Annotated in this window: 202 protein-coding genes, 4 tRNA genes, 1 other RNA gene, 5 pseudogenes and 1 riboswitch (2 of these 213 only partly in view); of the genes and pseudogenes, 82 read left to right on the top strand and 130 right to left on the bottom strand. The window is 44.3% G+C overall.

All coding sequences use genetic code 11. The features are described from left to right. From VEJY3_RS05525 to VEJY3_RS05515, 3 genes are all read right to left on the bottom strand, one after another. Positions 1–1,665 carry the 5' portion of an efflux RND transporter permease subunit gene (locus tag VEJY3_RS05525; protein WP_014231450.1) on the bottom strand. The gene continues 1,494 nt to the left of window position 1, outside the view, so the window shows 1,665 of its 3,159 coding nt (coding positions 1–1,665); the start codon lies at positions 1,663–1,665; its stop codon lies beyond the left edge, outside the window. 2 nt (positions 1,666–1,667) lie between these two features. After that, positions 1,668–2,807 carry an efflux RND transporter periplasmic adaptor subunit gene (locus tag VEJY3_RS05520; RefSeq protein ID WP_014231449.1) on the bottom strand — a complete coding sequence of 380 codons (1,140 nt, stop codon included), beginning with the start codon at positions 2,805–2,807 and terminating at the stop codon, positions 1,668–1,670. A 473-nt stretch (positions 2,808–3,280) separates the two neighbouring features. After that, positions 3,281–4,444 carry a benzoate/H(+) symporter BenE family transporter gene (locus tag VEJY3_RS05515; RefSeq protein ID WP_014231448.1) on the bottom strand — a complete coding sequence of 388 codons (1,164 nt, stop codon included), beginning with the start codon at positions 4,442–4,444 and terminating at the stop codon, positions 3,281–3,283. A 100-nt stretch (positions 4,445–4,544) separates the two neighbouring features. On the opposite strand from VEJY3_RS05515, the gene VEJY3_RS05510 reads away from it, so the two are divergent. Next, positions 4,545–5,084: a helix-turn-helix domain-containing protein gene (locus VEJY3_RS05510; protein ID WP_014231447.1), complete on the top strand. Its 540-nt coding sequence runs from the start codon at positions 4,545–4,547 to the stop codon at positions 5,082–5,084. A gap of 241 nt (positions 5,085–5,325) precedes the next feature. On the opposite strand, the gene VEJY3_RS05505 is transcribed toward VEJY3_RS05510, so the two are convergent. The 6 genes from VEJY3_RS05505 to mdcA form a co-directional block, all read right to left on the bottom strand. Then, entirely contained in the window at positions 5,326–6,201 is an 876-nt protein-coding gene (locus VEJY3_RS05505; protein ID WP_237708177.1) for an ACP S-malonyltransferase, read from the bottom strand. Positions 6,202–6,324: 123 nt separating this feature from the next. Next, the gene (locus VEJY3_RS05500; protein ID WP_014231444.1) at positions 6,325–6,942 is read right to left on the bottom strand and encodes a malonate decarboxylase holo-ACP synthase; all 618 of its coding nucleotides are present in this window, start codon (positions 6,940–6,942) and stop codon (positions 6,325–6,327) included. Positions 6,943–6,961: 19 nt separating this feature from the next. Beyond that, on the bottom strand, positions 6,962–7,762 hold the full coding sequence (mdcE, locus tag VEJY3_RS05495; protein ID WP_014231443.1) for a biotin-independent malonate decarboxylase subunit gamma: 801 nt from the start codon (positions 7,760–7,762) through the stop codon (positions 6,962–6,964). Then, positions 7,755–8,909: a biotin-independent malonate decarboxylase subunit beta gene (locus VEJY3_RS05490; protein WP_014231442.1), complete on the bottom strand. Its 1,155-nt coding sequence runs from the start codon at positions 8,907–8,909 to the stop codon at positions 7,755–7,757. Before VEJY3_RS05490 ends, mdcE begins: the two co-directional genes overlap by 8 nt. Positions 8,910–8,944: 35 nt before the next feature. After that, a complete protein-coding gene (locus VEJY3_RS05485) occupies positions 8,945–9,856 on the bottom strand; it encodes a triphosphoribosyl-dephospho-CoA synthase (RefSeq protein ID WP_014231441.1) in 912 nt (303 codons plus the stop codon). A gap of 90 nt (positions 9,857–9,946) precedes the next feature. Beyond that, positions 9,947–11,599 (bottom strand): malonate decarboxylase subunit alpha, encoded by a 1,653-nt coding sequence (gene mdcA / locus VEJY3_RS05480; RefSeq protein ID WP_014231440.1) that lies wholly within the window; start codon positions 11,597–11,599, stop codon positions 9,947–9,949. A gap of 267 nt (positions 11,600–11,866) precedes the next feature. Between mdcA and VEJY3_RS05475 the strand changes: the two genes are divergently transcribed. Continuing rightward, entirely contained in the window at positions 11,867–12,754 is an 888-nt protein-coding gene (locus VEJY3_RS05475) for a LysR substrate-binding domain-containing protein (protein ID WP_237708172.1), read from the top strand. A gap of 87 nt (positions 12,755–12,841) precedes the next feature. On the opposite strand, the gene VEJY3_RS05470 is transcribed toward VEJY3_RS05475, so the two are convergent. From VEJY3_RS05470 to VEJY3_RS05440, 5 genes are all read right to left on the bottom strand, one after another. Next, positions 12,842–15,244 carry a S8 family serine peptidase gene (locus VEJY3_RS05470; RefSeq protein WP_014231438.1) on the bottom strand — a complete coding sequence of 801 codons (2,403 nt, stop codon included), beginning with the start codon at positions 15,242–15,244 and terminating at the stop codon, positions 12,842–12,844. 115 nt (positions 15,245–15,359) lie between these two features. Next, complete coding sequence (locus tag VEJY3_RS05465) at positions 15,360–16,487, bottom strand: HNH endonuclease (protein ID WP_014231437.1); 1,128 nt, start codon at positions 16,485–16,487, stop codon at positions 15,360–15,362. Next, positions 16,487–17,098 (bottom strand): bifunctional 2-polyprenyl-6-hydroxyphenol methylase/3-demethylubiquinol 3-O-methyltransferase UbiG, encoded by a 612-nt coding sequence (locus VEJY3_RS05460; RefSeq protein WP_041170318.1) that lies wholly within the window; start codon positions 17,096–17,098, stop codon positions 16,487–16,489. The genes VEJY3_RS05465 and VEJY3_RS05460 overlap by 1 nt, the downstream gene beginning before the upstream one ends. Positions 17,099–17,904: 806 nt before the next feature. Further along, entirely contained in the window at positions 17,905–18,987 is a 1,083-nt protein-coding gene (locus VEJY3_RS05445; protein ID WP_014231433.1) for a PD-(D/E)XK nuclease family protein, read from the bottom strand. After that, entirely contained in the window at positions 18,987–19,283 is a 297-nt protein-coding gene (locus tag VEJY3_RS05440) for a hypothetical protein (protein WP_148263122.1), read from the bottom strand. The genes VEJY3_RS05445 and VEJY3_RS05440 overlap by 1 nt, the downstream gene beginning before the upstream one ends. Positions 19,284–19,417: 134 nt before the next feature. Between VEJY3_RS05440 and VEJY3_RS05435 the strand changes: the two are divergent. After that, positions 19,418–19,864: pseudogene (locus VEJY3_RS05435) on the top strand (ParB family protein); the annotation flags it as partial. 98 nt (positions 19,865–19,962) lie between these two features. Here VEJY3_RS05435 and VEJY3_RS24600 read toward each other — a convergent pair. From VEJY3_RS24600 to VEJY3_RS05410, 6 genes and pseudogenes are all read right to left on the bottom strand, one after another. Then, positions 19,963–20,103: pseudogene (locus VEJY3_RS24600) on the bottom strand (helix-turn-helix domain-containing protein); the annotation flags it as partial. A 125-nt stretch (positions 20,104–20,228) separates the two neighbouring features. Beyond that, complete coding sequence (locus VEJY3_RS05430) at positions 20,229–21,932, bottom strand: LeoA/HP0731 family dynamin-like GTPase (RefSeq protein WP_014231430.1); 1,704 nt, start codon at positions 21,930–21,932, stop codon at positions 20,229–20,231. Next, on the bottom strand, positions 21,910–23,607 hold the full coding sequence (locus tag VEJY3_RS05425) for a DUF1269 domain-containing protein (protein WP_014231429.1): 1,698 nt from the start codon (positions 23,605–23,607) through the stop codon (positions 21,910–21,912). Before VEJY3_RS05425 ends, VEJY3_RS05430 begins: the two co-directional genes overlap by 23 nt. Then, positions 23,607–24,272 carry a hypothetical protein gene (locus tag VEJY3_RS25480; protein ID WP_049794615.1) on the bottom strand — a complete coding sequence of 222 codons (666 nt, stop codon included), beginning with the start codon at positions 24,270–24,272 and terminating at the stop codon, positions 23,607–23,609. The genes VEJY3_RS05425 and VEJY3_RS25480 overlap by 1 nt, the downstream gene beginning before the upstream one ends. Before the next feature lie 307 nt (positions 24,273–24,579). Beyond that, a complete protein-coding gene (locus VEJY3_RS05415; protein ID WP_014231427.1) occupies positions 24,580–25,467 on the bottom strand; it encodes an aspartoacylase in 888 nt (295 codons plus the stop codon). A gap of 49 nt (positions 25,468–25,516) precedes the next feature. Then, positions 25,517–26,926 carry a YfcC family protein gene (locus VEJY3_RS05410; protein ID WP_014231426.1) on the bottom strand — a complete coding sequence of 470 codons (1,410 nt, stop codon included), beginning with the start codon at positions 26,924–26,926 and terminating at the stop codon, positions 25,517–25,519. Between the two features lie 195 nt (positions 26,927–27,121). Here VEJY3_RS05410 and VEJY3_RS05405 point away from each other — a divergent pair, with 195 nt between their 5' ends. Continuing rightward, a complete protein-coding gene (locus VEJY3_RS05405; RefSeq protein ID WP_041170208.1) occupies positions 27,122–28,018 on the top strand; it encodes a LysR family transcriptional regulator in 897 nt (298 codons plus the stop codon). 128 nt (positions 28,019–28,146) lie between these two features. Here the strand turns inward: VEJY3_RS05405 and VEJY3_RS05400 are convergent, their stop codons facing one another. Continuing rightward, positions 28,147–28,518, bottom strand: a complete 372-nt coding sequence (locus tag VEJY3_RS05400) for a hypothetical protein (RefSeq protein ID WP_014231424.1) — start codon at positions 28,516–28,518, stop codon at positions 28,147–28,149. A 535-nt stretch (positions 28,519–29,053) separates the two neighbouring features. After that, positions 29,054–29,224: a hypothetical protein gene (locus VEJY3_RS25710; RefSeq protein ID WP_158308255.1), complete on the bottom strand. Its 171-nt coding sequence runs from the start codon at positions 29,222–29,224 to the stop codon at positions 29,054–29,056. A gap of 400 nt (positions 29,225–29,624) precedes the next feature. On the opposite strand from VEJY3_RS25710, the gene VEJY3_RS05395 reads away from it, so the two are divergent. The 5 genes from VEJY3_RS05395 to VEJY3_RS05375 all read left to right on the top strand — a co-directional run bounded on the left by VEJY3_RS05395 (position 29,625) and on the right by VEJY3_RS05375 (position 34,987). Then, positions 29,625–30,377, top strand: coding sequence for a hypothetical protein (locus VEJY3_RS05395; RefSeq protein WP_014231422.1), 753 nt, complete (start codon positions 29,625–29,627; stop codon positions 30,375–30,377). Positions 30,378–30,494: 117 nt separating this feature from the next. Further along, entirely contained in the window at positions 30,495–30,848 is a 354-nt protein-coding gene (locus VEJY3_RS05390) for a hypothetical protein (protein ID WP_014231421.1), read from the top strand. A gap of 10 nt (positions 30,849–30,858) precedes the next feature. Beyond that, on the top strand, positions 30,859–32,196 hold the full coding sequence (locus VEJY3_RS24460; protein WP_014231420.1) for a hypothetical protein: 1,338 nt from the start codon (positions 30,859–30,861) through the stop codon (positions 32,194–32,196). Positions 32,197–32,402: 206 nt separating this feature from the next. Further along, on the top strand, positions 32,403–32,930 hold the full coding sequence (locus VEJY3_RS05380) for a hypothetical protein (protein WP_148263120.1): 528 nt from the start codon (positions 32,403–32,405) through the stop codon (positions 32,928–32,930). Positions 32,931–32,968: 38 nt separating this feature from the next. Continuing rightward, positions 32,969–34,987 (top strand): DNA phosphorothioation-associated putative methyltransferase, encoded by a 2,019-nt coding sequence (locus tag VEJY3_RS05375; protein WP_014231418.1) that lies wholly within the window; start codon positions 32,969–32,971, stop codon positions 34,985–34,987. On the opposite strand, the gene VEJY3_RS05370 is transcribed toward VEJY3_RS05375, so the two are convergent. The 6 genes from VEJY3_RS05370 to VEJY3_RS05345 are packed head-to-tail and all read right to left on the bottom strand — an operon-like array spanning position 34,977 to position 43,231. Beyond that, positions 34,977–36,029 (bottom strand): cysteine desulfurase family protein, encoded by a 1,053-nt coding sequence (locus tag VEJY3_RS05370; RefSeq protein WP_014231417.1) that lies wholly within the window; start codon positions 36,027–36,029, stop codon positions 34,977–34,979. The two genes, VEJY3_RS05375 and VEJY3_RS05370, sit on opposite strands and share 11 nt — an antisense overlap. Then, positions 36,022–36,474, bottom strand: a complete 453-nt coding sequence (locus VEJY3_RS05365) for a hypothetical protein (protein ID WP_014231416.1) — start codon at positions 36,472–36,474, stop codon at positions 36,022–36,024. Before VEJY3_RS05365 ends, VEJY3_RS05370 begins: the two co-directional genes overlap by 8 nt. After that, positions 36,467–38,530: an AAA family ATPase gene (locus VEJY3_RS05360; RefSeq protein ID WP_014231415.1), complete on the bottom strand. Its 2,064-nt coding sequence runs from the start codon at positions 38,528–38,530 to the stop codon at positions 36,467–36,469. Before VEJY3_RS05360 ends, VEJY3_RS05365 begins: the two co-directional genes overlap by 8 nt. Beyond that, positions 38,517–38,741, bottom strand: coding sequence for a CxC ATPase DNA modification system associated small protein (locus tag VEJY3_RS05355; RefSeq protein WP_014231414.1), 225 nt, complete (start codon positions 38,739–38,741; stop codon positions 38,517–38,519). The genes VEJY3_RS05360 and VEJY3_RS05355 overlap by 14 nt, the downstream gene beginning before the upstream one ends. Next, a complete protein-coding gene (locus VEJY3_RS05350) occupies positions 38,741–40,894 on the bottom strand; it encodes a DEAD/DEAH box helicase family protein (RefSeq protein WP_014231413.1) in 2,154 nt (717 codons plus the stop codon). The genes VEJY3_RS05355 and VEJY3_RS05350 overlap by 1 nt, the downstream gene beginning before the upstream one ends. A gap of 9 nt (positions 40,895–40,903) precedes the next feature. Then, positions 40,904–43,231: a DUF262 domain-containing protein gene (locus tag VEJY3_RS05345; protein WP_041170207.1), complete on the bottom strand. Its 2,328-nt coding sequence runs from the start codon at positions 43,229–43,231 to the stop codon at positions 40,904–40,906. Positions 43,232–43,236: 5 nt separating this feature from the next. Here VEJY3_RS05345 and VEJY3_RS05340 point away from each other — a divergent pair, with 5 nt between their 5' ends. The 3 genes from VEJY3_RS05340 to VEJY3_RS05330 are packed head-to-tail and all read left to right on the top strand — an operon-like array spanning position 43,237 to position 48,657. Continuing rightward, the gene (locus VEJY3_RS05340) at positions 43,237–44,376 is read left to right on the top strand and encodes a DUF4007 family protein (RefSeq protein ID WP_081469353.1); all 1,140 of its coding nucleotides are present in this window, start codon (positions 43,237–43,239) and stop codon (positions 44,374–44,376) included. Between the two features lie 2 nt (positions 44,377–44,378). After that, positions 44,379–47,741 (top strand): hypothetical protein, encoded by a 3,363-nt coding sequence (locus VEJY3_RS05335; protein WP_014231410.1) that lies wholly within the window; start codon positions 44,379–44,381, stop codon positions 47,739–47,741. Positions 47,742–47,757: 16 nt separating this feature from the next. Then, entirely contained in the window at positions 47,758–48,657 is a 900-nt protein-coding gene (locus VEJY3_RS05330; protein ID WP_014231409.1) for a phosphoadenosine phosphosulfate reductase family protein, read from the top strand. A 43-nt stretch (positions 48,658–48,700) separates the two neighbouring features. On the opposite strand, the pseudogene VEJY3_RS24590 reads toward VEJY3_RS05330, so the two are convergent. Next, positions 48,701–49,210 (bottom strand): annotated as a pseudogene (locus VEJY3_RS24590) (IS3 family transposase); the annotation flags it as partial. Between the two features lie 339 nt (positions 49,211–49,549). On the opposite strand from VEJY3_RS24590, the gene VEJY3_RS05325 reads away from it, so the two are divergent. Further along, complete coding sequence (locus VEJY3_RS05325; RefSeq protein ID WP_014231407.1) at positions 49,550–50,170, top strand: hypothetical protein; 621 nt, start codon at positions 49,550–49,552, stop codon at positions 50,168–50,170. Between the two features lie 142 nt (positions 50,171–50,312). Here the strand turns inward: VEJY3_RS05325 and VEJY3_RS25940 are convergent, their stop codons facing one another. Continuing rightward, positions 50,313–50,645 carry an integrase gene (locus VEJY3_RS25940; protein WP_014231406.1) on the bottom strand — a complete coding sequence of 111 codons (333 nt, stop codon included), beginning with the start codon at positions 50,643–50,645 and terminating at the stop codon, positions 50,313–50,315. 335 nt (positions 50,646–50,980) lie between these two features. Here VEJY3_RS25940 and VEJY3_RS25785 point away from each other — a divergent pair, with 335 nt between their 5' ends. Then, complete coding sequence (locus VEJY3_RS25785) at positions 50,981–51,121, top strand: hypothetical protein (protein ID WP_014231405.1); 141 nt, start codon at positions 50,981–50,983, stop codon at positions 51,119–51,121. A gap of 101 nt (positions 51,122–51,222) precedes the next feature. Here the strand turns inward: VEJY3_RS25785 and VEJY3_RS05315 are convergent, their stop codons facing one another. From VEJY3_RS05315 to VEJY3_RS05305, 3 genes are read right to left on the bottom strand one after another with little or no spacing between them, the layout of a single operon-like run. Continuing rightward, entirely contained in the window at positions 51,223–51,468 is a 246-nt protein-coding gene (locus VEJY3_RS05315; protein WP_014231404.1) for a hypothetical protein, read from the bottom strand. A gap of 15 nt (positions 51,469–51,483) precedes the next feature. Then, positions 51,484–52,380 (bottom strand): hypothetical protein, encoded by an 897-nt coding sequence (locus VEJY3_RS05310; protein ID WP_014231403.1) that lies wholly within the window; start codon positions 52,378–52,380, stop codon positions 51,484–51,486. A 7-nt stretch (positions 52,381–52,387) separates the two neighbouring features. Beyond that, on the bottom strand, positions 52,388–53,398 hold the full coding sequence (locus tag VEJY3_RS05305; protein ID WP_014231402.1) for a hypothetical protein: 1,011 nt from the start codon (positions 53,396–53,398) through the stop codon (positions 52,388–52,390). A gap of 715 nt (positions 53,399–54,113) precedes the next feature. Here VEJY3_RS05305 and VEJY3_RS05300 point away from each other — a divergent pair. Then, on the top strand, positions 54,114–54,845 hold the full coding sequence (locus VEJY3_RS05300; RefSeq protein ID WP_014231401.1) for a prephenate dehydratase domain-containing protein: 732 nt from the start codon (positions 54,114–54,116) through the stop codon (positions 54,843–54,845). Positions 54,846–55,027: 182 nt separating this feature from the next. Here VEJY3_RS05300 and VEJY3_RS05295 read toward each other — a convergent pair whose 3' ends face one another. Continuing rightward, positions 55,028–55,372 (bottom strand): hypothetical protein, encoded by a 345-nt coding sequence (locus VEJY3_RS05295; RefSeq protein ID WP_014231400.1) that lies wholly within the window; start codon positions 55,370–55,372, stop codon positions 55,028–55,030. Between the two features lie 185 nt (positions 55,373–55,557). Here VEJY3_RS05295 and VEJY3_RS05290 point away from each other — a divergent pair, with 185 nt between their 5' ends. Further along, positions 55,558–55,764: a hypothetical protein gene (locus VEJY3_RS05290; protein ID WP_014231399.1), complete on the top strand. Its 207-nt coding sequence runs from the start codon at positions 55,558–55,560 to the stop codon at positions 55,762–55,764. Positions 55,765–55,845: 81 nt separating this feature from the next. Here VEJY3_RS05290 and VEJY3_RS05285 read toward each other — a convergent pair. Together VEJY3_RS05285 and VEJY3_RS05280 are read right to left on the bottom strand one after the other, a co-directional pair. Next, a pseudogene (locus VEJY3_RS05285) lies at positions 55,846–56,457 on the bottom strand (transposase); the annotation flags it as partial. 183 nt (positions 56,458–56,640) lie between these two features. Then, a complete protein-coding gene (locus tag VEJY3_RS05280; protein ID WP_014231397.1) occupies positions 56,641–57,825 on the bottom strand; it encodes a hypothetical protein in 1,185 nt (394 codons plus the stop codon). Between the two features lie 527 nt (positions 57,826–58,352). Between VEJY3_RS05280 and VEJY3_RS05275 the strand changes: the two genes are divergently transcribed. The 4 genes from VEJY3_RS05275 to VEJY3_RS25775 all read left to right on the top strand — a co-directional run bounded on the left by VEJY3_RS05275 (position 58,353) and on the right by VEJY3_RS25775 (position 60,504). After that, positions 58,353–58,865 carry a hypothetical protein gene (locus VEJY3_RS05275; protein WP_229611124.1) on the top strand — a complete coding sequence of 171 codons (513 nt, stop codon included), beginning with the start codon at positions 58,353–58,355 and terminating at the stop codon, positions 58,863–58,865. 323 nt (positions 58,866–59,188) lie between these two features. Next, positions 59,189–59,863: a hypothetical protein gene (locus VEJY3_RS05265; RefSeq protein ID WP_014231394.1), complete on the top strand. Its 675-nt coding sequence runs from the start codon at positions 59,189–59,191 to the stop codon at positions 59,861–59,863. Between the two features lie 355 nt (positions 59,864–60,218). After that, positions 60,219–60,362, top strand: a complete 144-nt coding sequence (locus tag VEJY3_RS25780; protein WP_014231392.1) for a hypothetical protein — start codon at positions 60,219–60,221, stop codon at positions 60,360–60,362. Between the two features lies 1 nt (position 60,363). Further along, positions 60,364–60,504, top strand: a complete 141-nt coding sequence (locus VEJY3_RS25775) for a hypothetical protein (protein WP_014231391.1) — start codon at positions 60,364–60,366, stop codon at positions 60,502–60,504. A 207-nt stretch (positions 60,505–60,711) separates the two neighbouring features. Here VEJY3_RS25775 and VEJY3_RS05255 read toward each other — a convergent pair whose 3' ends face one another. The 7 genes from VEJY3_RS05255 to VEJY3_RS05225 all read right to left on the bottom strand — a co-directional run bounded on the left by VEJY3_RS05255 (position 60,712) and on the right by VEJY3_RS05225 (position 65,163). After that, entirely contained in the window at positions 60,712–61,725 is a 1,014-nt protein-coding gene (locus tag VEJY3_RS05255; RefSeq protein WP_014231390.1) for an integrase domain-containing protein, read from the bottom strand. Positions 61,726–62,053: 328 nt separating this feature from the next. Beyond that, a complete protein-coding gene (locus VEJY3_RS05250) occupies positions 62,054–62,497 on the bottom strand; it encodes a hypothetical protein (protein ID WP_014231389.1) in 444 nt (147 codons plus the stop codon). A 96-nt stretch (positions 62,498–62,593) separates the two neighbouring features. After that, entirely contained in the window at positions 62,594–62,827 is a 234-nt protein-coding gene (locus tag VEJY3_RS05245) for a hypothetical protein (RefSeq protein WP_014231388.1), read from the bottom strand. 55 nt (positions 62,828–62,882) lie between these two features. Continuing rightward, positions 62,883–63,140 (bottom strand): hypothetical protein, encoded by a 258-nt coding sequence (locus VEJY3_RS05240; RefSeq protein WP_014231387.1) that lies wholly within the window; start codon positions 63,138–63,140, stop codon positions 62,883–62,885. A gap of 31 nt (positions 63,141–63,171) precedes the next feature. Continuing rightward, positions 63,172–63,777: a hypothetical protein gene (locus VEJY3_RS05235; RefSeq protein ID WP_014231386.1), complete on the bottom strand. Its 606-nt coding sequence runs from the start codon at positions 63,775–63,777 to the stop codon at positions 63,172–63,174. An 81-nt stretch (positions 63,778–63,858) separates the two neighbouring features. Further along, positions 63,859–64,596, bottom strand: a complete 738-nt coding sequence (locus tag VEJY3_RS05230) for a hypothetical protein (protein ID WP_014231385.1) — start codon at positions 64,594–64,596, stop codon at positions 63,859–63,861. A gap of 228 nt (positions 64,597–64,824) precedes the next feature. Next, positions 64,825–65,163, bottom strand: a complete 339-nt coding sequence (locus VEJY3_RS05225) for a hypothetical protein (RefSeq protein WP_014231384.1) — start codon at positions 65,161–65,163, stop codon at positions 64,825–64,827. A 1,629-nt stretch (positions 65,164–66,792) separates the two neighbouring features. On the opposite strand from VEJY3_RS05225, the gene VEJY3_RS05220 reads away from it, so the two are divergent. Beyond that, a complete protein-coding gene (locus VEJY3_RS05220; protein ID WP_041170310.1) occupies positions 66,793–67,449 on the top strand; it encodes a HEPN domain-containing protein in 657 nt (218 codons plus the stop codon). Between the two features lie 88 nt (positions 67,450–67,537). On the opposite strand, the gene VEJY3_RS05215 is transcribed toward VEJY3_RS05220, so the two are convergent. Further along, positions 67,538–67,852, bottom strand: a complete 315-nt coding sequence (locus VEJY3_RS05215; protein WP_014231382.1) for a hypothetical protein — start codon at positions 67,850–67,852, stop codon at positions 67,538–67,540. Positions 67,853–68,200: 348 nt separating this feature from the next. Here VEJY3_RS05215 and VEJY3_RS05210 point away from each other — a divergent pair, with 348 nt between their 5' ends. Together VEJY3_RS05210 and VEJY3_RS05205 are read left to right on the top strand one after the other, a co-directional pair. Continuing rightward, positions 68,201–69,466 carry a site-specific integrase gene (locus VEJY3_RS05210; protein WP_014231381.1) on the top strand — a complete coding sequence of 422 codons (1,266 nt, stop codon included), beginning with the start codon at positions 68,201–68,203 and terminating at the stop codon, positions 69,464–69,466. 108 nt (positions 69,467–69,574) lie between these two features. Further along, entirely contained in the window at positions 69,575–69,958 is a 384-nt protein-coding gene (locus tag VEJY3_RS05205; protein WP_014231380.1) for an AlpA family transcriptional regulator, read from the top strand. 44 nt (positions 69,959–70,002) lie between these two features. On the opposite strand, the gene VEJY3_RS05200 is transcribed toward VEJY3_RS05205, so the two are convergent. The 4 genes from VEJY3_RS05200 to VEJY3_RS05185 form a co-directional block, all read right to left on the bottom strand. Beyond that, positions 70,003–71,226: an integrase arm-type DNA-binding domain-containing protein gene (locus VEJY3_RS05200; RefSeq protein WP_014231379.1), complete on the bottom strand. Its 1,224-nt coding sequence runs from the start codon at positions 71,224–71,226 to the stop codon at positions 70,003–70,005. Positions 71,227–71,539: 313 nt separating this feature from the next. Then, positions 71,540–71,627, bottom strand: a tRNA-Ser gene (locus VEJY3_RS05195). Between the two features lie 144 nt (positions 71,628–71,771). Continuing rightward, the gene (locus VEJY3_RS05190) at positions 71,772–72,221 is read right to left on the bottom strand and encodes an L-alanine exporter AlaE (protein WP_014231378.1); all 450 of its coding nucleotides are present in this window, start codon (positions 72,219–72,221) and stop codon (positions 71,772–71,774) included. Between the two features lie 414 nt (positions 72,222–72,635). After that, on the bottom strand, positions 72,636–75,062 hold the full coding sequence (locus tag VEJY3_RS05185) for a hybrid sensor histidine kinase/response regulator (protein ID WP_014231377.1): 2,427 nt from the start codon (positions 75,060–75,062) through the stop codon (positions 72,636–72,638). 52 nt (positions 75,063–75,114) lie between these two features. On the opposite strand from VEJY3_RS05185, the gene VEJY3_RS05180 reads away from it, so the two are divergent. The 6 genes from VEJY3_RS05180 to VEJY3_RS05155 all read left to right on the top strand — a co-directional run bounded on the left by VEJY3_RS05180 (position 75,115) and on the right by VEJY3_RS05155 (position 80,233). Then, the gene (locus VEJY3_RS05180; RefSeq protein ID WP_014231376.1) at positions 75,115–75,726 is read left to right on the top strand and encodes a YecA family protein; all 612 of its coding nucleotides are present in this window, start codon (positions 75,115–75,117) and stop codon (positions 75,724–75,726) included. 241 nt (positions 75,727–75,967) lie between these two features. After that, positions 75,968–76,381 (top strand): hypothetical protein, encoded by a 414-nt coding sequence (locus VEJY3_RS05175; protein WP_014231375.1) that lies wholly within the window; start codon positions 75,968–75,970, stop codon positions 76,379–76,381. Between the two features lie 135 nt (positions 76,382–76,516). Next, a complete protein-coding gene (locus VEJY3_RS05170; RefSeq protein WP_014231374.1) occupies positions 76,517–77,413 on the top strand; it encodes an MbnP family copper-binding protein in 897 nt (298 codons plus the stop codon). A 5-nt stretch (positions 77,414–77,418) separates the two neighbouring features. Next, a complete protein-coding gene (locus VEJY3_RS05165; protein ID WP_014231373.1) occupies positions 77,419–78,582 on the top strand; it encodes a methanobactin export MATE transporter MbnM in 1,164 nt (387 codons plus the stop codon). Continuing rightward, positions 78,579–79,736 (top strand): hypothetical protein, encoded by a 1,158-nt coding sequence (locus VEJY3_RS05160; protein ID WP_014231372.1) that lies wholly within the window; start codon positions 78,579–78,581, stop codon positions 79,734–79,736. Before VEJY3_RS05165 ends, VEJY3_RS05160 begins: the two co-directional genes overlap by 4 nt. Positions 79,737–79,771: 35 nt before the next feature. Further along, on the top strand, positions 79,772–80,233 hold the full coding sequence (locus VEJY3_RS05155; protein WP_014231371.1) for a copper chaperone PCu(A)C: 462 nt from the start codon (positions 79,772–79,774) through the stop codon (positions 80,231–80,233). Positions 80,234–80,318: 85 nt separating this feature from the next. Here VEJY3_RS05155 and VEJY3_RS05150 read toward each other — a convergent pair whose 3' ends face one another. The 20 genes from VEJY3_RS05150 to aspS form a co-directional block, all read right to left on the bottom strand. Beyond that, positions 80,319–81,482: a glutathionylspermidine synthase family protein gene (locus tag VEJY3_RS05150; protein ID WP_014231370.1), complete on the bottom strand. Its 1,164-nt coding sequence runs from the start codon at positions 81,480–81,482 to the stop codon at positions 80,319–80,321. Between the two features lie 8 nt (positions 81,483–81,490). After that, a complete protein-coding gene (locus VEJY3_RS05145) occupies positions 81,491–82,060 on the bottom strand; it encodes a DUF1190 domain-containing protein (RefSeq protein ID WP_014231369.1) in 570 nt (189 codons plus the stop codon). Positions 82,061–82,068: 8 nt separating this feature from the next. Next, positions 82,069–82,485, bottom strand: coding sequence for a DUF350 domain-containing protein (locus tag VEJY3_RS05140; protein WP_014231368.1), 417 nt, complete (start codon positions 82,483–82,485; stop codon positions 82,069–82,071). Continuing rightward, positions 82,485–83,528, bottom strand: a complete 1,044-nt coding sequence (locus VEJY3_RS05135; protein ID WP_014231367.1) for a potassium channel protein — start codon at positions 83,526–83,528, stop codon at positions 82,485–82,487. Before VEJY3_RS05135 ends, VEJY3_RS05140 begins: the two co-directional genes overlap by 1 nt. Positions 83,529–83,647: 119 nt before the next feature. Continuing rightward, the gene (gene nadA / locus VEJY3_RS05130) at positions 83,648–84,709 is read right to left on the bottom strand and encodes a quinolinate synthase NadA (RefSeq protein WP_014231366.1); all 1,062 of its coding nucleotides are present in this window, start codon (positions 84,707–84,709) and stop codon (positions 83,648–83,650) included. Positions 84,710–84,903: 194 nt separating this feature from the next. Beyond that, positions 84,904–85,659, bottom strand: coding sequence for a tol-pal system protein YbgF (ybgF, locus tag VEJY3_RS05125; RefSeq protein WP_014231365.1), 756 nt, complete (start codon positions 85,657–85,659; stop codon positions 84,904–84,906). Positions 85,660–85,677: 18 nt separating this feature from the next. Then, on the bottom strand, positions 85,678–86,202 hold the full coding sequence (gene pal / locus VEJY3_RS05120) for a peptidoglycan-associated lipoprotein Pal (RefSeq protein WP_014231364.1): 525 nt from the start codon (positions 86,200–86,202) through the stop codon (positions 85,678–85,680). Positions 86,203–86,232: 30 nt separating this feature from the next. Further along, the gene (gene tolB / locus VEJY3_RS05115) at positions 86,233–87,585 is read right to left on the bottom strand and encodes a Tol-Pal system beta propeller repeat protein TolB (protein ID WP_014231363.1); all 1,353 of its coding nucleotides are present in this window, start codon (positions 87,583–87,585) and stop codon (positions 86,233–86,235) included. A gap of 13 nt (positions 87,586–87,598) precedes the next feature. After that, entirely contained in the window at positions 87,599–88,666 is a 1,068-nt protein-coding gene (gene tolA, locus VEJY3_RS05110; protein WP_014231362.1) for a cell envelope integrity protein TolA, read from the bottom strand. A gap of 13 nt (positions 88,667–88,679) precedes the next feature. Then, a complete protein-coding gene (locus VEJY3_RS05105) occupies positions 88,680–89,123 on the bottom strand; it encodes an ExbD/TolR family protein (RefSeq protein WP_014231361.1) in 444 nt (147 codons plus the stop codon). A 3-nt stretch (positions 89,124–89,126) separates the two neighbouring features. After that, the gene (tolQ, locus tag VEJY3_RS05100; protein WP_014231360.1) at positions 89,127–89,825 is read right to left on the bottom strand and encodes a protein TolQ; all 699 of its coding nucleotides are present in this window, start codon (positions 89,823–89,825) and stop codon (positions 89,127–89,129) included. Continuing rightward, positions 89,815–90,234, bottom strand: coding sequence for a tol-pal system-associated acyl-CoA thioesterase (ybgC, locus tag VEJY3_RS05095; RefSeq protein WP_014231359.1), 420 nt, complete (start codon positions 90,232–90,234; stop codon positions 89,815–89,817). The genes tolQ and ybgC overlap by 11 nt, the downstream gene beginning before the upstream one ends. Before the next feature lie 172 nt (positions 90,235–90,406). Further along, positions 90,407–90,709 carry a cyd operon protein YbgE gene (gene ybgE / locus VEJY3_RS05090; RefSeq protein WP_014231358.1) on the bottom strand — a complete coding sequence of 101 codons (303 nt, stop codon included), beginning with the start codon at positions 90,707–90,709 and terminating at the stop codon, positions 90,407–90,409. Continuing rightward, the gene (gene cydX, locus VEJY3_RS24580) at positions 90,702–90,809 is read right to left on the bottom strand and encodes a cytochrome bd-I oxidase subunit CydX (RefSeq protein ID WP_000270284.1); all 108 of its coding nucleotides are present in this window, start codon (positions 90,807–90,809) and stop codon (positions 90,702–90,704) included. Before cydX ends, ybgE begins: the two co-directional genes overlap by 8 nt. Positions 90,810–90,821: 12 nt before the next feature. Continuing rightward, on the bottom strand, positions 90,822–91,958 hold the full coding sequence (gene cydB / locus VEJY3_RS05080) for a cytochrome d ubiquinol oxidase subunit II (protein ID WP_014231357.1): 1,137 nt from the start codon (positions 91,956–91,958) through the stop codon (positions 90,822–90,824). 17 nt (positions 91,959–91,975) lie between these two features. After that, positions 91,976–93,562, bottom strand: a complete 1,587-nt coding sequence (gene cydA, locus VEJY3_RS05075; protein ID WP_014231356.1) for a cytochrome ubiquinol oxidase subunit I — start codon at positions 93,560–93,562, stop codon at positions 91,976–91,978. Between the two features lie 462 nt (positions 93,563–94,024). Next, the gene (gene ruvB, locus VEJY3_RS05070) at positions 94,025–95,029 is read right to left on the bottom strand and encodes a Holliday junction branch migration DNA helicase RuvB (RefSeq protein WP_014231355.1); all 1,005 of its coding nucleotides are present in this window, start codon (positions 95,027–95,029) and stop codon (positions 94,025–94,027) included. A 90-nt stretch (positions 95,030–95,119) separates the two neighbouring features. After that, positions 95,120–95,734, bottom strand: a complete 615-nt coding sequence (gene ruvA, locus VEJY3_RS05065) for a Holliday junction branch migration protein RuvA (protein WP_014231354.1) — start codon at positions 95,732–95,734, stop codon at positions 95,120–95,122. A gap of 67 nt (positions 95,735–95,801) precedes the next feature. Then, on the bottom strand, positions 95,802–96,323 hold the full coding sequence (gene ruvC / locus VEJY3_RS05060; protein WP_014231353.1) for a crossover junction endodeoxyribonuclease RuvC: 522 nt from the start codon (positions 96,321–96,323) through the stop codon (positions 95,802–95,804). Positions 96,324–96,687: 364 nt separating this feature from the next. Beyond that, positions 96,688–98,466: an aspartate--tRNA ligase gene (gene aspS / locus VEJY3_RS05055; RefSeq protein WP_014231352.1), complete on the bottom strand. Its 1,779-nt coding sequence runs from the start codon at positions 98,464–98,466 to the stop codon at positions 96,688–96,690. Between the two features lie 272 nt (positions 98,467–98,738). On the opposite strand from aspS, the gene VEJY3_RS05050 reads away from it, so the two are divergent. The 7 genes and pseudogenes from VEJY3_RS05050 to VEJY3_RS25770 all read left to right on the top strand — a co-directional run bounded on the left by VEJY3_RS05050 (position 98,739) and on the right by VEJY3_RS25770 (position 105,392). Next, complete coding sequence (locus VEJY3_RS05050; RefSeq protein WP_014231351.1) at positions 98,739–99,605, top strand: DUF72 domain-containing protein; 867 nt, start codon at positions 98,739–98,741, stop codon at positions 99,603–99,605. A gap of 120 nt (positions 99,606–99,725) precedes the next feature. Then, positions 99,726–100,463 (top strand): carboxy-S-adenosyl-L-methionine synthase CmoA, encoded by a 738-nt coding sequence (gene cmoA, locus VEJY3_RS05045; RefSeq protein ID WP_014231350.1) that lies wholly within the window; start codon positions 99,726–99,728, stop codon positions 100,461–100,463. Positions 100,464–100,536: 73 nt separating this feature from the next. Next, entirely contained in the window at positions 100,537–101,508 is a 972-nt protein-coding gene (gene cmoB, locus VEJY3_RS05040; RefSeq protein ID WP_014231349.1) for a tRNA 5-methoxyuridine(34)/uridine 5-oxyacetic acid(34) synthase CmoB, read from the top strand. A gap of 220 nt (positions 101,509–101,728) precedes the next feature. Then, positions 101,729–102,469 carry an ATP-dependent zinc protease gene (locus VEJY3_RS05035; RefSeq protein ID WP_014231348.1) on the top strand — a complete coding sequence of 247 codons (741 nt, stop codon included), beginning with the start codon at positions 101,729–101,731 and terminating at the stop codon, positions 102,467–102,469. Between the two features lie 17 nt (positions 102,470–102,486). Next, positions 102,487–104,029, top strand: a pseudogene (locus VEJY3_RS05030) (inactive transglutaminase family protein). Between the two features lie 3 nt (positions 104,030–104,032). Further along, the gene (locus tag VEJY3_RS05025) at positions 104,033–105,001 is read left to right on the top strand and encodes an alpha-L-glutamate ligase-like protein (RefSeq protein WP_014231346.1); all 969 of its coding nucleotides are present in this window, start codon (positions 104,033–104,035) and stop codon (positions 104,999–105,001) included. A 238-nt stretch (positions 105,002–105,239) separates the two neighbouring features. Further along, positions 105,240–105,392, top strand: coding sequence for a hypothetical protein (locus VEJY3_RS25770; RefSeq protein WP_014231345.1), 153 nt, complete (start codon positions 105,240–105,242; stop codon positions 105,390–105,392). Between the two features lie 104 nt (positions 105,393–105,496). Here VEJY3_RS25770 and VEJY3_RS05020 read toward each other — a convergent pair whose 3' ends face one another. Beyond that, positions 105,497–107,137: a GMC family oxidoreductase gene (locus VEJY3_RS05020; RefSeq protein ID WP_014231344.1), complete on the bottom strand. Its 1,641-nt coding sequence runs from the start codon at positions 107,135–107,137 to the stop codon at positions 105,497–105,499. 177 nt (positions 107,138–107,314) lie between these two features. Further along, positions 107,315–108,805, bottom strand: a complete 1,491-nt coding sequence (locus tag VEJY3_RS05015) for a coniferyl aldehyde dehydrogenase (protein ID WP_014231343.1) — start codon at positions 108,803–108,805, stop codon at positions 107,315–107,317. 165 nt (positions 108,806–108,970) lie between these two features. Between VEJY3_RS05015 and VEJY3_RS05010 the strand changes: the two genes are divergently transcribed. Then, positions 108,971–110,014: an AraC family transcriptional regulator gene (locus tag VEJY3_RS05010; RefSeq protein ID WP_014231342.1), complete on the top strand. Its 1,044-nt coding sequence runs from the start codon at positions 108,971–108,973 to the stop codon at positions 110,012–110,014. A gap of 73 nt (positions 110,015–110,087) precedes the next feature. Here VEJY3_RS05010 and mukB read toward each other — a convergent pair whose 3' ends face one another. From mukB to cmoM, 4 genes are read right to left on the bottom strand one after another with little or no spacing between them, the layout of a single operon-like run. Beyond that, the gene (gene mukB / locus VEJY3_RS05005) at positions 110,088–114,551 is read right to left on the bottom strand and encodes a chromosome partition protein MukB (protein ID WP_014231341.1); all 4,464 of its coding nucleotides are present in this window, start codon (positions 114,549–114,551) and stop codon (positions 110,088–110,090) included. Positions 114,552–114,553: 2 nt separating this feature from the next. Further along, on the bottom strand, positions 114,554–115,279 hold the full coding sequence (gene mukE, locus VEJY3_RS05000; protein ID WP_014231340.1) for a chromosome partition protein MukE: 726 nt from the start codon (positions 115,277–115,279) through the stop codon (positions 114,554–114,556). Beyond that, positions 115,260–116,597: a chromosome partition protein MukF gene (gene mukF, locus VEJY3_RS04995; protein WP_014231339.1), complete on the bottom strand. Its 1,338-nt coding sequence runs from the start codon at positions 116,595–116,597 to the stop codon at positions 115,260–115,262. Before mukF ends, mukE begins: the two co-directional genes overlap by 20 nt. 2 nt (positions 116,598–116,599) lie before the next feature. Then, complete coding sequence (gene cmoM, locus VEJY3_RS04990; protein ID WP_014231338.1) at positions 116,600–117,391, bottom strand: tRNA uridine 5-oxyacetic acid(34) methyltransferase CmoM; 792 nt, start codon at positions 117,389–117,391, stop codon at positions 116,600–116,602. A 114-nt stretch (positions 117,392–117,505) separates the two neighbouring features. On the opposite strand from cmoM, the gene elyC reads away from it, so the two are divergent. Next, positions 117,506–118,291, top strand: a complete 786-nt coding sequence (gene elyC, locus VEJY3_RS04985) for an envelope biogenesis factor ElyC (RefSeq protein WP_014231337.1) — start codon at positions 117,506–117,508, stop codon at positions 118,289–118,291. Positions 118,292–118,388: 97 nt separating this feature from the next. Here elyC and torR read toward each other — a convergent pair whose 3' ends face one another. Further along, entirely contained in the window at positions 118,389–119,099 is a 711-nt protein-coding gene (torR, locus tag VEJY3_RS04980; RefSeq protein WP_014231336.1) for a two-component system response regulator TorR, read from the bottom strand. 265 nt (positions 119,100–119,364) lie between these two features. Between torR and torD the strand changes: the two genes are divergently transcribed. The 5 genes from torD (at position 119,365) to VEJY3_RS04955 (ending at position 123,704) form a co-directional block, all read left to right on the top strand. Further along, positions 119,365–120,012: a molecular chaperone TorD gene (torD, locus tag VEJY3_RS04975; protein WP_014231335.1), complete on the top strand. Its 648-nt coding sequence runs from the start codon at positions 119,365–119,367 to the stop codon at positions 120,010–120,012. A 433-nt stretch (positions 120,013–120,445) separates the two neighbouring features. Continuing rightward, positions 120,446–121,450, top strand: a complete 1,005-nt coding sequence (gene purR / locus VEJY3_RS04970) for an HTH-type transcriptional repressor PurR (protein WP_014231334.1) — start codon at positions 120,446–120,448, stop codon at positions 121,448–121,450. Positions 121,451–121,717: 267 nt separating this feature from the next. Next, positions 121,718–121,806: riboswitch (cyclic di-GMP riboswitch) on the top strand. Between the two features lie 116 nt (positions 121,807–121,922). Beyond that, a complete protein-coding gene (locus VEJY3_RS04965; RefSeq protein WP_014231333.1) occupies positions 121,923–122,513 on the top strand; it encodes a TfoX/Sxy family DNA transformation protein in 591 nt (196 codons plus the stop codon). A gap of 184 nt (positions 122,514–122,697) precedes the next feature. Continuing rightward, positions 122,698–123,390, top strand: coding sequence for a TVP38/TMEM64 family protein (locus VEJY3_RS04960; protein WP_014231332.1), 693 nt, complete (start codon positions 122,698–122,700; stop codon positions 123,388–123,390). Continuing rightward, on the top strand, positions 123,390–123,704 hold the full coding sequence (locus tag VEJY3_RS04955) for a hypothetical protein (protein WP_014231331.1): 315 nt from the start codon (positions 123,390–123,392) through the stop codon (positions 123,702–123,704). Before VEJY3_RS04960 ends, VEJY3_RS04955 begins: the two co-directional genes overlap by 1 nt. Before the next feature lie 28 nt (positions 123,705–123,732). Here the strand turns inward: VEJY3_RS04955 and VEJY3_RS04950 are convergent, their stop codons facing one another. The 4 genes from VEJY3_RS04950 to topA form a co-directional block, all read right to left on the bottom strand. Further along, positions 123,733–124,536: an alpha/beta fold hydrolase gene (locus VEJY3_RS04950; RefSeq protein ID WP_014231330.1), complete on the bottom strand. Its 804-nt coding sequence runs from the start codon at positions 124,534–124,536 to the stop codon at positions 123,733–123,735. Between the two features lie 106 nt (positions 124,537–124,642). Next, entirely contained in the window at positions 124,643–126,115 is a 1,473-nt protein-coding gene (gene glgA / locus VEJY3_RS04945) for a glycogen synthase GlgA (protein ID WP_014231329.1), read from the bottom strand. Next, positions 126,105–127,322 carry a glucose-1-phosphate adenylyltransferase gene (gene glgC / locus VEJY3_RS04940; RefSeq protein ID WP_014231328.1) on the bottom strand — a complete coding sequence of 406 codons (1,218 nt, stop codon included), beginning with the start codon at positions 127,320–127,322 and terminating at the stop codon, positions 126,105–126,107. The genes glgA and glgC overlap by 11 nt, the downstream gene beginning before the upstream one ends. Before the next feature lie 902 nt (positions 127,323–128,224). After that, positions 128,225–130,852, bottom strand: a complete 2,628-nt coding sequence (topA, locus tag VEJY3_RS04935; protein WP_014231327.1) for a type I DNA topoisomerase — start codon at positions 130,850–130,852, stop codon at positions 128,225–128,227. Positions 130,853–131,275: 423 nt separating this feature from the next. Here topA and VEJY3_RS04930 point away from each other — a divergent pair, with 423 nt between their 5' ends. Then, positions 131,276–131,524 (top strand): YciN family protein, encoded by a 249-nt coding sequence (locus VEJY3_RS04930; RefSeq protein ID WP_014231326.1) that lies wholly within the window; start codon positions 131,276–131,278, stop codon positions 131,522–131,524. Positions 131,525–131,603: 79 nt separating this feature from the next. On the opposite strand, the gene aroA is transcribed toward VEJY3_RS04930, so the two are convergent. Together aroA and VEJY3_RS04920 are read right to left on the bottom strand one after the other, a co-directional pair. Next, the gene (gene aroA, locus VEJY3_RS04925; protein WP_014231325.1) at positions 131,604–132,884 is read right to left on the bottom strand and encodes a 3-phosphoshikimate 1-carboxyvinyltransferase; all 1,281 of its coding nucleotides are present in this window, start codon (positions 132,882–132,884) and stop codon (positions 131,604–131,606) included. A gap of 161 nt (positions 132,885–133,045) precedes the next feature. After that, complete coding sequence (locus VEJY3_RS04920; RefSeq protein WP_014231324.1) at positions 133,046–133,522, bottom strand: glycine zipper 2TM domain-containing protein; 477 nt, start codon at positions 133,520–133,522, stop codon at positions 133,046–133,048. A 39-nt stretch (positions 133,523–133,561) separates the two neighbouring features. Between VEJY3_RS04920 and aat the strand changes: the two genes are divergently transcribed. The 3 genes from aat to infA all read left to right on the top strand — a co-directional run bounded on the left by aat (position 133,562) and on the right by infA (position 135,271). Beyond that, a complete protein-coding gene (gene aat / locus VEJY3_RS04915) occupies positions 133,562–134,272 on the top strand; it encodes a leucyl/phenylalanyl-tRNA--protein transferase (RefSeq protein WP_014231323.1) in 711 nt (236 codons plus the stop codon). Next, entirely contained in the window at positions 134,269–134,970 is a 702-nt protein-coding gene (locus VEJY3_RS04910) for an arginyltransferase (RefSeq protein WP_014231322.1), read from the top strand. Before aat ends, VEJY3_RS04910 begins: the two co-directional genes overlap by 4 nt. A gap of 82 nt (positions 134,971–135,052) precedes the next feature. After that, on the top strand, positions 135,053–135,271 hold the full coding sequence (gene infA / locus VEJY3_RS04905; RefSeq protein ID WP_006075347.1) for a translation initiation factor IF-1: 219 nt from the start codon (positions 135,053–135,055) through the stop codon (positions 135,269–135,271). Between the two features lie 164 nt (positions 135,272–135,435). Here the strand turns inward: infA and clpA are convergent, their stop codons facing one another. Then, a complete protein-coding gene (gene clpA / locus VEJY3_RS04900) occupies positions 135,436–137,706 on the bottom strand; it encodes an ATP-dependent Clp protease ATP-binding subunit ClpA (RefSeq protein ID WP_014231321.1) in 2,271 nt (756 codons plus the stop codon). Between the two features lie 48 nt (positions 137,707–137,754). After that, positions 137,755–138,075, bottom strand: a complete 321-nt coding sequence (gene clpS, locus VEJY3_RS04895) for an ATP-dependent Clp protease adapter ClpS (RefSeq protein WP_014231320.1) — start codon at positions 138,073–138,075, stop codon at positions 137,755–137,757. A 739-nt stretch (positions 138,076–138,814) separates the two neighbouring features. Here clpS and cspD point away from each other — a divergent pair. Beyond that, positions 138,815–139,033: a cold shock domain-containing protein CspD gene (gene cspD / locus VEJY3_RS04890; RefSeq protein ID WP_014231319.1), complete on the top strand. Its 219-nt coding sequence runs from the start codon at positions 138,815–138,817 to the stop codon at positions 139,031–139,033. 144 nt (positions 139,034–139,177) lie between these two features. Here cspD and VEJY3_RS04885 read toward each other — a convergent pair whose 3' ends face one another. After that, positions 139,178–141,403 carry an NADP-dependent isocitrate dehydrogenase gene (locus tag VEJY3_RS04885; RefSeq protein WP_014231318.1) on the bottom strand — a complete coding sequence of 742 codons (2,226 nt, stop codon included), beginning with the start codon at positions 141,401–141,403 and terminating at the stop codon, positions 139,178–139,180. Between the two features lie 310 nt (positions 141,404–141,713). On the opposite strand from VEJY3_RS04885, the gene VEJY3_RS04880 reads away from it, so the two are divergent. Then, positions 141,714–142,415, top strand: coding sequence for a pseudouridine synthase (locus VEJY3_RS04880; protein WP_014231317.1), 702 nt, complete (start codon positions 141,714–141,716; stop codon positions 142,413–142,415). Between the two features lie 75 nt (positions 142,416–142,490). On the opposite strand, the gene VEJY3_RS04875 is transcribed toward VEJY3_RS04880, so the two are convergent. Both VEJY3_RS04875 and VEJY3_RS04870 read right to left on the bottom strand, forming a co-directional pair. After that, positions 142,491–143,153 (bottom strand): DUF2057 family protein, encoded by a 663-nt coding sequence (locus tag VEJY3_RS04875; RefSeq protein WP_014231316.1) that lies wholly within the window; start codon positions 143,151–143,153, stop codon positions 142,491–142,493. Between the two features lie 180 nt (positions 143,154–143,333). After that, entirely contained in the window at positions 143,334–144,332 is a 999-nt protein-coding gene (locus tag VEJY3_RS04870) for a porin (RefSeq protein ID WP_014231315.1), read from the bottom strand. Positions 144,333–144,848: 516 nt separating this feature from the next. On the opposite strand from VEJY3_RS04870, the gene dinG reads away from it, so the two are divergent. The 4 genes from dinG to rsmS are packed head-to-tail and all read left to right on the top strand — an operon-like array spanning position 144,849 to position 148,433. Then, entirely contained in the window at positions 144,849–146,924 is a 2,076-nt protein-coding gene (gene dinG, locus VEJY3_RS04865; RefSeq protein WP_014231314.1) for an ATP-dependent DNA helicase DinG, read from the top strand. 14 nt (positions 146,925–146,938) lie between these two features. Then, positions 146,939–147,724, top strand: coding sequence for a TSUP family transporter (locus VEJY3_RS04860; RefSeq protein ID WP_014231313.1), 786 nt, complete (start codon positions 146,939–146,941; stop codon positions 147,722–147,724). Then, on the top strand, positions 147,721–148,266 hold the full coding sequence (locus VEJY3_RS04855; protein ID WP_014231312.1) for a primosomal replication protein: 546 nt from the start codon (positions 147,721–147,723) through the stop codon (positions 148,264–148,266). Before VEJY3_RS04860 ends, VEJY3_RS04855 begins: the two co-directional genes overlap by 4 nt. Further along, positions 148,266–148,433 (top strand): pleiotropic regulatory protein RsmS, encoded by a 168-nt coding sequence (gene rsmS / locus VEJY3_RS04850; protein WP_014231311.1) that lies wholly within the window; start codon positions 148,266–148,268, stop codon positions 148,431–148,433. Before VEJY3_RS04855 ends, rsmS begins: the two co-directional genes overlap by 1 nt. A 293-nt stretch (positions 148,434–148,726) precedes the next feature. On the opposite strand, the gene VEJY3_RS04845 is transcribed toward rsmS, so the two are convergent. Together VEJY3_RS04845 and VEJY3_RS04840 are read right to left on the bottom strand one after the other, a co-directional pair. Next, positions 148,727–149,422: an LrgB family protein gene (locus VEJY3_RS04845; protein ID WP_014231310.1), complete on the bottom strand. Its 696-nt coding sequence runs from the start codon at positions 149,420–149,422 to the stop codon at positions 148,727–148,729. Between the two features lie 2 nt (positions 149,423–149,424). Then, positions 149,425–149,853 carry a CidA/LrgA family protein gene (locus tag VEJY3_RS04840; protein ID WP_014231309.1) on the bottom strand — a complete coding sequence of 143 codons (429 nt, stop codon included), beginning with the start codon at positions 149,851–149,853 and terminating at the stop codon, positions 149,425–149,427. A 127-nt stretch (positions 149,854–149,980) separates the two neighbouring features. Between VEJY3_RS04840 and VEJY3_RS04835 the strand changes: the two genes are divergently transcribed. Together VEJY3_RS04835 and xthA are read left to right on the top strand one after the other, a co-directional pair. Next, positions 149,981–150,868 carry a LysR family transcriptional regulator gene (locus VEJY3_RS04835; RefSeq protein ID WP_014231308.1) on the top strand — a complete coding sequence of 296 codons (888 nt, stop codon included), beginning with the start codon at positions 149,981–149,983 and terminating at the stop codon, positions 150,866–150,868. A gap of 284 nt (positions 150,869–151,152) precedes the next feature. Continuing rightward, the gene (xthA, locus tag VEJY3_RS04825) at positions 151,153–151,959 is read left to right on the top strand and encodes an exodeoxyribonuclease III (protein ID WP_014231306.1); all 807 of its coding nucleotides are present in this window, start codon (positions 151,153–151,155) and stop codon (positions 151,957–151,959) included. 65 nt (positions 151,960–152,024) lie between these two features. Here xthA and VEJY3_RS04820 read toward each other — a convergent pair whose 3' ends face one another. The 5 genes from VEJY3_RS04820 to VEJY3_RS04800 form a co-directional block, all read right to left on the bottom strand. Beyond that, positions 152,025–152,705 carry an ABC transporter permease gene (locus tag VEJY3_RS04820; RefSeq protein WP_014231305.1) on the bottom strand — a complete coding sequence of 227 codons (681 nt, stop codon included), beginning with the start codon at positions 152,703–152,705 and terminating at the stop codon, positions 152,025–152,027. A 3-nt stretch (positions 152,706–152,708) separates the two neighbouring features. Next, positions 152,709–153,449 (bottom strand): ABC transporter permease, encoded by a 741-nt coding sequence (locus tag VEJY3_RS04815; RefSeq protein WP_014231304.1) that lies wholly within the window; start codon positions 153,447–153,449, stop codon positions 152,709–152,711. A gap of 81 nt (positions 153,450–153,530) precedes the next feature. Continuing rightward, positions 153,531–154,301, bottom strand: a complete 771-nt coding sequence (locus tag VEJY3_RS04810) for an ABC transporter substrate-binding protein (protein WP_014231303.1) — start codon at positions 154,299–154,301, stop codon at positions 153,531–153,533. Between the two features lie 84 nt (positions 154,302–154,385). Continuing rightward, positions 154,386–155,156 (bottom strand): ABC transporter ATP-binding protein, encoded by a 771-nt coding sequence (locus VEJY3_RS04805; protein WP_014231302.1) that lies wholly within the window; start codon positions 155,154–155,156, stop codon positions 154,386–154,388. A 232-nt stretch (positions 155,157–155,388) separates the two neighbouring features. Next, entirely contained in the window at positions 155,389–156,840 is a 1,452-nt protein-coding gene (locus VEJY3_RS04800; protein WP_014231301.1) for a hypothetical protein, read from the bottom strand. A 457-nt stretch (positions 156,841–157,297) separates the two neighbouring features. On the opposite strand from VEJY3_RS04800, the gene VEJY3_RS04795 reads away from it, so the two are divergent. The 9 genes from VEJY3_RS04795 (at position 157,298) to VEJY3_RS04755 (ending at position 170,233) form a co-directional block, all read left to right on the top strand. Next, the gene (locus VEJY3_RS04795) at positions 157,298–158,845 is read left to right on the top strand and encodes a DUF3360 family protein (protein ID WP_014231300.1); all 1,548 of its coding nucleotides are present in this window, start codon (positions 157,298–157,300) and stop codon (positions 158,843–158,845) included. 305 nt (positions 158,846–159,150) lie between these two features. Further along, complete coding sequence (pflB, locus tag VEJY3_RS04790) at positions 159,151–161,427, top strand: formate C-acetyltransferase (protein ID WP_014231299.1); 2,277 nt, start codon at positions 159,151–159,153, stop codon at positions 161,425–161,427. A 152-nt stretch (positions 161,428–161,579) separates the two neighbouring features. Next, positions 161,580–162,557 (top strand): lipid A deacylase LpxR family protein, encoded by a 978-nt coding sequence (locus tag VEJY3_RS04785; protein ID WP_014231298.1) that lies wholly within the window; start codon positions 161,580–161,582, stop codon positions 162,555–162,557. A gap of 142 nt (positions 162,558–162,699) precedes the next feature. Further along, positions 162,700–163,440, top strand: coding sequence for a pyruvate formate lyase 1-activating protein (gene pflA, locus VEJY3_RS04780; protein ID WP_014231297.1), 741 nt, complete (start codon positions 162,700–162,702; stop codon positions 163,438–163,440). A 153-nt stretch (positions 163,441–163,593) separates the two neighbouring features. Continuing rightward, a complete protein-coding gene (locus VEJY3_RS04775) occupies positions 163,594–164,262 on the top strand; it encodes an energy-coupling factor ABC transporter permease (protein ID WP_014231296.1) in 669 nt (222 codons plus the stop codon). A gap of 155 nt (positions 164,263–164,417) precedes the next feature. Beyond that, positions 164,418–164,918 carry a YfbU family protein gene (locus tag VEJY3_RS04770; protein WP_014231295.1) on the top strand — a complete coding sequence of 167 codons (501 nt, stop codon included), beginning with the start codon at positions 164,418–164,420 and terminating at the stop codon, positions 164,916–164,918. Between the two features lie 488 nt (positions 164,919–165,406). Next, on the top strand, positions 165,407–167,341 hold the full coding sequence (locus tag VEJY3_RS04765; RefSeq protein ID WP_014231294.1) for a PrkA family serine protein kinase: 1,935 nt from the start codon (positions 165,407–165,409) through the stop codon (positions 167,339–167,341). A 49-nt stretch (positions 167,342–167,390) separates the two neighbouring features. Next, on the top strand, positions 167,391–168,662 hold the full coding sequence (locus tag VEJY3_RS04760; protein WP_014231293.1) for a YeaH/YhbH family protein: 1,272 nt from the start codon (positions 167,391–167,393) through the stop codon (positions 168,660–168,662). Between the two features lie 11 nt (positions 168,663–168,673). Beyond that, a complete protein-coding gene (locus tag VEJY3_RS04755; RefSeq protein WP_014231292.1) occupies positions 168,674–170,233 on the top strand; it encodes a SpoVR family protein in 1,560 nt (519 codons plus the stop codon). Between the two features lie 86 nt (positions 170,234–170,319). Here VEJY3_RS04755 and kdsB read toward each other — a convergent pair whose 3' ends face one another. From kdsB to VEJY3_RS04730, 5 genes are read right to left on the bottom strand one after another with little or no spacing between them, the layout of a single operon-like run. Then, on the bottom strand, positions 170,320–171,078 hold the full coding sequence (gene kdsB / locus VEJY3_RS04750; protein ID WP_014231291.1) for a 3-deoxy-manno-octulosonate cytidylyltransferase: 759 nt from the start codon (positions 171,076–171,078) through the stop codon (positions 170,320–170,322). After that, a complete protein-coding gene (locus VEJY3_RS04745; RefSeq protein WP_014231290.1) occupies positions 171,078–171,257 on the bottom strand; it encodes a Trm112 family protein in 180 nt (59 codons plus the stop codon). The genes kdsB and VEJY3_RS04745 overlap by 1 nt, the downstream gene beginning before the upstream one ends. Beyond that, positions 171,238–172,245 carry a tetraacyldisaccharide 4'-kinase gene (gene lpxK / locus VEJY3_RS04740; RefSeq protein ID WP_014231289.1) on the bottom strand — a complete coding sequence of 336 codons (1,008 nt, stop codon included), beginning with the start codon at positions 172,243–172,245 and terminating at the stop codon, positions 171,238–171,240. The genes VEJY3_RS04745 and lpxK overlap by 20 nt, the downstream gene beginning before the upstream one ends. Positions 172,246–172,248: 3 nt before the next feature. After that, a complete protein-coding gene (gene msbA / locus VEJY3_RS04735) occupies positions 172,249–173,997 on the bottom strand; it encodes a lipid A ABC transporter ATP-binding protein/permease MsbA (protein ID WP_014231288.1) in 1,749 nt (582 codons plus the stop codon). 31 nt (positions 173,998–174,028) lie between these two features. Continuing rightward, complete coding sequence (locus tag VEJY3_RS04730) at positions 174,029–176,287, bottom strand: DNA internalization-related competence protein ComEC/Rec2 (RefSeq protein ID WP_041170202.1); 2,259 nt, start codon at positions 176,285–176,287, stop codon at positions 174,029–174,031. Positions 176,288–176,295: 8 nt separating this feature from the next. Here VEJY3_RS04730 and VEJY3_RS04725 point away from each other — a divergent pair, with 8 nt between their 5' ends. Continuing rightward, entirely contained in the window at positions 176,296–176,805 is a 510-nt protein-coding gene (locus tag VEJY3_RS04725) for a DUF2062 domain-containing protein (protein WP_014231286.1), read from the top strand. Between the two features lie 153 nt (positions 176,806–176,958). On the opposite strand, the gene lolE is transcribed toward VEJY3_RS04725, so the two are convergent. Genes lolE through lolC form a run of 3 tightly spaced genes read right to left on the bottom strand, consistent with a single transcriptional unit; the run spans position 176,959 to position 180,114 of the window. Then, positions 176,959–178,203, bottom strand: coding sequence for a lipoprotein-releasing ABC transporter permease subunit LolE (lolE, locus tag VEJY3_RS04720; protein ID WP_014231285.1), 1,245 nt, complete (start codon positions 178,201–178,203; stop codon positions 176,959–176,961). A gap of 2 nt (positions 178,204–178,205) precedes the next feature. Continuing rightward, positions 178,206–178,913, bottom strand: coding sequence for a lipoprotein-releasing ABC transporter ATP-binding protein LolD (gene lolD, locus VEJY3_RS04715; RefSeq protein ID WP_014231284.1), 708 nt, complete (start codon positions 178,911–178,913; stop codon positions 178,206–178,208). Then, positions 178,906–180,114 carry a lipoprotein-releasing ABC transporter permease subunit LolC gene (gene lolC / locus VEJY3_RS04710; RefSeq protein ID WP_014231283.1) on the bottom strand — a complete coding sequence of 403 codons (1,209 nt, stop codon included), beginning with the start codon at positions 180,112–180,114 and terminating at the stop codon, positions 178,906–178,908. The genes lolD and lolC overlap by 8 nt, the downstream gene beginning before the upstream one ends. Before the next feature lie 251 nt (positions 180,115–180,365). Here lolC and VEJY3_RS04705 point away from each other — a divergent pair, with 251 nt between their 5' ends. The 4 genes from VEJY3_RS04705 to VEJY3_RS04690 all read left to right on the top strand — a co-directional run bounded on the left by VEJY3_RS04705 (position 180,366) and on the right by VEJY3_RS04690 (position 185,813). Further along, positions 180,366–180,935 (top strand): PilZ domain-containing protein, encoded by a 570-nt coding sequence (locus VEJY3_RS04705; RefSeq protein WP_014231282.1) that lies wholly within the window; start codon positions 180,366–180,368, stop codon positions 180,933–180,935. Positions 180,936–180,940: 5 nt separating this feature from the next. Next, on the top strand, positions 180,941–184,402 hold the full coding sequence (gene mfd / locus VEJY3_RS04700; protein WP_014231281.1) for a transcription-repair coupling factor: 3,462 nt from the start codon (positions 180,941–180,943) through the stop codon (positions 184,400–184,402). A gap of 7 nt (positions 184,403–184,409) precedes the next feature. Further along, a complete protein-coding gene (locus tag VEJY3_RS04695) occupies positions 184,410–185,180 on the top strand; it encodes a peptidoglycan binding protein CsiV (protein WP_076633415.1) in 771 nt (256 codons plus the stop codon). Positions 185,181–185,264: 84 nt separating this feature from the next. Then, a complete protein-coding gene (locus VEJY3_RS04690) occupies positions 185,265–185,813 on the top strand; it encodes a GNAT family N-acetyltransferase (protein WP_014231279.1) in 549 nt (182 codons plus the stop codon). A gap of 123 nt (positions 185,814–185,936) precedes the next feature. On the opposite strand, the gene VEJY3_RS04685 is transcribed toward VEJY3_RS04690, so the two are convergent. From VEJY3_RS04685 to hinT, 7 genes are all read right to left on the bottom strand, one after another. Further along, a complete protein-coding gene (locus VEJY3_RS04685) occupies positions 185,937–187,226 on the bottom strand; it encodes an NAD(P)/FAD-dependent oxidoreductase (RefSeq protein ID WP_014231278.1) in 1,290 nt (429 codons plus the stop codon). Between the two features lie 557 nt (positions 187,227–187,783). Continuing rightward, a complete protein-coding gene (gene ycfP, locus VEJY3_RS04680) occupies positions 187,784–188,323 on the bottom strand; it encodes an alpha/beta hydrolase YcfP (protein WP_014231277.1) in 540 nt (179 codons plus the stop codon). A gap of 75 nt (positions 188,324–188,398) precedes the next feature. Further along, entirely contained in the window at positions 188,399–189,280 is an 882-nt protein-coding gene (thiK, locus tag VEJY3_RS04675; RefSeq protein ID WP_014231276.1) for a thiamine kinase, read from the bottom strand. 24 nt (positions 189,281–189,304) lie between these two features. Then, on the bottom strand, positions 189,305–189,895 hold the full coding sequence (gene lpoB, locus VEJY3_RS04670) for a penicillin-binding protein activator LpoB (RefSeq protein ID WP_014231275.1): 591 nt from the start codon (positions 189,893–189,895) through the stop codon (positions 189,305–189,307). A gap of 52 nt (positions 189,896–189,947) precedes the next feature. After that, the gene (locus tag VEJY3_RS04665) at positions 189,948–190,340 is read right to left on the bottom strand and encodes a YcfL family protein (protein WP_014231274.1); all 393 of its coding nucleotides are present in this window, start codon (positions 190,338–190,340) and stop codon (positions 189,948–189,950) included. After that, a complete protein-coding gene (locus VEJY3_RS04660; RefSeq protein WP_014231273.1) occupies positions 190,340–191,737 on the bottom strand; it encodes a COG3014 family protein in 1,398 nt (465 codons plus the stop codon). The genes VEJY3_RS04665 and VEJY3_RS04660 overlap by 1 nt, the downstream gene beginning before the upstream one ends. 235 nt (positions 191,738–191,972) lie before the next feature. Then, positions 191,973–192,323, bottom strand: coding sequence for a purine nucleoside phosphoramidase (hinT, locus tag VEJY3_RS04655; RefSeq protein WP_014231272.1), 351 nt, complete (start codon positions 192,321–192,323; stop codon positions 191,973–191,975). Positions 192,324–192,637: 314 nt separating this feature from the next. On the opposite strand from hinT, the gene VEJY3_RS04650 reads away from it, so the two are divergent. Beyond that, on the top strand, positions 192,638–194,629 hold the full coding sequence (locus VEJY3_RS04650; protein WP_014231271.1) for a methyl-accepting chemotaxis protein: 1,992 nt from the start codon (positions 192,638–192,640) through the stop codon (positions 194,627–194,629). 154 nt (positions 194,630–194,783) lie between these two features. Beyond that, positions 194,784–195,944 carry a DUF1887 family protein gene (locus VEJY3_RS04645; protein WP_014231270.1) on the top strand — a complete coding sequence of 387 codons (1,161 nt, stop codon included), beginning with the start codon at positions 194,784–194,786 and terminating at the stop codon, positions 195,942–195,944. A 121-nt stretch (positions 195,945–196,065) separates the two neighbouring features. Here the strand turns inward: VEJY3_RS04645 and udp are convergent, their stop codons facing one another. The 4 genes from udp to VEJY3_RS04625 all read right to left on the bottom strand — a co-directional run bounded on the left by udp (position 196,066) and on the right by VEJY3_RS04625 (position 202,003). Then, a complete protein-coding gene (udp, locus tag VEJY3_RS04640) occupies positions 196,066–196,824 on the bottom strand; it encodes a uridine phosphorylase (protein WP_014231269.1) in 759 nt (252 codons plus the stop codon). Between the two features lie 311 nt (positions 196,825–197,135). Next, entirely contained in the window at positions 197,136–199,436 is a 2,301-nt protein-coding gene (locus VEJY3_RS04635; protein ID WP_014231268.1) for a zinc/cadmium/mercury/lead-transporting ATPase, read from the bottom strand. A gap of 177 nt (positions 199,437–199,613) precedes the next feature. Continuing rightward, positions 199,614–200,033 (bottom strand): CBS domain-containing protein, encoded by a 420-nt coding sequence (locus tag VEJY3_RS04630; protein ID WP_014231267.1) that lies wholly within the window; start codon positions 200,031–200,033, stop codon positions 199,614–199,616. Between the two features lie 350 nt (positions 200,034–200,383). Next, a complete protein-coding gene (locus VEJY3_RS04625) occupies positions 200,384–202,003 on the bottom strand; it encodes an NAD(P)/FAD-dependent oxidoreductase (protein WP_014231266.1) in 1,620 nt (539 codons plus the stop codon). Positions 202,004–202,211: 208 nt separating this feature from the next. Between VEJY3_RS04625 and fdxA the strand changes: the two genes are divergently transcribed. Beyond that, positions 202,212–202,535, top strand: coding sequence for a ferredoxin FdxA (gene fdxA / locus VEJY3_RS04620; protein WP_014231265.1), 324 nt, complete (start codon positions 202,212–202,214; stop codon positions 202,533–202,535). Between the two features lie 70 nt (positions 202,536–202,605). On the opposite strand, the gene VEJY3_RS04615 is transcribed toward fdxA, so the two are convergent. Further along, on the bottom strand, positions 202,606–203,340 hold the full coding sequence (locus VEJY3_RS04615) for an RNA methyltransferase (RefSeq protein WP_014231264.1): 735 nt from the start codon (positions 203,338–203,340) through the stop codon (positions 202,606–202,608). A 225-nt stretch (positions 203,341–203,565) separates the two neighbouring features. Beyond that, positions 203,566–204,306, bottom strand: coding sequence for a GMP synthase (locus tag VEJY3_RS04610; protein WP_014231263.1), 741 nt, complete (start codon positions 204,304–204,306; stop codon positions 203,566–203,568). Between the two features lie 412 nt (positions 204,307–204,718). Between VEJY3_RS04610 and VEJY3_RS04605 the strand changes: the two genes are divergently transcribed. Continuing rightward, a complete protein-coding gene (locus tag VEJY3_RS04605; RefSeq protein WP_014231262.1) occupies positions 204,719–206,206 on the top strand; it encodes an aldehyde dehydrogenase in 1,488 nt (495 codons plus the stop codon). Between the two features lie 79 nt (positions 206,207–206,285). Here the strand turns inward: VEJY3_RS04605 and VEJY3_RS04600 are convergent, their stop codons facing one another. The 7 genes from VEJY3_RS04600 to VEJY3_RS04570 all read right to left on the bottom strand — a co-directional run bounded on the left by VEJY3_RS04600 (position 206,286) and on the right by VEJY3_RS04570 (position 213,772). After that, the gene (locus VEJY3_RS04600; protein WP_041170308.1) at positions 206,286–206,828 is read right to left on the bottom strand and encodes a cupin domain-containing protein; all 543 of its coding nucleotides are present in this window, start codon (positions 206,826–206,828) and stop codon (positions 206,286–206,288) included. Between the two features lie 42 nt (positions 206,829–206,870). Continuing rightward, complete coding sequence (locus VEJY3_RS04595; protein WP_014231260.1) at positions 206,871–207,713, bottom strand: ABC transporter permease subunit; 843 nt, start codon at positions 207,711–207,713, stop codon at positions 206,871–206,873. Continuing rightward, positions 207,710–208,627 carry a putrescine ABC transporter permease PotH gene (gene potH / locus VEJY3_RS04590; protein WP_014231259.1) on the bottom strand — a complete coding sequence of 306 codons (918 nt, stop codon included), beginning with the start codon at positions 208,625–208,627 and terminating at the stop codon, positions 207,710–207,712. The genes VEJY3_RS04595 and potH overlap by 4 nt, the downstream gene beginning before the upstream one ends. Continuing rightward, complete coding sequence (gene potG / locus VEJY3_RS04585) at positions 208,624–209,766, bottom strand: putrescine ABC transporter ATP-binding subunit PotG (protein WP_014231258.1); 1,143 nt, start codon at positions 209,764–209,766, stop codon at positions 208,624–208,626. Before potG ends, potH begins: the two co-directional genes overlap by 4 nt. 49 nt (positions 209,767–209,815) lie before the next feature. Further along, positions 209,816–210,925 carry an extracellular solute-binding protein gene (locus tag VEJY3_RS04580; RefSeq protein ID WP_014231257.1) on the bottom strand — a complete coding sequence of 370 codons (1,110 nt, stop codon included), beginning with the start codon at positions 210,923–210,925 and terminating at the stop codon, positions 209,816–209,818. A gap of 44 nt (positions 210,926–210,969) precedes the next feature. After that, positions 210,970–212,319: an aspartate aminotransferase family protein gene (locus VEJY3_RS04575; protein WP_014231256.1), complete on the bottom strand. Its 1,350-nt coding sequence runs from the start codon at positions 212,317–212,319 to the stop codon at positions 210,970–210,972. A 121-nt stretch (positions 212,320–212,440) separates the two neighbouring features. Then, complete coding sequence (locus tag VEJY3_RS04570; protein WP_014231255.1) at positions 212,441–213,772, bottom strand: glutamine synthetase family protein; 1,332 nt, start codon at positions 213,770–213,772, stop codon at positions 212,441–212,443. Positions 213,773–214,181: 409 nt separating this feature from the next. Between VEJY3_RS04570 and VEJY3_RS04565 the strand changes: the two genes are divergently transcribed. Then, positions 214,182–215,570: a glutamine synthetase family protein gene (locus VEJY3_RS04565; RefSeq protein WP_014231254.1), complete on the top strand. Its 1,389-nt coding sequence runs from the start codon at positions 214,182–214,184 to the stop codon at positions 215,568–215,570. 35 nt (positions 215,571–215,605) lie between these two features. Beyond that, positions 215,606–216,883, top strand: a complete 1,278-nt coding sequence (locus VEJY3_RS04560; RefSeq protein WP_014231253.1) for an FAD-binding oxidoreductase — start codon at positions 215,606–215,608, stop codon at positions 216,881–216,883. Positions 216,884–216,941: 58 nt separating this feature from the next. Here the strand turns inward: VEJY3_RS04560 and VEJY3_RS04555 are convergent, their stop codons facing one another. Beyond that, the gene (locus VEJY3_RS04555; RefSeq protein WP_014231252.1) at positions 216,942–218,348 is read right to left on the bottom strand and encodes a glycoside hydrolase family 1 protein; all 1,407 of its coding nucleotides are present in this window, start codon (positions 218,346–218,348) and stop codon (positions 216,942–216,944) included. Between the two features lie 124 nt (positions 218,349–218,472). Between VEJY3_RS04555 and VEJY3_RS04550 the strand changes: the two genes are divergently transcribed. Further along, complete coding sequence (locus VEJY3_RS04550) at positions 218,473–219,381, top strand: LysR substrate-binding domain-containing protein (RefSeq protein ID WP_014231251.1); 909 nt, start codon at positions 218,473–218,475, stop codon at positions 219,379–219,381. Positions 219,382–219,457: 76 nt separating this feature from the next. On the opposite strand, the gene ffs is transcribed toward VEJY3_RS04550, so the two are convergent. Beyond that, positions 219,458–219,554, bottom strand: an RNA gene (gene ffs, locus VEJY3_RS24575) — signal recognition particle sRNA small type. Between the two features lie 147 nt (positions 219,555–219,701). Then, entirely contained in the window at positions 219,702–220,445 is a 744-nt protein-coding gene (locus VEJY3_RS04545) for a hypothetical protein (protein ID WP_014231250.1), read from the bottom strand. A 247-nt stretch (positions 220,446–220,692) separates the two neighbouring features. Here VEJY3_RS04545 and VEJY3_RS04540 point away from each other — a divergent pair, with 247 nt between their 5' ends. Beyond that, positions 220,693–220,995, top strand: a complete 303-nt coding sequence (locus VEJY3_RS04540; protein ID WP_014231249.1) for a DNA base-flipping protein — start codon at positions 220,693–220,695, stop codon at positions 220,993–220,995. 46 nt (positions 220,996–221,041) lie between these two features. Here VEJY3_RS04540 and VEJY3_RS04535 read toward each other — a convergent pair whose 3' ends face one another. Then, the gene (locus VEJY3_RS04535) at positions 221,042–221,476 is read right to left on the bottom strand and encodes a YbaY family lipoprotein (protein ID WP_014231248.1); all 435 of its coding nucleotides are present in this window, start codon (positions 221,474–221,476) and stop codon (positions 221,042–221,044) included. A 229-nt stretch (positions 221,477–221,705) separates the two neighbouring features. On the opposite strand from VEJY3_RS04535, the gene tesB reads away from it, so the two are divergent. Continuing rightward, positions 221,706–222,566 (top strand): acyl-CoA thioesterase II, encoded by an 861-nt coding sequence (tesB, locus tag VEJY3_RS04530; RefSeq protein WP_014231247.1) that lies wholly within the window; start codon positions 221,706–221,708, stop codon positions 222,564–222,566. A gap of 63 nt (positions 222,567–222,629) precedes the next feature. Here tesB and VEJY3_RS04525 read toward each other — a convergent pair whose 3' ends face one another. Then, positions 222,630–223,103 (bottom strand): Lrp/AsnC family transcriptional regulator, encoded by a 474-nt coding sequence (locus VEJY3_RS04525; RefSeq protein WP_014231246.1) that lies wholly within the window; start codon positions 223,101–223,103, stop codon positions 222,630–222,632. A gap of 133 nt (positions 223,104–223,236) precedes the next feature. Here VEJY3_RS04525 and VEJY3_RS04520 point away from each other — a divergent pair, with 133 nt between their 5' ends. Then, on the top strand, positions 223,237–224,331 hold the full coding sequence (locus VEJY3_RS04520; RefSeq protein ID WP_014231245.1) for a PLP-dependent cysteine synthase family protein: 1,095 nt from the start codon (positions 223,237–223,239) through the stop codon (positions 224,329–224,331). Positions 224,332–224,408: 77 nt separating this feature from the next. On the opposite strand, the gene VEJY3_RS04515 is transcribed toward VEJY3_RS04520, so the two are convergent. The 3 genes from VEJY3_RS04515 to VEJY3_RS04505 form a co-directional block, all read right to left on the bottom strand. Next, entirely contained in the window at positions 224,409–224,726 is a 318-nt protein-coding gene (locus VEJY3_RS04515; RefSeq protein ID WP_014231244.1) for a DUF1244 domain-containing protein, read from the bottom strand. Positions 224,727–224,966: 240 nt separating this feature from the next. Continuing rightward, positions 224,967–228,080: a multidrug efflux RND transporter permease subunit VmeF gene (gene vmeF / locus VEJY3_RS04510; RefSeq protein WP_014231243.1), complete on the bottom strand. Its 3,114-nt coding sequence runs from the start codon at positions 228,078–228,080 to the stop codon at positions 224,967–224,969. After that, positions 228,080–229,174 (bottom strand): efflux RND transporter periplasmic adaptor subunit, encoded by a 1,095-nt coding sequence (locus VEJY3_RS04505; RefSeq protein WP_086027119.1) that lies wholly within the window; start codon positions 229,172–229,174, stop codon positions 228,080–228,082. Before VEJY3_RS04505 ends, vmeF begins: the two co-directional genes overlap by 1 nt. 282 nt (positions 229,175–229,456) lie before the next feature. Here VEJY3_RS04505 and VEJY3_RS04500 point away from each other — a divergent pair. The 3 genes from VEJY3_RS04500 to VEJY3_RS04490 all read left to right on the top strand — a co-directional run bounded on the left by VEJY3_RS04500 (position 229,457) and on the right by VEJY3_RS04490 (position 229,884). Then, positions 229,457–229,541 (top strand) — tRNA-Tyr (locus VEJY3_RS04500). A gap of 86 nt (positions 229,542–229,627) precedes the next feature. Further along, a tRNA-Tyr gene (locus tag VEJY3_RS04495) sits at positions 229,628–229,712 on the top strand. Between the two features lie 87 nt (positions 229,713–229,799). Beyond that, positions 229,800–229,884, top strand: a tRNA-Tyr gene (locus VEJY3_RS04490). A gap of 431 nt (positions 229,885–230,315) precedes the next feature. Here the strand turns inward: VEJY3_RS04490 and VEJY3_RS04485 are convergent. After that, positions 230,316–230,686 carry the 3' end of a Tim44 domain-containing protein gene (locus VEJY3_RS04485; protein WP_014231241.1) on the bottom strand. Its footprint extends 505 nt past the window's final position, so only the last 371 of its 876 coding nucleotides appear in the window; its start codon lies beyond the right edge, outside the window — the gene reads right to left on this strand; the stop codon is at positions 230,316–230,318.

The following is a 230,686-nucleotide window of genomic DNA, read 5'->3' as shown; positions in this document are numbered from 1 at the left end:
AGTAAAGAACCAACCTGCCCCTGCGGACAACGCAACAAACAACAACATCATACGACCCGTGCGTTTTAGCAGTCTTGCTACGCCCGATTCGTATTTTGAAGTTAAAGAGTCAAACTTACGGTTAAACCAACCGAAGAAACCTTTCTTCTCAGACAGCTCTGCATCGCCTTTCTTCAGCAAGGTCGCACACAGCGCTGGCGTCAAGATGATCGCAACCAGTACCGAAAGCGTCATGGCTGCAACGATCGTTATCGAAAACTGACGATAAATAACCCCGGTAGAACCTGTCATAAACGCCATCGGTACAAATACCGCAGACAAGGTCAAACCGACACCAACCAAGGCGCCAGTGATCTGCCCCATCGATTTTTTGGTCGCTTCTTTAGGTTCGAGCCCATCTTCGTGCATCACACGTTCAACGTTCTCTACGACTACGATGGCATCATCCACCAGCAAGCCGATCGCCAGAACCATCGCAAACATGGTTAAAGTATTGACGCTAAAGCCCGTCGTATACAAAACCGCAAACGTACCAAGCAAAACAACCGGAACCGCGATGGTCGGAATAAGCGTCGCTCGGAAGTTCTGCAAGAACAGGTACATGATCAAGAACACCAAAACAATCGCTTCCAGTAGCGTTTTCACTACTTCATGGATCGATGCTTCAACGAAAGGTGTGGTTTCGAACGGATATGCGATCTTCAAACCAGCTGGGAAGTTTTCTTGCAACTGTGCTAAACGCTCTTTCACCGCAGCTGCCGTTTCCAGCGCGTTCGCTCCAGTACCCAGAGAAAGACCCAAACCCGATGCTGGGAAGCCATTGTACTGACCCTTGATGTCGTAACTTTCCGCGCCACGTTCCACACGAGCAACGTCTTTCAAATACACATTTGCGCCGCTGGTGTCGGACTTCAGAATGATATTTTCAAACTCTTCAACACTGCTCAAGCGGCTTGCAGAAGAGATGGTTGCATTCAACAACTGCCCTTTTTGAGCTGGTGCTGCGCCAAGCTGACCTGACGAAACCTGAGCGTTCTGCTCACTGATCGCGCCAGCGACATCAATCGCAGTCAGATTAAACTGGGTCAACTTAAACGGGTCTAACCAAACACGCATCGCATATTGCGCACCAAACGCCTGAACCTTACCAACACCTGATACACGGCTGATTGGATCTTCAATGTTCGATACCACATAGTCTGCGATGTCATTTTGTGTGTAGTCTGGATCTTCAGAATACAGGGCAACAACCAATAGGAAAGAGGTGTTCGATTTCTCGACAACAATACCCTGGCTTTGTACTTCACTCGGTAACGAGGTCAGCGCCAACTGTAGCTTGTTTTGTACTTGAACCTGAGCAATATCCGGATCGGCTTCGCTATCAAATGTTAGCGTAACTGTCGCATTACCAAACGCATCACTGCTTGATGAAAGGTAACGCAAGTAGTCAAGACCAGTCATGTTTTGTTCAATAACCTGCGTAACGGAATCTTCAACCGTTTTTGCAGACGCGCCCGGGTAGCGAGCAGAAATCGTGACCGTCGGCGGTGAAATGGTTGGATACTGCGACACTGGCAAGTTCATCAGGGACATGACCCCCGCCAGCATAGTCAGAATAGCCAGAACCCAAGCAAAGACCGGACGATCGATAAAGAATCGTGCCATGATTACTCCTGTTCACCGGTTTGAATGCTTACAGAACTACCTGGCCCTACCTTTTGCAGACCAGCCGTAATCACTTTGTCGCCCGCTTTCAGGCCGTCGATAATACGCCATTGGTTATCAACCACTTCAGCTGTCGATACCGGAGTCGAGACAACTTCATTGTCTGCGTTAACAACCATCACGGTCGCTTGTCCCCTTGCATCACGAGTTACCGTGTTTTGCGGTACAAGGATAGCTTCAGGGTCAACACCCGTAATAACCGTGGCACGAACAAACATACCCGGAAGAAGCAGCCCATCAGGGTTAGGGAATTCCGCACGCAGCGTGACACTGCCAGTGCTCTCATCAACATTCACTTCGACAAACTTCATTGTGCCTTTGTGAGCATAGGTCGAGCCATCTTCTAGTTCTAAAGTCACTTCGGCTGACTCATCCTGCTGGATATGTCCTTCCGCCAGAGCAGATTTCAGACGCAGCAACTGAGCTGATGACTGCACGATGTCGATGTTAATTGGATCAAGCTGTTGAATCGTCGCTAACGTGTCAGACTGGTTTGCAGTTACCAAAGCACCAGCAGTAACACTTGATTTACCGATAACACCACTGATAGGAGCCTTAACCTGAGTGTATGACAAATTGATTTTCGCAGTATTGATTGCCGCTTTAGCCACTAATGCCTGAGCTTTTGCTTCTTTGTAAGCCGCTTCCGCTTCATCCAAATCTTGTTGACTGATTGATTTTTTCGAAATGAGGGCACGGTAACGCTTAACCGTTGCAAAAGTGGATTCTTCAGTCGCATTCGCGCGGATCAATTCTGCTTCAGCACTTAACAGAGCCGCTTGATAGGTTGAGTCGTCAATCTGATACAGAGACTGACCTTGTTCGACAACACTACCTTCTACAAAGTTACGTTCCGAGACAATACCACTCACCTGTGGGCGTACTTCTGCTTCTTTAAACGCACGGCTGCGGCCCGGTAGCTCTACGGTTAACATTTGACGAACTGGCTCAACAGTCATCACTTCGACTTCTGTTGCTGGAGCGGCACCACCGCTTTGCTTCGTTCCTTCTTGGCTTGGTTGGCATCCGGCCATAAACAGGCTTGACGCAATCAACAGCGATAGCGTGGTTTTACGTCTCATTAAACATCTCTCTTCTTACTTTCTCTAAAAACCATTCAGGCGCCTAAATACACCTAAAAAATGTGGTTATAATTGTTGAAGTTACATTCAAAAATTACTTAGGATGATAATTACCCAGTGTTGTACATACAACAATATTTACGTTTCTATACGCTTGCAGAATACGTTTGTCTGAAAGGTGTGCTTAACATCTCAAAACTGATTATTTTGCGTTGGAAATCACATTTTTCTGTGTGCAATAATATTGCTCAAAAAGAAGACATATTGATGAAATAATCACCAGAAGTTTGTACAAAAATTTGATCCCAAGTCCACTTTTATTTCTTAAACGCCTAAGAAACAATTCGTAGATAACCAAAAGTAATGTTAGCTAATGCACTAAAAATGACCTGAATTTATGCATGCATTCTTATTTTTAGTACCCGAAACCGGGCTAGGATCAATTAACACAACACTTTCGTCGCTGGCAATGCTTATGCGCGGACCGCTTTATGAGTTAAACGCAGATGCATAATCCCCACTAACAAGCCCCACAATGTCGCGCTCACACCAAGAAAACTGATTCCGGACAGAGTGATAAGAAACGTAAACAGTGCAGACTCTCTGTATCCTTCGTCATGAAAAGCCGATTGCAAACACATCATTAACGTCCCTAACAAGGCAAAACCCGCTAAGATTTTTGTTACATCGTCAGGGAGTGATAAAAAGATCGCCACAACCGTCGTCGCGAACACACCGGCAATCAGATAAAACACCCCGGCCCATATCACTGCGCGGTAGCGTTGTGTTTTGTCTGAGTCTACTTCTGGTGTCATACAAATTGCTGCTGAAATTGCGGCAAGGTTGACACTAAAACCACCAAATGGCGCTGACAAAATATTGGTGATTCCCGTGCCCATTAAAATGGGTTTCACTGGTGTGTCATATTGGTAACTTTTCATCATCGCAATACCAGGCAAATTCTGAGAAAGCATCGTAATGATATAAAGCGGGATCGATAAGTTCAGTATCGCACCGAGATCCAAACCCGGAGTGACCCACATAGGCTGAGCAATGGAGAGTTCCTCGATGTTAAGCGTGGCGTCTTCCACCGCAACCGCGCAAACAACACCCAGGATAAGAAGTACGAGCATTGCGTACCTTGGAATCGTATTCTTGGCTAACAAAAAGCCAGCAAACATAATTAAAAATGTGATTGGTGCGCTGCTCACTGCTTGAAAACTCCCTAAGCAGAACGGCAACAAAATAGCACCAAGCATCGCAGTGCCGAGTTGTGGCGGAATGCGTTCAAGTGCTCGACTTAACGGTGAAATGAGTCCCGTCAACAAGATCAGAACACCAGAAACAACAAAAGAACCGATGACGACTGACAAATCATACTGCTGTGAAGCAATGACCAACATCGCCGCTCCGGGTGTCGACCACGCGGTCAGAATCGGCGTTTTATAAAACCATGAATAGGCGATGGAGGTTAACCCCATTGTGACGCCCAAGGCCAACAACCAGCTTTCTATTTGACTGGGTGTCGCACCGGCAGAGGTTGCCGCCTGAATGATAATCACCACCGAGCTGGTGTAGCCCACTAACACGGCAGTAAACCCTGCTGACAAGTGACTTAAATTGAACAGCTTTTTCATCCTTCGTTCTTCCCTGCTTTATGGTAAAATTTTTGTGCGCTATAACATACAAACAAAAAGATAACATTGTGCGTAATAACGCACAACAAGGTATTTAGTTATGAATGAATCAGCATTTAAATCCGAGATTGCTCACCACCTGAAGTCTGAAAGGAAAAAAAGAGGATTGAGTCTGGATGCGACCTCTAAACTGACTGGGGTTTCAAAAGCGATGTTAGGGCAGATCGAGCGAGAAGAATCAAGCCCGACGATTTCGACGCTGTGGAAAATAGCCAGTGGTCTGGACACATCTTTCTCAGCGTTTTTTGCCAATGACCCAGAGCTACGCTCTGCAGACCAGGCCTTCCCCGACGACTCAAAGATGAAAGTGAATACGCTATTTCCTTACAAAGCAGATTCAGGTTTGGAAATGTTCGAAATCACGCTGACTGATCATCATCGCCAAATGTCCTCTCCGCATGGAGTTGGCGTCATCGAACATATTCATGTGTTGAAAGGAGAGATGAATGTGTTCTTCAACGATGAATGGCATCACCTGACTACAGGAGAGAGCATCCGCTTTTTCAGTGATCAACCACATGGCTACGAAGCTGCAACGGAAACAGCAACGTTTCAAAACATCGTTTGCTATCCGAGATGACCATCCCTGCGAGTGTTGATTGGAACGAACCTCCCATTCGGGCACTTAAAGGACCTCAGAAAGTGTATAAGTCTCAGACTAAAGACTACATTTTATATGCCGATGCCCCACACAGAACATTCAGCAGTCGTGTTCTGGCAACGAATAGTTGGGCTTTATTTCTTCCTGTGTTTAGCCAGAGTGGTAATGCTCTGGCTTCTTTTTACCTGGAGTAAAATGGCTGGAGAGTTCCCTTCATCAATTAGTGTGTTCTCTTTACCCACTCTAAGGTGTTGTCTAAGTTGGTGGAGTCAAGGCTGATGCACTGTGTCTGATTCATTGATGACTGGCAAAGTGACGTGAGTACGGCTCCCGGAGCGCATTCCATTGCCAATTTTACGCCACGTTGTCCCATCATCGACAACGTATCCCAGAGGTTCACCATTTGACACATATTGAACGCTAAATCTCGACGTATGCTTTCAGCGTCGTGCAGCACCCGGGCTCGGTTGGCGCTGACGTAAATACTCTTAGCTCGGTTGATCGGAACCTTCTGCATTTCGGCATACAGAATTTCCGCCTGAGACGCGAGTAACTCACAGTGCGAAGGCACCGAAACGTTAAGGCGTCGGGCGCTATGTGCCTGTGCTTTTATTGCCTGTTCACAGATCCGGTCGAGGTCGTCGAGCTTGCCTGATACGATGGTTTTATTCTCTGAATTAACGTTGGCCACATAGACACACAACCCCTGTTCTTGCGAGCGGAGTACCAAATCACTCACCTGATTCTGTGAAAGCCCAATTATCGCCGCCATGCCATAACCGCTCGGATAGGCCTGAGCCATAAGTTCGCCTCTCAAAGAAACAATATTAAGCCCTTGTTGCAAATCTAAAATGCCACTGCAAATTGCGGCAGTAAACGCTCCGATTGACAGGCCCATCATATAGTTCGGCTGCACACCATGGGCTTTCAGGTAGCGATATTGAACATACCCAGAAATGGTAAGCGCTAACTGAACATCCTTATTTGAGCTGTTCTCATCAAGGCTATCAAAATTAGTTGGGGAGTACCCCAATGCCTCTTCTACCTGCTGCAGGGCCAATTCGACCTCAGCGTGACAAGGTAACTCAGATATCATGTTGGGGCGTTGTGTTCCCTGTCCGGGAAAGGTCATTAGAATACTCATGATTAAGGCTTCTCTGATCGAAGGGTATGCCCAGCAGCAAAACCTAAACCGGGCAAAATAGAGCAAATTTAAGGATTAGGATATCCAAGGATTATCAGTCAGTAGCGGGCCCTCGTCCGTTTTGATCAGAACGTTAGATTCTCCGCGGCCTAAAACCCACTCTCTTAAAGCGACGGCCCCGAAAGGCGTTTCTATTTGCGTATCGACCCTGCACGCTAATTTGTCTAGCTGATCGCTTAAAGACGTTAGCGTTTCTACTGGCACCGGCTCTGATAAGTAAACGGTCATGTCGATATCACTATCCTCATGCGCGCATGGCATTCCCGTCGCCAACTCGTAACCTAAACTGCCTGTGACGCCCCACTCAATTCCATACGCCTGACATATTGCATCCACATCAGTGAGCGTTTGAAAAGCTACTAACTCACTCGAGTGCCAGTACGCCCGTGCATGCTCTGACTGAACAAGCTCTCTAGGCGAAACTGACTTGACGACCGATGATTTACACGCCCATGCTGCCAAACGTTCACTGCGGTTTTTACCTCTCACGCCGACGGGAATTAGGGTTTGTCGGCTAGCCCGGCGGACAACAACTGGCAGAGACTGATTATGGCTCGCGTACCAGTTGGGCGATTCATTTCCTTCCAGGGTTATTTCATCGACCCACAATAAATCATGTGCGCTAAAAGGCATCATCAGCCTCCTCATTACCTTAATACACCCAGGCTTGTTGCATCTGTTCTCGAATATGACGGGTTGCTTGTCTGTTCTCCCCTTGCAGGCGATGAGACCAGTCATTGCCGTTGACTTTGATATCTTCCAATGCCGCAGAAAAGAGAGAGCGAATATGGTCAATATCCTGATTAGAAGGCTGCTGCGCATTCTCTACCGAGACCAACTTCCACAATAGCCCTAGCGAATTGTAATTGTTGATATCGTACGCCATCGGCGGATGTTCAGCAGCGAGTGATTCTAGCTGTTCAACGGTTCTGAGCGTCACTTTCGCCGCCGAGGCTTTACCCATCGCATGCACACTGCACTGCTCATCATCCAAAGCAATCAATCGAGACGCCTGATAGCCATGAGCAAGAAAGCCACCTGACATCGCTTTGCCCACAATCAAACCTAACACCGGGTGACCCGCCTTACGAGCCTGAGCGTATGCATTAGCCGCTGCTGCTAATGACAAATGAATGCCATAAGCCTCTTCGCGGCGACCGTAGGCCTGAGAAGGAACATCAATAACCGCGACAATGATCGACTTTGAATGGCTGTCTTGATCACGTTCAACCACCTGACGCACGGCCTTCGCAACATTCCATCCTTCCAGTAACCCGACTTCACCATTTCTCGCTCGTGGGAATGGATTATTGAGGTCTTGAGTCACGTTTATATAACGAATAGGAAGGCCATTAAACTGATCATCAACGACTTGTACCGATGGAGAAAAACCAGTGACTACCTGACCGTTCTCGGCCAGTGCTTTCATCCAAATATCACCTCGTTTATTCATCAGCCTCTCCTCCTGCTAAATCAGAACATACCTGTGTAGGCGTTGCTTGAACCGATGTATCTACCTGATTCAATATCGATAAATAGTGGTCAATTTGTTCACTACGGGTTGTTGGTGGCTTGCCAGATTGAAGTGTCTCAACAAGCTGTTGTTTCATCGCGTTTGCATCATCTTCAACTAAATGATCGACCAAATTACTTCGATATCTCTGCTCACCACCGGTGATTCCCCAGATAAAAGGTCGATCGGAAGAGTCGTATTCCGCGATCCCCGCTTCCTGCTCAATCACCGCCGGGCCATTCAAACCAAGTCGCGCTTCACGGGTGACGATAAGCTTGCTGCAAAGTCCTGCTGCAATCGACATACCACCAAAGCAACCCACGGCTCCGGCCACAATCCCTACAACAGGCACATAATCATTAAGCCCGATAATGGCGGAGTGGATATCGGCAATGGCAGCCAAACCAAGGTTGGCTTCCTGTAATCGGACACCGCCGGTTTCAAGTACAATGACCACTTGGGTTTTTGCACCGCGTTGATTGTCTTGCAGGGCGAGATCAAGAGCGGCTGCCATTTTTGCACCAGAAACTTCACCAATCGCGCCGCCCTGAAACCCACCTTCTATTCCGAGAACAACGGCGCGCTGGCCATCAATTTTTCCTAGCATCACAACCGCACCATCATCACTTTGTGAAACGATGCCTTGCTTAGATAACCATGGGGACGTTAACTGTGCTTCACAGCCCAAAAGCTCCGTAACTGAACCTTCATCGAACAGGAACTGGCAGCGCTGACGCACTGGCATTTCGACAAAAGAGCGACCCATTTCCGAGCTATCGAACGAAGGGTTCGTTTGTTCCTCAAGCTGCTCGAGTGCCTGAGCCAGCCTGAGGTTAATCACGCCGGGAGTCGCGCCAAAGTCATTAATGGTGACAGTCATCGCTTCGTTAACCTCATCAAACGCACGCGATAAAATCACTTGCCACACTTCATGACGATGGTTAATTGAAGTCGAAATATTCACGTCGATTTGGGGGCTTGAGTTTGGTTGCAGCAAAACTTCTAAGTCACCAGACCCAACATTACCCACCCGCACGTTTTTGGAAACCGAGTGCTGACCTGGATAAGTAAATTGCAGTTGTTCCATTGCTAATAATCTCCTTTATAAATCAATGAACTGAATCATTGATCAACCAAAATGATGCTACGGTTTGCTATTGCATCGACAAAGAGTGTCGCCGCTAACAGATCAGCTGTGCCTCCCGGAGAAGCATTGATAGCAACCATGTCTCTGTTCAATTCGATGAGCTTGCTAAAGCCTGACTCCGTCGCCACTCCACCAGCACGAATGATGTCATTCGCGCCTTGTTGCATCAGTTTTAACCCCTTCATTCCAGATCTGGATAGCACGCACGTATCGGTCAGTTCTGCCATCAGAGCTACTAACGTATTCAACTGCGCATGAGGCTCAGAGTCACCATTCTGCCGACTGGTGATAAGAGCCGGAAACGCGATGTCTACAATGGCAGGAAACCCATTCTGAGCTTGCTCTCGAGCGCCGTTGATCTGATATTGGCGTGTTGCCTTAAGTCCTTTACTCCACGTCTGTTTGACGAATTGATCCGGCAAACAAGCGATGCGCCCGGCAACCACACACAGATCATTTGACGTCGCGTGTTCTCTCAGCATCCCTGCGGAGGTAGCAAGCAAACCCAGCGCCCAAATCGCCCCACGATGCGTGTTCACATTATTGGTCACCGTCATCATTTGCGACTCGGCATCTCGGCCAATGCGACCAATTCTCTCTCGCAGAACAAGCAAAGAATCCGTAGTCTGATCAGAGTGATACCTTTGCCCTTCTGCCGCCATTTGCGCGAAATAAGGCGCAAGGCAGTTGGCCGAACGCACCATCAATTCAACAGTCAAGTCACTGTGTGACCCGTTGTTCCACTGATCAACTAAGCCAGGTTTTGGCGATAACATAACTTCAGCGACCAACGCATCACGCGCTAATAAACCTATCTGATTTGCCAACGGAGAAATCGTTTTGTATTCCTCACAATTTGGGCGGACTTTCTGAGCAATATGCGACATTAACGTTCCCTCTACCTCACTGCTTACTTACACGCTTGCGAATACTGCTGAGCGGCTAATAAACAAGTGCTGTTCTATAAACCCATCAGCCTACCAACTGCGGAATTTCGCAGGCGGCTCGTACAAACCTTCAGACCACTTAACCAGCTCATTCATATTTTTCGCGGCTAACAAGTCACGAGTCGCTTCAGAGCGTTTGATACCCAGATCCTGAGGTGTGGCGACCTTGCCTTCCGCTCTGAGCTTATCTATCTGATCCTTCGTGATTGTCTGCCCTAAATGAGTAACGCCAGCCACCGCTGCAATCATCTGTTTGCGCTCTTCCAGATCTCGCGCCATGTACAGGTAAGCAATGCCTTCTTCGGTCAATACGTGGGTCACGTCATCACCATAAATCATCACTGGCGCAATAGGCATATTGCTGTGCTGGCCAACATCCACCGCATCAAGCTTGTCGACAAAAGTTGGCTTTTCCCCGCTTTGGAATGTTTCGACCATTTGCACCACCAGCTTTTTACCTTTTAGGATGTCTTGGTCGTGATCGGTGATGAGATCCATCCAGGCATCACTCGCGTGTCGCCGTCCACGAGGATCGTGCCCCATGTTTGGCGCACCACCAAAGCCGGACAATCGACCATGCGTAACAGTCGACGAGTTGCCTTCTGCATCCATTTGCAGTGTTGCACCGATAAACATATCTGCTGCGAACTGGCCAGCCATCTGACACATAGTTCGGTTCGAGCGCATGGAACCATCGGATCCGGTAAAGAACACATCTGGTCGATGACGGGCGTACTCTTCCATGCCTAATTCGCCACCAAACGAGTGCACGCTTTCAACCCAGCCTGATTCGATCGCGGGTATCAATGTTGGATGCGGGTTTAATGTCCAGTGCTGACAGATCTTGCCTTTCAGTCCCAGTTTTTCGCCGTAGGTTGGAAGAAGTAATTCGATCGCGGCGGTATTAAAGCCAATGCCGTGATTGAGGGTTTGCACTTTATGCTTGGCATAAATCCCTTTGATTGCCATCATCGCCATCAAAATATGGGTGTCTTTGATCAATCGGGGGTCGCGAGTGAACAGCGGTTCGATAAAGAAGTCTTTGTCAGCTTCGACCACAAAGTCGACCCAATCGCCAGGAATATCAACACGTGGTAAGTCATCGACCGTGTCCACAATCTTGTTAACTTGAGCGATAACGATGCCGTCTTTAAAAGCAGGCGCTTCCACCAGAGCAGGTGTGTCTTCCGTTGATGGACCTGTATATAAATTGCCTTTTTTGTCAGCTGTGTAGCCAGCCACTAGGGCAACATTGGGAATTAAATCACAGTACAAACGCGAGTAGAGTTCGATGTAGGTATGGACGGCGCCAACTTCTAGTATTCCGTCAGCGAGCATTTGAGAAATACGTACGCTCTGTTTTCCTGCAAAAGCGAAATCCAGCTTTTTGGCTATCCCCATTTCGAAAATATTCATATGCTCAGGCAAGCTCACACTCGGCATGATCATATGCAGATTATTCACCGTTTGGGGGTTTACTTTTTCTAGACTGCGCACCAAGAAGTCAGCCTGTTTTTGATTATTGCCTTCGAGGATAACTCGATCACCGGATTGGATAATTTTTTCCATCACTTCAACAATATTTTCGGTTGGAATAACCTTCCCTTCCGTTATTGAATGAACTGATTTAATTCGCTGCTGTTTTAAGGTGCGCTTAATATCCCACTTCTTCTTTTCCGTCATAAAAGTGCCTCACGATCTATTTCAATCACGCTGTTATTTTTTAATTTGAAAAATAACCCGCTATTCCATGGCATTGTTTTCCGTGAACTAATGTCAGTGACAACGCTCTGAATCTATCCATAGATTCAAACTACTCGTGAACGAGACCACATTCAATTAACTGGCAAGCAACACTATTAACCTAAAGTTAACAATGCTATGGTGATGACATCATTGGAACGGATTCGAACAAACATGATTAACGATGGTGTTACGTTAAAGAAAATAATGATTTTTCATGAATTTATGAAACACAACAGCATGAAAGATGCTGCAAGTAATTTGGATATTAGTGTGGTGAGTGTGCATAAAGCGCTGCACTCATTAGAAGAAGCGATTGAGTGCCCACTTTTTGAGACTCAAGGCCGTTCCCTCCGCCCGCTGAAAAGTGCGGAAACCTTGTATACCTACTCAGAAAAACTGTTGAATGAACTGGATTCCGCCATCAAAGAAGCGAAAGAGCAGCTGGGGATTCAAGCCGACAAGTTGGCATTAGGTAGCTTGTATTCCTTAACGTATGATCTGGTTCCAAGTGTTGTCTCAGGTTTGCAAAATCGACGACCTGAACTTCAGGTTTCGATCACCCAAGGCTCGAACCAAACGCTACTGCAACGCTTAGACAAAATGGAAATAGACGTCGCACTGATTGCGCAACCGCACACCGCGGCGAATAGCACCTATACCGTCATGCCGATCTATCAAGATCACATGGTGATTGCGTTATCCAACTCTTCGCCTTTTGCCAACAAAACCCAGATAGCACTGGAAGAGCTCGCCAATGAAAAACTCATCACTCTATCGCCTGGCTTTGCTACCTATGAACATTGCATGAAGTGCTTTGAAAGGGACAACCTTAAACCTAATATCGGCATGCAGGTGGAAGATATTTTTACACTAATGAACATGATTCAATCTGGCGTGGGCTACTCGATCGTTCCAGCACGATTAAAAGACAAATACCAACCACACGTTACGTTTGTTGATATCGATACCCTTCACCCCGAGCCTGAACCTCAAACCGTGTCTCTGGTTTGCTTAAAAACGAAAGAGCGTGAGATAGGCATACTGAGTTGCATCGCAGAATGTCGCTTATACGCGCTCAAACATAAAGCGTAGGATTAACAACTAGAATCAGAAAACCCCAGACAATGGGTCTGGGGTTTTCAAAGCGAGCCTTGCGCATCATTAAAGAGCTAAGTTTATCTATTCAAAAATAACGACGACTTCACTTGAACAATTGGTAGTTCCAGCTTCACACACCATATAAGTATATGTCGCACTGCCTTTGCCTATTTTTTCATCCCTATACGTTCCTCCGGATACGCTAGGCGTGATAAGGTTGCCATCGCGATAAACATCTACGCTCATTGACGCGTCTTCCCAGGTTAAGACAACGTTGTGCCAATCAGGTTTACCGGATAGATAGTGGTCAAACAATGTAAGAACTGGGACGACTGGTTCAGGTTCAGGTTCAGGTTCAGAAGGAGGTATGCCCCCAACTTCAGTTTCGATCACAAGCTGGTCCACAAATATTTCGTCTAACACATCGTTACCAGCAAGCTGATTAGTATCTGTAACTCGGATATAAACCGTGCCATCGACTCCCGCTGGTAGATTGGCACTGTAGCTTTCCGTTCCACCACTAACAGAGAGCCCATTTAACTTCGAATAGTTCGAACCATCAACAGAATAACTAAATGTAAAGGCTTCCCCGTCTGAAGAAATAGTGGAACCAGCCACAATATTTAGTGTGGAAGTACCTACGGGAACGCCTGTAAACACCCACGTATGTTGTAGGTAGCTATAACGATTAGCTGGTTTACCACCAGATAAACGCTCAGCAATAGTTTGAACTTTCCCATCATCAGCCACAGCAGTATCGGCATAAGTCCCGGTTACCGTGCCTGCACCAAATATTTCGCTGCTCGCTACCGTAGTCTGAACCGTATCAGAAGGCGTACTTTGTGTTGTCGCGGACGCCACATCTGTATAGGCGGAATCACCCACTTCGTTATAAGCAACGACTTGATAGTCATAAGAGTTTTCAGCTGTTAAACCCGTATCACTATAAGTGGTGACATTAGCTTCAACGCTGGCGAAATCTACCTCCCAGCCAGAGCCACTATTGCGCTCTATACGGAACCCTTGTTCATTATTCGAATTATCTTCCCACGTCAGCGTAATTTCTGTATCGGAGACAGCCGTCGCAGAGAGTGAGGTTGGCGCAGCAGGTAAAGTCGCAGGCTCTTGAACCGCATTCAAAGCGCTAAGAACACCTCCGGTGACTGTTTTCCCTGCTAAAGATGTCAATGGACGAGTCGTGCTCAAAATACGGTTTTTAATTTCTGCATAGCCCCATTCGGGATGCATACTCGCCACCAAAACCGCCACACCAGCAACATGAGGTGCAGCCATTGACGTACCTGATGCTATCTCATAGTCCCCTGTTATCGTATAAGTACTCACGATGTCTTCGCCCGGAGCGCCAAGATCAACGCGGCTACTACCGTAGTTTGAAAAAGAAGAAAGGTCATCGTTGGCGTTTGTTGAGGCAACCGAAATGATGTTATCTAAATCGAAGGATGATGGGTAATCTGCCGTAGAATCGTTATTATCCCCTATTCCATCACTACCTCCGTTGCCAGCAGCAGCGATAAATAGGTGGCCACTTGACGCGGCACTTTGTATTGCAGCGTAGAGCCCATCTGAAAATTCAGGCTCTCCCCCCCAGCTGTTATTTGAGATTTTCGCGCCATTCTCTACGGCAAACTCAATCGCGCTGATCGCATCACTGGTGTAGCCTGAACCATCAGCGCCTAGGAAACGCAGCGCCATAATCTGACATTGCCACGCAACGCCCGCGACACCGATTTGATTATTACCTTGGGCACATATCGTACCGGCCACATGGGTTCCATGCCCATGTTCATCCATAGGGTTATTATCGTCGTTATAAAAATCATAACCATGAACTCCACTAGGGCTGCCAGTGTTCGACCACATATTTCCGACTAAGTCTTCATGGTTATAATCCACCCCAGTATCAATCACCGCAACAATGACATCCGAGCTACCCGTGGTGATGTCCCAAGCTAAATTGGCATCAATATCCGCACCCGCCTTTATTGGGAACAACGTACCTAAGAATGGCCCCCACAAATTCAAATAAAAGCTGCCATCATTGTCTGGTGCCCATTGCAACCCCTCCGTGTAGTAATAATCATCGGGTTCCATGTAAGCACGAATAACATAATCAGGTTCGACGAAATCGACAAAAGGCAAACGCTGTAAGGTTTCAATCGCTTTTTCTACACTGCGCCCGTGGCCTAACTGAAGATGCTCAAGCGCATTCACAATCGCAAATTGGCGCATCGTTTTACCGTTAACCAATTGCCTTGCTTGTTGTTTATTTGCCACGCTGGCTTCAGGTTTAAAACGTATCAGAACCGACTCTGATGAGTAGGCTAATGATGGGTTATTTTCAAGCTCAGCACGAGCCCAAGGAGAGGCTGCATGAATTGGAATAGAGGTAAGAGCGAGGAACAAAACACACCACAACTTTTTAGTCTGCGCTCTTATTGTTTTGACAAAGGTGCTAGTAAACATAGTCGTTCTCTTCTTATTGAGTGTTTACACAGTTCACTAGTCAGTCTAGGACAGATTTTGTCTATAGCATTCTTTAAAAGTGTTTTTGATATACGCTCATAACGGTTTATTTATCTTAAAAGCCCTTAAATAATTCTGCGCGATGATAACCGAGATACGACTTATGCTCTGGATAAAGATTAAAAGACATGTCCTCTCTCAACCCGATTACAGAAGGATCTTCTAAGTGGCTAGAGATCATAACTTTTCCGTCATCATCAAAAGAAATAAAACCGATATCAAAAGCTTTATCCAAATTAGCCAGCAGTAATAACCCGTTAAATTTATCCAGACGCTCCTCATTATTTGAATCACGCCACGGCTTGATATGAGAAGCTAACAACATTTGTGTATTTCTATATCCAGTAACCGCACACCCACCCCACATATGAATAAGCTTTGCCCTAAATTGTCCTTGACCCATCCTAGTATTTACCAAAATTGTTTTTTCTGTTTCCGATAAAGTATTATCCGACATGACTTGCTTTATATCTGCGTTAATATCGATTTGAGATAGATCAGCGAGAAACTTGTTGTAATGAGATAGAGCAGCGCTGTACATTCCTTTGCCTTTCGCATCGCGAATTTGAAACTCCTCTAACCTCTTTACCTTTTCTTTATAATCAAGAAATTTTCGATATGAATTAATATTAGTTAGCGGTTGATCAATTTCCCCCGCCTCGATCAACCAATTAGACATTGAGCCACGAATAGCTCCAAGGTAGTTAACTGCGGTTTTATCGGATTTTCCAATATCGACTAGCCATTGACGAAAGAGCGTTGCTAAATCTGAAAAATTTGAAATCAGTGCTTGTTTGAGTTCATTAGACACAATATAACTTTTCATGAACGTAAATAGCTCTTCATCAATAAATGCATAAGCCACAGACTTCGATGAATATCTGCTTGTAGTCTTTTCATCATATCCATCTTTATATGAAAGGTGCCAAAATCCTTCACTTCTCAGATGAAAATAAGGATTTTCCGGCGTATCTTTGTCTTTATCTTGCGCAAAAGTGTTGAAATGGCGAGTAAACTGATCTTTAAGTATCTGATTGAATGTAATTTGGTTGGAAACAATATGCCCCGCTTGAATGAGATCCATTACTGCCAGCAACATACAGACTTTATGTGGGCTCTTTTGGCCACCAGCACTATTCATTTTTAAATTTTGAAAACGTTCTAAATAATACTCCAGAGCCATCATTTACCTTCCAGCGTTTTAATGTTTTCTAAAATCACGCTTTGCCATTTAACTTCAGGTCGATTTAAAGCGTCCTCTCCGTCAACAACATGACAGGCAGAGAGCCCGAGTTTTCTACCCATAGTTTCTATTTCAGCTACTGATACACCGTATGTCTCGCGTCCATCATCAAAACTCCCATGACGCAACGTAATCACCAGTTTTCCTCTGTCAGATAAAAGAAGTGATAAAACCCTCATCGACTCAGTTCGCTGCTTGGTAGTTAAATGCATCCAAACTGCAGATAATAAAATAAGGTCGTACTGGTATGGCAATTCACTGACACGAACCAATTCAGGCAGTGACTCCCCTACCCATACAATTTGTGCTGAGGAGTTTGAAATGGCTAATTGGCGGAGATTGCTGGCAGGTTCAACAGCAACAACAAAGCAGCCTTGATCAGAAAACCACTGAGCATCCCGACCAGAACCTGCACCAACATCCAAAACATTCGCGCCTTTTTCTGGCCAATACTGTTTCCATGAACGGTGCACTGACTCAAATGAAAGAGAGTCATATTGCTTTGCTAGCTCAACAGCATTTTTATCGTAATAAGAGATATTTACAGACATGAACCAAGCCACCATCTACCATTCAATGATGATAAATAGCATGGTTGCATAAGGCGATTAAGTATTAATAAATAATGAGTTATTGTGATTTGCTTCACAACAACTAGTCAGAGAAGACAACGAAAAATCACTCGTTGTTTTTGAGATATAAAAAAAGACGTCCTAGGACGTCTTTCTTCAAGAATGTGGCGGTGAGTGAGAACGTCAAACGGCCTAAATAAGCTTATGAATTTAAAAGAAAATATAGAAATTTTAAAATTATTTTCTACGCCATTTTATACAATTTCATTTCTGTTATGACGTTCACATTTATCGCTAAATAACCTATCGAGACCACCATCTCCCCGGCCTTTACGTTCGACTTATCTCTGAACTTGTAAGACAGTTCGCAAGTGCTAAAGTAATATAAATCAAAGATGTTTGTTCCGTAGAATTCTTTATCCTTTGGTTTCACCGGTTCTTGCGATTCAGGCAGTGCTAGAAAGCTGTCATAATCTACCTAACGAGCTCAATAAACCCTTTCTCTATGTCATATTTTAGGTGCTTCGTTAAAGAGAACTGTGGATCATCGGGATTGAATTTAGTCTTAATCATGTTCTGATACTGATTAACTGTCATTCCGTCAAATATGTACTTATTGATATTATAACCAGAGCAATTTTCTTTCCCTTCAAACATTAAATGGCTACCTCTTCGTGTTGATTTCCCGACCAACGTTATAGAAAAGTGAAGACATTCATTGAGATCGGTATTTCGAATATTTTTTGCATCAACTCTCATAGCTCCCCTCTCGACTAACCACACTCTTATAATGTATCGGTTTCATGAACTAAGTTTAAAACAGACATCATCTCTCCGACCACATCCGTATCATGCTCCAGTGGCCAGCGCAAAGTCCCGGAGTTATCTTTGCTCTCCCAGAAATCCACAGTCTTGCTTTGCAAGGCTTCCTGAAGACTCCTGAATAGATCCGGTTGTTTGTCCTTCTTGATATAGATTTGGATATACAGGAACTTGCCTTCATTCTTCAGCCCCCCCATGTCATCCGGACTAGCAAATAATATAACCTCAACACTGCTGCCTTCTAAAGAATATATAAAAACTGGTAACGGCTTAAACCAGGTAGACTTGCGGTGGGAAAACCCGTTACCGTAAAGCTCTTCACACTGGCGATAAATCTCGCTGTTAATGCTATTGAGGCTGTCCGTTAACAACGTCCATGCTTTGCTGATTTCAGCCATATTTTCCAGAGCAAAAGCATAATTAGGGTTCTTCTCTCCCGTCATCGATAAATTCTCCAGATGTAATAAAAAATCTCTTAATACAAAGACCCACTTATCAAGCGGCTTATCCATAAAGTAAGTGTGCAGGTTCTCTGAAACAGCAGTTTTCAGCTCATTAAATGAAATCCCTGCCCATCTGTGGTTGGTCAGCTGATCATCGACGTTTCCGGAAGGTGACAACACCGCATAAAACGCATCTTTACCGTATCCAGCGCCAAGCTTGTCCCCGTAACGTTCGTATTCATCAAACGGGTTCACCTGGCTATGATTAACCTTTGCTTCAATGATTATCAGGTATTCATCATATTCCAGAACCAGATCAAGACGTTTCCCCTGCTCTGTGGCAACTTCCCTGCTGGCACTGACTGGGCGAGAAGACTGAGGAAGATCCCGGTTTAACTTATTGGTGATTAATCCGGAAATGCTGTTACCGACTAAGTTTCCCATGCCATGTTGCTCTTCACTGCTACAGAAGAACGCCAGAACGTCACTGATAGGGTTTTCGAAATGACCACGGGTGCCGATGTCAAAAATGGTTTTCTCTTTATCAGTCTCCGGCAGATTACGAAATTTATCTAATAAGACTTTGAGCTGTTCGATATCCATTAACGACACTCCTTTGGTAACTCTTCAAACTCCAGCCACTGCACATCAACAGAGCCTTTAATTCCCGGGTGTAACAGAACCCTGCATTCACTGGCAGAAAACGTATCACATACTAACTGATATTCGGTATAACTAAACTCAAGACCAGCCCGAATAGTGAGGTAATCGGCTTGTACCTGTCTCAGTTTAAACTTTGCCAGATGAAGCTTAAACGGCTTTCCGTAAAACTTTACCCTGCCCGTTCCCGTCGGTATGCGATTTTCATCCAATTCCAGTGGAACATTAAAATTTATCATCCCCGGCCATTCTGGCTGTAATGCCTTATGTAAATAGTCTCTTTTTAGCCGGTTAAGCTTGTGTATTTTTATCTTCATAGTTTCGGGCTTCTGCTGTTGGTTTACTGAGTAGGGTTGGGATCCTGAATTGGGGCAGCCGCCCCTCAGTCAGTAAAGCAATGAAAGCAACCAGCATCGACTCTACGATTATTGCTCTGTTTCCTATCGTCAATGAACTATCTCATACCGACTACGCTTTACTTGATAAGGTCATGAAGGTTCTTGAAAAAGATAAGAAAAAAATATCAGCATTCGCTAAGAAAGTCAGCCAGCAGGTTGTCAATGTTCAGCCTGAACAAAGCAGCGATGAAGTTAAAGACAACATCATCAACGCAATCAAAGCCGAGCTGAAAATTGTGGAAGCTAAACAGGAGAAAGACAAAGCTGAAGTCACTCCCCTCGCCCAATTCGACAGCAAAGGCATGTTTGCCCGTAAGAGAGTTAAAGGACGTAACTTTTCTTACGAGTTCGGGCGCTTGTCGAAAGAGGTTCAGGAAAAGCTGCACGCGGCAATTGCCAATGTATTAGCTGATAGTGAATGATACCCATCAGAAAAGTATAAAAACTAAGCCAGCACCTGTTGGCTTAGTTGTATACCATTATCTAACTAAAGGGTATCTATCAAGTCGGTAGCTATTCACAGAGCATCAATACCACCAGTTTCAACTAGCTCTTGATAGCGGTAGAAAGTGTCTCTAGATACACCCATAACCTTACAGGCTTTTGATACGTTGCCTAGTTCTTTTGCAAGATTGAGAAGGCCAGCTTTGTGTTTGATGATTTGCTAGTATGAAGCATGAGAGTTACCTCTTATTGTCTTTGATTACAGATTCAGCACCTTTAATCAAAGTGGGTAACTCTCTTCTTTTCAAATTGAAGTGTCAGATCTAGTCGGAACTAATACACTTAATTAAACTGTGCAAGTTCAACTTCAATAGTTTCAAGCTTACTTTTATTCTGTCGGATTAAGTTACTTTTATCTTCCAGATTATTCACGGTTTTCTCAGCAGCCTCTATTTGTGGAGCAAAAAACGCAAACAGCTTTTCGTCTTCACTAAGAATGTCATATATATCCTTGAACTTAGGTTTAATTATTCCTTCCAAATATTCTTTCGCTTCTCTAAGCTCTTGCTCTCGTTCACTTGCTTTATAAGCATCCCACAAATCAGAACCAATATTAAATGCGACACCAGCCGGCCCTGCCCACTTTGATATAGACCCCGCAAGCTTTGTCGCCTCCCAAGGCTGAAATTTATACACATAGCCAGTGAGACTTCCAATCGTATCTCGTGCAGCAAAGATTGTTGATTTTATGGTGTCAGGACTCACCTTAGATATTCCTTTGAACGCACCACCTAAAGATTTAAATGCACTCTCTCCTACCCCACTGAGAAAACTCTCACTGGAGTTGAGCTGACGAATAATATCATCTGACATTCGCTGGGTTACGGCTGTTGATTGAGCAAAAAAGCGATCTACCACTGTTTTGACTCTTAGATGTAACTTATACCCTACTCCATCTGTTGTATAACCTAATTCATCATCCATAAATGGGCGAATATCTTCCAGATCCATTGACCTCATCTTCCCCATTAACTGCTTTTCAATCAGATCAAGCTCGTCAAACAACTCTCCGCCCAGACGTTTAACTTCTGAACGGCTTCTCTCAATGTCACGTCTAAGACGTGATGTCGTTTCATCATTCTCCTCTACAAAAGTGTTTAACTGAGCAAGTTGTTCTTTAGCTAATGACACTCTTTGATTAGCTATATCTTTAACTACATCCATACCAGTCTTCGCCATAAGAACTTCTGGAACATTAATTTTTATGATATTTCCGGCAACCTGTTTGAGATCATTTATACGAGAACGGCTTTGATAATGTTCAGGCTTACTAAACCAAAACTCGAGGCCTCGCCCATTAGGGTTTGAAGAGATACAAACAATATTTAGTTTTTCCACTTCAGCTTCGCTAAGATCTACTGCTCGTTGCAGTTTCCCTTTGAGGTTATCTTTTTTAATACTTGCTTGTTCGTCGAATAGACTGGATTCTGTTAAATCGGCAACTTCATCCATCTTATTAATAATAAAAATAGTAGAAGACAATTTATTGAGATCGCGCAAAACCCATTTAGCTATAGAGTTATGGCTTTCCTTGAGTGGATTTGTTGCATCAACAACATAAAATATCAAATGCGCTTCAGAGATGTATCGCTTGGTAAGATCTCCATAAATGACTTGTTCTCCATCAATCTCCCGTTCCTTATCACCAAAAAGTCCGGGAGTGTCGACTATTTCACATTTTCCCGGCAGTCCTTCCGGTTTATAAATACAAAGTCTGTCAGAGGACTCGTCCATAGATATGTTCATATCCTCCATAAGTTGTCCTAACCAAGCTGCTATTACGCTTGTCTTACCGTCAGAAAAAGCACCTAACAGCCCTATACGCAAAACATCAGACTCTATCGAAGCAATCGCTGATGATAACTTCTGCAAGTCATCTTCAACATCAATGTCCATATCACCGAGAGTTTCAAGAATAGAGCGTAATTTATCTAATGACTTTATAGTTGCTTCTTTCTCTATACTAAACTGCGCGAATTGTTCCATAAGGCATGCTCTCTATTTTGTTTTTAAGTTCTTTTATTGCTGTGATTTGCTCTTCAAATATTATAAGTGGCTGTTTAAGTTCACTTTCCATATCATTCACTCTGATCATCAAACTATTCTTAAGTTCAGAATTTATTGACGTTACCATCACCTTTGTTTCGTCCTTAATACGACGCAAAACGGTTTGTCGCGTTCCCTCGAGCTTATTTCTGACTTTAGCCTGTGCTTTTCGTATTTTGGTTGCCTTACTGCTAAATATACCAACTACCGTCATTACAACTCCGACTAATGCACCAACTGCTGCTCCAATAGCAGTCCCAATCACAGGAAACGAGCTTCCTACCGTTGCTCCACCCGCTACATAGCTCCCTATTTTAAAGAGTATTGACCCAATATCACCCAAACTAAATCGTGGTCCTAAGTCCAAATGACCAAGGCTATAAAAACTGGCATCTGTCTTACTCTTCAAATCCTGCTGGATATCAACCTGCTTTATATCCTGAAGTAGACGCTCAAAAGCATCGAGCATATTCTTTCGCAACCGAGAAACACTCTCTTCGTTGTCTTGCAACATCATTTCTTCAACAGAATTTATCTTTCTATCAAACTTTTTATTAATTAATCGTTCAATAGAACTATTGTCTCCGTAGTACTGTTCAACAATGTTGTCGCTATTATCCATCAAGTCATTGAAGAATTTGTTCCACCTATTCCTGCGCTTATTCTCAAAATGACGTTCAAATTCTTTTATAGCGTTATCGAATGCCACTCGACATTTTTCAAATTCGGGCTCTGTCTTTTTAAGAAAGGTATTATGATTTTCAAGCTGATTGTCCAGTACAGTTAAGTAATGGTTTAACGATTCCAGAACTTTTCCTTTATTACTTTCAACAATATCTTCTTTGAAAGTAGAAACCTTTTCTCTAACAGCATCAGCCACAACATTAATTCGACTAAAATCCTGCATTTCACAGTTTGATGAAAAAAACTTTAAATAGCTTTTTTGCTGGGCAGCCAAATTATGATTACGTGAAGAATGAATGGTCGTCGACTGTGAGTCTTTATCGTACGCTAATGAAGAAAATGCTAACAGCCCTTGAACACAGTCTCCTGACCTCAACACATCCTCACCAAGTATAGGTGTAAGCACATCAACCGTTTGTTGCAATGCGTTTCCAGCGCCTCCCTGCATCGTCAGGTCTTCACGATCTTCTTCAAACTCATAAGAGTCAGCAAAACCTCTTACATTAACCACTGGATAAACTGTCGTACCATATTGCAAATAAGACTTAATTTTTTCTGCCGTAGAGACTTCTGGCTTTTTGTTTGTTCCGTTAACATAAACAACCATATGTGCCTTAGCGATAGCCTCTTTTACATAGTGCGCATAGATCGATTCGTTACCCTCTATACCTGGAACATCTAAAAGTTGGAAAGCCTTGTCTTCAATATATAACGTGTAGGTAGTATTTCCTTTAGTAAAGTCCGCCTCACCAGTACCAATGATTAAACCATCTACACGCTTAACATCACGTTTTGTTTTTTCCAAATAAAACATAGACTTAATAACATAAAGTAATGTTTCACTAACTAAAGGTGCATCCTTTTTTGGGGGATATTTATTAAAACCCAAAAACTCATAATTGCCGCTTTGTGTAGCTAACGTATCTCTCATTAAAATGCCCCCGGCACTTTACTTATTATTTCTATAAAACAGGCACCAAGAGCAAAAGAAACAACAGACACACCAACGATGATGAGACGATTTTTTTTACTTGTTTGCTGTTTCAAAATGTCTATTCGGGTATCACTTTCAGATTTTTCAAGCAGAAGACGAGCGTTGCTTTCTTCAACTTCCAACTCCAAACGCTTAGCACTTTCCCTATCAACAACCTTTTTTAGTCTTTCAGATAAACTGCAAATATGAGCAATTTTTTCAGACAAGTCGTTGTAAATATCTGTCAACGCCGTTGAGAAATGCTCCAAATTATGACTTAACTCTTTCTCAGCTTTATCTAAATCATCTTGGTTTGCTTTTATAAATTGTTCTCGTGACTCTTCGTTAAAAAGGATACGCAATGACTCTATAATGGTGCTTTTTCCCGCATTTGTTTCACCAAAAAACGCCAAGGTAAATTTATCCCATTCAGCATGCTTTTCAAGAAACGTTATTTTTGAGTTAAAAGTATCTTGTAGAGATCTGAAATGTGATGTCATTTTTTCCAGATGTTGTTTCCCTTCTTCATTATCAACATGCAGGTTTTCTATATCTGCTAATGTTTTTTCTATGTGATGAGCGACATCCGTATATAAGCTGTCAAATTTTTGAGCTGTATTCATTTTCCTTTTCCACAACAAATTGATATAGAAGAAACCATTCAGGACATCGTACCTAATCATTAGGCTATTTCATATCATGTTATGACACCTTTCCCATACCAACTTGTGACATATTGACTTTAGCTACTTCACATATAAGTTTAACCGCCAAAAAACATCAATATTCAGTCTGAATAATGACAAACTCCATCCAGAGAAACAGACCAGAAAGTCAGCACAACCACAAACGAAAAACGCCTGAAGAACCAAGTAATAACAAGGCTTCAGGCGTTTTTAAGCAGTGGATATTTTACTCAGTAATACAGGGCTAATACCCGCTTATCGTGATTTTCTTTGACAGGCTCATCGCGTTGCTGCTTTTTCGATATGCCGCTTCATTGATGAACAGCGGATAAGCGGTATAGTCGCCTTCCCAGTAAATCAGGCGACCATCGAAGGTCTCCATGATCGCCTGCCCCGGTTCAACCGGAGAGAAGTCACGCTGATCAAGCGATTTCAGCACCATTCCGTTTCGTTCACCGTTTTCGGTCATCGGCAGCTTCAGGTCTCCGCAGTACTGAAAGGCCTCATAACCGTCCGGCAGGTCCAGTTCAGAGCCCTGATTATACTGCTCACAAAAGTCCAAGATGTGCGCGGTCATGGTTTCCATCAGCTCCAGCGTTTCATGCTGCAACACTGAATTTGGCTGTGCGCCGACTTCGACCGTCACCCCCTGCTCTGCGATGGTGATCAGAAAGCTGCGTTTGTTCTCCGGGATATTGTCCTGGAAGTAGATGTTCGATTCCGGCATGCGGCTTTTAACATACGCGCCCAGCTTTAAGTTGAAATCATCTTTTTTCAACAGCATCAGACACGCTCCCATGTTAGAGGTGGTGTTGTGCAGATCGATAATAAAATCAAACGGTGACGCACCTTTTGGCCCCAGTTCAGCGTTAAGCTTTTTTGCCAGCAACTGCTCGTAACCGACCTTACTATTATCGTCCAGATCAGCCTGATAGAATTCCCGGTTCAGATCCGATTCCATATAACGCACACTGTTCTCACAGGCTCTCGGATTTGAAATTTTGGTAGTGATGCTGAGCTCAGGCCACTGCGTCAGTGTCCGGTTCTGCTGCCACTTTTTCACCAGATAAATCCCAGATAACTCATTACCGTGGGTGCCGCCGATCAACGCGATATTTTTCACTGTATTCACTTACATCTCCATACAGCAGCGCGGTGCCAGCCACGCTGCGGTCTCTTGTTTATGACCAGTTGGTGTACTGGGCTATTACCAGACATACCCAGCTTAAGACATATACCATGACAATGACCGGGAAGATGGTTTTCACCCAGTTGGAAAAACTCACCTTGGCCAAAGCCAGCATGGCCAGCGTACCGCCTGAGGTCGGGATGATCAGGTTAGTGATGCCGTCACCGACCTGAAACGCCAAAATCATCACCTGATGGCTGATACCAATCAGGTCTGCCAGCGGGATCAGAATAGGCATGGTCACCAGAGCCTGGCCTGAACCACTCGGAATAAACAGGTTAATGAACCCCTGAATCACACTAATAGTGACCGCTGTCAGCGCGTCCGGTACGTAGCCAATCAGCAGGTTAAAGGTGTGCACTATGGTATAAATGATTTGGCCGTCTTCCAGCACCACTTTAATCGAAGCTGCCAGACCGATAACCAGAGCTCCTCCAGTCACGCCGGATGCCCCTTCAATCATGAATTTCACGTATTGATTGGCACCGATACGGCAGGTAGCGGCAATCGCAATAGAGATCAGCAGGAATACCGCCGTGATTTCTTTAATGTACCAGCTGCGGCCCAGCGCTCCGGTACCTGCCAGATAGGAACATCCGGCAATAACCACAATACCGGCCAGAAAAATCAGAATGACGGCTTTGTCCTGCATGCTCATGCTGTAGCTGCTGAGTTCAGAAGATAACCCGTCCTGCCCGGCATCTTCGCTGCGCGCTTTGGGAGCGACAACCGCAGTTATGTACCATGCAAGCATCGACAGGCAGACAAAGGTTAAAATACAACGGACCAGAGCGCCTGAGAAAATCGGCAGTCCGGCAATATTCTGCGCCACACCGACGGTGTAAGGGTTAATCGGTGACAGAGCGAAACCAATTCCAATCCCCCCGATCGCAATACAGGCCCCGACTAGGTTCTTATAACCCAGGGCACTCGAAACCAGCAGCGCGACTGGTACCAGAGCAATGTTGTTTTCAAAACCCACTGCAATCCCGAATACACCATAAAGGTAAGTGGATAACCAGATCAGCAGATTACCGCGTTCCAGACCGATACGCTTAACAGAAGAACCGACGAAGTTTTCCAGTGCGTGGGTGCGGTAAAGAATGTTAAACAGTCCTCCGGCAATGAACACAATAAACAGGTATTGCGCCGACTGAACCAGCCCCTGCGGGATGGCGACAAAAATATCGAACAGCTTATTGATGACGGTAAACACACCGGCCGGTGCGTCACTCTCAGTTAAGTAATGAAAGGAACCAGCGATAACCCGCTGGCGTCCGTCGACGCTTTCGGTATCGTAGGCACCTTTAGGTACCAGCCAAGTCAGCGCACTGGCAACCAGCAGAATATAAAAAATCAGTACCATAGGATCAGGGAAGCGCTGATACCAACGGCTCGGCATCTCAGTTTCCCGGGAGCGGCTCTGCTCCTGGCTCATCGTACTCATGACAGTTCTCCGTTTCTGTATGTCCAAGTAAATCCGTTTTGCTTTCCGGGAAATAATTCATCCGGTGTACGGGCAATGTTCCACACATACCTTATTTATTCAATGGCCATTTTTGTATAGTATTATTTGAAAATACTATAGGTATTACTCATGCAATATAAACAGCTTCAGGCTTTTCTCTCGGTCATTCAGACCGGGTCATTTTCCCGGGCAGCCGAAGAGCTGCGTATTTCCCAGCCTTCTGTCAGCCGGCTCATCAGGGATTTGCAGGAAGGCGTCGAGTTTGAATTATTCCGTAAGGAAAAGGGCCGGATGCATCCGACTGCGGAAGCGATGGCGTTTTACGATGAGGTGAAAAACATTTTTCACGGCATTAAGCATCTGGAAAGTGTGGCGGAAAATCTTCGTCATTCCTCACGCGGCCGTTTATCGATCGGGGCTACGCCCGCCCTAGCCACCTGGGTGGTACCTCGCATCATCAAAGACTTTGTCGCTTCGTATCCGGATGTTCAGGTAAGCCTGCTCTCTGACAGCGTCAACCAGCTAATGCAGGGACTGCGTCACGCCAAATACGATCTGATTATTACCAACCATGTCAGCTACGATTTTGGCTTTATTGATGAGCCGCTGATCACTGTGAACTGGGTATGTGTGATGCCGGCAGGCCATCGGCTTGCGGAGAAAGAGGTGATTAACCCTCAGGATCTGAACGGAGAAAACCTGCTAAAACTGGTCGATGAAGACGGCATAGAATGGAACCGGCATAAAGCCATGCTCGAGGAACACAACATCGATGTCCGCTTCCAGTTCGCGACTCAGCGATCGCTGTCCGGATACGGCCTGGTTGCCAACGGGCTTTGTCTTGCGTTGCTGGATCCTTTCAACGCCCATCTGTGGCCAAAAGATAACGTAGTGACCCGTCCTTTCAGCCCAGGGCTGGAGTATCGATACACTATGTATTACGCCTCAGACCGTATCCGCAGTGATCTTTCCCGTCACTTCTCCGCCTGCTCAAAAGAAACGGTTAAGAGCTTGAAATGTGAATAAATATCAGAGCGGGGTTTGTCGGTGATCAGGCTGAATACGACGCTCAAAGGCGAAGTAACTCCCCTAGCCTATTTCGCCAGCAAGGTTACCGGCTTTTCCTAACACCGACTCTCACATATATCGGTTGATTAATCGATTATTAGAGAATCATCATCAGCCCTTCTGGCTGTCTTTATCAAGGTGTTAGGATATTTTGAGCGATTAATAGAAATTACCTTTTCCTTGAAATTGCTCTCCATGAGCTCTCCAAGTATGACTTCTTTAATAGCAGATGCAGGAAAACGAAGAAACTTCGGCTCTTTATTGTCCAAATCAGTAGAAACTAAAAGTCTGCGTTCATTTTCATACTCCCACTGAAGCGGTTTTACAGCCAATACCTTTTGATGAATATCACGCATTCGAGAAACCGCCTCTTCCCATTCGGCATCTAGATCTGCAACCACTGCATACCACTCTTGATCGGAAGAAATTGCATAGGCAAAACTATCCACAACTGGCATATCATCGATACCGTCTATCCCAATCTGAAAATGGTTGAGAAAGGTGTTCAGGATAACAAGAACAACAGAACCTCATTTCTGCTCATGAAAGTTGAACCGCGTGAACAAACAATCAGCGAAAATGAGGCACGAAAACAGCTAACTGCGGCGATTGAGATGGGCAAGAAATTAGCCAAAATTAATCATTAATGAATGATTGTCTTCCCAATCAAGGGAATTAAAGCTTTAGGGACATCATAATGCCCATTTGTACCAGTAGGTAGATACGTCAGAAACAATTAAGCCCTTGTAAAATAAGGTTTCCTTACACTACAAAGGCTCACAGGATGTAGTGGAAATGAAAACGTCAAACGACTAAAATAAGACCTTGAATTTAAAGGGAAATATAACAAATTTTAAATTCCCTTACACCTCATTTTACACAATTTTATTTCTGTTATGACGTTCACATTTATCGCTAAATAACCTCTAGATCCTACCAGTCCCCTGCCTTTACGTTCGACTTATTACTGGCAGTTCGCGAGTACTATTGCCACTATAAATCAAAGATATTTTCTGTATCATTCGGTCCTACCTTTTGAGGCTCAGGTTCTAGCGATTCCACCAGCACTTTCAAACAGTCAATTTCCTCATAAAAACTCTGAGTAAACGCTTCTAGTTTGATGCTGATTTTTAGTAATTCAATGTAAGTATCTTTGTTGTTCATATTCGATCCTTTTTGGTTTGTTATCAAATATCTCCCTCGCAGTGAAGGTGACAACTGTATTAGGACCAAACCACTGAACAAGCAAACGTGTAACGCTTTATTTTGGCTTTGACATGGTTTTGGGTCGAGCTAGTTGGTGTCATTAGCAAAACCTACGCTGACTCATCAGTGCCCTACGGCAATCATTTTCTATCAAAAGTAAACTGTCAAATAGGTTGTGTCACAGTCTTTAACCCAAATACATTCACCAAACCTCTCATTTTATTTTCATAATTTATCTTTATAACACAACAATTTACTATGAAATTACATTTTTAATGTAATTTAAATTTGCATTATATTGGAAATGTAACCTATTATAAGGTTACATTCTTAATGTAACCATTCATTAGAGGTTAGCATGGCTTTCAAAATACACGTTAATGAAATCACCGAAAATCCAGCGTTTAATGAAAATGACATAGCCGAAATGGCGTTTTATGTCAGACAAACACTGCATCGCTATCTTGAAGTGGTCAATAGTGGCTACCTGCATGCAGAGTCTTTATTCAAAGACCCAGAAAGCGGCTCAGACATGGAGGTAGCACCATTTCAGCCTGAAAATCCCGAACACATTCAATATGCTGACTGCTCACTCCGTTCCAGACTTCAACAAATGTATGAATTCTGCTTTATTGCAGAGGACAAAAAGAGCTACTTGGAACAGTCAACAATCCCGCAAGGAGTACTTGGTGGACTAAATGACTTTATTGCCGACACGATACCAGCATGTCTGTGTTATCAATCCCTTCTCCAGAACGGGATCATGGAAGACTACTATGATGGGAATAAAATCCACCGCCTGCTGATCGCATTCTTTGCGAACCTAAAGCTTATTTATGGCTCTATAGCCGACGGCATTAATGGTCACTTTCCTGACACGTTTTTTCATAGTGAGCACGTAGAAAGCTTAGGTCTCGATACTGAACTATTCAGCTTTCGTGAACTAACGCTATTGAGCGGCTACCAGACCGAGCGTGCAGTTAGAAACCTCGCCTCACCATCAACACCAGAGCATCGAAAACTTGCTGTTGTGAAGAAAGAGAAAGGCCGGTCAACGTTCGTAACGCGCGAAGAAGCAATTCGATGGCTAAACAGCTTGAACCGCAAGTAATTCTGACTATGACAGGAACAACTTATGGCTAATCCAAAACAACAAACGTCTGGCAAGCAAGTCTCAAAAGACGCCGCAATTATCTTAAGAGCCCTAGGACTAAAATAGGAGAACAAGATGCGTACAACCAATCACGGCAGCATTAGAGCCAATCAACGCGGCTTTAGTGAAGATGAACTTAATGTTTTATGTTCCATAGGCCAGGATTTCTATCAAACAGGAGGTACAGCTCTTTGCACTATCCCGAAGAGAGAAAAAAGCCCGTGGTTGAACGCACTCAAGGAAGTTCTGAACTACCTGCGGAGCTCAGACGAAATTCCGCATGGAATTAAGAAACGCAAACAGAAAGCAATTAGACACTTAATCGATAAGCTCAGCTCAAAGCATCCACCTTATCTAATCATCTGCGAAGAAGGTAATTCAATGATTACATGCGGCTACCACTATAGCGGCAAAATTAAACGAAACTAAGTAGGACATTATGAAAAATCAATTTGAAACATACAAACCGTACTTATTGAATTACATCAAAAATTCCCCCTTCACTCCTGAATTGAAAATGATGAGTGACGGACCGCTCGAGGTTTACTACTCTCCCTTTGATGCCGTAAACCCAAGAGCAAAGATATGCATCGTTGGGATATCGCCTGGCAAAACGCAAGCTGATAATGCGAATGCGTGCGCGTGCGAGTGGCTAAATCGTCGAGCGTCAACCTCAACGATCCTAGAGAATGCCAAAAATACCGCTAGCTTTTCAGGTACGCTTCGTAACAACCTGGTTGCGCTTTTAGACTACATTGGACTGAGCAAACATTGGGGCTTAACATCCGCAAGCCAGTTATTTACAACAGACCAACATCTACTGCATAGCACCTCCGTTTTTCGCTACCCAGTATTGATGAATGGCGAGCCTATCAGCTCAGCGCAACAAGGGCTTAAACAGGCAACCTTAAAATTCATGGTCGACACCTATCTGACGAGTGAATGCCAGATCTTATCCTCCGATGTCTTGTATATTCCGCTTGGTAAAGGAACGGCAGAGATCCTTGGTTATCTAGCCGAACAGGGCCACATTGGACACGAGCAAATCTTAACTGGCATTCCACACCCATCAGGCGCCAACGCTGAAAGGATAGCCTACTACATGGGCAGAAAAGACAAACAAAACCTGTCTAACCAAACCAATAGCAATACATTGGATGAGATGAAAGCGGCATTATTCCAGCAACTAACAGATCTTGGAGTTAAAGTACCTCGCTTTGAATGTACAGGTAACTCGATTTCCAAACTTAGCCAAGAAGAACCGTACAAACAAATTAATTTAATTCCTACAGAAGGTATAAAAACCATGAACACTTCAACCTGCGATAAACAAATGAGCGATCTACGTTCTCCAAATGATAGATTTATGCGCGACGATGTAGAAAAGCAATTGAGGGCGTCATTGTCTGAGCTAGGTTTAACCACTAACCCTATCAAGTCACGGCAGTCGAAAGAACTTGCCGTAACGTCAGGTGGCTCTGTTATAGCCTACATTAGTAGGGTCACTGGACTCAAAGACGCCAAACTAACCATCTGTCTACATCCAAAATATAAAAGCCAGATGGATAGCCGCGTACAGCAATTAGATAATGTGGCCATTAAGGTTGGTAGAGAGTCTCGTTATATATCAAGCTCAAACTATCGAGACTTCAATAGCAAAGGGTTCTCTACTGAAATTAAGACTAATGAGCATATTGCCATCGCTTATATTGTTGACGTGTCTGCTGGTTACCATCCGTTAACTTCGTTTTTTAAACAGTATCTTGAAGGTCAGTAAGAAAAGCATGTGACTGAGCGCTAACTCTATCTTGAATTGTTCATTGCTGTTCAAAAATAGGGCGATTCAAGATATCAGAATGTGGACGCGGAATGCTTTTGTCCAAAAGTGAGTTGCCTCTAGGATGATACTTTAATGAACAGAGACATTATTACTCTCCTTAATTTATATATGACCTGGATTTATAAGCCCCCATGGAAAATCAATTGGAAATATCATTACTTAATTGGCATAGAGAGCGTCACCCAAATTTCGAAGGTGAAAACCTAGCAAACGCGAAATCGACCAAGCAGCTTCAATACCTAACAGAAAATATATTACTTCCCCTTCAGGAAAAATTTGGATCTGTACAAATTACATACGGCTTCACCGGGCATTCTCTGCTTCGTTATATCCTAAAAAACAGTCCTGGTGATATGGCTCCGGACATCGATCAACACGCTTCGATGGAGCTAAATAGCAAAGATAACCGCATTTGTAAACGAGATGGAGCCGCCTGCGACTTTTTCGTCGTCGGTTGCAAAGATCGAATGGATGAAGTTGCACAATATATCTGTGAGCATCTAGAGTTCGACCGCCTCTACTTTTATGGCAAAGACAGACCGATTCACATCAGTGTTGGACCTGATAACTCGCATTACGCGCTGATTCGTACAACCCGCAGTGATGGACTTCGTGTTAATACGAAAAGTGCAAAAGGAACCGCCACACGGGATTTGTTTAATAACTTATAATCCTTAAAAACATCATAGGAGCACATTGAGGGTAAGGGATGAACGAAGAGCTATTTGCAAAACTTGTGTCTGACATAAAAGTCGGAAAACAACTACCGGATGCAGTTTACCTTCATAGAGATGCGTTCTCTGCTTTGCCTAATGTAATGGCACAGTTCATTCCCGCAGTCGCAAAGGCTGTAAGCTTAGAAGAAGACAATTGGAACCTAGTAAAACTGTTTAAAAAAGAGTTCCGTTTATCATTACTGCATTACCCTGATTTCTACGAACACTCCTACCCTGCTCTTCGACAAAGCTTGAACGTCGACCTATCAAAACTGAGCCACAAAATCACAAGTTATGAGGATTCTGACAATCCACCCATTTTGCACCGAAAAGAAACGATGATTTTGCCGGAGAGTGAACATTACGAGCACTTTATCACCCTCACACAAGAAGGTGAAAACGCGGGCTTATATGAAAACAGCCGCCTAATCGGTTTTAAGCGATCATGGATAAACCTCGTTGCTCGTCACGGTTATGAACTTGTCGACGGACGATTGTTTCGCAGTTCCGCTGTAATTCAAATAGAAGAGTCTGGTATTGACCGACACAAAACCGCTTTGGTGAGACATGAGCTTTCTGCTCCAATGAAAACACTAGTAAAGCATGGTTATCTTGAAGGTTCCTACTCCATTTTTGATTATGGTTGTGGTCGAGGCGATGATTTACGAGAGCTAGAAGCACATGGCCTAGACGCTTTAGGTTGGGACCCTAATTTCCAACCAGACAACGACAAAGTTTCATCAGACATAGTAAATATAGGCTTTGTACTTAATGTCATTGAAGATCAAGACGAACGTTTAGAAGCACTGTTAGGCGCGTGGGAGCTGGCAGATAAGTTCCTTGTTGTTTCAGTAATGCTCGCTAATGAAAGCTATATCTCCCAATTTAAACCTTATAAAGATGGTGTAATCACCTCTCGCAACACCTTTCAAAAATATTACGCACAGTCTGAAATAAAAGCCTACATCGAAAGGAGTTTGCAAGAAGATGCCATCACTGTTGCGCCCGGCATTTTTTACGTTTTCAAAGACAAACTAGAAGAACAACTGTATCTACAAAGCAAGTACAAACGCCATCATCAATGGCAGCAACTTACCTCCCCAGAACCTGTAGAATCTAAAGACAAAGCCAAACTGTTGATTACCCAAAATCAGGAACTATTCAACGCCTTCTGGAATACATGCTTGGAACTAGGTCGTATACCGGCCAATGATGAATTTGAGCAATCTGACAAAGCTCGAGAACTGATTGGCTCACACAAAAAAGTATTTAGTTTGCTGCAAGAGATGTTTGATACCAAAGAATTTGAGCAAGCTGAGAAGAGCCGTAAAGAAGACCTATTGCTTTACTTTGCTGTTGGGCTCTTTGAGAAAAGAAAGCCATACACACAACAGCCAGAATCCCTCAAGAGAGATATAAAAGCGCTATTCGACGATTACAAAACCGCTATAAATCTCGCGACAGAACTTTTATTCTCCATTGCTGATACCGAACTGATAAATGAGCAATGTGCAAAAGCGCATACACAGCTATCCGCTAGTTTGATGAATGAAGGGCATTCGCTCATCTTTCATCGCGATTATATAGACGATTTGCCGTTACTTCTTCGCGTATACGTTACCGCAGGCTTACAAATGTATGGAGAGCTTGATGAAGAAATTGACCTTATCAAAATCCATATCACTTCAGGAAAGCTCACCTTAACCGCTTATGATGACTTCGAAAAATCGGTCCCGTTCTTGGTTGAACGAATCAAAATCAAAATGGCCGATCAGGATATCGATTTCTTTGATTATGTGGATGAAGAACGTAGACCACCTTTACTGAATAAGCACCTACTTCTTCCGACTAAGGATCAAAACTACGAAAAACAAAAAAGCTTTGACAGAAGGCTATCAAAGCTTTTAGGTGTAAGTAGCGACGAAGAAGTAATAATTCATAGACAACAGTTTAAAGAACAGCTTTCTGTTGCAGGTAAAAGGGTCTCCTCATACCGATTAGCTAACCTTTGAAATGATATGGTGGAAGACTTATACGATATGTTCTACGAGCCGACTCTTCACTCATACCAATTGCTAAGAGTACATGCGATGCAACATTTGAGAGTGCATTACAAGCCGAGCCCTGTGAAATTAACCACGACTGCTCCTTAAGAAAGCGTTTTGCTTCATCGTCATCTCTAAATGTAATATTCCATGTCGTTGTTACAAGGTTATTCCCGCCATTACGTGAGTATTGATAGCTGCTAATGATTTTCTCAAACTCATCTTGCTGCGCGCTTATTTCTGTAGGGAAATGCTCTACAGCCGCTCCTAAACCAACAATTAAAGGAGTAGGAGAAGTACCACCGCGTATTCCTAATTCCTGACCACCACCATGGATCAACGGAACCAAATCAGCATCTCGAGCATCGCGAACGTACAAAGCACCAATACCTTTAGGCCCATAGATTTTGTGGCCAGATAGCGACAACATATCGATATTCATGTCATCGACATCAATATCCAATTTACAGAAACTTTGTGCCGCATCTGTATGGAAAGGAATGTTGTTATCAAACGCAACTTCGCCAATGTCTGCGATAGGCTGCACACAGCCCAACTCATTATTCACATGATGAATAGAGATTAATAGTGTATTTGACTGAATTGCATTCGCAACAGATTCAGCTGAAATGATACCGTCTCTATTTGGCTGCAGATAAGTAACTTCGAAACCAATGTCTTCCAAAAAACCGCAAGTGTTTAAAATACATTTATGCTCAATAGCAGAGGTAATGAGGTGGCCTTTATCTTCTAGGTGCTTAAACGCTATCCCTTTAATCGCCAGATTGTTTGACTCGCTTGCACCACTAGTGAAAATAATTTCACTAGGCATAGCTCCAACTTTGTCCGCAATAGTCTCCCTTGCTTGTTGAATCGCTTTAGTGGCTTTTTCTGCCTCATTATGAGCTGCAGAAGGGTTGGCATAGCTTTCACTTTGCCACGGAGACATCGCATCTAAAACAGAAGAAGATACTGGTGTTGATGCTGCGTAATCGAAGTAGTTATTCATTGTCTATCAAAAAATCTAGCGTTTCTTTAAACAAGGTCTCTTCTAAAACAGATTCAGATATGTTGTTCAGAACCCAATTATCGATATGTATTAACCCTGCATTACAATATCCTTCGAAAATACCAATAGCATCTCTTAGGTTTTGATCCTTGAGTATATCTAATGTTGGTTCTTTAGCTAAAGCTATAAGATATATATATGAATCATGTTTTGTAGTAGCGTAAGTATCTAATGCTATGGAAGTTGTATTGGATCTCGAAGCTAAAGGTTGATATTGATTTAACTGAAATCCAACTAAAGCAGCAAATACCATGAACTCTTTGACAGTATTAAATACAAAATCTTTGTCAGCCCCACCTTTCGTCGAGCAAAGTTTGTCTACCAATTGTTCAAATCTATCATCTCTATGGACACGTAACTTACGCCATTCAAATATTTCAACCATTCAGCACAATCTCCTCAATAGTAACCTTGTCAAACTCACTACCAAAGCGAACGACATCAAACTCTTTGCCTTGAATTGACAAACGAGTAGGGTATTGACCTTTAAATTCTTCCTCACTCAGGACCGTATGTTGAACAAGATTATATTCTTTCCCAATTTTATCCCGAATACCTTGATCAATATGTGTTTCGGTCCATTGCGCTTGAGAAAACATAAAAATAGATTGTTCAACAGATTCAGCTATGTAACGGACTAACTCACGACCATTATCCGGACCTATAAATGCCAGAATAGAGTCCGCGATAAATGGGGCAATAGTACCTGGAGTTAAAAGATGCTGTTTGTTACTTGCTCGTTCACTGGAGAATTGTATTAGCGCAATTATGAAAGAAATAGCAAGCATTGCCTGATAACCATTACCAGCAGCAACCCTAGTTCCAGCCTTATCGACAATAGCCCAAGTAAAACTGTCGTTATTGCCGCCGTTCGAAACTTTCTTCACTGTATAGCCATTAAAAGCTACTCGGCTAAACAAGTTTTGCATTTTGTGTAACAAAATCAGATCGACACCTTTCTTTGAAGAATCAATAGCTTCTTGATAAAGATCCACTATTTTGTTAGTCGCGGCAATCAAATCTCTGATTCTTTTTGCTTTAGGTTGGGTTGCTGATAATTTATTAACCTTTATATCTATATCTTTCAAATCAATTTGTGTCTTAGATATTTCCCTCTCCAAATTTGGAATTTCACGATTTAATTGATCACACTTTGACTTTACAGCGTTTTTTTTCTGCTCAATAAGCTTAATATCATCGATATCCGCCTCAAAAATCGTATGACTTATTTCTTCTATGTTTTTTTCAACCTCATGAATTTTATCTGAATAGTCATCGATATCATTTAGAACTTTAATCATATCATGTTTGGGAGAGGAGTAGCTTGCTAACCTTGAATGTAGAGAAACAGCGCTATTCCAACGATATTTAAGTTCAGGGTCAACTGCAGATTTTTCTAGTTCCGAAATAATTTTTGCTGCAGAACTGTTTTCCTCTATAGTGCAGCCACAGATACACTCGCTATTTTCCAAAATATCTTTGATTAGTTGCTTATCAACCGAATATCGATGAGTAGTATTTAGCTCTTGTGTATCAACCACAGACAAATCAACCGAACCTAGCTTTCTTCCATAAGACTGGTGTATCCAGCTAGAAACACTTTTTAATTTTTTATTAACTAAATTGTGATGCTCTCTTTGGTATGAAGTGAGCAACCCTTCATTATAACTACGAAGTTTTAATTTATCCTCGATAGCCGATTTATCAAAACGAGCAAGCTGTGTTATCTGTTCTTCATGCTCTTTTTCTGCAGTAGCCAAATCGACCTTCTTCTGCTCTAAAGATACCGTATCACGTGACAGTTTAGCTTCAAGAATTGCTTTATTAGCTAACAGCTGCTCAATTTCATTACCTGTATCATATTGAGTTAGTTCCTTTTGGTAGTCACTTTTTACTCTATTCAGATGCGTTAGTGTCTTTTCCGCAACAGTTAGCCCTAAGACCTTACTGATCGCGCCTTTAATATGTGAAAAATCATTCTGACTATTTAATGTTCCGGTACCCTCCCCCTGATAGAAAAAGTACTGTGCCATTTCTTTTGGTAAAATCGTGTTAATGAATATATTCGGCTGGTTTTCTGTTTTTTCTGAATAACACCCGTCAATAATTTTAAAAACTTTAAGGTTGTTAGTTCTTGTAGAATGTGAGCCTACACGCCTAATTTCAAATAATTGGTTATCGTGTTCTACTTGAACATTCACACTAAAAGAATTTTTACCGCTATTAAGAGCGTGCTTATTCAGTAATTTATCTGGTTCCTGTAGATTATCGGTCGTTTCATCATATAGACACCATCTAAGAGCATTCAATAGAGCAGTCTTACCTCCATTATTCTCACCATGGATAAGTGTAACTCCACAATCATCATCGAAAGAGAAATCAACAACTTGCTTACCGTAGAATTGGCGGAAGTCATTAATTTCTAACCTAATCAGTTTCATTTGCAATATCTTCCGCGTTTATATCAATAATTTCTTTTATCTTTTTAATATGGTGCCCTGTTGAGGCATCACCGTAATGCAGCTCTTTCTCAAACTGCATGATCTGCAAAGCAGCTTTATGGACAGCTGATTTTTGAGCGTAGTTTTCATGAGCCATCTCAGTTTCTTTGTTAGCTTGTTCAAGCACAGCCTTCAAATCGTCAAAGTTCATTAATATATCCCCAACTCAATAATTCTTTTCTCAACCTCTTTGGGGTTAAGAGACGTCAATTTAAAATCTTCTATTCGACCTAACTCAGCTCTACGTAGATTTTGACTTATATTATTCGTAATACCGGGCTGAGGAAGGACGACAAAATCAACAATTAGTGCTTCTCTCTTTCCTTCAGATTTTCTTAACACGCGTCCCCTACGTTGAACATACTGCCGAGGATTTCGTGTACTTGCTAATATGAAGGCAGTCTTACACACCGGTACATCAATACCTTCATCGAGAACTTTCATTGCAACCAAAGAATCAATCGTTTCATCTTTAAAATTACACATTATTTTATGACGTTCCTGATTACTTTCTTGTGACGTAAACTTAGCAACGCGAACACCATTTGCATGCAGTCGATTTGTGACCCGAGTAATATAAGAAACATCATCGTCCATCGCATGACCTTCTCCTACATATATTAAAGAATGCGTTAGCGATATCTGAGGGTGTTCATTAATATAGTTAAGTAAAGCCCCAAGCTTATCCTTACACGTTGCCAGCAATCTTGAACGAGCACCACATAAGCTCGTTAACATCGATTTTTCATCCGAAGTTAAGCCACTATTTTTAGCTTTTAAGATCATTTTCTGAATTTTAGAAGACTGCTCCTCGTACAGCGCCTGTTCCTCTTCATCAAGATAAACAGGAACAATGTCATAGCGGTAAGGTGAAAGAATTTTATCTGAAATAGCATCGCTCAGAGTATATTCACTAACAATCCCTTTAAAGTAAGTTAATAAATTATGCTTAACGATATCTGGGAAAGGGGAGCCTTCAAGCTCATCTTCATCACTTCTAAATGGTGTCGCTGATAACCCTATTCGGAACTTACATTGCGGAAGTGAATTAAATAAACCCTCGCCACCAAGATGATGGCATTCATCACCAATAACCAACATGTTATCAAGAGGAATTTGCTTTAACTTTGATTGGAATGTATCAGATGACAAAGTTCGATTAACAACCACAACACAAACAAAGTCTATTCCACCATTACAAAAACGAAGTATTTTTGTGTCTAATATACCTCCCCATTTCTGCGAACTTTCATAGCACTGAATAGGAGCTATATTAAATGGTGCTAGCTCTTTGACCCATTGATTTGCTAGCTCTATATAAGGGACACTAATGACAACAAAAAGCGGTAAATTTTTTTTATGTCGCTCTTCATACAATTCAACTAACGCAGAAATCGAAGTAAAGGTTTTTCCTGACCCAGTAGCAAGCTTAAATAGACCTTGGTAATCAGATTTAACCCAACTCTCGATAGCATCCGTTTGATGCTGAAATAGCTGAAATGGTTTATCTTTAATTACCAAAGGCTTGATTGGTAACTTAGCCTCAACGACTGGCTTGAATGTTGTTTGTTCAGACTTTGGAAAACTGTATGTAAAAAATGGCTTGGGTTTCGAAGACGGGTCACAATCTCCTAATATTTGTTTTCTCAACTGACTTAAATTAGTTCCAGATTGTATTTTTTTATAGGCATCAGAATCTAAATCAAGGACTTTCGTTCTTTTTCTGTTGTTTCCCCAAAGAGAGTTGAAGTGCTCAATCTCATCCTGACCATACTCAGAAAAAGAAGATCGCCAGTTAAAGAATACCTTTATCTCTTCTGAGTTGTATTTCGACAAACCAGCTAGAGTCTCATTGGCTGACCCACTGAAAACAACAACCTCTTCATCTTGATAGAAAATACCGACTTTCTTATGAAACATACCTTGGTGAGTGAAAGCAAACTTAATCTCTAACTGCCCATTAGCAACTAAATAAGTAAGTAGTTGTAAATTTGAATCATTGGTATTGAGTAATAGATCACTTAATTCAATAGATCGCCGTATTATTGGGTTAGAGAGCCCTTCCATAACAGCTTCGTATTCACTGTCAGATAAAGGGTCTCCGATAATCAACCTCATTTTCCCATCAGATAATACAAATTTCTCTAGTCCTTCAGCCGCTGCAGCTAAAACTTCGGATGAAAAATAACCGACGGCTCGATCATAACGCTTCGCATTTGCAAATAATGGCATATGAAAACTATGCAAAATATCGTCTTCATCTGAATCATATTTCGTTTTTAACTGGAGCGATGAAAAAAGCATTATCTGTACCTAGTTCAACCACTGATGTAAGTTTTCCCAAGCATTAGACAAAAGTAGTTGAGTTCTCTCGTCTATTGCTGATTTATTCCAGTCTTCCGCATACGTGATTTCTGCATATTTACTTTCTAACAAAAGAACAGACATATTCCGTTTGACTTCGTCAGATAGTCCGGCCTGAGATTCTAGTATAGTATTAATCTCTTCCAAAGAATCGTTGGAAAGAGCTTCGAGCATCGCCTGTTTTATAGAGTACCAAGATTGTCCTGAACCATTAGCAATGTTGTCACGAGCATCGACTAATACATTACCTAATTTATTGAATTCTTCTGGATTTTGAATATCAGTGTCAGGCCAACCGACTGAGGTGTTACCGTTATACACTCTTTTAATTCGATCTTTATTTGATATTAGCTCCCACATGGTCGTTGTTAAAAACTTCGTTGTGGGTTCCTCAGAACGAATAAATTGAGTGTCTTCCAGCTTTACCCCATGAAAACTAGCCAATAAAAGCAGTTTAATACTTTTTGACTTAGTTAGGATAGGTTGCTTAGAACATACATCTAACCACTGCTCGTACATTCCGTCTTTAGGAGAGCCTTTACTATTAATTTTGTTTTCTAATTCATGACGGAAGAAGGTTTTAATCGCTTCGACATTAAACTCTTCAGAACTTAACGAACTGTCTTTGAGGGCATATGGTTTCGAGTGGACACCTGAAACTTCAAAACCTCTCTCATGAAGCTTTTTATACACACCATCAATACCATCAGCGCCGCCACTCATTGCTCGCCATAAAACACTAAATGCTGTTACAGCTTTGAGTATTTTGATAAAGCTGGAATGCTCAGTTCCCACATAGTCATACTTTTCGTCTTGAAGAAGGAATTGAATCAACAACGATTGAACAATATCATGATTTATATCAATGAGATAACGTAAACAAACGTTAGCGGTTTCAGTATCATTACAAGGTACAAGCCCGTTTACTTCAGGTACACGTGCCTGCCAATAGTCAAATAAAAAGTCTGCGGCTTTTGCAAGTTGTGCAAGGTATTCATCTTTATCAACATACGAACATTGCTCATAACTTTTTAACATTGCGTCACGCTGATCACGAAGACTAGTAACTTTTACTTTACCTTCATACGCTCGTACAAAAGCCAAAATAAGAGCTTTCGTCTTGTCGTTTTTCTCTTTACTTTTGATAATATTCTCAAAACGATCAGTTATAGAGTTGAGCAACAGCATTGCTTCATCAACACTAGAGTCTTCATCTTTTTGTTTAGCACTAATATGTTCAATAACTTTAGGTACGAATGTTTCTATTGCTGTTAAAGGCTCACCAGTCGTATTTAGAGCTTCAAACATATCAAAGGCATAGGATTCGTTATTTACCTCAACATACGTGAGGCAGACTCGATGAAGCAAGAATTTAGCAAAAGCAGTAATGAAAATAATTTCCGCTACCTTGCCATTTTCTGAAGCTTTCAATAAGTTTTCATCGACAGGAAAATCTAGACAAGCATCTAGTGTACTAACGTTAACTAAATCTGAAACTTGAATAGCTTCATCTTCATCTGAATTATTAAACTGAAAACCTTTTTGTACACAGTTAAGTTGTTTTCTTATTTCTTTAACGTTTGCTACAACTCGCTTAGATGACTCATTTAATTGAGAGAGATCGAATTCAGAAAAAACAGGAGAACCTTGAGATTCAACAATATGTCTTTGATAGTTAATCAACAACTCAGAAAGCGGACTTTCATAGACAGCTTTTTGTTCATCTTTCCCCCAACAGTCCACTTGAGAACGTACAATTTTAGGCAAAAACTTATAAAGAGAATGCTCTGCAGTTGTTTCTATAACAAAATTTGATGTATCCAGTATAATCTGCGAGACAATTTCTCGAAGACCTTCTAAAGTATCGATTGTGATTTCATCTTTTTCATTATCTATTTGCTTCTTTAACCGAGGAAGAAGCATCCGTAGCCTTTCATTAAGACACATGATGATTAACGTCAACGTTGATAACCGCTGTTGTCCATCAACAATTAACTTCACATGCCTAGGTGTAGAAGACTTTATAATAGGGAAAACAGTTTGTTTCTGACTATCATCCACACTAAGAATAGAACCTAAAAATATAATTGCATCTGAAGAATTTAAAAGATTTCTAAAGACATTTTCACAGTCAGAAAACAAATCCCTAATATGCATTTCTTCCCATGCATAAGGGCGTTGATATGCAGGCATGTAAAATCCTGTACTATTGCTATCACAAATAACATCAAATACTGATTGCGGTTCCGCCTTGAATATATCTAAGGACTTCTGCATAGAAAATGTTTCCTGAATTTCGCTATGAAAGACCACACTTATATCATGATTTAGTATTACTTGCTATTCTACGACTTACATATGCGCTCAATTTTGTAGGTTACCCCTATCTTGAACCCTTCCTTCCTGTTACAATCGCGACGTCTTTGGATAAAATCTCCAATTCAGCAAGCAAGGTAACTACATTGAGCATTGAGTCGAGTAACCTGAAATTTTCAGGGCATCAAACTTTTCCTATTCGTTACGGTTGGATTTACAAAATAATTCAAGAAGTTATGAAAGGTCATTCCCTATCTAGTAAAGACAACATCGAAGATCAGATGATTTCAATGGGGATGGGTAAAAACATGGTGCTGTCGGTCAGGCACTGGATCAGAACGCTCAATCTGGTTACCTGTACTGATAAAAAAACTCAGACATACGAACTGACGGATTTAGCTAAAAAGCTATTCGTTGGTGACGATGCTTACGATGAGTATTTAGATAAAGTTGGTACGGTTTGGCTACTTCACTGGCTGACTCAATCGATTAATTCTCAAAATGCTGAACTCAACACTGCTCGTTGGTTCTTTAACTACTTTAACGGTATACGAATCGACAAGATTCAGCTATCAAAAGAGATTTTGATCTCTTTAGCTAATCATGAAAAAGAGCTCACGGAAGCAACGCTTAAAAAAGATATCGACTGTCTATTTCAGATGTACGCCGTGAAGACTACATCAGCATCGAAAGTAAACGAAGACAGCTTTACCTCTCCTTTCACTGAATTGGGGCTAATTTCTCAAGATACTGCAAAAGATTATCGAGCTGAATTGAAAGCGCAAAAATCTTTACCTGTAGAAATATTTGCTTATGCAGTTATTGATTACATGGCGAGATCACAACTCGATAGTAATGGAAAAAAAATAAATAATAACAATACGTTATCTTTCGATTCACTACTAAACGACGTCGGTTCTCCAGGTAGAGTTTTTCGTCTGACAACTACGGGCTTAAGTGAAAACCTGGATGAACTTGAAATATTGAGTGAAGGCAAAATCGCCTGGACCGATACTCAAGGCTTAAGACAAATTCAACATAACTACGATGATTTACAAGCTGTAGATCCTGGTATGTTTCTGCATAGCTATTACCAGGGAGAATAAAAGTGACACTAATAAACCAATACTCCATAGCTACACGCCAGCAGCGTTCAACTCGTATTGATAGTGATCTTAACCCGGACTTCTTTAAAGGCCTGGTCTATCACGGTACCGCTCAGTCTGCGCTAGAGACGTTATTCAGACAATATTCTCAAGTTGGTCAAAGTGCTTATACGTTAACAGGCCCATACGGCTCTGGTAAATCAACTATTGCCTTATTGCTCACAGGCTTGCTGCATCATAGTGATGATATGCGCCATGCAGCATTAGACGTCATCAATAAAGAATCAACAGACCTGTTAAAAGAAAGCATTCCTTATTCTTCTGGGTGGCTACAAATTCGCTCAGTCGGGGGCGTCAATAACTCCGTTGATACCTTTTGGAACGCGACGTTAGAAGCGCTACAGTCACACCCTAACACAGCTAAAGTCTATAAAAAGTACGCTAAAGCAGAGGTCAAAACTGAGTCTGCATTAATTGATACTTGGGAAACACTTTTCAAAGAGGTTAGTGACTTAGTTGACGGCGTATTGCTGCTTGCAGATGAGATGGGTAAGAGCCTTGAGTTCATTAATAAAAACCGTGGTGAACTGCACCTTTTCCAAGACTTAGCTGAAGTATTAGGTCGTATAGAAACACCTGTTATTTTCCTTGGTTTGCTTCACCAAGCTTTTAGCGAATACGCAAAAGACAGAGGCACAAAACTCCAGGAAGAATGGGGCAAAATTCAAGGTCGTTATAATGATATTCTCTACAACGTATCTACTGATGAAACCGTCGCACTGATTGCAAAATCTATCGTCAATATTGAATCGGTAGATAACAGTGGCGATGAGCATGTTAGTAAAGTGCTCAATGCTCTGACAGATAAACCTGAAAGAAAAAAGCAGCTTAAACAACGTTTAGAACAAAGTGTTCCGCTACATCCGCTAACAACACTACTACTTGGGCCAATTTCAAAGCGTCGTTTTAGCCAAAACGAACGCAGTACATTCAGTTTCTTAAACTCGCATGAGCAACATAGTTTTCAAATGTTCCTTAAGCAAAATGTGAACAAGAATGCACGTTATACGTTAGAAAACCTGTGGGATTATCTGGAAACAAATTTAGAGCATGCAATTTTAGGTTCTCCTGATGGCCATGCTTGGGCTGCAGCAACAGAATCTATTCGCCAAGCGAGTAAGAAACAAGTGCCAGAAAAAGCAATTGAAATACTCAAATCAATTGCGCTACTCACTTTGTTTGGACGACCAGCGAACCTATCTGCAACCGAAGACATGCTGTTAGCTGCTAGCGACATTGAAGAGCAAAAAGAGCTTGATGAGTATTTGAAAACACTTAAAGAAGCTTCTTGCATCATCTATCGAAAACACCTGTCATCCTGGGTTGTTTTTGAAGGTTCTGACCTTGATATACCAAGCCTGATAGAAGAAAAAATCGAGCAGCAAGGTAGCAGTAACGAAGCCATCAACCATATTGTGTTTTCTAAACAGGTTATCGCCAAAGGTTACTACCATAAAGTTGGTACTCTTCGCTGGGCAGAACAGTCACTGATACAGCGTTTCGATCAAGAACAAAGTACTCAGACTCTTACACATCGCAAAGAAGAGTTTGCGAACATGTTGTTGTTATTGGAAGCTCAAGACGAAGCTGCCTTACGCGAACATACCAAAAAGAATTCAACACTCATTTTGGCGAATGCGAACAACTCTGAAGATATAATTGCTCTAGCAAAAGAAGTGTATGCCTTAGAGCTTATCAAATCAGATAAGGAAATTGGTCGTATTTTGCAGCATGACAATGTTGCTCAAAAAGAGTATCAAGGCCGTTACATCAATGCGGAAATCGCACTTAAAAATGCTATTGATGAAGGCTTTAACAATGCAACCTGGTTTTATTGTGGCATCAGCTCAACGACTGAAACACTCAGTGAGATAGTAAGTACAACAGCAAGTAGAATTTTCAATCAAACACCAGTGATCATGAACGAGCTGGTCAACCGGAATAAGTTATCGGGTACCGCTGTTTCTGCATTGAAAAAGCTGCTTGAAGCAATGCTAGATTACGAAGATGAAGAAAACTTAGGTATTACAGGCTTCCCGCCAGAGATGTCTATGTATATCAGCTGTCTTAAAAACACAGCTGTTCATACATACGAACTCGAGCAAGATTCGCACTGGCACAGAGATAATATCAGTCCTAAATTAGTGGCTATTTTTGAAGCAGCAAACAATCTACTTCAGAACAAAGCAGGGCAAACGGTTCTGTTATCAGAAATCGCAGAATTATGGAATAAGGCTCCTTTTGGTTTAACTCATGGTGTTATCCCAATTTATCTACTGGCATTTTTGAAAACGCTTGGACAAGACATCGCCTTTTATGAAAAAGATCTGAGCAACGAATATGCGTTTATTGCTGAGCCAGACGTTGACTATGTACACAAGTTAATTCGAGCACAACATGAGCTCGCGGTGAAGTACATCGTATTAGATAAATCAGAGAAAGAGTGGCTTCAAAACCTGGCAGTATTTGCAGCAACAGAGACTAGCAGAGATGTTGCGACCAACGTATTAGCCGTTGCAACTCCTTTGGTTACGACGATGCACAACTTGCCTCATTGGGTAAAAAATGCTCATAACTTTACTGAAGATGATTTAACAGCCAACAAGCAAGTCATCGCCGTTCGTGACCTGTTCTTACAAGCTAACGATCCACACTCTCTGTTAATTAAAGACCTACCGAAGTTATTAAACTCAGAAGGTGAGCTGAGTTACTCACAGCAAATCGATGTATTAGAGAATTGCTTTAAAATTCTTCGTGGTAAGCATGAACAAATGCTTAGACAAATCAAAGATAAAGTAAAAATCATCTTCCCTGAGACCGGAGAAGAACTCGCTTCAATGTGTAATCTTGTCGAAGAAAAAACCGGAGACTTACGTCTTAAAGCATTTGCTAGAGAGTTAGGAAAGAGCGAAGATGGCTTAATGCAATGGCTGGAAAGCATGATTCAGATTGTCATCGGTCGAGGTAAACAGAGTTGGAACGAAGGCCTTTTGTTAACCGCTTCCGCTAAAATCAGCGATTTTTCGCAAGACTTTTTAAGCATTGTTAAATCAAGCTATCAAGGTGATGTGTTGGCCGATTCAAAACCAGAAGCAACAAAAACTAAACTTGTTTCTCTGGTTTTGGAAGATGATGATGGCCAACTTAAATCTTATAAGAAAGAAGTACGAGTGACAGACTGTTCAAGTTCAGATATCAAAGTACAAGATGTTAGCCGGACGCTAAACGCGTTGAATATGAATGAATTTGAGCGTATCCACGTACTCCAAACACTATTAAAAGAAGCACTGGAAGCTCAAGGTTAAAAAATGGGTATTAATCATGAGTGAAGAACGCAAAGTAAAACATGTACTTGGCTTATCAGGCGGTAAAGACAGCGCAGCCTTAGCCATTTATATGGCTCGTAACTATCCTGAAATCGATATTGATTATTTCTTTACCGATACAGGTAAAGAATTGCCTGAAGTTTACGAGTATTTGGAACAGCTTGAAATTGTTCTCGGTAAACCAATTTCTCACATTAACGATAAAAAAGGCTTTGATTATTGGCTTAAGCAACACAATAACTTCCTTCCTGCAGGGCAGCAGCGTTGGTGCACAATTCGTATGAAGCTTGAGCCATTTGAAAAGTGGATCAAACCTTATCTTGATGAAGGCTACGAAGTTGTATCTTACGTGGGTATCCGAGCGGATGAGCCGTGGCGTGACGGTTACCGCCCAAATGAAAGCCAAAAATACTTGAAGATTAAAATGCCATTTGCTGAAGATGGCATTAAGAAGCAAGGTGTTTTAGATATTCTAGACGGCGCGGGCCTGGGTCTACCTAAATACTATGACTGGCGCTCTCGTTCTGGCTGTACATTCTGCTTTTTCCAAAGAAAAATAGAGTGGGTTCGCCTAAAAGAGATTCACCCGGAAGCGTTTGAAGAAGCGAAAGCTTATGAGAAACGAGCGGATACCAGCGCTAACGGTGAAACCTTCTTCTGGATGGGCCCTAATGAGCCTTTAGAGACTCTAGAAAACCCTGAACGTATTGCAGAGATCAAAGCAAACCACGAGAAGGTTAAGCAACGTTTCGAAAAGAAAAAAGCACGTGAACGCAAACGCCGTTTAGGTATGCATGCCATGGTTGATGAAAGTATGCTTATCGATACTTTAGACATGGACGCCATGTATGACCTTGAAGAAGGTGGTGGTGCTTGTGTGACTTGTTATAAATAGTTCGAACTGACCCGTCCTGATATGGGTTGACACTTTTTAACCAAAACGCTCGATGTACTTCATCGGGCGTTTTGTATTTTAACACCATATGAGGCCTAATTTGATTATAGATCTCTACAGATTCTGCAACCATCGTCCTCGCTTCTTCCAGATCTTTCGGTTTCCTCAATAAGAGCTCTGTTTTGAGGATTCCATTTACACGCTCTGCGAATGCATTCTGATAACAGTCATACCCGTCAGTCATCGAGCAAGTCCCTTTATGTTTCTTATAGATATATTGATATTCCTTCGAACAGTATCGTGAGCCATTGTCTGAGTGGTGTATTAGCTTTTCTTCCCTCTGCCGTTGTCTTAGAGCTGAGATAAATGCCCGCGTAACGGATTGCGTTTTCATGTTGTCATCTACATAGTAACCAACAATCTTCCTTGAATAAGCGTCCGTAACCAAGCTCATGTAACTCTCGCCATTTTGAGTTGGCAAGTAAGTAATATCAGTAACCCACAGTTGTTCTGGCTTCGTTGGTGTGAGCCCATCTTTCACTTTGTTAGGGTGACCCGATGACTGAATACCGACGAGCAGACTGGCTCTGCGTTCTGAAAGCTTGATGACTTTCTGAATGACTTTAACAGATGCTGTAAGCGAGCAGCGAAAATGTCCTAGTATTACCAAGTGAATTTGTACTGAATTTATTTTGAAGATTAAGCGTTGTTATTTCCATGAACCATCGCGCACTCCCGCTACTCTATGTCATTCGAGACATACAATTACTATTCCGTGGTAGACTTAGAAGGAAGTTTATCTATAAGTGCGCAAAAATGGGGAAAGTTACTACAGGTAGTAACATTAATATGTGAGAATAAACTTAATTAGATAGCCACTATGAGATTACCTATGAACTTAATCTATATCAAAAACCAAATGATTGGTGCATATAAACTGCTTTCAACACTAGCTAAAGATGAACTCATAGATGCATCAGACAAAATTATCTTATCCGATGTAATGATCACTCTTGCAGACGCAAGCTTTTCATTAAGTACTCATGAAGAACAAGGGAACCACATCGTTGATAGTCTATTTCAATCAATTAATGAGGTTATTGAAGCTCTAAATCAATTCTATATTTACCATTCTGTCGATGAACCAATTAGAGTGCACTCCACACCTGCGGCTTTATTACTGTCAGAGTTAAAAGTCTCAATTCTTGAGGCTAAGTTAGCAGTAAAAGCTGAAAGAATTGAAGGGCTGGAGAGCGAATTAGCGGACAAAATTGAAGAACTTGAGAATGTACAAGATGATAAAGAAAGCGTTATTTATTTGTTAGAGAACAATCTGCTTTATAAGATTTCAGAAGGAAAAAGAGTTGGTCCATTCTGCTATACCTGTTTCACTGATTACGAAGATATCGTGAAACTTGGGAAAGAAGACGAATATACCTGGGTTTGTGATGAATGTGACTCGACAGTGTACTCTTATAATAATAACCAATTGGATTTAATGTGTTTCAAGTAACAGTTAAGTTTGATCCGTTGTCTAATTCGTTGGAACTACATCGGTTACTGCACGACCAGGGGCAATAAACTGGGCAATTCACTGATATCGATACAAGCGAAATTACCCCGTTTAGGCTGGTCAAACACGTTGACAATGCTGCTTAAAGATTGTGGTCAATGTACTCGTAGTTGACCGCAAAGTTCATTATCAGACGAAACAGCGCAATAGTACGAGTCACTGTCTCCAACTTCCCTTTCTTTTCCAGCGGTCGCATCGCATCAATCAGCATCGCAGCCTTGATTTCGGAAACCGGGATAGAGCCTAATTTAGGGTAAATATGTTTATTGAGCTTTTGCCGATAGCCTTCAGCGGTTTTGTGCACAACGCGTGTAGCCGCTTTTTCTAGCCACATCTCTCCAATTTGCTTAACCGTATTGCTTGCGCTGCGCTTAAGTTCGACTTTACGACTTCTTTGTACAACACTCGAATCCAAGCCCTGAGCTCTCGGTTTTCTGAATTCTGCTACTTTTTTCTCGCTTCAGACAGAGTGATTTCTGGATATCGGCCTAAACCAAGGTTTGAGTCACGCCCATCTGGTGTAATGGATAAAACAATTCAGTCTGTGCTAGATAAGCAATAATACTGTAGTTCTTAATCATGTGAGTTGATATCAATAACGCCTTTCGCTTTATCAAATCACTCTGCAAATAAATTTATTTTCTACAAGTACTTTTTGGGCTCCCGCCCCACTGTGTAATTCAATGTTGAACCAGTCATAGTTATTCCCATCAGGTAATACCGCCTGATATGGAATCAAGGACTAGTAAAATGTCAGGATTTAAATGCGGCTATGAGCCAACTCAGGATGATCTGGATAACCATTCAGATCAGTTGAACCCAAACAATGATGCCTACTGGCAGTCCAGAGGCGAAGATGAACGGCCTGAAGACTGGGAGGATATGGAATGAGTAAAAAACAAACTCCACCAAACGGACCAAGTAAAACTGGTAACCCTTCGGGTAAAGGCCGGGGCAATAACCCTCCGCGAAAATAGTACAAAGGCAGCCGTTTAATAGGCTGCCTTACTCTTATGATATCGGTAGTATTTTTTATATACTTCTGGGTTTACCAGCTCATTCCAAGTAATGCCTTTAACTGCATTATACAACCTGTCCAGCATCTCACAGAGGAAACCGATAACAGCAAAATCAAACCCATTACGACTGAAAGCTTCATAGATAAAATTTTCGATCCTATCAAAGCTAGGCTTCGTATCCCCTCTTCTCCACTCTTTAAACCGATGAGAACGAGCCATATCTAACGTAACGCCTTATCCAGAATCCTGCCTATCAATGTCAATAAACTTAGCTAAGGCCCCTACCTCAATATCAAGTAACTTAGCGATATAGCAAAGAAAGCAATCAAAATGACACTTACCCTCAAAACTGAAAATCTCATGAAAAATGCCATATTTTGGCCATTTTGAAGCGTCTTCCATATCAGCTTCGGTATAACCGCCTTCTATAAGCATTTTGTTTAAAATCGTGACATCAATTGAAGCCAAAAGAGACAAGTAGAAATCAAGCTTGTATCGCATAATCGCTTGAATATCATCAGTACTCATAGATGGAATGCCGTTCATCTCCAACACACGCTTTTGTGCTTGCAAGAATGCTTGTGTTTCCAAATCAGACAGTAAAGAGTTATCGAGACCTACTTTGAAATAATTGGATGCCCTTATATTTTGTTCCTGACCGCCTTGGGCCCAAGCTTCCAAAGCCTGTTGTTCAGTACCAATTCGCGCTTTTAAATATGAAATGTAATAGGCCTTGTCGTAAATTTTATCGTTACGTAATTCAACGCCTTTAATCAGCCCTGTCCATTCATACGTAGTATCAAACTTAGCAACGGGTTCCGGAGGCACCATATGAAGTAAGTCAGATTCAAAAATACCTAACTCATCAAACATAAATGAAAGTACTTTCTTCGCTGACTTGGAAGATATTCCGGTTTTATGGATGTTATCCAGAGTGCTATTACTTACAGGGATTTTGCCTCCACTAACCTTTGATATATGTTTCATCAGATTACGATATGATGATCCGAGGCCAAGATAAGTAAAAATCTCTTCAGTGCTGGGCAAGAATACATATTTTTCTTCTCGTTTAGGTACCAGAAATTTTTTGTCTTCATCTAAAAATTGAAACAAGTTAGCTTTAATATCCATCAAGAATTTAAATACCTCGGTTGTCGAGCTGTTTGCGACATTCATCAGCTAGGTATGGGTACGTTTGAATAATTTTCCGCATAATGATTTCAAAACTTCGGTCATGCGCTTCGTTTTTGTCATATGTGGGAGACCAAGAAAGCATGTATCCAACTGAGTTGTGGCGGATTGAGTTTACTATTCGTCTTTTCTGGCTTTCATTGGTTAAATTGTTCCAGTCAGAACCTTGGTTGAGTCTTTCATACTGACCTTTGGCTATATCTCTCCATATTGACACGGGGAATGGTGGAATAGGCTCTTTGACTAATGCTTTAAGTTCTTTTTCAAAAAACTCAGCATCTTGTTCGTTCTTTAGAGAGTTAAGCTTGGAACAGTGTGGCCAGTAGCACTTTAATCCATCGATTAGTGAAAGGACATTCATTCTTCGAAAGAAAGGTGTTTTTTTGGGGCTTGGCTTTATCATTTTAAGTGGCATTACACTATTTGTTAGAACTGATTCCTGAAAGTTCTTAAAGAGAGCTCTAGCATCAAAATCAGTATAATTGAAATGCTTTACGAGGTTTTTGGGTGAGAAAGCTATGATGTCGGCCTCATCAATAATGCATATTGCCATTTGCTTCTCCCCTACATTAAATACATCCGTTATGTCAGCAATAAAACTAGGACGATTATAAGGGTGGATAATAATGGGAAGTGTTAGTTTTTTATTCACGCCTTTGAAAACATCACTGAACAAGTTGCGAATACTGTCACGTTTGTAGTTATTGTCACTACCTATACCGCAATTATTACCGAAGCTCGATAGTTCATAATCCTCCATGTCATCAACGCAGTCATACAATAGCTTCAACATGTCCTGTATTGTTTTACCTATTTGAGGTTCGGTTTCTCCAGTCATGGTTATTGCAAAAACGGGGAACCATAGGTACTGAAGAATCTCTATATCGAGTCCATACCTATCATAATACTCTCGCTCCGTCATCTCGGTAGTAAGTCTTTCTAATAACCTTTTTGTCATTGTCACTCCATTGAATTATGTGTGATACATCCCAAACAGGTACTACGTTACTACCAACACTCAGATTTTCGATCACAACAAAATCATCACAGACATTGTTCAGAGAAGTTGGTGCGCCATTACCTTGTATGAATAGCCAACAACTTGATAGGCCACTTATTTTATATTAGAAACATTAACTCAATTAGGTCAAAGAGTACTTCATCGATCTGTTAAGAAAGAGGAATCTAACGAGATTTCACGTGGTAACGTCTCAGAATGATTTGTCACGCAAACACTGGTCACTAAAAATTATAACGGTAGTGATTTAACAAGCTATACAGAACACACTTATTATGAAGAAAACGATCGTGGGTTTAAGCACTTAATCGGGGTTACTGACACCATCACAGCAGATGATTTAACGCCTGTACGAAGCATCATTGATACCGATTTCTATAGCGAAGAAGGTTATGGGGCTAACTATTGGAGTCGAACAAAAAATGAGTTCGCTACTAACCCAACTCAAATAATGACAGCGCATGCCAGCGACGGTGATTGGAATCGCTACACGACTTATGAAGATGGAACGCACACATCAGAATGCAGGGCCTCAGAACCAAATTTATCCGAGATAAACTGCTCTAACCATAATTAGTGATAAGATATGTAAAATCAAAAAGATAAAACTATCATATTAAACCGATCTTACTCATATATTGTAAAGGAAATACGGATGTTAAAACCGCTAGGAATCGCCATTGTCGCCTCCACTCTTATGTTTTCAACTCTCACGACTGCCAGTGAGTCAGTTTTTGCGCAAGCCTCGAGAGGGAGTTTCAACGATGCAGCTATTACAAAGCTTTTTGAACAGCAACCATCGCTGAGTGCCTCTGTGACGTTTGCGGGTACGCCAAGCAATACTTTCCAACAATCGATCGACAACAGTGCCCTAGCGTTCAGTGCAGTTGAAAATAGCACTATTGACGGTCGTCTAGTACAAGCCACCGTGGAAGCATTTCAGCAATACCGCCTACTCAGTGTAAAGGCATTCATTGAGACGCCGATAGAAATGTGCGTACTGATGAACCAACAAGACGTTGCTAATGACAAGGCCATTTCTATGATAGCGTCCCACCCTGCCGCCCTGAAACAGATTAACACCTGGAAAACTGGTATCCAACCGAAGGAACTAGAAATCCCTGAGGGAACCGCAGCAGCAGCAAAACTAGTAGCAGACCGCGAACTACCGACTGGAACAGCAGCTATCGGTGCTTGTGTTCTCGATACCGTCTATACCAACCTAAAAGTGGTTGAGAAAGGTGTTCAGGATAACAAGAACAACAAAACCTCATTTCTACTAATGAAAGTTGAGCCTCGCGAACAAAAGATCAGCGAAGCTGAGGCACGAATAGAGCTCACTGCGGCGATTGAGATGGGCAAGAAGTTAGCTAAAGTTAGTCAGTAAGGTACGGGTACCTAGCCACTGACATTGTCAGTGAATTGAATTGTTCAAAAATCTAGCCAGACGTACTTTATTACGTCTGGTTTTTTTATTCCCTCATAATGAGAGCAAGTTACTTCATGAGTGCTTTCATTCATAGTGAAATTCACCACACTATTCCGCCTGATATTAACTCAGCATATATTTCATTTTTTCTTAGTGAACAAAATAACCATATCTATCACTGTTACTGTGAATAATAAAAGCCACCCCAAACCAAAATCATCACGTAAAAGAGATACAGGCGAGATAAGAAGTAGTATATTTGCCAAAGCTCCCATGTACCAAAGGTTATTTGTAAACGAATAAATGACTTTGCGGTGACTAAAAATGTGAAAAATTCCGACAAGAATCAAAGGTGGGTAGTAAACCCAAATCATAACTAGTACCCCTTGTCCCCAGTGTCCTATGAACGTTTTATTTGTTGAACCTATAAAAGTAAGAATGACAGTAACAACGGCTAAAGTTAATCCAATATTCATCTTCTTCATTGCTTAGTTTCACCACGTTGTTTGTGACTAACCCACTTCAAATTTAGCAAAGGAATTATGGAGTCACTGAGAGGTGATTCCGATAGGATTCCCCAATAAGTTTTTTAGGTCGCGTTGTGGGGACTTTGGAAATAAAAAAGACATGCTAGCTTGGGTGTTCTATTAACTTAAGTTAGGGGTTCACTATGAAGAAAGTCTTCTGGAAAATTGTTTTCTCATTAATGTCGTTAGGCAGCGTAGCCGCAGTTATTGCCCCAAATGCACCTAAGGTTTTTTACTGGCTTGGATGGCTCTATATTATCCTAATGCTAGGTGTTGGTGTTTTGACGTTCTATGCTGCGAGAATTATAGCTTGGTGCGATAAAAAGTTGGAAATCAATAAGGATGAGTAAATGCGGTGTAGCACTTGTCCTAAAGCAGTACGTAATGTACGGATCGTGCCTTACGTACTGAGAAGCTTATGTCCCATTCCATAGAGCATTTTTCTCTTTTTCGAATGCGATGAGTTGTGCTTTCAGTTCTTTATATTGATTCCATAACATTGACAGAACGGAAACGACATTGGCTGGTATTGATGTTTCTCCATCAAGAGCTGTTTGAACCGACGCTTTTAAACCTTTTTCACCTCTTGGGTTAGCAACGCCATAACCTAACATCGTTCCTCGAATATGCTGTCCTAAAGAAACTACACTGCGAGATAAGAAACGGCGACTACTCTCTAAAGAATGCATTGACTGTTGCTCTAATGATTTTGGTCGGCTGTATTTGATACCTATTTGAATTGCTGCGTTAGCAATAGCAAGAGCATCATTGTGATCAGTTTTATGGCCTTCCAAGTACCCTTTCACTTTTTTGGGGTTAATGATGCGAACTTGATGCCCATGTTTTTCAGCAAGTTGCCCCCAGTAATGGCAACCGCAGCAGCCTTCCATTGCAACAATAGAAGGCTTTGCCTTAGCAAGAAACTCTTTCATTTTCTGTCGGCTTAAGGGCTTATTGGAAAGCAATTCACCATGAACACTGATATGACAGGCTTGAAGAACATTTTTGGCTAAGTCGATAGCGATAACATTATTCGTCAACATATTGGAATCCTTGTCTTGGTCTCATTCTCCTAAGTCTAATTGGCAAAGGAGGGAGTGGATTCCATACATCATGCCAGTGACGCTCAACCTCACAAATCACAGTGAGGTGGTTTGACCTACTTTTCCTTATCTGTGTAGTGTCTGGTAAGTCGGAGGACTATCACCTTATGCTTTTAAACGCCGTTAATTCTCATACGCATTGAGCGCTTGCAGCAGCAAAGGTTTAACGACAGGGTAGATTTGATTTAAACGCAACTGGTAGAAATCAAACGCTTCTTTCCAAGACTCTTCGTTCTGCCAGTCAAGAGTGATTGCGGGTATCGAGATTTTTAGCTTATCTGGCACAAATTCAGCGCCCTCCGGCAATAGTGGCATCAATGATTCGCGCCTGTCAGACAGGTACTCAAACAAGTATTGTCCAAGTGCGTCATTTCTAAACTTCACAAAGACACCCACCTCATTGGGTTTAGATCGGTAAGTTGTTATCCAACTATTGTGCGCCCTTGGTGGTAACTCGAACCATAAGTGCCCCTGAGTCGAAGGGGTTGGTAACCTTACACTAGTGTCCTCAAGCTCAAGATAATCAAGCAATGCACTCCAATACTCATAGGATTGGCCAGAACCCTTGTTTGTGGCTGATTCATTTTGCTCATTGGTGGATTCCAGTTTCTCAGTAACTTCACTACTTACTTGATTAATCGAAATCACTCGGCGCTCAGTAATTTCAGTTTTGCGCATCACTTGAGGATTCACGAGCAGTTGTTCGCCTGGCATGTGGAAGATCTGCACCTCAACCATGGCAAAAGAAAACTCCATTGATGCATAGGTATTAAGAAAGTCCTTTATCTCAAAAGCCCCCTCTCGAATACCATCGCCTACTACCAATAATAAGAAGCGGCCTTTTGAGAGGTTTCGCTGGACCGTATCAATGAATGAGGCTTCTAATACTTCATGGCCATCCGCCTTAACCAACTCAAAAAGCGACAGACCACCATTAATTGCACAAACCTTAGTATCAAGTTCGTCGTAGCTCCAATTCATCAAGTCTTTAGCGTAATCGAGTATCTGTCCAATCACTTCTCTACGAGATTGAGGATTTCGATAGAGTTTGGTTTCCGCGATGACCAATCGGCCCGATGGCGTCATATAGATGCAGTCCACTCGACCCGACTTAGTGGCAAGCTCCATACACACTGGTACCGCACCGGTATAGTCCGCATCAATCTCATAAAAGGGTAATAGGTCAGCGTTAGCAAAGATAAGTTGCTGTAACCACTTCTCATCGTAGATACCTGTTGCATGCAACTCGACTCGTTGAAGCCTCTGAACGCTGCTTGCGGGGGATACGATGATTGGACCATTGCTCATGACAGAACTCCGTTGCTAACTAAAAACGATGAGGAAAACAAACCGTAAGATTAGCCCAACTCATTGCTTTACGGCGTTTACGAAGTATCATTTTCCTACTTTGACTTGCTTACTTCATTAATCAGCGAACAGTGCTGCACGATCAGCGCTAGCACGTCTTTGCCCCAAAACGAGTTGCAATCGATTGTTAGGAATTTCAACGAAGCATTATTTGGCTTAATTAAAGTAATGTAACCATAGTCGAAATGCAGTCAGATAATTCCTCCAAAAAAATAGCCAATTTCAGTAAGGCTCTACAATGTGTTCTTACCTGAAAACGGTCAGAACCTTCTGGAAGTAAAAGAAAAGCTGTTACATTTATCGGATGAGCTTGTTAAACTGGTGGAATATTAAATTTACTTCTTTCTCTCTGTATCATGGATAGATCAAACGTAGAACAGCAACAGCAAATAAGAATCAATGAGCCTGAAAAATCGGTAGGCTCTCTCCATCTGTTATTTGAATTGGATTGGGCAGTAGGGAGAGTAGTGGCAACACTACTCAACGTATGTTTGTTCATAACTCTAGTGGGAATGGCTCTGGCATCCTTATGGTTGGAGTTTAGCAATATTTTCGAACACCAAGAGGGCCTGTCTGACATATCAACTATCGAGACTGTGTTCGCCGTCTTAGCTCTAGTTCTTTTAAGGCGATATATCTTCTACACACGTCAAACTAGTGAGCGTTGGTGGAATATTCTATCCATACCTTTAATCTGGTATGGCAGATTTGTACTATTCTTCTGGCTGGCCGCCAGTGTTGTAGCTTTCTCTGATTTGCTAGAGGGTACTGAATATCTAGACTGGGCAATGCTTTATGGTGAGAACTATAGCCAGATGTTTGCGTTTGCTTGTATTCTTTTAAGCCTATACATAGCAGTGCCTAGCAAGAAGAAAAGGACAAAGGTTATTTATTCTCAAGCTCTAAATGGAGATGACAGTAGCGACAAGATCAATGCTACTTCGCAGGAGCAATCCCCAAAAACAACATCGGATATCTAGAATGCTACGTAAAAACACCTCTATCATTGCTCTTGGTCTTTTGCTAGTACCAGCAATTACCTCAGCCAAATCTCTTTCATTAACAGATAGTTGCACTGAGTTAATTAACATATACGCGTCCAAAAATGAAAAGCATCTGTTAGCTGCCCAAACTACTTCGTTATCCGAAAGTTTAAGGGCAGGTTACTGTTTGGGTGTGATAGAGCAGTACGCAAAAAGTGAGTATCAGTGTCGATCTGATTGGTTTAAGCGAGCGGAATTTATTGCGAAATACGCTCTTGAAGAAAACCCACCATCTGAAAAAAAGTTGTTAAGGTTGTCTTGTGAAATATGATGGATTGTCACCTCCTGACGCGATAAGAAAGTTGTTTTCTGTTGAACTGTCTGAGCACAAATCATTTAAAGATCTTGTTTACCCGCTTGTACGAAGTAAAGGTTTTCTTATCGTCAACAAAGAACAGATGGGGATTGGTTCAGAGAAAAACCATTTGCTCATAGCACGCGAAAGCCTAAATAAGTTTCACAATGCAGTGTTGCTGCAAGGTTTTTTTGCCGATAGCAAACGTGTTAAGGCTATCTTTACCGATAGTGGTAAGCGTATGGAGGCTGCCGAATTTTTAAACGTTATTTTAGCTGGTCGACAATCCATTATTGGTGTAGGTATCCAATCTGAAGCACTGGAGCAGTTTATTAACATAATGAAATCGAGTGTTTCGTTGTCGGAAAATCGCCTACCAAATCCATTCTATGAACTCCCACAATTATCGATAGGTAATATCACCAGTGTTATGCAAGCTCTGCTAGCTCAAAGTGCTGTATTGAGTGATGGCGAAACCATGATGCTATATTACTTAAATGGCGATCTTGAAAAGGCTTATGAAGCAGCATCTTCACTTCAAACTGAACATCCTGTTCTATCCAAGTATCAGTCACTGATAAGCCAGCAATACCTCGAAGCGAACGAGTTCGATAATTTATTGGACGATTTAATTAATTAGCTATTGCGAGTGCAGTGCACTCAATCATTCTGTTCTCAGTTCATCAAGGAGAACAAGAATGACATCGACAAAACAACTTATTGATACATTCCATTCTCATATTCCACTGTGCCAGGTTAAGCGTGCTTTCGAAATTGAAAGGTCACTTAAATCGGGGGTTTCTTATCTTAGTCTAGGAGGGAAGAAGATTCGCAGTTCCCCGACCTTTATTAGGTTCAGATTAGGAAGAGGGCTTCGATTTGTTTGGCAGGATAACTCTGATGGACTGCACCCTAAAGCGATAACAACTAGGCAAGGATTTGAGCGAACTATCAAGCAAATTCATAAGTCTAGTTTTAATTAAGGAAATCAGAATATGGCTAAAAAAATAACACCTGCTGACAATGCGTCAAATACCCCAAACGCAAATAAAGGCACTAAGGGAACCAACCGTCAGTACGATCAGAATCAGGGTAATCGCGGTAAGCAGATAAACCCTAATCAGCAAGGGAAGAAATAATATGCCAGATCCAAGTGAAATGTCTCAAGATGAGCTTGATATCTGGTCAGATATCAATAACCCAAATAACGATGCCGATATGGATGATTGGGCGGATGCTCATAACCCAAATAATGATGATTACTTGGGCGATGATGAATAACTAGAAAGCGGCCATAGTCAGTCTGACTGTGGCCGGATTTACTTATTTGCATGGAGGAGTTTTCCATATTTGAACTAATTTATCTTTTGTAAATTTAGTAAAGTTGCTAACACGCTCCTGTTCCAATTCTGAGTTATGAAACTTCAGAGCAGCGTGTGATCACCGAGCGATTCTGTCGTATATATCGGATTTACGACAGCTACTTCCCTATCCCAAGTAAGCATTAGTGATACTTACTCGATGATGGCCAAGTAGTTTGGAGATCGTTAGACGTACGTCACAATCACGTTGTTTCGCTTCTTCTTCGCTGATGTTAAGTTCACTCGCAATGTACTGATGATGCTTTTTCCCATGTGCCACATTGGACTGAACCGGGCACCGGACGCCCATAAGCTGATAGTACGTCTCACAAGCAAAGTGTTTACGTTCACCGTGGCTCAGGTAAGAGGTATCTGCTTGTTTGGTTTGTCGCCACGCGTCGCTCTGAAAAGCTTTAAATGACAAGTTGGAAGGGATAAGTGAATCCTGCCCAAGGGACTGCTGAAATGCCGCCACTCTCACCAGCAACCGGTACTTTTCTTCCGAATCCACAGGTAACGGCCTTGACTGACCACCTTTCGTGCCACGTAGCAACATCGGTGCCCGTCCTCTGTGTAGCTCTTCTAAAACCCTTGACGCATCTAAAAGCGCACCTTCCCTGAACCTGACACCAAAAGTACGCTGCAATTGCATCACAAAGCCGACTTCAGGGGTGACCTGTGGTAGCACTTTTTCATGAAGTCCCTCTTTGACTGAGCCATCTAAGGTGGCAATGCCAGATTTTGGAGTAAAACCCAAATCCCGTGTCGCATTCACTACACACGCTTCATCCCCTCTCGCTTGTGCCAGCGCTCGATTGACATGAGAAAGATAATCGCGGGCGGTTGCTGGAGATAACAATTCTTCGTCGGCATTGTTTTTCAGGAACTCGCCAAAGCTAACCACGTGCTGCTTTTCTATCTCGTTTAACCGTTTGACAGGCGTATGGGTTTTGATGAATGAGATAAAGTGCTTCAAAGCCGGCAACCTGGCTCTGTGAGTGTTAGTGACCATGCCGCCCTGATTTTCAAAACTGGCATTAATCAGCGCTTTAACCATGTCTCTCGACCCCAGATTAAAATTCGGTTTATTAAAGTCTCTTGGGGCCTTCGCCAGATGACCAACGTAATTTCTTTTTCTCATGACTTACTCCTGTTTCGGGAAGGAAGTAAGGCAAAGAACACAACGAACAATTGCGTTCAGTCACTATTTAGGAGCAACATGAGCGCATGCTTCATCGAACAGATTGAGGATATCGTCTAAGATGAATTTTGATTAATAACGGTCGATATTACGTTGGATTTCAGCTTCCTCCGTTTCATACAGAAATGGTTGGGACAGAGACTGGAAATAATCCTCAAGCGGCGCCCTAAGACCGAGATATTGCTGATCTAAACTCGCTTCATTTTGACACCCGATATCAAATGCCGTATCAGTGTGCGACGTATACAGACAATCAAATTGGTCGGTATTATTGCTCCATCGATAGACTTTGGAAGCGGAACCAATCGAAGCTGAGACTTGTCGAATTGATCCCTGGTCTGATCTTTCTGCGTGCGTGGAGGTTGATGCGCTGATTCGCGGTAAAAAAGCGCAGAGATTGAATACTGTCGTACTCAACTTCACGGCCATATTCAAACCAGGCATAGGTGGTTGAAACATCATCCCTGATGGTCAGGGCGGCGGCACATTCACTGTGCAGAACCAGTCCCCCGTTTGCACTGTAGCCTATCTGGGTGCCATGCCCGCTGTCGACCCGGAATACCGCCGACGTTCCGGTACTGCCATCAATGTAGTGGTTATCCGCATTGAAGCATAAATAATCGCTATTTAAGACCTCCACTTTACAACCAAACAGTATTAACACTATCAGGCCCAGATAGACGCTGCGATTTAAAGTTACACCTTGTCCCATTTGCTATCCTTATCGACACGTTGGTCGCGCTCATCGTTTGTCGAGTAGCCTCTTTTCCAGGCAGAAAACACGAGGCTTCTCTTATCGCCCACGTCTTTAACCTGAAAGAATTGGGTTGATCAGCAGGTAGAACACCAGTATTCCCAAAATGATGCCTTTACAGAGCGTGGCCAAAATCACATCAAGCGTCTCGTTAAAAAAGCAGTGCCACCATGGTGCTCGGTTAAGTAGCGCATCGAGTTTTCTTTCCTGTGATTCTATACGTTGACCTATAGCCTTGTTTTGCTCGTTAATGAGTTTCTTCACTTCAGCTTTCTCTTCTTCTGTCATGTGAACTCCCTTTCTTTCGTGTTTAACCTTCGTTCATGTCCGCCCGAACACCCTGCTAATGCGCACTGCAATCTTTTTTGTATTGCTGGAAATTGGTTTGGATTAAATGAAGTTCATCCTCACCGGCCATCGTTTGTTTCATCGACTTTTCAATCCGCTCTTCATAACCCCGGCAGCGAGCCTGAAAGGTTGGTTCAGATATGTGGTTCGCTAACAGGAAAATTACCGTAAGTATCGTGAGTATCGTAATCGCCATTATTTCGATGCCGGGTTTGATTGGTTGCACTTCTACCTCTTTTCTGTCCGTAGTCATATTCTGTCTCTCTTGTTAAAAACCGAACGGCTTAAACCAGCCAGCGTTTGTTTCGTTTCGGTTGCTTCTGTTCAAACCTAAAACCGCCAATATGGAATAAAACAATGACGACGTAAGAGACCACCGCACTCAGCCAGGCTTGTGTGGCTGCCCCGAGGTATTCACCGCACGCCACAACGGCAAACGCCAACGTCACCGACACACCCTGTAAGTAGTACCAGTTAAACGTTGGCGGGCGGGAAAACAGCACCCGCCACTCTTCCAGCAAAATGGTTAAGACCAGGAACAATCCAACCCAAACGAAAAAGGTATCGTAGGCCCGGGCAGCGGCCCAATAACCCGGAAAATCTGGACGATGAAGCCCCTTTAACAGAGATTGGTTGAGTTCGACTAAGAGTGTCAGTTGCCCATAAACAAACGTTGCGATGACAAATACACTGATGCCAGTCAGCACAAGCCGACTGCAAGTCAGTTGCCGGAGAGTTCGCCAAAATGACAGCTTAAAACTGGGCACAATGATGAAAAGCGAAATCAGCACCGTCAGCACGCCACTGAGTGAGATGGCCAACCATTCCGACACGCTGCCCACGGTAAGAAAACAATAGAGAGTCAACCCTATACGGAGTACCAAAAGCATGATGCCCTCCTGTTTTTTAAGACGCTAACGAGTGCGAGGGAGAACGGCCCACGCACTCGAGTTCAGAAACTATTCAGGCATTCATGCCTGTGGGGCCGCAGGGTCTTTAAGGTGAAGATGAGGGCCACCCTTTGTACGGTTTCGATAGACGTACGCAATGTCTAAAGCAGCGGTAATTTCTGGCAGGAAGAAAAGCAGGTAGTTAGCCCCTTCTGGCGCATTCGAAGTACTCAAAGCAGTCAGTGAATAACACATCATCACTAACATCATGATACTCATCGGCAGCGGCGGTATCGCCAACGAGGAATACGTGTCTTTATTGTGTTCGTCAAAGACTTCACCGATAGCGTTTGTCCTGCCCATTCCAAGACAACGGAACAGTGTTATCGCTCTTAACGGCATATAGACACCCGTCAGCAAAATCACAGCACCGACTGTGAACAGTAACTGTTCGAGCAGAGGCATGGGTTGTTCTACAGCTGAAATATCAGCCACGCTGTTTAACTCTCCCATTGAAAGATAACTACTCACGGCGCACACAATGACAACGCCCCAACGCAGCGATGAGGATTGATTTTTCCACATTTTGGTCTGATAAAAACGTTTGGGCGCAAGCAAAAAACCGGCGAGATAAAAGCCGAGGAACGGCAGAGTACCAACCAAAATCCCAAACGCCAGCCATCCCCACTGGCCAGAAGCAGAAACCAGGTATGTACTTAGGGTTAACAGGCAAGCGCCTGAAACAAACAAGAGCAATACCAGCCCCAGACGTTTCATTAAATTAAAGAAGTTGATGGTACGTGATATAAACATGGTCATAGCAATATCCTTATATGAATTACTCACTAACCATTAAATCAGACTTGCCTTCTCCCACAAGTTAATACAAAACTATATCTTTCAGTTATTTATAAAACATTAAGAACACTGTTTAATGATAAAAATGACACACCAGGAAAAACCAGCCGATAATAGTGTCATTGCGACAACTATCGCTGTGTTGTCCAAGTTGAAGAGAGTCCTTATCCACTCAACATCCCAAACCCATCATTTGGGTCTGGGAACACGCCCGGTTAACTGCGCCGTTTCGAAAAACAATTTTAAAATGGCGTACTTCTCTGCCCTCACTTGCGCGGTTTCACAGCGAGTACGCTGCCAATATCCAATGATTTGACGCTTGCCGACTTTCTGTAGTCGTTCGCCGAGATACGGCTCATGTATAAAGATGTCATCGAGTATCGCAATCAAGCGCTTAATTTGTTTGCGCCTAAACGGGATCCCTCGTTTGTGATAAGGCGCCATTACAGTCAAAATTTGCTTTTTAGTGTCGCGGTTCATGGTCACCCCAAAGAATTTGACTAAAAACTCGCCTGCTCTTTTGGGCACTGTCTGACTCTTTTCTTTTTGTTACCATCATAATTCCTATATTCACACTACATGACGATCACGTCCGTCAACGAAGTAGTGCAAAGCGCGGAATTGAGACAAAGTGTTAATGTTTATTTTTAATTAAACTTGTAACCAATTGAAATAAAGTCACAAAGTCATTGATTAATAGATTGGTACATAGCAATTGCGCAGCACACAGGCTGTTTCGATAAATGATGACGTCGTGGGAGTCAAGGTGTTCCCTCTTCCAGAGGTCAACATGGGCTTATTGCATCCTCACCTTCACTTATAGAACGCTTTCCACCTTTTGTGGATCAGTTGGGCGTGTTGCATCCTCGTTCTGACTGGTGGCGCAGTCGACAGCTGCATTTGGGCTTATTGCATCCTCCACCAGGGGGCTATGTGTTTTTTTGTGCGTAGTGACGTTATGTATTGAGTGGGCATTGGGATAACAGCGCCGGACTAATGTCGCCTGCCATCGTTCTCAATCACCGAATAACGCCTGAACTTCCATTCACTTCTTTAGATTTTGTTCCGCACCCCTTACCAGTCCTGGATTGGGTTAAAGTTTGCGGCTTCGTCTAATTTCTTAACTTAAATTAGACGAAGCGGTGATGCACCTTTGTGCATCGGTTAATCGCTGTTTCCTCTTTCTCGAACTAGGGTTCTCGGAAAGCCCCTCTAATAGAGCCCAACCAAGAAGTAGGAACATCGAGCATTGAGGTAAGCGATAATTGTATTTTCATGTGAGTTATCCTTTATATGCAGTTATGCGACAGAACATAAACGCCATTGCGTTTGCATCTGGGGTAAGACAACGATGAGCAGAATTGGAATATGTTGAACCAAGAAAAATGAGCGACAACGAGAGGGTTGAATATAGGCTCAGAGGGGACGGTAGCCTAAGAATAGACGCTAATACAGACGTAATCGGCGTAGAAGCCTTATATAAAAATCGGTGGGTCTAACTCTAGAAATTAAACCCACCGATACTGATGTGAGTTGCTCGTGTTTACATTGAGTACCTGTACCAATGAGAAAGGAGCAAACTCTATTTCATACTCCTTATTGACCATTAGGACGGAAAAACGCCTCGTCTTGAGGCATAAATTGTTACGCCTAACTATTTTCATCGAAATCCTGTTGTGGTTTTTATTTGAACTGTCTGCGCTTGTGGGCGGTTGCGAATGACGGATAAACGTACTTAGATTGAACGTATTTCGTATAGACACTTTAGCCGTCTATATTTCTATCTCCGGTTTTTAACGTTTTTCATTACCTGCCTGAAGGCTTTTTAGTCCTGCAATTAACATTCTTTGGTAATCACGAAAGGCGACACTCAATAGCGTTGTCCATTCAACATAGGGAGATTTTGAACAAGTTTAAAGAGGTAAATATGTGAGAGGCGAACCAAAAAGTCGGTTGGTAGAGTCGCTTAGTGATCACAAGCTAGCAATATTCCCTCGCTAACGCGCTTCTGGATAAATGTGTCAGTGGATTACAAAATCAAAGGTGAAAGTATCAGTTCATAAATTGATGATTCAGATGAATTTGTGCTTTGTCGCAAACAATATTCAACAATATGCTTATATAATTAAAAGCTGTTATCGCTATCCGAGTAAGTGTATGCATAGTTTCAAAGAGTTAAAGCAACGCCAAAGGGCTGAACGGGATAGTTACCCTCAAAATCTTAGCCTTCGAATTCATCGCGCACTAAGTTGGCTGAATAAATCTGAACTTTGCGACGATGATGACTCTCAATTCATCTTCCTGTGGATCGCCTTCAACTCAGCCTATGCACAAGAGTTTGAACAAAGACAACAATTTGGCGAGCAAGGGCTCTATGGGAAGTTTTTGGAAAAGCTAATCACTTGTGATCAGCGTGAACAATTACACAATTTAGTGTGGGATGAGTACTCCAACACTATTCGTGTGATCTTAGACAATGAGTTTATTCTGCAGGCATATTGGGACTTTCATGCTGGTAGAATTACAGAAGAAAGCTGGAAAAACGAGCGTAGTAAAGCTAAAGCTGCAGCTAACAAAGCGCTAAGCCAAAACGATACTGCAAAGGTTCTATCTATATTGTTTTCTCGCCTTTACACCCTGCGTAACCAGCTTATCCACGGCGGCGCGACTTATTTGAGCTCGGCAAATAGACAGCAGCTCAGAGACTGCTCCGGTATTCTAGAAAAACTGGTACCCAGTATTATTGAAATCATGATGGACTCCGCAGACAAAGTTTGGGGCGAAGCTGTTTATCCGCTTATCAACCAGAAATAGCTCAACGACAAACTAATGGACTGCCACCGCTCTCCTAGGCAAATGGCGTCCATTCATAACTAAAACAATAATCGAGAACAATTACTATCTATGGTCTCATGCGAGCCTTTGGACTTAGCCACCAGCGCTTTTTGAGAAAACTATCCAGCTTGGGCACGTACATGCCTGTAGCGCGGGGATGCCATGATGGGTCTTCTTCCTGTCTTTCTTTCAACCAATTTAGTAAAACAATGACTTCTTCATCAGACAATTCAGCGTTATTCCAAGCACTTTCCGCATCTAATATATCCAACCGTCTGTGTTCTGGATAAGTTGAATAGAAAAGTAAAAACTCCTCATTCATAACGGGCTTTGCTTGTATAACATTGACCAAGCCTGGTTGGTCATTTGAGTCTTTTCCCATGATCTTCTCCTTCAAGATTTAAAATTCATGTTTCATCACATCGCGCCATTTGCGTCGATGGACTCTTGTAATAAGTAGATACGGATAGTTTTTAAAATCTGTTGCAACACAAAAAAAGACGATCATCATACCGGACCCATTGCACTGGGTTGTATATCTGTTTATGTCTAACAATAAGCACTAGCTCTGTTCAGGCTACCTCACAAGCTCTAACGATCTGTATTTTCGTCAAGCTCCCAAACGCTATTTCTGCGAGCAATCTCCACGGACCAAATTCTTTTTTTGTCGCCTTCTCGTTTTGACGATATACCTGTCCGCAGTCCGAAACTGAACCAAAAAAGACATAAAATGGCTAAGAAAAATTTACTTACTGCTTTGGAAATTGAAAAGGCAAAGTGCCCGGAAAATAAGGCTCAGCAAACACGTAATGATGGTGCAGGTCTCCAACTCGTTGTTTATCAATCAGGAAAGAAAGTATGGCGAATGAGACTTAAAGCTTTGAATAAAAAAGAAGTTCTTTTAACACTTGGGTCTGTCGAATACGTCAGTTTGAAAGAAGCTCGAGAACTGCGTGAGACATTGCTTTCAGCAAGGATCCAGGGAAAAGAACCGAAGCATGTTTTGAACAAATTACGTCGAAATAGCAAGTTAACAGTAGCTGAATTAATGTTAGCGTTCTTGGAAGAGAAACGAAACACCTGGGATGAAAGTACGTACCAAAGGGAGTTTAATCGCGCCAAAAAATACCTTATTGACTCTCCATTGGGTTCTATTCACGCAGATGCGTTAACAGTAGAGCATATCTATGACTTTGCGCGAAATATGGACAAGCAGGGTTATAAAAGTCAGCACAAGAAAGTTACCTCTTTGCTAAAACGCGCTTACGAACTTGGGAGTATAAAATATGAGTTGGACACAATTGACGTGAGTAAAATCAGTCAATTTCTTACTAAACGTAAATCTAAGCCACATGCTTGTATAGAAATAGACGACCTGCCTGCTGTCAACGCACTTATTACTGAGTCAGGATGTTCATTACAAGTCAAATTGCTCTGGGATTACTTGTTTTTAACGTCGCAGCGTGTTCAAGAAGCGACACAAAACATCTGGGACAACGTCAACTTTGACGATATGACTATCACAATCCCAGCTTCGCTTTCAAAAAATGGGCTTGAGAACATTATCCCTATCTCGCAACAAACCCACCGCGTTTTGATGCTAGCTAAAGTGGTCTCGAGTGGAAGTCCTTATATTTTTCCTTCTCCTCGTTTGACTCTAAATCAACCAATCAGTAAAGACACACTAGGAAACTTGCTTAGAAAACATGGACTTAAAGGAAAAATGACCACACATGGAATTCGTTCTATCTTTAGTAGCGAAATGCACGAAGAGCTCGACATCACTGAATCATTGATCATTGAAATGATACTGTCTCACACAGATAAAGACCGCGTTCGAGAAATCTACAATCGCAGTAAGTTTATAAGCAAGCGTCGCACTGTCCTCGAGCGTTGGGGAAACATGTACGAAGAAATCACTAAGGATTGTAGTTGCACTGACGCTGTTGAAAATGAACTTATACGCCTAAAACTTTTACCAGCATCAGAAAAGTAGCTTAACTTCCTGAACCTCAAATCTTTTACAAAGAGCTAGCATGAGCTTTTGTGTTTAGCTCTCATTTATTTCATCACTCTCTTATTAATGAAATCGGAATTTATTTATATGTTCAAAAAGCATCAAATTTGCGAAATATTGTCTGTTTCTGAAGCCACGATACCTCAGTTGCCCAATTTCCCAGAAAAAATTGACAGTCAGTATCTAAGTAACCTAGTGCTTTACAGAAAAGACGATGTATTTACTTGGTTGTGTGATGTGATAAACAAGAGAAAGGGTTGTAACCAGTATCAAGGTGAAATTGAGAAAGAACGCGTGATCAGACTCTCAGAGCTAACCGTTATCTTAAACGTCTCCAAATCACATATTTACGCTCAAGTAGAGAAAGGCCACTTGCCCCAACCTATAAAAATGGGCAAAAGGGCTTCCGGTTGGCTATTGAGTGAAGTTAACGAGGTTCTTTTGCAAAGTGGCTTAGACGAGATAGTTTGATAAAAACGAAGGGCACTATACCTGTGCCCTTTATTTCATTGTACTTATAACTCGATCGTTGAGTAACTTGTTAATCCATGCGTCAAACCGACAACATGCTTGCTCCACCACTCTAACGCCCGCTTTCTTTTCTGGAAAAACTTATTGCGGTTATAGGCATCCCGAATACCATCTCTGTCGGTATGAGAAAGCAGCGCTTCTATAACTACCGACTCAAAGTCGGTGCGTTCATAGAGTGTTGTACTGCCTAACGAACGCGTACCGTGGGATGTCATCTTCCCTCCCAGCCCCATCCTTTTAAAGGCCGCATTTACCGTCTCACTATGTACGGGCTTTCTAAGAGAGTTTCTTGAAGGAAACACGTACTCGCTGCCACGACAGAGATGCTTAGCAGCTTTCAGAATAGCGATAACCTCGGGTGTAAGAGGAATTTTATGCATTAACCTATTTTTCGCACGCTCTGCTGGCAAGTACCATATTTGCTCCTCAAAAGAGATTTCTTCCCAACGAGTACCGGTTGCTTCTTTAGAACGAGTAAGCGTGTGCAATTGGAACTCGAAAAGCAACTTATTGGCGGGTCGCATCGTCGACTGTACAACCATGGTCAATAAGTCGGGCAATTCACTGATATCAATACAAGCAAAATTACCCCGCTTGGGCTTCTCAAATACATCAGCCATGCTACCTATCGGATTATGGTCAATGTATTCATTATTAACGGCATAGTTCATGAGCCGACGAAACAGCGCGATAGTACGAGTCACTGTCTCCAACTTCCCTTTCTTTTCCAACGGTCGCATCGCATCAATCAGCATCGCAGCCTTGATTTCGGAAACCGGGATAGAGCCTAATTTAGGATAGATATGTTTATTGAGCTTTTGCCGATAGCCCTCAGCGGTTTTGTGCACAACGCGCGTAGCCGCTTTCTCTAGCCACATCTCTCCAATTTGCTTAACCGTATTGCTTGCGCTGCGCTTAAGTTCGACTTTACGATTTCTTTGTACAACACTCGGATCCAAGCCCTGAGCTCTCAGTTTTCTGAATTCTGCTACTTTTTTTCTCGCTTCAGACAGAGTGATTTCTGGATATCGGCCTAAACCAAGGTTTGAGTCACGTCCATCTGGTTTCCTAAACCTAAACTCCCAAGCTTTAGTACCTGAGGCTCTAACGACTAAAGATAGCCCGTTCCCATCAGTGAATCTCTGAAATGGCTTGCCGTTTGTGACCTTGGCATTCTCCACAAACTTTGTCGTCAATTTTGTCTTCATAGCACCCTCAATTTTGTCGAAAATGTATAGTTTTATCTGACTTCATTGAGCTCAATTTTGGCTATACATATTTTTGAGGAAAACAATTTAATTACAACAAGTTATAGCATTCCGTACAGCCCTACAGGACTATACGGCTTGTATAGGTTTTCTCGTTAAAACATGTATAGTGATGCCGGCGGGAATAGTAAACTATACATTTCTCTATACATCAAATGCGTGGATTTTAGTGAGACGTGTGGACGTTAGTGATAGGTAATTTCTTGATTTATAAACGAAAAAAGACGCCCTAGGACGTCTTTAAACTTGAATGTGGCGGTGAGTGAGAGATTCGAACTCTCGATACGTTGCCGTATACACACTTTCCAGGCGTGCTCCTTCAGCCACTCGGACAACTCACCGAATCAAATTGTGGTTAGCATCGTTGGCTAACGAGGCGCTAATTTAATGATTATGTGCCTTATGGTCAAGGCTAAAAATGAAAAAAAGCCCTGTTTTTCTGTTGTTTGTTCACTAAGTAACTAAATTGAACAAAACAGGGTCAATTAAACACCTTGGTTGTAGCCAGGGACTCGGAACCAACGGCGACACATGTCTAAGAAGTAGCCGTACAAAACGCCCATTCCACAAGATACAACCGCATTACTCGTAACTGCGGTAATGATTTGATCGGTCGATGCACCAACGGCTAATAGAATACCTGCGTAAACCGGAGATTGAAAAAGCACATATGCGATAAGGTCAGACACGTTTTTCATAAATGAAGACGGTGAAACTTTACTACCTTGACGTAGTACCCAATCGCGGAAAACACCATAAGGCCAAGCGATAGCAATGTTAACTGGAATCGACAACGTACGTGATGCCAGAGACTGCTCAAACGTCATCCCTGAAATCAAAATCTCGATAATCATCCCTGTGACAAAGCAAAAAACCACCATAGCAAAAGTATCCGCTGCGGCATTACGAATACAAAATGGTCCACGAGACTTCATTTAGCAACCTCTAAAATCAAAAACTGCAATAAGCAAAAAAATAAACATGATTAACTATATAAATAGCAACCATCCAGATTATGTCGCTATTAGAACACAACATTTGTAGTTTATGGTTTCATATTTAAAATGAAGATGTAAATTTATAACCAAATTTTGAAACTAAAGTAGTTTAATTCACCGATCCGGGCAAAAACTGCACTTTTTCGATCAAAAATGGCGTAAAAAACCAAAAATTTTCGTTATATGAGGAATTTAGAGGAGGAGAAAAGGTAATTTTACAGAACAAAATCTGGCACAATATGCGAAAAATAACTCGCTTATGCTACCTGCAGGTCATAATTCAGAGCTTCCCAATTTCTAGAACAATAGTCTTTATACAACAATGGCTAGCGAGTTGAAAAGCCAGGTATGTTAAGGCGTAGCAAGCATGACTGTTAGCGCATCAACATCCGCTTGCTCTGGTGCTTGCTGACGCTGTAATTTACTTTCAATGCGTGCAGTAATTTGTGCAAGTTCCTGATTGGAGTGTGGTGTAATGTGCTTGATGATGTCAGAAAAGACCTCCAGAGCTTGGTGAAGGTTGTCATTATCAAGCGAAATGTAAAAGCTAAGTAGTAATGAGTCCGTGTTTATGTGATGCGGATGCTTAGCCTTATTGCTTTTTGGGTCTTGGTACTGATAGAGCAAGTCTGCATGGCGATAAAGGGCGTCGTCGAGTTCCGACACGACAACGGGTTTAGCAATGATATGGTCCACCCCAGCTTCCGTCATCAGTTCTTGAGTCTCTTTAAATACATCTGCGGTGCAACCAAAGATGAGAACTGACTTTGTTTCTGAATCCATTGCCCTGATAGCAGATATTGCACCAATACCATCTAGTACAGGCATGTGGTTATCCATCATTATTAGGTCAAACTGCTGTTTTCTCACTTGCTCTACGGCTAACTGACCATTCTCCACTCGTGTACATTCAAAACCCTTGGCTCGTAAAAACGTTTCCATGATCATGGCATTGGTTGTGTTATCTTCTGCGATTAATGCCTGTAAACCATTGCAGTCTAGTTTATGTTTAAGTGCCGTCCCCGTTTGGCTCGGCTCGCACGGTGTCAACTCAATCTCTACGGTGAATGTTGTACCAACATTTTCCCTACTTTCGAGCAAAACACTGCCGCCCATGTTTTCGGCAATTTCTTTGACAATCGCCAACCCTAACCCTGTGCCGCCAAAACGTCTGGTTGTTGAAGATTCTGCTTGCTCAAATGGACGAAAGATCCGGCTCTGAGCCTCTTTTGGTATCCCAATACCGGTATCTTTAATCGCGATGCTCAGTTTGGTTGCACTCGGAGTAACATGTTCGCTTAATCTAACTTCAACTTCACCCTGTTCGGTAAACTTGACGGCATTATTTAGCAAGTTGAATAGGATCTGGCGCAATCGTGCTTTGTCGTTGTTATACCAGCGTCCGGATGGTACCTGTGAAACGACACGGAAGCGCAACCCCTTCTCTTCACATAAGGTGTGATAAACACTTTTCATGCTGCCAATAATCGATTCAATCGGAAATGGTGAATTAGAAAATTCAACGTGGCCATGCTCGATTTTCGAGTAATCCAGAATCTCGTTAAGCAATGTCATCATATGATCGCCTGATTCATACAGTGTACTTAACTGCTTTCTTTGCTCGTCGGTTAGCTTAGTCTTTAGGAGTATTTGCGCGGTACCCAAAACCCCATTCATCGGTGTACGAATTTCATGAGACAACGTCGCCAGAAAGGCAGTCTTTGCGTTGGTTGATGCCTGTGCTTTTATCTTTTCATGTTCCAGATAAATGGTCTTTTCATTAAATTTATTGATGAGGTGCCCTATCTCATCTTCACTGTGATATTCGATATCGATGATTCCCCCAGTTTTAGAGTCATCAATTTTTGCCGCTATTTTGACAATGGGCTCAACGATATAACGGTTAAGTAAGTAGTAACCGACCAAAACACATAACAGTAGAAACGGAATGATGCCGCTCTCAACACTCATCACCTGAGCAAAAACCTGATCGGCTACACGCTCTTTCGCATTCACCACTTCCATTCGCCAGTTGAACTCACCAAAGTGAAGCTCACTAACATACATCTCATTCCGCAGTTGGAAATTATGTTCGATAATCACGTTTGAGTTGGCATCTCTAATGTTAACGCCCAGCGAATATTGATTGGTATGTTCACGAATAAACTGAAACAAAGCGGCTAAAGAAACATCCACGGTCGCTACACCTGCAAACTCACCGTCTCTATAGTAAGGTGCCGAAGCAGTGATCATTTGAACTTGGGTAAAAGTATCGATGTAAACCGAAGACCAGCGAATAGAGCCTGCTGACGCATTGGCAGCAACGACATACCAGGGCTCTTTATCGTATCCCGCCGATTGAGGGTTATTGTACGAGTGAATTTGATCGATACTGCCATCCAGATTCTTGTTGAAAAACAGGCTGGTATACTTCCGTTGGTCAGCAAGTTGTTCAGGCTTTGGCCACAAACCACCGCTGACAAGCATGTCACCGCTTAAGCGTAAGATTTGAGGGATAGTCGTACTGAAAGAGCCAGTTTGATTGGGGCTTTGAGCCAGGCCTACGAGGCTATTAAGGACACTGGTTGACGCAAGCAACGGTTCTTTAATCTGAGAAGCTAGCAGTTGCGTTCGTAAATCGAGGTTTTGTTCTAGTTTTTCACGCACAGGCGGCTCAAGCACAAAGTACACGACCGAGCCAACCGTTGCGATAAAGAAGCAAAGGTAAAGCGTCAGTGCAAAAATACTTTTTCGGCGGAGTGATGAGCGAATTTCCATAGGTGTTAACAAATCTTCCCTAATATCGATTTATCGTTAATTGATTGGTAAGATGGCCGCAACCAACCAGCCCATGAACAAATGGTATTCTATTTTGAAACTACAAGACATTCTTTCTCTTCCAGAACTTGATGGAAAACTACTAAATCTAGCGAAAACTCAAGGCTTTGTCACTGCGATGGCTTCAGCACCAAATGTATTGATGCCTCAAGAGTGGCTACCATTCTTGTGGGGTGGAGAAGAGACAGCACCTTTTAGTGATGGTGAACAGTTAGAACTGTACATTGATGAAATTGTACAAATGTGGAACCAAACTCGCCCTGCGTTGCTAGAAGGTTCATGGGGCTGGCCGGAAGGCTGCGCGCTGGATGAAAAAGACATCGTAACCACCACCACTCGAGACTTCTGTGAGGGTGTATTACAAGGCTGGCAGTTGGCTCGTGACGACTGGGAAACACTGATGCCTGAAGAAAGCGAGGATAACGCACTACTTGGTGGCGTACTGCTTTCTCTGACCATGCTTTACGATCCAGAAACCACGATCGAAACATTAGCAGAACAAGGCATGGTCGGGCTTGAGCAATTCGAAGAGATCTTCAACGCAATGCCAGTCATGCTTTGTGGTCTGACTCAACGCGGCGTCGCGCTCGCTGAAGAGCAATAATCCTTTCTCATTAAGCCGCTGCCCATCAGCGGCTTTTTGTATTCCGCTTATCCTCCCCGTGAAAACCATTCACCGCATCAACATTTGTTTCAGTAAGTAATTCATCCCAATTACACATGTCACTATTTTGTAAAAACAATATTACAATTCCTTACTTTCTTTGTTAGTATCTGCGCCCAATTTTGGTTAATTGAATGTTGTGATGCAAATAGCGACAAATCGGCAGGTAATACAAAAAGTAATGGCGGTATACGTCATTACTGCTTTGCTGTTTCAGATATATTTGCTGGCGACAATGGCACTTAACCCATCACAAGTTCATAACAAAAACTGGCTCTCTGAAGCACAGGGAGAAAAGATACTTCTTTGTACTGCGGAAGGCTTTAAATGGGTCGACATCAAAGAGCTGATTGAAGATAACACTATCAGTTCACCTTCAAACTCTGATTTTCATGATCCACTTAAATTCAGTTGCCCGCTGTTAGACGTATGTCAGTTCTCAATATCAGTACTTGCGATTGTTATTGCTGCTATCGCTCTGTGGCTATGCCGAGTAACGGCACCTTTTGCAAACTACTCGCACATCCATTGCCAGCGCAAAATCTATCTCTCATTAGCGCCCAAGCAATCACCACCAACGGCTTTCCTTGCCTAGTCCGGCTCTCACGCCGCACGCCTAATTTATCTAAAACAAACCACTCTACCCGCCTTTGTTTATAAAGCTGCGGGAGGCTTTTGTACGTCTGAATACTCTTCGACGTCCAAGGAAAACAATTAGAAAGGAAAGTCCATGTTCAACAAAGCACAAACCCCAAAAGCACTCATTACTACACTTAGCTTTGGTTTACTCACCGCTTGCAACGGTGGTTCTGATTCAAGTTCGCCTGCAACAGCCGAACCTGCCATTCAAAATGTTACCCTCGAATTTGCGACGCGGGTTGGCGAGCAAGATATCCAATGCCAGGTGATGGACACTGCGATCGCTGGAGTCAAAAACACTCAGCCTGAATTTACCGATGTGCGTATGTATATCTCTGAAATAGAGCTGCTTGATGACGACGGCGCAGCTACCCCACTTGAACTAATCCAAGATGGTAAGTGGCAATACCAGAATGTCGCACTATTGGATTTTGAGACAGGCACGGATAGCTGCGCGAACGGTAACGAAGCGCTAAACAATCAAATCACAGGGCAAGTACCAAAAGGCAACTACACAGGTATTCGCTTTACGCTCGGCGTGCCTGCGGAGTTAAATCACGTTGGTATCGATGGTGACGATGCAATTTCTCCGCTCGATGTGATGGGGATGAACTGGAGCTGGCAGAACGGGCATAAACACCTGCGCATGGATGTCGCTGGCTGGAATATCCATCTGGGGACAACGGGTTGTGAAGTGATTGACGCCGACACCGAAACCGTTGATTGCGATTCATCGCGCCCAAATCGGCCTAGCTACCAGTTCGATGATTTCAACCCATCAACTAACGTTATCGTGTTTGATTACCAACGCCTTGTTGCAAACAGTGATATCACATTTAACACCGCTGACACTCCGCTCGGCTGTATGTCATCCAGTGTTGATCCAGAATGCCAGAGGGTATTCGACAACCTCGGACTGGATTTAGTCACTGGTGAATGTACCGCGGGTGATTGCAGTAGTTCTCAATCCTGGGTATCGGTGGAGTAAGCCTTATGTCAGCAAACCACAAGTTCGGTTTGCTGGCATCGCTCACGATATTCACGATCGTAGGCTGTGACAGCGAATCGAGTTATAACGCCACACCATCAAACCCGGTGAATGAGTTTGGTTTTGACTTTCAAACCGGCTCTCTTCCTAAGCCTAAAGAACCGTCAGATAACGTGGCAACTGAGGAAAAATTCCAACTTGGCAGACATCTTTTTTATGACACTAAGCTTTCTGGCAACCAGACAATGTCATGCGAATCCTGCCACCAGCAGGCACTGGCGTTTTCTGATGGGGTAAAACTACCAACTGGTTCAACGGGTGAAGTGCTGCATAGGAACTCCCAAACATTAACCAATGTGGCCTACAACGCATCTTACACCTGGGCGAACCCAATCTTGAAAGAGATTGAACAGCAGTTGGTGATTCCTCTCTTTGGAGAGTTTCCTGTCGAACTGGGCATTAACGATTCAAATCGAACCAAGATTCTGGAGCGCTTTGCTACTGATGTCAGGTATCAAAACTTGTTTAATGCCGCGTTTCCCGACCAGCAGGATACGGTGACCTTCCCTAACATCATCAAAGCACTCGGTGTGTTTACTCGCGCATTGATTTCGAAAGACTCTGATTTTGATCGCGGCACGATGAGCAGTGCTGCGATGCGTGGGCAAGATCTTTTTAACAGCGAGAAAACGGAATGTTTCCATTGTCATAGCGGGTTTAATTTTAGTGATTCAACTCTGCACGATGATTCTGTGTTTGTCTCTCGGCCGTTTTTTAATACTGGGTTATACAACCTTGATTCGGAGGGGAGTTATCCCACTGAGGACAACGGCTTGTTCACCGTAACGCAAGCTCCTAAAGACAAAGGAAAGTTCCGACCACCAACGCTGAGAAATGTCGCTTACACCGCGCCGTATATGCACGATGGAAGCATCGAAACTCTCGGTGAGGTATTGGATTTCTACGCCAATGGCGGAAGAAATATCACCTCGGGTGAGAATCAGGGAGACGGGCGCAATAACCCGAATAAAAGTGAATTTGTTAAAGGTTTCACGTTAAGCCAAGAGGAAAAAGAAGACATGCTGGCGTTTTTAAATGCGTTAAGCGATGAGGTGTTCATCTCCAACCCCCGCTATGCCAACCCATTTGTTGGGGAGGAAGCGCAATGATTCGTTTACTAGCTTTGCTCGCTTTATTGTTTATCGTAAATCCTCTACGAGCGGAACTCGAGGCAGAACCGAACCTACTGGACAAAGTAAATCTCCAGACCAATATTTTTGCTCAGTTTGGTTACTATCAAACGGACAGAGAGTCTGCCTACGCGATTCCCGGCGTGATAACCGACAATAGTGCTTTCCACTATGAAGAAGGCTTACAGTTTATGCATGGTGAACTCGGTTTTTTAGCCAGCTTAGACAACATTCTGGCGACCAAACTGATCATAGGCAGTCATCACGGTGAGTCTGTCGAGTTAGAAGAGCTCTGGCTTCAGCCTTATCTGCATCAGGATTGGACGTTACGCGTCGGTCGTCAACTCAGTCAAATTGGTCTGTATAACAGTACTCATGAGCATGACTGGCGATTTATAGATACGTCATTGACTCAGCAGGCCTTTTTAGGTAGCCAATATACCGATGACAGCGTGCAAATATCTTATGCTCGGAACAGTTACGATCTCACCTTCTGGGTTGGGCGGGGAAATAACTTCCCAGCGCAATTTGATGACAGTTCCGCTTCACCTTCGGCTTATGGCCTTCATTATCAGTGGTTCCGTCTTCGAAATGATTACCAACTGAAAATCGTCGCTAGTGCCGCCTACTTTGAAGCAACACAGCGAAGTCAGCAAGATTCCGACGGTCACTCACACTCTCTTCAGGCTTCTGACTCGCTGATTTTTGATGGTGATACCACGTTGGTCACTATTGGTGGCAGCCTGGAATGGAATGACTTTAATTGGGAGCTTGAGTGGATGGGCCAATCTATTGATTCTAAGCTAATCGACTCGCAACAAATCACAACAGAACTCGATGCATTTCAGCATGGTATTACCACACAGGTAAGTTGGCAGTACAACAATCTGGAGCTCGGCGCTCGCTATGACTGGCTTCTGACCGATAACGATGTCACCAATACAAGCGAAGAGATCGAAACAGTATTAAATGCAACAGGCCATACTCCACAGCGATTCAGTGCTATCGCTAACTGGCGTTTTGCCCCTTATCAACTGTTGCGATTGCAAGGAAGCTACGAATCCATTTTACAGACCGAACAAGCCGCATTTTGGCTTGTGTATCAAGGCGGCCTGACATGGTCAACTCAATAAATCAGCTCAGTTTGGGTTAAATAAAAGAGACAGTTATGAAAAAATACCTCAGCCGCTTCACGTTATGTATCGCAGCACTGCTCACTTCCGCAGCCAGTGCCCATGAATACACGACAAACAGCATTAAAATCGACCATCCTTGGAGCCGGGAAGCGCCACCCAATGCAACCGTAATCGCGGGTTTCTTTCAGCTAAAGAACCTGTCCACCAGAGATGATTTTTTGATCAGCGCGACAACACCAGTTGCTGAGCGAGTGGAGATTCATCAGCATGAAATGAGTGATGGTGTGATGAAAATGAAGAAAATCGAAAATGTCCGGGTAGGCACAATGAAAAGTGTGATGTTTGAGCCAGGCGGCTATCACTTGATGATCTTCAATCCCGAGCAATCATTCAAACAGGGCGAGCGTTTTCCTATGACGCTTGAATTTAGAAACGCAGGAAAAGTAGAAATAGAACTCGCTGTAGAAGTGAATACCTACCTTCATTCACATTAACATTGAAGGAGCCTTTCGGTTGGGAAGGCTCCTTATATCCCTCTTCGTGAATTCGCCTCTTCTCATCCGACGGAGGAGCCTGGCACTATAGAATCACGTGAGGAATATAACGCGCCATATCCTGAGTAACTAAATTGCTGTCCTCACGAATCGAAATACCCGCGGCTCGGTCGTTAATCAGCCAGCTGCCGATAAGCGTATGACTTTGTCCAAACTTCGGTAACGGATGATATTGCTGAACAATGTTTTTGCTCGATTCATAAGGTCCTGGCGTTTTAACCACGCGCTGACCATTTTTCACTATCTCGATATTCGCGCCTTCACGTGAAAATAGCGGCTTTATCACATAGTCTTTTAAGCTTGCCGCTTTGGGATCCTCAGCAAAATAGGCAGGCAGTAAATTGGGGTGATTAGGAAAGCGTTGCCAAAGTAATGGCAGCAAAGCTTTATTCGAAAGAATGGACTTCCACATCGGCTCTAACCAGTTAACGTTCGCAGTTGAGAGATAAGTGCTGTACGCATCCTCAAACATAAACTCCCAAGGGTAGAGTTTGAACATCCAGCGAATAGCTCGGTTGTCCGCATCAACAAATATCCCCTCTTCCGTCACGCCAATGTCTTCAACGTAGACAAAAGCCGTTGATAACCCAGCCTCCCGAGCACAATCTTCAAGATATTGAACGGTACCTTTGTCTTCTTCGGTATATTTGCAGCAACTGAAATGCAGCGTTTGTCCCGGCTGTAGCTTGGCAATCTCAGCAAAGCGCTCGATAAGGAAATCTTGCAGTATATTGAATTGATCTGCACTTTGGTGAATTCGCCCTTTATTCACCACATCTTCAAGCCACACCCATTGCCAGAATCCAGTCTCAAATAATGACGTCGGCGTATCCGCATTGTTTTCCAGAAGCTTCGCTGGCCCAGATCCGTTGTAGGAGAAATCCATTCGTGAATAGAGGGAGGGTTCATTGCGTTTCCATGAGGAAGCGACCTGGGACCACATAACTTCAGGAATCGCACATTTCGTCAGTAACTCTTCACTGCGTACCACTTGGTCAACAATTTCGAGGCACATCTGGTGCAGCTCTTCTGTGGGATCTTCAAGATCCTGTTCGATCTGCGCCAGAGTAAACTGATAATACGCGGTCTCATCCCAGTAAGGTTGGTCGTACATGGAATGGAAGCCAAAACCAAACTGGCGTGCCAGTTCACGCCAGTTTTCTCTTTCTTGTATTTCTCTTCGAAACATAGTGTCTGTTAACCGCCGCGACTACCTGATACCGCTTTGCCAAAGCCGCCTCGGGACATAGCCTGACCAATCGTACCGCCGCCACGCTTGTTCAATCGGCTGCTCGCAACGCTAGTCGGCTGGTTTCGGTACGAGCCATAAAACTGCCCGGCACCATTGTAATATTTGGACTTGTAACGGTACATCGGCTCTGAATAGTAACTCTTGTTGTATCCGCTCAGATTGCTAAGAGCGCGACTAAAGAAGAACCCACTGGCAAAGGGAACATAGGAGTTGTAGCGAGAACTGTAATAACAGTCATCTTGATAGAAGTCGTTCTCACACTCATGCTCTGTGGTGTAGCGTGGTGCATTTTGCTCCGCTCTTTCCTTCGCTTCCTGATAGGCGATGCCACACTGTTCACTGAATCCGGGTTCCGATGCTTTACACTCACTGGCGTCAAGGTAAATAGCGCCTTCAGTCGTTGACTCCTGTGTCGCAAGATAAAATATCCCGCCAAAGGCTGCAAAAGGGATAAGGCGACTGACTTTAAAGCTCTTATCCATGGATGAACGTTTAACGTTAGAGCTGCGTTTCATCGTTCCTCCTAATACGTCATACAGGCGGCATTAAGTACACCGACAGAAACGGATACTGCAGCAAGCACAATACCCGCGGGTACCTCGTTGTTTTCAATCCGCTCTGATACTTTTGGCATCAGAATAAAGCGAACAATTCCAAACGCAATCAGCTGAGCTAATAACGCGACAACGCCCCAAACCATAAAATCAATGATGCTGACTGAGTTTTTCGCCGCGCCTGCAATTGCCAGACAGTAACCAAGAAAAGCACCACTTAACGCCACCGCTGCCGCGGTATTTTGCTCTTCTTTGATAAGTTGCCATTCATCATAAGGGGTCAGTTTTATATAAACGAATTTGAACGCCAAAACGAAAACAATCGACACTGAAAAATAGAGTAAGAAATTGGGAAATCCCGCTAACAAGTCTGCGATGATGTGCATTATTTGTCCTTTATCATTTTGTTCCATGCAAAATCTTCAATACGTTCATCTGCAATATAAAACAGTTTGCTTTTTGGTGGTACGTCAGTATCTAGGTCCGGATTTAGCTCGATGCCCTCACCTAAATCGATGGCAATAAGCGTTGCATGGTGATGCTTTTTAATAAACCCAAACAGGTTTTCAATCTTGGTCGTTGGTTGGTTTTCAGGATAGATCACGGAGTATTGTGTCATACCTCGAGTTGAGGCTAGCAGTTCCTGATGCAACGCACTCGAACCAGGATCCACCGCTGCTTTGGCTAACATTTCAGCCCCAACAGCTGGAATACACTCCGCTTTCGGGCAATGCTGGCTCAGTAAACGACCCAGCGCTTCATCTTTAAAATAGGCAAGCAAATGTGCGTCAGGGTTCACAGAGGCACAATACAGTGCAGCAGACAAAGTGATATCATCCGATAAGTTATCGACGATGATACAGCTCGCCTCTGTAATGTTCGCGTTTGACATCTCCTGTGAGTCGGTATAACTGGTTACTTTGATAAAGTTAATTTCACCCGGTAGAGGGTTTTCAATATCTGAGCGACTGCACAGTACTACCGGACGTTTTCCTGACTCTTCATGCTGCAACATACGAATCAGGTGCATGGTTCTTGATCCGTTCCAGCCCAATAATACGATATGGTTTTCCACTCTTACTCTCCGTTTACCGATAATTCCCGCTCGCCAATAATCTACCGCCGCACCTGCCACACGCCCCAAAAGTGCCGCAAACAGGCTCAATCCTCCCGGAATTACAAACAAGACCACAACCCACTTACCTAAATCGGTTACTGGAGAATGATCGCCGTAACCAACGGTGCTCGCCGTCACCATCAAGTAATAGATAAAGCTCGAAAAGTTTTCCGTAAGTTCCGTCTCGCCTGCCAGAACCAATAGCCCCCAAGAGAGGCTGATATATAAAAGGCTAATGACGACAAGGTTGCGGGTACTTAGTTTAAAAAGGTGCGAACTTAACCACTTTTTAACGACCAGCCACACTGCCATAAGTATTCAGTTCCTAAATGCATTACGTCTTTCAATAGTAACCCATTGATTGTAAGACACAAAAAAACCAGCCATATTCGGCTGGTTTTTGAGATTCATCTTAAGATAATGCGAAAAATTTACGCGTTACCCTTTACCTGCATATTAAGCTGTTCTGCGAAATCTAACATGCGGTTTAGTGGGATAAGCGACTTAACGCGAAGCTCTTCATCAACCAAGATTTCATGCTCTGCACCACCTTCACGAAGTGCTTGTTCAATCGCTTTCAAGCCGTTCATCGCCATCCAAGGGCAATGCGCGCAGCTACGACATGTCGCACCAGCACCTGCTGTTGGGGCTTCGATAAGCTCTTTTTCAGGAACCAGTTGCTGCATCTTGAAGAAGATGCCTTTATCGGTTGCCACGATCATTTGCTTGTGAGGAAGCTCTTTCGCGGCTTTGATAAGCTGACTTGTAGAGCCAACAGCGTCGGCCAATTCAACCACGCTTGCTGGTGATTCTGGGTGAACTAGAATCGCAGCGTCTGGATATACGCTCTTCATCTTGCGCAGTGCGTCAGCAGAGAACTCATCATGAACAACACATTCACCTTGCCACAGCAGCATGTCAGCGCCGGTCTTGTTCGCAATGTACGAACCCAGGTGACGGTCAGGGCCCCAGATGATTGGTTTGTCTTCTGCGTCCAGGTGTTCAACAATTTCAAGTGCAATACTTGATGTGACTACCCAGTCAGCACGTGCTTTAACCGCTGCAGAAGTATTGGCGTAAACCACAACCGTATGGTCAGGGTGAGCATCACAGAACTCACTGAATTTATCCGCAGGACATCCAAGATCAAGCGAACATTCCGCTTCCAACGTTGGCATTAGAATGCGCTTTTCCGGAGTTAGAATCTTCGCCGATTCGCCCATAAAGCGAACGCCACCGATGATCAATGTGCTTGCCGGGTGACGGTTACCGAACTTCGCCATTTCTAGCGAGTCACCAACAAAACCGCCAGTCTCTTCAGCCAACGCCTGAATTTCAGGGTCAGTGTAGTAGTGCGCGATAAGGACGGCATCTTTCTCTTTGAGCAGCTTTTTAATGCGCTCAATGTAAGACGCTTTCTCGTCTTCACTCAACGGAACAGGTTTTGGAGGGAATGGGTAAACAGTGTCGATTTTATCTAGTATATGGCTCATTGCTCTTGCTCTACGCAACTTCCTTTAATCCGCGTATTGTAACCTCGTTAATTTTCAAAAACCAACCCATAGCGAGGATTTATAGAGCTCTAGCCGTATATCTTTGTTCCAATTAACACTTATTAACTTAATACACAGGCCAATAAAAGAAAAAGGAGCCAGAAGCTCCTTTTAGAAATAATCAAAGACAGTGGTTACAGTTTAGCGCCTGCAATTTTCGCTGAGGCACTATTTGGGTACTCATCGACCACTTGCTGATAAAACTTCTTCGCCTGCTCAGCATTGTTGTTACGCTCAGCGATATCGCCAAGTTTCACCAATGCATCTGCTCGCTTGTTAGAATCTTTGTAAGAAACCACTGCAATAAAGCTTTTCGCGGCGTCTTTATCCTGCTTTTTAGCGTAATACAATTGGCCTAACCAATAATGTGAGTTCGCTGTGTAAGTGGAGTCAGGATAATCCTTCTGGAATTGCTGGAATGCAGCAATTGCGCCAGCGTAATCGCGCTTTTTAAGGATAAGATCCACAGCGTCTTGGTAAGCCGTCTGCTCATCCGCATTCGGAGTGTATTGACCACCCGGTTCTGCTGACTCCGTCTCTTGAACGACGGGCGCTGACTTCATCTCACCACGCATACGATCAAGCTCAACGAACAGCTCTCTCTGCCTCTGAAGCATTTGCTTCATTTCATGGTTGTTTCGTTCCAACTGACCTCTTAGATCACTGATCTCTCGTGACATTTGGTCAATTTGCTCTTGCATTTGGAACTGAAGACGGCTGCGACTTTGCAGTAGGCGTTCTAATCGCTCGACATCCGTCTCGGATGAACGACTTTTAGAAACTGAAGATGTGCTGTTGAGATCAGATACTGGAGCTGGTGCAGCGAACGCAAAGCTCGCTGCACTTGCCAGTAACGTAAGCGCAACAGCGCGCTTAGTGTTACTGAACAACATGAGGATTCCCTCGAATTAGTATACTAAAACCGCGCGACGGTTCTTAGCGTAAACGTCATCAGACTGGCCTAGAAGAAGTGGCTTTTCTTCACCGTAGCTAACGATTGAAATTTGGTCGGCCTGAACACCTAGTGCTTGTAGGTAGTTTGCAACTGCTTGAGCACGACGCTCACCTAGCGCGATGTTGTACTCTGGAGTACCACGCTCATCAGCGTGACCTTCGATAGTTACGCGTAGTGATGGGTTTTTGCTTAGGTACGCCGCGTGAGCCGCTAGCATCTCTTCGTAATCACCAGCAATTGTTGAGTTATCAAATGCAAAGTAGATAGTTTGAGTTTCGCGTAGCGCTTGCTCTTTAAGCTCTTGCTCAGTCAGTTGACCAGCTTGATCGATCGGTGATACGACTGTTGTTTCAACAGCGCCGCTTTGGTTAGTTGCGTCACCTGTACTTGAAGCAGCGTCGTCACTTGAACTACACGCAGTCATAGCCATAACTGGAAGCGCGATAAGTAGCCCTTTTAGAACCTTGTTAAGTTGCATCTTATTTTCCTTTATTAATCTATCTTATTATTACAAAAACGGTGACCACGCAGGCGCTCTTACGCGTCCATTTGTCGCAGGTAATCTCGCTTTAAATCGACCATCAATGGAAACCATCGAAAGTACGTTTTTCTTATTGTACATGGAGCTATATACAACCATGCCACCGTTTGGAGCAATACTTGGTGACTCATCAAGTAAGGTCTTGGTAAGAACTTGAAGAGCACCCGTTTCTAAATCTTGTTTTGCCAAGTTAAAGCCTGAATCACTGCGATTCACCATCACCAGGAATCGGCCGTCAGGTGTGATTTGACCACTCAGGTTCTGACTACCTTGCCAAGTTAAACGATTAGTATCACCGCTGCCCAAATCTACTTGATAAATTTGAGGTTTTCCACCCCTATCCGATGTGAAAACCAACGATTTTCCATCTGGGTGCCAGAACGGTTCTGTATTATTTGATCTGCCACGCGTAATTTGTGTGAGCTGGCGAGATCTCAGGTCGAATGTGTAGACCTGCAATGACCCCGTCTTCGACAGAACAAGTGCAAGTTTGCTGCCATCCGGCGAAAACTTAGGTGCACCGTTGTGACGAGGATAAGAAGTAATCTTTTCTCGTTCGCCAGTGTAGATATTCATGATGTAAATTTCAGACTGACCGTTTTGGAAGCTTACATACGCTAGCTTCTGGCCATCTGGAGACCAAGACGGTGACATCAACGGCTGTTTAGAGCGAAGTACCAAACGTTCGTTGTAACCATCGTAGTCAGAAACACGCAGTTGGTAAGGAAAACGCTCAGTGTCACTCACCACTACATAGGCAATTCGGGTCATGAATGCGCCGCGGTCACCCGTCAGCTGCTCATAAACCAAATCGGAAATGCGGTGCGCGTATTCACGCATGCGAGACGCTTCTACAGTCGCAACTTTGTTAAACAACACATGGTCTTTCGATAGTACGAGTTCACCATCACTGCCTAATGCTTTTCCCTGACCTCCGGTTAGCTGACCACGAACGATATCAACTAGCTGGTAGTTAACCACGTAATTACCCTGCTCATTTTGCGTGATAGAGCCTGTCAGTAAGGCATCAACACCAAGATTAGTCCATGAATCAAAGTTAACCTCAGATTCATTAAAAGGCGTCTGTGGCATTTTGTTCGTCGGTACCGGGCTGAATTTTCCGCTGCGTTGTAAATCAGAGGCTATTACCGCAGAAATATCTGTTGGCAGAGCAGCAGCACCTTCCCATTTAAATGGAACCACAGCAATTGGTCGTGCTGAATCTATACCGTCGGTAATAACCAACTCTAGTGCAGCGTTCGCTACATTCGTCATACTGCTTAGCAGTACAAACATTCCTAGTAAAAGGCGTTTAATCACGTCTCTGTTCCTTTTAGTCCAAAGCAACCGTTAAGTTGATGTCTTTCAGTTTTTCATTGACCGCAGCTTCTGACGATTTAGGGAACGTCCCAACTTGTGCAATCGCTCTTTTTGCTGCCGCACAAACTCGCGTATCGCCACCCAGTACGGTAACACCAGCAACCATCATATCCGACCCGGTAGGAATCAGTTTGATGTTGACCCTACACTCCTTTCCCAGCAAATAGTCATCCTTAATCAACTTTTGCTGAATACTCTGAGTGTATATCGACGACATACGAGAAAGCTCGTCGTTGATAAATTGGTTACGAGCCGCACTGTTTTGGCTTGCTTCATCTTCTAAGCCAGCAAAAATGTCATCCAATGCTGCTTCTTGTTGTTTACGTTCACGCTCGGCTTTCTCAGCAGCTTCACGAGCTTTACGTTCGCGCTCTGCCGCCTCTTTGGCCGCTTTTTCTTTTGCGATACGTTCTTGCTCGGCTTTTTGCGCGGCTTCACGTTCACGTTTGGCTTTTTCTTCAGCTTCTTTCGCTGCTTTCTCGCGCGCCACACGTTCTTGTTCCGCTTTTGCAATCGCCGCTTCTTTCGCTAAACGTTCCTGCTCCGCTTTACGTACTGCCTCTTCTTTGACTTTACGCTCTTGTTCAAGCTTAGCAGCTCGCTCTTGCTCTTTGCGAACACGTTCCTCTTCGGCTTTGCGTTCCTGCTCTTTTTTCTTGCGCTCGGCTTCCGCTTCACGCGCGGCTTGAGCATCTTTAGCCTGTTGCTCTTTCAGCTTGCGAATTTGTTCTTCTTCAGCTTTGCGATTTTTTTCCAGCTGCTCGGCTTCCCGTCTTAATTTATCCAGACGTTCTTGCTCCTTCTTAGCGGCTTTTTCGCGTTGCTGACGAATCTCTTTCGCTTGTTGCTGAACAAGCTTTGGATCGATAACAACCGCCTGAACCATCTGTCCTGTTGGCTCAGGTTTTGACATTGTTAGATCAGTACCCCAAAGCAATGCGACTACCAATAGGGCGTGCAAACCCACCGATATCATTATCGGCTTGGAGTACTCTTTCGTCTGGTTCTTTTTTTCTTTCATGAATAGTTGACGTTTATTCCCTGATATCGGTCAGGAGCCCTACTTTAGGGATACCGGCACGACTCAATTCATCAAGTAGAAGGACTACATCTGCATACGGGGTTGCTGCATCGCCACCTACCGCAACAGGTGAATCAGGTTTAAGCGATCGCTCAGCTTTCACACGGACAATCACATCTTGCAGTGATAAACCACGTTGAACTTCTTCATCGTTGACACTCAGACCTAAGTTACCATCGCGATCAATTTCGATAATGATGAAACTGCTATCAGTATCTCCGGCTAGCTCCTGAGCAGGGGTTGCGTTTGAGGTCTTTGGTAGCTCAACGTCAACACCTTGCGTCACGAATGGAGCGGTTGCCATGAAAATGATCAACAGTACCAGCATCACGTCGATATAAGGTACAACGTTGATCTCTGCCGTCATTTTGCGCTTTTTAGGTTGGTAACCCGCCATGCTTTATTCCTTATCCGCGCTGTCTCGGCCAGCCATCGCCTGACGATGAAGGATGCTGTGGAATTCTTCTGAGAAAGTCGCGTAAGTGTGCTCAAGCTTACTTACTTTGTTGCTTAGTCGGTTGTAAGCCATTACCGCTGGGATAGCAGCAAACAGACCCATTGCCGTCGCGATCAACGCTTCTGCGATACCTGGTGCTACCATCGAAAGGGTTGCTTGTTTAACTTCACCCAGTGCGATAAACGCATGCATGATGCCCCAAACGGTACCAAACAGACCAATGTACGGGCTGATTGAACCTACCGTAGCAAGGAAAGGTAAGCTGGTTTCTAGCTCATCAACTTCACGAGCAACGGCAACGCGCATGGCACGTCCTGTCCCTTCCATAATGTAAGCTGGAGAGTTTGCGTTACTCTTACGCAGACGTGCAAATTCTGTAAAACCGGCGTAGAAGATCTCTTCTGTGCCGATGATTTCATCTTTACGAGCTTTTACTTTTTGGTAAAGCTGAGAAAGATCGGTACCTGACCAGAACTTATCTTCAAATGATTCTGCATCTTTTGATGCGTGTGAAAGCACTTTGCTGCGCTTAATGATCATCGCCCATGACGCAATCGACATACCAAGTAGTGTCAGCATCACAAGTTTTACCAACAGACTTGCCTGAAGAAAGAGATCTAAAATGGAAATATCAGCAGTCACTATTTGTTAGCTCCGAATTAATAAATGCTGGAATAGCTATTGGTTTCATTTTCTTATTATCGACACATGCTACCTTAACAAAGGTACTGCACAATATCCGCCCTTGATCATTGACCAACTCTTGACAGAATTGTAAAGACGCACGTTTTATTTCTGACACTCGGGTCAAGACTGTCAAATGTTCGTCCAGCTTTGCCCCTTGTTTGAAATCGATATCCATGTGTCGGACAACGAAACCGATGTTTTGTTCCAGTAACACTTGTTGAGAGATACCTTTTGCACGCAACATTTCAGTACGGGCACGCTCAAAGAATTTCAGGTAATTTGAATGATAAACAACGCCACCCGCGTCTGTGTCTTCATAGTACACGGTGATCGGCCAGCGGAATGAATTAGATGTGCCTTGCAAGAGAGTACCAATAGAGTCAATTCTTTAAAGTAGTTACTATAACTTAAGCAATATGAATTGGTACCAAGTGAGCGGAATATTTTTGATTTTTGTAGAAAAAATAAAAGCCAGGCAAAGAGCCTGGCTTTTAATCGATGATGAAATAACCGACTTTATTTCAGCTTATTTCAAGCTACATGAAATAGCGTACAGTTAAGTACAATAAGATAGTCAGTGAAAAGTATGGGCTGAATAACACTTGCCAATACCAACTTCTCGGCTTGAAGCCTACCCCAAACACCATGCTTGAGCATACTGCCCAAATCAGTGCTGGAGCGATGACGGCGTTAAACCCGCCAATCGCCTGGCTATAGGCTTCTGGCTCCCACATGACCAATCCAACATGCATAAAGCCGAGGATGAGAGATAAGACCCTCAGCAGAGTCTTATCTGTTGGTTCATGTAACTTCGCTACCTTATCAGCGAGATCACTCACTGTCTTTGTCCATCATTTCTGAGTGCTCTAACCAAAGAGCGTTGATGATACCGAATGCACAAGCAAGTAGTACACCTAGAATCCATGCGAAATACCACATAGTAATTGCTCCTTAGTAAAGTGAGTTTTTGTTGTCTTCAATGTACTTATCATCCAAGCGGCCGAACATCTTGTAGTAAGTCCAAGACGTGTAACCCAGAATGATTGGTACCATAACAAACGCAACACCTGTCATTAGGTTAAGCGTCAGCTCAGATGAAGTTGCATCCCACATCGTCAAGCTATGACTAGGCACTAGATCTGACGGCATGATGAATGGGAACATCGCAAAACCAGCAGTAAAGATAATACCCGCAACACCAAGGCTTGAAGTGATGAACGAAGTCGCACACTTTTCAAGGCGAGAAGCCAGTACAGTAAGCAGTGGCATCGCAACACCTAGTACTGGTGCAGCCCATAGCAGTGGGTGGGTTTCAAAGTTCTTCATCCACGCACCTGCTTCACGAATCACCTCTTTGTTCAGAGGGTTAGACGCTGCATTGGTATCAATACCACCAACAATTACGTAGCCTTCAATGTTCTGAACCCAGAAACCAGCAACAACAAACGTTACCACAGTTAGCAGACCAGTAAGCTGAGCGACGTTGCGCGCACAAGTATGCACTTCGCCAGTAGTCTTCATCTGTAGCCAGCTCGAACCCTGCATCAGAATCATGAACAAGCTTACCAAGCCACACAGCAACGCAAATGGGTTTAGCAGGCCAAAGAATGAACCGTGATACGTTGGCATCAGGAAGTCACTCAATTGGAATGGAACACCTTGTAGAAGGTTACCAAACGCCACACCGAAGATAATTGGCGGAACAAAGCCACTGATTGAGATACAAATATCCCAGTTTCTGCGCCATTTTGGATCTTCAATTTTCGAGCGGTAGTCCAGACCAAGAGGACGTAGCCATAGCGCTGCAAGCGTCAAGATCATCGCTAGGTAGAAACCAGAGAATGACGTTGCGTACACTAGAGGCCAAGCCGCAAACAATGCACCACCCGCAGTGATAAGCCAAACTTGGTTACCATCCCAGTGTGGGGCGATTGAGTTAATCATGACACGACGTTGTGTGTCGCTTTTACCGATAACAGGTACAAGCGCGCCTACACCCATATCGAATCCATCTGTTACTGCAAAACCAACTAGTAGAACACCGATCAGTACCCACCAGATGAATCGCAAGATTTCGTAATCAAACATCTTGTTGTCTCCTTGTCTTACGCTTCTACTTGGCGACTAACTTTGTCTTCAACAGAGTCAGCGTTTTGCTCGAAGTGGTAACGTCCAGTTTTCAGACTACTTGGACCTTTACGAGCGAATTTCACCATTAAGTAAACTTCTGCAATCAAGAATGCAGTGTAAAGCGCCAGAATCGCGAATAGTGAAGTCAAGATTTCACCGGCTGTCAGTGCTGAGGCAGCGACGTGTACTGGGAGAATCTCACCAACCGCCCATGGTTGACGACCAAACTCCGCAACAAACCAACCTGCTTCGATAGCAATCCATGGAAGTGGAATACTGAATAGCGCAGCTTTAAGCAGCCATTTCTTCTGTGTAATCTTCTGACGACACGTTTGGATGAATGCCAAGCCGAATACGAATAGCATGATGAAGCCACACGCAACCATGATACGGAATGACCAGAATAGCGGCCACACGGTTGGGATAGAGTCATCTGCTGCTGCTTGAATCTGCTCTTCTGTCGCATCAACAACATTTTCTGTGTAGCGTTTTAGAAGTAGACCGTAACCTAGGTCACCTTTCACTTCATCGAACGCAGCCATGTTCTCTTCAGACTTATCACCCGCACGAAGCTTCTCTAGCAGCTCGTACGCGTACATACCCGTACGGATACGCTCTAAGTGTTGATCATGCAGGTCACGTAAGCCCGTTACTTCCTTATCGATAGAACGAGTTGCAATAATACCCATTACGTAAGGGATCTTAATTGCGTAGTCAGTATGCATGTCTTCTTGGTTAGGAATACCAAACAGCGTAAACGCAGCTGGTGCTGGTTCTGTGTGCCATTCAGCTTCTACTGCAGCAAGCTTCACTTTCTGAACTTCACCAAGTTCATAGCCTGATTCGTCACCAAGAACGATAGTAGAAAGAATCGCTGCCATACCGAATGAAGCGGCAATAGCAAATGAACGACGAGCGAACGCCACGTCACGACCTTTTAATAAGTAGTATGAACTGATGCCTAGAACAAACATTGCGCCACAGGTGTAACCAGAAGCTACCGTGTGAACGAATTTAACCTGAGCAACTGGGTTAAACACAACTTCAGCAAAGCTCACCATTTCCATTCGCATGGTTTCGAAGTTAAATTCCGCGCCAACTGGGTTTTGCATCCAACCGTTCGCAATCAGAATCCACAGTGCTGAGAAGTTAGAACCTAAAGCCACCAGCCAAGTTACCGCTAAGTGTTGACGTTTAGACAGTCGATCCCACCCGAAGAAGAATAAGCCTACAAACGTTGACTCCAGGAAGAACGCAACCAGTGCTTCGATGGCGAGTGGTGCACCAAAGATGTCACCTACGTAGTGCGAGTAATACGACCAGTTAGTACCAAACTGGAACTCCATGGTAAGGCCGGTAGCCACACCAAGTGCAAAGTTAATACCGAACAGCTTGCCCCAGAACTTGGTCATGTCCTTATAGATTTGCTTATTCGTCATTACGTACAACGACTCCATAATGGCCAGTAGGAAGGCCATACCAAGGGTCAATGGTACGAATAGGAAGTGATACATCGCTGTTAGTGCAAACTGCAACCGCGATAGATCAACTACGTCAATCATGGTAACTCCTATGTGTCGGCTGAATGACACTCTCTACATATTGCAATCCATAATCAAGTGTTATTCACACATGAAATATGTTGAATTGTCACAACTTTTTGTTGCGAAAATGTACTTCGTTGGTTAGTTAATTGTTAAGCATCAGCTAATATAGCTGTGGCTAATATTACTTGTAAAAACACATTGTTTCAAAAGATTTATAGCCAGAATGCGCTTTGATACACATCAATATTTATGCACAGAACGTGGACAAAAATCCATCACCTTGACGCAAATCAAACAACACCTGACGCAAATGTTAAGGCTGAGTAATCAGGGGAGTAAATAACGGGCTACAGGCAAACATTAGCGCAACAACTAGAACTTTTCTGTTAACTAAAAAGGAATTAAAGAAATTCAATAAATGAGACATAGATCACCAAAAGCAAAAAGGCTGAGCAATTTGCCCAGCCTTTTTACTTTCTATTTTTCGATTCCAAAGTGGAGATAAGCCCGATCAGTGGCAATTCTACCCCGTGGTGTTCGTTGTAAATAACCTTGTTGAATCAGATAAGGTTCCAGCACGTCTTCTATGGTGTCTTTTTCTTCACCAATAGCCGCAGCCATATTGTCTAAGCCAACGGGACCTCCGCCAAACTTCTCCATAATCGCGAGGAGAAGTTTACGGTCCATATAGTCGAAGCCCTGAGCATCAACATCAAGCATGTTAAGTGCTTTATCAGCGACATCAGCACAGATGTGACCATTGCCTTTCACTTCTGCATAATCACGCACACGACGTAATAAACGGTTTGCAATACGAGGTGTGCCTCGAGCACGACGTGCGACCTCTAAAGCCCCTTCCGGGTCCATAGAGAGACCTAAACAATCCGCACTACGCTGAACAATGTCCTGCAGGTCTTTAATCTTATAAAACTCAAGACGCTGAGTGATACCAAAACGGTCGCGTAATGGTGACGTCAGTGAACCAGCACGCGTTGTCGCCCCGATTAAGGTAAATGGCGGCAAATCGATTTTAATTGAGCGAGCTGCCGGACCTTCACCAATCATAATATCTAGCTGGTAGTCTTCCATCGCGGGATAAAGCACCTCTTCAACCATTGGGCTCAAGCGGTGGATTTCATCGATAAAGAGAACATCGTTTTCTTCTAAGTTGGTGAGCAGCGCGGCTAAGTCCCCTGCTTTTTCCAGCACAGGACCTGAAGTGGTACGAATGTTCACTTCCATTTCGTTAGCAACGATATTTGCGAGTGTGGTTTTACCCAAGCCAGGAGGACCAAAAATCAGCAGGTGATCTAACGCTTCATTACGCAGCTGTGCCGCTTTAATAAAGATCTCCATCTGGCCTCGAACGTGATCCTGACCTTGGTAGTCTTCTAACTTTTTCGGACGGATTGCACGGTCAATGACGTCTTCTTCCTTAAACGCCGGGTTTTCTGGAGCGATTAAACGATCAGCTTCAATCATCTTGTTACCTTGAAAAAAATGGTTACCTGAGAGAATAGATTACCTTAAGCAACTTATTGCAATCGGCAAACTGTTACTTTCGGACTGGCGTTACACCATTGATTTTAGCGCTTCACGGATCAGCTGCTCGCTGTTCATATCCGGTTTCGCGATTTGAGACACGACTTTCGAGGCTTGCGTTGGTTTGTAACCCAGAGCAAGCAGTGCACTCACCGCCTCTTCTTCTGCGTTGTTAGATGCAGCCATTGCGGAATCTGCCGGTGCGGCATCGGTAAATGGGGTAAAGAGATCACCAGCACCCCACCCTTTCAGACGGTCTTTCATTTCAACCACAAGGCGCTCAGCCGTTTTCTTACCAACGCCCGGCAGCTTAACGAGTGTTGATACATCCTCTCGTTCAACGCATGTAACAAACTGACTTGCTGTCATACCAGACAAAATGCCCAAGCCCAATTTAGGGCCCACGCCGTTTGCTTTAATCACTTCACGGAACAACGCACGCTCTTTTACGGTATTGAAACCGTAAAGCAGCTGAGCATCTTCGCGAACAACAAAATGAGTATAAATGATGGCTTCTTCGCCGATGTTTGGCAGCTCGTAGAAACAGCTCATTGGCATCTGAACTTCATAACCAATGCCGTTAACTTCAATTAAAACTTCAGGAGGTTGCTTTTCTAGCAAGGTGCCGCGAAGACGTCCAATCACGATAAATACTCTTTGGAAATGAATTTGCGACAGGATAATAAAGAACTGGATAGACATCCAGTTAATTTTACCGGTAGCGCCCTTTTCGTGCGCTGGTCGCCTTTCCTGCCAAAGCCACTAGCGTTTTGTTGGTATTGGCATGACAGATTGCCACACCCAAGGCATCGGCCGCATCGGCTTGCGGTTTTGCTGGAAGCTTCAACATATGTTGGACCATGTGCTGGACCTGAGTTTTATCTGCACCGCCTGTCCCCACAACGGCCTGTTTAATCAGGCGTGCGGCGTATTCATAAACAGGTAAATCCGCATTTACAGCCGCGACGATTGCACTGCCTCGAGCCTGTCCCAGTTTTAGCGCAGAATCGGCGTTTTTCGCCATAAAAACTTGTTCGATAGCGAAGACATCTGGCTGAAACTGAGTAATGATTTCCGTAACACCAGCATAAATTTGTTTGAGTCGACCCGGGAGCTCTTTTTCAGACATGCGGATACAGCCGCTGCCAAGATATTGCAAATGGCGGCCTTGCTGGCGGATTACACCGTAACCGGTAATACGTGAGCCTGGGTCAATGCCCAAAATAATTGACATTAAGTTTCCTAATCAACAACTCATTAGATTTATTAGAATATACCCAAATGACTTCAAGATGCAGGATTCAGAGCATTGTCACTGATACTAGTTCAAGGAAAATAATGCAGCGGAATAGCAAGCTCTTTCCAAGTTATTTGACGCAGAAATTGTGTCAGTGACACGCTCCCGAAGGGCGAGTTGTCTTGACTCACAGCCTTTGTTAACGATTTTTAATTTAGAACCACTAGATCTTCAAATCGTTGCCGCGTCTGGAAGCCAAGTCATTCTCGCTGAACCAAGCATCTCGAGGTTATTTGGGTATATATTTCATTAAAACAAAAACTCCCGCGATTGCGGGAGTTTTTCTTCAATTGTTGTGCGCTTATTCTGCGTCTTTTTCTTTTGCTACTGTTACCGCAACTGCCAGCTCTTCTAGCGCTGCAGGGTTTGCAATGCTTGGTGCGTCTGTCAGTAGACACGCTGCTGCTGTTGTTTTAGGGAACGCGATAACATCACGGATGTTCTCAGTACCACATAGCAGCATAACCAGACGGTCCAGACCGAATGCAAGACCTGCGTGCGGAGGCGTACCGAACTTCAGTGCGTCTAGAAGGAAGCCGAATTTTAGTCGTTGCTCGTCTGCATCGATACCTAGGATATCGAACACTGCTGCCTGCATTTCTGCGTTGTGGATACGTACAGAACCGCCGCCCACTTCGTAGCCGTTTAGAACCATGTCGTATGCGTTTGAGTTCGCTGCCGCTGGGTTTGCTTTTAGCTCTTCCGCATTAACACCAAGAGGTGCCGTGAACGGGTGATGCATTGCGTGTAGGTTGCCTTCGTCATCTTCTTCGAACATTGGGAAATCAACAACCCATAGAGGTGCCCATGCAGACTCATCCGTTAGTTCTAGGTCTTTACCTAGCTTCAGACGTAGTGCACCTAGTGCTTCTGCAACGATGCCTGCTTTGTCAGCACCAAATAGGATGATATCGCCAGATTCTGCTTGAGTGCGGTCTAGAATACCGTTGATCACGTCTTCGTTTAGGAACTTAGCCACTGGAGACTGGATACCTTCCACCCCTGCAGCGCGGTCGTTAACCTTCATCCACGCCAGACCTTTCGCACCGTAGATACCAACGAACTCAGCGTAACCGTCGATTTGCTTACGAGTCAGAGATGCGCCACCTGGTACACGGATTACCGCAACGCGACCTTTCTCGTCGTTTGCCGGACCAGAGAACACTTTGAAGTCTACGTCTTTTACAAGATCAGCAACGTCTACTAGCTCTAGTGGGTTACGTAGGTCTGGTTTGTCAGAGCCGAAACGACGAATTGCTTCCGCAAACGGCATTACTGGGAACTGACCCAGGTCTACGTTTAGTAGCTCTTGCCACATATCGCGAACCATGTTTTCAGTCACTTCACGTACTTGATCAGCCGTCATGAATGACGTTTCGATATCGATCTGAGTGAATTCTGGCTGACGGTCAGCACGCAAGTCTTCGTCACGGAAACACTTAACGATTTGGTAGTAACGGTCAAAACCAGACATCATTAGCAGCTGTTTAAATAGCTGTGGAGACTGAGGAAGCGCGTAGAAGCTGCCTTTATGAACACGGCTTGGTACCAGGTAGTCACGAGCACCTTCTGGCGTCGCTTTAGTTAGTACTGGTGTTTCGATATCCAGGAAGCCGTTGTCGTCTAGGAAACGACGAACAAAGCTAGACGCTTTAGCACGTAGCTTGATGCGGTCACTCATTTCTGGACGACGTAGGTCCAGGTAACGGTACTTCAGACGCTGCTCTTCAGAGTTCTTTTGGTTGAAGTCTAGAGGCAGAACGTCAGAACGGTTGATGATTTCAAGACCTTTTGCAAGGATCTCAACTTCACCGGTTGCCATGTCTTTGTTTACTTGGCTTTCTGGACGAACACGAACTTCACCCGTTAGTTTGATACAGAATTCATTACGAAGTGTGTTAGCCACTTCATACGCATCCGCCATATCTGGATCTACAACTACCTGAACGATGCCTTCACGATCTCGCATATCGATAAAAATAAGACCGCCTAAATCACGGCGACGGTTAACCCAGCCGCAAAGTTCTACAGTTTGTCCTGCAAGGGACTTGTTCAGGTGACCACAGTAATGGGTACGCATAATGAAATTCCCAATCTCTCAAAAGTTGTTGACTACGCTCTGTCGGCTTCATTGCCAAGCAGAGTAAAGAATCAGTTATACGCTGAAAGTCTATGAAAATCGACTACTCAGCGTACAATTAAGTGTGTTTTATCATTCATTGGTGCTTTTTAGTACTACAAGTGTTCAAAACCGCACCAGAGCGAAAAAATTGCTGCTGATTATAACGTGAAATTACCTATTTCAGCAAAACTCTCGTAAAGTTATCGCAGGATTAAATGTAAAGAAGAATAATGGATAACTTACCCCTTCGACTTGGACTAACCATGTGGTCACATAACCTGTGGCAACAAAGCTTTTATGGTAGTGGCACAAAGCCTGCTGAGCGTTTAGAGAAGTACGCACAGGTATTCCATACTGTAGAAGGCAATACCACCTTTTATGCGACACCGTCACTTAGTACTGTTCAAAACTGGAAATCAGCAACAAACGACGATTTCAAGTTTACCTTTAAGCTACCAAAAGCCATTACTCACCAGCAAATGCTTAGAGGATGTGATGAGCAGCTGCGTGACTTTATGAAAGTGATGGAACCACTCCATGAGCGAGTCGGTCAGTGGACAATCCAGTTGCCAGCCGCTTTTGGACCTGAATACCTCGACCGTTTAAAAAAGTTCTGCGCCAGCTTTCCACCGAATTTCCCTCTTGGTGTAGAAGTGCGTCATATGGCGTTTTTCTCCAAAGGTGACGATGAACGAGCGCTCAATCAATGGCTGATAGAAAATGGCATCGACCGAATCATTATGGACAGCCGACCTGTGTTTGCAGCTAAACCAAATAGTGAAGCAATCATCGATGCGCAGATGAAAAAGCCCAAAGTGCCAGTACACGCGATTGCCACTGCTTCCCACCCGATGATCCGCTTTATCGGTCACCCGGAAGAACAGCAGAATTATGACTTTTTTAAGCCTTGGCTGAGCAAACTTCCACAGTGGATTAACGAAGGTAAACAGCCTTATGTGATGATCCATACCGCCGACAACATCATCGCACCAGAACTGGCTGCAAACATTTATAAGAATCTACAAAAGCACATTACGCTCCCTGATTTGGAGCCCTTCCCTGCCAATGATGGCAACTCCCAATTACAGATGTTCTGATGCAATCTAAAGCAATGCATGACAGAGGCGCGAATTTCTCATAAAATACGCGCCTTTTTTGATGTCTGACGTTTTTTGAAGACTATATAGTCCCGTCAGCTTGTATGCAGAGATTTGGTTATGAACCCTAAGAGCAATCCAGATACTATTTTTTCGGCTCCAATCGATAAAATTGGGGATTTCACGTTTGATGAACGCGTAGCGGAAGTCTTTCCCGACATGATTCAGCGCTCGGTGCCGGGTTACAGCAACATCATTTCTGCGATAGGCATGCTGGCTGAACGCTTTGTTAAGCCGCACTCCAACATTTATGACCTTGGGTGTTCTTTAGGTGCAGCGACACTTTCAATGCGCCGCCATATTAAACAAGAAGGTTGTAAAATCATCGCTGTCGATAACTCTCCAGCCATGGTCGAACGTTGTAAGCTTCACGTAAACGCATACCGCAGCGACACACCGGTAGAAGTCGTTGAACAAGATATTCGTAATATCGAAATTGAAAACGCTTCGGTAGTCGTCCTGAACTTCACACTTCAGTTTCTTTCTCCAGAAGATCGCTACACGTTGTTAGAGAAAATCTACGCTGGTCTGCGCCCTGGCGGCATTCTGATTCTGTCTGAAAAATTCGTCTTTGAAGATGAAGTGTCTAATGAGTTATTGATTGACCTTCACCACGACTTTAAACGTGCAAATGGCTACAGCGAGCTGGAAATCAGTCAAAAACGCAGCGCAATTGAAAATGTAATGCGTCCGGATTCTAAGAAAGACCATAAAGAACGTTTCGCCAAAATTGGATTCTCTAGCTACGACGTCTGGTTCCAGTGCTTTAACTTCGGCTCTATGTTTGCAATTAAGTAACCATTCGGATAAGTAAACATTCGAACTCAAACTCAATTTACTTTTACACCATCAACTCAGCGATTAACTAATTATGTTTAACTTTGCAAATTTCTATCAATTAATTGCCCAAGACACGCGTCTTCAACCGTGGCTAAACGTGTTACCACAACAGCTAACGGACTGGCAAAATGCAGAGCACGGTGACTTTGGTCGCTGGTTGAAAGCACTGAACAAAATTCCTGAGGGCTCACCGAATCAGGTTGACATTAAAAACTCAGTCACCATCAGCAATGACACACCTTTTCATGAAGGTGAACTGAAAAAACTAGAAAATTTGCTGCGTACATTCCATCCATGGCGCAAAGGGCCGTACACAGTGCATGGTATTCACATTGATACCGAGTGGCGCAGTGACTGGAAATGGGATCGTGTTCTTCCACATATCTCACCGCTAAAGAACCGCAGTGTGCTCGATGTCGGCTGTGGTAATGGCTACCACATGTGGCGCATGCTTGGTGAAGGCGCTCGTCTTTGTGTTGGCATTGATCCTTCCCACCTGTTCCTGATCCAGTTTGAAGCGATCCGCAAACTAATGGGCGGCGATCAGCGAGCGCACCTGCTGCCATTGGGTATTGAGCAACTACCAAAACTAGAAGCGTTCGATACGGTATTTAGTATGGGTGTTCTGTATCACCGCCGTTCTCCGCTTGACCATCTAATTCAGCTCAAAGACCAGCTGGTTTCGGGTGGTGAGCTTGTATTAGAAACCCTAGTGATTGAGGGTGACGAAAACGCCGTTCTTGTACCGACATCTCGCTACGCTCAGATGCGTAACGTATATTTCTTCCCTTCAGCAAAAGCACTCAAAGTGTGGTTAGAGCTGGTTGGCTTTGAAGATGTCCGTATCGTAGATGAGAATGTGACTACGGTAGGTGAGCAACGCACAACAGACTGGATGACTCACAATTCACTACCAGACTACCTAGATCCAAACGATCCGAGTAAAACAGTGGAAGGCTACCCAGCGCCACGCCGTGCAGTGCTTGTGGCTCGTAAATCATAATTAACTTAGATTTCTGACATTGCTCTAACTCACTGCTTCTATTAAGACATTACCCTCTCATCTTATCTCTTCAAGGGTGTGGTTCGCACCCTTGATTCTAAGCTTTTCGTCACTATTCCTCACTCTATAAGAGATAGAGAAACATTCTTACTTGTGAGGCTTTGTTGATATAAGCTAAACTCTTAAAAATCAAACAACTTAATCCATCCCAAGGTTTTCAATGTTATTACGATTGACTCCGGTTGTTGCCATCGTCTTGCTATCTGGATGCACACTTACCAAAGGCGAACAGTACCACCAAGAAACGTTAGCCGCTATCCAATCCTCAGAAACGAATGTCAATAATCGTATTGCTACTCTGGAGCAGCAGCTCAGTAACCAATCGAACCATATCGACAACCTTGAAGGCGAAGTGACGACACTAAAAGGCGAGCTTCGTACATTCCGTGACGAAGCCATGGCCGAAGTCAAAAAGCCAAAAGATCCTATCATCGTTCAGGCTCCTACCCCTGTAGAACAGACGCCAACACATAACATTATTCTCGGTTCAATTGAGAAAGTGACCATAGATTCTATCAAGCAGACGTTCGATGCTCGTGTCGATACTGGCGCAGCCACTTCGTCTTTAAACGCTATCGATATTAAAGAGTTTGAAAGAAACGGAAAAAACTGGGTTCGCTTTCATTTGGCCGACAATACAAAGTCTGAAGAAGAAAGGAATATTTGGATTGAAGCTCCTGTCCTACGCTACGTGAAGATACGTCAATCCACGGCAGATGATCTTGATCGCAGAGCCGTTGTCGAACTGTGGGTCAAAGTTGGGAAAATCCATGAAAAAGCGCAATTTACGTTGGCAGATCGTTCCCATATGAACCATCCTATTTTACTAGGAAGAGAATTTATTCGCGACATCGCGTTGGTCGATGTTAGCCGCACATATATTCAAACAGAAGAAAACTAAGAATAATAAGGTAGATTATGACGTCAAAAATACCGTTTTACGTATCCGTCATTTTATTGGTGGTTGCGGGCATCGCTTTGAGTGTTTTCAGACACCAAAATTATGGCGTGCCATGGACTCCAGGTGAAACGCGTCAGGTATGGCGTGCCATGGACTCCAGGTGAAACGCGTCAGGTATGGGATGTAGAAGCTCGTATAGAATTCAACGCTAACGGCAACGAAGTAAAAGCTTCCCTTGCCGCCCCTCATACTCAAAGTGGTTACACACTTATCGGCGAATCCGCTTCTTCTTCTGGTTATGGGGTCTCTTACATCAACTCAGATTCCGGACGTCGCGCAGAATGGTCAATCCGTCAGGCTCGCGGTCCTCAGACCATCTACTACAAAGCACAATTTCTGGTGGACCCACAAGCTCAGGTTACGCCTCTCCCACCAGCAGATGAGATTACTCCTCCAACGCTTTCAGCTCCGCAACAAGCTGCTGCAAACGCTCTGATTGAGCGAGCAATGAGCCGTTCAGCGGATAACGTGACATTTGCACGTGAACTGATCAAAACATTAAACGATCCGGACAGTCAAAACTCTGCGCTGCTACTGAACGATTTTGACCGTACCGATGCGTTACACAATATCCTTCTCTCAGCGGGTGTCCAAAGCAAAATAGTGGGTGTTATTGAGCTGGAAGACGGACGCCGACGCCAAACCATTCAACCAATGGTACAGGTTTGGTCTGGTAAAGACTGGGTTCTGTTCTCTCCAAACTCAGAGCAAAAGGCCGTGCAACCTAACCTGTTGGTTTGGGATGAGTCCAACGTATCGCTGCTCGATTTAGTTGGCGGCAATAATAGCCAAGTTCATTTCTCAATGATCAAGCAGGATATGACGCCTCAACAGGCCACCAACAACAAGATTGAAGCCGATGGCCTGATGAACATCTCTATTCATAGTTTACCTCTTGAAGAACAAGCTATGTTTAAAACCATCATGCTGATCCCAATTGGCGCGCTTATTGTGGTATTCCTGCGCGTGATCATTGGCCTTAAAACATCAGGTACCTTCATGCCGGTTCTGATTGCGGTCGCTTTCGTCCAAACGCAATTAATTACTGGTATTGTCGGCTTCTTGCTGATTGTCGGTACGGGCTTGATTATCCGAAGCTATCTATCGCGACTTAATTTACTTCTGGTCGCTCGAATATCGGCGGTTATCATCACGGTAATCATGATCATCTCGGTATTCACTGTCGTCGCATTTAAGATCGGTCTGACAGAAGGTCTGACGATTACCTTCTTCCCGATGATCATCTTGTCATGGACCATCGAACGTATGTCGATTCTGTGGGAAGAAGAAGGGGCGAAAGAAGTGGCGATGCAAGGTGGTGGCTCACTACTGACCGCAGTATTGGTTTATCTGGCGATGACCAATTCGTACATCCAGCACCTGACGTTTAATTTTATTGGTCTGCAGTTAATCGTACTGGCAGGGATTCTACTACTTGGTACGTACACTGGTTACCGCTTGACAGAACTTCGTCGTTTCAAGCCGCTAGCGGAGGATTAAACGATGTTTGAACGTTATACCACGCCAGCAAAACTTCGCCACAAAGGCATCATGGGGATGAACAAGCGCAACCATAGCTATATTGGTCGCTACAATGATCGTTCCAAATATCCTTTAGTGGATGACAAGCTGAAAACTAAAATCATTGCTCAGGCAGCAGGGGCTACCGTCCCTGCCCTCATCGGCGTCATCCATAACCAAGCTGAAGTAAAAACCATCCACAACATGGTTAAAGAGTGGCCAGGCTTTGTAATTAAGCCTGCTCAAGGTAGTGGTGGTAAAGGTATTTTAGTTATCACCTCACACAAAGATGGCGTATACACCAAGCCTTCAGGTGCAACCATTGGCAAAGAAGAAGTAGAGCGCCACATCAGTAACGCGCTTGCCGGGCTATTTTCTCTTGGTGGCAAAAACGATGTTGCCGTCGTTGAAAACCTGATCAAGTTTGATGACTGCTTTGATGGTTTCAGTTATGAAGGAGTGCCGGATGTTCGAATCATCGTGTTTAAAGGCTACCCTGTAATGGCGATGATGCGTTGTTCGACAGCCGCTTCTGATGGTAAAGCGAACCTTCACCAAGGCGCTGTGGGTGTGGGTATTGATATCGCCACGGGTAAAGCGATCAGAGCTGTACAATTTGACCAACCCGTCACTCACCACCCTGATACGGGAAAGGACCTTTCAACGCTGGAAGTTCCACATTGGGAGCGCTTGCTTGAACTGGCTTCTAGTGCTTGGGAAATGACAGGTCTAGGCTACATGGGCACAGATATGGTGCTGGACAAAGAAGAAGGGCCGATGGTTTTAGAGCTCAATGCGCGTCCGGGCCTGGCTATTCAAATCGCGAATGGCATGGGTTTACTGCCTCGTTTAAAACATATCGAAAGCCTTGGTACTCCTGCTGAATACCCTAAACCGAAAGAGCGCGTCGCCTACGCAGCAGCGCAGTTCGGTGTTAAACCGCAATTCTGATATCACTTCGCTCACTGAACCTCTAACATGTGGTTCAGTGAGTGCAATTAGCATAAATTCCTCTGATTGCTAGGTCACCTTTCATATTTGAGCGATATAGCTCGTTTTCAATTTAAAGCGCGAAAACGCTAGCCTCAATCAATGATCTATCTAACAAATTAAACATAGAACGTTTTTTTAATACTCAACATCTTGAGTATTATAATAGCTCCCCTAACTCAACTTATGAGGTTGAGACGTGTTAACAAAAGATACAACGAATAAAGAACCATCGCTTGTTGACCATGAGACTCTAGACCAGCATCTACAACGCTTGTCAGAGATTTCTATCCAGGCACTTGAAGAGCTTGCTGAAATGCTCGAAGTTAAAAAAGACGTTTCAGAGGAGTAGCATCTAGCCTTTGTATAAAGCTAAATGCTCAAAAAGCCGAGACTGCCGTCCTACTGTCTCGGCTTTTTTATTTTGGCTTTGGCACCAGTTATTTTCCTAGCGGCCTACCCCACCTTAGATATCCTCGTTTCAGACTCAGAATATTCGGCATATTGTGACTTGATTTGATCGGAGATTTTTTCCGCAATCATGATGGTAGGTGCATTAGTGTTTCCACCGATAAGCGTTGGCATTATCGAAGCGTCAACCACTCTTAGCCCTTCTAACCCATGGACGATTAAATCCTTATCCACCACCGCCAGTGGATCATCTGCCGTTCCCATTTTACACGTCCCCACCGGATGGTATTGGGTATCAGCGCGGTTACGAATGTCCTGCTCAATGGCATGGTCATCGTCAGCATCAACTGGATAAAAATTATCACCTCGAACGTCATCAAATGCCTGACTTTCCAACATCTGATGTTGCTTCTTCCACGCTTTGATCATGATGCCGATATCATCCGGGTGGTTTAAAAAGGCAGGATCAATCAGTGGCGCGTCATAAGGGTCAGCACTTTTAAGTTTGACGGTTCCCTTACTTTTTGGCCTTAGTAGCGTAACGTGAGAGCTATAACCGTGGCTAAGGTGGATCTTACGTGCATGATCATCAACCACGCCCACCACAAAGACGAACTCCAAATCAGGCACATCAATATTGTCATCAGTGTAAAGAAAGCCAATCCCTTCAGCAAAGTTACTGCTCATTTTGCCACTACGCTGGTTCATCCACTGAGGCAACGCTTTACCCATTTCAGAAACCATTCGTAGCGAGACGCCGAAAGACTCTCTCTTATCAAGGCATTTGTAGCTGTGTACCAAATCAATATGGTCCTGTAAGTTTTCACCAACACCCGGTAACTCATGAACTTGCTCAATATTGTGCTTATCGAGATCAGCTTTGGCTCCAATACCCGATAAAAGTAAGATCTGTGGAGAACCAAATGAGCCTGCCGATAAAATCACTTCACGATTGCATTTAATTTGGAAACGCTTCCCTTTCAAACCGTATTCGACGCCAACCGCACGCTTTCCTTCAAACAGAACCTTATGCGTGGTGGCTTTGGTCAGCACCGTAAGATTTGTCCGGCTTAAGTGTGGTGTCAGATACGCTTTTGCTGCGCTGCATCGCTCACCATCTCGTTGAGTCACTTGCGTGTAAGTCGCGCCAAACTGTTGTGCGCCATTAATATCTGCACTGCGGGGAACTCCGATGGACTCACAGGCCGACAAATATCGTTCAACAAGCTTACTCGGTGAGCGCAAATCAGCGACATTCAAAGGCCCGCCCTGACCATGATATTCATTGTGGTGAACCTCGTTGTTTTCCGCTTTTTTGAAATACGGTAAACATTCGTCGTAGCTCCAGCCAGTATTACCTAGACTTGCCCATAAGTCGTAATCATACCGGTTCCCTCTCGAGTACATCATGGCATTAATCGAGCTCGAACCACCTAACGCTTTTCCTCTCGGTTGATAACCTTTACGACCATTTAATCCGGTTTGTGGCACCGTTTCAAAACCCCAGTTATGTAACTTGGTCGGCAGCATAGCCACCGTGCCGACAGGGGTCTGAATAAACGCACTGTTGTCTTTGCCACCAGCCTCTAACAGACAAACCGTCACCTCTGGATCTTCAGATAAACGCGAAGCTAAAACGCAACCAGCAGATCCACCACCGACAATAATGTAATCGTAGCTTTCCATTACCGGCCTCCCATAGGCAGTAAATGAGCGTTACTCTCTTGCCATTGATGCAGGTAAGTCATACCTCTTGAAGAAAGACGCAACACGCAAATGCGTAATCCTTTCGCTGATTTCGTCATATTTCATCCTTGAATCGATTTGGTCATTACAAACGTACTAAGTGAGGCGCGGTGTCAGCTATTTTTTATTCTTTAATCGCGGATCCGGCTTGCCGACAAAAACACGCAGTATCAGCTTTTGTACCCAACTTCCGTATGGAGGTGAAAAGAGCTGAACAGGGAACCAATCTCGCATTTGCAATACAGAACGTGCATGACTCAACTCTCTGAACCCTTCTTCACCGTGGTAATTACCAATCCCTGAATTACCTACCCCACCAAACGGTACCGAGTGATTGAGAACATGCCAGCCCCAGTCATTCAAGGTGACACCACCACTATGAGTCTGTGTCAGCACGGTTTCACGCTGCGTCTCATCGTTAGTAAACAGATAGCAAGCAAGAGGACGTGGTTTGTCGGTAATGTATTGAATTACTTCTTCAATGGATTGATAGGTATGAACAGGAAGCAACGGGCCAAAGATCTCTTCCTGACATATGCGCATATCTGGTGTCAAGTTGGTCGCGATATAGAGCGGCGTTTTACGTCCTTCTCCACCGTCCAGACATTGCGTAATCTCAGCGCCCTTTTCTTTTGCATCATTCAATAAGTCATGGAATCGCTTATGCTGTGCATCATCCACGAGCGCGGTATAGTCCTGATTAGCTTTAATCTCGCCATACATGGATTGGTGAGCAGCTTTTAGTGCTTCGACAAACTCTTGCTGTTTACCCTCCGGTACAAAAGCGTAATCCGGGGCGATGCAAATTTGTCCCGAGTTCATCCCCTTACCGTGTGCAAGGCGTGCTGCCGCTTTTTTCACATCGTAATCTTCAAATACTATCGCAGGCGATTTACCACCTAATTCAAGCGTTACCGGAGTTAAATTGGCAGCAGCATTTGCCATGATGGTTCTGCCACTTTTTGGCGATCCGGTGAAGACCAAATGATCAAATGGAAGGTGGGATATTTCCATTGCTTCAGGATGCGTGCCGTCAACAACGCGCACCAAGTTATCCGGATAAATCTCCGCTAACATGCGGCGTAACTGTTTTGTCGTCGCAGGGCAATTTGGTGGCATTTTGATCATGCAGCGGTTACCAGCAGCCAATGCGGAAATCATTGGCCCAATCGACAGGTAAATAGGGAAATTCCACGGACAGATAATACCTACCACGCCTTTCGGCTGATAACGGACTTCAAGCTTATTGCCTTTAAACAACCATTCTGTTGGTCGTCTGCTTGGCTTCATCCAGCTTTTCAGGTGACGGAGCACATGGTTGATATCAAGAATCGGAGCAAGAACATCAGCCATGATTGACTCTGTGTGACTGCGTCCGCCAAAGTCTTCATTCATCGCTTCCGCTAAAACATTCTGATAGCGAGAAAGTTGCCTTTTTAAATCCACTAGCCGCTGCTTCCTAACAGCTAACGTTGATAACGGCTCCGCTTGATAGGCGGTTTTAAGTTCAGCGAACCAGGTAGCCAGTTCGCTAGAATTGAGGTTTTCAGGCACGTCCATATTTTGGTTGTTACTAACCGTCTCATCTTGCTTTGCCAGCATATTCATATTTCTCTCCCACCATGCGATTTATTGCATTACAACATTTTGATAACATTAATCACAGGTTACAAAATGACAAAAACCGGTGATATTCGGACAACTTTGAGAACAACCTGACAGAAAGCCTCGGTCAGACCAGTTAGGATTATATCGAACGTAGAGGGAGAAACGATGGAATACACCGCGGTTTATGAGCCAGATACACAAGCTTTCGGCATTTTAGATTTACAGCTACTTAGGCGTTACTTAGAGCCCTGTGTCAGTGTCGAAACGCTACTTGAAGGCAGCGGTATCAGTGCTTCTCAGCTTTACGCACCAGATACTCATATCACCCTGACGCAAAAGCTAATGATCTTCAGTAACGCCCTTAGCCACTCAAAAGAACCAAGTTTAGGGCTTAGTATGGGTCAACAAGCCAAGTTCAGTGATTTTGGGGTACTCGGCTATGCAGTGTTGAGTAGTAACACACTATTTGATGCTTTAGTGATGGGGTTTAAGTATCTGCGTCTCGCGGGGCCAGTTCTGAAAAAGAAGATGTGGGTTGAAGACAACTTAGGTTATTTCCGTGCAGAACAATTAATTGACCTTCAGTCCATGTTGCCATTTTGCTGCGAATACTGGTTTTCCACCATCCAGAATCTATGCGAAGAAGTCATGCAGCACCCATTCCCGTCCAAAGTCATTCGCTTTCCTTATCCCGAGCCTGAGTACAGCGCGTTATATAAACAAGTATTTCATTGTGACATCGAGTTCGATAGCGAGCGATTGGAATGGCAATTTGATGCGCAGAGCATTTACCAACCACTGCCTGCAGCGAACCCCATCACATTACAAATGTGCCTCAAATCTTGCGATGAGATGCTGGCAAAAGTCAGTGGCAGCAACGGCTTAAAAGACAAAATAACCCAGATATTTATTGAGCGTCCGGGTAACTACCCTTCTGTGGAAACGCTGTCAGCCGAGCTGGGAATGTCGTCAAGAACATTAAGTCGTCATCTTAAGCAGGAAAATACCAGCTATCAGCAAATTCTCGATCAAGTCCGCTTTAATCTCGCACGGCATTACCTTGCATCTACCCAAATCAGTATTGAAGATATCTCCGAACGTGTCGGTTTTTCGGACAGTGCAAACTTCCGCCATGCCTTTCGCAAATGGAGTGGCTGTTCGCCAAGGCAATATCGGCAAACCGCTTCTATAGAAAACACGACGGTTTAGATGAAAGCACTGCTGAATTAACCATAAAAAATGCCCGCTATCGTTAGCGGGCATTTAACTTCAAAACGGAAGATTAAGACTCAAACTCTTCTGCCATTTCCTGAGCTTCGCTCTTCGGCTTATCTGTCTTACCGAAGCCGCGCAGACCCACAACGTGTACATGCTCGTGATCTTTAAACACCTTACGCACCAGTTTGTAGGTTGTGCCTTTCTCCGGGCTGATGTTTTCTGGCGCAGCAATCAGAAGCTGCATATCCAGACGGTCACACAGTTCGAATAGTGTCGAGATAGATCTCGCATCCAGACGCGCAGCCTCATCAAGGAACAACAGACGACAAGGAATGATGTCTTTACTACGCAGACGTCGTGATTCTTCTTCCCAACTTTGCACCACCATCAGCAGGATTGACTGACCAGTACCGATCGCCTCACCAGTAGATAGCGCGCCAGACTCAGCCTGTAGCCAACCCTCTGAACCACGGTTCACTTCCACGCTTAGTTCCAGGTAGTTACGGTAATCAAGTAACTCTTCACCAAGAACCTGCGGAGAACGTTGCCCCATGTCGATATGTGGGTTTACACGTTGGAACAGCTTCGCCATCGCCTCTGAGAAAGTAAAGCGTGAAGACTCAAACAGGTCTTTATGTTGCTCCTGCTGAGAAGAAAGACCATGCAATAGCACTTCGTGGCTTTCGCGGATCTTCACGTTCAAACGAACCCCTTTCACCTGACCAAACGAGATGTTCGACAAGCCTTGGTTCAGCATACGAATACGGTTTTGCTCACGCTGAATCGTCTTCTTAATGATGCTTGCTGCAGACTCAGAACTGATTGCCAGACGGTTTTCACGTTGAGTAAGCTCTTCTGTCAGACGCGCCAGCTCCACTTCCATCTCTTCGATTGCTTCTACCGGATCATCGGTACGGATGATGTCCTGACGAATACGCTCGCGAAGATGCTGGTAAACAGCAATATAGAACAGAACTTTACGCTCAGGACGTGAGTTATCTTCCGAAAGACGCAGTGAATCACGCAGGTCGTCATTGCTCGCAACCGCGAGACGCAGCGCACCCAACGATTTATCCGACATTGAACGAAGTTCGTCAGCAGACATGTACGCCAGTTCGCGTTTGTGAAGACGACGCTCAACATCGTTTTCACGCGCTAAACGAAGTACCGAACACCAGCCCGCTTTCGCTGCCACCACGAAGGTACGAAGCTCGGCGTACTCTTTCTGAACTTTCTTCAGACGTTTCGCCAGACCTTTCATCTCTAGCTCGGTCGAAGTGATGGTGCGCTCGTATTCGCTCTTACGGCTGCGTGATGAGTGTAAACGCTCGTGCAGCTCGTCACGACGACGCATTGCACGCTCTTCTGCGCCTTCATCCGCATTAACTCCGAACTCTTGCAGCTCCTGTTTGAATTCCTGAACGGTTTCCAGTTTCGCTTGGTGTGAGCTTTTCAGCGAAGCCAATACTTGGTTGTACTGGTTCATCTGACCTTGCGCTTGTTTCAGCGCTTCACGAGAACGAGTACGCATTTGCTCAGCCTGAACCAGCTTCGCTTTTAGCTGCTCGCTCAACTCGCTGCTCTTGTTCAGCAGGTCGACCGAATCTGAGTACGCAAAGTAGTGACGACGTTCAACTAAATCGGACAACGCGAAAATTTGTTTCTTCAATTCCTGAAGTTGCTCGTCAGCCGCCTTGTATTCGGCTTCAAGCGCATCAAACTGCTCTGGATCTGCATCCAGAGCGGAAACGATTTTCTCAAGCTCAATCACGGCTTTCGCGTGTTGGTTCAGGAACAATTTTGCTTCTGACAGTTGCGAGATTTTCTCTTCCAGCTCATCAAAACGGGCTTGAAGTGTGTCGTCTTCAATCAGTGCCATGTTTGGTGCAAGTTTGTCCAGTGAAGACAGAGCTTGCTTGCTGATTTGAAGCTGAGAACGTTGCTGTTGTTCTTTTGCTTCCAAATCAGCCAGTACACGTGCGATTTGGTTACGCTTTTCACGTACCTTTGCCAATGCTTGTTCAGGATCAGCTTCAAATGCGACCTGAATGTGATGAGCCACAAACTGGTTAAACGCTTGGTACATACGCTGCATTTTCTGCGAGTCGAATGCCGCCTTGGCATGCTTCTCAACCACTTCTTCACGTTCGTTACGCAGCAGCTCTAAACGTTGCTCGCGTGCCGCACGGCCGAACAGTGGGATTTCAGGGAAGCGAGAGTAACGCATTTGACGATCGTTCATACGAACGCATACAGCGCCTTCTAGCTCTTCTGCGTCGAATGAGCTGTCATCAAAGGCATCAATATCGCCTTCAATGATGTACAAATCTTCCGGACAGTCGTCCAGCTCAACCAATTTCTCTTCGATGCCGGACAGATCTGAAACCACAATGGCGTGGCGAGCTGGGCCATACATCGCACTGAAGTAAGGCGCGTCATCGATGGTAATGTCATCGTAGATTTCCGAAAGTAATACACCACCCAGCGTGTCAGCCAGACCTTTAAGGCGGGGATCATTAGAACCACCCGGTGATGCAAGACGTTCGATTTCATTTTCCAGTTGAGAACGACGTTCAGCCAGTTTGTCTTTTGCCAGAGACTGTTCTTTCTCTTGCTCAAGAACCACCTGCATATGGCTCATTACTGCATGACGATCTTCTAGCTCAACACCGCTTTGCTCACGCAGCTTCTCCAACGCATCATTGGCTGCAATCCACGTTGGTGCAATGGCTTCGAGCTTTTTGATTTCTGCTGCAGAATCCTGTTCTAATCGACGCTGTTCGCTGCGTTGTTCACGCACGTCTTCTTGCGTCAATTCCAGCGATTCAATTTGCATCGCGTGACGCTCACGCTCCTGCTCGAAGGTGATTTCGTCCGTCAGTTCAACATGGAATTGCTTCTTGTAATCGGACACCAACTCGTTTGCCTGACGCTGCTGATTTAAGCTACGCTCAAGATCGCGATGTTGTGCTCGCCACTGTTGCTCATTCTGTGCGATTTGCTGTGAGTCGCGCGCTTTAGCGATGACTTTTTTCGCCTGTTCAGACGCATCTTTACGCTCAACTTGGCCAACGATGCTTTGTACTAGCTTCAGCGCCGTTTCGAACTGCTCCGCAGCTGCCGATGACATATCCAGCTTGTGTTTAACAGACAGTAACGCATTGGTGCTTTCTGTTTCTTTGTTCTTAAGTTCAGCCACTAACGCTTGCGCCGACTCAGCCGTTAGGCTGTCATCACCCAGTAACTGCTTCGCTTTATCCAGTGCCTGAACCGCTTGCTGGTATTGAAGAGCTCGTGTTTGCTGAACGTCCAGCGCTTGCTGGTAATCAGCAAGTTGCGTTTTAAGGCTATCGACTTCTTCTTCAGAAACGGTCGCTTGCTCTTCAGCGTTCATCACGCGTTCTTGAGCTTCTTCAACGACCATCATCTGTTCTTCAAGACGTTCGCTGAGCTCTTCCAGATCTTCCTGATAACGTTCGATCTTCTCTTGCTGACGCAGTGCATTTTGCACCAGTTGCAAGTGATCCGACGCGGCTTGGTAGTCCTGCTCTAACGCAGATTCTGAGTCAATCAGCAGCTCAAGCTCTTCTTGCACGCGGTTAAGCAAATTATTTTGCTCAATCAAGGTCTCGCGAGAGCCAAATAGCTCAGAACGCAGAGACAACGTTTGTTCTAGCTTGTTGCGACGATCGTTGGCGTGACGCATGTAGTCTGCGGCCACGTAGTTGGTAGACTCGGTGATCAAATGTTTGAATAAGTCACGGTCAGCCTGCGTGGTTTTGATCGCTTCTAACGTCATGCGGTTTTCGCGCAGCGCGGATTCCATATCTTGGAATGCTTTCTTCACGCCACCGTTTTGTGGCAGAAGGTAGTCACGCAGCGAGCGAGTAATCGCACTCGAAATACCACCGTAAAGTGATGCTTCAATCAGACGGTAGAATTTTGAACGGTCACCTGAATTGCGCAGCTTCTTCGGAATCACACCGAACTCAAACATTTGCGCATGGTAATCGACGATAGATGAGAAGGCTTTAAATTGAACGCCTTCAAACTCTGAGATTACGTCTTTAACTTCATTGATCTGACGCACACGAGCTTGTGTGGCAGAAACGCTCTCAACAAGAACATCCGTCGGTTTCACATGGCTAGGAAGGCCTTGAATAACAAACGGTTTGATGTCTACTTTCTTATCACGACCCGCGACTTGCTGCAGCTTTACTGCAAATAGTAAACGTTGGTTACGTGAGTTAACCACATCCAGCGCCGCATAACACGCGCCTGGTTGCAGCTTACCGTACAAACCTTTATCGCGAGACGATTGGCTACTGCCCGCTTCTGTGGTGTTACGGAAATGAAGTAGCGTTTGGTCAGGAATCAAAGCGGTGATAAACGCCGCCATCGTGGTTGATTTACCGGCACCGTTACCACCAGAAAGCGTCGTAACCAGACCATCGATATCAAAAGTACGGGCAAAGAAACCGTTCCAGTTGACCATGGTCAGCGATTGATATTTACCGCGTTCAATCATGCTCATGCTTCACCCTCTTCTGTCATTTCTTCTTGGGCTTGTTCTTCTTGATCGTCTTCAGACAACAGACTGCCTTGGCTTGGTTCTTTGGTATGCACCACAGCTTCACCGTCACGGATCAGACGCAGTTGAGCTTCACGCATATCGTCACCAACACGAACGTCGGCACCAAAACGGAATACTGCTTCACTGATACTGAATTTACCGGTTTCGCCGATATTGATGATCATACCTAGACGACGCAGACGACGCAGTGAAGTGCGCACTTTTTCAAACAGCTTCTCTTTATCAAGGTCTGAACCCGTCGCGCGGTTGGTCACCAGCTTCATCAGCTTGTTTTCATCCGCCAGCGCCAGCATCTCGTCATAGAGTTCCTGATTGGTAAAGATGCCTTCATGAGCCAGACGCTCCGGGCTCAGGTAAAGGAAACACAACACCTTACCCACCAGCATATCCAGTTCAGACAGGACGCTACGGCCAATCAAAGACGTAGAACGTGGACGAAGGTAGAAGAAACCTTCCGGTGCTTTCACCAACTCAGTGTTGTAACGCTGGTAGAAAGAAGACAACTCAAGTTCAAAATCTGACAACAATGCGTGGTTGTCCAAATCTTCGCTTGAGATATGACGCCCTGCTCGTAGCATGCTGTCTAATGCTGGGAACAGAGGGTTTGAAATTGCTTTTGCCAGTTTATCTGACATGTATTCATTAGTATCGGTCGATGACATTCGCTTGTACCTTTGCCCCAAATTCGTTGATTGATTTCCAGTCTGGCTGAATGGCTTGATAATCCGATTCTGAATAGCCCAGACGAACGGCCTGATCAACAATAATTCGGGCTAAATCAAAGTGATGAGTAAATGGGTGTTGTGCAAGGTAATCTCGCAGTACCACGCTCAAGTCGATTGGTGTGCCCTGCTCTTTATGGGCTTTTAGCATGTCACCAATACGCTCTGATAACTCATCATTGACTTGTTGAAATTCTTCGTATTCCACTTCCATCGGAACTTGGCCTGTTACCTCGTCATCACGCAGTACCAAAGCTTCGTCACGAAGGTCGGATAATCGCTCAGCATCTGCATAAGTCAGATACCAAGGCATATCAAAGTAATCTTTTATCGATTGACGCAATCGAGAACTGAACGCACGGTTCTTATCCATATCGATGGCGGTACGGATAAATTTATGTACGTGTCGGTCGTACCCGATCCAAAGATCAATCGCTTGCTGGCCCCAACTGGTGATTCGGTCCAGCTTCATTTGCAGACCAAACAGGGCTTCTTCAATAAACTCAAGCTCAGGATCGCCATAAACAAGCTCCTGAATATCGAGGATCTGAGTTTGCAGCTCATCACTTGCTGCCTGCAAGGTATCTTGAAGTTCACGCAGCGTGCTCGACGTTTCTGACAATAACGCTTCACAGTTATTAATCGCTTCCCGCCAATCTTTATTCAGCAGGTCAGCAATCTGCTGTTTTACAGATTGTTGCTGCTCGTCCATAACACGCTGGTTAAGATCGATTTGATCGAAGATCTCGCCTACGGAATATTTAAGTACTCCATACACGTTTTTCTTCCAGTGACCCGGTGTGCCACCTTTTTGGGCTGCTTCAATTGCTTTCGCCATTTCATCCGCAACCATAGACAGCTGAATAGAAAGGCGAAGTTTTGAAAACTCACGGTGACGGACGTAATAGTCCGTGATGCCTATCGCCAGTGGCGACAAACGGTAAATACTCGCCCCATCCGTCACCTCGCTGACAAAGCGACTGATCAAACGCTGCTTAACCATCTCATTGATGGCATTGTTTGCTCTGAAAGCAGAGGCTTCCCCCGTTTCATCAAATAATCGAGTAACGATAGCGAACGCATCGTGCAGTTCACCTTCACCCAATTCATCGTCAAACCTTTCATTACTTAGTACTGCGATGGCAATCAAGAATGCCAAGCGCTCTGTGGTCAGGTTCAACGAGAAATCTTGCTGCTTAACCCAGCCAACCAATTCATCAATAGGTTGTTCTGCAGCATCGAGAGTCATCTCACTCATTGTTATTCCTGTTTTTCTTTCTTTTTGGCCCACACGTGAATGTAGCGACCTAATGAGAGGTATGGCTCTTGTCGACAAAGTTGTTTTTCTAGCGCCAACACATCTTCAAACTCGTAATCACCCATGTATTGCATATTTCCTATGTAATCACTGAATGAGCGAATACCAGATTTACCACAAATACTGAACCCGGAGTCTTCTATCCATTGGTAAACTTCTTCTGGTTTCAGACCTTTTTGCGGCTGTAGTTTAAATCTTTTTCGGTGGGGCATGCCGTCCAAAATATGAGGAATGTTGCCACAAACCACATTTTTGTAGACTAAACCATGGTGGTTATAGAACATTATCGATGCAATGCCCCCCGGTTTGACTTGTTCCAGTACCGTTTCGAGCGCCGTCTTAGGATCGACCAGCCACTCCATCACTGCATGAAACATGACAAGATCCACCTGGCTGTCCATGTGCTCGCCAATGGACTGGACAGGTGAATGAATCAGGCGATACTGCTCAAGCAAACCATTATTTTCAATATCCTGTTTGGCTAGTTGCAGCATTTCCGAAGATAGATCACATAAAGCGACACGATGTCCGAGCTTAGCAAGCTTTTGAGACATTTGTGCTAAACCACCACCTGCATCTAAAACTTCTAGGGGTTGCTGGTCTGCCTCTAATTCACTTAGAATCTGTAGAAAATCTTCCCACACAATGATTTGGCGGATCTCCCCTTTATCGGAGCCGTAAATATTTTTTGCAAATTTGTGGGCGATATCGTCGAAATTGCGGTCTTCTGTCACTTCTGCTGAGTTATCATATCGGATTGTGTCGCTATTCTGGCACAAGGAAAGCAGGAATAAAGAGGAATACCCTCATTTTTATTTTCAATTGATGTTTTTTCGGACTATTTATGTATGTTTGAGCTGAAAAAAGTAGTGTCAGCTTTGCTCATGCCCCTACCAGCATTGCTGCTGATAGGATTATTGGGCCTGGCTCTCATTAGTTTTACCACTAAGCGTAAAACCGGCTGCTTCGTTGTTTTATTCTCTTTTGTCGGCATTTTCTTGGTTGCCTTCCAGCCTGTTTCAAGCAAGCTTCTTATGCCATTGGAACGTGAACACAAGGCGTTTCTACCCGTTTCAGGAACCATCGACTACGTGATGGTACTCGGCAATGGTCATGTTATCGATGACGAAATTCCACCCACTTCTCAGTTAAGTCGTGCCGCGCTAATGCGTTTGACCGAGGGAATCCGAATTTTGCGCATGTATCCTGGCGCCAAATTGATTCTTTCAGGCTATGACGGCGGTTCTGAAATCAGCCATGCGCGTATGATGGCAAACGTGGCTCTGGCGCTCGGTGTAGCGAAATCCGATATTATTTTATTAGAAGACGCCAAAGACACGTGGGAAGAGGCACGTCAGGCTGCGGCGTTCGTCCAGCAAAAGGAAATGGTTTTAGTTACCTCGGCGAGCCATATGAGCCGGGCGTTGTATGAATTTAATGCAGCAGGCATAAAACCAATCCCGGCGCCGACAAACTACTTGGCGATTGAGAATGTCAATCAAGCTTGGAATAAATACTCGCCAAAAGCACGTTACTTAGAGCAAACAGAGCTTTTCTGGCATGAGTACCTTGGCAGCATCTGGCAACGCTTACGTGATGTCGTCGGCGAAACACCTATGGTTGAGCCACAGTAGTTAATGAGTTAACGCCATTACTCAATGCAATTTGCACAGACAAAAAAGGAGAGCAAGCGCTCTCCTTTTTCGTTCTTATCTTGTCTCGTGGTGGTGATTAATCACCAGCAAACATGTAGCCCTCGCCATGAACCGTAACAAAAATTTGCGGGTTTTTAGGGTCAAACTCCATCTTCGCACGCATACGACGAATCAAGACATCTATCGTACGGTCATTCGGTGCATCAACACGATGGCTGATCATATTCAAAATACGTTCGCGGCTTAGTACTTGATTCGGGTAAGACGATAACGCCACCAAAAGCTCGTATTCGGCTTTGGTTAGTTTTACTGGCTCACCATTACGACTCAGCGCTCGACGCTGGATATCAAACGTCCACTCGCCAAAACGAACAATATGTTGCTCGTTGGTTTCGTTTGCCTTACTTGATCCATCGCGAGCGGTCGAAATACGCCACAGCAGATTTTTGACACGAACTAATAACTCGCGCAGTTCAAAAGGTTTGGTGACATAATCGTCTGCCCCCATTTCCAGGCCAACAATTTTGTCGATGCTATCCGTGCGTCCTGTAACTAATATGATACCAATATCCGATTGGCTACGTAATTCACGCGTAAGCATCAGGCCGTCTTCACCCGGCAAGTTAATATCCAGCATGACAAGATCAACATCACCAGCTTGCAGCACTTCACGCATTTGCGTGCCGCTCTCTGCTTCACTGACTGTATAACCTTCATTTTGGAAATAACCCGCTAGCTTACTGCGCGTTACAACATCATCTTCTACGACTAATACGTGATAGCTCATTTACACCACTTTCTGTCATTTTATTATTCGAGATGTATTCTATTCATAACTATTAACATTTCTAGTCATTGGCTGACTAAAAAGCAAGATTTAGTGATTTTGTTGATTCAAGACAAGCTTAGCGAACCCTGTTAATAAATGGACATATTTCGCCATAAAACATCATAGTTATAGTTACTGCTGTTCATTTTAATTGATTACACTTAAAGGACATCTGAATTTGATTTTGTGATGCCAGAAAGAAGGCATCATTCAGGAGCCTAAAATGCAAGAAGTGAAAGCTTTTAACGAAAAACGCGCCGAAATTTATTGGTGGTTTTCTAGCTTATTCGCCAAAGAACTGACAGACAAAGAGCTGGAGGCTTATCACAGTGTTGAAATTCGCAGCTTTTTGGCGGGCTTAGGTGAAAATGAATCTCTCAAACCTTCCATTGATAGCCTCGTTGACGCACTAAATCGCCTGCAAGACCGCGAAGATGCTCAGCTAGAGCTTGCTGCTGACTTTTGTGAATTATTCTTGAAGACAGAAAAGTACGGCGCGCTTCCCTACGCTTCCATGTACATTGGTGAATCTGGTTTACTCAACGACAAACCCGCCGAAGAGATGGAAAAGTTGATGGCTGAGTTTGGTGTCCAAGTGGACGACCGTCTAAAAGAGCCAGCCGACCACTTAGCGGTAGAACTGGACTTCCTGGGTAACATGATCATTCGCTCTAATGAGTTTGAGCAAGAAAAACACATGGAAGAAGCCTTTGTTAAACAAAATGAATTCATCGAAAGCCAACTCATGTCCTGGTTACCGAAGTTCGCTCACAAGTGTCAGCAACTGGATGAATTTGGCTTCTACGCCAGCGTCGCGCAACTATTAATTGCATTTTGTAAACTGGACAGCGCTTACCTTCTTGGTGAATAATTGCCGCCTATTTTAGGGAGCCTGTCTTTTAGGTTCCCTATCTTTTATTCGTTAACTATATAAATCGTTCCAATCGCTCGCTTTTTAGCAATCAAAATGTGACTTATTAGGCACAAAACCATTGCTTAAATTATTGCCAGCTTGCCCGCATAGGGCTAAAATGTGAACGCAAACGATTAAATATGATTTTAATGTAAACCGCTGAAATAAAGCGGTTTTTGTGTTTTCTTAATAGGTTGATAACGATTCTTCATTCGATGGAAGAAATGAGCTTTATCAACCGCTGTCGCTACATACCCTCTACCGACTTCGGAGTAACCACTGCTAAACATACTCAGCGCCATTGTTTTTGTTGCGCTAAGTTTACAAAAGACGAACAGCAAAAAGGTTTATCCTCCGCGGTATATTCGTAGCTCGAAACAGGACACCATGTATGGCCACTATAAAAGACGTTGCTAGATTAGCCGGCGTTTCTACAACTACAGTTTCGCACGTTATCAACAAGACGCGTTTTGTTGCAGAAGCAACACAAGAAAAAGTAATGAAAGCCGTTGATGAGCTTAACTATGCACCAAGTGCGGTTGCTCGTAGCTTGAAATGTAACTCAACTCGCACCATCGGCATGTTGGTGACACAATCTACCAACCTATTCTTCTCTGAAGTCATCGATGGTGTAGAGAGTTACTGCTACCGCCAAGGCTACACGCTTATCCTGTGTAACACTGGTGGTATCTATGAAAAGCAAAGAGATTACATCCGCATGCTCGCTGAAAAGCGTGTAGATGGCATACTGGTGATGTGTTCTGACCTGACAGAAGAGCTGAAGCAAATGCTTGACCGTCATGCAGATATCCCGAAAGTTGTCATGGACTGGGGCCCAGAGAGCTCACAGGCAGACAAAATCATGGATAACTCGGAAGAAGGCGGTTATATCGCGACCAAGTACCTGATTGATAACGGTCATACTGATATTGCTTGCTTGAGTGGTCACTTTGAAAAACTCGCTTGCCAAGAGCGCATTGCGGGCTACCGTCGAGCGATGGCAGAAGCAAATATCCCCGTAAATGAAGACTGGATTCTTGAAGGTAACTTTGAATGCGATACCGCAGTTTTGGTCGCAGACAAAATTACCGCGATGGAGAAACGCCCTACTGCGGTATTCTGTTTCAATGACACGATGGCGTTGGGCTTGATGAGCCGTCTACAACAGAACGGTATTAAGATTCCTGACGACGTCTCTGTTATTGGTTACGACAATATCGAATTGGCAGAGTACTTCTCTCCGCCGCTTACAACGATTCACCAGCCAAAACGCCGTGTCGGTAAAAATGCTTTCGAGATTCTGCTTGAGCGTATTAAAGACAAGGAACACGAAAAACGCATTTTTGAAATGCAGCCAGAGTTGGTCGTTCGAAATACTGTTAAAAAACTCAAATAGTTACTAACAAGCGCTCTCCGGAGCGCTTATTTTTTATCCGAAAATTAACTTTTATCGCACTCTTTGTTCACTACAGTCAGTAAACGTTTTATAAGTTACTGTTTTGTATAAACACAACCCATCTCACATAACCTAGCCACTCGCACTCAAACTCCAATCTTAAATATGAAACAAACACCATAAAAGCACTGCGTTTTACTGAAGCAATATCACACTTTGATCTCTAGATTGTGATGTTAATTCAAGATAAAAAGTATTCTCAACATGTCACGCACAGGGCAAACCATCCGAAAGGGTGGGACGCAAAGCTTCCGGCCTTAACCATTTTATAAATGGAAGGTAGCGGGGTTACCGATGGCAAATATGCATATGATGAGTTTACCCTTTAATGACATTGTGCTTGCATGTATTTGCTACTCTCTCGGACCTGACTTTTGGTGGCGTAATAATAATTACACCGAGATAACACATCATGGATAAACCGATACTCAAAGATTCTATGAAGCTATTTGAGGCACTTGGTACGATCAAGTCGCGCTCAATGTTTGGTGGCTTCGGACTTTTCGCTGATGAAACGATGTTTGCACTGGTTGTGAATGATCAACTTCACATACGAGCAGACCAGCAAACTTCATCTAACTTCGAGAAGCAAGGGCTAAAACCGTACGTTTATAAAAAGCGTGGTTTTCCAGTCGTTACTAAGTACTACGCGATTTCCGACGACTTGTGGGAATCGAGTGAACGCTTGATAGAAGTAGCGAAGAAGTCGTTAGAACAAGCCAATTTGGAAAAAAAGCAACAGGCAAGTAGTAAGCCCGACAGGTTGAAAGACCTGCCTAACTTACGACTAGCGACTGAACGAATGCTTAAGAAAGCTGGTATAAAATCAGTTGAACAACTTGAAGAGAAAGGTGCAGTGAATGCTTACAAAGCGATACGTGACTCTCACTCCGCAAAAGTAAGTATTGAGCTACTCTGGGCTTTAGAAGGAGCGATAAACGGCACGCACTGGAGCGTCGTTCCTCAATCTCGCAGAGAAGAGCTGGAAAATGCGCTTTCTTAATCTGTAGGTATAAACCTATCGTACGTATAAAAACCGCAGCTTTGACTGCGGTTTTTTTTTGAAATTTTTTCCAGGCTCAACCTGTCTATTACTCCATATATCAATCAAATAATATCAAGTAACATATTTCATCAATGGTATCTGTTAACCTTTTAGAACAAGGCTGTCCTTCTGGAGTACGACAATGAATAAAAAACTGGTTTTTGGGTTAATACTGCTGTTAACGATCATTTTATTAGCCGTTAACTTTAGTCAGTACCTCACTTTAGAGAACGCCAAAGCGCAGCAAGAGGCTCTTAACGCCTATATTGACCAGAGATTTATCTTGGCGGTTACGGTTTATTTTGCGGCCTATGTGGCTATCACTGCGTTTTCTATTCCCGGTGCAGCGGTCGTTACTCTGTTAGCCGCAGCTCTATTCGGCTTTTGGACTAGCTTACTTTTAGTCTCGTTTGCCAGCACCATCGGTGCAACGCTGGCTTTTCTGAGTAGCCGTTACTTGTTACGAGATTGGGTACAAAGCAAATTTGGTTCAAAGCTTACCGCGATTAACGACGGCGTCAAAAAAGACGGTTCATCCTACCTACTCTCATTAAGGTTGATCCCTGTGTTCCCTTTCTTTCTAATCAACCTATTGATGGGATTAACCCCGATGTCTGTTGGCCGCTTTTATTTGACCAGCCAAATAGGAATGCTTCCAGGCACCGCTGTTTATCTCAATGCCGGTACTCAACTGGCAACGATTGAAAGCCTCTCGGATATCGTCTCACCGAGCGTGTTAGCTTCATTTGCGTTGCTTGGGCTTTTTCCTATCATTGCTAAGTGGCTGATGAATAAATTCAGACCCACTCAAGTGCAGCCAAATGGAAACTCTTGATGAAGATATTTATAGCGAGAAATCCGGCAGAAGCGCATATCGTTTGTGAGTTGCTGAAAACCGAGCAAATTCTTTGTGAAGTTCGCGGTGAAGGTCTTTTCGGATTGAAGGGGGAACTACCATTCGGGGACGATACCGACCCGTACGTGTGGTTATTGAATCCAGAACAGAAGATGAGATCCTTGGCTATTATTGACGCCTATCAAAAACAGGCACAGCCAAACACCTATCAAGATTGGAAATGCCCTCAATGTTCGGAAATCAATGAAGGGCAATTTGGCGCGTGCTGGCGTTGTGGCCACCACATTGAGTAAGCGTAATGGCGCCAGTCACCTAGAAACGTTAAGCAACTAATGTTTGCTGTTTGATAAACTCAATCGAGTACTGATTAAAGTCTTCCGGACGTTCTACATTACAAACATGGCCACAGTTTGGGATCTCACGGAGCACACTCAGTTTATGTGCGGCAACCATCTCTTTAACCGGTTGGATGAACATATAATCTCTGTCACCCATTAAGTAGAGAGTGGGAATCGCTAATTCTCTGTCTTTAAAGTACTTCATTAACGGATTCACATCCGCCGCCAAGATAAACCAGCGCTTAAACTCTTTTTGGCAGAGCTTTTTGGCTTCCCTGATAAACAGGTGGCGAGATTCTCGTTGATTGCGCTGTGGCATCACGATATAAGCGAACAGTTTGTACAGCCACATATAAGGCAAGATATGTTTGCCAAAGTTGCCCAGCTTGACGAGGATTTGTGAGCGTGTATTGAGACGAGTCACCGCTCCACCTAACACCATTGAATTCACACGTTCAGACGCCAATTCCGCAATGTTTCGAACAATGATCGTCCCTAATGACATGCCGACAAAATGCGCGGATTGGATTTTTAAGTGATCCAACACTTTCAAAATATCTTGTGTAACTTCAGTAAAGGTATAGCGGCTGGTAATGAGTTCTTTTAGTAACTGATTTGACTTCCCATGCCCTCTTAGATCAATGAGCACTAAATTAAAGTGCTGCTTATAGGCTTTAATTTGCTTAAACCAAATCGAAGAACTGCCACCAGCACCATGCACGAAAACAACCCACTCATTACTGGTGGGGTGCAAGTAGGTTTTATGGAAAAGTAGTGGCTCAGTCATATACCAGTAATAATAGTATTGTTATTAATTTAGAGGAAGCAATCCTATCACACTAGGATTGCTCACGATAACAAAGGCACCGAATTAGGTGCCATTTGTTACAATTTTAGGCAAGGCTAATTGACTTTAACGCAGAATGGTAGAGTTCCAAATATTCTTCCGCTGCTTTGCGCCAGCAAAAGTCCTGTTGCATTGCATGCAGTTGAACTCGTTTTACTTCGGCATTATTTTGCGTATACAGCAACAGTGCCCTAAGCATGGTTAACAACAAGGCTTGCGGTGTTGGATCATAAAACACAAAACCCGTCGCATCAGACGAGTCAACATCATAATCGTTCACACTGTCTTTTAGACCGCCTACGCCTCGCACAATCGGTAACGTGCCATAAGCCATGCTGTAAATCTGATTAAGTCCACATGGCTCAAACTCAGACGGCATCAAAAAGAAATCAGACCCAGCCTCAACCAAATGAGCAAGCTCATTGTCATAGGCGTCAACAAAGACAAACTTATCTGGGAACTGTTCAGCGACCTCTTCTAAATGCGTAGCAAGAACTGGATCACCGGTTCCGACAACAACTAATTGCACGTCGTGCTTGAGGAAGTCCGTCAACGCTGGCAGTAAATAATGCAGTCCTTTCTGCATTGTCAGGCGACAAACCATGCCAAACATCGCACAGTCTTTCTCGACTAAGTTCAGACGTTGCTGTAGCGCTTTTTTACACGCATTTTTGCCTTCAACCATGCTTTGGTGATTATGTTCGTAGTTCAACGGCAAATAAGCATCGGTTTTAGGATTCCAGGCGCTGTAATCACAGCCATTGAGTATACCAACTAAATCTTTAGCTCGTTGTTGGAACTCCCACGCCATACCATGACTACCAAGCTCTGTCTGTAACTCTTCAGCATAAGTAGGGCTTACCGCGTTGATTTTGTCAGCGTTTAGCACGCCTGCCTTAAGCATCGCAATGTGCGTTGAACTAACGGCTGCATCGGGTACATTTCTGCTCTGAAACTCTGGCAGACATTGCACCTCATCATAGCTAAATACCCCTTTAAATACTGCGTTGTGAATCGAGATCACGCTGCGAATATTTGCATAAAATGGGTCAGATCCGTATCGATGCTTCAACAAAAATGGCACAAGGCCAGTGTGCCAGTCATTGGCATGTACGATGTCAGGTCGGAAATCCAGCTTAGGTAGCATGTCTAAGCAAGCTGCGCTGAAAAAGGCGAATCGCTCACCATTATCTGAATACGCTTCGTTGTTCTCAGCGTACATTGATGGGCGGTTGAAATACGGCTGGCAATCAATCAAATAAACTGGCGTATCACCGAGATACAGCCTTAATACTCGATATTCTGTATGCGGCCACGAGGTTAGCTGCGTTTCTAACAACACCTCCGCTTCAGAAAGCCTTTCAATACCATTGTATGCGGGAATGGTAATACGTACATCTTGCTGAAGTCCGTGGAGCGCTTCAGGCAGTGCCTTGGCTACATCAGCCAAGCCACCACTTTTAATCAATCCTTCGACTTCAGACGCTACAAACAGAATAGATAAGTTGTTAGTAGCCAACTCGTGCTCCTTTAGGAATAACAACAATACCGTCATCCGACACGTGGAAGTACTTCTTGTCTTCCTGAAGGTTCACTCCAATCTGTGTGCCAGGTGCAATATCAGCGTTCTTGTCCACTATTACTCGACGTAAAACACAGCCTTCACCGATTTTAACGTCACCAAGGAGTATACATTCGCTGATATCGCATGCAGATGCAATATTACTTCTGAAACCAAGTACAGATTTTTCTATACGGGAGCCTCGAATGTAGCTGCCATTACACACCAGACTATCGATAATTTGGACACGACCGTTGTCTGAGTCCGTGAACGTCGCAGGTGGTAAAGGCGGGTAATAGGTATGCAGTGGCCATTTACGGTTATATAGCGAAAATGGTGCATCTTTTTCTAGCAAGTCCATATGTGCTTGCCAGTAGGCATCAATCGTACCGACATCTCGCCAATAAACTTGCTCTTTCTCACCATTGATCTTGTTGGTGCTAAAGTCATAAACAAACACATCCCCACGTGGGAACATTTTTGGAATAATGTCTTTACCAAAGTCATGGGAAGATTCTTCGTTGCTCGCATCTTCGATCAACTCAGAAAACAGTTCTTTCGCTTCAAAGACATAATTCCCCATTGAGACCAGCGCGTAGTCAGGCTCGCCAGGAATCGACTTAGGATTTTCTGGCTTTTCTTCAAAGCCAATCATGCGCCCTTCGCTATCCACTTCGATAACACCGAACTGAGAAGCTTCTTTTAGTGGCATACGCAGAGCCGATACGGTCAATGAAGCTTGCTTGCTGATATGGAAATCCAGCATCTGCTTAATGTCCATTTTGTAGATATGGTCAGAACCAAAAATACAAACTTGGTCAGGCTCTTCCATTTCCATAAAACGAAGGTTCTGATAGATAGCATCTGCCGTGCCCTCATACCAACGCTTGCCGGTACGCATCTGAGCAGGAATCGGGTCGATGAAACGATCAGTGATTCCGTTGATGTTCCATCCTTTTTTTAAATGATAAAACAGGGATTGCGATTTAAATTGGGTCAGCACGTAAATGCGCATTAAATCCGCATTGACGAAGTTGTTGAGTGCAAAGTCAATCAGACGATAGCTACCACCAAAAGGTACTGCAGGTTTACTGCGAGATTCAGTTAAAGGTCTCAAACGTGAGCCTTCACCGCCAGCAAGAATCATTCCCAAAACACCAGCCATTGTTGTTCTCCGTATCGTTATAGCTTGGAATGGATGCTCACTTAATTGAACGTATTGTGGGGAATCAAGTGAACACATTGTCAGCCACATCCAGTACTTCTCTGAGCACCTATCATGTGGATTAAAAAGTTTCGGCATTGCTCTGCCAAATTACAGGGTGTGTTAACTTTTCGTGGAGCACGTTTGCGTTTTATCTCAGTTCAAAAATTCGTTTTAGTTTTAAACGCGAAAAAGAGGGTTTAAGGGGGCTCTATTCCATATTCTTTTCAACAAAGAGTCAGCACTTTTTAAGTATAGGTACCTAGCCCACATCCATTGAGCTATCGATATTTGGCAACTCTAAATCGTGATTTGCTTCTCAATTAAAAAATGGCAAATCCACGACATTATTTGTATTAATGCCTAGTATCGAGATACCGATATCATCACGAAACAACACACCCTAAAATATTCTTATCTGTCGACACCGATTTAAATGCATTCTGTTGCATTTGCTTTGTAATAAACTATCTAATTTGAACCTTAATTACAATTTAAAATACGTCATTCTGTGTATAAGGTAGGCACGACTTACTCGATACGATATTCAGATCACATTAGAAAATGTAATAGATTACACTCTGAAAACAATTTACGAACGAAAACACTACATAGTTAGCGACGTAAATATGCACGATTTATTCGCGCTGTATCGAACGCTTGTAAATATCATACGATTCTAAGCTTCACGCTACGACACACATGTTGCTAAAAAATGAATGAGGCAAACATGAAGATAAAGATTTGTAAAAACTGTGAGGCTAAAGGTTTGAGGATGAAATATCGCCGGAATCAGAGAAGGTAATTTGGAACCAATAATAAAAAGGCAGCGAATTCGCTGCCTTTTTGTTTACTGAACGCGTTTAAGCTTTGGCTTTTTTACGCTTGTCGGTGACTTCCCATTTACCATCAACATAAAGTGCAGTCCAACCGCTTGGCTTGCCGTTCTCTTCAGAGCGAACGTAGTTCTCTTTAGTTTTACGGCTAAAACGAACCACTGCCGGACGACCATCAGGGTCTTCCTGTGGTGCTGTCGCGAGATATTTGAACTTCTCTGGTAAGCGTTCTTCGTAAAGCGCAAGCTCTGAAACAAGTGGCGCTCGCGTTTCGCGTGATTTAGGGAAGTTGCTGGCTGCCATAAACAGGCCAGATGCCCCATCACGCAACACAAAGTAAGCATCCGAGTTTTCACATGGCAGTTCAGGGAAATGCACTGGATCTTCTTTCGGCGGCGCAACTTCACCGTTCTTCAGAATCTTACGGGTGTTTTTACATGTCTCGCTTGTGCAATCCATGTATTTACCGAAGCGACCATTCTTAAGCACCATGTCAGAACCACACTTGTCACACTCAACAACCGGTCCATCATAGCCTTTCACTTTAAACTCACCGTATTCAACGATGTAACCTTCACAGTTTGGGTTGTTACCACAAACGTGCATCTTACGTTTATCGTCGATTAGGTACGCGTCCATCGCTGTTTCACAGATTGGACAACGTTTCTTGGCACGTAGCGCTGCGGTTTCTACGTCTTCTTCTAAGACGTTGATGATGCCTTCTTCATCGCCTAAGTTGATGGTGGTTTTGCAACGCTCTTTAGGTGGCAGTGCATAACCAGAACAACCCAGGAATACGCCGGTGGATGCTGTACGAATACCCATTGGGCGGCCACATGTCGGACATTCGATGTCTGTCATCACAATGTGGTTAAGCTTCATACCACCTTCAGACTCATCCAAGTCGGCTTTTTCAAGGTCACCGGTGAAGTCGGTAAAGAAGTTGTCCAGTACTGATTTCCAGTTGACTTCACCTTCTGCGATTTGGTCCAGCTTTTGTTCCATACGCGCGGTAAAGTCGTAGTTCATCAAATCATTAAAGCTATCGTCCAGACGGTCTGTAACGATCTCACCCATTTTCTCTGCGTAGAAACGACGCTGGTCGACTTTCACGTAGCCACGATCCTGAATCGTCGAGATGATAGACGCGTAAGTCGATGGACGGCCAATACCACGCTTTTCAAGTTCTTTAACCAGTGCGGCTTCTGTAAAGCGTGCTGGCGGCTTGGTAAAGTGCTGTTTCGGGTCAAGTGACTCTAGGTTCAGCTTATCGCCAAGCTGCACCGCAGGAAGGATTGTATCTTCGTTTTTGCCCATTGGACGTTGTACGCGAGTCCAACCGTCAAACTTCAGGATGCGACCTTTGGCTTTTAATGTGAACTCTTCAGCTTTGACGCTGATGGTTGTGGAATCGTATTCTGCTGGCGTCATTTGACACGCAACGAACTGGTTCCAAATTAATGCGTAAAGCTTATGAGCGTCTGCGTCGACACCTTGCAGATCTTCTGCTTTCACATCCACGCTAGACGGTCGAATCGCTTCGTGCGCTTCTTGAGCCCCTTCTTTGCTGCCGTATTTTAACGGTGAAGCTGGAAGGTACTTGTCACCAAACTCAGAACCGATGAAGTCACGGACAGCATCCACAGCTTCTGCACTCAAGTTAGTTGAGTCAGTACGCATATAGGTGATGTAACCCGCCTCATACAAGCGTTGAGCCAGCATCATGGTCTTCTTAACGCCGTAGCCTAAACGGGTACTTGCCGCTTGCTGCAGAGTCGAAGTGATGTAAGGCGCTGACGGCTTACTTTTCGTTGGTCGGTCTTCACGCTTGCAAACTTCGTAGCTAGCTTTTTCCAGCACAGACATCGCTGCTTTGGTTTCTGCCTCATTAACTGGCTTAAACGCTACGCCGTCTTTCTGAGCAACCAGCAGTTTGAAATCCGCTTTGTCTTTGGTCTTGGTGTTTGCGTGGATGTCCCAGAATTCTTCCGGCACAAATGCGTTGATTTCGCGCTCACGCTCTACCAGCAACTTAACCGCAACCGACTGAACACGGCCTGCAGACAAGCCACGAGCAACTTTCTTCCATAGTAATGGAGAGACCATGAAGCCAACCACGCGGTCCATGAATCGACGGGCTTGCTGCGCGTTTACGCCATCCATATTTAGCTCACCAGGCGTCTGGAAAGCTTGCTGGATAGCATTTTTCGTAATTTCGTTAAAAACAACTCGTTTGTATCGCTCTTCATCGCCACCGATGATCTCACGAAGGTGCCATGCGATTGCTTCCCCCTCGCGGTCCAAATCGGTTGCGAGATAGACGTAATCAGCATCTTTGGCTAATTTTTGTAATTCGCTAACTACTTTTTCTTTGCCAGGAAGAATCTGATAATTCGCTTCCCAGTCGTGATATGGGTTGATCCCCATTTTTTTGATCAGCGCTTTACGATCTTTCTCTTTTTTGACTCGTGCTTTCTCTTCAGCACTCATCCCTTTAGTTGAAATGGCAGCTGCTTTCTCACCAGTGCTTTGGCCGGCCGTAGGCAGATCACGCACATGACCAACACTAGACTTAACAACAAAGTCTTTACCAAGGTACTTATTTATTGTCTTTGCCTTGGCTGGTGACTCCACTATAACGAGTGATTTACCCATAACTGACTCTAACGTCCTTCATAATAATGCGGGTAAACCCCTGACTTGGAAGTCACCCGCATAATGTTCTATTTCATTGCTTCTTTTTTTACTATTGTGCGAGATGAAAAGAAGATCAACTGCTTTTTTGCAATTCAGATCCAATCGGTTGACAATTCATCGTCTTTATACTTCAAACAGACAGGGCTTTGAAAGGTCTGGTCGGCATATCTAAACAGGCAAAGTTTGCTACTGCTAATCGAATTAAGGAAATTTTGTTACCCATCACAAAATAACTTTCGTCTATTATCCGCAACCTTAGGTGACTACGATGAAAACCCGTCGCTAAAGAGTAACCTTTAATTGCATTCCATTGGGTATAATCCCCTGTTAATAATAGGTATACTTCTTCGCTCTGAGATTGTTATGAATGACGGGAACGTTATGTCTGATAGAAAATTTATTGAAGAATTTGACCTTCTTTTAATCGCTAACCAAATCATCCAAGAGCACGATGATTACATTGAGGGTATGCGCGCGACAAGCGTAGAAGAAAAAGACGACGTTTTAGTCTTTAAAGGGGAATACTTTCTTGATGAGAAAGGATTACCAACGGCAAACACGACTGCCGTTTTCAATATGTTTAAGTATCTAGCGCATCATCTTTCAAAAGAATTTACGCTGAAAAAATAGTCAAACAAGCCCCTAAAAAAGAAAAACCAGAGCCACATTGACTCTGGTTTTTTATCTCTTTATTTATGTGGAATGCTTACTAGCAACTAAGCGATTTAAGCTTGTCGAAGTAGTCCGGGAACGTCTTCGATGTACATTTCGGATCGTTGATGGTCACAGGTGTATCACTCAATGCAACCAGTGAAAAACACATCGCCATTCGGTGGTCATCATAGGTGTCGATCGCAGCATGTTTGAGCTGAGGAACTGGCTTAACGATGATGTAATCCTCACCCTCTTCCACTTCAGCGCCAACTTTACGAAGTTCAGTCGCCATCGCAGACAAACGGTCTGTTTCTTTTACGCGCCAGTTGTAAACATTGCGAATCGCTGTCGTACCTTCTGCAAACAGAGCTGTGGTTGCAATCGTCATCGCCGCGTCAGGGATATGGTTATAATCCATATCAATACCTTTCAGTTTACCCGCACGAGCAATCACATAGTCATCGCCCCATTCAATTTCAGCGCCCATTTTTTCAAGCGCATCTGCAAATTGAATGTCACCCTGAATACTGTTTTTACCAATACCGGTAACTTTAACTTCGCCACCTTTGATCGCCGCTGCTGCCAGGAAGTAAGACGCTGAAGAGGCGTCACCTTCCACGAGAAAATCACCAGGTGCAACGTAATGCTGACCAGCAGGTATCACAAATTCCTGATAATCATTGTTGATTACATTAACGCCAAACTGCTTCATGATATGCAGCGTGATATCGATGTACGGCTTAGACACCAAGTCGCCTTCGATATTGATGCGCACTTCGCCTTCAGCGAGTGGCGCAGACATAAGGAAAGCAGTTAAAAACTGACTCGAAATGGAACCATCAATCGATACCGTACCTGACTTCAAACCCGTTCCCACAATTTTCAATGGCGGGTAGTTTTCATTTTCGAGGTATTCGATATCTGCACCAGCATCTTGTAATGCAGTAACGAGGTGACCAATTGGGCGCTCTTTCATACGAGGCTCACCGGTCAAAACATACTCACCTTCACCAAGACACAGCGCAGCCGCTAATGGGCGCATTGCCGTGCCAGCATTGCCTAAAAACAGCTCTACAGGCTCTGACACTGAAAATGGTTGGCCAAGTCCTTCCACAACACACTCGGTTTTGTCTTCAGACAACTGATATTGAACACCAAGCGTGGTAAGGGCGTTGAGCATATGACGGATGTCGTCACTATCTAGAAGGTTTGTCAGGCGAGTCGTGCCTTTTGCTAAAGCAGCTAGCAAAAGAGCTCGGTTAGAGACGCTTTTTGATCCTGGAAGATTAACTTCCCCTTGGATTTTATTGATTGGTTGTAACGTTAGGCTTTCCATTGAAAGTTGATAATCCTTTGTGCTCTCAGTTCACGTTTTTTTGAGAGCTGAACAATTCTTCGTGGATTCAGACTAACCAAAAAATCAATACAAAACCAGAGCAAATCTACGCTAATTTATGAATAATTAGTCAGCGTATCTATTTGCCTGAAAACTGGGGCCTAATAGACCATATCAACCCGCACACCGTCATCAAAATACAAAATACGAACCTCGTCGCCGCGGCCAAATAACATATTTCTATCAACGTCTTGAATAACATTGATAAGTTTGTCGCCATCAACCTTTATCAAAAGTTCAACCAACTGAGATTCAACCGTGTATTGCTCAGTACTTTGATTTTGTGCAACAGCTGCACCAGTAAGCGCACCAACGGCGGTCGCCACTTCTTTACCTGTTCCGCCACCAAACTGGTTTCCGACCAACCCACCGATTGTTGCACCTAGTAACGTTTTCCAGCCATTATTTTTTGATTTAACAACCTCTTGCTGCGTGATATAACGAACAGAATCCACTTTTCCATAGACAACTTCGTTGACGGGCTTTGCCACATTTCTTTCGTAAGCTGCATTGGCGAAAAATGGTAAAAGCAGTATGATCCAAAACCACAATTTCGCTCTATTTCGTGTTCGCGTCATCATAAACTCCTCTGGCTCAAATGTTGGTAATGACTTTTTATGGCAATCTATTTAACTGAACTTGGTAAGGCATTCACCTTCCCCTCTCCCTATAAAGCACTGAGCGACCCTAATGGGCTCCTGGCTTTTGGTGGCGACTTGGACCCGATGAGAATACTTAAGGGCTATCATCAGGGAATTTTTCCTTGGTACGGACCTGGTGAGCCTATACTTTGGTGGAGCCCTTCTCCTCGTGCGGTCTTTGATCCTTTGACTTTTAAACCATCAAAAAGTCTCAGAAAGTTTCAGCGAAAACACAATTATCAAGTCACCCTAAATCAAGCAACCCAAAATGTGATTCAGCTCTGTTCCTCCACTCGCCCTGAGAGTGAAACATGGCTCAACGAAGACATGCAAATGGCTTACATAGAACTTGCTGAGCTTGGGCATTGCCACTCAGTAGAAGTATGGCATGAAGATGAACTGATTGGCGGCTTGTACGGGTTAAGTGTCGGCCAAGTGTTTTGCGGCGAATCTATGTTTAGTTTAAAGGATAACGCATCGAAAGTGGCTTTGTGGTATTTGATTCGTCACCTTAAATCAAATCAAGGCCAATTGATTGACTGCCAGGTAATGAACTCTCATTTAGCTTCACTGGGCGCATTTGAACTTGATCGGGACGAGTTCATGCAAAAGCTACTATCTTTAAGAGAAAAGCAAATGGCTTCAGGCACTTTTGAGCCACAAGTTCTGCGGAATTCAGCATCATGAGCACGGATCTACAACATATTCGCATAGGATTGACCAACAACCACCCTTGTAGCTATCTACCAGAGCGACAAGAGCGTGTTGCGGTCGCACTTGATGACAATTTACATACAGAAAACAACTATCAGCTATTGATGGCTAACGGCTTTCGTCGCAGTGGTGACACGATATATAAACCACATTGTGAGAACTGCAACGCGTGCCAACCTATCCGTGTGGCGATAAAAGACTTCACCCCTTCAAAAAGTCAGAAACGCCTGCTTAATAAAGGGCAAGGTTTGCGTTGGGAAATGAAACCGCAGATGGATCCTGACTGGTTTGAGCTCTATAGTCGCTACATTTGTAAACGTCATAAGAGCGGTACGATGTACCCACCCAAACGGGATGAGTTCGCTCGCTTTGCACAAACTAACTGGCTTACCACACTATTTTTGCACGTCTACGATGAATCAGAACAACTGGTTGCCATCGGCGTAACGGACGTCATGCCTCATTGTTCGAGTGCATTCTATACCTTTTTCGACCCTGATTACCCTCTATCGCTTGGTACATTAGCGGTGTTGTATCAAATAGAGTACTGCCAAAAAAGCAACCATCAATGGCTATACTTGGGTTATCAGATAGATGAATGTCCAGCAATGAACTATAAAACACGCTTTCAACGCCACCAAAGGCTAGTAAATCAGCGTTGGCGAGGGTAGAATACGCTCCAACTTTACATAATTACTATTTAGCGGCAAAATAGAGCCCGCTAAAATTTGCCTAATTTCTAAAGAGGATTAAATGGCTAAAGAAGACGTAATTGAGATGCAAGGCACTGTCCTTGACACTCTACCAAACACTATGTTCCGTGTTGAACTTGAAAACGGTCACGTTGTGACTGCGCATATCTCTGGTAAAATGCGTAAGAACTACATCCGTATCCTTACGGGTGACAAAGTAACTGTAGAGATGACTCCATACGACCTAACTAAAGGCCGCATCGTCTTCCGTGCTCGTTAATCTCTGATTTTCGGATGCAAATAAAAAACGGAGCCTGACGCTCCGTTTTTTATTTGTGGTCGATAAATCACAAGCAGAGCTATCGCGCATGATTCATGTTGCCCGAGTTTCATTAAAAAAGGATGCTAACGCATCCTTTTTTGTTTCATAGAACCGAGAGTTTATCAGTGCACTGCGGCTTCTTTCTCGCTCAAATACTCAAATTCCAGAGCATCGTTTACGAGTGAAACCTTCACGGTACCACCGTTAACCAAAGAGCCGAACAGAAGCTCGTTCGCCAAAGGTTTCTTAAGCTGCTCTTGGATAACACGTCCCATTGGACGAGCACCCATCGCTTTGTCGTAACCCTTGTGTGCCAACCAGTGGCGCGCGTCTTGAGAGACTTCCATCGAGACACCACGAGCATCCAGCTGCACTTGAAGCTCAACGATAAACTTATCGACAACTTGATGGATAACCGTCTCATCCAGGCTATTAAACCAGATGATGTTATCAAGGCGGTTACGGAATTCAGGAGTAAATACTTTCTTAATTTCCGCCATCGCGTCATGGCTGTTGTCTTGTTGAATCAAGCCTATCGATTTTTTCTCGGTTTCCGCAACACCGGCGTTGGTCGTCATGACAAGAATCACATTGCGGAAGTCCGCTTTACGACCGTTGTTGTCGGTCAGGGTGCCGTTATCCATCACTTGCAATAGCAAGTTAAAGATATCTGGATGCGCTTTCTCGATCTCATCCAACAGAACCACAGAGTGCGGGTGTTTTATCACCGCATCAGTGAGCAAGCCACCTTGGTCGTAACCCACATATCCTGGTGGAGCACCGATTAGACGGCTCACCGAATGACGTTCGCCGTATTCAGACATATCAAAACGCAGTAGCTCAATGCCAAGCAATTTAGATAGCTGAACAGTCACTTCCGTTTTACCAACACCTGTCGGGCCTGCAAACAAGAATGAACCGACAGGTTTATTGTCTACACCCAACCCTGCGCGGGTAAGCTTGATGGCTTCTGATAATGCATCAATCGCATTGTCTTGTCCGAACACCAGCATTTTCATCTTGCGGTCCAGATTCTTCAGAATATCTTTATCCGAAGAAGATACCGATTTTTCTGGAATGCGAGCCATTTTCGCAACCATTGCTTCAATGTCTGCTACACCGACGGTTTTCTTACGTCGGCTTGCTGGAGCCAAGCGGCTGCATGCGCCAGCTTCATCAATAACGTCGATTGCTTTATCAGGTAAATGACGCTCATTAATGTACTTAGCCGATAATTCCACAGCGGCACGAAGTGCTTTGTTTGTATAGCGAACTTCGTGGTGCGCTTCGTATTTCGGCTTAAGACCCATCAAAATCTTAGTTGTGTCATCAAGTGATGGCTCAACAATATCGATTTTTTGGAAGCGACGAGATAGTGCACGCTCTTTCTCAAATATGTTGCTGTACTCTTGGTACGTTGTTGAGCCGATACAACGAAGCTTGCCGCTGCTAAGCAGAGGTTTAATTAAGTTTGCCGCATCAACTTGACCGCCAGACGCAGCGCCCGCACCGATGATAGTATGAATTTCATCGATAAACAGAATGGCGTCTTCTTCTTTCTCAAGCTGTTTCAAAATGGTTTTAAAACGTTTCTCAAAATCACCGCGATACTTAGTACCCGCAAGCAAAGAACCAATGTCCAAAGAGTAGATTACGCTGTTTTCGATAACTTCAGGAACCTGCCCTTCAACAATTCTCCACGCCAGGCCTTCTGCAATCGCAGTTTTACCCACACCAGCTTCACCGACAAGCAACGGGTTGTTTTTACGGCGGCGACAAAGCACTTGAATAGTGCGCTCGAGCTCTTTGTCTCGACCGATTAGCGGATCAATATTCCCCGCTTTAGCTACCTGGTTTAAGTTGGTAGCAAAACTCTCCAGACGTTCTTCCGAGTTCGAATCATCCGTACTTTCTGAACTGAAGGAATCTGGTGATGATGGATCTTCACTCGCGCCAGACGCTTTGGTAATGCCGTGGGAGATAAAATTGACGATGTCTAGGCGAGAGATATCATTTTTCTTAAGAAGGTAAGCAGCATGAGATTCTTGCTCGCTAAAAATAGCAACAAGTACGTTCGCCCCTGTCACTTCATTTCGACCCGACGACTGAACATGAAAAACTGCACGTTGTAGGACGCGTTGGAAGCTCAAAGTCGGCTGAGTTTCACGCGTCTCATCGCTTTCTGGGATGAGAGGCGTAGTTTGATCGATGAATATATCGAGTTCGTTACGCAAAGCATCTAAATCCGCTTTGCAGGCTAGAAGGGCTTCCTTAGCTGCATCATTTTCCAACAATGCAAGTAGGAGGTGTTCGACAGTCATAAACTCGTGACGTTTGTCGCGCGCACGAGCAAATGCACTGTTAAGGCTTGACTCTAGTTCTTTGTTTAGCATAAGTACCTCCCGAAAAAACAACTGGGGTTGTTCGAGCAAGTCTTCTTTTTACGCTTGCTCCATAGTGCAAAGCAACGGATGTTCATTTTCCCTTGCGTACATCGTAACTTGCGCTACTTTTGTCTCGGCAATTTCTGCGCTGTACGTCCCACAAACTGCCTTTCCTTCATAGTGTACCTTGAGCATTATTTGAGTCGCTCTATCTATATCATGAGAAAAGAATCGCTCAAGTACCTCTATGACGAAATCCATAGGTGTATAGTCATCATTGTTGAGTACAACGTTATACAGCTTAGGTGGCTGAATTTTTGTACTTTCTCGCTCCAGAAGATCAGAGTCTGGAGTGACCCACTCAAAATTTTTACTCATGGCAATTAAAGATATCGTATCAAAGGGTTGATGTTTTCGACCTATAAAAACAATCTACCACAAGCATGCTGCGCGGTGTAGTGAGAAGTGACACCGAAATAGAACTTTGATAGATAAAAGTTACTACCTATATAGAGACTAATGCACCTCTTGCGGGGGTGCAAATAAAAGATGCTTATCGATACGCTGTGATCTTTTACTTAAAACTTTGCCGCTATCAACCCTAAGATTTCTTACTTATACGTTGCGATTGCGATACCAATGCACAGTCCGTATTAGATCACATTTCCCGATTTTTGAGGCGATATTTATCACGAAATCTTCATTTTTTATTCAATCAGAGGATTTCACTAACATAACAAACACAAATAGTATGGCTATTTTTCAACTTGTCATTTAGCAGCTAAAACATCTGAACATCAACGTACAGCCAGGAAAGTGTTTGCAAAATTGTTAATCTCAAAAGTGATTTGTTTTCAATAATGTTTCTGTTTGTTGCGAAACGCTATTGACTGTGTGGACTGATTGACTACAGTGGAAAGTGTTGATGCATAAATCATCATCTGTGCGGAGCTTTTTTATTTCGAAGGCTCGCAGAGTCGAGGATTCACATTGACGCGATGGACGAACAGAAAGTCTTCTGTTAGCAGTCGTTAAAAGTTAATAGTAGTTTCAAGTTAAAGGTATAACTTGATTAAAGTAACAACATCAGTAAAAAATGCATGAGGGATGTAAAAGCATGGCTACAGGTACAGTAAAGTGGTTTAACAATGCCAAAGGATTTGGGTTTATCTGTTCTGACGAAGAAGAAGGAGATATCTTTGCCCACTACTCAACTATCCAGATGGACGGTTATCGTACACTGAAAGCAGGCCAACAAGTCTCATACGAGATAGAAAAAGGTCCAAAAGGTTGTCACGCGAGCAGCGTAGTACCGATTGAAGACCAAGCGAAATAATTAGAGCGCTGTAGAAACAAAACATTGCTCTCGTAACATAGATTAAAACACTGTTTATCGTTACGCAGAGAAAAATAAACCCGCCAAGTCAGCGGGTTTATTATTATCTGAACGACACACCGCGCACGGTGTGTCAGATTCACATTACTTATCGATAATTGAGTTCAGAATTGCACTTGGACGCATTAGTTTAGACGTTAATGAGTCATCAAGTAGGTAGTAACCACCTAGCTCGCCTTTCACGCCTTGTGCGTTGTTCAACTCGGCAACAATCGCTTCTTCTTGCTCTGATAGTGCTTTTGCAATCGGTGCAAATTCAGCTGCCAGATCAGCATCCGCTGTTTGCTCAGCCAACGCTTTTGCCCAGTATGATGCTAGGTAGTAGTGACTACCACGGTTATCCAGCTCACCCACTTTACGTGATGGTGACTTGTTGTTATCTAGGAACTCACCTGTCGCTTTATCCAGTGTATCTGCCAGAACTTGTGCTTTCGCATTGCCTGTAGCTACGCTTAGGTGCTCTAAAGATGCAGCTAGCGCTAGGAATTCACCAAGAGAATCCCAACGAAGGTGATTTTCTTTTTCAACTTGCTGAACGTGCTTTGGAGCAGAACCACCAGCACCAGTTTCAAACAGACCACCACCATTCATCAGTGGAACGATTGATAGCATCTTAGCTGACGTACCAAGCTCAAGAATTGGGAACAAGTCAGTTAGGTAGTCACGTAGTACGTTACCTGTAACAGAAATTGTGTCCAGACCTGCTTTGATACGCTCTAGTGAGTACAGACATGCGTCTACTGGTGACAGAATCTTAATTTCTAAACCGTCAGTATCATGATCAGGTAGGTATGCGTTAACCTTCTTGATAAGCTCTGCATCGTGTGCACGGTTTTCATCTAGCCAGAATACTGCAGGAACGCCTGTTGCGCGAGCACGAGTCACCGCTAGCTTAACCCAGTCTTGGATTGGAGCATCTTTCACCTGACACATACGGAAGATGTCGCCTTCTTCTACAGCTTGCTCAAGTAGAACCTGACCCGCTGTATCAACAACACGTACTGTACCTGCTGCATCTAGGATAAACGTCTTATCGTGAGAACCGTACTCTTCTGCTTTTTGAGCCATTAGACCAACGTTTGGTACGCTGCCCATTGTTGTTGGATCAAATGCACCATGCTCTTTACAGAAATCAATTACTGCTTGGTAAATACCTGCGTAGCAACGATCAGGAATCAATGCTTTCGTATCTTTTTGCTTGCCGTCAGGGCCCCACATTTGACCAGAAGAGCGAAGCATTGCTGGCATAGACGCGTCAACGATGATGTCGCTTGGTACGTGAAGGTTGGTGATACCACGATCAGAATCAACCATCGCTAGCTCAGGCTGAGTTTGGTAAACCGCTTGAATTGCCGCTTCAATCTCTTCTTTTTGTGCTGCTGGTAGTGATTCGATTTTTGCGTAAACGTCACCAAGACCATTATTTACATCAACGCCAAGCTCTTCGAATAGCTTTCCGTATTTAGCGAATACGTCTTTGTAGTACACTTTTACAGCGTGACCGAAGATGACAGGGTCAGAAACCTTCATCATGGTCGCTTTCATGTGTAGAGATAGCAATACGTCTTGTGCTTTTGCTTCAGCAATTTCTTTTTCGAAGAACTCAACCAGTGCTTTCTTCTTCATTACTGAAGAATCGATTACTTCTTTGTCTAACAGCGGAAATGCTGCTTTAAGTTCTTTAACCGAACCGTCAGCACCAACAAACTCGATTTTTACGTCTGTCGCACCTGAAACGGTGGTAGATTTTTCACTGCCAAAGAAGTCATTGCCAGACATGCTAGCGACATGTGATTTTGAATCCGCAGACCATGCACCCATTGAATGAGGATTTTTCTTCGCATAGTTCTTAACAGAAAGCGGAGCACGACGGTCTGAGTTACCTTCACGTAGAACTGGGTTTACTGCACTACCCTTAATTTTGTCGTAAGCCGCTTTAATCGCTTCTTCTTCGTAAGTCGCTGGCTCATCTGGGTAATTTGGTAGATCGTATCCTTTGCTTTGAAGCTCTTTAATCGCCGCACGTAGCTGTGGGATAGATGCAGAAATGTTTGGCAGCTTAATGATGTTCGCTTCTGGAGTTTGAGCTAGATTACCAAGCTCTGTCAACGCATCGCCAATACGTTGTTCTTCTTTCAAATGCTCTGGGAAGTTAGCGATAATTCGACCTGCTAGTGAAATATCACGAGTATCTACATTGATGCCAGACGATGCAGTAAACGATTGGATAATTGGTAGTAGTGAATAAGTTGCTAGCGCCGGTGCTTCATCAGTGATGGTGTAGATAATTGTAGGCTTTTCTGTAGGCATGAAATTTCCCTATATTTTAATCAACTTGTTGGTTGATCAACTCAATTTCTGAGTTGGTTTCTTTGACGCACTGCGCTTATGAGAAGTACGATTCAACTCGATAACGCAACATGCGGTGTGCACCCTTTGTTATAGTTTGAAGCGCTGGGCTCTGAATCCATGAGTGCACTGATATAATTAAACAATTCACACGAAATAGTCTATCATTCTGTGCGCGTTTATTAAATTTAGGCGCGCAAATGATATCCGATCATAAGAAAAGTTGAAACTTTCAAACACAGTTCATTTACATTTTTGTAGGGTAGTTAACATGTCATCTCGCACAGGTTATGAAAAAGGTCGTCGTAGTCATCAATCTAAAGAGGGGCATTTTAAACGTTCTGAAAAGTCTGACCGTCCCCGTACCACAACAAGTAATAAGCGCCGCTATACCCGAGCAACACAAAGTCAAAAACCGCGCATCAACCCACAGGACCGCAAAGTAGTTGTGTTTAATAAACCTTATGACACGCTTAGCCAATTTACTGATGGTGATGGACGTAAAACACTCGCTGACTACATTCCGGTAAAAGATGTCTACGCCGCAGGTCGATTAGATCGTGATAGTGAAGGCCTGATGGTGCTCACAAACGACGGTATTTTGCAGGCAAAACTAACACAGCCTAAATCTAAATCCCCTAAAACGTACTGGGTACAAGTCGATGGTGCACCGGAAGATGCCGATCTTGATAAACTGCGTAAAGGGGTAAAACTGAAGGACGGGATGACGCTACCAGCGAAAGTTGAGGTGATGGATGCGCCCGAGATCTGGGAAAGAACGCCACCCGTGCGCTTTCGTGCCAATATTCCTACTACCTGGCTAGCGATAACCATCATCGAGGGAAGAAACCGACAAGTGAGACGCATGACCGCTCATATCGGCTTCCCTACTCTGCGTTTGGTGCGTTTTTCTATGGGGAACATCGAGTTAGGCGATCTACAGCCGGGGGAGTGGAAAGAAATAGAGCTCTAGCCACTCTAATGAAAAAAGCCAGTAGCATCAGCTACTGGCTCTCTAAAAGCAGTCATCGACGTTGAGTGCGTACGATTACTGTTGGTCAACCAACCACTTACGGAAGGCTTTACGCTCGTTTGGCGACAATTTCAAATACGTCATTTTCGCTTTTTGCATTTCCAGGCTATCTGGACCAGCAGACGTCGCTGCCTGCTGCGTACCGTTTACTACACTCGCGCCGGAAGCGGGTGCGATTGCACTGCCCGCAAAACTAATGCCGTTGGCTGCGTTATAAATAGCAAGCTGCTCATCAAGGTTTGAATAAGGGAACGTGCCCTTTTTTCCCACCATTTTGACTTGGTCGTAGTTTATATCGCTGTCATTAAGGCTAACATTCCAATCAACCTTATCGCCTTCAAACACTCTTTTGGCTTGAGTTAGCTCGTTCAGTTGCGGACCGTCGATTTCCAATTCGCCACCATTGACATCCAAAGTAAGAATATAAGGTGCTGAAGTGAAGTTACCACGCTTTTCACCTCGACCTAGCATCGTATTCATACGCAATACGATTTGATTCGACCCCGTCGCAAGCATAAATGGTTCATCCATCTGTTTTGCATCTTGGCTATTGATAAATAGCACTTCAACTCCTTGAGCCGCATCTAGTTCCGTCAATGAACTGGTATTCGCATACGCATTAGGGACACTCAGCGCAGAAAGCGCCATTAAAATCGAAGTCCAAATTGTACGTTTCATGATTTAACCCTTTTTTATCATTAAGTTTTATACCCAAATAATCTCGAAGCCTGATATCACCATGCCTATAAGCTCAGTTGGGTATAACGCTTACCGCTTACCTATATAATCAATCCCTATATAACCAAAAAGGCCGCATAAATGCGACCTTTGAATTACATTCAACTTGATATCAAGTTATTAGAATGTGTAGTACATACCAGCTACAGCACCATCAGCTTCTGTTTTGTTGTTGCTGTCTGTTTTGTTTTCGTAATCAGAGTATTCTACGAATGCTGCGATGTTGCTAGAAACTGCGTAGTCTGCACCAACAGTGTAGTAGTTGATTTCTTCGTCGTTGTCACCTTCAGTGAAACCGAATGAAGTGTAAAGACGTGCTTTTTCGATTTGGTAGTCTAGAGCAGCAGAAATTGTTTCTAGATCAGTAGCGCCATCGATGTCTTCAGACACGTAGTTCACTGCTGCGCCGAAGTTAGCGATGCTCATACGTGCTGCTACACCCATGATTTGGTGATCATCACCATGGCCACGGTTACCTTGATCTTGGTAAGTAGCGCCTACAGTGAACATTTCGTTAAATGCGTACTGAGCAGATACACCGTATGCTACATCTTCATCTTCGTTAGAAGATAGGTAAGAGTCAGCAATTAACTTAAGACCGCCAGTTGTGTACTTAAGTGAAACTGCATGGCCAGCAGACTCTAGAGAACTAACGAAGTCATCCATGTAACCGAAACCTTCGTTAGTGTTATCGATTGTGATTGCGTCTAGAGAATCACCGAAGTCACCAACTTCACCAGCAGCGATACCGAAGTTTTCACCAACGCTGAAGCCGAAGTAAAGGTCGTCAGTTTTCATTGAATGATCATCATCCAACTTGCCTTCCCAACCGTTGAAACCGTTGCCGTTTTCGATTTCGAAAGAACCGAATGCAGTTACGCTGTCGTTTAGCTTGTGTGTTGCATCGATCTGGATTTTAGCCCATAGGTCTACGTCAAGATCAGAGTCAGATTCAGTAGCTACACCAGCGCTAGTTACTGTTGTTTCAGCAGCACTTAGGTAAGTATCGATTTCACCTTTTACGTTGAACGCTGTAGTACCGTCGTCGTAGATGTTGCCTGCAGCAAGTGCAGAAGTAGATACAGTTGCAACTGCTAATGCTAAAAGAGTCTTTTTCATAATTAATCCACTGCCTTTTCTTAGTTTGGGATATCCTTTCCGAATTCCCTTTTTTTATTTTTTTGAGCGCTAGCGTTAACTGGTTGTTACGCAATGCTTTCCCAAAATCTGAACCTAGAGTGCAAAAGATTGTTCTGCCTGTCAAATTTTCTAAACTCGAATGTAAAAAAACAAAAAAGATCTTATTTAACAACAAGTTGATATTTTACATATCATTTTTTAGATTAACATCTAAACAATAAACTTGATTTTTTCACAATTACACAACCATTAATTACAAATATAAACACCACGTTCGGATTAAAAAATAACCACTAAATTAGATTTTTATTCTTTTATTTTTATAAAATAGAGGATTTTATATATAAATACTAATGAACTCGATTTCATTTAGATTAGGTTCAATCTTTTTTTGTGAAGAAGATCCATATTCCGAACAAAAGCATTCCATTTTGTGAACTACTTTACAGCTAGTGATGTGTGCTACTATTCGCCTCCAACGCATTTGAGGCCCGTATGCTGACCAGTAACATTCAAAAATCGATTCGCCATAGCTACCAGAACTTACAAGCTCAGCTTGATAACTTTGTTCCTAGAAGAGCGCAAAACTATCTCGTTGCTGAAATAGCAAAAACACTTTGTGGCCAATATCATAAATCTAACCGCATGCTGGTCGCAGAAGCAGGGACTGGTATAGGTAAGTCTCTCTCCTACCTGATGGCAGCCATTCCAGTCGCCGTTCACAACAATCGCAAAGTGGTGATATCTACTGCCACTGTCGCGCTACAAGAGCAGCTTATTAACAAGGATTTACCTTTATACCGCCGACTAACGGATAAAGAGTTTTCTTTTATTCTGGCAAAAGGTAGGCAACGTTATTGTTGTGCAGAAAAACTTGCTACGGCGAGCGGGGTCGATGGCGGCCAATTAGCAATGTTCGAAACCAAGCCTAAGAAAAAAGATATTGAGCTGTTGGAGACGATGTATCGCTCTCTAGCTCAAGGCAAATGGGACGGGGATCGTGACTCGTGGCCAAAACCTATTGATGACCAGCTGTGGCAGCTTATTGTCAGTGATAAGCACAGTTGCAATAACAGTTTGCCAGGACATCGTGGTTGTCCTTTTCAAAAGGCTCGCTCAGAGTTAGATAAAAACGACGTCATCATTGCAAACCATTCTCTAGTAATGGCTGATGCCGACTTAGGGGGTGGCGTGATTTTACCAGAGCCCGAAAACACCATTTATGTCTTCGACGAAGCGCATCACTTACCGCATGTCGCGCGCGATCATGCGTCTGCATCAGCGAGTTTGAAGGGTGCTGCCGCGTGGTTAGAAAAGCTCAATCAATCAATCAGCAAGTTTTCCTCGCTAGCGGATGAAAAACGCGTATCTCGATTCCGAAATGATTTACAGGAATCCGTGCAAACCTTGATACCTGAGCTTAGCCAGTTGGCAAAGCAGTTTGACCCTGCCCACTTTGACCAAGACATTTATCGCTTTGAGCACGGAGAGCTGCCGACGTGGTTGGAGAATCAATCAAAAGATCTCAAACAAGCGAGTAAGAAAGCGAATCAAAGTGTCGCAAAAATCGCCGATCTTATCGCTGAGCGTGTAAAAGATGGGGAACTTTCGACCAGATTAGCCGAACCTGCGCTTGCGGAGCTGGGGTTTTATATCCAACGTTTGGAAAACCTCGCCCAAGTTTGGCACCTGATGGCTGAACCGACACGTGAAAAAGGCGCGCCTCTGGCGAGATGGTTACAAAAACACCCAGAGCGTGAAGGAGACTTCATCGTCAGCGTTTCCCCGTTGGAAATCGGCTGGCAGCTTGACCAACAAATTTGGAGTCGCTGTATTGGTGCGGTATTAGTATCGGCAACGATTAGAGCACTAAATTCGTTCCATTACTTTTGTCATCAAGCTGGCATTGATGGTAAACCAGAGTCTGGCACTCAGTTTTTAGCGTTGGCTTCACCATTTGATTATCAGAACCAGGCTGAGTTACTTATTCCAGCGATGAAATATGAACCGCCTGCACCTCAGTTTACTGAATATCTTATTGAGATATTGCCTAAGTACTTAGAAGACAATAAAGCCAACTTAGTATTATTCTCTTCTTACTGGCAAATGAACCAAGTCGCCGAGGCCTTGTCTACAGACTTTGTTAAGCGAGGCTGGGCGTTGCAAGTACAAGGTGAAAGCTCGCGCCAAGAAATTCTAAAAAAACATAAAAAGCTAATAGAAACAAATAAAACCAGTGTTCTATTTGGTACCGGAAGCTTTTCTGAAGGACTTGATTTACCGGGTGAGCTTCTCGAAAATCTGGTCATTACCAAGATACCATTTGGTGTTCCGACTTCTCCTGTAGAACAGGCTCATTCCGAATACATCGAAAAGAAAGGCGGAAATCCATTTATGCAGATCACTGTACCAGATGCGAGTAAAAAGCTGATCCAAGGCGTTGGTCGGTTACTGCGAAAAGAGCGCGATTCTGGTAGAGTAACCATTCTAGATAGACGCCTTGTCACAAAGAGATATGGGCAAGCGTTAATCGACTCGCTGCCGCCATTTAAACGTAAAATAGAATATTAGAAGAAAAACCATTTATGGAAATGATTGAGCCAGGCATGTTGCTGGTGTTGGCGCTTGTCGCTTTTGTTGCTGGATTCATCGATGCCGTTGCTGGTGGTGGTGGTATGCTAACCGTCCCAACGTTGTTATCTTTGGGGCTTCCACCCCACATCGCTCTGGGAACAAACAAACTCGCCGCGACGTTTGCCTCTTCGACGGCGGCTTTCACCTACTACAAAAAGCGTTTATTCCGCCCAAGATGCTGGGGAAGATCCTTCGTTGCCACCCTAATAGGAGCAACCGTTGGTACGCTGTTTGTCGACGCTATCAGTACCGAGTGGTTAGAGAAAGTATTGCCGCTGATCATCTTGGCAGCTGCTCTATATACCGTTTTCCATAAAACGCCGAAAACGACACACCAAAGTCCAATACCAGAGCCGTGCCCTCGACTACATAAAAAGCAATATGCACAAGGCTTTTCACTTGGCTTCTACGATGGGCTGGCAGGTCCGGGCACGGGGGCATTCTGGACGGTGAGCTCAATGGCACTCTATCGACTGAATATCCTACTTGCTTCTGGCCTGGCAAAAGCAATGAACTTTACCAGTAACTTTACTTCCCTCATTACTTTTGCAGTGTTGGGGCATATCAACTGGGTGCTAGGCTTAACGATGGGGCTATGCTTAATGGCAGGTGCTTTTGTCGGCGCTCATTCTGCGATTCACTTTGGCGCTAAATTCATTCGCCCGGTATTCGTTACCGTGGTGAGCATACTTGCGATTAAATTGGCTTATGATGCTTGGTTTGTAGGGTTAACATGAACATCGATCAACTTTCAGCACATTTAGAGCAGATGGCAAAACAAGCCGCCATGCTTGATCGTCAAAGGGGTGAGCATCATGTGCCGCTTTTTGATGAACGTCTGTTTAGCTGTCGTTCTCGATTGCTCACACCTTGTGTCAAAGAAGCCAAGTCAACACTGGGTGCCATCGTTCGAGAGCAGAACGAAGGCAAGTTAACTGCCCTGCGTGCTGAATATCTTACTGAACGTTTGGTCGCACAGATTGCTGCCATCCAGCGGGAAATCTCAACCACCAAAATCCGTAAAAACGAAATCAAGCACAGCAGCCATTTTCGAAAACCGATCAATGTTCTGTATCAAGAGCTTGCTCAGCATCAAGAGTGGGCTCGTCGTTTACGAGAAATGGTACTTGAAAAAGAGAGAGCAGTAGCAACAGCTCCGAGTTTCATGCGCGCAGAAGCGCAGAAGGTTTTACTCGCTACAGAACAACGGCTGGAACGCTGCGAAGCGGCGTTAGTTAAGCTCGAAAACCAAATCACTCACAGGGAAAAACATCAGTAATGTCTGACCAACCAACCTCTCCTCTTGACGATGCACCAGATGATGTAAAACTGGCCGTCGACCTCATCTACTTACTCGAATCAAACGAAGTTGACCCTGAAGTTGCGTTAAGTGCTTTGAAAATAGTGCAAATAGATTTAGAGAACAAATTAAAATCTAAACAGTAAGCTAGATTTAGCAATTGCCACTACATTTTGTTCGAGACAAAAGCTTTTTAATCGCGGAGAGAGGCGGACGGCTAGTTGTTTGTAGCCTAGCCATTCTAAGCAAAACACCTCTCAACAAAGAGTAAAACGCTTTTAGCGGGGGCAGTATTTGTGGCTCTTTTATACTGCGTTATCGGCTTATCAGTTAGGTCAACAGACACTGGGCATGGATTATGAAAATACATTAATAAATGCTAACTGGGATTAGTATATGAGGTTTATGACATGATTAGGTTCCAACTGAAAAACCTTATTTACCATATAAGATGGCCAATAACTGGTGCCAATAACACAGTAATCATACCAGCGAGCATCATCGCAACGCTGGATATGACACCTTCAGAACTTCCCAGTTGATAGGCTTTTGCAGTACCCGCTCCGTGAGCAGAAGCTCCCAGACTTGACCCCTTACCCAAGCGAGAACGAATGGATAAAACGGTAAGAATTACTTCTCCAACAGCCATTCCTATGACACCAGTCATCACGACAAATAATGCCGTTAAATCTTCTTGACCACCTATCAATTTACTCGCTTCAACCGCAAAAGGCGTCGTAATAGAACGCATTGCTAAGCTTTTCTGCAAAATCGCTGACAGACCAAAGATTTTGGCCAACAAAACAGAGCTTCCTATGGCTACAAAAATGGACGTAAGAACACCAATTGACATGGATAACCAATGCCGTTGAATAAGACGACGGTTGTCATATACAGGAATAGCAAAAGCAACAGTGGCAGGGCCAAGCATCCACAACAGCCAATGAGACTCTGACATATAAGATTGATAAGGAATATGAAAAGCGAACACGACCACAATCAGCAACAAGGGCGCCAGCAACAAAGGCATCAAAAAAATCGTTTTTTTACGCTGATAAAGTATTTTGCTCAAATAATAAAAAACAACCGTCATCAATAAACACAATATACCCAATCCAAAATCTGTTTCGAACATAGTTAGTGCTCCGTATGTTTTGTCAGTTTTTGGTAGTGTCTGTTGCTTTTTCTCCGGGACAACTGCAACTCAAAACGATAAACACGATCAACAACCGCAGCCGTAATTCCCAAAACTAAAACTGTACTAATCAGTAATACAACAAATATTCGTAATCCTTCCGTTTCTATCAGTGATTGGTATTTCACCACGGCAACTACAGCTGGCACAAAGAACAATAGCATTTCAGCTAACAGCCAAGTTGCACCTTTACGTAACCAGCTTGCTTTGATCACACCAAGAAACAGACACAACAGTAATATCAACATCCCAGCCAAATTAGCTGGCACCGGAAAATTAAACTGTTTAACCAAATACTCGGCAATCCACCATATCGCAGATAACAAGCCAATTTGCAGCAAGGTAAGCAATCCACCAGTAAATACCTTCATGACTTCTTACTCCATTCTGAGATTTTGATCACATTATATCCAGAACAAAAATAGTCATATAGTGAATTTTTATTATCAAAATCATGCCAAAATGGAATAGTTTTCTAATAGCTAAATTGAGCAAAGCATGGACATTAAATCACTCCGTTATTTTGTCGAACTCATTGATCAAAAAAGTTTCACCCGGGCTTCAGAAAATTTATACGTGACCCAGCCAACAATCAGCAAAATGATACAAAGTCTCGAACAGTCTGTTGCACAACCACTGATACATCGTGAGGGGAGAAAGTTCTGGCTAACGGATGCAGGAGAAATCGTATATCTTCGGGCAAAACAAATATTAGAGACAATGGCACAATTAAACTCCGAACTCATTGATCTCAACAAATTAGAACGAGGTCATCTTCGCTTAGGCATCCCACCTATGGTTGGTCCCCTGTACGCTGGATTAATTCGCCAATATAAACAACTCTACCCGAATGTAGAACTAACGATCGTCGAATACGGAGGCAGGAGGATTGAGCAGGCACTTATCGAAGGCGATCTTGATGTTGCAATCACCATGTTAGCGACTCAGAATAGAGATTGCTTAACAAACCTTGTCCTTGATGAATATCCCATTCATGCCATTTTACCTGACACAACTTCTTGGTCAGAAAAAAGCTCGATCTCATGGGAAGAGCTAAAAGAGGAACCTTTCTATATCTACACAGAAGAATTTACTTTGAGTGATTACATTCTGAGCCAATGCCAACAAGCAGGGTATTCTCCGCAAATTTCAGCCCGTAGTAGCCAGTGGGACTTTCTCGTTGCTCTCGTGAAAAGTGGAGTTGGTGTGACCTTTCTTCCCCAACCTTTATGTAATCGTATTCTTGACGAAGATCTGCTGATAATACCTATTCAGCCCTCCATCAATTGGCAACTTGGCGTGGTTTGGAATCAAGAGAGATATATCTCTAAAGCTGCAGAGGCATGGATTAAACTTTGTCAGGAAAGTGGAAGGAGCCATGCATAGCCTAAAGCAAGGGCTTTCATGCGTAATGGCGGTAATATCCTCGATTTGAAAGCGGCACTAGGTCATGTCAAAATTGAACAAACGATGGTTTACGCCAGATCACCTTTCGTCGGTAGTCAATTTCAACCCGATCAGCGGCCTCAAAGTATAGCGATAAAAATGGCGACAAAGTGGCGGCGTTACTCAACAAACCTCGCCATCATCCATCAAAATACACTTTATTAGTTTTCAAAAACCCTTTAGCCAAAAGGCATTACAAGGGATAACAATAGGTTCAAAAGTATATGAAAGTAATCAGCTTTAACATCAACGGACTCCGTGCAAGACTGCATCAGCTCCAGGCGCTCATCGACAAACACCAGCCTGACGTTATTGGGCTTCAGGAAATCAAAGTCCACGATGAAGCGTTTCCAATAGCAGATGTCGAAGCCATGGGTTACAAAGTGTATTTTCATGGTCAAAAGGCGCACTACGGTGTTGCGATGCTTTGTAAGCAAGAACCTATCAGTGTGCAGAAAGGTTTTCCAACCGATAACGAAGAACATCAAAAGCGCATGATCATGGCGACCTTTAAAGACGAAAATGGTGAAAAGGTAACGGTACTTAACGGCTACTTCCCTCAAGGGGACAATATTAGCCACGAAACCAAATTTCCGTATAAGCGCCAGTTCTACAAAGACCTAATGACATACTTGAATGATCATCATAGTAACGATGAACAATTAATTGTTATGGGCGACATCAACATAAGCCCAATTGATGACGACATCGGCATTGGCGAGCCAAATCGCAAACGCTGGCTAAAAACGGGCAAATGTTCGTTCCAGCCAGAAGAGCGTGAATGGCTGAAAATTTTATTAGACTGGGGCTTTGAAGATACTTTCCGTAAACTGTATCCAGAAGTGAATGACCGTTTTTCGTGGTTTGATTACCGTTCTCGCGGTTTTGATGATAACCGTGGTCTACGAATCGATGTGATTTTAGCGACGCCTTCACTGGCACAGAAATGTATCGAATCAGGTATCGACTATGAACTGCGTGGGATTGAAAAACCATCTGACCACGCCCCTATCTGGTCAACGTTCAAGTAATCCTTCCTCACCTAAATAAAAAGAGCGCATTGATGCGCTCTTTTTATTTGTTGCTGCCATTGGTCTTATTGGCTTAGTGGTCGAGAATAGGCTAGCAATCGCTTTTCTGCCTGTTTAAAACACCACAGAATGATAAACGTCAGCGACATATAGAATAAACCCGCCGTTAAGAACGATTCAAATGGAGCGTAGTAACGTGAGTTAACCAAACGAGCTGCGCCGGTTAGATCCATGATGGTTACAATGCCCGCTACCGCACTACCGTGCAGCATGAAGATCACCTCGTTTGAATATACTGGTAATGCTCTTCGTAATGCACTCGGTAAAATGATACGACGGTAAGTCTTAAATTTACTCATTCCATACGCTTTAGCCGCTTCTACTTCGCCTTTTGGTAAGCCATTAATTGCGCCTCGGATAATCTCCGCCGTGTAAGCTGAAGTATTCAATACAAAAGCAACCAGTGCACAAAACCAAGCGTTTTCCCAAAGGGTATCTTTGACCGGGAAGAACTGGTCCATACCGTAATAAATGAGGTATAGCTGAACCAGTAACGGTGTCCCACGGAAAAAGTAGATAAACGCCCATGCTGGCATGCTTAACGCGTAGTTTTTACTGTTTCTTGCTATCGCCATTGGGATAGATACACTCAGCCCAATGATAAGCGAAATGCCCACCAGCCATACCGTTGTCCAAAGTCCACTTAGATAAATCGGGAAGCTTTCAATAATCAGTGAAAAGTCCATAACTTACCTCGCGTGAATACTGAACTTGCGTTCAACAAGTTTAAGCAAACCTGTAGAAACACTGGTAAAGAATAGAAAGATGATCGCAACGGCCATGTAAAACGTAAATGGCATTTTCGTCGAGCCAGCTGCTAAAGAACTCATTCTCACCATATCATCCAGACCGATGATAGAGACCAGCGCCGTAGTTTTAAGCAGAACCAACCAGTTATTACCAAAGCCAGGTAAAGCATGGCGAATCATCTGAGGCAAAAGAATTCTTCTGAATGATAAAACAGCGTTCATACCATAAGCTTTCGCCGCTTCAAGCTCACCTCTGTCTACGGCCATGATCGCACCACGGAACGTTTCTGCCATGTATGCGCCAAAGATAAAGCCAATGGTCAGTACACCAGCAATAAATGGGCTCACGTCGATGTAATCTGGCAGATATGCCGTCCACTCATGGTTAGGATCACTCGATGCAAACCACTCATTTAGCGTTTCATTGATAGAATAAAGGCTGTTATTCAAAAGTATTTGTCCACCAAAGAAAATCAGCATCATCAGAACCAGATCTGGGATACCACGAATAATGGTGGTGTAGAGAGTGGCAATCGCTCTTGCCCATTTGTAAGGTGATAACTTGGCTAAAGCACCAAGCATGCCCAATATCACTGCAAGCAGCAGAGAAAGCACTGCAACTTCAATAGTTACTAAAGCTCCTGTAAAGATGGAAGCTTCGTATCCTTGTAAATCCAGCATAGGTGAGTTCCTAATCCCTAAACTCAAAAAATCGACCGTTGACTACTTCTAGGAACAGGCCAACGGTCGCTTAATTACGACTTATTCGCCGTACACATCGTAGTTGAAGTATTTACCAGCAAGTTGTTGGTAAACACCTTTCTCACGTAGTGACAGAATCGCAGCGTCTAGTTTTTGCGTTAAATCTTTGTCTTGCTTGCGAACCGCGATACCAAAGCCTTCACCAAACCATTTAGGATCCGTTAAAGATGGGCCAACAAACTCATACGCATCGCCACCAGCTTTGTTAAGAACGCCTTCCTCCAGAGCAGAAGCGTCACCTAGAACAGCAGCTACACGACCGTTAGCAAGATCAAGATAAGCTTCATCAAATGAGCCGTAACGTACGATCTCAACTTTGTCACCGTAGTTGTCAGTCAGGTATTTATCGTGTGTAGTTGCACGCTGTACCGCGATTTTCTTACCGTCTAGTTTGTCAAAGTCTAGATCAGCGCCTTTCTTCGCAATAAATTTGTTTGGAATAAGTGCGTATTTGCCAGTGAAATCAACTTTCTTCTTGCGCTCTTCTGTAATCGACATTGCCGCAATGATTGCGTCGTATTTGCGCGCCAGTAGAGAAGGAATGATGCCATCCCAGTCTTGAGCAACGATTTGACACTTCACTTGCATTTCTTCACAAAGTGCATTTGCCATGTCAACGTCAAAGCCTTTTAGAGAGCCATCAGTTTCAGTCCAGCTAAACGGAGGGTATGCACCTTCAACACCAAAGCGAACGGTTTTCCATTCTTTCGCTTGAACGGCGCCAGATACAGCCGTTGCAGCAAGCGTTGCTGCTAATAACCACTTTTTCATTTCCGTACTCCTGTGATTTCCATTTTATTTAATTTTGTATGTTGTGTTTACATAGGAGGCAAAAAACTGCCTCCCAAAGATCTCTTAATAAATCGATGAGATAAACTGTTGTAAGCGAGGTGAATCTGGATTGGTAAACAACTTGGCAGGATCACCCTGCTCTTCAACCAGTCCTTGGTGAAGGAACATGACGTGGTTCGATACATCACGAGCAAACGCCATTTCGTGCGTCACTACCAACATCGTACGACCTTCTTCTGCCAAATCTCTCATTACCCCTAACACTTCGCCTACTAATTCTGGATCAAGCGCTGATGTCGGCTCATCAAACAACATGACTTCTGGATCAACGGCTAGCGCACGAGCAATCGCGGCACGTTGCTGCTGACCACCAGATAAATGTCCTGGGTAGTAATCCTTACGCTCATACAGACCTACTTTCTTAAGCAGTACCTCTGCGTTTTCAATAGCTTGAGCTTTAGGCACACCCAATACGTGAACGGGTGCTTCAATGACATTTTCTAGAACAGTAAGATGAGACCATAGGTTAAAACCCTGGAATACCATCGCTAGACGAGAACGAATTCGCTGAACTTGCTTTTCATTCGCGGGAACAGATTCACCAGCTCGGTTATTCTTCATTTGAATAAGCTCACCGTTAACCCAAATCTCACCAGCGGTTGGTGTCTCTAATAAGTTGATACATCTGAGAAAAGTACTCTTACCGGAACCGGAAGAGCCAATGATAGAGATAACATCCCCTTTGTGTGCAGAAAGAGAAATCCCCTTAAGTACTTCGTTTTGTCCAAACGTTTTGTGCAGGTCTTTTATATCTAGCGCTGGTACATCAGTCATGCGCTTTACTCCCTGTGTTTTTTTCACTGCTGTAAGGGACTCCGCCCTATCTATTTCGGAACAAATTAGCACCCCGGCTTGAAAGTTGCAACAAATGATTAACCTAAATAAACCGAATAGTTAGATAGGATAATCAAGTTAATATGCAATATTTAGCACTATATGCTTTATTACTTGAATATTATGTATAAAAAAGCCCCTACAGTGAGGGGCTAAATATATTATAAAAGTGTTAGTTAGTTCTCTCTAACAACAGTGTTTTGGTCTGAGCAACGCGGTTACTAATCGCTCTTACTTCTTGTTCATTCTTCACGATACCAAGTACATCTTCTGTCGTGTCTTTACCCTCACCATTCGCATAAGCTGCCAGAAAATCAGCCACTTGAATATAGCTATTTTCTTCAGTAAAAACATAACTTTGAGAGATTGAAGCACTATCTGAAATCACAAGACTGCTTTCTATATCAGATGGCACACTTGAATAATCAAGTTCAGGTACGATAACTCTATCATTGATGTGTGAGTAAACAGAGTGACGTACAACGTAAGGAGTTGAACCATCCCAAGCACCTTGCTGGTAGCTTACTCGTTGCAGACCACTTTCATTACCCAAACCAATACTGTCACTTAAATAGACCGTACGGTTAGAAACACCAGGTTTGGTATCTTGTGTGTTGCTTACGGCAAAAAGTGAGGTGTCATCAACGTCAATAGTCCAATCGTCGCCTACTACGTCCGTGTATTGCGCTTCCCACCCAGAAGTCACAATGGTTCCATCTACACTGAATGTCCAAACATCGCCATTTAGTTCGTCAGGGTGATAAAACGCGCTTGTTCTCGACACTTCCGCTAAGCGATATGAGAAGTTCTTATAAATCGTGTCAATATCAATGGTTGTAAAATCAATACCAGAGCTACTCACTGATGGCGTAGATGACGAACCCGCAAATACCATTCGGCTATCCGTCCAGTCCTCAAAGCCGTATTGATAAAGAGCAGAACGGGAAGAGGTTCGATACTGCGAAATCATCGTTTTTTCAGTGCTTACGGCTGACAATGTTTCACCTTTCGTGAAGCGTGATTCGTTTGCCGTGACGGTTTCATACTGAGAATCAAAGTAGAAGGTTGAATATGGGTTACCAGCTGCGTCTTCAGCAACTTTGTAGTCTAGGCTGGCCTTGCTTGCGATTTTATCGTTACTGCCCGTCAAACACGTCGTGTTGCTCACATTCGTTTGAGCGGACAGATAGACATTGCGTAATGAAGAATCAGACTCTAACAACTGTTTTGAAAACGTCAGTGCATTAAGAATAGTGCCGTTAGCCTCTTGAATAGTCACGCTCCCCTCATCCGGAATATCTTGCAGAGTTATCGTCAACAGATCATTGCTTGCCGTCACTACATCTCCGACACGCTCACCCGATGCATCTGAATAGTAAGCCGTTAGCTGGTTGTCGATCACACCACCTATTGCATGATAATTGAGGACTTGTTCTATACCATTAGTCGTAAACCTGTCGTAAATAGTACAAGAGCCATTACTGCTTAACGCTTGAGTTTCAGGAGTCACAAAAGTGAACTTATACAGCGTTTTGGGTGTGCTACTGCCGCCACCGCCGCCTCCACAACCGACCATTAATCCCGAAATGATTGCCACTAACGGCACTATTTTAAGCTGTTTCATGTTTTCTTCCTAAACTGAGCGGCAATGATTAGCCAAAAAAGTTGTCTTTTCGGGTTTAAGCAAGATTGAAGCCAGCTTTATATGCATTTGATCGATAACTACATTTCACGTGCCACTAGTGTTATATCGTCTCAGTAATTTCTAGTTTTATGCAACTTGTGTAATGAAATTACGTCCTATTTGGCCCTATCATTCGTGGAACTGACACATTTTGTAGTTTTATTTCACATCGATTATTTAAAGTGATCTAAATCAATCACCCAAAATGGCTATCTTGTTAGACTCCAGCCACCATTTGAGGAAAATTTTGTGCCTCAACACAACAAGTTATTAGCTATGCTTAGGCGCAAGGTTAACGTGCAACAAATCTAATAATAGCTAGCATAGGGCGCACCGTATTACGCGGGACAGCGCAACTTAGTTAAGAATTCATAACTTTTAAATATATGAGGAATCTATGTCAGACGCAGTGAATAAAGTGCACTCTGATTCAGATATCGAGACCAAAAGCTACCGTGAGCTTCATCGTCCAGCATCTGAATTCGAAAGCCGTTCAGACTATCTAGACCACGAACTGCAAATCATGAAGCCACGTCGTTTTGGCTTAAACTTGCCGGGTCGTGATTTCCGTTTCGAGCTTGAAGATTTTGTTCCTGCGATTGCGGGTACGATCGGCATTATTGCAATGTACTCTGCGGTAATGATGTCTTGGGCTGAAGGTTTAACCCAAGCCTGGGATCATGTGCATTTAACAAAAGAGTTTGCTATCGAAGTCGCTCGTGTAGAAATGCTTATCCCTGCACTCCTTTTCTGTGTCTTGGCTTCAGGCGTCTTTAACCCTAAAGCTAACCTTGCTGGTAACCATGGTCCGATGATTCCATTGATCGGTACTATTGCGCTTGCAGGTGCACACCCTCTCGCACTCGCTATCTTAATCGGTATCTTTGGCCTTCTACTCTCCTTTTTCAAAGGCGGCTCAAAACTCGTCAACCTCACTTCTGAAGGCACAGCCGGTGGATTGCTTATTTTCTTAGGCTTGACGGGTACGATTAGCCAAATTAACTCGATTCAAGCGTGGGCGACTGGCTTACAGTCAGCGGATGTAGCTGCTGGCAGCATGGGCTACGTTGGCTTTGTCGTGCTTGGTATCACTGTTGCGATTTATGCTTACCTTGCCAAAATCAATAAACGCTGGTTAGCAATCCCTGTTTGTGCGTTTACAGGTCTGGCAATTGCTTTGGTTCTTGGTGCTGGCTTCGATATTAAATTCGAAACAGAGATGGGCCTGCCTAACCTAAACCCTGTTTACTGGTGGGGTAGCACGGAAGAAGGTTGGATGCTAGGTCTGCCAAATGCAGAACACTTCATCGCTTCTCTGCCATTCGCTATTCTTGCTGTTGCAATGTGGTCACCAGACTTCCTTGGTCACCGTATCTTCCAGGAAATGAACTACCCTCGTAAGACAGAAAAAGTACTGATGGACGTGGATGACACTATGACCATGTGTTCTTTCCGTCAAATGGTTGGTACTGCAGTCGGTGGTGGTAACATCACTTCATCTTGGGGTACTTACATGATCCCGGCAGCTATCGCGAAACGTCCGATTCCAGCTGGTGCTATTCTTCTTGGTCTAATCGTTATGACGGTAGCGATTCTTGGCTTCCCAATGGATGTGGCGGTATGGCCACCTGTAATGCGCGTTGCTCTGCTAGTTGGTGTATCTCTTCCTCTACTTGAAGCCGGTATGCAAATGGTTCGTGACACGAAAGATTCACAAGCAGCAGGTATCTGTATCTTTGCATCGATTGTTGCTAACCCAGTATTAGCTTGGGCATTAACTATGTTCTTAGATAACAACGGTCTGATCGGTGATAAAGAGCGTGCATCACGCTTGTCATTCATGGATAAGATTATTATCCCTGTGACTGTGTTTATTATCTGTTTGGTTGCTATGCTAGCAGTTGGTATGCTAGAAGCTCAATATGGATTAAAAGCTTGGCTATAATGCTTAACGCTTAAAAAAATGTGTGGGTAGCGCTTGTCGCTACCCCATTTTTATCCGAAAAGTTGAGCATTTATTGATTTAGTTTAAGGTTTGCAAAAAAATTTTAGTTTAACCTGCAATTGTTGTTTCAAAAGGTAGACGTTTAAAGCAGTGACAATATTTATGGTTTTGTAACCCTAAAAAGTGATTTTAAGACTATAAATATTGTTATTCATAAGAGTGTACTGTTCCCCTATTTTTCTGGGGATAGCTGGCTCAACGGCGAAGCAGTACGTATTTTTTTCTACTAAAAAGGTAGGTATGTCATGGCAGAGCAATTTGCTAAAGCTTGGGAAGGTTTTGCTGCAGGTGATTGGCAAAACGAAGTAAACGTTCGTGATTTCATTCAGAAGAACTACACTCCGTACGAAGGCGACGAATCTTTCCTAGTTTCTGAAGGTACTGAAGCAACAAACAAGCTTTGGGCTAAAGTAATGGAAGGTATCAAACAAGAGAACGCGACTCACGCTCCTGTTGATTTTGATACATCTGTTATCTCTACCATCACTGCTCACGATGCAGGCTACATCGAAAAAGATCTTGAAACTATCGTAGGTCTACAAACTGAAGCGCCTCTAAAACGTGCGATCATCCCTAACGGTGGTATTCGCATGGTTGAAGGTTCATGCAAAGCATATGACCGCGAACTAGACCCACAAGTTAAGAAAATCTTCACAGAATACCGTAAAACACACAATGCTGGTGTTTTCGATATCTACACTCCTGATATCCTTGCATGTCGTAAGTCTGGTGTACTAACTGGTCTTCCTGACGCATACGGCCGTGGTCGTATCATCGGTGACTACCGTCGCGTTGCGCTTTACGGTATCGACTTCCTAATGAAGGACAAACTAGCTCAGTTCACTTCTCTACAAGAGAAATTTGAGAACGGCGAAGACCTTCACATGACTATGCAACTTCGTGAAGAAATTGCAGAGCAGCACCGCGCTCTAGGTCAAATCAAACAAATGGCTGCGAAATACGGTTTCGATATTTCTCGCCCTGCTGAAACTGCACAAGAAGCTATCCAATGGACTTACTTCGGCTACCTAGCTGCTGTTAAGTCTCAAAACGGTGCTGCAATGTCTCTAGGTCGTACTTCTACATTCCTAGACGTGTACATCGAGCGTGATATCGCTGCAGGTAAGATCACTGAAGATCAAGCTCAAGAAATGATCGACCACTTCGTAATGAAACTACGTATGGTTCGTTTCCTACGTACTCCTGAGTACGATGAGCTATTCTCTGGCGACCCAATCTGGGCAACAGAATCAATGGGTGGTATGGGTCTTGACGGTCGTACGCTAGTAACGCGTTCTAACTTCCGTTTCCTAAACAGCCTATACACTATGGGTCCTTCTCCAGAGCCAAACATCACGGTTCTTTGGTCTGAAGCACTTCCAGATGGTTTCAAACGTTTCTGTGCAAAAGTATCTATCGATACTTCTTCTATCCAGTACGAAAACGACGATCTGATGCGTCCAGACATGGAATCAGACGATTACGCTATCGCTTGTTGTGTATCTCCAATGGTTGTTGGTAAGCAAATGCAGTTCTTCGGTGCTCGTGCGAACCTTGCTAAAACTATGCTTTACACCATCAACGGCGGTATCGATGAGAAGCTGAAGATCCAAGTTGGTCCTAAGATGGACAAGATCGAAGGTGAATACCTAGATTACAACGAGCTATGGGAAAAAATGGATCACTTCATGGATTGGTTAGCTAAGCAGTACGTGACTGCACTAAACAGCATCCACTTCATGCACGACAAGTACAGCTACGAAGCGTCTCTAATGGCTCTACATGACCGTGACGTTAAACGTACAATGGCTTGTGGTATCGCTGGTCTATCTGTTGCTGCTGACTCTCTATCAGCAATCAAATACGCGAAAGTTAAACCAGTTCGTGACGAAGATGGTCTAGCAATCGATTTTGAAATCGAAGGCGATTACCCTAAATTCGGTAACAACGACGCTCGCGTAGATGACATCGCTTGTGAACTTGTTTCTGTATTTATGAACAAGATCCGTGAGCTTAAGACTTACCGTAATGCTATCCCTACTCAGTCTATCCTGACTATCACTTCAAACGTGGTATACGGTAAGAAGACTGGTAACACGCCTGATGGTCGTCGTGCTGGCACTCCATTTGCGCCAGGTGCAAACCCAATGCACGGCCGTGATGAGAAAGGTGCAGTAGCATCATTGACTTCAGTAGCGAAACTACCGTTTGCTGACGCTCAAGATGGTATCTCTTACACATTCTCTATCGTGCCAAATGCACTAGGTAAAGAAGAGACTAGCCAACGTGCTAACCTTGCAGGCCTAATGGATGGTTACTTCCACCACGAAGCTGGCATCGAAGGTGGCCAACACCTAAACGTGAACGTGCTTAACCGCGAAACACTAGAAGACGCAGTTAAACACCCAGAGAAATACCCTCAGCTAACTATCCGTGTATCTGGTTACGCTGTACGTTTCAACTCTCTGACTGCTGAACAGCAAGCTGACGTTATCGCTCGTACATTCACTGAATCACTATAAGACTGTCGCGAAATAACGTTATAGTAATACAATAAGAGCCGGTGCTGAAAAGCATCGGCTTTTTTTCATTTCCACCGCTAATCTTGTGATATTTCAAAAGATTTAGTTGCCTTTCTTACGTATGATGCAAAGAAAAATATTCAGTGCATTATATGAAATTCAATAAATTATTTATTCTTACTCTTTTGTCGCCAGTTGCTTTGGCATCCAACAAATCCACGGTTTCCTTTACGCTTGATAATGACGGTATTTTCGGTGTTGACCATGATTACACCAACGGCATATTTCTCTCTTACGCGACCGGACAATTAAGAAAAGAAAGTGAATGGAGCTGGCTAAGCCTAAACAACACCTCCGACACGAATGTCGATAAAATAGAGCTGGTACTTGGCCATAAAATGTGGACGCCGAGTGATATTGAAGTCGACTACCCTCTGGCGAATGATCGCCCATACGCTGGTTATCTGCACACAGAAATCAATTACCTTTCATTAACTCAAGATAAAGCTGTTCGTTATAACTTTACCATCGGCGCAACGGGCGAAAGCGCTCTGTCCGAGAAAGCACAATCTCTGGTTCACAGCATTACTGGCTCTCCAGACCCTCAAGGTTGGGATTACCAAATTGACGACTATCTGGCGTTCAGTGTTGGATACCGCGCGTTCAATAAGTTAATGCGCAGTGAAGGGAAAAGCACACAATGGGAGATCACCAACGTCAATGACATTAATGCCGGCAACTTCCGCAGTGATGTGTCTCAGGGTGTCATGTTTCGTTGGGGAACCAACTTAGGCAATAGCATCGGTGCAGCCAACATCAGTGTGGAAAGCCCCTTCTCAGCAAGCATGTTATCCAACCACGCCAGCAGCTGGTTCTTGTTTACCGGGTTTGAAGGTCGCTACCGTTTCAATGACATCACACTCGAAGGTGATCGTTCCGGCATTCCAGAACCATCTAAGCCGTATGACGTGACACTGGAACACTGGCAAACAACCGCCGTTGCTGGAGCAACTTGGTATAATCAAAGCTATGGAGCGTGCATAACCTTTACGGTGAAAACTCCAGAATATAAAGAGTCTCCAACCGATATTTATGGTACCGGATCGTTTTCTGTCTTCGCCTTCTTTTAAATAGAAAGCTCAAATGGTCAATAAACAACTCATTGACCATTTGATTAACCGTATTCCCTCACCTTCCTTGCTACAAGACTGTTTTAACCCTGCTTTTTGTAATAAAATAACAGCATTCTTATTTAAGTCATGAGAGCAAAAGATGTCAGCAACTGGTCGAATTCACTCGTTTGAGTCATGTGGTACCGTAGACGGACCTGGTATTCGTTTTATCGTCTTCTTGCAAGGTTGTTTGATGCGTTGTAAGTATTGCCATAACCGCGATACTTGGGATACGCATGACGGTAAAGAAGTTACCGTAGAAGAAATCATTGCAGAGGCGAAATCATACCGTCACTTCATGAAAGCGTCTGGCGGTGGTATCACTTGTTCAGGCGGTGAGGCTATGCTTCAACCGGAGTTTGTTCGTGACTTTTTCCGAGCGGCTAAAGCCGAAGGTATTCATACCTGCCTTGATACCAATGGCTATGTCCGTAAACACACCGATGTGATTGACGAAGTTCTCGATGCCACAGATCTCGTGATGTTGGACATCAAGCACATGAAAGATGAAGTTCATCAGGACTTAATCGGCGTGTCGAACAAGCGTACTCTCGACTTTGCTCGCTATCTGCATAAGATTGGCCAGACGACCTGGATTCGCTACGTTGTGGTTCCTGGTTACACAGATGATCCAGAAGCAGCACACATGCTTGGTGAGTTTATCAAAGATATGGACAACATCGAGAAAGTCGAGCTGCTCCCTTACCACAAACTTGGTGCACACAAATGGGAAGCGCTGGGCCTTGAGTACCCACTTGAAGGTGTGAATCCTCCGTCTAAAGAGACGATGGATGAAATCCAGTCCATTCTTTCTCAGTACCATCCAAATGTAAAATACTAGAGTGGTCCATTTTCTCTGATTAAAAATACCAGCCAAGCGCTGGTATTTTTTTATTCTGTTAAATCAAATAGGTTAAATACCTCATCCGTCCATGTAGAATAGCGCTCGCTGACGAACGTATAAGAAACAAAACAACGTTGTAGGAAATGAGTCATGGATTGGTTTAACTTAGGATCATTAATCGTTATCGCTTGGGTCGTTATTGCTTTTTGCATTCCCGACTGGAGAAAGGCCTTTTGGCCTAAGCTAGAGCAAGAGAAGTCATTTCAGCACATTGTTTTTGCCACTCTTTTTCTGTTAACGATTTTGTGGTCTGCGCAAGCAGGTGTGAAGGAAGGGCTGAAAATACACTTTCTCGCTTTGACGACGTTAACCATGATGTATGGGTGGCGGATGGCGTTTTTGCTCAGTATTCCTGCAATGATTGTTAATCATTGGATACAAGGTACCTCGCTCATCCTGTTACCAAGCTCACTGGTACTTTCCGCCCTATTCCCTATTCTGATCAGTTACTTGGTATTTCTGCTCAGTTACCACTATTTGCCTCGTAATATTTTTGTCTTTATTTTCGTTGCGGGTTTCTTCAACGGGGCAATTACCGGCAGCTTGCATCTGCTGATCAATTCGTTCTATCACTTGTCTGTCGGTCATTACGACTGGGAAACGATTCAGCACAACTACTTTATTTTTGTCCCTCTTCTGGCCTTTCCCGAGGGCTTGCTCAATGGTATGTCTCTCGCTGTGCTGACCGTGTTTAAACCGGAATGGTTGAGAGTTTTCTCCGATAGAGATTATATATACAACCACTATCACAAAAAATAGAGCCCGCTTGATAGATATGGTGCTGAAAGCTAGATAAATTGAGAGTTTCTTGTCATTTTTTCATATTAAATATGTGTTGAGATCATGTTTCACACGTGTCTGAAGCGTTAACCTAAGCACATTAAAAATGTATTAGATTATTTAGTGAGGTCATCATGGAAATGTCAAACGCTCAACGTTTGATTCTATCAAACCAGTACAACCTAATGTCTCAACTCGATCCAAGTAATGCGTCAAAATACAAGCGCTTACAGACAATCGTCGAGCGTGGTTATGAACTACAAATGTGCGAATTAAACAAAGACTTTGGCCGTATTACAGAAGCAGAATGTCGTGAAATCATCGACATTATGGAGATGTATCACGCGATGCAAGAGTCTAACAACCTGCTTGACAGTGACGAGAAAGGCAAAGTCGACCAACGTCGCCTACAGTTTTTGGGATTCGATATCGCTTCGGAAGCGCAACAAGTACATTACGTACGTTTTCTAGTTGACTCTGAAGGCCTTTACCCACAATTTGACAAAGCAGATCACCATTTCAACAGCCAAATGCCAATGCTAGAGAAATACCGTCGTATGCTGCAAACATGGCGTAACTGTCCTCGTCAGTATCACTTATGTCCGAACGAGCTGGCACAAATCTTCAGTGCCTAGTTATACAAACTATTGAATAGGAGAGCTGTGGCTCTCCTTTTTATTTGCCTTATCGCCCATTATCTTTTTCACGTCAGAGCAATTTTCTCAATCTTTCTCCAAGGCTAACGATGAATCACTAACATTGGCCACCTGATGCCAAACATTTGATTTATCAATACTGAACACACCACACAATCCTGCCATTTATGCAAGAGTGATAAATATGCCACTTTTACAATAAATTCATAATTGTTAAGCAAAATTGCAAATCCCCGACTAGGCTTAAGTAGAGAAAGGCTGTGATTGAATGATTCAAATCCACCGCTCACCGTTGTGATGATAAATCTGTACTTAAAGCAAAGTCTTTGGTGTCGCATAACTTACGTCCTGTACAAACCAAATCAGAGGTCAGTACGTATACATTCAGACAACCAAGAGCATGACAACAGGTGAGTAAGCCTTCATCAACGTTCGTCGGTAGACTGACTATTAAAGGGGAAAGCGACATGAGTATTTTCGACCACTATCAATCCAGATATGAAGCTTCTAAAGATGAAGAGATGTCGTTACAGGAGTTTCTAGCCCTGTGTAAGGATGACAAAAGCGCATACGCTAATGCAGCAGAGCGCCTACTGATGGCCATCGGTGAGCCAGAAGTAATCGATACAGCCAAAGATCCACGTCTAAGCCGGATCTTCTCAAACCGCGTTATAGCGCGTTACTCAACATTTAAAGATTTCTATGGCATGGAAGATGCGATAGAACAAATTGTTTCATATCTAAAACATGCTGCTCAAGGTTTAGAAGAACGCAAACAGATTCTTTACCTACTCGGTCCAGTAGGTGGTGGTAAATCATCACTTGCAGAAAAACTGAAAGCATTGATGGAACAAATGCCAATTTATGTGCTTACCGCGAATGGTCAGCGCAGTCCGGTCAATGACCATCCTTTCTGCCTCTTTAAAGCTTCCGAAGATGGCGAAATTCTTAAAAAAGAATACGGTATTGAACAGCGTTACCTACGCTCCATTATGTCTCCTTGGGCAGCCAAACGTCTGCATGAGTTTGGTGGCGACATCACCAAATTTAAAGTCGTCAAAGTCCGCCCTTCGATCCTCGACCAAATCGGGGTAGCGAAAACCGAACCAGGCGATGAAAACAACCAAGACATTTCATCACTAGTCGGTAAAGTCGATATCCGTAAACTTGAACATTACTCTCAAGACGATCCAGATGCCTACAGCTACTCTGGCGCGCTGTGTAAAGCAAACCAAGGCTTGATGGAATTCGTTGAGATGTTCAAAGCTCCGATTAAAGTACTTCACCCGCTACTAACTGCGACTCAGGAAGGTAACTTTAACGGTACGGAAGGCCTGTCTGCGATCCCATTCGATGGCATGATCTTGGCGCACTCGAACGAATCAGAATGGCAAACGTTCCGTAACAACAAAAACAACGAAGCGTTCCTTGACCGTGTGTACATTGTGAAAGTGCCGTACTGTCTACGTGTTTCTGAAGAAGTGAAAATTTACCAAAAACTTCTCGAAAACAGTGAACTGTCACAAGCACCATGTTCACCAAGCACGTTAGAAACGTTGGCGCAATTCAGTATTCTTTCACGCCTGAAAGAGCCTGAAAACTCGTCCATCTTCTCTAAAATGCGGGTATACGACGGTGAAACCCTGAAAGACACCGATCCGAAAGCGAAAAGCTATCAGGAATATCGTGACTACGCCGGGGTTGATGAAGGCATGAACGGCCTGTCCACTCGTTTCGCGTTTAAGATTCTGTCGCGTGTATTTAACTTCGACCAAACCGAAGTAGCCGCGAACCCAGTTCATCTGTTCTACGTCATTGAGCAACAAGTAGAACGTGAACAGTTCCCAACAGAAACGGCAGAGAAATACCTCGAGTTTTTGAAAGGATACCTCGTACCTCGCTACGTCGAGTTCATTGGTAAAGAAATTCAGACCGCGTACCTAGAGTCATACTCTGAGTATGGTCAGAACATCTTTGACCGTTACGTGACCTATGCAGACTTCTGGATTCAGGACCAAGAGTACCGCGATCCAGAAACTGGCCAGCTATTTGACCGCGCTTCACTCAACTTAGAGCTAGAGAAGATCGAGAAAACAGCCGGTATTTCTAACCCTAAAGATTTCCGAAACGAAATCGTCAACTTTGTGCTTCGTGCGAAAGCCACTAACAATGGTCAGAACCCGGTTTGGACCAGCTACGAAAAATTGCGCACAGTTATCGAGAAGAAAATGTTCTCCAACACTGAAGAACTTCTTCCGGTTATCTCATTTAATGCGAAAACCTCTTCTGAAGATCAGAGGAAGCATGACGACTTTGTCGCTCGCATGATGGAAAAAGGCTATACCGAGAAACAGGTTCGCCTACTTTCTGAGTGGTACCTACGAGTACGTAAGTCATCCTAACCAAATGTTGAGTTAGGTCGCTTGTGTGAAACATGAAGAGGGCTATTTCATGGCGCAATTTATAGACCGAAGGCTCAATGGCAAGAACAAGAGCGCTGTTAACAGACAGCGCTTCTTGAAGCGCCATAGAGAGCAAATCAAGGAGTCGGTGGCAGACGCAGTGAATCGACGCTCGATCACGAATACGGAAACGGGCGAAGACGTATCGATACCGCATAAAGACATAACCGAACCGATTTTTCATCAAGGTCAAGGTGGGCTACGTGAGCGTGTCCATCCAGGTAACGATCAGTTCATTACTGGTGACAAAATCGAGCGTCCAAAATCAGGAGGGCAAGGAAGTGGCTCTGGCGAAGGTAATGCAAGTCCGGACGGCGAAGGTCAGGATGAATTTGTATTCCAAATTTCGAAAGACGAATACCTGGATATTCTTTTCGAAGATCTCGAGCTGCCGAATTTAGAGAAAAACCAAATCGCAAAAATTACCGAGTGGAAAACACATCGTGCTGGCTTCCAGACTGCGGGTATCCCCTCTAACATTGCCGTTGTGCGCTCACTCCAACAATCTCTGGCTCGAAGAACGGCCATGACAGCAGGTAAAAAGCGACTTCTCAAAGAACTTGAGGATGAGCTCTCACGTATTAAAAATATGGAGCCTGCTCAACCGTTTGAAGAGACCCGTTTAAAGAGGGAAATAACCGAACTGCGTAAGAAAATCGACAGTGTTCCGTTCATTGATACTTTCGACTTACGTTTCAAAAACTACGAAAAACGCCCTGTTCCATCCAGCCAAGCAGTCATGTTCTGCTTAATGGACGTGTCAGGCTCAATGGATCAAGCAACCAAGGATATCGCAAAACGATTCTACGTACTGCTTTACCTATTCCTAACTCGTACCTATGAAAATGTGGAAGTGGTGTTTATTCGCCACCACACACAGGCAAAAGAAGTGGATGAGCACGAGTTTTTCTACTCTCAGGAAACGGGGGGTACGATCGTATCCAGCGCTCTAAAACTCATGGATGAGATAATCAAAGCTCGTTACCCTGTCGGACAGTGGAACATTTATGCAGCCCAAGCATCCGATGGCGACAACTGGGCGGATGACTCACCGAGATGCCGTGACTTATTAGTGGATAAGTTACTGCCTAACTGTCAGTACTACTCATATATTGAGATCACACGTCGTTCTCACCAAACTTTGTGGCATGAGTATGAAAAACTCACCGAAGAATTTCCTAACTTTGCAATGAAAAATATTCGCTCTGTTGAGGATATCTTCCCTGTCTTCCGTGAACTATTCCACAAAGAAACGGCGTAAGGAGGCTAGCGATGAGTACCGCAACGAAAAACCTCTCTGGTAAAGCTCCAAAAAAGCGCAGTAGCAAGTTGCTACCTGATGGTCCCGACTGGACCTTTGAGTTGCTGGAACGATACCACAAAGAGATAAAACGTGTCGCTGAGCACTATCGCCTCGACACTTACCCAAACCAAATTGAGGTCATCACGTCAGAACAAATGATGGATGCATACTCAAGTATTGGGATGCCGATCAACTACAACCACTGGTCGTTCGGTAAGAAATTCATTCAGACAGAGCAAAACTACAAACACGGCCAAATGGGCTTGGCGTACGAGATAGTCATCAACTCCAACCCTTGTATCGCCTACCTAATGGAAGAGAACACCGTGACTATGCAGGCGCTGGTAATGGCACATGCCTGCTATGGACACAACTCTTTCTTCAAAGGTAACTACCTGTTCCAGACTTGGACAGACGCAAGCTCTATCATTGACTATTTATTGTTCGCAAAAAAATACCTGGCAGAGTGTGAAGAACGTTATGGTGTTCTGGAAGTCGAAAAACTTCTCGATTCTTGCCATGCATTGATGAACTTCGGGGTCGACAGATACAAACGCCCAGAAAAAATCTCCATTACGGAAGAGAAAGCGCGTCAAGAAGAGCGTGAGGCGTACCTGCAATCACAAATTAATGATCTGTGGCGAACCGTGCCTAGGTCGAAAACCAAAGAAGAGGACATCGTAGAGCGCTTCCCAAGTGAACCACAGGAAAACTTACTGTACTTCTTTGAGAAACATGCACCGCTACTCGAGCCATGGCAGCGTGAAGTCATCCGTATTGTGCGTAAGATAAGCCAATACTTCTACCCACAAAAGCAAACTCAGGTGATGAACGAAGGTTGGGCAACGTTCTGGCATTACACCATTCTTAACCATCTTTACGACGAAGGTTTGGTGTCTGAAAAGTTCATCCTAGAGTTCTTACACAGTCACACCAGCGTAGTAGCGCAGCCTGCGTATAACAGCCCTTACTTTAGCGGCATTAACCCTTACGCGCTCGGCTTTGCCATGTTCCGCGACATCAAACGCATCTGTGAAGAGCCAACCGATGAAGATAAGGAATGGTTCCCAGATTTAGCGGGTACCGACTGGCTAGACGCAGTGCACTTTGCAATGCATAACTTCAAAGATGAAAGTTTTATCAGCCAGTACCTGTCACCTAAATTGATACGTGACTTTAAACTGTTCGCTATCAAAGATGATGACCATAAAAACTTCATCGAAATATCGGCGATTCACGATGAGAGCGGTTATAAGAGCATCAGAGAAAAGCTCGCAGCGCAATATAACCTATCGAACCTTGAGCCTAATATTCAGGTCTTTAATGTTGATGTCCGTGGTGATCGTTCATTAACACTTCAATATGTTCCTCACAATCGCATCCCATTGGATGACAGTTATGAAGAAGTATTGAAGCACGTATATCGTATATGGGGCTTTGACGTCGTACTCCAAGAAGTGAAAGATACAGGCCATAGAGAAACGCTGGCAACGTGCCCTAAGCGTAACCAATACGACAACAACATCTGATACCGATTCCTTTAACCCCTAAGCAATACCTCAAAAGCAAAAGGCTCCAAGATTGGAGCCTTTTTATTACAGTGAAACAGCAAAGGTTACTTAGCTTCGTTAGCGACAATCGCTCTTACAGCATCTAAGTCTGCTTGAGTGTCAACACCTGCTGCTGGAGCTTCCTTCGCTACCGCAACGTGAATTTTCTCGCCATACCAAAGTACGCGAAGCTGCTCAAGGCATTCAATTTGCTCTAGCGCACTTGGTGCCCAGTTGATGTAAGTATTAATGAAACCTGCGCGGTAAGCATAAATACCAATATGGCGCATCAAAGGATTAGCAATGGTTTTATCTTGCTTGGCAAAATTGTCACGATCCCATGGAATCGTTGCTCGGCTAAAGTACATGGCATAGCCTCGTGAGTCCGCCACCACTTTTACCGCATTTGGGTTGAAGACTTCATCTTCGGAGTCAATTTCTACCGCAAGCGTTGCCATTGGAGCATCACAAGCTGCGAGATTATCAGCAACTTGACGAATGATTGATGGTGGGATTAATGGTTCATCACCTTGTACATTAACAATAATGTGATCAGCAGGGATCGCCATTTTCTCAACCACTTCAGCCAAACGCTCAGTGCCTGACTCATGGTTTGGTGACGTCATGCAGACTTTTCCACCAAACTGCTCTACCGCAGACGAAACACGTTCGTCATCGGTTGCAATAATGACATCTTCAGCACCGGCTTGCATGGCTTGTTCGTAAACCCACTGAACCATAGGTTTACCACCAATATCAGCCAACGGTTTGCCCGGTAAGCGACTAGAAGAATAACGAGCGGGAATAACGACTGTAAAAGACATTAACGCCCCTCATCCATGCTCATGGTTCTTGCTTCCGGCTCAAGCAGAACAGGAATGCCTTCTTTAATCGGATAAGCAAGACGATCCACTTTGCAGATCAACTCTTGATTATCTTTATCGTACGTCAGCTTACCTTTACACACAGGGCAAGCTACAATCTCAAGCAGACGATGATCCATAAGTCGCTTTAACCTCTTTTATTCTATTTAAAATTCGCTCTGCATCGCTTGTTGCAAACTGAGCAGATACAGGCAGATACCACCAATTATCTTGTGCGTATTCACGGCACTTGACGGCGTCTTTCTCTGTCATGATCACATTGGCTCCTTGTTGAGCCAATGTTTCTAATTCTTGCTGATCAAAATCTTGATGGTCTGCAAACCCTTTGGTGACTTTGACGTCAGCATTCAGCATATCCAGTGTATGAAAAAATCGCGGTGGGTGGCCAATGCCTGCAAACGCTACCAGGTCGTTTAACTCTGAGACTTCAACTTGCTGTTTCGTCTTCAGGTTAATCGCCTTCTCCGGCGCCAGTGACATCGCGATTTCACTTTGTTTAGCCTGACCACCATTCGTAATCACGAAATCGACTTCTTTTAGCCTTTCAACACTTTCTCGCAAAGGACCCAAAGGTATCAGACTTTCGTTACCAAAGCGTCGATTGCCGTCAACGATCACCAACTCAATGTCTCTCGCTAATGCGTAATGCTGGAGACCATCATCCGTGATCACAATATCAACGCCAGTCGCCAACAGCGCTTTAACCGCATTCGCTCTCATCGGGTCAACGGCAACGGGAACCCCAGTGCGATTATAAATAAGTTTAGGCTCATCACCGCAATGTTTCGCGGGCGTATCGACATCTAAAACGAGTGGATAGTGAGGTGCTTTAGCTCCATAACCACGTGATACAACACCCGGCTTGTAACCTAGCTGTTGTAATTGCTCCACCAGCCAGACCACAACCGGCGTTTTACCATTTCCGCCAGCGGTAATATTACCAACTACGACAACAGGTACAGGGGCTTGATACGCTTGTTTGCTCCCTTGCTGGTATTGTTTTCGCTTCGACTGACTGATTGCACCAAATAACAAACTCAGTGGCCACAGAAGCGGCCACAAGAGATATTTTAATGGGTGGTTTTCAAACCAGATTTTTTCAATCACCGCTTAACCGCCAAATTGAATTCGGTGTAATTGCGCATACGCACCGTCTTTTGAGATCAGGTCAGCATGGTTACCACGCTCGACAATCGCACCATCATCAACAACGAGGATTTCATCAGCTTTTTCAATCGTCGACAGACGGTGAGCAATCACTAGCACGGTTTTATCTTTTTGCAGCTCATCTAATGCAGCCTGAATCGCACGCTCCGACTCGGTGTCCAGTGCCGAAGTAGCCTCATCCAAAATCAACACTGGCGCATCACGTAGCAATGCACGTGCAATGGCAATACGTTGACGCTGACCACCTGAAAGACTCGCACCATTTTCACCAATCATGGTATCGAGGCCGTGCTCCATTTTGCTGACAAACTCCATCGCATGTGCGAGCTCAGCCGCTCTTTCGATATCACTGCGCTGGAAGTTATCTTCGGTTGCATAAGCAATGTTGTTTGCGATCGTATCGTTAAACAAGTGAACATTCTGGGAAACCAAAGCAAACTGTTCACGCAGGTTTCTCAGCTCGTATTCGCGGATATCGTGGCCATCAAGCTCAATCACACCGCTGTCCACATCGTAAAAACGGTTGAATAAGTTCGCGATGGTACTCTTACCGGATCCCGAACGACCGACCAGAGCGACCGTCTTACCCCGAGGAATGTCAAAGCTAACATGTTCAAGTGCAGGCTTTTCTGAACCTTCGTATGTGAAAGTGATGTCTTTTACAGAAATATCACCATTCGCACGCTCAACCTTGTGCTTACCTTCATTCTTCTCAGGTTCAAGATCGATAAGAGCAAACAACGTTTGGCTGGCAGCCATACCGCGTTGGAACTGAGAGGTCACGTTAGTCAGTGCTTTAAGCGGACGCATCAGACCAAACATCGCTGAAAATACTACGGTAAACGTACCAGGAGTCAGTTGCTCTTTAATGGAGTCAATACTCGCCAAGTACAGTACCGCTACAATCGCAACAGATGCAATCATCTGGATGATTGGGTTTGCGGCAGCCTGAGCCGTCACCAGTTTCATGCTTTGCTGACGCATTTGGTTGCTGACTTTTTCGAATCGTTGACGTTCGATGTCCTGACCACCGTAGCTCAGAACAACTTTGTGCCCCTTCAGCATTTGTTCTGCAGAAGCGGTTACGTTACCCATCATGGTTTGCATATTTTTGGAGATCTTTCTAAAGCGTTTAGAGACAACGCCAATCCCCCATGCGACAACCGGCGCTACCGCAAAAAGAACCAATGATAGCTGCCAACTGTTGTAAAACATCAGCGTCAACAGACCAATAATACTCGCCCCTTCACGAACAATACTCACTAAAGCACGGCTCGTTGCCGCTGAGACTTGCTCTGAATCATAAGTGATACGAGACAACAGGTTGCCTGTCTTTTCTTTATCAAAGTAAGACACGGGCATATGCATAAAGTGGTTAAATACAAGACGTCGTATCTGCATGACGACGTTGCCAGAAACCCAGCTCAAGCAATAATCGGAGACAAATCCACTGGTACCACGAATAAACATCATGGCAAAAATTATCAACGGAAGAGTGCGCAGGAAATCAGACTCAGCGCTGCCAAAACCTTCATCAAGCAAAGGTTTTAGTAAGGAGATCATATAGGTGTCTGAGACAGCATTAATAACTAATGCAATGATAGCAACGATTAGACCAGCTTTATAAAGGCGAATAAATTGCCATAGACGCTTGAACGTCTGCCAAGTCGTTTCATCAGTATTTATCGACATAGAAGTGCTTTATTTTCTTACATTAAGACTCTCATTCTAACCCCTTACGCAGCATCTGCCTATACCAAGGCTCAAATGTATCACTGCGTTTGGTTACAAAATCCCACTTATGTTTCGTTACTCGGATAGTAACTTGTCCACCCTCACCAGTATCAAGCCATAGTGACCCTGCATTGAGATACGAGGTCACTACCTTATCAGCAGGCATTCCCCACTGATTGTTTTTCGCCAGTGATGCTACCGCTAATGTTGGAGAGACTGCATGGATAAAAAGAGGATTGGAGGAACTTTTGCTACCGTGATGAGGAACGAGCATCACATCACTAGATAATTTTTCAGGCTCACGAAGAAGTATCCACTCACTAATCGACTCAATATCACCCGTGAACAGCATGGAAAAATCAGATTCTCGGTCTCTGAGTCTAAAGACACACGAGTGAGGGTTGTAGGCTCGTGTGACCATTTGGGGTGGCCAGAGCACTTCGATATCGAGTTGCTGCCACGTCCAATTATCACCGCTCACACAAGGTTGATACCCACTAAAATCTTGGCTGCTGCGTTTATGGCTCGGCTTGAGGTGCGTTTCAATCACTTGCCTTCCTCCTGCGTGGTCATTGTCTGAATGACTGAGAACCAAGGTATCAACCTCTCTAAATCCTCTGCGATGTAACACAGGTATAATCACCTGCTCCGCAACACTGCCCTCCGGCCAGGATTTTCCAGTATCGTAAATCAGAGCTTTACCCTCTTTTTCTACCAGAACGGCAAGACCATGACCGACATCGAGAACATCGATTCGCCAACTGGTACTTTTTTGCCCATTCCAACTTGAAATGATGATGGTAATAACGCACAGCAATAACCAACCCTGCCAAAGCAATAACCGCTTCAAAACCAAGAAAGTACAGAGAGAAAACAGTATCCACGTAAGTTCTATCGACAATGGTTGCCACGTACCAAAGGCATACTGAAGAGATTCACTTAACGGCCATAAAGAGAAATCCATCAATTGCCAAACTATTGGCGAGAATGCGGGTAGTAATAAAGAAGTAGATAACGCGATAAACATTAAAGGAACGACGACAAACCCAAACCATGGGATAAACACAAGGTTATAAGCGATGGACGATAAGCTGAAACCAGAGAAAAAATAGCCACTGATAGGTATGACAAATACACTCAAGGCAAGTTGAGTCACAAACAAGGTTCGCAGTTTTCCTCGCCAGCTACTGTTATTGAACCGCACAAAGTTAATGACCAACAGCACCATACCCACAGAGAGGTAAGACAACCAGAAACTCATACTAAAAGATGCGAAAGGCTGAATAAGTAACTGAAAAGCAACCGCCAGTAGCAACACTCGCCAGGTACTCCAGTGAACCAAACCGTATTTTAAAACAATGTAGATGACACAAACCGATACGGCACGAGTGGTTGGCAGAGAAAAATCAGCGAGCCAGGCATAACATAGCGCGACGGTTAACCCCGTGATTGAAGGCACCACTTGATAACGCGGGAAAACGGAGCGAACACTTACACCGAGCCAAAAACCAAAGCTAAAAGCCATTCCAATGTGCAGCCCGGAGATAGAGGCCAGGTGCAATAATCCACTGTCTCTCAGCCCTTGCCAGTCATCACCAGAAAGCCAGCTTCTATCAGCAAATACCAGAGCACTGATTAACGGAAAGTGGTCTAGATGGGAGATATCATCCATTACCAGATTGATTATCGACTGACGTACAGAACTTCCGTTACGAATAATCCAGTGCGCATCGCCAGTCACAATCATTCTGGCTAAAATACCATTTCCCATTGCCTGCTTTTCAGCGTCGAAACCCGCTTCGTTACGTAACCCAATAATGGGCTTTACCTGAGCCGTGGTCGTAAATTCACTGTTAACAGGGATAGGAAAGGTGGTGATAAAACGGACTTTAGGTTTAAGAAAAGGTAACAGACTTTGATCACCCACTTGTTTTATCGTCACGAGTCCTTCATATCCATGACTTATTTGATTAAAAGAGCTGTCAACTTTGCCAGTTATGGTACTATTCTCCCCTACATTAAAAAGGGCTTGTCGCTGATACTCCAATACATTGCCGTGGATGATGACTACCATTAAGCCCAAAATTACGCCTATGCTAATTAAGCCACGACGTAATTTAATTATTGAACCAGTGGTAATTATTCCCAGCAGCAGCCAGCGCCAATCTGGCATTATCGGCCACCATGCCGATGAGACAATGCTTGCGACAAATAACGCCAAGGTGCAACTTTTTTCTGAGAGAGTCATGCAGTCCTATGCCTAGAAAGCTGATAAAACGCTTCATGCCAGATCACGAGTTGATCAAACGTCAAAAAGCATTAAAAGTCTTCGGCAATGTCCTATATAACCCGAACCTTTGGTGCCTTAACCGTCGCTCTGCGTCTGGCGCGTTTGCCGTTGGTCTTTTTATGGCGTTTGTACCGCTTCCTAGCCAAATGATTATGGCGGCAGGTTTAGCCATTTTAATGGGTGTCAACTTACCGCTTTCTGTTGCTCTAGTTTGGGTTAGTAACCCAATTACGATGCCGGTTTTGTTCTACTTCGCCTACAAGATTGGCGCATGGGCTATGCATGTTCCTCCGCAACCATTTCACTTTGAGCTATCGTGGGAATTTATCATGCAGCAAATGCATACTATCGGACCACCATTCCTGCTCGGCTGTATGATATGTGGCGTCGTCTCAGCTATCATCGGCTACTTTGGTATACGCGGAGTATGGCGCTACTCTGTAGCCCGTAGCTGGAATAAACGTAAAGTAAGATAAGTCGTCGGCACAAAAAATTCAGCACTCTGATTAGCTGATGAGGAGCAGATAACGCTTAACCTGAAAAGCAATGTCGCTCGAGTATGTTAACCTGATAGCAAATACACAAAAGGACCGAATTCGGTCCTTTTTGTTTTTTTGCCTGCTTTGATTTTACTTCGCACTTAAAACCGCAGCTGGGTTTAACTTAGCCGCGCGAGAGGCAGGATACCAAGTCGCTAACAAGCTGAGAACAATTGCCGTAATCGACACCAAAGCAACATCCGGCCAATGCAGTTGTGATGGTAAGAAATCAACAAAATAAATGTCACCAGATAAGAAATGGTGTCCGATTAGTTGCTCTAATCCTGTGATAAGCGGCGTTAGGTTTAAGGCGACTAAAACACCAATAACACTGCCGACCAAACTACCCAGCACGCCAGAAAATACGCCTTGCCAGACAAATATTCGCTTGATCAGGCTGTCTTTTGCGCCCATGGTTCTGAGAATTGCAATTTCTGCCGCTCTGTCTTTAACCGCCATCATTAAGGTCGAGACGATATTGAAACAAGCCACACCTATCACCAGCACCATCACCAGATACATGATCGTCCGCACTAACTGGATATCACGGTAAAGAAAACCAAACTGTTGCTGCCAGCTTTTCAGATAAACATACACATCGATAAGGCCGCCCACTTCACGAACAATTTCCGGGGCGTTAAGGACATCGTTTGTCTTCAGCGAAACACCAGTAACACCATCTCCTAAACGGGCATATTGCTGAGCATCCGCTAATGGCACTAACGCAAGAGAGTGATCAATCTGGCCATTCAAGGTCAAGAAACCTATAACCTGTACACGAACACGCTTTGGTGCCTGAACTTTTGTACCCGTGCCCGTTTGGGGAATCATTAACGTGACATAGTCACCAACTTCGGCATTTAACTCAGTCGCTACACCCCGGCCTAAAATTACCTGCTGCTGACCCGCGTAAAAGTTCTGCCACGCTTCCGGGTCGATAAAATCAGACATATTGGAAACGGCTTGTTCAAATGAAGGTTCCACCCCGCGTACTTCAACCGCTTTGAGCTTACTGCCCTTCTCTGTTAACCCAGTGAAGCGAACATAGGGTGCAGCCGCAACCACATTTTTATGCTTCAACGCTTGATTCATGGTCTTGGCGTAGTTCTGTAGTGGGCCATCGACCCCCTCTAACTCACCATGTGGAATCACCGACAACACTCGCGACTGTAATTCTCGCTCAAAACCATTCATCGCAGACAGGCCAATGATGATGACGGCGACACCAACGGCAATGCCAATGGTGGAGGACAAAGAAATGAACGAGACCATCTTGTTACGCTTTTTAGCGCGACTAAAACGACCACCGATCATTAATGCTAAAGATGAAAACAAAATTAGCCCTCCGCCACAGATACTTGACTCGTTAAACGATCCACCAGCAAACCGTCTTGCATGTGCATTTGGCGATCCATCTTCGCGGCCAGTTCGTTATCGTGTGTCACTACCAAAAAGGCGATGTTCGATTCTTGGTTTAACTCCCGCATCAGGTCATAGATCGACAACGCGGTGTTATGGTCCAGATTACCCGTCGGCTCATCAGCCAGCACCAAGTCTGGCTTGTTGACCAGAGCACGCGCAATCGCCACACGTTGACGCTCACCACCAGACAACTCCGATGGACGATGATCGATACGGTGACCTAACCCGACTTTATCCAACAACGCTTGTGCTGCCGCTTTCGCTTCCGGGGCTTTCGTTCCGCCAATTAAGAGTGGCATTGCCACGTTTTCCAACGCCGTAAAATCAGCTAACAAGTGATGAAACTGGTACACAAAACCGAGGTGCTTATTGCGCAGTGCGGCTTGCTTATTTGAACCGAGTGACGACAAGTTTTGACCTAAAAAGTCCACTTCGCCGTGCGTCGCATCATCGAGTGCACCAAGAATATGTAGCAAAGTGCTTTTACCCGAGCCCGATGAACCAACAATAGAAACCAGCTCACCTTTCTCAATATCAAAGCTGACACCTTTAAGCACTTCCGTATCTAACGAACCTTCTCGGTAGACTTTACGAATATCACGACATTCTAATAGCTTATTCATAGCGAAGTGCCTCAGCAGGTTTAACAGAAGATGCTCGGTAAGAAGGGTAAACAGTCGCGGCCAGGCTCAGAGCAATTGCCAATACCACCACTAACAGAATCTGAAATGAATCAATTAAAATTGGCAGACGGCCGCCAAAAGAGAACAACGTGACACCAGCCGCCTCAAGAATCGGATTTAAGTTGAGAGATAATGTCACGCCAGCCAAACCACCAACAATCGCACCAATCACACCACTGCTTGCGCCTTGAACCATAAAGATTGTCATTACTTGAGTTTGCGTCATGCCCTGAGTTTTAAGAATGGCGACTTCGGCTTGTTTTTCCATCACCACCATGATCAGAGCAGAAATAATATTAAACGCTGCAACACCAACGATCAGCCCCAGCATTAAGCCCATCATGTTCTTTTCCATTTTTACTGCCTGAAAAAGTTCACCACGCTGGGCACGCCAGTCGCTCCACTGCCATCCCTCTGGCATTGGTTTATCAGCGAAATCCGTCACCATAAACGGATCAGAGAAAAAGACACGCCAGCCAGACACGGTATCCTGCGGTAATCGCATCAGCTTGGCTGCATCGGTCATATTGACGATCATAAGCTGCCCGTCAACATCGGAACCCGTATTAAAAATGCCAGCAACCGTAAAGTTACGCTGGCTGGGAATACGGCCAATTGGCGTAAACTGCGTCGCGTTTGTCACCATAAGGCGAACTTTGTCACCGATAGAAACTTTCAGAGAACGGGCAAGGCTATGCCCCAAAAACACTTGGTATTCGCCTGCTTCTAGAGCAGAGAGTCGACCAGCGATTAAGTGGTTAGCAATTGGATCGCCCTTTTTGGGCTCAATCCCAATCAAATACCCTGCAGTCAATTGTGCGGAGCTTTGAATAACAGCTTCGCCACGAACGACAGGTTCAGGCTTCGCGACTTTTGAAATGTTCTGAATAAATTCAGGGGCTGTTTCAGTCAATGGTGTATTGCCGTCGCTCTGAGAAATCACAGCATGAGGAAGTACACCAAGAATGCGTTCTTTAAGCTGCGCTTCGAAACCATTCATTACGGACAGAACGGTCACCAACGCCATCACTCCGATGGTGATGCCTGCGGTCGACATATAGGAAACAAATCGGCTAAACCTATCTCCGGAGCGACCCCGAAGATACCTCAAACCAATAAATAATGAGATAGGATGATACATATAAGACAAACCAACCGGCTGTTTTGATATAAGACTAAACTTTGTCGGCTATCTTACCTTACTCTTCTGGTGAAAAAGACAAGATAATCGCTAAATTTGTCAACGACATGCAATAAGTCCGCATTTAAAGCAAAAAGTTCAGGCCAAAAAACCGGTAAACTTGATAACTTCATTCAGTTAGCGATAATCAGTGCCTTACTCTCTGATTTGCAAATCAATCAGAGAGCGCTCGCAGGCCAAAGGACAACCATATGACAGAGCAAGAATATTTCACCGTTCACCACAGCATCACCATCAACGTGGAAGCGTTAGGTACCGATTTTGCTTTGCCAGATGAAGAAACCTTTGTTGCTGAAATTCCGGCGCCTTTCATTGTCGCTTGTGAGTTTAGCCAATTAGACATGTTGTCAGACAACGCTCGCTCGGAACTAAAAAATAAAGATTTAAAGCACGTTATCAGCTTACTCGACACGCAAAATACCAAGCTCAACCTCCTGTTAAGCTTTATGCTGTCACAGCAAGATGACGCCTCCGTCAGATATCAAACCACGCAGTTTGGAGCGAGCCAGCTAAGCTATCATGCCAATAGCAAATTAGACATAGAACAGTTAGTGCGTGTGAAACTGTTCCTCGATAATCCGGCCGCAGCAATATACTGCTACGCTAAAGTCGTAGAATGTGCTTCGTCGGATCAGGGCTTTCTCGTCACGCTGAAATACAAAATGCTCAGAGACGCCGATCAAGACTTACTGATCAAAGCCGCCTTATACCAACAACAAAAACTTTTACGTCAGCGCTCACTGGAGCGAGATAAAAAATAACTCCTATGACAAAAGCAACGATACTTTCCGTCACCAACCCATCTGAGCGTGGCGATAAAAAACAGTTAGGTAATTTACCTGGCGCTGCTCTGCCGCTTGCGATTGCAGAGCTCGCAAAACAGCATACAAGCCATTCACTGCTTGTTGTGCCAGATCCTCAAATCGCCCTGAAACTGCAAGCAGAAATAGAGCAGTTCACCGATCAGCCTGTCAGCCTTTTCCCTGATTGGGAAACACTGCCATACGATAACTTTTCTCCACATCAGGAGATCATTTCTGATCGGATCGCGCGCTTATACCAGTTGCCTACCCAACAAAACGGCATCACGATTGTGCCAGTCAGCACCGTACTGCAGCGTCAATCTCCGCGTGATTTCTTGTTGCAACACACTTTGATGGTAAAAACCGGCGATCAGTTTTCACTCGAAAAGCTGCGTGTTCAGTTAGAAAACTCAGGCTATCGTCACGTAGATCAGGTTTTTGGCCCTGGTGAGTATGCAAGCCGTGGTTCCATTCTTGATCTCTTCCCTATGGGTTGCGATGACCCGTACCGTATCGATTTCTTCGATGATGAGATCGACACCATACGTACGTTCGATCCAGAGAACCAACGCTCGATAGAAGACATCAAACAGATTCAGTTGCTTCCCGCTCATGAGTTCCCGACCACCAAAGAAGCGATTGAAGAGTTTCGTACCCGCTGGCGTACTCAGTTTGAAGCGCGTCGTGAGCCTGAATCGATTTACATGCAGGTGACCAAAGGAACGTGGCCGGCAGGGATTGAATACTGGCAACCCTTGTTCTTTGACCATACAGAAACCCTGTTTGATTACTTGCCAGAAGACTCGCAACTGATCACTTATGGTGACATTGAAGCCGCCGTAGAAACTTTCTTAACTGACGTTGAGTACCGTTACGATCAGAAGAAAATCGATCCATTACGCCCACTGCTTGCACCGCATGATCTGTGGCTGAAGAAGGATGAACTCTTCACCCACTTCAAACAGCTTCCGCAAGCACAACTGCATCTGGACAAAATCGTCAAGCGTGCTGGTCGTCAGAATTTGGCGGTGCAGTCGTTAGCAGAACTGGGCGTTCAACAGCAGAACAAAGAACCACTTTCGCGTCTGCGTCAGTTCAGTGAGCAGTTCACTGGAAAAATCATCTTCTCTGTTGAATCAGAAGGTCGACGTGAAGCGCTCACAGAGCTTCTACAAGGCATTAAAGTTCGCCCTGTCGCTCACCAATCGTTCTACAAGGCGCTCGATTCTAAAGATCGATTTAGCTTGATTCTGGGTGCGACTGAGCATGGTTTTATCCATGATGAGCTGAACTTCGCCCTTATCTGCGAAAGTGACCTGCTTGGTGACCGCGTCATACAACGTCGTCGTAAAGACAAAAAAGCCGTCAACAGCGATACCGTTATTCGCCACCTTGCCGAGCTAAAACCAGGCCAGCCCGTTGTTCATATCGACCACGGTATTGGTCGCTATATCGGCCTGCAAACGCTTGAAGCAGGCGGTATGAAAACTGAGTACGTAACACTTGAATATCAAAACGACGCCAAGTTGTACGTACCCGTATCATCACTGAACCTTATCAGCCGTTATTCTGGTGGCGCAGAAGAGAGCGCGCCGCTGCATAAACTCGGCGGAGAAGCATGGGTTAAAGCTCGCCGTAAAGCCGCCGAGAAAGTGCGTGACGTAGCAGCAGAGTTACTGGATGTTTACGCCAAACGTGAATTAAAACCGGGCTTTAAATTCGAATTGGATCGAGGTCAGTACGCCACATTCAAAGCAACGTTCCCATTCGAAGAAACCGATGACCAGGCAATGGCTATCAATGCCGTTATGTCTGACATGTGCCAACCAAAAGCCATGGATCGCTTGGTATGTGGTGACGTTGGTTTTGGTAAAACCGAAGTAGCAATGCGAGCAGCATTTGTTGCAACGGACAACAGCAAGCAAGTCGCAGTGCTGGTTCCCACTACCCTACTTGCCCAGCAGCACTTTGAAAACTTCCGTGACCGCTTTGCCAACTTACCGATCCGAGTAGAAGTGTTATCTCGCTTTAAATCGGCTAAAGAACAGAAAGCGATTTTGCAAGATGTAGCGGAAGGGAAAGTTGATATCGTCGTGGGAACACACAAACTGCTTTCTAACGATATTCGATTCAAAGACCTTGGCCTGCTCATTGTCGACGAAGAGCACCGTTTTGGCGTGCGTCAAAAAGAGAAAGTGAAAGCAATGCGTGCGGATGTCGATATTCTGACCCTAACCGCAACGCCGATCCCTAGAACGCTCAATATGGCGATGAGTGGAATGCGCGATCTGTCCATCATCGCTACTCCACCAGCGCGCCGACTAGCAATCAAAACCTTTGTCCGACAGCGTGAAGAGCCGGTTGTACGTGAAGCGGTACTGCGTGAAATCATGCGTGGTGGTCAGGTTTACTTCCTGCATAATCAGGTCGAAACCATTGAAAAGACCGCTGAAGATCTACAAAAACTGATTCCAGAAGCGCGTATCACTGTGGCACATGGACAAATGCGTGAGCGCGAGCTAGAACGCATCATGAACGACTTCTACCATCAACGTTTTAACGTACTGGTGTGTACCACGATCATTGAAACAGGTATCGATGTCCCAACGGCGAATACCATCATCATGGATCGTGCGGATAATCTTGGTTTGGCTCAACTGCATCAGCTAAGGGGCCGTGTGGGTCGTTCTCACCACCAAGCCTACGCTTATTTACTAACACCGCATCCAAAAGCGATGACCAAAGATGCCATTAAGCGTCTTGACGCCATTGCCTCTCTCGAAGATCTTGGCGCTGGCTTTACGCTCGCAACACACGATTTAGAAATTCGCGGAGCCGGTGAGCTACTTGGTGATGAACAAAGTGGGCAAATTCAATCGGTTGGCTTTACACTGTATATGGAGATGCTCGAACAGGCGGTTGAAGCATTGAAAGAAGGGAAAGAGCCATCGCTGGATGAGTTGCTGCGCGAGCAGACCGAAGTGGAAATGCGCATTCCTGCACTCTTGCCGGATGATTACATCCCCGATGTCAATACACGCCTTTCAATGTATAAACGTATCGCGAGCGTCACCAACGCCGATGAGTTATCAGAATTGAAAGTGGAATTGATTGACCGCTTTGGTCTTTTGCCTGACGCAACAAAAAATCTGCTGGCTGTCTCAGAACTGAAATTTGCCGCAGGTAGTCTGAAAGCGAAAAAGATTGAAGCCCATGATAAAGGTGGATTTGTAGAGTTTTACCCTGATGCTGACATAAATCCAGCGTATTTAGTTAAACTCCTGCAATCACAGCCTCAAAAATTTGCGATGGAAGGTCCAACTAAGTTCAAGTTTAGCGTACCATTAACTGACCGACGCAAACGAGTTCAGTTTGTTAAAGACTTACTGAATGATTTTAAACAGAATTTATTACCAACGAGCTAATAGTCGAATGAGAATACTGATCCCGTTATTACTTCTTTGTGTCTCAATGCCCTCTTGGGCACAACGTCAATTTGATATTGAAGTGATCATTTTCAAGCGCACCGTCGACGCGGAAAACACGAGTGAGTCTTGGCCAGACCAACTACCGAAAATCGACATGACCAATGTCGGCAGTTTAGATAGTGACGCTTATCGCTCATCTAAAGGTGTCTCCTTACTGCCTAGCTCTTCGTTTCGCTTAAACCCGCAAGAGGCTGCGCTGAACAGTCACGCCGGATTTAGAGTATTAAAGCATGTAGCTTGGCGACAAGGTGATCAGGGACAAGGCAGTGCACCGACTTTTCGCATTGTAGCTGGCCGTGATTTTTCAGGCTCGTATTATTCCGATGGCAGCCCTATCGATGGTAGCCAAACCACGTTCGCTAGCGATGGTTACAGTGAGTCAAACGTAAATGGCCCGTTGTACGAGTTAGATGGCAAAATTCAGGTCTACGTTCAACATTACTTGTTTGCAGAGACAACCATGGATTTGCGTGCGCCGGGTGTCAGAGAAATTCGTTTTGAGCCTAAACCCGTTGAACAACTTGCAAACGAAATGGGTGAAGCTGACGGAAATGTTCAGGTTGGTAACTTAGCCGATGTATCGCCAACCGTGACTGAAGAGAAGTTTCTTAAGACTTACCGCCTTGATCAAAAACGCCGCATGCGAAGCAGCGAAACACATTACCTGGACAGCCCTTTAATGGGGATGATCATCCAGGTACGTCGTGTAAACTAAACCATAAAAATAATAAAAGCGCAGCTCAGGCTGCGCTTTTGTTTTATAACTAAAAAACGACCAGTAAGGGAGTCATATCAATTCATGAGCCCCGATTTTGAAATTATTACGCCGCGCTTAGCTTTACGTCTTATTCCTGCCGATGATGCAAATGCTCTGCATACGCTGCTTGCCGAATCCCCTTCACTGCATACCTGGTTAGACTGGTGTGGTGAAAACGTGTCACTCAAATACGCACAGGACTTCTTGCTTTCCACACGCTTGAACTGGGTGAAAACAGAAGCTTTTGGTTTTGGTGTTTATGACCGCGAAAGCAATGCCCTTCTTGGCATGGTGGCTATTAATGAGCTCTACCATACCTTTAACATGGCGAGTATTGGCTATTGGATTGCCGACCGTTATCAGCGACAGGGTTACGCACAAGAAGCGGTTTGTGCATTAGCCGAATTCTGCTTCGCTAAACTTAGCCTGACGCGTATCGAAATTGTCTGCGATCCAGACAATACTGCCAGTCAGGCACTGATCGAATCCGTTGGTGCACACCAAGAGGCAATTGCCAGAAACCGCTACATCTTTGACGGTAAGCCAAAAGATGGCATTGTCTATTCATTGCTACCAGAAGATCTAAAGTAACGTTTGGGACGTAACAGCAGAAAAACAAAAAGCCACCGACATGCGGTGGCTTTGTATTTATAACTGCGTATTTATAACTGATCAGAAACTTCGCACAGCTTTCGCTAAGCGAAGTTTACTCTATTAATGCAGCTTCAAATTAGGACGCAATACGCGGTTGATTCTACCAACCAGCATCATCAAACCAGTCTTGAAAAGGCCGTGCAACGCAATTTGGTGCATGCGGTAAAGTGAAATATACACCACGCGGGCGATACGACCCTCAACCATCATTGAGCCTTTGGTTAAGTTGCCCATCAAGCTGCCCACTGTCGAGAACTGGCTCAGAGAAACCAAAGAACCATGATCTTTGTACACATAGTCTTTTAGTTCACGACCGTTGATCATCGCGACAATGTTGCTGAATGCTCGGCTTGCCATTTGGTGTGCTGCCTGAGCTCTTGGCGGTACAAACGAACCATCTTCCTGAGTACACTGAGCCAAATCACCGATCACAAAGATGTTGTCGTCGCGCGTGGTTTGAAGGGTACTTTTCACCACGAGCTGGTTGATTCGGTTCGTCTCCAGACCCGCGATGTCTTTGATGAAATCAGGCGCTTTAATACCTGCCGCCCAAACCATGATTTTAGCGGAAATCTTCTCACCGTCTTTGGTCGTTAAGCCGTCTTTCTCAGCTTTTGTCACCATTGTTGCGGTACGCACATTCACACCTAGTTTCGTCAACTCTTGATGTGCTGCAGTAGAGATTCGAGAAGGAAGCGCAGGTAGAATACGTGGGCCAGCTTCAATAAGGTTTACATTGAGCTTGCTCGAGTCTAAGTCACCAAAGCCGTATGCACGAAGTTCTTTAATCGCATTATGCAGCTCAGCTGAAAGTTCCACACCTGTTGCACCTGCACCAACGATTGCGATATCAACGGTACCGTTACCATTTTTCGCGTGGAGCTTAAGAAACTCGTTGTTCATTTCGCTGCGGAATCGATGAGCCTGTTCTGGGCTGTCGAGGAAAATACAGTTTTCACGAACACCCGGAGTATTGAAGTCGTTTGAAGTAGAGCCTATCGCCATCACCAGAATGTCATATTCCAGCTCACGGCTTGGCATTAACAGTTCACCATGTTCGTCTGTAAGCTCACTCAACGTGATGACTTTACGCTCACGGTCAATGTCTTGAAGGCTACCCATTTGGAAGTCGAAACTATGATTTTTCGCATGAGCACGGTAGCTCAATGCATCAACACCCTCGTCTAATGATCCGGTTGCTACTTCGTGTAACAACGGTTTCCACAAGTGGCTCGCTTTACGGTCTACCAGCGTAATTTGCGCACGGTTCTTTCGACCAAGTGTACGGCCAAGCTTAGTTGCCAATTCCAGGCCACCAGCACCGCCGCCTACAACGATAATGCGTGTCACAATGATTTTCCTCTACAAAAATGAATAAATGGGTTCAGCTCGACCCTTCACTATCAGTCACACTGATGAGAAGCATCCAACCGATGAATTCTTGGTTCTTAGAGGTGTCTCAAGCTTTTGGGATTAAAATAGATGCTTAATTTTTCTTCATTTTTATCAATTGGTTATTGTGCATCTTTTGCTGCGTCTGATACCTAAAGTTCAGACGAAAATGGGCAAGTTTTTTACCTGCTCTCAATAATTTTTTTGATATTTGTCAAACAATTTTAATCCCGCTCATTATATAGAGCCATGTATTGAAGGCAACCAAAATCCTTGCTCTGAATACGGTTTGCCTACTTTATCGACCAGTCTACAACACCGCCTTCGTGCCACATAGAGCCTCTATGGTAAAACAATAGACAGAACACAATAATTGTTTAAAACAAAGGCAAATTTGGCTAAGTCATAGGTCCATATGGCAGAGCGACAGAATTCATAAATGAGGAGGGTTTGATAAAAAAATAACACTCCGCGGAGTGCCATTTTTGTTTAACAACTGGATGAAGTAGACCGTATTAGGTGTTTTTAAATTCTTTCACGGCTTGTAAATGATGAGAGATCTTCTTGAACTTGTGTGTTTGAGTCTCATCCCAAATAATTGGGTAATGCTTTTCTAGCTCAGCGGCGGTTTCTTTGTTATCGCGCACTTCGTCTTCTTTAGACAAAATAACCAGGCAATGCCCTTTATTCTTTGCTCGAAACTGATCGACACATTTAGTGGCAATGTCTTCATACTCTTCCGGACGGTCAATACGCCCTGCCATGTTCTTCTCAGGATGCAGGTTCGGGTTGAAAATCACCTGCTTGATACCACATAAAAAACCAATTCGCTCTGACCAATAGCCACCGAGACCAACACCACAAATCAATGGATTCGGATCATCGGATTGATCAATAACCTTCGACACCTCTTTTAGCAAATGCTGCATATCGTGTTTAGGATGAAGCGTACTGTAATTAATAAAGCGAACGTCATCGTCGATAAATTGTAATTGAAGAACTTTTTCGTGGTTACCCGGGCTAGTACTATCAAAGCCGTGCAAGTAAATAATCATCTGTACCTCTCCCTGTATATATCTGGTACTTTTCTTAAAACTAACACTATTTCCTTACTCTTAAAGGGGAATATGTCACGAGTTATTAAAACAGTGATCGTCAATACACAATAAACCTTTAAACTCGTTGGCACTGCTTAAGTATTGTTCATCTCCCCACAATTGATAAGCCAGTAAGTACCAAAGCATTGCCATCACCAATGTTCTTGGCTGCCACGCTCTCACGCCCTCCAACCAGACAGAGACATCTTCGATATTACGAATTTGGCAATAGCGTTCTACCCCACCGTCGATAGGCACATCGGCAACCTGAAGTATCAGAGCCAAGTCTAATCGTGGATCCGCGAGCCCGGCATACTCCCAGTCGATGGCTTTGACACCCTCATCGCCCCGAACCAAGTTGTAGCTACCTAAATCAAAGTGACACAGTGCCAGCGGCAGTGGCTTTATGCTCGGTTCCGTGCGCCACTTTTGATACAAAGCCTCAAACTCTGTTCCTTTGTAGCTACCGCCTAATTCTAGCCAATAATGATCGATTCGGGAGAGATAAGAGAACGGAACAACCGGTACGGCCTTAGATGGGAAGGTGTGAATCGTTGCAGCGAGAGAAAGTAACTCGTCCAATTCGATACCAATATGAGTGAGTGTTTCTCCTCCTACCCACTCAACGAGAAGACCTTGTTCATGGATGAATACAGGCTTGGGACCAACGCCAAGAGACCCGATGGCGCTTAGAACCTGATATTCATTGTGACGAGAAATGAGAAAAGCCTGACACACTTTACTCAACGGCCTCCAGACGTAAGCTTGCCCATCAGCCGTTTCTAAGCGCCAACAACGGTTTGTCAGCCCTCCTGTGAGGGTTTGAACTTTCACAGGAGGTTCAATAAAGAAGACATCAAGCGCATTAAGCGTCGGATCCAGCTGTTTAGCCTGCGGCCAAGAGAACAGTGCCATTGATGACTTCTCCATTACTATCGGTTAGAGACCGAATAAGCTCTTCGATTGCGCTTTACGGATTTCTGTTTCATCCGCCCATTCGATCAAGCCGGTTTCGAGATCCATCAGTCGCATTGTCATTTTGTAGTACACGTCTTTGTCACTTCCTGCATTCTTCACAATGCTTGAAAGGTTGCCGTAAAGCATGTATTGCGCGCCAACCATTTTACCAAACTGAATAGCAGTACTTTGATTGACTAGCTCATCGGTATTCTGGAAGTTCAGCTGCTGACGAACAGACTCAACGCGGTCCATATCGACAAAACGGAACTTACCTGAATTCAGCATCTTAGTTGAAATCGTGTCTGTAATAGACTCAGTATCAATATGCTCGCTGGTCTTATTTTTAATGCGTTCAACAAACACAATAGGACGCTGATCACGAGTAATTGCAGCTACAGAACCAGACATCATCATGCTATCGACCATTTCAGCGGCAATGGTTTGCAGGTCGGTAGAACCAAAATCAATCGTGGTGGTTTCTGTCGCTTGCGCATCACCGTAAGAGACCTTGTTAGAACACCCCCCTAAAATGACGGCAAGACCTAAAAGAGCAATAATACTTTTTTTCATGAGAGTTCCTTAGTTTATTCAATACCTACGCACTCAAGGCGCAAGCTAAAAATTAATTGTCTTGTGCTTCTCTGATTTGTACTCGGAATCGAGTGCCATTTGGATTCACTGTCACTTCAGAAAGTGTCACTGATTCAAAACCACGCACGATCGCTTTTCGCCACGGCCCCGGTTTGGTATTCACTTCCAGGCCGTTATTGTCATACCAGTAAAAGCGGTAGAGGATATGCTGATCACCTTGATAGTTACTATTAAGCTGAACCACGCCTCTTGGCCGGTCGTCGACATACGTGGTCGTAATCTTGTCTACCAGTAATCGACTGCCCAACACATTGTCGTTAAAAAAGATTTGCTGCGTCTGACCATCAATTCGAATACCGGCAGTGTTGTCTGCACACCCTGCCAAACCTACAATCAACGCTAAGCCAATAAGCCAAGATCTCATTACAATCTCCCCAGTTGTTTATGCCACACAGTCGAATGTGCCCCCTGACGCGAAACCCAAACTAATGTCGTTTGCTGCGCAGGCACATCAAATTGATAGACTTGATCTCCCAAGTTTAAACGTTGTGTGCCGGGTTTCACGATTTGAGAAGCGGTTTTTACTCTCGCTGGCAGCGTTTGCCAGCTTCTGGTATCAGGCTGCTCGGTTAATGTGTTCCAGACGTTAAAAATAATGTTACCAACATCATCACCTTTCGCGGCCGCTTCTTTACGAATACGATCTTTTGCCCAAACTCGGATAGCCTGACGAATAACAATCGTCATCAAACGTTCGTTAAGATCGTTCTGCGCCATGGCATTGATATCGGCCAAATTACTGGAATTAAGTTTAGTGTCATTCAGGCTCAAATCACTAAACCTCTGCGACCCTCGGTTTGGGTAATAAGGCAGTGCTAGTGAATAGATCGCCCATCGTTTTCGACTGTCGTAAATTGGCAGATCAATACGCCAGCCTTGTAAAGCTTCAACCACACCTTGCTCATCAAAAATGATCACGCGACCTTGTGACTTACTCAAACCAGAGGGAGCCTTACCATAACGTTTTTCAAGTAAGCGAAGGTCTTCGTTCATGCCTAACTTCTTGGCGGCATACAGTGTACTTTCTATCACTTGTTTATTGTCTGGCATTACCGCCAGAGCGCGCCGGTAATCGACATACGCACTATTCAGGTCTCGCGACGCTTCATATAAAAGACCCGAAAGATAAAACAGATAGCCGTTTTGTACCGCACTGAGTTTCCCCCCTGCATCGGGATAGTTTGCCAATACGCTACCCAAATTGGCTGACATGCCTTGGTTTTTCAGATCCTCTTCTGCAGCTTGTAACGATTTCTCACGTGCTTTTCTGGCAGCTTCCTGTACTTGGTTAGCACGACGAACTTCAACTAACGCGCCTTCCAGATCATTTTTCTGCAGGTAATTTAGACCCAGATATAAGTGTAAAAAGCCAAGCTCATAGTCAGCGGGTTGATAGTCTTTGAGGTTATCATTGACGGCTAAAGCACCGACATTGGTCGTCGTCTCAGACAGTGAGATTGTGGCACGCTCTTGTTGGACGCGGACAGCACTATCGCTTTTTTCCAGCGCACTAAGGCTGGTTGGATAGTCTTGGGCGAGAAATGAAAGTCTGCCTTTTTCGAAATTGCCAAGTATCTCACCACCAACATCACTCGACTGAAGTTGCTTGGCTTTTACATATTCTCCAGCAACCACAGCTTGATACATTTCTTGGTTTTGATCACTGTAGTGGCTAAACAAATTACCCGCAGACAAATTAGCACAGCCGGTCGCCATAAGAGCCCAACTGACCAGCCCTAATAGCTTCACACCTAATTTCACATTTATCTCCACAAATGTGTGCTCAGAAAAGAGTATAAATTGGGTGGCATATTCACCACCCAATTAAGCATACCAATCACAGTAAGTAAGTGTTCATAAATAGCGTAGGAAAAATGCTTGAGAACAAGGCGAAATTTTTCGATAAGTAGTTATTCTACAATCAAAAATTTTAACGCCGTTATCGAGTATTTTAACAAGCTAGAATGACCAGTTATTTACTACGATTGGTATCAGATTAACTCACCACCATTGGCCCTAAAGGACGGCCGCCCAGTAGGTGCATGTGAATGTGATAAACCTCTTGGCCACCATGTGGGTTGCAGTTCACGATCAAGCGGTAACCGTCTTCAGCAATGCCTTCGTCTTTTGCAAGCTTTTTCGCGACGGTAAATAGTCGTCCCATCATCGCTTCATCTTCAGCTTCGACATCATTCACTGTCGGGATCAATTTATTTGGGATGATAAGGATATGGCTAGGCGCGCGCGGGTTAATGTCACGGAAAGCGGTTACTAAATCATCTTGGTAAAGAACATCAGCAGGGATTTCCTTACGAATAATTTTACTAAAGATAGTCTCTTCCGGCATGGGTACTCCATTTTATAAGTTGTGTAACGTAGTTAGTATGCGCCAACCCTAAGCAGAGCTCAATAAAAACAGTGTTCACTTAACATTATTCATTAAGGTGTTTAAAACAAAGCCTTTTTTGTAGGCTGCGTCATAAAATGCGCGTCGCATAGTCAATACAATCCGGTTAATTTTGTTACATTTTTAAGACAACTATAAATTATCTCCAAATCACTTATAGATACTGATCAGATATGGACTAAACCATTACGAATCCAGCATTTTGACGTCATTTGGAAACCTTTTTGTCTATTTTTGGGAGAGGACGCTCACGTATGCGAGGTTCAGTAATTAAACGGATGTATGCTGGTTTTGGACTTATCATCATCCTATTCGCCGTCACTATTGCCATAATGATGGGTGGAATGAATGACATTCATGGCAAGTTTCAGACCGTATCCGAGTCATCTTTACCGCTGGTTTCGCTATCGAACCAAACCAGTGTCGAGTTACTTTCAGCAGATAAATCTTTCAAAGACTTCCTGACTACTGAGAATAAACAGCGCATGGACGAGTTGCGTCAGGAATTCGCCAAATCTCAACAACGTTTTGAATCCACCCTGGAGCAATTAAAATCCGCGAGTGAAATCTACCCTTCTCTAGCCGAACCCTTTGCTGAGCTAAAAACATTAGAGCAAAGCTACTTTACAGAAGCTATCGAAGCTATGGATAACTACGAAGCCATGTTCGCAGCCCAAGACGCGGTTCAGAAATCTTCACGACGCTTCCAAAAGCTGAATACTGAGCTCTCTATCGGACTGAAAGAATACGTTGATGATCAATCCAGTATTTCAGTGAAAGTGATGGCGAAAAGTTACTTCATTAAACTGAAAGACGCGGAAGTCATTACGTCAGATGCGTTGGCCAGCTCAAACTCTGACTTTGTTACTAAAGCCGTCGCTAAAAACCGTAAAGCGATATCGCACTTAAACGACGCGTTCCGTGGGCTGACAGCTCAATTGCCAGAACTTAAAAAAGTCTTTGGCGATTCAGTCGAACAGTTCACCCGCGATGTAGGCAAACGTGGTGGCGTTCTGGATCAGCACAACAGCTACCTCACCGCTCGCTCTGCGCTGTATGCCAACATAGCTAACCTTACCAGCAAAGTAGACGCAACTATGGCGATTCTTGAGCAGTTTACAACTACCGCCACGGACAAATTAAATGAATCTCTTGCTGACGCGGGAGATATCTACTCGGCAGGGGTTACAAAAGCCATGATCATTGGTGTTGTTGTAGTGCTGTTTGCTGCCGCTATCGGCTATCACATTGCTCACAGTGTGCGTGAACCTCTAACCAAGATCCTCAACGTACTTGAAAGCCTAACCGAAGGCGATATGACGCAGCGAATAGATGTTCGTTACAAAAATGAATTCAGTCGGGTAAGCGGCCACATCAATTCGCTCGCGGATAGCCTGCACAACATTCTGGTTAAGTTGAATGATGCGTCTGAAAACCTGGCGTCTACGGCTGCCACTAACGAGCAAACCTCTTCCCTCGCTCAGAAACAATTGAATTCTCAACGTGAACAGACCGCCAATGTCGCGACAGCAATGACTGAAATGTCACATTCCGTTCAGGAGGTGGCACAAAATGCCCAAAGCTCACTGGAGATGGTACAGCGCGTTGAGTCGGCTTCAGAAGAAGGTCGCAATATCATGAGTGGCAATATCAGCACGATTAATCAGCTGGAGACGCGTTTACATGAGTCTGTCAGTGCCGTTTCTGAATTACAGAAGATGAGCGCACAGATTGGCTCTATTCTGGATGTGATTCGTAACATTGCCGAGCAAACCAACCTATTGGCTCTGAATGCTGCCATTGAGGCCGCTCGCGCTGGCGATCAAGGCCGTGGTTTTGCCGTCGTTGCGGATGAGGTACGTGTTCTTGCTTCCCGTACCACAGAATCAACAACCGAGATTGAGTCGATGATCAGCAATCTTCAATCGAGCTCCCAATCGGCTAACCATGTTATTCAAAGCTGTATGAACGATATGGAAGAGTCGGTGGAACAAGCTTCAAAAGCCAATAGTTCGATGGAAGAAATTCAGGCACTTATCATCGAGATTAGTCAAATGAGCACTCATATTTCGCAGGCCGCCGCAGAGCAAAGTGAAACATCAGCAGACATCGCTCGCAGTATTGAAGACATCAACAATATCGCAGATGAGAGCTATCAGGCCATGTCTAACATCGCGCAAACCAGTGAATCGCTGACTCATCTGGCACATCAACAAAACTCGCTGGTGCACCGATTTACGCTATAGCCATAGATAAAGGAACTGGTTCAACCAACTGTGCAAGGGCGACTTTTTATGATGTCGCCCTTGTTTTTTATCCGTCGTGTCTACATATCGTTAGTATGGCCGACTCATCCTCTTGCATATCTATTTTCGAGCGGCCGCATAAAAAGGAAAATCTATGGCTGTTCATGTTGGTATAATTGACCAAGACCCAGTGAGATTGGTTACCCCTCTATTGGATAATCGCACGCTAAGTTCGCATATTGTCTTCATCGGCGACTCTAGCCAAAAAGAAATGTACAACCGACTGAGCTCCGTATTAACGCAGCGAGAGATTACTTCCGAATTCTTTGAGATCCCTTCCGCAGTCAATACCACGTTAATTAAACAATCGATTCAGAAATTAGCGAAGGACCTTCATGATCGCGGCGAAGAAGTAAAACTCAATGCCAGCTGTGGCCTTCGACATCGTTTACTGTCTGTTTATGAAGTGTTCCGCACGTATCACTGGCCAATTTTTGTGGTTGAGCCAAACAGCGACAAATTATGCTGGCTTTACCCTGATGGCCAGGAAGACACTCAGGTAGAAGACCATATTAAGATTGCTGATTATCTGACAATTTTTGGTGCGCGAGGCGAGTTCCAGTACCTTGACCTTCCTCCTCTGCTTGATAAAAAGCTATACGATTTGGGTGAGCGTTGGGCTTCAAACGCCCTTGAGCTCGGTCCTGGCTTAGCCACACTCAACTATCTTGCAACGACGTGTCGTAAAGAGCAGAAGCTGGATGTAGAGCTGTCTGAAAAGCAACAAGGCTATCGCGAACTTAACATGCTGCTCAGTGATCTTGTTGAAGCGCAAATTGCCACCTACGAAAACGGCATTCTGACCTTTGCAAATGAAGATGCTCGTCGTTTTTCTAACGGCGAATGGCTAGAGACCTTGGTACACAGTACCGTTAAGCAGATTCAAGACACGATGCCAACGATTCAAGACCGCTCATTGAATGTTCAGGTCTACCGTAAGCTTGGAGAAAGTGAAGTTCGTAATGAACTGGACGTCGCGACAGTGGTAAACAATAAGCTTCACATCATCGAGTGTAAAACAAAGGGTATGCGTGATGACGGCGATGATACGCTGTATAAACTGGAATCACTTCGCGACCTTTTAGGTGGCTTGCAAGCCAGAGCCATGCTGGTCAGCTTCCGTCCACTACGTCATAACGACATTACTCGTGCCGAAGATCTGGGATTAGCTCTGATTGGCCCTGATGAGCTAAAAGATCTGAAAACACACCTTACTGCGTGGTTTAAAGCGGCAGGTGGTTCAGACGAGGTTTAATCAACACAAAATACAAAAAGCAGCGAAAACGCTGCTTTTTTCATGGTTGGTACAACTAAAAGCAAAAAGCCAGAGGTTTCCCTCTGGCTTTTTCAATTTTATTCCGTCAATGAAAGACGAATTAAAGCATTTTACGCGCTGCTTCTACGACGACTTTGATAGAGCGAGCTTCTGTCTCTTTCAGAGTTGAGTGATCCGGGATCTCTTTCTGTGTACGGTTGATAATAACACCTGCAACACAACCTGCTTTAAGACCAGAACTTGCACACATTGTTAGCAGTGTCGCTGATTCCATTTCAAAGTTCAGAACGCCCATGTCTTGCCACTCTTTCATTGAACCTTGGAAACGCTTAACAACGCGGCCAGTAAACGTATCGTAACGCTCTTGACCTGGGTAGAAAGTATCACTTGATGCAGTTACGCCCATATGAACAGTAGCACCAGACTCTTCCACAGCAGCTTTCATCGCTGTTGCAACGTCAAAATCAGCAACCGCAGGGAACTCCATTGGTGCGAAGTGCAGGCTCGCACCATCCAGACGAACAGAACCCGTCGTCACAATCATGTCACCAACGTTTACGTTTGGTTGAATAGCGCCAGTGGTACCAACGCGGAGGAAAGTACGTACGCCAAGCTGAGCTAACTCTTCAACCGCAATAGAAGTCGAAGGGCCACCGATACCAGTTGAACAAACCACAACAGGCTTACCGTCCAACTCTGCACGGTATAGCGTGTATTCACGTTGGCTTGCAAGAAATACTGGGTTCTCCATTTGTTCAGCGATTTTTTGAACGCGGGCAGGATCACCTGGAATAATGGCTAGAGTCGCACCATTAAGATCAGCTTCAGTAACACCTAGATGGAATACAGCTTGAGACATAAGTCGCTCCTTATTGTGGCTTATTTTTTCGGCAATAAGCTCATTAATCTGTGGTTGGGTACAGAACCACTGTAACCAACCTTAAGGGGATATATAGTGATACTAGTCACATCTGCAAAATGTAATATAACCACACTTTCACACAAAATAGATTTACATCACACTTTTAGTGAAATTTAAATCCAGTTGCATATAAGATAGACAACCATTACCACCCAGCTATCAAGCCGAGCAATACCGAGTGCAAGAAAATAAAAAACCCGAGACACCATCATGTCTCGGGTTAAATATAGTGCAACTTTGTTTCAATACTACATGTGCTTCGACTTAAAACGTAACAGCCTTAACGCATTCAGTGTCACCAATGCTGTCGCTCCACTATCGGCCAATACTGCCATCCAAAGTCCGGTAATACCAAACAGACTCGTCACAAGAAAAACGCCTTTAAGGCCAAGTGCTAACGCAACATTCTGGCGAATATTGTTCATTGTAGCACGTGACAATTCGATCATTGCTGGTAGCTCTGACAGACGATTATGAGTCAGAGCCGCATCTGCCGTTTCAAGTGCCACGTCCGTCCCGCCTCCCATGGCAATACCAATACTGGAAGCCTTCATCGCTGGCGCATCATTGATTCCATCTCCCAACATTGCAACGGTATGCTGCTTCGAAAGCATTTCAACATAATGTACTTTGTCGGCAGGCAATAAGCTGGCTTGATAATCTAACCCTATTTGGCTGGCGATGGCTTCCGCACTACGAGGGTTATCTCCCGTTAACATCACAGAGCTGATACCTAACCCTTTCAGAGCAGAAACGGTAAGTTGCGCATCTTCACGTAACGTATCTTGCCAGGCAATCAAACCCACGATTTCTTGCTCAAAGCGTACGATAACCACCGTTTTCCCCGACGATTCCAGGTCAGTAACCTGATCTTGTATTTCCTGGGAAAGCTGGAATTCCGCTTTCGACGGGGCTATTACCTGAATTAGCTTACCTTCAACGAGCCCTGTTATGCCCGAGCCAACCTGCGCAGTTTTTTCGCTTGCTTCTGGTATTGTGATACCCAACTCTTTGGCCTTATTGACCAACGATACGGCTAATGGGTGGCTTGACCCCACTTCAATCGACGCAGTATGGCTCATTAACTGCTCTTTAGTTACGCCATATGCCAACACATCGGTGACTTTAGGCTTACCCTCTGTCAGCGTGCCGGTTTTATCAAAAGCCACCGACTCCACTTTCCCAAGCAACTCTAATGCGGCACCGCCTTTGATTAACGCACCGCGACGAGCTCCCGCCGCTAAACCTGAAGTAATCGCAGCTGGTGTCGAGATAACCAAAGCGCACGGACAAGCGATCAGCAGCAGTGCCAACCCACGGTAAATCCAAGTCTCCCAAGGCTGAGCAAACAGCAGTGGCGGAGCTACAACGACTACCAACGACACTAACATCATTAACGGCGTATACCATCGGCTGAACTTATCTAAGAAACGTTCCAGCGGGGCTTTTCGTGATTCTGCCTCTTCAATCAAATGTAAGATACGATCAATCGCATTATCACCTTGTCGAGAAGTAACTTGTACCTGCACTACCTTATCGACAACGACGGCACCCGCCATGATTTTTCCGCCTTCTTCGTATTCCACGGGTACGGATTCTCCAGTCAGCGCGCTTTCATCAAAGCTGGCCATTGAGTTCATTAGCATGCCGTCGGCAGGCATACGACCTCCGGGCGCTACTTCAATCACATCCCCCGGCTGAAGTTGAGAGGCAGGCACTTCTTTGCGCACCCCCTCTTGAATCAAGATCGTATTTTCAGGAACCAAATCCATCAGGGCCTGAATGCCACTACGAGCACGCGATGATGCATACGCTTCTAACTTTTCACCAATAAGGAAAAGCAATAGCACCATCGCCGCTTCTGCGGTTTCACCTAAATATAATGCGCCTAACGCTGCAACGCTCATTAGGGTTTCAATAGCAAACGGCGTTCCCCCTTTTGCTAACTTCACGGCTTTGCGTGCGATAGGAAATAGGCCAAGCAGACAGGTGAGAGTGAATATCCATGAGCTCACTTGAGGGCTCACATTGGCAACCACAGCGGCGACTAACATGGCTACAGAGATAGACAAAATTTGCAAATTGTCTGAAATAACACCGCGCCAACCTTTAATTTGATTTTTCTTCGTTGGTTTATCGAGTGACGCAAGTGGAAAGCCCGTCTGACGAGCGGTTTGTTCAATAAGAGAGGTAAGTGAATGGTTGTCGAAATCCACGATCAGTTTCTCAGTAGCAAACAACACTTTTGCATTGCTGACACCGTCTAAACTGGTAATGGCTTTTTCAAGCTTTAAAGCACAGGACGGACAGTCCATATCAGAGACCAGCCAACTATTGCGGATAGAAGCATTGGACAGTTTTTCGGGGGCTTCTTCTTCGGGAGAATCTGAGCTGCAACCACCACTACAGCAGGAGCCTTCTGCCGTATCAACACTCGCTTGCGAAATATTAACTGACGGTTTGGATGACTCACAACAGGAGTCAGTTGCACCTAGCGGCACCGCCGATTTGATTTTGCGTGATTGGCAACCTTGATGTTTCGTACACATAAGTTCATTCCTTACTGGTGAAAAACTCTTCATCTAACAATAAGGATAAGCCTTGGAGTAAGCTCCAAGGTCAAGTTGAATTACTAAAAATCTTTTACCCAAAAGACCAGCCATTAACCCCATTAAAAACAAAAAGACGCCAGTGCGCCTTTTTGTTTTCATTTATAAGTTAACTGACTATACCGGATGCATGAAGCACTCGTTGAGTGTTACACCCAATGCTCTCAAAACATCACGTCTGGTAATAATGCCAACCAGTTTTCCCTTGTCATCAACAACTGGATATACCTTAGGCTTACCGACTTTCATCATATCCGCCAACTCAATAATCGACATTTCAGGCGAAACAGAAAGTACATCCTGGTGCATGCATTCCTGAACCGTATGCGTGTCTTGGCAGTGATAACTCGCTTTAACCAGCTTATCCAACAAGTCCTGTTCTGATAAGAATCCCACTACCTTTTTATTCTCATCGATAACAGGACCACCGAGAGTGACACTTTTTATTACCTTGTTCAAAGCAGCCGAAAGCGACATGTCTTTGGTGAAAGTCACTGCTTGCAACGTCATGTAATCTTTTACTTTTAATGATCGCATTCTTATCTCCTTAGAACCATATTCTTGCGGCCTTAAGTTAAGTGTCGTCTAATTTTTTGATTTTACTAAATGGAAAGTGCCAATTTTGCTCATAGGGCTAGACTATTGATCTTTCCACCAATTAACAGAGTGACGAAACCAACAAAAACGCAGTTGCATATTTATGTCATTCACTCCTCTCTTAGCCATTATTTTCTATACTATTAACTAAAAGTAATGAGCATAAATACGCTGCTTGTTATTGCATGTGTAGAGGTAGTGAACGAGGTAACGGTGCAAGTAAACTAAATACAAAAAAGCCAGTCAGAAAGACTGACTGGCTTTATTCACTTAATCAAGCGGCTTAGAAATTAAGCGTTTTCCATCGCAGCAACGATATCACGTGCCACTGCTTCCGCTACTTTGATACCGTCGATACCAGCAGACAAAATGCCACCAGCATAACCAGCACCTTCACCTGCTGGGTAGAAACCCTTCAAGTTGATGCTCTGGAAGTCTTTACCACGTTTAATACAAACCGGTGAAGAAGTACGAGTTTCCACACCTGTTAGCAGACCATCGTCTGATGCAAAGCCTTTGATCTTACGGTCAAAAGCTGGGATCGCTTCACGAATCGCTTCAATTGCGAACGGTGGTAGTGCTTTCGACAAATCAGTCAGTTTAATGCCCGGTGTGAATGATGGTTCCACATCACCCAACTCACTTGGATCGCGACCTTTAAGGAAATCACCAATCTTCTGCGCTGGTGCATCGTACGTCTCACCACCTAGCTTGTATGCGCCAGATTCCAATTCACGCTGCAGGCGAATACCTGCAAGCGGATCACCCGGGTAATCTTGCTCTGGAGAGATACCCACTACAATCGCACTGTTTGCGTTACGCTCTGAACGAGAGTATTGGCTCATACCGTTGGTTACTACGCGGCCTTCTTCTGACGTAGCGGCAACTACAGTACCGCCCGGACACATACAGAAGCTGTAAACAGTACGGCCATTCTTACAATGGTGCACCAGTTTGTAATCCGCAGCGCCAAGAATCGGGTTACCTGCATTTGGACCAAAGCGCGCTTCATCAATCATCGATTGCTTGTGCTCAATACGGAAACCAACCGAGAATGGTTTTGCTTCCATGTAAACGCCACGATCATGCAACATTTCAAAAGTGTCACGAGCACTATGGCCAACCGCAAGAACGATGTGGCGAGACTTAATTTCTTCACCATTAGATAGCGTTACACCCGTAATCTGACCATCTTCCATGTGAAGATCATCCACACGTGTGCTAAAGCGGATTTCACCACCCAGTTCGATGATTGTCGCGCGCATTTTCTCGATCATCGTAACCAGTTTAAAGGTACCGATGTGCGGCTTACTTACGTAAAGAATTTCTTCTGGCGCACCCGCATCGACAAATTCAGTGATCACTTTACGACCGTAGAAGTTTGGATCTTTTACCTGACTGTAAAGCTTACCGTCAGAGAACGTACCTGCGCCGCCCTCACCAAACTGCACGTTTGACTCCGTATTTAGAGCACGCTTACGCCAAAAACCGAACGTATCTTTGGTACGTTCACGTACTTCTTTACCACGCTCAACAATGATTGGGTTAAAGCCCATTTGAGCCAAAACCAGACCAGCAAACAGACCACAAGGACCGAAGCCGATGACCACAGGGCGTTCTTTCAGGTTTTCAGGTGCTTTCGCGACAAATTTGTATTCCATATCTGGAGTTTGGCGAACATGTGGGTCTTTCGTAAACTTCTCTAGCAGAGCCGTTTCATCACCTTCAACAATGATGTCTAGCGTGTAGATAAGCTGAATATTCGTTTTCTTACGAGCATCGTAGCCGCGTCTAAAGACGTTAAAAGAGATAACTTTCTCAGCAGGAATGCCAAGCTTTTTAGTGATCGCGTCTAATAGCGCGTCTTCCTCATGATCAAGAGGAAGTCTAATTTCATTAATACGAATCATATCGATGTCTCGGGTAGTTGGTGTCTTAGCCAAAACCCTGCGATATGCAGGGTCAGCTCACAATGGCGCGCATTTTACGAGAAATTGAATTGTCTGTCATACTAAATCAAAGTGAGAGGGGCTATTTAACCTATCGAATGTTGAATTTTACCTTGGGACGAGTATTATCCCCTTTCCTTGATTTTGACTAACTTAAGAGCGGATTATCATGGCATTTGTCGTAACCGATAACTGTATCCAATGTAAATACACTGACTGTGTCGCAGTGTGCCCGGCTGATGCCTTTCACGAAGGGCCAAACTTCATGGTAATCAACCCAATAGAGTGTATCGACTGCGGCTTGTGTGTCGACGAGTGTGACGCTCACGCGATTTTTCAGGAAGATGAAGTCCCAGAAGATCAACAAATCTATACGGCATTAAATGCAGAGCTTGCTGAGATTTGGCCAGTACAGACTGAGGTAAAACCAGCAATGGAAGACGCCGAGAAATGGAATGGCGTGCCAAACAAGCTAGATATGTTGGAAAAATAAAAGCATCCAAAACGGAAAAAGCGTAACAACCGAAGTTGTTACGCTTTTTTTGTGTCTCAATTCAGCTCAATTAGCTGTGTTGACGACGCATGTTGTCCAGAATAATGCCCGTCGCCATGGCAACGTTAAGCGACTCTGCGCCACCAAAAGCTGGAATGGTGATTTTGTCAGTCACGAATTTCGACGCTTCTTCACGCACACCGTGTGATTCACTGCCCATCAGTAAGATACCTTCGGCAGAGAAATCGGTTTTATGTACGCTTTCCCCTTCCAGAAACGCGCCGTAGACTGGCAAGTTCGCTTGCTCTAAGTAGCTTGGCAGGTCAACAAGGCTAACCTGAACTCGGCCAAAGCTGCCCATCGTCGCACTAATGGTTTTAGGGTTGTACGGATCCGCACAGTCCGAACTCGCGACAATGTGCTTAATGCCGTACCAATCCGCTACGCGAATGATGGTACCCAAGTTACCCGGATCAGACACACCATCTAGTGCAATCATCAGACCTTTTGCCTGAGGCACTTTTGTACTTGGAATTTCTACGACCGCAATTGCCGCGTTGTTACTGACCAGTGTGCTTGCTTTGGTCAAATCATCCAATGATGCTTCGATACAATCGAACTGACCAAGCTCTTGGCGGTGCTGTTCAAGAAATTCCGCTGTAGCAAAAATCTGTTTAACCGTTAACGAACTCGTTGCTAGCTCCAGTACGTTCTTTTCACCCTGAACCAGAAATAAGCCGTGTGCTTTACGTTGCTTCTTTTGTCCCAAAGCACGAAGCAGTTTTAATTGGTTTTTTGAAATCATGAAAATATCCCGGGAGAAAATGGTTAAGTACCGAATAAAACGCAGGGATTATAGAGTAAAGACGTGCGCAGCTAAAGAGAGGTTGAGGTGAGAAGTAAAAGATAGCTAGCGAGTTTACGTGGTTTCTGACTGGAAGGCCTTTGTCGTCATCTGTAACCGACGACATTCGAATCATTAATAATGCTGATATAGAATGCCGCGGTCACAATGGTAATCCATTCTTTATTAGCCGACTTTCTGCATTTCCTCAGAGACTATCCTTTGCTGATCACGCGTAAAGAACGCGTCCATCCAATGCAAAAAAAGCGCGGAATCGTTAGGCTTCTTCAACTGAGCAAACGCATCCTCATACTGACGTTCAGACAACAGATGTTGGCGCTTTCTCACCAGTAGCTCAGTAAACTCGGAGCTGAATTCGGGATGACCTTGTACGGTTAAAATATGATTGTCTTTGACCAGCATGAAGTTAGGACAAAAATCGTTTCCTGCGATTACGCTCATCTCTTTGGGTACAATCACCACCTGATCTTGGTGGCTTACCAGCATACGCGCACTGTCAATGGCAAGATTCATCCATTTCTTAAGTGCCACGACTTTTACCTCATAACTGCCCAAGCCCCAACCTTTCTCAGACTTTTTAACCACCCCACCAAGTGCTCTGGCAATTAACTGATGTCCGAAACAAATCCCGACCAGTGGCTTTCTTCTCGCTTCACAGCAACGGATCCAATCCGCTAAATCCAGAATCCATGGCAAATCGTCATAAGCGTTGTGCACACTACCGGTAATAATAAAACCATGGCACTCATCAAAACTTGGTAACTCACCTTTTATCGCGTCAAAGTTTTGAAACGTCATCGCGTCATTCACACTAGCAAAAGCGCTTTCAATCATATCTGCATATTGGCCGTGGCCATCAGACAAAGGTGGATCGACATATCCGCAGGTTATTATCCCAATTTTCATTATTCACCTATCATCCTTGAATTTACATTTCACTTGATTTTAAACCTTTCGATCAGCAAGCGGCGATACTTTTCATTCTAGTATCAAATCGCACGTCATCTATTCCAAGACCGTGATTCAATTAACGCACCCCAATATTTAACAAGATAGACTAAATACGCAGTTTTTATATCTAAAAATCATAAAATACTGAACACTTTGTTGATTTCTCTACATTCACTATCTACGTTTTGATTAGTTTATTTATCAAACTTTTCGTTCACTGCTATCAATTAGCTCGATTCAAGCACGATTTTTTAACTTTAACGCAATGGAGAGAAAACAGCGTTAAACCTTCTTTGCATATTTAATCGCTAAGCAGGTTTAGCACTTCATCAGGAATACAAAGACAAAAAAGGAATAAGGACACAGAATGGACACTACAAACTGGCATGATAAAGCCACTGAGTTGAGGTTTAATACACAAGCCTACATTAACGGAAAACTCACTAACGCTATCAGCGATGATACCTTCGAGATTATTAACCCAGCAACGGGAAAACACCTCGCTCACGTAGCGCGTTGCCGTGAGGAAGATGTAGAGATTGCGGTTAAAGCCGCGCGTGATGCTTTTCACTCCCGAGTATGGGCAGGACTGCCACCAGCGCAGCGTAAAACGGTATTACTCAACTACGCCAAGCTTATCGAACAACACCAAGAACAGTTCGCTCTTCTGGAGTCTTTAGATATGGGAAAACCCATTTCTGATGCCATGGGATACGATGCGCCAGCCACCGCTCGCTGCATACAATGGAACGCTGAAGCGATTGATAAAATTTACGATGAAGTCGCTCCCGTGACCGAAGAAGCGCTCGCGCTGGTGACAAGAGAGCCTTTAGGCGTCGTCGCTGCCATTGTTCCTTGGAACTTCCCTACCGTGATGGCGGCTTGGAAAATTGGCCCGGCACTCGCCACTGGTAACTCAGTCATCATCAAACCATCGGAAAAATCGCCTCTCACCGCTATTTTACTCGCAGAATTAGCTTCTCAAGCCGGGATTCCCGACGGTGTACTCCAAGTTCTGCCTGGCTTTGGTCATGAGGCAGGGCAAGCACTAGCGCTTCACAACGACGTGGACTGCATTACTTTTACTGGCTCTACGGCTATCGGGAAGAAATTATTGACCTTTGCTGGTGAATCTAACCTCAAGCGAACCTTTATGGAATGTGGTGGCAAGAGCCCTCATATTGTCCATTACGATGTGAAAAACATTGAGAAAGCGGCTGCCACCGCAGCAAGTGCCATTTGCTATAACCAGGGGGAAGTCTGTACCGCAGGCTCTCGTCTTTTGGTTCACTCGTCCATCAAAGAGCAATTCATCGATCTACTAATGAAGAACATGGACAAATGGCAACCTGGCGATCCTCTCAACGACAGCTCACGTGTAGGCGCGATTGTCGATAAAGCTCAGTTTGAACGCGTACTCGATTATATAGAGGTAGGCAAACAGGAAGGTGCAACACTTCGATTTGGGGGCCAACCCGTTCTTGAACATACAGGCGGCTACTTTATTCAGCCTGCTGTCTTCACAGACGTAACACCTGACATGCGTATATTCAAAGAAGAGATATTTGGTCCTGTACTTTGTGTGACGACATTCGACACGATTGATGAAGCGATCGAGCTTGCTAACGACAGTGAATATGGCCTTGCTGCAGGCGTGTGGACTTCCGATATTTCCACTGCGGTAAAATGCTCGCGCGCACTAAGAGCCGGTACCGTATTTGTGAACAACTGGGACGGCGGTGATATGACGATGCCATTTGGCGGGTACAAACAAAGTGGTAACGGCAGGGATAAGTCTTTACACGCGTTAGATAAATACACCGAAATCAAATCGACATGGATCGAACTTGATTAGTCTTTTTTGTCTCATAACCGCATTCACCGTGACTAAAAATGGCCTCGTAACAGAGGCCATTGTTTTCGAAAGCGAGTATCTAAAACGTTGGTGGCGTCGAAGCGCTTATCAACTCACACTCCACTTTTCCCTTGTTACGAAATCGGTGTGGCTTACGCGTCTCAAAATAGTAAGAATCGCCGGCTTTCAGCACCTGAGAGCGACTGCCTACCGTGATCTCTATTTCTCCGCGAATCACCACGCCGCCTTCTTCGCCTTCGTGCTGCATGAAATCAGTGCCGGTATCAGCACCTGGCGGGTAGACTTCATGCAATATGGCAAGTTTGCGACCTTCTCGTTTCGCACCCACTAACATCAGGTTAATCTTGCCATCACCTAAATCCGTCATCTGTTCCGGACTAAAAAAGATGTCATCCTCGGATTCAACATCTAGGGTAAAAAACTCGCCCATTGAGATGGGAATCGCTTCCAGTATCTTTTTTAGTGACCCAACAGAAGGGTTCACAAGGTTCTGTTCAATTTGAGAGATCATGGAGTTCGTCACGCCGCTTCTCTTCGCAAGCTCTCTTTGGGATAAACCACGCATGGTTCGGATCGTCTTAAGTTGCTTGCCTACATCCATGTCTCTATCCATGTATCTCTCCTAGTTTGTCAGCGAATGCCTTTACTGCTGGCTCATTTTCGCCTCTTGTAATCGCCGTTTCTCCGCTTTAGCGAGCACCCACCACGCAATAAAGGTGGCACAGGATACCGCTAAAATGATCAACGTCGCGAGGGCATTAATTTTTGGACTAACGCCTAGTCTAACGCTGGAGAATACCACCATTGGTAGCGTTGTAGCACTCGGACCAGATACAAAACTCGCAATCACCAGGTCATCGAGTGATAACGTAAACGCCAGCAACCAGCCTGCAACAATAGCAGGAGCAATCGTTGGTAAGGTAATTTGCAGAAAGACCTTCCAGGGCGGAGCCCCCAAATCCATTGCAGCCTCTTCAATTGAGCGATCGACCTCTTGTAATCTGGAGCTAACGACTACCGTAACGTATGCCGTGCAAAACGTAACATGTGCAATCCAGATAGTCATCATTCCACGTTGATTAAATAAATCAAACACTTGCCCCATCGCAATGAAGAGCAGCAGTAAAGACAGACCGGTGATCACTTCTGGCATCACCAACGGCGCCGTGATCATAAACGCGAATCCGGTTTCTCCTCTAAATTTCCCGAAGCGATTCAGGACAAACGCCGCGATAGTACCCAGCACCACTGCGGCGCTGGCAGAGAGAAAACCAATTAACAAGCTCAGCTTTACCCCGCCCATTAATAAGTCATCGTCAAATAACTCTGAATACCACTTAAAAGAAAACCCAGACCAAACGGTCACTAAGCGGTTCTCATTAAAAGAATAAATAATCAAAATCAGAATAGGTAAATAGAGAAAAGCAAAACCTAGCCCTAAAACCATCCACTTCCATTTGTTGTTGTAAACTGGAATATCGTTCATCCCTGTACCTCCAATTCACGTTTTTGATAACGGTGGAACCAAAGAATTGGCACCATTAGTATGAGTAACATCGTGGTGGCAACAGCCGAGGCAACAGGCCAGTCTCGGTTATTGAAAAACTCTTGCCATAACACTTTGCCGATTAGTATTGAGTCCGGCCCGCCGAGCAGTTCAGGAATAACAAACTCCCCTACCGCAGGAATAAAGACCAACATGGAACCAGCGATAATACCGGCGCGGGTTAAAGGAATTAAGACACTAAACAATGTGGTGATTGGTTTCGCGCCTAAATCACTCGAGGCTTCTATCAGCGAATAATCGACTCGCATCAGCGCGGTATACAAAGGTAAAACCATAAAAGGCAGATAGGTATACACAATGCCGATATATACAGCGACGTCGGTATGCAATATCTTCAATGGCTCGTCAATCGCCCCAATGGTTAGCAGCACGTTATTGAGTAATCCATTGTTTTTGAGGATACCTATCCAGGCATAGACTCGAATCAAAAAACTCGTCCATGAAGGCAGGATGATCAGCATCAGAAGAACGTTACGCGTCGACGGCGTTGAATGCACAATCGCCCAGGCAATTGGAAAACCGACCACTAAACACAGTAACGTTGAAATGAATGCGATACGTATCGACTCTAAATAGGAAGACACATACAAATCATCTTCCAGCAAATATTCGTAGTTACCGATATTCAGCAGTAGCTGCAATTGCTGCTCGGCATAACTGAGCAGTTCAGAATAAGGTGGAATCGAGACCTGAGCCTCGGCGAAGCTGATCTTAAATACGATCAAAAATGGGAGTAAGAAGAACAGTAACAACCATCCATAAGGGACAGCAAGCAGTAAGCACTTTGGCGTGGGTATGACACGCCAGATATCGAGTTTGGCTTTCTTTATCATATTTTAAGTACCACGCAGCTTTCCATTTCCCAACTTAGCGTGACCTTCTGTTCCCACGTCGGCATGTCTTTTCTCAAGCGAGTGGTATTTTGTAAGGTTGCCGTGACTAATTTTCCAGACGGTAAACGCACGTGGTAGATAGATTGATTGCCCATATAGGCAATATCTTCAACGATCCCTGTGCAGCTGTTGACCGAATGATTGCTATGTGTGCTCAACGCCATTTTCTCTGGCCTAACCGCAATCATCACGGGTACCCCTGTCACACCAGAAATGCCTTCATTTATACAAATCGGGTGTTCAAGATCCTGACTGCGTACGGTGCAACTGTCGTTTTGATTATTTTCCAATATGCCTTCAAAGATATTTACCGTGCCGACAAACTTGGCTGAGAATTTCGAATTCGGGTGCTCATAGATCGATTCTGGAGAGCCAATTTGCACAAACTGACCTTTATTCATAATCGCCATTCGACTGGCCATGGTCATGGCTTCTTCTTGATCGTGTGTCACCATCACACAAGTCACCCCCACACGCTCCAAGATATCCACCACTTCGAGTTGCATTTTTTCTCTTAAGTTTTTATCTAAAGCGCCCATTGGTTCATCCAGAAGCAGCAGTTTTGGTTTTTTCGCTAAACTACGAGCCAGTGCAACACGCTGTTTCTGACCACCAGAAAGTTGATGAGGTTTGCGTTTGGCATAGTCAGACATATGGACCAGCTCTAGCATCTGTTTGACGGTTTCTTTGATTTCTTGGCGAGACATGCCGTCCTGCTTTAAACCAAATGCAATATTGTCTGCAACGGTCATATGAGGAAACAGCGCATAGGATTGGAACATCATATTGACCGGGCGACGATATGGAGGAATCTCGGCAAGATCTTCTCCATCTAAAATAATCTGCCCTGCTGAAGGTTGCTCGAAGCCAGCAAGCATTCTCAGCAACGTTGATTTTCCACAGCCCGATGCGCCAAGCAGGGCAAACAATTCACCTTGATTGATCGTCAAATCCAAACCATCAACGGCGGCGTGACCATCAAAGCTTTTGGTGAGACCTTTGATTTCTAATAAAGGTTTTGGCGGGTTAGAATCCACATGCATATGAGGAAGATCATTACAAATTGACATCACTGTCATGGCACTCTCCATAAAAGAGGCGACCCTAGGGTCACCTCTTTGTCTCTATCTAGTTTTTAACAAAATCTGTCCACGCACGAGTCATCGCACGAGCGGTTTTATGAGGTAACATTTTCGCGCTGTAGAGCTTCTCTTGTGTTTCCTCATTAGGGTAGATGCCTGGATCATCCAGAATCTCACTATCAATGAACTCACGTGACGGCGGGTTTGGATTCGCGTACCAAACGTAGTTACTGATTTCAGCGATGATTTCTGGTCTTAACAGAAAGTTAATGAAAAGGTGGGCATTTTCTGGATGCTTAGCATCTTTAGGAATGGCCATCAAATCAAACCAAGCTAAAGCGCCCTCTTTCGGAATTGAGTAAGCAATCTCAACACCGTTATCCGCTTCTGCCGCACGATCTGCTGCTTGAAGAACATCTCCGGACCAACCGATCGCGACACAAATGTCGCCATTAGCTAGGTCATTAATGTATTGCGAAGAGTGGAAGTAAGTGACATATGGTCGGACAGTTTTGAGTAACTCAAGCGCATCCTTTTTGTAATCATTCGGATCCGTACTATTTGGATCTTTGCCAATGTAGTTAAGTGATGCCGCCATGATCTCTGATGGCGCATTCAAAAAGCCCACACCACATTTCGCCAGTTTTTCCATGTTCTCTGGTTTAAACACCAGATCCCAACTGTTGACCGGAGCATCCTCTCCAAGTGCCGCTTTGACCTTCTCGACGTTGTAGCCAATACCTGTAGTGCCCCAAAGGTAAGGCACCGAATAAGCATTTTCAGGGTCGACGGTGTCTGACAAGATTCCCATCAATTTAGGGTCTAGGTTTTTATAGTTGCTGAGTTTTTCTTTATCCAGCTTCTGAAAAGCGCCCGCTTTTACCTGTCTGCCCAAAAAGTCATTACTCGGGACAATAAGGTCGAAGCCAGTGTTGCCTGATAGAACTTTTGCTTCCAGAACTTCATTAGAATCAAAAACATCGTAGACAACCTTGATACCCGTTTCCTGCTCAAATTTGGCGATGGTATCTTCAGCAATATAATCAGACCAGTTATAGATATTGAGTACTTTGTCTTCCGCAGCAATTGATGTTAACGGGGCTAACCCAAGAGTCATCCCCAACGCTACCCCACAATAAACCTTCATTTTCTCCATTTGGATCTCCATTCCTTGGTGAGTTTTGGTATTGTTCTCGTCGGCTACTGCTGAACGTCGGCGAGCGTGTTATCTAAAGCCAGTTTTGCAAGTGCAACTAGTTCGTCTATTTCTGATTTCGTGATAATCAGTGGTGGTGAACAGATCATTGAGTCTCCGACGGCTCTCAATACAACGCCACTGTTAAAACAATGGTCGCGGCAACGAGTACCCACATCTAACTCTTTATCGAAGCGTTGTTTGGTTTGTTTGTCTTTAACAAGCTCAATTGCACCGACCAGACCAACGCTACGCGCTTCACCAACCATTGGGTGCTCAGCGAGCTCTGCCCAGCGTTTGGCAAAATATGGACCGGTCTCTTCTCGTACTTGATTAACAACGCTGAGACGCTGCATCTCTTTAATGTTGGCGATGGCAACCGCACAAGAAGCAGGATGACCTGAGTAAGTAAAACCGTGTGCGAATTCCGTATCTGCATCGGTGAGTACTTTGGCAACATGATCACGAACCATCACACCACCTAGCGGCAGGTAACCTGATGTGATCCCTTTCGCCATACACATAAGATCTGGCTTTATGTTGAAGGTCTGACTTGCGAACCATTCGCCAGTGCGACCAAAGCCACAAATCACTTCATCAACAATCAATAGAATTTCATATTTGTCACAAATACGTTGGATTTCAGGCCAGTAGCTTGACGGTGGAATAATCACGCCACCAGCGCCTTGAATAGGCTCGGCAATAAAAGCAGCGACATTGTCTTCACCGAGTTCTAAAATCTTCTCTTCTAGTTGTCTTGCGCGTTCTAAACCAAATTCGGTTTCATCGACGCCATTTCCTTCACCAAAATAGTAAGGTTGATCGATGTGCACGATGTTAGGTAAAGGAAGACCACCTTGCGCATGCATCGCAGACATGCCACCGAGGCTTGCCCCCGCCATAGTGCTACCGTGGTAAGCATTTTTACGGCTGATGATGGTTTGCTTTTGCGGTTTACCAAGGCTACTCCAGTAGTGACGAACCATTCTCACTACCGTGTCATTACACTCAGAACCTGAGCCCGTATAGAACACATGGTTCATGCCTTCTGGCGTGACCTCGGCCAATAAAGTAGAAAGCTCTACCGCTGGTGGGTGTGCGGTTTGGAAAAACAAATTGTAGTACGGCAATTCTTGCATTTGCTTTGTCGCGGCATCAATAAGAGGCTGACAGCTGTAGCCCATATTCACACACCATAAGCCCGCCATACCGTCGAGGATTTTGTTGTCATCCTCGTCATAGATGTAAACCCCTTCCGCGCGCTTAATAATGCGAGAACCTTTGTCATTTAACGCCTTGAAGTTAGTAAAAGGGTGCAAGCAATGTGCACTATCTTGCTCAATCCATTTAGACATAGTTTCATTCCATGGTTTATTAATAATGTGAGCACTACTTTCCCTTTATCCGCAAAGATAAATGGTTCGACGGTAACGTTCGCTAGGAGAAAGTAGCTTTCACTTGGTAATTAAGTTTGACTTATACGTTTAAGAGTAAGAACTCACGCTCCCAAGAGCTGATAACTTGAAAGAACGTTTTGTACTCTTTTCGCTTAATTGCCACGTAAGCAGAAACAAATCGATCACCGAGAATTTCTCTCAGCTCGTCACTGTTTTCCAGCAGCAATAACGCATCTTCCAATGTATGAGGAAGTGAGTAAGGTTCTGTCGTCATATCACCTGTACTCTGCGGTGTCGGGGTAAGTTTTTCTTTCATACCCAAGTAGCCACAAGCCAATGACAACGCCATCGCTAAGTAAGGGTTCGCATCCGCACCGGCGTAACGGTTTTCAATCCGGCGGGCATTTTTATCAGAGACCGGAACTCGAAGCCCAACCGTGCGGTTGTCTTCTCCCCAAGCCACGTTGGTAGGTGCTGACTCTCCAAAGACCAGTCGACGGTAGGAATTGACGTTTGGCGCAAAAAAGGCAATCGCAGCCGGGGTATATTTTTGCATGCCAGCAATATAATTGAGGAAGAGTTCGCTGTTAGAGCCGTCTTCATTGGCGAACAGGTTCTTGCCGTTCACGTCCACCAAACTTTGGTGAATGTGCATTGCACTGCCTGGTTCATGCTCCATTGGTTTCGCCATAAACGTCGCATAAACATCGTGGCGCAATGCGGCTTCTCGTACCGTGCGTTTAAAGAGAAACACCTGATCTGCCAAATCTAACGGTTCACCGTGATCGAAGTTCAACTCCATCTGAGCGGCACCCGATTCATGAACTAATGTATCAACGTCCAGGCCTTGCGCCTCACAGAAGTCATACATGTCTTCAAAAATAGGATCGAATTCATTCACAGCATCGATACTGAAGGATTGTCTGGCCGTTTCTGGTCTCCCATTTCGACCAATCGGCGGCTCAAGCGGATAGTCCCAGTCCAGATTTTTCTTAACCAAGAAAAACTCTAGCTCAGGTGCCACTATTGGGTTCCAACCCTCTCTTTCGTAGAACGATAAAACACGACGCAACACCGCTCTTGGGGAAACTTCTACTGGCTCACCATCCACTGTGAAACAGTCATGAATTACCTGACCTGTTGGATCTTTTGTCCATGGAACTAACCTGACTGTATTTGGATCTGGCTCGAGATTCATGTCTTTCTCGGTGAGATCAATCATGCTTTCATCGTCTGGCCAGTCACCGTTTACCGTCTGGAAAAAAATCACTTCGGGAAGATGCATCCCTCCTTCTCGAAGAAATTTTTTGGCGGGCATAATTTTGCCTCTTGCGTTACCAGTAATGTCAGGGATAAGACACTCGACTTCAGTAATACGGTTTTCTTCAATCCATTTCTTGAATGTTTCCATAAATCCTTCTTTGCAATAATTTCGGTCCATGAAATACAGCTTTATGTTTACAGCTTTGCGTCCGATCAAAAACGGCGAACAACAAAATAACACTCGTATGTTTTTCTAATCCCAACTACCGAACCAATCGGGTTGAGTACAAAATCGCCCGTTGCTAACCCACATCAAAAATCATGGATGTATCAATAAGCCCTATTTAGCATTGTGCCTAACTCGCCCAAAAGTCAACCAATCTGTTAAATATTTTATATCAAGATACAGCATCGGTGAGGTTAAAGTTACAAATGTGTTGCAATTTTCTAAACAATGTGTGTATGTTTAATAGGCAAGTAAAGATGTCTGCGGGGCATTCCTGAGCCCATATAGAACAAGGGATTATTACGTTTAACGCCAAGGAGGCACAGCGGATATGACTAGTCTTGCCAATCAACCGATTAACATTGACCGACTAAAAACCAAGCAAGAGCAGCAAGAAATTGCTCATTTTATCGAACAAAATCCAAACATCACGACGATTGATTTGATTCTGTTCGATATGAATGGTGTCGTCAGGGGAAAACGAATCAACACCGCCCAACTCAGCAAAGTCCTGGAGCAAGGTATCTGTTTGCCTGCGTCCGTTTTTGCACTGGATATCTGCGGCGAAACCGTCGAAGAGACCGGATTGGGATTTGAAAAAGGCGATGGTGACCGTATTTGCCGTATTGTGCCAAACTCATTGCAGGTCGTACCGTGGCAAGAGAATAGCGCCCAAGCCATCGTTACGATGTACGAGCCCGAGACGAACCAACCTTTCTTTGCTGACCCCAGACACGTCCTCGATCTACAAGTTAAAAAACTGAAAAGCAAAGGCTTTCATCCGTGTGTCGCGGTTGAGTTAGAGTTTTATTTGCAGGATCCTGAAACCGATGATACTGGCTGCCCCCAACCCCCTCTGATGCCAGTAAGCGGCGAGCGAATGACACAAACGCAAGTCTATTCACTGGATGAACTCGATGAATTTAAAACTTTTTTGGATGAAATCGTAAGTGCATGTCAAGAACAAGGCATTCCGGCAGAAAACATCACAGCCGAATATGCACCGGGGCAATTTGAAGTAAACCTAAAACATTCCACCGATGTATTGCTTGCTTGTGACCATGCCATGTTACTAAAACGTGTCGTTCGTGCGATAGCGAAGAAACATGGATTTCATGCCAACTTCATGGCTAAACCTTATACCGAATATGCAGGCAGCGGTTGCCACGTTCACATCAGCTTGCAGGACGCCGATGGGATTAACGTGCTTGGGTATAATGACGATTTACTGCTCAATGCCATTGCTGGTGTCTTAGAACACATGGATGAGTGCATGGCGATTTTTGCTCCCAATGCCAACTCCTATCGACGCTTACAACCGAATATGTTCGTACCAATGCATGCTTCATGGGGGTGGGATAACCGAACGGTTGCTGTGCGAGTGCCCGCCAGCGGAGAAGAAGACAAGCGAATCGAACACCGCTTATCAGGTGCCGATGTTAACCCTTATCTCACTGTATCTGTTTTATTGGCATCCATCCTAGACGGCATTGAAAACAATCTGGTACCGCCAGCGCCAATAGACGGAGACGCAACTCAGCTCGATCTGCCGACTCTGCCAAGCTCTTGGGACAGTGCTTTACATGCCTTCTCAGCAAGTGAATTTATGCAAAACAGCTTTGGAGAAGAGCTTTGCAAAGTCTACCTCGCCAACAAAAAACACGAGCAGGAAAGGTTTTCAGCTCAAGTTTCACCACTTGAATACCAATGGTACCGATAAGTATTGAATCAAGATTAGAAGAAAAGGATGTCAAGATGAGTACGAAGCATACCCTCTCTTACTATGCTGCATCAAAAAACCAAGATTTGCGCTTTCCTACGTTGAAAGGAAGCCACGTTGCCGATGTGTGTATTGTGGGATCTGGTATAACCGGAGCAACAGCGGCATTGGAACTCTCCAACAAAGGCTATAGCGTCATCGTATTGGAAGCCAATCGTGTCGGTTGGGGAGCATCGGGGCGCAGTGGCGGACAGGCGATTTTTGGCTGGGCTTCAGAGCAACATACACTTGAAAAGCTCGTTGGTGAGTCTGATGCCAAGAAACTTTGGGAACTGTCTATCGAAGCGCTCGCTCTGACCAAAAACAATATTAAAAAGTACAATATTGACTGTGATTGGCGGGATGGCATGGTTCATTTGGGCATGAAATCGCGTCATGACAAAGAGCTAAAAGAATGGTATGCCAACCTGACAGAACGCTATCAATATGACTCTCTTGAGCTGTGGGACAAAGAACAAGTCAGAGAGAATATTGATAGCGACAAATACACATCCGGCATGCTTGATCGCAATAGTGGTCACTTACACCCATTAAACTACACGCTTGGCTTAACTAATGCAGCCCAAGCCGCCGGAGCTCAGTTCTTTGAAGAAAGTGCGGTGATTAAAATTGAGCACGGTGACCCTGCTACTCTATTTACCAAGCATGGTGAGGTGAAAGCGAATCACGTTATTCTTGCGTGTAATGCTTATATGGAAGGGTTGGAAAGCTCGCTAGAAAACAAAGTCATGCCCGTGGGTACCTACATCTGTGCCACAGAACCACTTGAAGAAAACCTAACCAATAAACTGATGAAAAACCGTATCGCGGCGAGTGACATCAACTTTGTACTCGACTACTTCCGCTGCTCCGGTGACAACCGGATGCTATTTGGCGGGCGAGTCAGCTACTCTGGGGTTGCACCATTTAATTTAGAAAAGGCGATGCGCAACCGGATGGTAAGCATATTTCCTCAATTGACTAACGCTAAAATCGATTATGCGTGGGGCGGTAACGTGGCGATCACCATGAATCGCGCCCCTCACTTTGGCCGACTAAAACCCAATGTTTATTTTGCACAGGGGTTCTCTGGCCATGGCATTGCGGTAACAGGCCTGGCAGGCACTTTAATGGCCGAGTGTGTTGCAGCCACCTCTGAGCGCTTTGCCATTTTTGATAAAGTGCCTCATATGTCATTCCCCGGCGGACGTTTACTCCGGACCCCTGCACTTGTTCTGGCTATGTCTTACTACCGGGTTCGCGACTTGCTTTAAATATGACGTCAAAGGGCTTCAGCTGCGCAATCACGACCGAAGCCCCCTGTAACTCATACTATGCCTTTGGTGGAGTCAGCGCTTCACCATTGGTTTGAATCACATTTTGATACCAGTAAAAACTCTTTTTCTTTAAACGATTTAACGTGCCTTGACCGTCGTTATCACGGTCTACATAAATCAGGCCGTAGCGTTTTGACATCTGTGCGGTTGAAGCACTGACTAAATCAATCGGGCCCCAGCAGGTGTAACCCATTATTTCGACCCCATCCTGAAGCGCTTCACCAACCTGATACAAATGGTCATTGAGATACTGAATTCGGTAATCATCCTCAATCTCTCCATTTTCATTGACGGTATCTGCCGCACCAAGACCGTTTTCTACGATGAACAATGGCTTTTGGTATCGGTCATAAAGTAAGTTCAAAACAATACGCAATCCTTTAGGGTCGATTTGCCATCCCCAATCCGTTGACTCCAGATACGGATTGCTTCCCATTTTGAAAGCTTCCTGATCCGTCATCTCTAGGTTTTCGTTCTGAACACTGACACAACCCGTCATGTAGTAACTGAATGAGATAAAATCGACGGTCTCTTTTAACGCCTTTTTATCTTCATCCGTGATATTAAGAACAACGCCCATTTCTTTGAATTTACGCATCATATAGCCCGGGTAGTAACCACGGCTTTGTACGTCTCCGAAAAATAGCCATTCGCGGTTCTGTTGCATTGCTTCAAACACATCATCCGGATGGCTGGTTAATGCATACTGAATTGCGCCTAACATCATATTACCGATCTTGGCATCTGGCAGCAGCTCATGACAGACTTTGACTGCTTTTGCACTGGCCACCAACTGGTGATGTATTCCTTGGTAAAGAGCCTGAGCATCACTGCCGCGTGGAATTCCGGCCCCCGTGAACGACTCATGTAATGTGGCATTGATTTCATTGAATGTCAGCCAGTACTTAACACGGTGTCCAAATCGGGAGAATACCGCGGTAGCGTAACGCTCAAAGAAGCCGATGAGTTCTCTGCTTGTCCAGCCGTGATATTTCTCAGCCAAATGCAGAGGCATTTCATAGTGAGATAGCGTAACGACTGGTGTAATGCCGTGCTTTTCGAGCTCATCAAAAATTTTGTCGTAATAAGCCAGCCCCAACTCATTAGGCTCTAATTCATCACCCTTGGGAAAGATTCGGCTCCAGGCAATCGAAAGGCGAAAACACGTAAACCCAAGTTCAGAGAACAGCGCAATGTCTTGTGGGTAACGGTGATAAAAATCAATAGCAATGTCTTTGATATTAAAGTCACCATCCTGTCGGTGCTTTAGTTCCCCGAACGATCCAAAGGGTTGTATATCGGATGTCGACAGTCCCTTACCATCCGCATTATACGCACCTTCAATTTGGTTTGCGGCCGTTGCCCCACCCCACAGAAATTCATCGGGAAAACGAAAAGACATAGCTTGCTCCTTGAAACTGACAATTAAAATCACATAAGACAAGCTAATTAAAAAGGAATATTTTGATCGTAACAACTCAATTCGAGTACAGTATGAATTAGCTGAACTAATAGATAAGAGCAAGATGGAAAACAAACAGCATGTCGTCTCAAACCTGTATACCTTCAACGTGGCCGCAAAGTGTTTAAGCTTTACCAACGCGGCCGAAGAGTTGCACTTAACTCAGGGAGCGGTAAGTCAGAGAATTAAACAACTAGAGCAGCAGTTAGGCTTCAAGCTATTTATCCGGCTGACCAGAAAGCTGGAACTGACGGAGGAAGGAAAACGACTATACGAAACAGTAAGCGGATCTTTTTCTACCATCTTTTCTGACATTGATGATATTCGCTTTAATGAGCTCACCGGAGAGCTATATATCGGGGTCGCACCAACGTTTGCTCAGTCATGGCTTTTACCTAAACTGGCCAATTTTCAGGCTCGCTATCCTAATCTGAACTTAAAAATCAGGGTAAAAGCCAGCTATCTGGACTTTAATCACGAGCCAGTGGATTTAGCTATCTACTACAGCCGCGAACCCCAATCTGATATGCATAACGAAATGCTGTTTGAAGAGTACCTTACTCCTGTTTGCACGCCGTTATACGCAGAAAAGCATAAGATTACGGACCAAGTGAGTAGCTTAGCTAACGCCAATTTAATCCATTGCACAGAGTCTATTGATTCAGCCAATTACGATTTTGAATGGCAACATTGGCTCAAACAGCAAACAGAACCGATTACCCCAAACGCCAATTACTATGTCTTCAACCATGGTGAGATGGCGGTATCTGCGGTTAAATACCATATGGGCGTAGGCATGGGACGCGTCGCGCTCATTCAGCCTTATCTTGATAGTGGTGAACTTATTGCACCGTTTGGTGTTATTCCAGCCGACATGAAGTACTTACTTATTTGCCCGAAAGGAATGGAAGAACGCCCACGTTTCAAGGCATTCACATCGTGGTTACGTAGTCAGTTAGTTGAAGATCATTAAACGATTCAACGTTGCAAGAAGCAAAAACGAAAAAAGCCTGCAATGTATTTAAACACTGCAGGCTTTTCAATGGGTGGGACCCCAGCCACATCCCGGCACACAAGTCACACGCTGCGGCTGCTTCCTTCCGGACCTGACCGAGTTCACGAGCTATTGTTGCGAGAGGACCAGAGCCCCATAATTCTTTTGTTGAGGGCTTGCCTCAAACGATGGGGCGATTATTCAGTATCGGACCTCATAATGCAAGGGCAAAAACCTTTAATTTCACCAATTAGCGATCGTTTGAACAAAACTCGGTCAATCTAGGATCTACTGAGAACCTACAGCTCTGCTTGCTCATCACCGCTGCGCAGGATGTAATCCGTCATCCACGCCGTACCCAATAAACAGATCCAAACAACAAAAACGGGCTTAGGCACATCGGTCGCAGGGCTGACAACCAACGCGGCAAAACCAACTGTCGGAAGCGTCCAACAAAGCAGCTTACTCCAGTGAATGGATTGCTTTATCTTTGTCAGTGTCTCCATTGAGGCAAGCATACCGGTCAGACAGAGTGCAACCAATGCGGCATAGGTTAAATCTGCCACCCACAGAGGTAATAACAACAGCAATGGCCACCAGCTGTGCTTATTCGAAGCCTTCCAATGAGTAATTGCCCACCACATGACGATGACAGCAAGCGTCTGCACAACGGTTACTGATGCTGAACCTGCCAATTTCCCACCCTGCTGGGTGACCATAATGCCGACTTGCAAGGTCAATACAATTAACCCGGTGGTGAGTAATACACCAAGAGAACTACGATGAGAGAACACCACCATTAACAGTGGGAATAGAATTAACACCCCAATAGATAACGCGATGGGCTGCATCGAGAGTGTGGCTCCGTATGCCATCATGGCACCAAGCAGTACTAAACCCGCTAGTCCGCCTTGAGGGAGTAGCCATAATGCAGGGATCATGAGAGCGAGAACAGGGAGTTCACCGCCACTTAAACTCATTGCTCTGGCACACACTACCGCGAGTAGAATCGTGATAAAAAACTGGATTGTAGAAAAAATCATAGCGCCTCCTGGCTTCCCCACCAACTTTGGAACTCAACGACAAATAAGGCACGAACTCGTTCGTCGTTAAGTGGGTCTAGACATCATTTTGAATCTCACAGAGTTCACCAATATCGTTACTGCGCTGCAAAAATGTAACGGCGTTCAAACGCGAAAAACTGGGGTGCTACACGCGTCAATAACTAATGGCGAAATACTGGCCGTCTGTATTACCATTCCTTGGCAATCCACAACGGACACTTTGAGTATGGACCAATTCTTAGCGCAAATCTTTGCTGTGATTCACCAAATTCCATCTGGGAAAGTCTCGACTTACGGGGAGATCGCAAAAATGGCAGGTTATCCCGGCTACGCTCGGCATGTTGGTAAAGCATTAGGTAACTTACCTGAAGGCAGCAAACTCCCATGGTTTAGAGTCATCAACAGCCAAGGCAAGATTTCATTAAAAGGTCGGGATCTGGATAGGCAAAAAGCCAAGCTTGAAGCAGAAGGGATCGAAGTGTCTGAAATTGGAAAAGTATCGCTCAGAAAATACAAATGGCAGCCTTAACTAAAGCTGCCATCTTTTTTCGCTTGGTTCTCTTGTCGAACGTAAATTAACGAACACCAACCAATCGGATGTCTACCTGATGAGTTTGTGCTTCATCAGTAATAACCGCGTGATGGGTATCGCTGATGAAACGCAACTTACCGTCAACTTCAATACGAGCACGAACGCTGTATCTGTGCTTCGCTTGAATTTCATTGCTGTCGTAGCTAAGTTCAAAAGCAATAGGAACTTGTTTACCTTCAGTGTTAAAGGTTTGCTTAGCGAGGACTTTTGATGGTGCATCCGCAAGCGACACATCTTCTAGAGATACGCTAACCAAAGCGTTTGGCGGTAAAGCAATACGTTCACGGTAAGCCACTGTACCTGTAATGGTCTTCATTGACACCTCAGCAGAATCCACTTCTGTTGTTTGAGAAGTTTGGCAACCCACAAGAGCAGCACCAAAAAATAAAGATGTAACAAGCAATAGTGTTTTTTTCATATATTCCTCAGGATGAATATTAAGCCAAGGTAAGTATACGGCCGAATCACGAGGCTGTCTTTGATTAGTTACTTGATTTAACAATAGTTTGACGAACTCAAGAGATACCAACCATTTGATTTTGTTTCATATTTGTTACAAGGTATACTCTTAGTAGTTTAAGATCCACTTCACAGACCTGTGGGAAATGGGTTAACTTGATGTTCAACACACACGGTGAGGAGACACAATGAGTAAACCACTAAGAGAGTTGCTCAGCCTGCTACAACTCGAACAATTAGAAGAAGGCTTGTTCCGCGGACAAAGCGAGAACTTAGGTTTACCTCAAGTGTATGGTGGTCAGGTGATTGGACAGGCACTTTCTGCCGCTCGTTACACCGTAGAAGAGACACGCACTGTACACTCATTTCATAGCTACTTTCTCTATCCGGGCGATTCTGAAAAACCGATTATTTACGACGTGGAGAACCTGCGCGATGGACGCAGTTTTAGTACCCGCCGGGTTAAAGCGATTCAAAATGGCCGCCCTATTTTCTATCTGACGGCTTCCTATCACAGTGATCAGCCGGGTTTCGAGCATCAGAAAACCATGCCGGATATTCCGGGCCCAGAAAACTTTCCTTCCGAAAGTGAACTGGCAAGCCATATCGTGGAATACCTTCCTGAAAGATTGCGTAAAACGTTTTGCGGTGAAAAACCGATTGAGATGCGCCCTGTCACGGTGATCAATCCGCTAAAGCCCACCAAAGCCGAGCCTAAACAATACCTTTGGATTCGCGCTAATGGTGAGATGCCAGACAACCAGCTGATCCACCAGTACTTGTTGGCGTACGCGTCGGATTGGGGCTTCCTAGTCACTGCGTTACATCCACATGGTGTTTCTTTAATGACTCCAAACTTCCAGGTGGCAACCATCGACCATTCTATCTGGTTCCATCGCCCGTTTAAGATGGATGAATGGTTGCTTTACGCTATAGAAAGCCCAACCGCGAGCCACACTCGTGGACTGGTTCGCGGAGAAATCTACAACCAACAAGGTCACCTGGTCGCAACAGCGGTTCAAGAAGGCGTGATGCGTTACACGAAATAGATTGGCTTTTAAATACGACAAAGGAGCGGCTCGCGCTCCTTTTTAGTAACTGATTACCGTTGATTAAATACGGCCAATCGGGAGCTCTGTGGTGTACTTGATCGACTCCATGGCAAACGTAGAGGTCACATTTGAAAGCCCTTTCACACTATTAACCAAACGCTTATAAAACTTATCAAAGCACTTCATGTCTTTGACCAGCACTTTCATCATGTAATCGTACTCACCCGCCATTCGATAGAATTCCATGACTTCGGGGAAATCACTCACCGTAGTGACAAAATGGTGATACCACTCTTCAGAGTGATCGATGGTCTTAAGTTGCACAAACGCAATGAACGACAGATCCAGTTTTTCCGCACTTAACAGAGCGACTCGCTTTTCAATGAATCCATCGTCCTCTAGTTTCTTAAGGCGCTTCCAACATGGCGTTGTGGTGAGGTTAACCCGTTCAGCCAATTCGTTTAAAGACAGTGTTCCGTCGGTCTGGAGTAAAGCAAGTAACTGCTTGTCAATTTTATCTAAATTATTTTCCATAAAGACTAATTTAAAGAGAATTTATTTCTACAAAATAAACATCATAAAACAAATATAGCAAAGTTTTTCTCCCAGATTATAGGTAAATTATTTTCAAACAAAACCTAATTTATCACTTTCAAGGAGAGACGCTATGTGTACTGACCACCAGTGGATCAACAATGCAGTACGTAAAATTGAAGCGGATTTTCAACGCTCTGCAGACACTCATCTGTTTAAACTCGACCTTCCTTCTCTTGATGGTATCGATATCTACTTAAAAGATGAGAGCACACACCCTACTGGTTCATTAAAACACCGTTTAGCGCGTTCTCTTTTCCTGTATGCGATTTGCAATGGCTGGATTGGCCCTGAGACTACCGTCATTGAAGCCTCTTCAGGAAGCACTGCTGTATCTGAAGCCTACTTCGCGCGTCTGCTTGGCCTGCCATTTATTGCCGTTATGCCAAAAAGTACGGCCCGAAAAAAAATAGAACAAATCGAGTTTTATGGTGGTAAAGCCCATTTAGTCGAACGCTCAGATCAAATCTATGACGAGTCCCGACGCCTCGCAAAAGAGTTAAACGGACACTACATGGATCAGTTCACCTATGCGGAACGTGCAACTGACTGGCGTGGGAACAATAACATTGCAAACTCCATCTTTAGCCAAATGAAATTAGAAGACCATCCCATTCCAAGTTGGGTGGTAATGAGTCCGGGTACGGGTGGCACATCGGCAACCATAGGTCGATTTATCCGTTACCAAAAATATGAGACGAAATTGTGCGTTGCTGACCCTGAAAATTCGGTGTTCTATGACGCTTTCCAGTCCGGAAATTCGAATTTGAAGTGCGAGAGCGGAAGCAAAATTGAAGGCATTGGTCGCCCTCGGGTAGAGCCAAGCTTTATCGCTGGCGTGGTCGATGAAATGCGCAAAATACCAGATACGGCAAGCGTGGCTACCGCACACTGGGTTTCTCACTTGATCGGTCGCAAGGTAGGTGCTTCTACGGGAACCAACCTGTATGCGGTGCTTCAGCTTGCTTGTGAGATGAAGCTGCGTGGTGAGACGGGATCTATCGTGACCCTGCTGTGTGATTCTGGTGACCGCTATTTGGATACTTACTTCAATATGGAATGGGTTAAGACAAACATCGGCGATATTCAGCCTTATCTAACCCAGCTCGAAATTATTCAGGCGAAAGGCTGTGTTGAGCCTGCATGCTGTGAGCCGGTCGTCGCCTAAAGAGTCTAAAACGAGATAGGAAAAACAAAACAGCCCGCACGATGCGGGCTGTTATCTATAAATGTCCGTTTATAGCGCTATTTTTTCTGACGTGCTTCAAAAGCCGCTAGCTGCTCTGGTGTCGCTGCTGGTTGGTGGTTTTGCTTCCACTCATCGTAAGTCATACCGTAAACACGCTCACGAGCATCATCGATGTCTAAGTCGACACCCAGTTTTTCTGCCTCTGCGGTGTACCACTTACTAAAGCAGTTACGGCAGAAACCCGCGAGGATCATTAGGTCAATATTCTGTACGTCTTTATTTGCATCTAAGTGGGCTAAAAGACGACGGAATGTCGCTGCATCAAGTTTATCTTGCTCTTCTTGCGTAAGATTTTTGTATTTAAATTCAGCCACTTTACTTTCCTTCTCGACTATTTTACTTGCTGCTGCCGGCATATGTTGGCGTAGCGTAATCGCATCCAGCGCTAAAGCGTGAGCAACAAGCCCTATTATTGTAAAAATGATTCGTCACACAGGGTAACGCCAAGTTACCAAAAACACCATTGCGTCATACGCAAAACGGGTTTAGACAAAACAAAAAAGCACCGAATGGAAAATCAATCGGTGCTTTTTGTCATCAACAACTTAGTCTTTCTAAGGGTGAGCAATACGTCCTTTGGTGTCCTGACTCAGTGCCTTATTGAGTTCCGCTTCAACATGACCTGGTGCGCGCGTATTCGCTGCAATCAATCGGTACATTGCCGGAATAACGAATAGAGTAACCATTGTCGCGAAGCCCATACCAAAGAAAATCACCGTACCAACCGCGACTCGGCTTTCATAACCCGCCCCTGTTGACGAAATCAATGGGATAGCACCAGCTAGAGTAGTAAATGCCGTCATCAAGATTGGACGCAAACGGCGAGCTGCCGCATCAATGATGGCATTTTCAAACTCAACCCCACGGTCACGAAGCTGGTTAGCGAATTCAACGATCAAGATGCCGTTTTTCGTCACCATACCAATCAACATGACCATACCAATCTGGCTGTAAATGTTCATGCCCTGGCTCATTACGATTAAGCCCAAGAAGCCACCAAATACCCCCATTGGAACGGTAAACATCACCACCAATGGGTTGACGAAACTCTCAAACTGAGCCGCCAGTACGAGATAGGCAACCAGCAAGGCCAGTGCAAAAACAACCGCTACGCTGGACTGATTCTCTTTAAAGTCTTTTGACTCGCCAGAGTAACTTACTGAGATATCTCCCGGTAGAGAATCAATCGCTTCTTGGTCAAGGAAGTTCAGCGCTTCACCTAAGGTATAGCCTTCTGACAAGTTCGCCGTAATGGTGATTGATTTTTGCTTGTTGTAGTGAGACAGACGAATGGAAGCGGCCACCTCCTCTATTTTGGTAACCGTATCAAGCGTCACTAGCTCACCACTATTGGTGCGCAAGTAGATCTGGCTTAGATCTGCCGCATTGTTAAAGCTATTCTCGTCACCGCGCAGATACACGTCGTATTCTTCGCCGCGATCGACATACGTTGTCTCGCTTTTACCGCCTAACATAATTTCAAGCGTATCAGAGATGTCTTTCACGCTGACACCGAGTTCCGCTGCACGCTGTCTATCGACGGTCACTAATAGTTCTGGCGTCTTCTCAGAGTAGTCAATCTCTGCGCCTTCCATCATTGGTGACTCTTCCGCTTTGTTTTTCAGTGCTTCAGCCCAGACCAGCAGCTCATCATAATCTGAGCCGCCCAACACAAACTGAACGGGTTCGCTTGATCCGCCGCGGAAACCAGGCATGAATGGGAACACACGCACGTCTGGAATTCCGGCTAACGCGCCACGCACTTGACCTAAAGCCTGTTGAGCAGTGATGTTTCGCTCGTTCCAATCTTCCAGAATCATGATGACAAAACCCGTTTGGTCACCCGCCTGACCTCCAAATGCCGGGGTTTGGATACTGAATGATTTAAGGAACCCTTGTCCTAATAAAGGCATTAGTCGGTCTTCGACAATATCCATGTTCGCGGACATTCGGTTGTACGAAGTCGCATCGGCACCACGAACAAAGGCAAAAATCACCCCCCTGTCTTCTTGCGGCGTCAACTGCGCAGGAACCTGATTCATCAGAACATAGCTTCCGCCCATACAAGCTAAGATAACCAAAGGCGCAATCCAACGCACTTTTAACGCGCCTTTTAATGCACCGCGATAACCAGCCTCAAGCTTGGCGAACATTCGATCGACGGTTTCATTGAAACGATTTGGTTTGACGTTCGCTTTTAGAATCTGACTGCCCAATACTGGCGTCAACGTCAGTGCTATCAGCGAAGAAAAAATCACCGACATCGCCAGCAATACTGAAAATTCGGTAAACAGCAAGCCAACCATGCCATCCATAAAGGAGATTGGCAGGAATACCATCACAAGAACGAACGTAGTTGCGACAACCGCAAAGCCAACTTCTCGAGTCCCTTTATAGGCGGCAAGCAACGGAGACTCTCCCCGCTCTATGTGGTGGAAGATATTCTCCACGACCACAATGGCGTCATCGACCACCAGACCGATGGATAGAATCAACGCCATTAGCGTGATCAAGTTGATAGAGAAACCGAAGTAATACGCGGCGATGAAAGACGAGATCAACGAGACTGGCACCGTCACCGCTGGTATTAACGTCGCTCGAGCCTGACCAATAAAGATATACAGCACCAGAATCACCAGACCGCCGGTAATAAACAGCGTGCTATACACTTCTTCTATAGAGCGCTCGATAAACACCGTCGCATCATAGTCAATCGCAAGGCGAGTACCTTCCGGTAAGAATTTCTGGATATTATCCACTTCAGAACGAACGCGTTCAGCCACCTCCAGCGGGTTAGCATCCGACTGAGGTACCACTCCTAAACTGATGTTTACCACACCATCACTTTTAAACGTCGAGTTTTCGTTTTCTGCGCCGATAAAGACATCCGCGACATCTTTCAGGTAAATTGGCGTGCCATTACTCGCGCGCTTAACAACTAGGTACTGAAAGTCTTCTGGCGTTTTATAAGTTCGCGCAGTGCGTACCGACATGACGGTAGAATCATTTCGCACTTCCCCACCCGGACTCTCGAGGTTTTCATTACGCAATGCGGTGGTAATATCCGAAGCCGTCACTGCTCGACCAGCCATAAGATCTGGTTTCAGCTTTACGTACATCACTTTGTACAAACCACCAGAAAGATCGATGGAACTCACCCCAGAAATCAAACTGAAGCGATCCATCAACACGCGCTCTGCATAATCCGTCAGTTGGGTGCGATCCATTTCTGACGAACTAAGGTTGATATAAAGAGAAGCCTCGCCAGAACCATTGTTCTTATAAACAATTGGGTCATCTGCTTCGTCAGGTAATGAACGCTGAGCTCGGGCAACCGCATCACGTACATCGCTGACACCAGTGTTGAGATCATACCCGAGGTCAAAGGTGATGGTGATTCGTGAGGAGCTGTTACGTGTTGTCGAACTGATTTCATCAATGCCACTGATACCGGAAAGCTGATCTTCCAGAACCGACGTAATCTGGCTCTCGATGATTGTGGCGGAAGCCCCTTCGTAACGTGTCGTAATTGACACGACAGGGCTTTCGATATCTGGCATTTCGCGTACAGAAAGTTTGCTGAATGACACAAAGCCAAACACGCAAAGCAGCATACTCAATACCAATGACGCGATAGGGCGTTTTACGGAAATGTCAGAAAGTAACATTAGTTTTCTTCCTTATCCGAATCGTTGCTCTGATTAGTAGACGTCATTTTTGGCGACTTGAGCGGAGCGACGATTTCTTCGACCTGAACACCATCACGCATGTTAACGATGCCTTGCACCACGATCTTGTCACCGACTTTTACGCCTGACTCAATCACAACTTCGTTGTCCACGCGAGCGCCAAGCAGCACCTCTGTACGTGTGGCTTTGTTGTTTTCATCAATGACGTATACGTATCGCTTGGTACCAGAATATTCCAATGCCTGTACTGGGATAATCGGCGCTTCAATGGCTGGAAACGCTAAAGATGCATTCACCAGCATTCCCGGCTTCAAGCGATTTTCCGGATTATCAAACTGAATACGAACACGTAAATTCAATGTCGCAGTGCTAATACGAGTATCAATACCTGTCACTTTACCGATAAAAGTTTGATCACCCCATGCGCTTGTCTTGGCTTGGACCTCCATACCAACAGAAAGCTTCGACAAATATCGTTCTGGTACCTGCAGGTCTAATTCCATCACCGAAAGATCATCCAGCGTTAAAAGTTCAGTACCCGCACTGACCATTTTTCCTCGGCTGAAATCAATAAATCCAACAGTCCCGGAGAATGGTGCAGAAATATGGAGATCGGCAAGGTTAGCTTTTGCAGCATCTAAGCGAGCATCTGCAATTTGAACACTGGCTTTCTGAGCATCAATTTCCGTCGGCGTAATTGCATTTCGTGCGACTAATCGCTGAAACTCTTTGAGCTTACGTTGCTCATCTTTAAGGTATGCCTGAGCCTCAACAAGCGCTGCTCTTGCTTTGTCATCATTTAACTTAATCAACAATTGCCCTTGTTGGACATTCTGATTCGCTTTTACGGCAATTTGCTCGACTTTTCCGGAAACCTCAGAAGCAACAACTACAGACTCTGCAGCTTCTAATTTACCAATAAGAGATAAAGACTGGTTGATTTCATGCGTTTCTACTTGCTCTGTCACAACCGTAACAGCAGTTGGGCCGCGCTGCGCTGCTAAAGTAGTTTGCGATGCCAATAATAGAGAAAGCGTTAAAACAGATAAGGATAAAGTGGCTTTCATATTCATATTCTTAGTCAATTAGCGAATAAACTTAGGTCATTAAACTTCATACAGTTTATCAATAGTTACGAGCCTCAACGTCAAGTAGTGTAAATTCCGGAAGAAATGAGGATTTATTCTGTATAAATGACAAACAAAACGCTGACTTTCTGGCATCTTTGCATAAAAAGACAGCATTCGACGTATAAACGCAAGAAAAATACTTTACAGTCGGAGCGAGTTTGCTATGATTCGCTCCGCACTTGGGAGATGAGTTGGGAAAACAGCTTCTAAGTATAAAAATACCCTGGAGGGGTTCCCGAGTGGCCAAAGGGAGCAGACTGTAAATCTGCCGGCACTGCCTTCGATGGTTCGAATCCGTCCCCCTCCACCATATTTCTTCTGATGTTTATTCCTTTTAAACGTTAGAACAACTTGAACGATGTGTTGGGAAATCATCTTTTAAGTATAAAACACCCTGGAGGGGTTCCCGAGTGGCCAAAGGGAGCAGACTGTAAATCTGCCGGCACTGCCTTCGATGGTTCGAATCCGTCCCCCTCCACCATATTTCTTCTGATGTTTATTCCTTTTAAACGTTAGAACAACTTGAACGATGTGTTGGGAAATCATTTTTTAAGTATAAAAATACCCTGGAGGGGTTCCCGAGTGGCCAAAGGGAGCAGACTGTAAATCTGCCGGCACTGCCTTCGATGGTTCGAATCCGTCCCCCTCCACCATATTGAAAAGCCAGCTCATTGAGCTGGCTTTTTTCGTTTTGCCCCTCGTTAACCTACAGACTTATAAACGTTATTTCCCTTCATTCACCTTCTCACTGCTCATTCAGATACTGAGCTCCTTCAACACAGCTAAATACAAAGTAACAGACGGTTATTTATCCCCCTGTGGCTAATACTCATAGTCCAAAATAACAGCAAGTTATTGAGCTAGAAGAAGCATTGAGAACAAGGTGTAAATTGCAGTAACGAGTTTATCGCATTACAAAGGTCTAACGTGGCTAACACCAAGAGTAACCAAACACATGAATGAGAGTTTTTCTGGTACTGGTATTACTAGACTGCCCACCAAAACTTAATGGTAACTTTCAGGTACAAAAAATCCCGCTATAAAAGCGGGATTTTATTGATACTAAATTGATCGCTATTGAAGGTTAACCTTGAATACCAACAATCAGCCAAGGTGCGTTAGGTACCGTTAGATCACGTTCAAGGTGCCAGATATCAGTGATATCTTCTTCGATACCTTCGACAGCATCGCGGTAACGGCCACTAAACTGCAAGCTAAGCTCAGCTTTGTTTGCGTCGTAATCCGCACGAACAATCTCTGCATCAACGTACATCACATCAGTATGTTGTTCGCCATCCAGTTTCGCGCGCTCTGCTTTTAGATCATCAAGTAAGCTCGGAGAAACATATTCTTCAATCGTTTCTAGCTGGTTATGGTTCCACGCGCCTTGTAGGATTCGGTAGTGTTCGCGAGCACCATTCACAAATCCTGCCTGGTCAAAGCCCGGAGGAAAGT

This window comes from Vibrio sp. EJY3 (genome assembly GCF_000241385.1).
GTDB lineage: Bacteria > Pseudomonadota > Gammaproteobacteria > Enterobacterales > Vibrionaceae > Vibrio > Vibrio natriegens.
The sequence above is the reverse complement of the archived record's forward strand: the minus strand, read 5'-3'. Positions and strand labels throughout refer to the sequence as shown.

What these genes read in the sequence shown, in the direction of transcription:
- VEJY3_RS05520 (WP_014231449.1), bottom strand. Translation starts at nt 2,807, where the DNA reads ATGAGACGTAAAACCACGCTATCGCTGTTGATTGCGTCAAGCCTGTTT.
- VEJY3_RS05515 (WP_014231448.1), bottom strand. Translation starts at nt 4,444, where the DNA reads ATGAAAAAGCTGTTCAATTTAAGTCACTTGTCAGCAGGGTTTACTGCC.
- VEJY3_RS05510 (WP_014231447.1), top strand. Translation starts at nt 4,545, where the DNA reads ATGAATGAATCAGCATTTAAATCCGAGATTGCTCACCACCTGAAGTCT.
- VEJY3_RS05505 (WP_237708177.1), bottom strand. Translation starts at nt 6,201, where the DNA reads ATGATATCTGAGTTACCTTGTCACGCTGAGGTCGAATTGGCCCTGCAG.
- VEJY3_RS05500 (WP_014231444.1), bottom strand. Translation starts at nt 6,942, where the DNA reads ATGCCTTTTAGCGCACATGATTTATTGTGGGTCGATGAAATAACCCTG.
- mdcE (WP_014231443.1), bottom strand. Translation starts at nt 7,762, where the DNA reads ATGAATAAACGAGGTGATATTTGGATGAAAGCACTGGCCGAGAACGGT.
- VEJY3_RS05490 (WP_014231442.1), bottom strand. Translation starts at nt 8,909, where the DNA reads ATGGAACAACTGCAATTTACTTATCCAGGTCAGCACTCGGTTTCCAAA.
- VEJY3_RS05485 (WP_014231441.1), bottom strand. Translation starts at nt 9,856, where the DNA reads ATGTCGCATATTGCTCAGAAAGTCCGCCCAAATTGTGAGGAATACAAA.
- mdcA (WP_014231440.1), bottom strand. Translation starts at nt 11,599, where the DNA reads ATGACGGAAAAGAAGAAGTGGGATATTAAGCGCACCTTAAAACAGCAG.
- VEJY3_RS05475 (WP_237708172.1), top strand. Translation starts at nt 11,867, where the DNA reads ATGATTTTTCATGAATTTATGAAACACAACAGCATGAAAGATGCTGCA.
- VEJY3_RS05470 (WP_014231438.1), bottom strand. Translation starts at nt 15,244, where the DNA reads ATGTTTACTAGCACCTTTGTCAAAACAATAAGAGCGCAGACTAAAAAG.
- VEJY3_RS05465 (WP_014231437.1), bottom strand. Translation starts at nt 16,487, where the DNA reads ATGGCTCTGGAGTATTATTTAGAACGTTTTCAAAATTTAAAAATGAAT.
- VEJY3_RS05460 (WP_041170318.1), bottom strand. Translation starts at nt 17,098, where the DNA reads ATGTCTGTAAATATCTCTTATTACGATAAAAATGCTGTTGAGCTAGCA.
- VEJY3_RS05445 (WP_014231433.1), bottom strand. Translation starts at nt 18,987, where the DNA reads ATGGATATCGAACAGCTCAAAGTCTTATTAGATAAATTTCGTAATCTG.
- VEJY3_RS05440 (WP_148263122.1), bottom strand. Translation starts at nt 19,283, where the DNA reads ATGATAAATTTTAATGTTCCACTGGAATTGGATGAAAATCGCATACCG.
- VEJY3_RS05430 (WP_014231430.1), bottom strand. Translation starts at nt 21,932, where the DNA reads ATGGAACAATTCGCGCAGTTTAGTATAGAGAAAGAAGCAACTATAAAG.
- VEJY3_RS05425 (WP_014231429.1), bottom strand. Translation starts at nt 23,607, where the DNA reads ATGAGAGATACGTTAGCTACACAAAGCGGCAATTATGAGTTTTTGGGT.
- VEJY3_RS25480 (WP_049794615.1), bottom strand. Translation starts at nt 24,272, where the DNA reads ATGAATACAGCTCAAAAATTTGACAGCTTATATACGGATGTCGCTCAT.
- VEJY3_RS05410 (WP_014231426.1), bottom strand. Translation starts at nt 26,926, where the DNA reads ATGCCGAGCCGTTGGTATCAGCGCTTCCCTGATCCTATGGTACTGATT.
- VEJY3_RS05405 (WP_041170208.1), top strand. Translation starts at nt 27,122, where the DNA reads ATGCAATATAAACAGCTTCAGGCTTTTCTCTCGGTCATTCAGACCGGG.
- VEJY3_RS05400 (WP_014231424.1), bottom strand. Translation starts at nt 28,518, where the DNA reads ATGCCAGTTGTGGATAGTTTTGCCTATGCAATTTCTTCCGATCAAGAG.
- VEJY3_RS25710 (WP_158308255.1), bottom strand. Translation starts at nt 29,224, where the DNA reads ATGAACAACAAAGATACTTACATTGAATTACTAAAAATCAGCATCAAA.
- VEJY3_RS05395 (WP_014231422.1), top strand. Translation starts at nt 29,625, where the DNA reads ATGGCTTTCAAAATACACGTTAATGAAATCACCGAAAATCCAGCGTTT.
- VEJY3_RS05390 (WP_014231421.1), top strand. Translation starts at nt 30,495, where the DNA reads ATGCGTACAACCAATCACGGCAGCATTAGAGCCAATCAACGCGGCTTT.
- VEJY3_RS24460 (WP_014231420.1), top strand. Translation starts at nt 30,859, where the DNA reads ATGAAAAATCAATTTGAAACATACAAACCGTACTTATTGAATTACATC.
- VEJY3_RS05375 (WP_014231418.1), top strand. Translation starts at nt 32,969, where the DNA reads ATGAACGAAGAGCTATTTGCAAAACTTGTGTCTGACATAAAAGTCGGA.
- VEJY3_RS05370 (WP_014231417.1), bottom strand. Translation starts at nt 36,029, where the DNA reads ATGAATAACTACTTCGATTACGCAGCATCAACACCAGTATCTTCTTCT.
- VEJY3_RS05365 (WP_014231416.1), bottom strand. Translation starts at nt 36,474, where the DNA reads ATGGTTGAAATATTTGAATGGCGTAAGTTACGTGTCCATAGAGATGAT.
- VEJY3_RS05360 (WP_014231415.1), bottom strand. Translation starts at nt 38,530, where the DNA reads ATGAAACTGATTAGGTTAGAAATTAATGACTTCCGCCAATTCTACGGT.
- VEJY3_RS05355 (WP_014231414.1), bottom strand. Translation starts at nt 38,741, where the DNA reads ATGAACTTTGACGATTTGAAGGCTGTGCTTGAACAAGCTAACAAAGAA.
- VEJY3_RS05350 (WP_014231413.1), bottom strand. Translation starts at nt 40,894, where the DNA reads ATGCTTTTTTCATCGCTCCAGTTAAAAACGAAATATGATTCAGATGAA.
- VEJY3_RS05345 (WP_041170207.1), bottom strand. Translation starts at nt 43,231, where the DNA reads ATGCAGAAGTCCTTAGATATATTCAAGGCGGAACCGCAATCAGTATTT.
- VEJY3_RS05340 (WP_081469353.1), top strand. Translation starts at nt 43,237, where the DNA reads ATGTTTCCTGAATTTCGCTATGAAAGACCACACTTATATCATGATTTA.
- VEJY3_RS05330 (WP_014231409.1), top strand. Translation starts at nt 47,758, where the DNA reads ATGAGTGAAGAACGCAAAGTAAAACATGTACTTGGCTTATCAGGCGGT.
- VEJY3_RS05325 (WP_014231407.1), top strand. Translation starts at nt 49,550, where the DNA reads ATGAACTTAATCTATATCAAAAACCAAATGATTGGTGCATATAAACTG.
- VEJY3_RS25785 (WP_014231405.1), top strand. Translation starts at nt 50,981, where the DNA reads ATGTCAGGATTTAAATGCGGCTATGAGCCAACTCAGGATGATCTGGAT.
- VEJY3_RS05315 (WP_014231404.1), bottom strand. Translation starts at nt 51,468, where the DNA reads ATGGCTCGTTCTCATCGGTTTAAAGAGTGGAGAAGAGGGGATACGAAG.
- VEJY3_RS05310 (WP_014231403.1), bottom strand. Translation starts at nt 52,380, where the DNA reads ATGGATATTAAAGCTAACTTGTTTCAATTTTTAGATGAAGACAAAAAA.
- VEJY3_RS05305 (WP_014231402.1), bottom strand. Translation starts at nt 53,398, where the DNA reads ATGACAAAAAGGTTATTAGAAAGACTTACTACCGAGATGACGGAGCGA.
- VEJY3_RS05300 (WP_014231401.1), top strand. Translation starts at nt 54,114, where the DNA reads ATGTTAAAACCGCTAGGAATCGCCATTGTCGCCTCCACTCTTATGTTT.
- VEJY3_RS05295 (WP_014231400.1), bottom strand. Translation starts at nt 55,372, where the DNA reads ATGAAGAAGATGAATATTGGATTAACTTTAGCCGTTGTTACTGTCATT.
- VEJY3_RS05290 (WP_014231399.1), top strand. Translation starts at nt 55,558, where the DNA reads ATGAAGAAAGTCTTCTGGAAAATTGTTTTCTCATTAATGTCGTTAGGC.
- VEJY3_RS05280 (WP_014231397.1), bottom strand. Translation starts at nt 57,825, where the DNA reads ATGAGCAATGGTCCAATCATCGTATCCCCCGCAAGCAGCGTTCAGAGG.
- VEJY3_RS25780 (WP_014231392.1), top strand. Translation starts at nt 60,219, where the DNA reads ATGGCTAAAAAAATAACACCTGCTGACAATGCGTCAAATACCCCAAAC.
- VEJY3_RS25775 (WP_014231391.1), top strand. Translation starts at nt 60,364, where the DNA reads ATGCCAGATCCAAGTGAAATGTCTCAAGATGAGCTTGATATCTGGTCA.
- VEJY3_RS05255 (WP_014231390.1), bottom strand. Translation starts at nt 61,725, where the DNA reads ATGAGAAAAAGAAATTACGTTGGTCATCTGGCGAAGGCCCCAAGAGAC.
- VEJY3_RS05250 (WP_014231389.1), bottom strand. Translation starts at nt 62,497, where the DNA reads ATGGGACAAGGTGTAACTTTAAATCGCAGCGTCTATCTGGGCCTGATA.
- VEJY3_RS05245 (WP_014231388.1), bottom strand. Translation starts at nt 62,827, where the DNA reads ATGACAGAAGAAGAGAAAGCTGAAGTGAAGAAACTCATTAACGAGCAA.
- VEJY3_RS05240 (WP_014231387.1), bottom strand. Translation starts at nt 63,140, where the DNA reads ATGACTACGGACAGAAAAGAGGTAGAAGTGCAACCAATCAAACCCGGC.
- VEJY3_RS05235 (WP_014231386.1), bottom strand. Translation starts at nt 63,777, where the DNA reads ATGCTTTTGGTACTCCGTATAGGGTTGACTCTCTATTGTTTTCTTACC.
- VEJY3_RS05230 (WP_014231385.1), bottom strand. Translation starts at nt 64,596, where the DNA reads ATGACCATGTTTATATCACGTACCATCAACTTCTTTAATTTAATGAAA.
- VEJY3_RS05220 (WP_041170310.1), top strand. Translation starts at nt 66,793, where the DNA reads ATGCATAGTTTCAAAGAGTTAAAGCAACGCCAAAGGGCTGAACGGGAT.
- VEJY3_RS05215 (WP_014231382.1), bottom strand. Translation starts at nt 67,852, where the DNA reads ATGGGAAAAGACTCAAATGACCAACCAGGCTTGGTCAATGTTATACAA.
- VEJY3_RS05210 (WP_014231381.1), top strand. Translation starts at nt 68,201, where the DNA reads ATGGCTAAGAAAAATTTACTTACTGCTTTGGAAATTGAAAAGGCAAAG.
- VEJY3_RS05205 (WP_014231380.1), top strand. Translation starts at nt 69,575, where the DNA reads ATGTTCAAAAAGCATCAAATTTGCGAAATATTGTCTGTTTCTGAAGCC.
- VEJY3_RS05200 (WP_014231379.1), bottom strand. Translation starts at nt 71,226, where the DNA reads ATGAAGACAAAATTGACGACAAAGTTTGTGGAGAATGCCAAGGTCACA.
- VEJY3_RS05190 (WP_014231378.1), bottom strand. Translation starts at nt 72,221, where the DNA reads ATGAAGTCTCGTGGACCATTTTGTATTCGTAATGCCGCAGCGGATACT.
- VEJY3_RS05185 (WP_014231377.1), bottom strand. Translation starts at nt 75,062, where the DNA reads ATGGAAATTCGCTCATCACTCCGCCGAAAAAGTATTTTTGCACTGACG.
- VEJY3_RS05180 (WP_014231376.1), top strand. Translation starts at nt 75,115, where the DNA reads ATGGCCGCAACCAACCAGCCCATGAACAAATGGTATTCTATTTTGAAA.
- VEJY3_RS05175 (WP_014231375.1), top strand. Translation starts at nt 75,968, where the DNA reads ATGGCGGTATACGTCATTACTGCTTTGCTGTTTCAGATATATTTGCTG.
- VEJY3_RS05170 (WP_014231374.1), top strand. Translation starts at nt 76,517, where the DNA reads ATGTTCAACAAAGCACAAACCCCAAAAGCACTCATTACTACACTTAGC.
- VEJY3_RS05165 (WP_014231373.1), top strand. Translation starts at nt 77,419, where the DNA reads ATGTCAGCAAACCACAAGTTCGGTTTGCTGGCATCGCTCACGATATTC.
- VEJY3_RS05160 (WP_014231372.1), top strand. Translation starts at nt 78,579, where the DNA reads ATGATTCGTTTACTAGCTTTGCTCGCTTTATTGTTTATCGTAAATCCT.
- VEJY3_RS05155 (WP_014231371.1), top strand. Translation starts at nt 79,772, where the DNA reads ATGAAAAAATACCTCAGCCGCTTCACGTTATGTATCGCAGCACTGCTC.
- VEJY3_RS05150 (WP_014231370.1), bottom strand. Translation starts at nt 81,482, where the DNA reads ATGTTTCGAAGAGAAATACAAGAAAGAGAAAACTGGCGTGAACTGGCA.
- VEJY3_RS05145 (WP_014231369.1), bottom strand. Translation starts at nt 82,060, where the DNA reads ATGAAACGCAGCTCTAACGTTAAACGTTCATCCATGGATAAGAGCTTT.
- VEJY3_RS05140 (WP_014231368.1), bottom strand. Translation starts at nt 82,485, where the DNA reads ATGCACATCATCGCAGACTTGTTAGCGGGATTTCCCAATTTCTTACTC.
- VEJY3_RS05135 (WP_014231367.1), bottom strand. Translation starts at nt 83,528, where the DNA reads ATGGCAGTGTGGCTGGTCGTTAAAAAGTGGTTAAGTTCGCACCTTTTT.
- nadA (WP_014231366.1), bottom strand. Translation starts at nt 84,709, where the DNA reads ATGAGCCATATACTAGATAAAATCGACACTGTTTACCCATTCCCTCCA.
- pal (WP_014231364.1), bottom strand. Translation starts at nt 86,202, where the DNA reads ATGCAACTTAACAAGGTTCTAAAAGGGCTACTTATCGCGCTTCCAGTT.
- tolA (WP_014231362.1), bottom strand. Translation starts at nt 88,666, where the DNA reads ATGAAAGAAAAAAAGAACCAGACGAAAGAGTACTCCAAGCCGATAATG.
- VEJY3_RS05105 (WP_014231361.1), bottom strand. Translation starts at nt 89,123, where the DNA reads ATGGCGGGTTACCAACCTAAAAAGCGCAAAATGACGGCAGAGATCAAC.
- cydX (WP_000270284.1), bottom strand. Translation starts at nt 90,809, where the DNA reads ATGTGGTATTTCGCATGGATTCTAGGTGTACTACTTGCTTGTGCATTC.
- cydB (WP_014231357.1), bottom strand. Translation starts at nt 91,958, where the DNA reads ATGTTTGATTACGAAATCTTGCGATTCATCTGGTGGGTACTGATCGGT.
- cydA (WP_014231356.1), bottom strand. Translation starts at nt 93,562, where the DNA reads ATGATTGACGTAGTTGATCTATCGCGGTTGCAGTTTGCACTAACAGCG.
- ruvB (WP_014231355.1), bottom strand. Translation starts at nt 95,029, where the DNA reads ATGATTGAAGCTGATCGTTTAATCGCTCCAGAAAACCCGGCGTTTAAG.
- ruvC (WP_014231353.1), bottom strand. Translation starts at nt 96,323, where the DNA reads ATGTCAATTATTTTGGGCATTGACCCAGGCTCACGTATTACCGGTTAC.
- aspS (WP_014231352.1), bottom strand. Translation starts at nt 98,466, where the DNA reads ATGCGTACCCATTACTGTGGTCACCTGAACAAGTCCCTTGCAGGACAA.
- VEJY3_RS05050 (WP_014231351.1), top strand. Translation starts at nt 98,739, where the DNA reads ATGGATAACTTACCCCTTCGACTTGGACTAACCATGTGGTCACATAAC.
- cmoA (WP_014231350.1), top strand. Translation starts at nt 99,726, where the DNA reads ATGAACCCTAAGAGCAATCCAGATACTATTTTTTCGGCTCCAATCGAT.
- cmoB (WP_014231349.1), top strand. Translation starts at nt 100,537, where the DNA reads ATGTTTAACTTTGCAAATTTCTATCAATTAATTGCCCAAGACACGCGT.
- VEJY3_RS05035 (WP_014231348.1), top strand. Translation starts at nt 101,729, where the DNA reads ATGTTATTACGATTGACTCCGGTTGTTGCCATCGTCTTGCTATCTGGA.
- VEJY3_RS05025 (WP_014231346.1), top strand. Translation starts at nt 104,033, where the DNA reads ATGTTTGAACGTTATACCACGCCAGCAAAACTTCGCCACAAAGGCATC.
- VEJY3_RS05020 (WP_014231344.1), bottom strand. Translation starts at nt 107,137, where the DNA reads ATGGAAAGCTACGATTACATTATTGTCGGTGGTGGATCTGCTGGTTGC.
- VEJY3_RS05015 (WP_014231343.1), bottom strand. Translation starts at nt 108,805, where the DNA reads ATGAATATGCTGGCAAAGCAAGATGAGACGGTTAGTAACAACCAAAAT.
- VEJY3_RS05010 (WP_014231342.1), top strand. Translation starts at nt 108,971, where the DNA reads ATGGAATACACCGCGGTTTATGAGCCAGATACACAAGCTTTCGGCATT.
- mukB (WP_014231341.1), bottom strand. Translation starts at nt 114,551, where the DNA reads ATGATTGAACGCGGTAAATATCAATCGCTGACCATGGTCAACTGGAAC.
- mukE (WP_014231340.1), bottom strand. Translation starts at nt 115,279, where the DNA reads ATGTCATCGACCGATACTAATGAATACATGTCAGATAAACTGGCAAAA.
- mukF (WP_014231339.1), bottom strand. Translation starts at nt 116,597, where the DNA reads ATGAGTGAGATGACTCTCGATGCTGCAGAACAACCTATTGATGAATTG.
- elyC (WP_014231337.1), top strand. Translation starts at nt 117,506, where the DNA reads ATGTTTGAGCTGAAAAAAGTAGTGTCAGCTTTGCTCATGCCCCTACCA.
- torR (WP_014231336.1), bottom strand. Translation starts at nt 119,099, where the DNA reads ATGAGCTATCACGTATTAGTCGTAGAAGATGATGTTGTAACGCGCAGT.
- torD (WP_014231335.1), top strand. Translation starts at nt 119,365, where the DNA reads ATGCAAGAAGTGAAAGCTTTTAACGAAAAACGCGCCGAAATTTATTGG.
- purR (WP_014231334.1), top strand. Translation starts at nt 120,446, where the DNA reads ATGGCCACTATAAAAGACGTTGCTAGATTAGCCGGCGTTTCTACAACT.
- VEJY3_RS04965 (WP_014231333.1), top strand. Translation starts at nt 121,923, where the DNA reads ATGGATAAACCGATACTCAAAGATTCTATGAAGCTATTTGAGGCACTT.
- VEJY3_RS04960 (WP_014231332.1), top strand. Translation starts at nt 122,698, where the DNA reads ATGAATAAAAAACTGGTTTTTGGGTTAATACTGCTGTTAACGATCATT.
- VEJY3_RS04955 (WP_014231331.1), top strand. Translation starts at nt 123,390, where the DNA reads ATGAAGATATTTATAGCGAGAAATCCGGCAGAAGCGCATATCGTTTGT.
- VEJY3_RS04950 (WP_014231330.1), bottom strand. Translation starts at nt 124,536, where the DNA reads ATGACTGAGCCACTACTTTTCCATAAAACCTACTTGCACCCCACCAGT.
- glgC (WP_014231328.1), bottom strand. Translation starts at nt 127,322, where the DNA reads ATGGCTGGTGTTTTGGGAATGATTCTTGCTGGCGGTGAAGGCTCACGT.
- topA (WP_014231327.1), bottom strand. Translation starts at nt 130,852, where the DNA reads ATGGGTAAATCACTCGTTATAGTGGAGTCACCAGCCAAGGCAAAGACA.
- VEJY3_RS04930 (WP_014231326.1), top strand. Translation starts at nt 131,276, where the DNA reads ATGTCTGATAGAAAATTTATTGAAGAATTTGACCTTCTTTTAATCGCT.
- aroA (WP_014231325.1), bottom strand. Translation starts at nt 132,884, where the DNA reads ATGGAAAGCCTAACGTTACAACCAATCAATAAAATCCAAGGGGAAGTT.
- VEJY3_RS04920 (WP_014231324.1), bottom strand. Translation starts at nt 133,522, where the DNA reads ATGACGCGAACACGAAATAGAGCGAAATTGTGGTTTTGGATCATACTG.
- aat (WP_014231323.1), top strand. Translation starts at nt 133,562, where the DNA reads ATGGCAATCTATTTAACTGAACTTGGTAAGGCATTCACCTTCCCCTCT.
- VEJY3_RS04910 (WP_014231322.1), top strand. Translation starts at nt 134,269, where the DNA reads ATGAGCACGGATCTACAACATATTCGCATAGGATTGACCAACAACCAC.
- infA (WP_006075347.1), top strand. Translation starts at nt 135,053, where the DNA reads ATGGCTAAAGAAGACGTAATTGAGATGCAAGGCACTGTCCTTGACACT.
- clpA (WP_014231321.1), bottom strand. Translation starts at nt 137,706, where the DNA reads ATGCTAAACAAAGAACTAGAGTCAAGCCTTAACAGTGCATTTGCTCGT.
- clpS (WP_014231320.1), bottom strand. Translation starts at nt 138,075, where the DNA reads ATGAGTAAAAATTTTGAGTGGGTCACTCCAGACTCTGATCTTCTGGAG.
- cspD (WP_014231319.1), top strand. Translation starts at nt 138,815, where the DNA reads ATGGCTACAGGTACAGTAAAGTGGTTTAACAATGCCAAAGGATTTGGG.
- VEJY3_RS04885 (WP_014231318.1), bottom strand. Translation starts at nt 141,403, where the DNA reads ATGCCTACAGAAAAGCCTACAATTATCTACACCATCACTGATGAAGCA.
- VEJY3_RS04880 (WP_014231317.1), top strand. Translation starts at nt 141,714, where the DNA reads ATGTCATCTCGCACAGGTTATGAAAAAGGTCGTCGTAGTCATCAATCT.
- VEJY3_RS04875 (WP_014231316.1), bottom strand. Translation starts at nt 143,153, where the DNA reads ATGAAACGTACAATTTGGACTTCGATTTTAATGGCGCTTTCTGCGCTG.
- VEJY3_RS04870 (WP_014231315.1), bottom strand. Translation starts at nt 144,332, where the DNA reads ATGAAAAAGACTCTTTTAGCATTAGCAGTTGCAACTGTATCTACTTCT.
- dinG (WP_014231314.1), top strand. Translation starts at nt 144,849, where the DNA reads ATGCTGACCAGTAACATTCAAAAATCGATTCGCCATAGCTACCAGAAC.
- VEJY3_RS04860 (WP_014231313.1), top strand. Translation starts at nt 146,939, where the DNA reads ATGGAAATGATTGAGCCAGGCATGTTGCTGGTGTTGGCGCTTGTCGCT.
- VEJY3_RS04855 (WP_014231312.1), top strand. Translation starts at nt 147,721, where the DNA reads ATGAACATCGATCAACTTTCAGCACATTTAGAGCAGATGGCAAAACAA.
- rsmS (WP_014231311.1), top strand. Translation starts at nt 148,266, where the DNA reads ATGTCTGACCAACCAACCTCTCCTCTTGACGATGCACCAGATGATGTA.
- VEJY3_RS04845 (WP_014231310.1), bottom strand. Translation starts at nt 149,422, where the DNA reads ATGTTCGAAACAGATTTTGGATTGGGTATATTGTGTTTATTGATGACG.
- VEJY3_RS04840 (WP_014231309.1), bottom strand. Translation starts at nt 149,853, where the DNA reads ATGAAGGTATTTACTGGTGGATTGCTTACCTTGCTGCAAATTGGCTTG.
- VEJY3_RS04835 (WP_014231308.1), top strand. Translation starts at nt 149,981, where the DNA reads ATGGACATTAAATCACTCCGTTATTTTGTCGAACTCATTGATCAAAAA.
- xthA (WP_014231306.1), top strand. Translation starts at nt 151,153, where the DNA reads ATGAAAGTAATCAGCTTTAACATCAACGGACTCCGTGCAAGACTGCAT.
- VEJY3_RS04820 (WP_014231305.1), bottom strand. Translation starts at nt 152,705, where the DNA reads ATGGACTTTTCACTGATTATTGAAAGCTTCCCGATTTATCTAAGTGGA.
- VEJY3_RS04815 (WP_014231304.1), bottom strand. Translation starts at nt 153,449, where the DNA reads ATGCTGGATTTACAAGGATACGAAGCTTCCATCTTTACAGGAGCTTTA.
- VEJY3_RS04810 (WP_014231303.1), bottom strand. Translation starts at nt 154,301, where the DNA reads ATGAAAAAGTGGTTATTAGCAGCAACGCTTGCTGCAACGGCTGTATCT.
- VEJY3_RS04805 (WP_014231302.1), bottom strand. Translation starts at nt 155,156, where the DNA reads ATGACTGATGTACCAGCGCTAGATATAAAAGACCTGCACAAAACGTTT.
- VEJY3_RS04800 (WP_014231301.1), bottom strand. Translation starts at nt 156,840, where the DNA reads ATGAAACAGCTTAAAATAGTGCCGTTAGTGGCAATCATTTCGGGATTA.
- VEJY3_RS04795 (WP_014231300.1), top strand. Translation starts at nt 157,298, where the DNA reads ATGTCAGACGCAGTGAATAAAGTGCACTCTGATTCAGATATCGAGACC.
- pflB (WP_014231299.1), top strand. Translation starts at nt 159,151, where the DNA reads ATGGCAGAGCAATTTGCTAAAGCTTGGGAAGGTTTTGCTGCAGGTGAT.
- VEJY3_RS04785 (WP_014231298.1), top strand. Translation starts at nt 161,580, where the DNA reads ATGAAATTCAATAAATTATTTATTCTTACTCTTTTGTCGCCAGTTGCT.
- pflA (WP_014231297.1), top strand. Translation starts at nt 162,700, where the DNA reads ATGTCAGCAACTGGTCGAATTCACTCGTTTGAGTCATGTGGTACCGTA.
- VEJY3_RS04775 (WP_014231296.1), top strand. Translation starts at nt 163,594, where the DNA reads ATGGATTGGTTTAACTTAGGATCATTAATCGTTATCGCTTGGGTCGTT.
- VEJY3_RS04770 (WP_014231295.1), top strand. Translation starts at nt 164,418, where the DNA reads ATGGAAATGTCAAACGCTCAACGTTTGATTCTATCAAACCAGTACAAC.
- VEJY3_RS04765 (WP_014231294.1), top strand. Translation starts at nt 165,407, where the DNA reads ATGAGTATTTTCGACCACTATCAATCCAGATATGAAGCTTCTAAAGAT.
- VEJY3_RS04760 (WP_014231293.1), top strand. Translation starts at nt 167,391, where the DNA reads ATGGCGCAATTTATAGACCGAAGGCTCAATGGCAAGAACAAGAGCGCT.
- VEJY3_RS04755 (WP_014231292.1), top strand. Translation starts at nt 168,674, where the DNA reads ATGAGTACCGCAACGAAAAACCTCTCTGGTAAAGCTCCAAAAAAGCGC.
- kdsB (WP_014231291.1), bottom strand. Translation starts at nt 171,078, where the DNA reads ATGTCTTTTACAGTCGTTATTCCCGCTCGTTATTCTTCTAGTCGCTTA.
- VEJY3_RS04745 (WP_014231290.1), bottom strand. Translation starts at nt 171,257, where the DNA reads ATGGATCATCGTCTGCTTGAGATTGTAGCTTGCCCTGTGTGTAAAGGT.
- msbA (WP_014231288.1), bottom strand. Translation starts at nt 173,997, where the DNA reads ATGTCGATAAATACTGATGAAACGACTTGGCAGACGTTCAAGCGTCTA.
- VEJY3_RS04730 (WP_041170202.1), bottom strand. Translation starts at nt 176,287, where the DNA reads ATGACTCTCTCAGAAAAAAGTTGCACCTTGGCGTTATTTGTCGCAAGC.
- VEJY3_RS04725 (WP_014231286.1), top strand. Translation starts at nt 176,296, where the DNA reads ATGCCTAGAAAGCTGATAAAACGCTTCATGCCAGATCACGAGTTGATC.
- lolD (WP_014231284.1), bottom strand. Translation starts at nt 178,913, where the DNA reads ATGAATAAGCTATTAGAATGTCGTGATATTCGTAAAGTCTACCGAGAA.
- lolC (WP_014231283.1), bottom strand. Translation starts at nt 180,114, where the DNA reads ATGTATCATCCTATCTCATTATTTATTGGTTTGAGGTATCTTCGGGGT.
- VEJY3_RS04705 (WP_014231282.1), top strand. Translation starts at nt 180,366, where the DNA reads ATGACAGAGCAAGAATATTTCACCGTTCACCACAGCATCACCATCAAC.
- mfd (WP_014231281.1), top strand. Translation starts at nt 180,941, where the DNA reads ATGACAAAAGCAACGATACTTTCCGTCACCAACCCATCTGAGCGTGGC.
- VEJY3_RS04695 (WP_076633415.1), top strand. Translation starts at nt 184,410, where the DNA reads ATGAGAATACTGATCCCGTTATTACTTCTTTGTGTCTCAATGCCCTCT.
- VEJY3_RS04690 (WP_014231279.1), top strand. Translation starts at nt 185,265, where the DNA reads ATGAGCCCCGATTTTGAAATTATTACGCCGCGCTTAGCTTTACGTCTT.
- ycfP (WP_014231277.1), bottom strand. Translation starts at nt 188,323, where the DNA reads ATGATTATTTACTTGCACGGCTTTGATAGTACTAGCCCGGGTAACCAC.
- thiK (WP_014231276.1), bottom strand. Translation starts at nt 189,280, where the DNA reads ATGGCACTGTTCTCTTGGCCGCAGGCTAAACAGCTGGATCCGACGCTT.
- lpoB (WP_014231275.1), bottom strand. Translation starts at nt 189,895, where the DNA reads ATGAAAAAAAGTATTATTGCTCTTTTAGGTCTTGCCGTCATTTTAGGG.
- VEJY3_RS04665 (WP_014231274.1), bottom strand. Translation starts at nt 190,340, where the DNA reads ATGAGATCTTGGCTTATTGGCTTAGCGTTGATTGTAGGTTTGGCAGGG.
- hinT (WP_014231272.1), bottom strand. Translation starts at nt 192,323, where the DNA reads ATGCCGGAAGAGACTATCTTTAGTAAAATTATTCGTAAGGAAATCCCT.
- VEJY3_RS04650 (WP_014231271.1), top strand. Translation starts at nt 192,638, where the DNA reads ATGCGAGGTTCAGTAATTAAACGGATGTATGCTGGTTTTGGACTTATC.
- VEJY3_RS04645 (WP_014231270.1), top strand. Translation starts at nt 194,784, where the DNA reads ATGGCTGTTCATGTTGGTATAATTGACCAAGACCCAGTGAGATTGGTT.
- udp (WP_014231269.1), bottom strand. Translation starts at nt 196,824, where the DNA reads ATGTCTCAAGCTGTATTCCATCTAGGTGTTACTGAAGCTGATCTTAAT.
- VEJY3_RS04635 (WP_014231268.1), bottom strand. Translation starts at nt 199,436, where the DNA reads ATGTGTACGAAACATCAAGGTTGCCAATCACGCAAAATCAAATCGGCG.
- VEJY3_RS04630 (WP_014231267.1), bottom strand. Translation starts at nt 200,033, where the DNA reads ATGCGATCATTAAAAGTAAAAGATTACATGACGTTGCAAGCAGTGACT.
- VEJY3_RS04625 (WP_014231266.1), bottom strand. Translation starts at nt 202,003, where the DNA reads ATGATTCGTATTAATGAAATTAGACTTCCTCTTGATCATGAGGAAGAC.
- fdxA (WP_014231265.1), top strand. Translation starts at nt 202,212, where the DNA reads ATGGCATTTGTCGTAACCGATAACTGTATCCAATGTAAATACACTGAC.
- VEJY3_RS04615 (WP_014231264.1), bottom strand. Translation starts at nt 203,340, where the DNA reads ATGATTTCAAAAAACCAATTAAAACTGCTTCGTGCTTTGGGACAAAAG.
- VEJY3_RS04610 (WP_014231263.1), bottom strand. Translation starts at nt 204,306, where the DNA reads ATGAAAATTGGGATAATAACCTGCGGATATGTCGATCCACCTTTGTCT.
- VEJY3_RS04605 (WP_014231262.1), top strand. Translation starts at nt 204,719, where the DNA reads ATGGACACTACAAACTGGCATGATAAAGCCACTGAGTTGAGGTTTAAT.
- VEJY3_RS04600 (WP_041170308.1), bottom strand. Translation starts at nt 206,828, where the DNA reads ATGGATGTAGGCAAGCAACTTAAGACGATCCGAACCATGCGTGGTTTA.
- VEJY3_RS04595 (WP_014231260.1), bottom strand. Translation starts at nt 207,713, where the DNA reads ATGAACGATATTCCAGTTTACAACAACAAATGGAAGTGGATGGTTTTA.
- potH (WP_014231259.1), bottom strand. Translation starts at nt 208,627, where the DNA reads ATGATAAAGAAAGCCAAACTCGATATCTGGCGTGTCATACCCACGCCA.
- potG (WP_014231258.1), bottom strand. Translation starts at nt 209,766, where the DNA reads ATGACAGTGATGTCAATTTGTAATGATCTTCCTCATATGCATGTGGAT.
- VEJY3_RS04580 (WP_014231257.1), bottom strand. Translation starts at nt 210,925, where the DNA reads ATGGAGAAAATGAAGGTTTATTGTGGGGTAGCGTTGGGGATGACTCTT.
- VEJY3_RS04575 (WP_014231256.1), bottom strand. Translation starts at nt 212,319, where the DNA reads ATGTCTAAATGGATTGAGCAAGATAGTGCACATTGCTTGCACCCTTTT.
- VEJY3_RS04570 (WP_014231255.1), bottom strand. Translation starts at nt 213,772, where the DNA reads ATGGAAACATTCAAGAAATGGATTGAAGAAAACCGTATTACTGAAGTC.
- VEJY3_RS04565 (WP_014231254.1), top strand. Translation starts at nt 214,182, where the DNA reads ATGACTAGTCTTGCCAATCAACCGATTAACATTGACCGACTAAAAACC.
- VEJY3_RS04560 (WP_014231253.1), top strand. Translation starts at nt 215,606, where the DNA reads ATGAGTACGAAGCATACCCTCTCTTACTATGCTGCATCAAAAAACCAA.
- VEJY3_RS04555 (WP_014231252.1), bottom strand. Translation starts at nt 218,348, where the DNA reads ATGTCTTTTCGTTTTCCCGATGAATTTCTGTGGGGTGGGGCAACGGCC.
- VEJY3_RS04550 (WP_014231251.1), top strand. Translation starts at nt 218,473, where the DNA reads ATGGAAAACAAACAGCATGTCGTCTCAAACCTGTATACCTTCAACGTG.
- VEJY3_RS04545 (WP_014231250.1), bottom strand. Translation starts at nt 220,445, where the DNA reads ATGATTTTTTCTACAATCCAGTTTTTTATCACGATTCTACTCGCGGTA.
- VEJY3_RS04540 (WP_014231249.1), top strand. Translation starts at nt 220,693, where the DNA reads ATGGACCAATTCTTAGCGCAAATCTTTGCTGTGATTCACCAAATTCCA.
- VEJY3_RS04535 (WP_014231248.1), bottom strand. Translation starts at nt 221,476, where the DNA reads ATGAAAAAAACACTATTGCTTGTTACATCTTTATTTTTTGGTGCTGCT.
- tesB (WP_014231247.1), top strand. Translation starts at nt 221,706, where the DNA reads ATGAGTAAACCACTAAGAGAGTTGCTCAGCCTGCTACAACTCGAACAA.
- VEJY3_RS04525 (WP_014231246.1), bottom strand. Translation starts at nt 223,103, where the DNA reads ATGGAAAATAATTTAGATAAAATTGACAAGCAGTTACTTGCTTTACTC.
- VEJY3_RS04520 (WP_014231245.1), top strand. Translation starts at nt 223,237, where the DNA reads ATGTGTACTGACCACCAGTGGATCAACAATGCAGTACGTAAAATTGAA.
- vmeF (WP_014231243.1), bottom strand. Translation starts at nt 228,080, where the DNA reads ATGTTACTTTCTGACATTTCCGTAAAACGCCCTATCGCGTCATTGGTA.
- VEJY3_RS04505 (WP_086027119.1), bottom strand. Translation starts at nt 229,174, where the DNA reads ATGAATATGAAAGCCACTTTATCCTTATCTGTTTTAACGCTTTCTCTA.